Below are 227,170 nucleotides of genomic sequence, written 5' to 3' on the forward strand. Positions count from 1 at the left end.
AGCACCGCCGCCCGGGTCGCGCCGGGCAGCAGCCCGGGCAGCGTGTCCAACAGGTCGCGTCCGACCAGCACGTCGTACGGCCGTTCGCCGCCGACCGGGATCCGGGTCACCTCGTCCATCGCCGGCAGCCTAGTCCAGCGGACGGCGCGGTGCGGGCGGCCGCTCACCTGCTGGCCTGGTGGCCCAGTCCGCCAGCGCACGGGCGTGCTCGGCCACGGCGGTGCGCAACGCGTCCGGTTGCCGCACGGTGAAGGGGCAGCCCAGCCCAGCGAGCAGCGCGGCCATGCCGGGCAGGCTCTCCGCCCGGGCCCGCAGCAACACCCCGTCGGTGGTGGCGGTCAGTTCGGCCACGGTGGGCGGGACGCGGCGTCGGACGGTGGCCAGGTCGGCCTCCAGCAGCACCTCGACCTCGTGCGTGTAGGGCACGCCGGCCAGCGACCGGGTCACCCAGGTCACCGGGTCGAAGCCGTCCGGCACGGTGAACGCCGCCACGCCGGGCGTCACGGCGCCGATCCGGTCCAGCCGGAAGGTGCGGACCTCCCCGCGCCGGTGGTCGTGGCCGGTGACGTACCAGCGGCCCGCGTGGAAGACCAGCCCGTACGGGTCGAGCTCGCGGCGCGACTGCTCACCTCGCCAGGAGCGGTAGTCCAGAGCGACCCGCTGCCGGTGCCGGGCGGCCGCGGCCAGGGTGAGCAGGGTGCCGGAGGCCGGTCCCCGCTCCGGCTCGGTACGCCGCAGGGTGAAGCCGAGGTGCTCCTGCACGGCGGTCAGCCGGTCGGCGAGCGCCACCGGCAGCACCCGGCGGATCTTGGCCAGCGCGGTGGCGGTGGCCGGCAGTTCGGTGGCCAGCCCGACCCGTTCGGCGACGACCAGGCCGAGCAGCACGGCCACCGCCTCGTCGTCGGTGAGCATCAGTGGCGGCAGCTTGTACCCGGGATGGAGCCGGTAGCCGCCGTAGCGGCCCCGGTCGGCGATGACGGGGATGCCCAGCTCGACCAGGGCGGCCGCGTACCGGCGCACGGTGCGCTCGTCCACGCCGAGCCGGCCCGCGAGCTCGGCGGCCGTCGACCGGTGCCGGGTCTGCAGCAGTTCGAGCAGGGCCAGCACGCGGCCGGCGGGATGCGACACGGACCACTCCTCGAAACCGGGCGGAAACTGTCCGGTTTCGATCGTACGGTCATCCGGTAACCGAAGAAGAGGAGCGACAGATGGCGACGTTCGTGCTGGTGCCGGGTTTCTGGTTGGGTGCCTGGGCGTGGCGGGAAGTGACCGTGGCGCTGCGCGCGCAGGGGCACGAGGTGTATCCGATGACGCTGACCGGGTTGGCCGAGCGGAACCACCTGGCCGGACCGGAGGTGAGCCTGGAGACGCACACCGAGGACATCGTCCGGCTGATCGAGGTCGAGGATCTGCGCGAGGTGCTGCTGGTCGGGCACTCCGGCGGCGGCATGCCGGTCGCCCAGGCGGCGGACCGCATCCCGGACCGGATCGCCCGGGTGGTGTACGTGGAGAGCGGGCCGCTGCCGGACGGCGTCGCGCAGTTCGACACCGTGCCACCGGAGGAGCAGGAGCGGCTGCGCGGCCTCATCGGCACCGGGCACCTGCTGCCGCCGCCCGCGTGGGATCCGGCCGCCGACCCGACCAACCTGGCCGGGCTGGACGAGCCGACGCTGGCCCTGCTGCGCGCCCGGGCCACCCCGCAGCCGCTGCGGGCCGCCACCGACCCGGTGCGGCGCACCGGCGGCCGTCCGGTCCCGACCGCGCTGGTCGCCAGCACCTTCCCGCTGGCCGTGGTGCGGCAGATGATCGGCGAGGGGCACCCGTTCTTCACCGGGTTGGCCGGTGGCCAGCTGTTCGAGCTGCCGACCGGGCACTGGCCGATGCTCAGTGAACCCAAGGCCCTGGCCGACGTGCTCGACGCCGCCGCTAAAGGCTGAGCAGAGGGCCCGGCCGGTCGCTGACCGGCCGGGCCGGGGTCAGCGGGGCAGCAGCGCGGCGATCTCGGCGACGATCTCCGCCGGGGTCCGGCCGTCGGTGGCCACCGTCGCGGTGGCCACCTCCGCGTAGAGCGGCCGGCGCTGGTCCATCAGGTGCTTGAGGGTGGCCCGCGGGTTGATCGCCAGCAGCGGGCGGCCGGCGCCGAGCCCGACCCGCTTCACCGCGTCCGGCAGCTCGACCGAGAGGTGCACCACCCGGTGCCCGACCAGGGCGGCGCGGGTCTCCTCGGCCAGCACCGCGCCGCCGCCGAGGGCGAGCACCCCCGGGCTGGCAGCCAGCGCCGCGGCCACCGCGGCCCTTTCGAGGGTACGGAAGTGCTCCTCGCCCTCGTCGATGAAGATCTCCGGGATCGGCTTGCCGGCCATCCGCTCGATGTCGGTGTCCGTGTCGCGGAACTCCACCCCGAGGGCCGTGGCGAGGGCCTCCCCCACTGTGCTCTTGCCGCAGCCGGGCGCGCCGACCAGGACGACGACCGGCGCCATCAGCGGATGACCAGCGCGTCGAGGTAGCCGGCCACGTTGCGGCGGATCTCGGCGACCGAGTCCCCGCCGAACTTCTCGGTGGCCGCCTCGGCCAGCACCAGCGCGACCATCGCCTCGGCGACCACCGCGGCGGCGGGCACCGCGCAGACGTCCGAGCGCTGGTTGATCGCGGTGGCCGGCTCGCCGGTGATGACATCCACGGTGGCCAGGGCACGGTTCAGCGACGAGATGGGCTTCATCGCGGCACGGACCCGCAGCGGCTCACCGGTGGTGATGCCGCCCTCGAGCCCCCCGGCCCGGTCGGTGACCCGGCGGACGCCGGTCGCCGACGGGATGATTTCGTCGTGCGCCTCGGAGCCGCGGGACCGGGCCTGCTGCCAACCGTCACCGATCTCCACACCCTTGATCGCCTGGATCGACATCAGCGCGGTGGCCAGCCGGGCGTCGAGCTTGCGGTCCCACTGCACGTGGCTGCCCAGCCCCGGCGGCACCCCGTACGCCAGCACCTCGACCACGCCGCCGAGGGTGTCGGCGGCCTTCTTCGCGGCATCCACCTCGGCGACCATCAGGGCGCTGGCCTCCGGGTCGAGGCAGCGCAGCGGGTCGGCGTCGATCCGGGCGGCGTCCTGCGGGCTCGGGCGCAGCCCGGGCTTCGCGGCCACCGGACCCAGCTCGACGACGTGCGAGACGATCTCGATGCCGAGCGCCTGCCGGATCAACGCCTTGGCGACCGCGCCGACGGCGACCCGGGCGGCGGTCTCCCGGGCGCTGGCCCGCTCCAGGATGGGCCGGGCGTCGGTGTGGCCGTACTTCTGCATGCCGGCCAGGTCGGCGTGGCCCGGCCGGGGGCGGGTCAGCGGGGCGTTGCGGGCCTGCCGGGCCAGCTCGTCGGGGTCCACCGGGTCGGCGGCCATCACCGTGCGCCACTTCGGCCACTCGGAGTTGCCCACCCGGATCGCCACCGGGCTGCCCAGGGTGACGCCGTGCCGCAGGCCGCCGAGCACGTCGACCTCGTCCCGCTCGAACGACATCCGGGCGCCACGGCCGTAGCCCAGCCGCCGGCGGGCCAGTTCGTCGGCGATCTCGGTGGTGCTCACCTCGATGCCGGCCGGCACCCCCTCCAGCAGCGCGACGAGGGCGGGACCGTGCGATTCACCTGCAGTCAACCAGCGCAACACAGCGGTCAGTCTGTCACGGCCCGCCTCCGCCTCGGTGCGCTGCCCGTCGCATCCCGCCCTGCGGACGCCGGGTAGCGCCGCAGCAGCCACTGCAACGCCTCCGGCGGCGCGCGGCGCGGAGCAGGAATTCGTAGTCCTCGGCGTAGCTGCCCGGGATCTCCTCGTCGACCAGCCAACCCTCCCCGACGTTGACCCGCTCAGCGGTTTCGGATTGCGATGATCGACTTTGTCAGTCCCGCCAGGCGCTCGTTGCGGATCGTCGCGTCAGGAAACAGGTACCGAAGTTCGGCACGACCAATGAGTTCGGTCGTGAGCACCTGCCTCATCGCCGCCTCGTACGACTTGCCAGGGTTGTAGGCGAGCGGCCATCTGCGCGCCATCACCACCCGTGCCGAAACCGGCAGGAACTGCATTCCCGGGGCCACCCAGTGCGGCTCGATCGGGAAGTAGCGGTACGGCGTCTGCACCCAGTACGCGCGCCCCAACTCACGGACCGCCTCGGCCATCCGCTGGCGACGCTCGTGGCCGCCCACGTGCTCCAGGACGCTGTTGCTGAAGACGAGGTCGTACTTACGGCTCAGGATGTTCTTCGGCAGCTCGCAGGCATCGGCGTGGTCGGCCTCAGCCCAGTCGGGCAACTCCGTGGGCAGCGGCTCCAGGTTGACCACGTGGACGTGCGCCGGCCGGACGGGGACTCGCGCCCAACTCTCCACCCGGCCGCCCAGATCGAGGACGGTCATGTCGGCCAGGTTCGGGAACGTGTCCGACAGCCAGGCCGCGCGCCGTGCCCGTCGTTTTGCGCCGAGGGAGGTCGGCGAGTCGACGAGGCGAAACCTGAGCGAGTGAAGTCCCATGTGTGGTTCTCCTTCGATCTGCTGCTGGCGTCGTTCGAGGAGTGAGTTGCGTCGTTCCCGACCCGGTCAGATGCCCCGGCCGCGCTTGTGCAGCGTGCGCAGCACCGCGTCGGCCCGCACCACCCTCCCGGCCACGGCGAGGGCCAGGTAGGCGCGCGGCTCTCGGGGATTGCGCCGCAGGGTACGTCGGGCCCAGCGCAGCGCGCCCCGGCGGTCGCCGGACGCGGCGCGGGCGAACGCGATCTGCCCGGTCACCCGGGCCTCGCCGGCCGGCTGGCCGGCGAACTCCGGGTAGCGCCGCAGCAGCCACTGCAACGCCTCGGAGATGGTGTCCCAGCGCTGCGCGAAGTAGGAGCGCTTGTGCCAGCGGACCAGCACCGACGGCGTACGCAGGTTGATCAGCGGCGCGCTGCGCGCGGCCCGGAGCAGGAATTCGTAGTCCTCGGCGTAGCTGCCCGGGATCTCCTCGTCGACCAGCCCGAAGCCGTCCCGCAGCGCGGTGGCGCGGATCAGGAAGGTGGACGGGTGCAGCTCCGTCATCCGGTCCCGCAGCAGGTCGTCCAGGGTGACCCGGTCCTTCTCGAGCACCCGGTCCACGGTGTGCCCGTCGTAGCTGACCCGGATGCCGCAACAGACGAACTCGGCCGACGGGTCGGCGGCCAACGCGTCGACCTGGGCGGCCAGCTTGCCGGGCAGCCACTCGTCGTCGTCGTCGCAGAACGCGACCAGCTCGCCCTCGGCGGCCAGCGTGCCGCTGTTGCGCGCGCCGGCCAGCCCCGGCGTGCGCTCGTTGCGGATCACCCGCACCGCGCGGTCCGGGGCGGACAGCCCGGTCAGCGACTCGTCCGGCGTGGACTGGTCGAACACCACGACAACCTCGATCGGGCCCGGGTACTCCTGGGCCAGGATCGCCCGCGCCGCGGCGCGCAGCAGCTCCGGGCGGTCCCGGGTGGGCACCACGACGCTGACGCTCGGCTGCCGGCTCATCGGGTCTCCTCCACACCGCGGCCGGACCGCGTCCAGGCCCGCCACCAGGGTTGGCGCCGGGCCGACTGAGCCACCAGGTCCTCCACGATCTGCCCGACGCGGGCCACCGCCGCCCGCCGCGCCTCGTGCGCGCCCGGGTCGGCGGTCACCGCGTACCGGGACGGGTCGGCAAGCCCGGCGGCCAGCGCGTCGTGCAGCGCCTCCCGGGTCTCGCAGAGCGCCACCAACCCGGCGGCGCCGAGCCGGCGGGCGAAGAGCTGCTGGTGGTCGTCGACGTGCTCGCCGCGCGCCGGGTCGCGGGGCACCACGATGGGCAGGTGGCCGTGCCGGCGGGCCTCCAGGATGGTCGCCGGCCCACCGTGGCAGACCACCAGGTCGGCGTCGGCCATCGCCCGCTGCAACGCGTCGTGACCGAGGAACGGCACGGCGCCGGGCACCTGCGGAGCGGGGGTGTGCCCGTGCTGCACGGTCAGGCCGACCTGGTCGCCGGCCTGCGCGTGCCACTGCGCCAACCAGTCGACGAGCCGGTGGAACGGGTGCTTGTCGGTGCCGACCGCGATCAGCAGCCCGACCCGGATGGCCGCCGTGGCGTCGCGCTGACGCGGCAGCCGGGCCGGCTCCGGCGGGGAAACCGACAGTGCGGGGTGCAGGCGCCGGGCGGTGCCGGTCTCCCCGCTCACAGCAGCGTCCCGACGACGGTGGCCTCCGGGTACTGCCGCCGCTGCTCGTCCCACTGCACGAGCATCGCGGACAGGAACGGCCGGCAGAGCCGGGCGGTCAACGTCGCGGTGTCGATCCGGTCGTACACCTCGATGTAGACGGTCGGGATGCGCCGCAGCCGGGCCAGCACCACGAACGGCACGGCCACCCCGGCGCCGGTGGTGACCACCGCGGCGACCCGCCGCCCCCGCAGCACCCGCCACGCCAGCACCGCGTTGCGCAGCAGGTTCGGCACATTGCGGGTGGTCGGGTGGTGTGCCGGCACCAGATCCTCGCCGGCCAGCAGCGACACCGCCTCGGGAGTGTCGAAGGTGACCCAGCAGCGCCGCCAACTCTCGTACCAGGGCCGCAGGGCGAGCAGCTGGGCCAGGTGGCCGCCGCTGGAGCCGACGAGCAGCAGCACGGGCTGCCCGTCGTCGTTGTTGTTCCTGTCCACGCGACTCCCCACAAGTTCGCTTGGAATTTCGGTTAACGCCACGCAGCAGCAGATCACAGGTTGCCCGACCGTTGAATAGGGCGACCGGTTGATCAGTCGATCACCAATCGGGGTCGGTCACTGCCGTCGACCCTCCGCCAGCCATCGACGCTCATCACAAGCAGCAATTCTTCCGTCACGCTACGGCGATGGTCAACGCCCATCGGCGCGGCGAAGTGCCCGGATCACTCACTATGTCGTTTCTCGATGACGTCCAACAGTGCGGGATGCAGCGCGGCGTTCCACCCCGCGCCGGCGTCGGCCAGCCGAAAGGTGCGCAGCCACATCTCCACCAGGTACGCGTCGGCCACCAGCCGGCGCTGCGCCGGGCCCAGGCCCAGCCGGTCACCGTGTCGGCCGAGGTGGCCGTCAACGTCCGCCGCGGCGACGGCGGCCGACTCCCCGCGCAGCACCAGGGCCCGCTGGAAGGCGTCGTGCGCCAGGTCGAATCCGAGCGGAACGTCCGGGCCGCTGTGCTCCCAGTCCCAGGCGACCAACTGGCCGGCGTGCCGGCCCAGGTTCCACGGCACCCAGTCGCCGTGCCAGTGTCCGAACTCGACGGTGGTGCCGCCGTGCCGGCGGGCCAGCGCGGCCACCGCGGCGACCGCCCGCGCGCCGGCCGGCTCGGCCGCGGCCGCCCGGTCGGCCTGCGCGGCCAGCCGGGTCAGGAACGTGGACCCGGCCAACGGTCGGGGCACGCCGGCCGGGCCGCCGCGACGGGCGACCGCAAGCAGCGCCGCGATCCGCGGCGGATCATCCACCGGCACGCCGCGTACCGCCGGCGGCAGCGGCTCGATCACCGCGACCACCTGGCCGGCCCACGCCGTCTCGGTGAGCAGCCCCGGCGGTACCGGGTGATCGGCGACGCCGGCCACCTCGCGCAACGCCCGCAGCGCGGCCGCCTCGGCGGTGACCAGCGCACGGGTCGCGTCGTTCCAGCCGATCTTCGCGTAGCCGCGCGGACGACCGTCGGCGCTGAACAGTTGCAGGGTGGGCTTGCCGTTCGGATCCGGCGGCCGCACCCCGAAGGCGGCCACCAGCGGCGTACCGCCGAGCGCGGCGGTGAGCCGCTCGGACAGCAGCAGGTCGGCCGCCGGCACCCCGGACGGCACCGAGACGGTCAACGTCGGAAACGGTGCCAGCCCGGCCGAGCCGAACCGGGCCAGCCCACCGAGGACCGCCCGCAGCGCTCGCACCTTCGGTGGCCGCAGCGCGTTGTACGCCAGCAGCGACGCCGCCCCGGCGCGGGGCGCGCCCAACGGCACCAGGAACCGCGCCCTGGCCACCGACGGCACCACCGCGTACCGGGCGACCGCCTGGTGCCCGGGCGGCGGGGCGCCGTTCACGGTCAGGCCGACCCGGTCGTCCGGGAAGACTGCTCGGCTCACCCAGCCCAGCCCGTCCACCCGGGACCTGGGGTCGGTGGCCGGGTCGACCCAGGTGGTCACGCCGCCCGGTCCGCCCAGTCGAGGGCCAGCCCGAGCCGCTGGCGCAGCGCGTCGTTGTACGGCCGGTAGTAGTCGGTCAGCTCAGCGCGCACAGCCGGCTCCAGCGGCGCCGAACGCCGGTCGTTGTAGACCTTGAAGCTGGGCAGGTCGTACGGCGGCAACCCGAGGAAGTCCAGGGTGCGCCGGTAGGTCGCGCGGGAGTCGCGGTAGAGGTCCTCACTGGGCAGGAAGAGGATCTGCCCCCGGTCGAAGCGCTCCAGCCACGGCTCCAGGTGTTCCAGATAGCGCCCTCGGGCCCGGTACGTGTACCAGTCGTACGGCTCGCTGAAGGACTCCGGCTCGGCGATCAGCCGCTCCCGCTCCCCCGCCGTGCGCTCCGGTTCGGCGGCCAGCGCGGCGGCGAAGTCCAGCGGCTCGATGCCGTGCGTGCGGCGCTCCTTCCAGTGCGAGTACGCCCGCTCCACCGGATCACGCAGCAGCACGATCAGCTTCACCGTCGGCATCAGCGCGGCGACCCGCTGCGCGGCGAGCGGGTGGAACATGTACAGCGGGGCGGCCTCGCCGACGCGGACCGGCCCGCCGTGCCGCTTGGCGAGGGCCTCGCGCTGCCGCTCCGTCGGGAAGTGCGAGCGGTACCAGGCCTCGCCGCGACCCCAGTGCTCCTCGAAGTAGTGCGCCGACTTGGTGTTCCACGCGGGGAAGAGCCGGGGCACCAGCGGGTGCTGGATGAGGTAGTTCCACAGCGAGGTGGTGCCGCCCCGCTTGGTGCCGATGATCAGGAAGTCCGGCAGGGGACGCCTGTCGCTGGTGCGGACCCCGTAGTCGACCAGGGAGTCCTTCACCCGGGTGGTCACCTGGGTCGGGACCAACTGCTTCACCCGATCACGGATGGACGCCACGACGGACCTCACCTGCCTCTCGTCGATGCCGGCGCGGGGTTGGCGGCTGCGGCCGCACCGTCCCGCCCACGGATCTGCCTCATGGTCACCCGGATGCCGGCGCGCACCCGGGGCAACGTCAACAAGCCGACGCAACCGGCCAGCAGCACCACCAGCGCCACCACCAGCCCCGGCAGGCCGCGACCGCCGGCCAGCACGCCGGCGCCGGCCGCCAGGCCCACACCGGCGACCGTGGCCGCCGCCGCGCGCAGCGTCGCGGCGTCGAACAGCGGCTCGCGCACCACCGACCGCGCGAACGCGGCGGCCGTGAGGTTCTCCGTGGCGATGCCGGCGGCCCAGGCCAGCGCAGCACCGGTGGCGCCGTGCCCGGGGATCAGCCACAGCCCCAGCGAGACGGTCACGGTCAGCCCGGCCAGGGTGGCCACCAGATGCAGCCCGCTGCGCCCGCCCATCAGCAGCAGGCTCTGCACGTTGCCCACCCCGGTGTTCACCAGCATCGCCAGCGCGAGCACCGTCATCGCCGGCACGCCGGCGGTGAACTCCGGCCCGAACAGCTGCAGGAAGGCCAGGGCGAAGACCGCCAGGAGCAGGTACACCGGCCAGGACAGCACCAGCCCCCAGGTGGTCAGCTGCCGGTGCACGGCCGCCGCGGCGGCCCGCTCGCCCTGCCCGAGCAGCCGGGACAGCTGCGGTGACACCGCCACCCGCAACCCCTGCATGGCCAACTGCCCGGCGAGCACGTACCGGCCGACCGCGCCGAACACCCCGGCGTCCGCCGGCCCGGCCAGCACCGAGGTGAGCAGCACACCTACCCACATGCTGCCCGCGTCGATGGCCGCCGAGGCGGCCCGGGGCAGCGCGAAGCGCCAGAACGTCGACCAGTCGGTGCGGCTCGGTCGCAGCGCGGCTCCCCGGCCCAGCCCCAGCGGGCCGGCCACCAGGGTCAGGCAGGCCAGCAGCGCCAGCGCCGCCGGCACCAGCCAGCCCGTCATGCCGGCGAGCAGGCCGCCGCCGGCCAGCGCGGCGGCGCCGACCAGCACCGGCCGGGCCACCGGCAGCAGAAGGAACTGCACCCCGACGTACGCCCTGATGGGCCGCACGCAACGCAACGCGGCCAGCAGCAGGGTCATCGCGACCACCACAGGCACCGCGGCGAAGGTGACCGTGAGCAGCGTGTCACCGCCCTCGCCCGAGCCGCGTAGCAGCCGGGGGGCGAGCGCGTCGGCGGCCAGCGCGCCGGCGCCGGCGACCAGGAACGCGGCCAGCAGCGGCGGGATCAGCGCCACCGGGAGCACCCGGGCGGCGTCCCCCCGGGCGCCGAGGCGGCGCCGCGGCAGTGCCCACATCAGACCGGTTTCCGCGCCGAGCGTGCAGACCGCGGTGGCCACGGTGACGACCCCGATCGCGGCGAAGAACGCGCCCGCGCCGGTCGTGCCGTACCCCCGGGTGATCACCACGGCGAGCACGAAGCCGAACAGGCCGCTGGTGGCCGCGCCGAGCAGACCGGCCACACCACTGCGCGCACTACGCCGGGTCTCCGCCGCGCCCGCGCCCGCCGCCGGGGCAGCGACCGGCACCGTCGTGTCGTGCGCCGGCACCGGGCTGTCCGGGGGGCGAGTGGTGGCGGTCATGCGGCCACCGCCGGAGTCCGCGCGCTCGGTGGACGCCAGGTGGCCAGGCGGCTCAGCCGCTCCCGCTCGCTGAGCGCCATCGCGAAGGCGACGGCGAAGAACGCGACCGCCAGGTTCTGGTTGGCCATGCCGTAGAACGGGATCTGCACCAGACAGACCACCGGAACCACCGCCAGCCACTGCCCGGCCGCCGAGGTCGCCCGGGCGCAGATCACCGCGGCGGCGACGAACCAGGCCAGGAAGCAGATCAGCGCCGGTACGCCGTGACTGAACAGCACCATCCACAGCTGTCCCTGGCTACCGATCGGCGCGGCCGCGGAAACGGTGTCCACGTTCACCGGGGCGCCGTAACCCAGCCACGGCGACTCCTGCATCCGGCGGATCACCTCGGTGTAGAGCGAGAGCCGGTCGGTGTTGGTGTCGCTGGCATCGACCCGTTTGCTGATCAGCTCGGTGATCGGGATGAACAGGGTGGCCAGCGCGCCGATCACGACCACCCCGACGATGGACGCGGCGACCCGGACGTTGCCCCGCAGGCCGGCCCGCACCCCGAGCACCGCCAGCCCGGCGCCGAGGCTGAGGAACATCGCCCGGTTGAGGGTGAGGAACGCCGGCGCCAGCGACAGCGGCAGCGAGGCCAGCAGCGCCCAGCGCAGCAGGCCCCGCCGGCGCAGCATGGCGAAGGCCACCACACAGGGCAGTGTGATGGCATACGAGCTGCCGAAGTTGTTCGTGTACGCGAACGGCGCGGCCGGCCGGTAGATCGGATTGAGCGAACGGGCGCTGTACTCCGCCGTGCTCAGGTGCACCATGTCCTGGATGAATGGGGTGCGGGCCACCCCGGCGGGCAGCAGCACCTCCACCGGGGTGGTCATCGCCAGCCGGGGCACCAGCACCCCGAGCCAGCCCAGCACCACCAGCGCGAACCAGAACGCGCAGAGCGGGGCGAGCACCACCACCAGGTCGGCGCGCTCCCGGGCGGCGGCGTAGACGTAGACCCCGACCACCAGCGCGGTCACGTAGAAGGCCAGTCGCAGCGCGAACGTGAGCAGGGAGGTCGGGGACGACAGCTGGGTGGCGCTGACCAGCACGATGGCCAGGAACAGCAGCCAGATGCCGGCCGCCGGCGGCAGCGGCACCCGGCCCCGGGTGAGCAGCAGCGCGAGCAGCAGCGCACCCAGCAGCGGCCAACCGAGATAGAACGCCCCGAGCAGCCACCAGAGCGGCACCAGGCCGAACATCATCGACAGCGGCCAGAGCGGCAGCCGGGGCGGCGGCGGAGCCGATGACATCGGCACGCCGCCGGCCGGGGTATCGCCGGCCGGCGGGTCGGTCGCCGGGGCGCGTGTGGCTGGCACCGATCAGGCCCGGCCGTTGCGGGTGAGCACGAAGCCCAGCGGCGTGACCCCCGCCGCGCGCAGCCGCTCCACGAGGCGCCGCAGGTCGCTCTGGCGGGTGCGGTCCCGCTCGACGACGACCACCGCGCAGCCCTGCCGGGCCACCGCGACGCCCCGCTCGTCGGACTCCGCGGGCGGCGCGTTGAACAGCACCAGCCCGTGGTCCGCGCCCTGCCGCCAGGTGCCGAACCGGACGCTGCCCACCCCGACGCTCACCTCGTCCGGTGTTGCCGGCCGGCTGTTCTCCGCCCGCGCGGAGGCGACCCGGGGCAGGGTCAGCGTCGCGTCCGGGTCGGTGGACGGGCGGGCGCCCGGTGGGTGCGGGGACGGCCGGCGGGTCGTGCTGTCGATGGTGGTGCCGGCCGCGGTCGGCGTGCCGGACGGGCGCGGCTTGGGCACCAGCGGCCGGGACGGATCGATGGGCAGCCGGCCCCGGTCGGCGAGCACCGCGGCGCGCAGCCGCTCGGCGCGCCCGCTGTCGTCGGCGACGAAGACCTCCCGGCCGTCGGCGGCGAGCGCCACGGCGAGCCCGGCGGTGAGCGGCGTCGCGTCCTCCCGGGCGGTGACCAGCGCCACCCGGGCCGGCTGGCGAACCCGCTCGGCGACCGCCATCGCCACGTAGCGGATGTCCGCGTCGACCGCCCGGGGACTGCCCCGGAACGAAGGGCGGCGCACCGTGCCGAGCAGCGGCAGGCCGGTGGCGTCCCGGCCGTCGGCGACCGAGCGCACCCGGCGGTCGGTCGACTCCCACGCGTACGCCAGCACGACGCCGACCAGCGCGCCGCCGAGCACGCCGGCGATCAGGAAGAGCGGCCGGTGCCCGGCGGACGAGACCAGCGCCCGCTCGGCGGTCTGGGTGACCCAGCCCGGGTTGATGTCGACCGCGGCGATCTCGGTGCGGGCGGCGTTGAGCTGGGTGAGCTGATTGTTGATGCCGGCCAGTTCGGCGAGCGCGGCGTCCCCGGCGGCGGTGTCCTTGGCGCTGTTCGCCCGCTTCTGCACCGCCGTCTGCTGGGCGACGACCTTTGTGATGCTGGAGTCGTACGAGCGCAGCATCTCGCCGCGCTGCTGCTCGTACATGCCGCGCCGCACCTCGAGGTAGGCCTGTGCGGCGAGGTTGGCGCTCTGCACCGCCCGCTCGGCGTCCCGGGCCTGGTAGCTGAACCGCAGGATCTGCCCGCCGGTGGGCACCTCGACATCGAGCGCGTCGCGGATGTCGCGCGGGTCGCCGCCGGCCGAGGCGGCGAGCCGCTGGACCACCTCGGTGCCGGTGGCGATGCCGCTCTCCACGTTCATGTTGACCGCGCGGTCGGCGCCCGCACCGCTGGGGGTGAACGCGTCGGTCACCACCGGCCGGACCGCCACCACAGCGCTCGCGGTCAGCGCGGGCGGCACCAGCACCAGGTAGCCGAGCGCGGCGAGCAGACCCACCGTAGCCACCGCCGCGACCAGCCGCAGGCGGTGCATCGGCACCCGGAGCAGGTCGCTCAGCGTGAGGGACCGGGCGGCGCCGGTGGACGAGCCGTCCGTGGGCCAGGAGGCGGAGCCTGCGTCAGTCATGGAACTTCTTCACTGTCTGTTGAGGATTGCCGACGACGACGACGCGAGGTGGCACGTCCGTGCGCACCACCGCCGCGGCGCCCACGACGCTGTCCCGGCCGACCCGTACGCCCTTCATCACCAGGGCGTGCGCGCCGATCCACACGTTCTCCTCGATGACGATCGGGGCGCGGGTGGCCGGGCTGGGCGGCGCGTGCCGCTGCTCGGGTGCCAGGTTGTGGAAGTCGTTGTCGAGCAGCTCGCAGTCCGACAGCAGGCACCGGTCCCCCACGGTCACCGACGTCCAGGTGCCGATCCAGGTGGCGTTCAGCAGGCAGTCCGCGCCGATGCGCACCTCACCGGGGCCGGCGAAGCGGACCAGCTTGTTCAACCGGGTGCGGTCGCCGATGCTGACCCGTACCCCGCGGCGCAGCCGGATCCGGCCCCGGATCTCCACGTCCCGGCCGAGCGTGAGTCGCCGGTAGCGGAGCCGGTACCAGCCGCGTTTGACCGCGAAGACCAGGCGTACCGCGCGTCTCGCGCGGATGCCAGCGGCGCCGACCAACGACCCTCCCCCATGTGCGGGACCGGCGGCGGTGGTACCGCCGCCGGCCCAATGTGAACAATCTACCGATGTTCCGTAACGAACAGTCAGCCGCTACTGCACCGAGAAGAACGTCGATGGAGTGGACCAGGACAGCCCGGGAGTCGCGGCCGTGATCACGGTCGCCGTGGTGCCGTCGACCACCGCGCTCGGCGCGACCGTGGGGTCGAACGCCACGCTGCGCAGCGTGCCGTTGGTGGCGCCGTAGACGATCTTGCCGCCCACCCAGGCCATGCCGCGCACCCCGGACCACGACACGCCGGTCGTCGGCAGGGTGAACTCGGTGGCGCCGAGGTAGTTGCCGTCGATCTCGAAGTAGCGGTAGTAGAGGTTGTTGGCACCGGTACGCGTGTAGTAGAGCCGGCCGTTGAGGAAGAAGGCGCCGGTCAGCGCGGCCGGGTTGAACCAGTCGTTGTAGCCGGACGCCTCCCAGGGCGCCCCGATCGCCCCGCCGTTGAACATTGAGATGTCGATCCGGCTGCCGGTGGGCGTGCCGGCCACCGTGTGCGACCAGTAGATCCGGTCATCGACCCGCCAGGTCGCGCCGGCCGCCGTGTAGGCGGGCTGGCTGACGGTGGTCGGCGTGCCCAGCGCCACGCCGTCGAACGGCACCTTGGCCAGGGTGCCCGATCCGGTGCCCAGGTAGAGGTTGCCGGTGGTCGCCGACGGCGGGTTCTTCGGGTTGAAGGTGCGTCCGCCGGCGAGCGGGAACATGCCGAGCCGGCCGTGGTACTCCGAACCCATCCCGTCGGAGTTCTGCCCGAAGTAGAGACCGTCCGAGCCGCGCCACAGCACCGGCACCGCCGAACCCCAGTCGCTGGTGCCCGCGGGCATCGAGGCGCCGCCGGTGCGGCGCGGGTTCCAGTTCACCGGCATACCGGTGGCCGGGGTGACCGCCGCGATGCCGAGGCGGTCGACCGCGCCTGCGCCGGCCGCGTCACTGGCGTTGGGGTTGTTCATCCAGCGGAAGTGCCCACCGAGGTAGATGACGTTGTCGGCGACCTCGACGGCGGTGATGGTGTCGTTGCCGGTGAAGTCAACCCACGTGGCGAGCTGGCCGGCGCCCCGGGCGGAGGTCTCAAAGCGGACCAACGCGTCGCAGTACGCGGTCGGCCAGCCGGCGCCGCCGTTGCTGCCGACCACGAACCAGCTGCCGTCGCCGCCGAACTTCACGTCCTGCACGTAGTGCACGAACGTCGCCGGCGCCGCGCACGGCGGGACGAACTTCTCGGTGCTCCAGTCGATCAGCGCGGGCGTGCCGGAGACGTCGACAAGCGCCATCTGGTTGCGCGGCACGTCGTTGACGTACATGAAGTTGCCGCCGAGGACGAGGGTGTCGCCGTCCGGCGCCACGTCGATCGTCCACACGTACGAGGTGGTGCTGTGCCGCCCGACGGTGGCGTTGATGTTGAAGGTCGGGTCGATCGCGCCGGTGGTCGCGTTGAGCCGGCCGAGACCGGCGTGCGCCGTGCCGTTGAGCCAGTTGAACGCGCCGGCCACGTAGAGCCAGTTGCCGTCCAGCACCAGATCACGGACGGTGCCGCCGTCGGACCGCCCGACCCAGCTGGCGATGGTCGCGCCGGTGGACGGGTTGAGCGCGACCAGGTTCTTGCGAGAGACCCCGTTGACGTTCTTGAAGGTGCCACCGACGATCAGCGTGCCGCCGGGGCCTGCGAGCAGCGTGTTGACCGCGCCGTCGAGCACCGGAAGGAAGGTGGTGGAGATGGTGCCGGTGCTGCGGTCGTACGCGAACAGGTAGCGCCGGGTGACCCACGCGGTGCTGGCGGTCTGCCGGATCTGGGTGAAGCTGCCGCCGACGAAGACCGTGTTGCCGACCTGCGCGAACGCGCGGGTCTCGCCGTCGCGGGCGTGCGGGGTGGCGTTTGCGGGGTTGGCTGAAACCAGGGTCGCCGACTGAGGTGCCGGCACGACCGCCGCCGAGGTCGCGGTGGGAACAGTGAGCACCGCGGCGGCGGTCACCAGCGCGACCGCCCCCGCCTGAACACGACGTCGTCCTGCAAAACGCCACAAATGCGAGAGTTTGGGCACGCTGCGCCTCCAGATTGGATGAGAACCCGAGGTAGCGTGCCTCGTCCAGCCTGGTAGGCGATATCCGCCGATTGGGCGGTGCATGGATCAGCAAGCCGACAGAACACTGACGGATCGGATCCCCGACCCGGTCAGTGAACTGCCGGCACTGCCCTCGTCGTCGCGGTCAGCGGCTCCCTCCGGTGGGCTGCCGCAGGTACGGATCACGGCCGGCCTCGGCGAAGCCGGCAAGCGCCGACGCGTCGTGGTTCATCGTCATGTCGCAGGTCGTCGTGCGGGTGGTCATGCCCGACGAGTTGAAGTAGATGGCGGCCTTGATCTTCGGGTGCGCCTTCAGCGCCGCCGGGAACTCCTGGAACCAGCGCTGCTTGGCACTGCGGTCGGCGGAGTTGAAGTTGGTGCCGAACTCGGCGAGCATCCGCGGCTTGCCTGCGCCAATGCCGTTGTCGTCCAGCCACCGGTAGAAGCCGCCCACTGTGGTGCTCGGGGTCTTCCACACCGTGCTGCCGTTGCAGACGTGGAAGTTGTACGGGTCGTAGGCCACCCAGTCGACGTAGCTGTCGCCCGGGTACAGCCCGGCGTACCGGGAGTAGTGGCCGGACCAGCCCATCATCGTCCAGACCCAGACCGCGTTGTCCGCGCCGGCCTTGGCGAACCGCTCGTACACGTAGCGCCAGGCCCGGACGAAGTCGGCGTCACTGCCCTTGGCCGGTTCGTCCTCCGGCTCGTGGTCGAAGCCCATGAAGACCGGCACCTTGGCGTCCCGGATCCGGCCAGCGACCGCGTCGATGGTCGCGTCCTGCCGGCCACTGTAGACGTCGGCCCAGGTCAGGCTGGTGCCCGTGGAGTAGTTGCGCGACTCCCAGGCGAAGAACATCAACCTGCCCTCGCGCATCTGCTGCTGCTCGTACTCGTCCGGGAAGGCACCGTTGCTGCCGGCGTTGGAGAAGTCGTGGTAGCGGTGCACGATGTCGAACTTGCGACCGACCTGCGCCTCCACGTCGGCGACCGCCTTGCCGTGGTTCCAGCCGCTCGCCGCCCCGGACGGCGAGTACATGCCCCACCAGGCGCCACAGGACGGGACGAGCTTGTCCGACACCACGCCGCACTTGCCGGGCGCGACCGTGGGCTTCGCCGACGGAGTGGGCGTCCGGGTCGGGGCGACGGTCGGCGACGGCTTCGGCGCGGCGGTGGTCGGCGACGCGCTCGGCGTCGGCGCCGGGGGCGGCGCCGGGCGGGTGGTCGTCACCGGCGACGGCCGGGCCCCGATGTCGTAGCTGATCACCAGACGCGGGCGCAGCTCCGGGTCGCGGTTCTCCGCCGACGCCCAGTAGATCCGGGTGTCCAGTCCGGTCTGGGCCAGCGACACCGTCCAGGTGCCGTTGCCGGTGACCAGGCGGGAGATGTCCCACTCGTTGAAGCCCTTGGACACCCCGGTCACCGTGTCCAGCGCGGCGCCGGCCGGCTTCGGGGCCGGGCGTGCCTCGCGGGCGCTCAGCGGCGAGGCGTGCGCCGTCACCGTGGCGGCGAACTGCTGCCAGGCGTGCACCCGCAGCGTCGCCCGGACGTTGACCGCGGCGGCCGGCACGGTGGTCACCGCGAACTCGATGACCGCCTCGCGGCCACCGCGTGGGTTGCCGTCGCAGCGCGTCGCGCAGGTCGCGAGGGTCGACTTGGCGGCGTTGTCACCGTCCTGCGTGACCACTGTCGCGGTGGTGTCCGCCGCCGCCCGGATCGAGAGGTCGTCGCTGGCCAGCAACGGCATCATGGTCACCACGATGCCGGCGACCACCGAGCCGCCGACAACGCCGAGGGCGATCGCCTTGCGCCGGGGGCCGGGGCGGTGCCGGGTGATGCGGTGCAGTCCGTGCCTGCTCAAGGAGAACTCCCTGTGTCTGCTGCCGTGACGCTGAGCAGCGTATCGACGACCGCACCATGCCGTACGGAAGACAGTTTTCCCTAAGCGCGTCTTAACCGTCAGCTAAGGAATGCGCCCCCGGTCACCCGCCGCAGCGCCGTCCGCATCGCCTCGACCGGGGCTGCCACCCCGGTGAACTGCTCGAACTGGCCGACGGCCTGGGCCAGCAACAGGTCCAGACCGGACACCACGCGCAGGCCCGCCGCACGGGCGGACGCGGCAAGCGGTGTCGGCCACGGGTCGTAGAGCGCGTCGAAGAACACCGCGCCCGGCGACCAGGTCACCGCGTCGGCCAGCGGATCGGCGACCCCCTTGGGCACGGTGGAGAGGACCACCTCGGCGGCCAGGTGCCGGGGCGCGTCGGCCCAGGCACCGGCGCTCAGCGGAACATCCAGCGCCTCCGCCACCGGCCGCAGGTCGTCGACCGCCTCGGCCCGTCGGGCCACCACCGTCACCGAGGAAGACGCCAGCCGAGCGGCGGCGGCCAGCGCGGCGCGAGCCGTACCGCCGGCGCCGAGCACAGTCATGGACGCGCCAGCGCTCACCCCGGCGTCGGTGAGCACCCGGACCATGCCGCCGACGTCGGTGTTGTCCGCGTACCAGGAGCCGTCGGGCCGGCGTACCAGCGTGTTGGCGGCGCCGACGGCGACCGCGACCGGCGAGGCATCCGCGGCCACCGCGAGCGCCGCCTCCTTGCCCGGCATGGTCACCGACAGCCCGGCCCACTCCGGGCCGAGGCCGGCGACCAGGTCCGGCAGCTCCGCCGCCGCGCACTCGATCCGGGTGTACGACCACCCGGCCAGCCCGGACGCCGTGTAGCCGGCGGTGTGGATCACCGGGGAGAGGGAGTGCGCGATCGGCTTGCCCACCACCGCCGCACGTCGTCGCAGCGCCATCAGATGACGCCGGCCTCCCGAGCCTTGGCCTCGTTGCGCTTCTGCTCCTCGTACGTCTCGGCGAAGGCGGAGTGGCCCTGCTTGTCGATCGCCACGAAGTAGAGCCACTTGCCCGGCGGCGGCGCCATCGCCCCCTCCAGCGCCTGCTTACCCGGGTTGTTGATCGGGGTGGGGATCAGGCCCCGCAGCTTACGGTTGTACGGGTTCTTCGAGTCGTCCAACTCGGCCTCCGTCATGTCCGCGGACCTCTTGGTCGGCTTGCCGATCGACTCCAGGTAGTAGTTGACCGTGACGTCCATCTCGAGGCAGTTGCAGTTGAACTCGCCGTACACCCGGTTGTAGGCCACCCGGGCGACCTTGCCCAGGTCGTCCTTGTTGCCGGCCTCGGCCTGGGCCAGCGAGGACACGATCAGCGCCTCATACGGGCTGACCTTGCGTTCCTTCTGCACCCGGTCGGCGAACTTCATCTCTCCGGTCACGGACAGGAAGTTGTCCACCATCAGCTTGAGGATGCTCTCCGCGGTGGCCTTGGGTGGGATCTCGTACGTGTCCGGGTAGAGGAAGCCCTCGACGGACTTGACGACCTTCTTGCCGTCGTCGCGCTTGAACCACCAGTCCGGGACGCCGAGCGCCTCCGGGTCCTTCGCGGCGGCCTGGAAGTCCTTGACCGGGATCTTGGTCTTCTCGGAGAGCAGCTTGTAGATGTTGAAGCTGGTGCGGCCCTCGGGGATGGTCAGGCCGTTGACGATCTTGTTTTTCAGGTCGAGCATCGCGGTGACGGCGCTCGCGCCGCTCATCTGCTTGCGCAGCTTGTACGTGCCCGGCTGGATGTTCTTGCTGCGCGAGTTGGCCTCGGCGGCCTCGACGAACGCCTTCTGGCTCTTCACCACGTCGGCGGCGACCAACGCGTCGGCCATGTCGGCGAGCAGCGCGCCCTGCTTGATCTCGACGGTGACCTCGCCGGTGCCGGCGCCGTCGTAGTCCGGGGTGACGAAGTAGTTCTGGATCCGGTCGAAGCCGTAGAACGCCCCGCCGCCGATGCCGCCCAGCAGGAACAGGGCCAGTAGCAGTGCCAGGAATGTCTTGCCCCGGCCCCCGGACCCGCCCTTGCGCTTGCGGACGAAGCCGTGCCGGTGCCGGCCCTTCTGCCCCCGCTCCGGCTCGTCGAACCCAAGATCCAGATCGTCGATCATTACGTCCGCCTCCGCTGCGCGTCCAGCCAGCTCTGCAGAATCTCCACTGCGGCCGCCTGGTCGACAACCGCACGTTGACGCTTGCCCCGAACGCCACGCTCGGCAAGCCTACGAGAAGCGACCACGGTCGACATCCTCTCGTCAGTGAGCGTTACCGGGACGGGCGCTATCACATCGACCAGTCGGCCAGCGTACGCCTTCACGTGGACAGCCGCCGGGCCGTGCTTCCCGGCGAGATTGACCGGAAGACCGACGACAACCTGGACGGCCTCGTGCTCGGCCACCAGCGCCGCCAGCTCGGCGAGGTCGCTCGGCACAGCGTCCGGCGCCGCGGTCAGGTCGCGGGCCAGGGTGACCAGCGGAACGGCCAGCACGCCGTCCGGGTCCGAGCGGGACACCCCCACCCGGACCTGGCCGACATCCACCCCGATCCGCACCCCGCGCGTCAGCTCAGTCACCGACCGTCACCTCTGGCACGAACGAACCAGGGCGGACCGGCCGGCCCGCCCTGGTCGAACAATGGTGGTCCATCACGCCTCGGTGACCGCCTTCTCGACGGTGAGCAACAGGTTCGGCGCCTCGGCCGCCGGCAGGCCGCCACCCTGGGCCAGATCGGGGCTGCCCCCGCCGCGCCCGGAGAACGCCGCCTTCACCAGATCCGAGGCGGCCAGGCCCCGACCGCGGGCGGCCTGGTTGACCGCCACGACCAGGGACGCCTTGCCGTTCGCGCGAGCCGCCACCGCGACCACCGCCGGCCGCGCCGGGTCGATCTTGCCGCGGATCTCCTGGGCCAGCGTCCGCACGTCGTTGCCGGCCGCGCCCTCCGGCGCCTCGGTGCCCACGTACGCCACCCCGCGCACGTCCCTGGCCTGGGCGGCGAGCGCCGCCGCCCCACCCAGCACCAGCTGGGCACGGAGCTTCTCCAGCTCCTTCTCCGCGTCCCGGAGCTGGGTCACGGTCTGCTCCACCCGGTCGGCGACCTGGTCGTTCGGCACCCGGTACAGCTCGGCCAGGCGGGAGACCAGCAGGTGCTCGCGGGCCAGGAAGCCGAAGGCGTCCATGCCGACCAGCGCCTCGACCCGACGGACCCCGGAGCCGATCGACGACTCGGAGAGGATCTTCACCAGGCCGAGCTGGGCCGAGCGGGCCACGTGCGTGCCGCCGCACAGCTCCCGGGCGTAGTCGCCCACCTCGACGACCCGCACCTCCTCGCCGTACTTCTCGCCGAAGAGCGCCATCGCCCCGATCCGCCGCGCCTCGTCCAGCGAGGTGATGAAGGCGTGCACCTCCAGGTCGGCCAGGAGCACCTCGTTGACCTGCTGCTCCACGTCGTGCAGCACGGTCGGCGACACACCGGTCGGGGTGTTGAAGTCGAACCGCAGGCGCCCCGGCGCGTTCAGCGAACCCGCCTGCGTCGCCGAGTCGCCGAGGAAGTTGCGCATCGTCTGGTGCACCAGGTGGGTCGCGGTGTGCGACCGGGAGATCGCCCGCCGCCGGGTGGTGTCGATCTCCGCGAAGCCAGTCTCGCCGGCACGCACCTCACCCCGGATCACCCGGGCCCGGTGCACGATCAGGCCGGGCACCGGCTGCTGCACATCGAACACCTCGATCTGACCACCGCCCACGGTGATCATGCCCTGGTCGGGCTGCTGACCACCGCCCTCGGCGTAGAACGGGGTCGTGTCGAGCACCAGCTCGATCGTGTCGCCCTCGGTCGCCGCCTGGCGCGGGCCGTCCTCGCCGAGCAGCGCCCGCACCCGCGACTCGCGCGCCACCTCGCTGTACCCGGTGAACGTCACCGGGCCGTCCGCGTCGAGCACCGACCGGTACGCCGACACGTCGGTGTGCCCGGTCTTGCGGGCCTGCGCGTCCGCCTTCGCCCGGGTCCGCTGGTCGGCCATCAGCCGGCGGAAGCCCTCGTCGTCGACCTTGAGGCCCTGCTCGGCGGCGATCTCCAGGGTCAGGTCGATCGGGAAGCCGTACGTGTCGTGCAGCTGGAACGCCTTCGCCCCGGACAGCGCCGTGCCGCCCGCGGTGCGGGTCTCGGCGATCGCCGTGTCCAGGATCGTGGTGCCGGCGCGCAGCGTGGACAGGAAGGCCTCCTCCTCCGCGTACGCGTACTGCGCGATGCGGTCGAAGTCGGTCGCCAGCTCCGGGTACGACGGCGCCATGCAGTCCCGCGCCACCGGCAGCAGCTCGGGCAGCGCCCGATCCTGCCAGCCGAGCAGCCGGATCGACCGGATCGCCCGGCGCATGATCCGGCGCAGCACGTAGCCGCGCCCCTCGTTGCTCGGAGTCACGCCGTCGCCGATCAACATCAGCGCGGTCCGCACGTGATCGGCGACCACCCGCAGCCGGACGTCGTCCGGGTGCGACTCGCTGGCCACGTGACCGGAGTGCGCACCGTAGCGCTTGCCGGTCAGCTCGGCCGCCCGGTCCAGGATCGGCCGGACCTCGTCGATCTCGTAGAGGTTGTCGACGCCCTGCAGGATGGACGCCATCCGCTCCAGGCCCATGCCGGTGTCGATGTTCTTCGCCGGCAGGTCACCCAGGATCGGGTAGTCGTCCTTGGTGGTGCCCGGACCCCGCTCGAACTGCATGAAGACGAGGTTCCAGAACTCCATGTAGCGGTCCTCGTCGACCGCCGGGCCGCCCTCGCGGCCGTACTCCGGACCCCGGTCGTAGAACAGCTCCGAGGACGGGCCGCACGGCCCGGGAATGCCCATCGACCAGAAGTTGTCCGCCTTGCCCCGGCGGACGATCCGCTCGGCCGGCACGCCGATCGAGCGCCAGATCTCGAACGCCTCGTCGTCGTCGAGATAGATGGACGGCCAGATCCGCTCCGGGTCGAGGCCGTACCCGCCCTGGTCCAGCGGCTTGGTGATCAGCTCCCAGGCGAGCGGGATCGCGCCGTCCTTGAAGTAGTCACCGAAGGAGAAGTTGCCGTTCATCTGGAAGAACGTGCCGTGCCGGCTGGTCTTGCCGACCTCGTCGATGTCCGGGGTGCGGATGCACTTCTGCACGCTGACCGCGCGCCGGTACGGCGGCGTCTGCTGGCCCAGGAAGTAGGGGACGAACTGCACCATACCGGCGTTGACGAACAGCAGGTTCGGGTCGCTGATGGCGGGCAGCGGAGCGGACGGCACCACGGCGTGGCCGTTCGCCTCGAAGTGGGCGAGGTACCGCCGCTTGATCTCCGCCGTCTTCATCGCTGGTGTTCCTCCGGAAAGATTTCTCGATCGCCGATCCGCGGGTCCTCCCGCAACTCGGCGAACTGGTCGTCGAACGCCTCACCCTGGGCGAACGCCTGGTGGATCTCCTGCTCGCGTTCGGCCATCCCGATCCGGACGTCCTCCACGAAGCTACGCAGCGACTCGACCAGCCCGCCAGCGGATTCCGACAACGTGCTGGCGATGCCGGCCGGGGTGTACGCCTGCGCGGTCCGGGTCGCCTTGCGAACCACCACCACGCCGACGGCCAGACCGATGCCGAGCCAGAACAACCGCCTCATGTCTCGCTACCTCCTGGTGGGCCGGCCGGTCAGTGGTTGCCGCGCCGGGCGGCCCGCCGCTGCTGCTTGATGGTGTCGCGGACCTCGCGCTCGGTCTCGGCGTGCCGGCGGCTGGCGGCGGCCCGGCGCACGCCGTAGCCGAACGCGGCCACCTTGACCAGCGGGTTCGCGGCGGCGGCGGAGACCACGGTGGCCAGGTTGGCGACGTTGGCGGTGACGTTCTGCGCGTGGCTGGTCATCGTGTCGACCTTCGCCAGCTGGAGGTTCACGCCGTCGAGCGAGGTCTGCACCTGCTCCAGGGCCGTGTTGACGTTCTTCACCGTGGTGTTCACGTCACCGATCAGCGGCGCGGTCCGATCGTTGAGGTCGTTGATCATCCGGGTGGTGGCGTCCACCGTGTGCCGCAGCCGCAGGATGGGCAGCGTCAGGATGAGCACCAGCACCGCGAACGCGCACGCCGCGACCAGCGCCGCAACCTCTCCAATGTCGCCCACGCCTGTCCTCCTCAAGCAGAGTTCCGCAGGGCCCGACGCCCCCGGAACACACAACCGTGGTGCCCGTACCGGGCCCGCCGCGCCGTGACCGGCCAGCGGAAGCGGGGCTCGGCCCGCCAGCCCCAGACCCTACCGTCCGTGATGGAGACCCGCTCACGACGGTGAGGGCGTCAACTCACCCAGTGGGTCCGCGCTGACCGTCGGGAACGGGTCCTCTCCGGTCAGTGACGGATCGGTGCTCGGCTGTGGCCTGGTCCGCTCGTCGTCGATCGCGTTGCGTACCTTCACCGACACCAACGAGCCGGCGCACTCGGCAGCAGCGGCCGACGGCTCGGGAGACGGCACGATCGCCGGTTTGTTGTCGACCGGCGGCGGCACGCAGGTCGGCTCGCGTACCCACAGGTCGAGGGTCAGCTCGTCACGGCGCCAGCAGGTGTAGTTGCCCTTCGTCTCCTGGGTCTCCTTCGTCTCAGCCTCCGGGCAGCGGGCCACCTTCCACGGTTGCCAGCCGTCCTGGCGCAGCGCGCTCTCGTAGACCCGCGCCGTCTCCTCCGGCGACTTCTCCGAGGTGACGGTGCGCTCGCGCAGCCGGCAGTCGAGCAGGCACCAACGGCTGCCACTGACGTCGTCGACGGTCTTCGTGGCGGCCCAGCCGGGCACGTTCAGCTGGTCCAGGTTGTCGAAGACCGGGTCGCGGCTCAGCGTACGGATGCCGAAGAAGAGCGGCACCGCGCCGAGCAGCACGATGCTGACCAGCGCCAGCACCGCCGCCCGCAGGCGGCGACGCTCACGCGACTGCCGGCGCGCCTCGGACCGGCCGCCCGGGGCGGCGTCGTCGTCGGACACGTCCCGGCCGGGAGCGCGCAGCGCGGGCCCCGCGGCCGGCTCGGGCGCCGGCCGGTCCACCGGTCCGGCCGGCGGGGGCACCACGGCGGCGGCCCGGGCCACGGCGACGGGCTCGCCCGCGCGACCGGGTGGCGGCACCGGAGCGACGCCGGTCGGTTCGGGACGGCCGGGCTCCCGGTGCGGCGGCAGCGCACGACCGGCGGCGCGGTCCGCCGGTGCGGGTCGAACTGGCGTACCGGCGCGGGCCACCCCGGGTGCGGCGGGCTCACCACCAGCTCGCTCGTCGCCAATGGACGGCTGCGCGGCGCCGGGCGGGCGGACAGCGGCGCGAGCCGGACCGTCGGGGCGCGGCCGGGACGGACCGTCCGGGCCGGCGCCCGGTGCGACGGCGGCACGGACCGGGCCGTCCGGGCGGGCGGCGCCCCGGGCGGCAGCCTCGACGCCGGGCGCGGGCCGGGGCGGGCCGTCGGGGCCACGCCGACCGGCGCCCGAGACCGGCGCGTCGCCGGGGGCGGATCGGGCCCGGCCGGGCGGGGTGGAGCGGGTGGCGCCCCGGGCCGGTGCGCCCGGACCGGCGGCAGCGCCACCGGGTACGGGCCGCCCGCCGCTGGCGGGACCCGCGTACGGGTCGTCGCCGCGGTTGCCCGCCGCGCCGGGTCGGCCCGGGCCGGCGGGTCCGTCGTTGCCGGGCTCCGCCGACGGGCGGCGGCGTCGAACGCTGGGGTCCGGGGTGTTTGCCGGAGCGCCCCGACGGCCGGCGGGCCGCTCGCCAGCGGCTGACGGATAGGTCGGGCCCCCGCTCGGCTGCTCACCTGTCGACTCCGGCGTGCCGGGCCGGGCGCCACGGCGACCGGTGGGGGCATTCGCCCCCGGGTCGGGGGGCGGCCCGGCGGACCGGCGTCCGGCGCGCTGCGCGGCCGGGTCCGGCACGGCGAGCGGACCGGACGAACCGCCGATGACATCCGCACCCGCGGGCGGCGCCGGACGGCGTTCCGCGGCGGGCGGGGTGCCGCCTCGCCGGTTGACCACCGGCAGGGCGGGGTCGGTGTGCGGCAGGCGACCGGCCTGACGCAGCCAGTCGGCTGGCCGCTCCGGGCGCTCCGCCCGGGGCTCGCCGTCGGCCGGCGCGCGTCGGCCCTGCTCGTCAGAGACGGCCCGGCGGCGCCCGGTGCCGTCCGGACCGACGGTGGGCGTGCCACCGGTGTGACCGGTGGACGCGTCGGGCAGTGCCGGCGCGTTGCCCGAACGGGGCACCACCGGCGCGGCGGGCTCGGCGGCGCGACGGCGACCGCCGGCGGGCGGGCGGGCGGGCGCGGCGGGCCCGCGGCCGGACGGCTCCGGTGCACCAGGGTCCACCGGGCCCGGGCGACGCCGGGCGGTGCGCGGGTCACGGTCGACGGCGGGGTCGGGTCGCAGGCCATCGGGGCCCGGCGGCGTTGCGCCGGCCGGCGCGGTGCCGAACTGGGCCGGGCCGGACGCGGCCGCCCGGGCCGGATCCGGGGCAGCGCCGGCCGCGCGCCGGCCGGCAGGCCCGCCGTCGGTGGGCCGCGGACGGCCCGGCTCGGTGGGCTCCGGGACCGGTCGGCGGCCCTGCGGCGCGGCGTCCGGGCGGCGCAGTGGCGGCATCGCGTCCGCCCGCCCCGGCGGCGCGGCGGCGGCCGGACCACGGCCGATCTGGGGGTTGCCCGAGGTCGGTGGGCCGGCGGGTGCGCCGGGGGGGACCGCCGTCGGACGGGGCCGGGTCGGGCCGGCTGGCGCGCCGGACGTCGGGCGGGGCCCGGGTGGGCCCACCGGGTCGCCGCCGACCGGTCGGGCGACGGCGGGTGCGGCGGGCGGTGGCACGGCGGCACGGGGCCCGGTGCCGGGCACCGGCACCGCACCGCGGCGCGGCGGCTGACCGGGGACGGCGGCACCGGCGGCGGGCCGGGGTCGGTCGGTGGGGGGCCGCTCGTCCGGGCGGCGGCCCGACTGCGGCGGCGCCTCGCCCGGCCACGGTCCGTCCACCGGCCGGCGCCCCGGCGCAGCGTCCGTGTCACCACGGCGTACTGCGGGCGGGACGTCCGGCGGCACCGGCGCGCCCCCGCGCGACCCGGCGGGCTCGGCCGGGGCACCGTCGGGGCCCAGTTCGCCGCGCTGCTGCTTGGCCGAGCGCAGGTCGTCGATCCAGCCGAACTCCTCGCCGGCTACCGGTGCCTCCGGCTCGGCCTCGGCCCGGCCTCGACCCCAGCGGCGCCCCTTGGCGCGGGAGTCGCGCCGCTCGTCCGGGCCCTCGTCCGGGCGGTCCGCACCACGCGACTTCACTGTTGACCCTCTCCTGCGGCGTTCGTGCCGCTGTCCTGCATCGTGCCGGGACCAGCCGTGCCCGCCGGACGAACCTTCTCGTCGGCAAGCGCCGGCGCGGTCTGCGCCGTTACGGGCGATCCGGCCGGCGGGGCCGCCGGAGCCGGCAGCCCGCGCACGATCCGGCGCAGCAGCGGCAGCCGGGTGGCCACCGACCGCTCCGCGCCGTGTGGGCTGGGCCGGTAGTAGTCGGTGCCCACCAGGTCGTCCGGGACGTACTGCTGGGTGACCACGCCGCGCTGGTCGTCGTGCGGGTAGCGGTAGCCCGTGCCGTGGCCCAGTCCCCGGGCGCCGGCGTAGTGCGCGTCGCGCAGCCCGCGCGGCACCGGGCCGCCCTTGCCGGCCCGGACGTCTGCGATGGCGGCGCCGATGGCGGTGGTCGCCGAGTTCGACTTGGGCGCGGTGGCCAGGTGGATCACCGCCTGGGCCAGGTTGAGCTGCGCCTCCGGCAGCCCGACGTACTCGACGGCGTGCGCGGCGGCGGTGGCCACGCTCAACGCGGCCGGGTCGGCCATGCCCACGTCCTCGCTGGCGAAGATGACCAGCCGGCGGGCGATGAACCGGGCGTCCTCCCCGGCGACCAGCATCCGGGCCAGCCAGTGCACGGCGGCGTCCACGTCCGAGCCGCGCATGCTCTTGATGAACGCGCTGACCACGTCGTAGTGGGCGTCGCCGTCGCGGTCGTAGCGCACCGCCGCCACGTCGACCGCCTGCTCGGCGGTGGCGAGGTCGATCCGCCCGACGCCGAGCGCCGTGGCGGAGGCCGCCGCCGCCTCCAGCGCGGTCAGCGCCTTGCGGACGTCTCCGGCGGCGAGCCGGACCAGGTGGTCCTCGGCCTCGGCGGCGAGGGTGAGCGTGCCGCCCAGGCCGCGCTCGTCGGCGACGGCACGGCGGAGCAGCCCGCGCACGGCCTCGTCGTCCAGTGGTTGCAGGGTGAGCAGCACACACCGCGACAGCAGTGGGGAGATGACGGAGAAGTACGGGTTCTCGGTGGTCGCGGCCAGCAGCGTGACCGTACGGTCCTCGACGGCGGCGAGCAGGGAATCCTGCTGGGTCTTGCTGAACCGGTGCACCTCGTCGATGAACAGCACAGTCTGCGGGCCGCCCGAGCGGCGTTGGCGGCGGGCCGTCTCGATCACCGCCCGGACGTCCTTTACCCCGGCGGAGAGCGCCGACATGGCGACGAACCGGCGGTCGGTGGCCGCGGCCACCAGGTGCGCGATTGTCGTCTTGCCGCTGCCCGGGGGTCCCCAGAGGATCACCGACATCGGGGCGCCGCCGGAGACCAGTTGCCGCAGCGGCGCACCGGGGGCGAGCAGGTGGTCCTGCCCGACCAGTTCGTCGAGGTTCGCCGGACGCATCCGGACGGGCAGGGGCGAATCGTCCGCTACCGGAGTGAAGCCGTCGACACCGGCGGAACCGGCGGGCGCGCTGCGCGGCCCGGCGGGTGCACCGAGGGAGAAGAGGGCGTCGGACTCCATCACGAAGACAGTACCGGGCCGGGCCCGCGACGCCGGAATCGCGCCGCGAGCCGGGCAACCCGTGATCGGTTCCGGTCAGCCACGACCAGGGCGCCGGCCCCGGTACCAGCGGCCGCCGCCACCACCGCGCGGGCCGCTGCCCACGCCACCCAGGTAGAGCGCGAGCAGGAACAGCCCGAGGAGCACGAGAGTGTTCCAGTTGAACAGGTCAGGCGCCCCGAAGTTCGTGTCGAGCAGGTCGATCAGCAGGGCGAAGCCAAAGACGATGGCCGCGAGAATGGCGAGCATGTCGGTCCTCCGGTGGGGGTTCCCAGTAGGTCGGCGCGTGATGTACCCAATCGGTCGGCTCGCCAATCTCCACGATGGATTCGGCCGCGCTGCGGCGGCCCGGCGCACCAGGTGCTCCCAGCACGCTCCGCCTCGCCTGAGCGGTAAGGAAGGGCCCCTTCTTATCGCCTCGTGTAGAGGAAGGGACCCTTCCTAACGCGTAGCGGCAGGTGGCTCCGCCGGTACGGGGACCGCGGGCAGGTCGGCCGACGGGTCGACGGACCGGCGGCCGGCTCGCCAGGCGGGCAGGTAGAGCGGGGCGGCGACGGCCAGCACCACCGCGCCGACCACCATGGCGATGCCGACGCTGGTGGCGGCGGCGAGCGCGGTCAGGACCACCCCGCCGAGCGCGCCGGCCGGCTGCCCCATCATCGAGTTCAGCGAGAGCACGCTGGTCCGGTACGGGCCCTCGACCTGCCGGTGCAGCAGGCCGCTGTGCAGCGGGTTGGACGCGCCGTGCACGGTGTAGCAGGCCAGGTAGGCCACGAGCACCCCGACCGGACCGGCGAACAGGCCCATCCCGACCACCGTGACGCCCTGCAGGATGCGCAGCAGAGCCGCGCCCGGCGCGGCGCCGAGCCAGCGCAACAGCAGCGGTGTCAGCGCCGCGCCGGCCGCCGAGGCGAGCCAGGCGGCCGAGTTGGCCGGCCCCAGTAGCGCGGCGGCGCGTTCCGGGTCACCGACCACCTCGGAGAGGCGGACCGGCAGCAGCGACTCGAAGGTGACCATGCCGAAGCCCCAGAACAGCTCCACCGCCACCAGGGCCAGCAGCACCCGGGAGCGGCGCAGCAGCCCGACGGCCTCGCCGATCATCCGGGGCGCCTGGACGACCGAGGCCCGCAGTGCGGCCGCTCCGGTGGCCGGCCGCTGCTCCACCAGCAGGACGAGCAGGGCGACGAGCGCCGCCGCCTGGGCGAGGATGGCGACCAGCACGGGCACGGTGAGCGCGCTGACCGGCCCGATCGGGCCGAGCGCGACCAGGCCACCGCTGAGCAGCGCGCCGGCCCCGATGGTCAACCCGGCGACGGTGCCGGCGTACCCGAGCCCGTGCTCGTACTCCGCCTCGGGGTCGGCGGCCACGGTGGCGTCGACGTACCAGGACTCCAGCGGGCCACTGTCCAGCGCCCGGTAGACCCCCTGCAGGGCCCAGACCAGAAAGAACAGCGCGAACGAGTCGGCCACCGCGAACACGGACAGCGAGGCGAGGTTGAGCGCTCCGGCGGCGAGCAGCACCGGACGGCGGCCAAGGGCGTCGGCGAGCCCGCCGGTGGGCAGCTCCAGCGCCAGCACCAGCAGCCCCTGCGCGGTGCTGACCAGGCCGATCTGCGGCAGCGACAGGCCGCGCTCCTGCATCAGCAGGATCATCACCGGGATCATCAGGCCGGTGGGCAGCCAGCGCAGGCCGTACAGCGTGAGGTAGCGACGGCGGACCTGACGTACGGTCAGCGCGCTCATCGGAGGCCCTCGCGCAACGGGTAGGCGGCCAGGAAGACCTGCACCGGGCGGGCCTGGGGATCGGCGGGGTCGGCCTCGCGGTGGTACCGCTCCAGCACCTGCCACACCTCCGCCTGGAGCTCTTTGAGCCGCTCCGGCGGGACGGTCATGAAGATGTCGCCCATGCCGAAGGCGTCCCGCCAGGCGGGGGACCACTCGTGTTGGCGGGCGAACCAGCTCTCGGCGCTCTCGGCGAGAAGGCGCACCTGGTCGCCCTGGATCCACTCGATCGCGGCCCGGGCGTCGGGGTCGTCGTCGAAGTCGGTCGGTTCCCAGTTGGTGACGTCGTGTGCAGCCTGCCACCAGCGCTGGCGTCCGCTGCCCCGGTCGGGATCCTCGACGACCAGGCCGACATCGGCGAGCTGGCGCAGGTGGTAGCTGGTCGCGCCGGTGTTGGTGCCGAGCAGCTCCGCCAGGGTGGTGGCGGTGGCGGGCCCGTTCACCCGCAGGGCGCCGAGGAGCCGCATCCGGAGCGGGTGTGCCAGCACCCGGACCTGCCGCTTGTCGATCCGTACCTCACGTGGCGCCGGCCGCGGCGCCTCTTCGTCATCCGCCATGACTGCACAATATCTCTGCACACTTCCTATGCACAAGAGTTATGCATAGGAAGTGTGCATTCGTGGGTGGGCGACTCAGCGGGCCAGGAACTCAGACACCCCGCGCAGCCGGGTACGCAGCAGGCCGGCAGCACGGGTGCAGTCCAGGCGGACGTCGCCGGGGCCGGCCAGCCCGGCGGCGGCGCAGGTGGTGGTCTTCAGCCCGGCCGCGTCGAGACCGAACCGCTCGGCGACCAGCAGACCCAGGTCGGCCCGGCTGACCGCGTCCGCGCCGGCCACGTTGAGCGGCCCGGCGTACGTGCCGTCGACCAGCTCCAGCACGGCGTCGGCCAGGTCGGTCACGTCGACCGGGCAACGGATCATGTCGGTGAACAGGGTGACCCGCCCGGCGAGCGCCTCCCGGCAGAGCTCGATCTGCTTACTGCCCTCCCCCAGGATCAGCGAGGTACGCACCAACGCCGCACCGGGGTCGATCGCCCGTACGGCGGTTTCGGCCGCCGCCTTCGCGGCCCCGTACGCGTTCACCGGGCTGGGCGGCTCGTCGTCGCCGTACGGCTCGGCCCGGCCGCCGTGCAACGCGTCGCTGGACACGTGCACCAACCGGGCGCCCACCTCCGCGGCGGCGACCGCCACGTGCGCAGCCCCGTCGGCGGTGACCGTCCAGTCGTCGTACCGGTAGGGGGTGGAGACCACCGCGTCCGGGCGCACCTCGGCGACCAGCGCGCGCACGGCGGCGCGGTCGGTGACATCCAGCCGGCGGGCCGCGACACCCGGCACCGCGACGTCACCGGAGTGGTACGTCCCGACCACCTGCCTCCCGACCGCCGCCCGCCGGCAGACCTCGCGCCCGAGAAAACCGCTGGCCCCGACGACCAGCACCCGCTCCCGCATCCCGACCCCCTTCACCGCACAGTTGATGATGAGGCTAACGGGGCGACGCGCCGGAGCACGGCCCCGCCAACCTCATGATCAACGAGCCGGGGGTGGGGAAAGCAGCGAGCTGATCAGACCGGGTCGGCGACCGGGGCGGCGGGACCGGCGGTGCCGGTGTGCGCGGTGGCCGGGGGCTTCGGCTTCGCGTCGATGCCCGCCTCGGTGCGCTGCTGGGCGGTGATCGGCGTCGGCGCGCCGGTCAGCGGGTCGAAGCCGCCACGGGTCTTCGGGAACGCGATCACCTCGCGGATGGAGTCCGCGCCGGCGAGCAGCATGCAGACCCGGTCCCAGCCGAAGGCGATGCCGCCGTGCGGCGGGGCGCCGTACTTGAACGCCTCCAACAGGAAACCGAACTTGTCCTGCGCCTCCTCGGGGGTGATGCCGAGCAGGTCGAAGACCCGCTTCTGCACGTCGCCCCGGTGGATACGGATCGACCCACCGCCGATCTCGTTGCCGTTGCAGACGATGTCGTACGCATAGGCGAGGGCCCGGTCCGGTGCCTCCTCGAACCGATCCACCCACTCGGCGTTGGGCGAGGTGAACGGGTGGTGCACCGCCGTCCAACCGCCCTCGTCCGTGCGCTCGAACATCGGCGCGTCGACCACCCAGCAGAACGCCCACGCGCTCTCGTCGATCAGCCCGGCCCGCTTGGCGATCTCGACCCGGGCGGCGCCGAGCAGCTCCTGCGCCTCACGGGTGGTGGCGCTGGCCGCGAAGAAGACCGCGTCGCCCGGCTTGGCGCCGACCGCGTCGGCGAGCCCGCCCAGGTGCTCGGCGGAGAGGTTCTTGGCCACCGGGCCGCGCGCCTCGCCGGTCTCGGCGTCCAGCACCACGTACGCCAGGCCACGCGCGCCACGCGCCTTCGCCCAGTCCTGCCAGCCGTCCAGCTCCTTGCGGCTCTGCGCCGCGCCACCCGGCATCACCACCGCGCCGACGTAGCCGCCCGCGTCGATCGCCCCGGCGAAGACCCGGAACTCGGTGCCACGCAGGTACTCCGTCAGCTCGGTCAGCTCGACGCCGTAGCGCAGGTCCGGCTTGTCCGAGCCGTAGCGGGCCATCGCGTCGTGCCAGGTGATCCGCGGGATCGGCTGGCTGATCTCGTGCCCCGCCAGGTCCTTCCAGAGCGTCGAGACGATCGCCTCGCCGAGGTCGATCACGTCGTCCTCGGTGACGAAGGACATCTCGATGTCGAGCTGGGTGAACTCCGGCTGCCGGTCGGCGCGGAAGTCCTCGTCCCGGTAGCAGCGGGCGATCTGGTAGTACCGCTCCATGCCGCCGACCATCAGCAGCTGCTTGAACAGCTGCGGCGACTGCGGCAGCGCGTACCAGCTGCCCGGCTGGAGCCGGACCGGGACCAGGAAGTCGCGGGCGCCCTCGGGCGTCGACCGGGTCAGCGTCGGCGTCTCGATCTCCAGGAAGTCCCGCTCGTGCAGCACGCCCCGGGCGAGGTGGCTGGCGCGCGAGCGCAGCCGCAGCGCGCTCGCCGGACCACTGCGGCGCAGGTCCAGGTAGCGGTACTTGAGCCGGATGTCGTCACCGGCCTCGATCTGGTCGTCCACCGGCAGCGGCAGCGGCGCCGCCTCGGAGAGCACCTCCAGCTCGACGGCGGTCACCTCGACCTCGCCGGTGGGCAGCTCCGGGTTCTCGTTGCCGGCCGGCCGGCGGGTCACCTCGCCGGTGACCTTCACGCAGAACTCGTTGCGCAGCGCGTGCGCGTCCTCCTCGCGGAACACCACCTGGACCACGCCGGAGCCGTCGCGCAGGTCGACGAAGATGACGCCGCCGTGGTCGCGCCGGCGGGCCACCCACCCGGCGAGCGTCACCGTCGTGCCGGCGTCCGTCGCGCGCAAGCTGCCGGCATCATGGGTACGGATCACGACGTGCGTCTCCTCATCTGCGGTGCGGTCTGCCTCCGCATTCTGTCAGGAGTGCCGGTAACGATCCGCGCCACCCGTCGACCCGGCCGATCAGTCCGGGCGGTTCGACGGGTGGCGCGGTCAGGGGGCGAGCGTCAGTTCTCGGGAATGTTCCAGGCCGTGGCACGAATGACGACCGTACGGTCATTGTTGATCGAGACGACCTCCACGAGCACCATCCGCCACTCGTCGCGCCGTTCACGGGCAGCGGCGTAGTTGGTGCTGAGACAGAGCCAGGCACCCTTGCGCAGTGGCACCTCCGCTCCCTCGGCGATCGGAGATGCGCGAATGGCGTTGTAACACTCGCCCGGCTTCATTGCCGCCGTCGTCTCGCTGCCTTCCACCCCGTCGTCCAACCTGATCCACGGCGCGCCACCCTGACAGCCGGGATCGAGACTGAACTCCGACCCGTTCGCCCCCACGTTGGCCCGCGGTTCGTCGAGGTCGACACGCATCTTCGCAAAGCAGTCCGCCGATTTCAGCGTGAGGCTCTGGTTCTCGTACTCCGGCTCGTAGACGGTCTGCTCGTTGAGGGCCGGCGGCGTTCCCGGCGATCGCGGCGGCTCCTCCGGTGTGGCGGTCGGCTGCTGCGGATCGCCCGGTCCGGCCGGGCTGCTGGGAACCGAAACCGGCCCGGGGCCGGTCGAGCCGACCGGCGCCCGGGCGGACGCGATGTCCCGCGCCGTCTGCGCCTGGTCCAACGCCCGCCAGGAGACGGCGGCAGAGCCGAGCGCCACCAGCAGCGCCAGGGCTGCCACGGTGATCACCACGAGACCAACAGGGCTGCGGGTGGCGGTGACCGGCGGAGCCGGCGGACCGGGGAGGCCACCACCGGTGAACGGCGGGGACGTGCCGCCGCCGGGCGGGGGTGGTGGTGGTGGTGGAGGAGCCGGGGTGGGTTGGGACTTTTCTGACCACGGGTCGGGTTGGCTCACCGCTAAAACCTCCTGCATCGGCAGAAGTCAACGTCGGATGGGGGGAATTCGTTCTCCAGGCTGGGATCGGCACGTTATCAGGAACTCGCCACCGGCCGGGGGAGAGTATTCTTCGCCGACGCGATGCGACGGGAATTCGCCAGACATCAGCGGTTCAATCTCTACGTCGGTGGCCGAAAGGTAGATGCGGGACATGCAGGACTCCACCGAGGCACCGACGTCAACACCGAGCCCGGGTCGACCGGCCCGTCGCGGCGCACAGCTGGCGGCGGTCTTCACCGTGCTCGGGGTGCTCCTTGGCGCGGCTGCGTTGACGCGGGACGTCTTCGATTGGCGGCTGGGGGCGGGAACGCCGGCGGTCACCGCGACGACGGCAGGCGCCGATCCGGCCAGCTCGTTGCCCGCCAGTCCCGCACCGGGCACGCCGCCGCCGTCCGCAGCTCCGTCATCCGTCCGGTTGGACACTCTGGCCGTTGAGGCGGGTGCGGCGAACCTCGGAACGCTTCCTCGTCAACTGGCCGGGCAACCGGAGTACGACCGTCCAATCGTCATCGGCTGCCCGACGAATTCCGGCGCGGACAAGCAACGCGAAGTCGCTTTTCGGCTGCAGCGCCGCTACCTCGATCTGGCCTCGACCGTACGGCCGTTCTTCTCCTCTCCCGACGCACGCGACGGCGTCGTCCTCGTCTATGCGCAGGTGACGATTCGGCAGGCCGACGGCACGTTCACCCGGGTGACGCGGGGGCAGCAGTTCGACGCGCGCATGGACAGTCCACGGGACCTCGCGGCGAACGTCGAGGGAGCGGACGAGCTGACGCTGCGGGTTCAGTGCGAGCACCCGGGCGGGTCGGTCATCTTCACCGCCGCCACGGTCAGCGCGGGCTGAGCGCCGGGCCGGGCGCACGGCCGGGCCGGTGGGGCGAACCCGACTCAACCGGCCGTCTCGGCGGTTAACGTGGCGAAATGCGCGCCGTACCGAACTGGGCCGTCGCCACGGCGGCGGCCGCACCCGTGCTGCTGGCGACCGGTTGGACGGTGGCCCAGGCCCGGCAGCCCGCCGGGTACGACCCGATCCGGGACACCATCAGCGAGCTGGCGGGGCAGGACGCCACCGACGCCTGGATCATGATCGGAGCCCTGGTGCTGCTCGGCTGCTGCTACCTGTCGGTGGCGGCCGTGTTGCACGCCGCCGGGTTGCCCAGCCGGTTTCTGCTCGCGGTCGGTGGTGTGGCCACCATCGCGCTGGTCGCCTTTCCCCGACCGCCGGTGGGCGGTTCGCTCAGCCACGGCATCGCGGCGACGGTGGCCGTCCTCGCCCTGGCGCTGTGGCCGGCCGGCTCGGCGCTGCGGCTGCCGCGCGGCCCGGACGCCGCGCACCCGGGGGCTCCGCAGCCGCCATGGGCGTTCCGCCGAACCGTGGGGTTGAGCGCCACGCTCGCGTTGCTCGCCCTTTTCGCCTGGTGCGCGTTCGAGGTGACCAGCGGATCCCGGACCGGGTTGGCCGAGCGGGTGACGGCGGTGGCCGTGTCGCTCTGGCCGTTGCTGGCGGTCCTCTCGGCCCGGCGGGCGCACCTGGCGTGGGCCACCGGTGGTGTCACATCTGTCGGTCCGGCCCTGCCGGCGGCTGGTGTCGTACCGCCGGATCCCCTGCGGCCGGCGGACGGGCCGGATCGGCTCGCGTAAGGCGGTCCGCACGCGCGACGCGGGTCGCCGGAGTACTCCGGCGACCCGCGGGCGGTGGATCGATCAGAAGACGCTGACGCCGTAGCGGCTGAGCGCCTCGGTGACCGGCTGGAAGTAGGTGGTGCCGCCGGTGCGGCAGTTGCCGCTACCGCCGGAGGTCATGCCCAGGGCGGTGCTGCCGCTGAACAGCGAGCCGCCGCTGTCGCCCGGCTCGGCGCAGACGTTTGTGCGGATCAGGCCGGAGACCGAACCCTCGGCGTAGTTCACCGTGGCGTTGGTCGCGTTCACCGAGCCGGAGCGCACGCCGGTGGTGCTGCCGGAGCGCTGCACCGACTGGCCGACGGAGGCGTTGCCGGCGCCGGTGATGTCCCGGTAGCTGCCGTTGTAGAGGTAGACGTTGCCGGCGGCGTTGGCGGAGTTGCTGTGCCGCACGATGCCGTAGTCGTTGCCCGGGAAGCTGGTGCCGGCACGGGTGCCGATCAGCGCGGTCTGCGCGGAGTTCGAGTACCAGCTCGACGAGATGTTGGTGCAGTGCCCGGCGGTCAGGAAGTAGTAGGTGCTGCCGCTGCGCACGTTGAAGCCGAGCGAGCAGCGCCCGCCACCGCCGGCGTAGATGGCCTGGCCACCGGAGATGCGGGTGCTCAGCACGCCGGCCTCGGCCTCGATCCGGACCGCGCCGTTGGCCCGCGCGGCGGCGGCCTTGACCCGCTCCAGCTTGGCACCGGTGACGGTGCTGTCCACCGAGACGACGACCTGGTTGGTGACCGGGTCGCTCCACCACGCGGTGCCCGGGATCTTGGCGGAGCGCTCCAGGTCCGCGGTGGCCCGGTTGAGCTCGGCGGCGCCACGGGTGACGTACCGGACGGTGGCGCCGGCGTTGCTCGCCTTGCGGGCGGCGGCCGCGTCGGTCACGGTGACGACGGACCTGCCGCTGGCGTCGATGTACGAGCCGGCGGAGCGGTCGCCGAGCTGTGCGGCGAGGGCGGCGGCGGCGTCGGGCGAGGCGGCGGGGGCGGCCTGGGCGGGCGCGCCGATGAGCGCGCCGACAACCAGGGATCCGGCCACGGCGGCAGTGGCCACAACACGGAGTGATGACCTCGTGGGTCGCATGTAACAAACCTCCTGGGCGGGGGAACGGGTCTCACCGGGGGCGGCTGACCCGAGGGCAACGCGGCCGATCTGGGGAAACCGGCCAGGTGAACTGAAGTATTCACATGCATAAGATCATTCGCAAGACCTGTTTCACCCGGATTCGTCGATCCGCCCCGGCCATCTGGCCGCAACACCTCGGACACGTTCGCGGACGCCCGGCGTCACACCGAATCGGTCGGGCGTCAGGGGGTACGGCGACGGGCGCCGGGCCCCGGTCGGGGCACGACGTCGCGGTGCTGACCCACCTCGTGCCCATCCGCGCAGCGCAGCTCGACGCGCACCTCCGCGCCGCAGTCCCGGTGACCGACGCTCAGCGGTGAGCCCTCCGGGTCGGCGAGGTAGCGGTCACCCCACCCGAGAACGGCGACCAGCACCGGCCACAGGTCCAGGCCCTTCTCGGTCAGCCGGTACTCGTGGCGCAGCCGGCTGCCCGGCTCCCGGTACGGCTCGCGACGCAGCACGCCCTGCTCCACCAGTGCGGCCAGCCGGTTGGTCAGCACCTGGCGTGGGATCCCGGTGCGCACCCGCATGTCGTCGAAGCGGCGCACACCGTTGAACACGTCGCGGAGCACCACGAGGGTCCACCGCTCGCCGAGGATCTCCATCGCGCGGGCGATGGTGCAGTTCTCCACCGACCAGTCCAGTGCCGCGGGTTTCATCCGACCAGGCTAAGTCTGATTGACAGACTCAGCAACGTGCTGCGAGGCTGCGTCCATGACACAGACGCAGGAGCCGACGCGCAGCCGTACCTTCACCTGGTCGGACCCGGCGGCCAACGCCGCGCAGGTCGGTCGACGCGCCGGCCTCGACATGCTCCGGGCGATGATCGCCGGGGAGCTCGCCGCACCGCCGGTGATGCACCTGATGGACATGGCACGGATGGAGGCCGACGAGGGTCGGGTCACGGTCGAACTGGTCCCGCAGGAGTTCCACTACAACCCGCTGGGCAGCGTCCACGGTGGCGTCATCTCCACCCTGCTGGACACCGCCGCCGGCTGCGCCGTGCACACCACGTTGCCCGCCGGTGTCGGCTACACCTCGCTGGACCTGAGCGTGAAGTTCCTCCGCCCGGTCACCGTCGCCAGCGGAATCCTGCGGTGCGAGGGCACAGTGCTCCAGCGTGGCCGCCGCACCGCCCTGGCCGAGGCGAGACTCACCGACGCAGGCGACCGCCTGGTCGCCCACGCCACCAGCACCTGCCTCCTCTTCCCGCTCGACCCCCCAGCCTGACCCCCGACCCCCACAGGTCGATCATGAGGTTGACGGGCGATCTGGAGATCGAACAACCGCCAACCTCATGATCAACAAGGGTGGGCGCGGGGGGCGCGCGTGGGGGTTAGCGCAGCGCCAGGCGGGCGGCGCGGGCGGCGCGCTTCTCCTCGAACCGGGCGGCGTTGGTTTCCAGGGTGTCCAGGTGGGCGGCGATCTGTTCGCGGGCGGCCTCGCCGTCGGCGTTGAGGCCGGTCACGTTGAACACGTCCCACTGGCGCAGCACCGGCAGCAGCACCTCGTCGCGGTGCTGGCGCAGGTCGTAGATGCCGGCCAGGGCGATCGCCACGGACTTGCGGGCGAACCCCTCGATGCCGTTGCCCGGCATCTGGAAGTCGGCCACCACGTCGGCGACGGCCCGCATGGCCTGGCTCGGGGCCAGCTCGAACGAGGCGGCGAGCAGGTTGCGGTAGAAGACCATGTGCAGGTTCTCGTCGGCGGCCACCCGGGCCAGCAGCGCCTCGCAGGCGGGGTCCCCGGTGGCCTTGCCGGTGTTGCGGTGCGAGATCCGGGTCGCCAACTCCTGGAACGAGACGTACGCCAGCGAGTGCAGCACCTCGTCACCGTGCACGTTCTCGTAGCCCTCGGACATGTGCGTCATCCGGGCCCGCTCCAGCGCCACCGGATCGACGGCCCGGGTGACCGTCAGGTAGTCGCGGATCGCCGTGCCGTGCCGGCCCTCCTCCGCGGTCCACCGGTGCACCCAGGTGCCCCACGCGCCGTCCCGGCCGAACAGGGTGGCGATCTCGTGGTGGTACGAGGGCAGGTTGTCCTCGGTCAGCAGGTTGACGATCAGCGCCGTGCGGGCCACGTCGGGGATGGTCGAGTCCGTCGGCGACCATGCCTCGCCGCCGAGCGGCCCGTCGAAGGTGCGGCCCTCGCTCCACGGCACGTACTCGTGCGGGAACCACTCCTTGGCCAGCGAGAGGTGGCGGTCCAGGTTGCGCGCGACCACCGGCTCCAACTCGACGAGCAGCGCGGTCTGACTCAAGGTGGTGCTGACGGTCACGAGAAACTCCCTACGGTGGCGTAACTTACGCTACCGTAGGTCCCCGCGGCCGATAGCGCCAGTGGAACGCTCAGCCAACCGCCGGTTTCACGTCCTCCCGGGGCGGCATCCACTCCCCCGCACCGGCCGTGACCTGCTCGCCCGAGCGGATGTCCTTCACCTCGTCCGGCGCGCCGTCGACACCCGGGAACCAGACGTACGGGATGCCGCGCCGCTCGGCGTAGCGGATCTGCTTGCCGAACTTCGCCGCGCTCGGCGACACCTCGGTCGGCACCCCGCGCCGCCGCAGCGCCTCGGCCACCCGGTTGCTGGCCGAACGCCGCTCCTCGCTGGTCACCGCGACCAGCACGGCGGTCGGCACCTCGCGGGAGATCGACAGCTCCCCCGCGCCGAAGAGCAGCCCGAGCAGCCGGGTCACACCTATCGAGATCCCCACCCCCGGGTACGAGGTGGCGCCGGCGCTGGCCAGGTTGTCGTACCGGCCGCCGGAGCAGATCGAGCCGAAACGCTCGTAGCCGCGCAGCTGGGTCTCGTAGACCGTGCCGGTGTAGTAGTCCAGGCCGCGGGCGATGCGCAGGTCCGCCACGCAGAGGCCGGGCGAGTGCTCGGCGGCGGTCTCCACCACCCGGACCAGCTCCTCGATGCCCTCGTCGAGCAGCGGGTCGGTCACCCCGAGCGCGCGGACGGCATCGGCGAACGAGGCGTCCGGAGCGGAGATCTCGGCCAGCGCGAGACACGCCTTGGCCTGCGCCTCGCTCGCCCCGGCGGTCTGGGCCAGCAGCTCGGCCACCTTCACCGGGCCGATCTTGTCGAGCTTGTCCACCGCGCGCAGCGTCGCCTCCGGGTCGGTCAGCCCGATGCCCCGGTAGAAGCCCTCACAGATCTTGCGGTTGTTGACCTGGATCGTCACCGGCGGAATCGGCAGCGCGCGCAGCGCGTCCCCGATCACCAGCGGCATCTCCGCCTCGTGGTGCGGGGCCAGAGTGTCCCGGTCGACGATGTCGATGTCGGCCTGGACGAACTCCCGGTAGCGCCCCTCCTGCGGCCGCTCGCCCCGCCACACCTTCTGGATCTGGTAGCGACGGAACGGGAAGGCCAGCTTGCCGGCGTTCTCCAGCACGTACCGGGCGAACGGCACGGTGAGGTCGAAGTGCAGGCCGAGCTGGTCGTCGCCGCTCGCGCCCTCGGCGTCGGCGTGCAGCCGCCGGATCACGTAGACCTCCTTCGAGGTCTCGCCCTTGCGCAGCAGCTGGTCCAGCGGCTCCACCGCGCGCGTCTCCAGCGGGGCGAAGCCGTACAGCTCGAACGTGGCCCGGATCTTGTCGAGCACGAACTGCTCGATCATCCGCTGGCCGGGGGTCCACTCCGGGAAGCCGGAGATGGGCGTGGGCTTGCTCATCGGAGTACTCCTTGCGGTCCCGCGTCTGGGCGCGGTGCTGTCGTGGGTCCGCGCGCGGCGCGGAGGAGGTCTAAAGGCCTCGGGTGGGCGCCGCCGGTCGGCCGCCGCCGACCTGCGCCACCTCGATGAGGTACGGGTTGCTGGCCCGCTCGCGGCCAATGGTGGTGCTGGGGCCGTGGCCGGGCAGCACGACGGTGTCGTCGGCCAGCGGAAGGATCTTGTCGCGCAGGCTGGTGAGCATCGCCGGCATGCTGCCACCGGGCAGGTCGGTGCGGCCGATCGAGCCGGCGAAGAGCACGTCGCCGGAGAGGCACAGCTCCTCGGCGTCCCAGCCCGAGCCCTCGCCGGGCAGCCGGAACAGCACCGACCCGCCGGTATGGCCCGGGGCGTGGTCGACGGCGATCTCCAGGCCGGCCAGCGCGAGGGTGGCGCCGTCGGTCAGCTCCGCCACGTCCTCCGGCTCGGTGTAGCTCAGCCGGCCGCCGAAGAGCGAGGTCAGGTCGGTCGAGAGGCCCTTGGCCGGGTCGGCCAGCATCTCCCGGTCGCCGGGGTGGACGTACGCGGTGATGCCGCGGGCACCGCAGACCGGCGCGACCGAGAAGGTGTGGTCCAGGTGGCCGTGGGTGAGCAGCACGGCGGCCGGGTGCAGGCGGTGCTCGGCGAGCAGAGCGTCGAGCTGGTCGAGCACCCCGATGCCGGGGTCGACCACCACGCACTGCTCCCCCGGCGCCGTGGCCACCACATAGCAGTTGGTGCCGAAGGCGTCCGCGGGAAAGCCGGCCACGAGCACAGGGCTGTCCTTCCGTCGAGCTGTCGTCCTGCCCAGCAGCCTAACCGGCGGGGCGAGCCGGTTTGCCGCGTCCGTCCCACCCGCCCCGCCCGGCACAGTGACATCGCCCGATAAGGGCTGCTGGCGGCCGGGTGGACCTCGTACACCACATTCCCAGTCGCTAGCCGTACACTCTGGCGGGCGTGTGGCGCGGCACACGCGACGCCCGGACGGGCCGGGACGCCCGGCCGCCGGCGACGACCAGGTAGAGGAAAGGGGAGCACGGGTGGCTTCCAGCAGGGACCGGCAGCGCAAACTGGCGCGGGCCAAGCTCGACCGGCAGTTGGCCCGCCGAGCCGCCGCCGTGCGGCGCCGTCGGCAGATCCAGGCCGGCGTCGGCGCCTTCCTGGTCCTCGCGGTGATCGTGGCCGGCTCGGCGTGGGCACTTGGCGCGTTCGACTCCGACCCGAAGCAGAACACGGCCGCGGCGGACACCTGCCTCTGGACGCCGCAGGACGCGACGGCCAACACCAACCTCAAGGACGTCGGCACGCCAGCGACGAAGGACCTGCCCACCGAGGGCACCCGGGCGATGACCGTGACCACCAACCAGGGTGCGCCGATCACCGCCGAGTTGAACCTGACCAACTCACCGTGCGCCGCGGCGAGCATCGCCCACCTGGCGAGCCGGTCGTTCTACGACAACACCAAGTGCCACGAGATCACCGCCGACGGCGCGCTGCGCTGCGGTGACCCCAGTGGCACCGGCCTCGGCGGGCCGACCTACTCGTTCTACGACGAGGACGTACCGACCGTGCCGTCCGCGTCGCCGTCGGCCAGCCCGGCGCCCGGCCAGCCGCCCACGTACCCGAAGGGGACCGTGGCGATGATCTCCAACCCGCCGGGCAGCAACGGCAGCCAGTTCCTGATCTTCTTCAAGGACTTCACCACCACCGACCCGAAGTACCCCGTGATCGGCCGGGTGACCGGCGGGCTGGACGTGGTGGAGAAGATCGGTGCCCTGCCGACCGTGGACAATGGGACGGGGGCCAAGGTCAAGCCCAAGACCGACGTGGTGATCCAGAGCCTCACCGTTGGTGAGCCGGTCACCGCCGCGGCACCGTCGCCGTCGGCCTCCGGCGCCCCGGCCAGCAGCCCGAGCGCCGGCTGACCGGTGGCCCCACCCCCACCCGAACGGCACCCAGAAGCAGACAGCCAGGAGGATCCAGGCGTGACGTCCACCAGAGAGCGGCAGCGCGCGGCGGCACGCGCCCGGCTCGAGAAGGAGATGGCCGAGCGCGCGGCCAAGGCCCGCAAGCGTCGGCAGACGCAGGCGATCATCGGCGCGGCCGCCGCGCTGGTGCTCGTGGTCGCCGGCACCGTCTGGCTGGCCATGAGCCTCGGCGGCGACGACGACAAGACCGACACCGCCGCCCAGGCGCCCGGCGCGTCCGAGTGCGTCTACAACGCGCTGCCGGCCGACCAGCGGAGCCCGCAGATCAAGGACGTCGGAGTGCCGAGCAACGAGCAGTCCGGCACCGGCGTGCAGACCATGACGATCACCACGAACCTCGGCCCGATCACGGCCAAGGTCGACCGGTCGCTGGTGCCCTGCACCGCGGGCAGCTTCACCCACCTCGCGGAGAAGAACTTCTTCGACAACTCCAAGTGCCACCGCCTGGTGACCGAGGGCATCAAGGTGCTGCAGTGCGGTGACCCGAGCGCCACCGGAAAGGGCTGGCGGGACACCGACGGCACGGGTGGCCCGAGCTACCGGCTGCCCGAGGAGAACCTGCCCACCGACAAGCGCCCGCCGTACCCGGAGGGCGTCATCGCGATGGCCAACTCGGGCCAGCCGGGCAGCACCGGCAGCCAGTTCTTCATCGTCTACGGTGACTCGCCGCTGGACCCGGCGTACACCGTCCTGGGGACCATCACCGGTGGCCTGGACATCGTCAAGGACGTGGCCAAGGCCGGCGACGACGGGGCGTTCGCCCAGCAGGCCGGCGGTGGCCACCCGAAGAAGGAGGTCGTCATCAACGACCTCACCATGAGCGCGCCGCAGGGCTGACGCCCGAGGAGACGACGAAGCGCCCGCCGGCCGAGCCGGCGGGCGCTTTCGTGTATCGGACCCCGGTGGCGTACGCCGGGTGGGGCGGGATCAGGCGCCGGAGGTGACCCGGTAGGCGTCGAAGACGCCGTCGACCTTGCGAACCGTGGCCAGCAGGTGGCCCAGGTGCTTCGGGTCGGCCATCTCGAAGCTGAACCGGCTCACCGCCACCCGGTCACGGGTGGTGGTGACGGTGGCGGAGAGGATGTTGACCCGCTCGTCGGACAGCACCCGCGTGACGTCGGCCAGCAGCTTGTGCCGGTCCAGAGCCTCCACCTGGATGGCCACCAGGAACGTCGAGGCGGAGGTGAGCTTCCAGCTCACCTCGACCACCCGCTCGCTCTGCGCCCGCAGGTCCTCCGCGTTGGCGCAGTCGTCGCGGTGCACGCTCACCCCGCCGGAGCGGGTGACGAAGCCGAACACCGAATCCGGTGGCACCGGGGTGCAGCAGCGCGCCAGCTTGATCCAGACGTCACTGACGCCCCGGACCACCACGCCCGGATCGGCGCTGCTCTGCCGGCTACGCGGGGGCCGGGTGGCGACGGCGGTCTCGGCGATGTCCTCCGCCGCGCCCTCCTCGCCGCCGTACGCGGCCATCAGCTTCTGCACCACCGACTGCGCGGAGACCTGGCTGTCACCGACCGCCGCGTAGAGCGAGGCCACGTCGGCCAGGTGCAGGTCCCGGGCGATCGACATCAGCGCGTCGGACGTGAGCATCCGCTGCAACGGCATGCCCTGCTTGCGCATCGCCTTGACGATCGCGTCCTTGCCGGCCTCGATCGCCTCCTCGCGCCGCTCCTTGTTGAAGTACTGGCGGATCTTCGTACGGGCGCGCGGGCTCTTGACGAAGCCCAGCCAGTCCTGTGTCGGGCCGGCCGTCTCGGACTTCGAGGTGAAGATCTCGATTACGTCGCCGTTGGAGAGCGTCGACTCCAGCGGCACCAACTTGCCGTTGACCCGCGCGCCGATGCACTTGTGCCCGACCTCGGTGTGCACCGCGTACGCGAAGTCCACAGGCGTCGACCCGGTCGGCAGCGGGATGACGTCACCCTTCGGGGTGAAGACGTACACCTCCTGGCTGGACAGGTCGAAGCGCAGCGCGTCCAGGAACTCGCTCGGGTCGGCCGCCTCGCGCTGCCAGTCCAGCAGTTGCCGCAACCAGGTCATCTCGTCGATGTGCGCCGGCGGGCCGACGATCTGGGTGCCCTTGTGCTCCTTGTACTTCCAGTGCGCGGCGATGCCGAACTCCGCGGTGCGGTGCATCGCGTAGGTGCGGATCTGCATCTCCACCGGCTTGCCGGTGGGCCCGATGACCGTCGTGTGCAACGACTGGTACATGTTGAACTTGGGCATCGCGATGTAGTCCTTGAACCGGCCCGGCACCGGCTGCCAGTTGGCGTGGATCACGCCCAACGCGGCGTAGCAGTCCCGCACCGTGTCGACCAGGATCCGCACGCCGACCAGGTCGTAGATGTCGTTGAAGTCGCGACCTCGCACGATCATCTTCTGGTAGATCGAGTAGAGGTGCTTCGGCCGGCCGGTGGTCTCCGCCTTGATCTTGGCGGCCTTGAGGTCGGTCTGCACCTTCTGCGTCACCTGCCGTAGCAGCGCCTCGCGCTGCGGCTGGTGCTCCCCGATCAGCCGGTTGATCTCCTCGTAGCGCTTCGGGAACAGTGTGCCGAAGGCGAGATCCTCCAGCTCCCACTTGATCGTGTTCATACCCAGCCGGTGGGCCAGCGGGGCCAGGATCTCCAGCGTCTCCTTGGCCTTCTGCTCCTGCTTGGGACGGGGCAGGAAGGTAAGGGTGCGCATGTTGTGCAGCCGGTCGGCCAGCTTGATCACGAGCACCCGCGGGTCCTTGGCCATGGCCACGACCATCTTGCGGATCGTCTCGGCCTTGGCCGCGTCACCCAGCTTGACCTTGTCCAGCTTGGTGACGCCGTCGACCAGCAGGGCGACCTCGCCGCCGAAGTCGGCGCGCATCTGGTCGAGCGTGTACTCGGTGTCCTCGATGGTGTCGTGCAGCAGCGCGGCGACCAGCGTGGTGGTGTCCATCCCCAGGTTGCCCAGGATGGTGGCCACCGCCAGCGGGTGGGTGATGTACGGGTCGCCGGACTTGCGGTACTGCCCGGAGTGCCACCGCGCGGCCGTGTCGAAGGCGCGCTGGAGCAGCCGGGCGTCGCCCTTCGGGTGGTTCTCCCGGTGGCTGGCGATGAGCGGCTCGAGCACCTCGCTGACCTGCGAGGTCTGCCACGGCGCGTTGAACCGCGCCAGCCGTGCCCGGACCCGCCGCCCGGTGGGCGCGTTGGACAACCCGAAGCCGCCGCTCGGCAGCGGCTCGACGCCGGCGTCGGTCGGGAACGGGACCACGACCCCGTCGGCACCGGGAGACGCCTCCGCGCTCGGCACCGCGACGGTCGGACGCACCGCGCCCTCGGCCGGAGACTTGCCGGAGCCGTTGCCGGCGCCCGTCACCCTGGTCGGCGCGTCACCGTTGCGCTCCGTCACCGAGCCGTCAGCGTCGCCTGTCGGGTGCACCGTGCCCTCCACCGGAGGGACGACATCGTGGGACACCGGCCTCCTCACCGCTCGCCGGAACACACCGGCCGTACGTCGGCCGGCCTGGTCTCGCGCCGCCGGACGGCGTACCGCCGGCGTCAGCAAAGGGCAATGCTACCCGCACGGACGGTCCCCTGCCGCTCCGCCGGACGGTCGGCGCCCGCTCCGCCCGACGGCCCCGGGCTCAAACGGTCAGCAGGGCATGGACGGGACGCGGGGCCAGCCGCTTCCGGGCACCCAGGAAGGCGAGTTCCAGCAGCACTGTGAAACCGGTGACGGTCCCCCCGGCCCGCTCGACCAGATCCAGCGTCGCCTCGGCGGTGCCGCCGGTGGCCAGCACGTCATCGACCACCAGCACCCGGTGCCCGGCGGTGAACGCGTCCTCGTGCACTTCCAGGGTGGCTTCGCCGTACTCCAGGGCGTAGGACACCGAGTGGGCCGCGCGGGGCAACTTGCCGGCCTTGCGCACCGGCACCACGCCCACCCCGGCCGCGTACGCGACGGCCGCCGCGACGACGAACCCGCGCGCCTCGATGCCGACCACCACGTCGAAGCTGTCCCGCCCGTGGTACGCGACGATCCCGTCGGTCACCTCGCGGAACGCCGCACCGTCGGCGAACAGCGGCATCAGGTCCTTGAACATGACACCGGGCTGGGGGAAGTCGGGCACGTCCAGCACCCGGCTGGCCACCAGCCGGGCGGTCTCCGGGCCGCTGTCCCCGCGCGCCGCGGTGCTGTGGGTCTCCGTCACGGCTGTTTCCGTTTCCTTCCAACGACGACGGCGTCCGGCGATGCTGCTCGCACAGCATGCCGGACGCCGTTCGGGCGTTTCCTCCCGGGTCCGCCCCGGGCGCCGGTCAGCGCCGCTTGGCGCCACCCGGCCGGTTGCCGCCGCCACCGGGGCGACCGCCCCGGGCGCCGGTCGGCCGCTTACCCGCCGGACGGGCGCCCACCTTGGGGGCGGCGCCGGCCAGCGCGGCGGAGTCCGGGTCGACCGGGGTGTCCGCACCGTCGGCCTGGGCCGGGCTCGGGGCACCCTTCGGCGTGATCTCGCCACGGGACAGCGCGCCCCGGCGGGCCAGCACCCGCTTGTTGTGGGCCTGGATCCGCGGGTCGTAGTTCTTCAGCAGCGCCAGCAGCGGCGTGGCCACCAGGATGGAGGTCAGGAACGCCACCGCCATACCGACGAACAGCACCAGGCCGAGGTCCTTCAGCGTGCCGGCGCCGAGCAGGCCGGCGCCGATGAAGAGCAGACCACCGACGGGCAGCAGGGCGACCACCGAGGTGTTCAGCGACCGCATCAGGCTCTGGTTGACGGCCAGGTTGGCCGCCTCGCCGTACGTCTGGTTGTTGTTGGCGGTGATGCCCCGGGTGTTCTCCTGAACCTTGTCGAAGACCACCACCACGTCGTAGAGCGCGAAGCCCAGGATCGTGAGGAAACCGATGATCGTCGACGGGGTGACCTCGAAGCCGACAAGCGAGTAGATGCCGGCGGTGAGGATCAGGTTCATGAACAGCGAGGAGACCGCGGCGACGGCCATCCGCCACTCGAAGCGCAGGATCAGGTAGACCATCACCAGCGCGATGAAGATGACCAGGCCGAGCACGGCCCGCTCGGTCACCTGGCTGCCCCACGCCTCGCTGACCTGGTTGCCGCTGATCTGGTTGGCGTCGATGCCGAGGTCCTCGGCGATCTGGGCCTTGACGGCGTTGGTCTGCTCGGCGCTGAGCTGCGCCGTACGCAGCTCGTAGGAGTCGCCGCCGGGGCCGCCGACCTTCTGTGCGGTGGCGACCTCGATGCCGGTGTTCTCAGCGGCGAGGGCCGAGTTGACCTCCTCCTCGGCCTGCTCCAGGGTGCCGACACTGGCCGGAACCTGGAACGAGTTGCCGCCGGCGAACTCGATGCCGAGGCTGAATCCACGAATCGAGAAGCTGAGGATCGCGATCAGGACCAGGATCCCTGCTACGCCGAACCAGAGCTTGCGCCGACCGACGATGTTGAGACCGGCCTCGCCGTTGTAGAGGCGGCTCGCCAGACCGTTTTGAGCCATCTCAGGCCTCCTTGGCGCGCGGGTTGCGGGGCTGAGGCTGCTGGCTGCGGGCCGGAAGCGCCCGGCCCAGGCCGCTGACCCGCGGAGAAAGGAACGCCCGGGTCCGGGCGAACATCGTCATGATCGGGTGCCGGAAGAGGAAGACCACGACCAGGTCCAGCACGGTGGCCAGGCCGAGGGCGAACGCGAAGCCCTTGACCGTGCCGACCGAGACCACGTAGAGCACCACGGCGGAGAGCAGGGTGATCGCGTTGGCCGAGATGATCGTCCGGCGTGCCCGGATCCAGGCGCGGGGCACCGCGCTGCGTGGGCTGCGCCCCTCCCGGATCTCGTCCTTCAACCGTTCGAAGTAGATGACGAACGAGTCCGCCGCCACACCGAGCGAGACGATCATGCCGGCGATACCGGCGAGGGTGAGCGTGAAGCCGATCTGCCGACCGAGCACCACCAGCGCGCCGAAGACCAGCAGCGCGGAGAGGATCAGGCTCAGGAAGATCACCGAGCCGAGGAGCCGGTAGTAGAAGAACGCGTAGATGATGACCAGCAGCATGCCGATGCCGGCCGCGAGCAGACCCGCCCGCAGGTGGCTGGCGCCCAGGGTGGCCGTGACGTTCTGCGACTCCTGCGGCTCGAAGGTCACCGGCAGCGCGCCGTAGCGCAGCTGGCTGGCGAGAGTGCTCGCGTCCTTCTGGGTGAAGTTGCCGGTGATCTGGGAGTTGCCGGTCAGCACGCCCTGGATCTCCGGCGAGGAGACGATCTCGTTGTCCAGCACGACGGCCACCCGGCACTTGCCGTCCTGGCCCAGCGCGGTCGCGTCGCAGGCCTGGCCCTCGTTGTTGAACGCCTCACGGGTGAGGGCGGTCCACTTGCCCTGGCCGTCGCCGGTGAAGTCGAGGCTGACCACCCAGGAGTTGGTCTGGTCGAGCACCGCGTCGGCGTCGTCCACGTCGGTGCCCAGCACCTTGGCCTGGTCGAGCAGGTACTTGGAGGCGCCGTCCTCGCAGGAGACGACCTGCTGCTTCGGGTCGGAGATCGACGCCGGCGGGCGCTTGTCGAGCTGTGCACAGCTGATCGTGGGCACGTTGAACTGCATCTGCGCCGGCAGCACCGCCACCTCCTGCGGCGACAGCGTGCCGAACGGCTTGAGCTTGTCAGCCAGCGACGGATCGGCGGTCAGGTCGGCCGGGGCCTGCAACCCGCTGGCGGCCTGCCAGGCGGGAGCGCCGACCTTCTGCTCGACGGCCTTGCGCTGCTCCTCGATGCTGGCCGGCACCGGGGCCTCGCTGGCGCTCGGTGACGGCGCGGCGGCACTCGGCGAGGCCGAGGCCGACGGGGTCGGCGTGGCGCTGGCGCTGGGCGCCGGGGCCATTCCGCCCTGCCCGCCGCTCGGCGACGTGGTCACCTTGGGCGCGGCGCTGCCGGACGGGGTCGGCGACGCGCTGCCGGACGGGGTCGGGCTGGCGCTGCCCGAGGGGGCCGGCGTGGCGGCTGGCGGCGGCACCGCGGCCGTCCCGCTGCCGTCGGCGGCCTTGAGCACCTTGCGGAAGCGCAGCTCGGCCGCGCTGCCCACGTCGGTGAGATCCCGGTTTTCACCGGGCAGGGAGATGACGATGTTCCGGTTGCCCTCGGTGACCACCTCGGCCTCGGCGACGCCGAACGCGTTGACCCGGTTCTCGATGATCTGCCGGGCCTCCTCGAGGTTCTCGGCCGTCGGGGGCTTGCCGTCGACGCTGTTGGTCGCCTCCAGCGTCATCCGGGTGCCGCCGATCAGGTCCAGGCCGAGCCGAGGCTCGAGCCGGTCCTTGAAGCTGCCGCTGGCGCCGCCCGCGAAGAACACCAAAAGGTAGAGGACGACGAGAATGAACCCGAGCACGGCGAGCTGCCGGCCGGGCCGCATCTGTCCCTGAGGTGGTGCCACGGTTGTCCTGTCTCCCTGTACGGTCGCGCCGCTGCGCGCGGCGGCGGGTGTCGGGCCGGGGGTCCGGGCCGACGGGTCTGACCTGGGCCGGCGAGAGGCCGACACGATGGCCGTGCGCGCCGGCGCGAGACGCCGACGGTCACGGGAACGTGCCGACGCCCGGCGTCGACCCAACTATCCAGTTTTCACGTCACGTCCGCTGCCCCGTCGGGCGCGGTGGCCCCGGGGGTCGTGGCCCGGCCGTACGCCGAACCCGCCACCCCCGGAGGGAGGGGTCACTCCTTGACGGTGTCCGCGTCCTCGGTGACCGGCTCGCTCGGCAGCTCCGCGCGGGTGACCACCCGGGCGATGGCCGGCCGGGCGTACCGGGTCTGCACGCCCGGGGCGACCTCGATCAGGACGGTGTCGTCCTCGATGCCGGTGACCGTGCCGTAGAGCCCGCCGATGGTCACGACCTCGTCGCCGGGGCCGAGGTTGGACTGCATCGACTCCGCCTCGCGGCGGCGCTTCTGCTGGGGGCGGATCATCATGAAGTACATGACACCGAAGAGCAGGGCGATCATCAGGATCGGCGTGAAGCTGCCGGCCCCGCCACCCGCTGCTGCGTAAAGCACGGTTACTGACCTTCCCATTGGCCACCTCCCCGGCACATGGGGTGCCGGAGCGGAGGCGGATTCTCACGTCCTGTACAGACCGCGGCGAAGTCTAATCCCTGCACCTGAGAACACCGAATGCGGTGCAGATCACGTTCACATCACGGCTGTTCGGCGTCCAACGAGAACAGATCGGGCGCCGGCGGGACATCCACCCCAAATGTACCATTCGGCGGCGTTCGGCCCAGGTGCCGCCAGGCGGCCTCGGTGGCCACCCGGCCGCGCGGGGTACGGGCCAGCAGGCCGGCGCGGACCAGGAACGGCTCGCAGACCTCCTCGACCGTGTCCGGCTGCTCCCCCACCGCCACGGCGAGGGTGGACAGCCCCACCGGACCACCCCGGAACGAGTCGACCAGCGCGGTCAGCACCGCCCGGTCCAGCCGGTCCAGGCCCAGCGCGTCCACGTCGTACACGATCAGCGCGGCGCGGGCGGTGGCGAGATCGACCACTCCGTCGGCCCGCACCTCCGCGTAGTCGCGGACCCGGCGCAGCAGCCGGTTGGCGATCCGCGGCGTGCCCCGGGACCGGCCGGCGATCTCGGTCGCGCCCTCGGGGGTGATCGGCACACCGAGGATCCGCGCCGAGCGGTGCAGCAGGGTCTCCAGGTCCGCCGGGGCGTAGAAGTCCAGGTGCGCGACGAAACCGAACCGGTCCCGCATCGGCCCGGTCAGCAGGCCCGACCGCGTCGTCGCCCCGACCAGGGTGAACGGCTCGACGTCCAGCGGGATGGCTGTGGCGCCCGGCCCCTTGCCGACCACCACGTCGACCCGGAAGTCCTCCATCGCGCTGTAGAGCAGCTCCTCGGCTGGCCGCGCGATCCGGTGGATCTCGTCGATGAACAGCACGTCACCCTCGGCGAGGCTGGTCAGGATGGCCGCCAGATCACCGGAGCGCTCGATCGCCGGCCCGCTGGTCACCCGGATGCCCGCGCCCAGCTCGGCGGCGACGATGTTGGCCAGGCTGGTCTTACCCAGCCCGGGCGGGCCGGAGAGCAGGATGTGGTCCGGCGGCGAGCCGCGCCGCATGGCGCCCTGCAACAACAGGTCGAGCTGATCGCGGACCCGGTCCTGGGCGATGAACTCGGCCAGTCGCCGGGGCCGTACGGTGGCCTCCGCGTCCCGCTCCGCGTCGGTGACGTACGCCGAGACGAGCCCTTCGGTCTCACTCATCGGGTGCGACCCAGCAGGCGGATGGCCTGCCGCAACAGGACCGGCACGGGCGGGGTCTCACCGTCGACGGTCTCCGCGACCGCGGCCACCGCCTGGTCGGCCTGCCCCGCCGTCCAGCCCAGCCCGACCAGCGCCTGGCGGACCTGATCGGGCCAGGCGCCGCCGGTCACCCCGCCCACGCCGTCCGCGCCTATCGACACCGGGCCGATCCGGTCGCGCAGCTCCAGCACCAGACGTTCGGCGCCCTTCTTGCCGATCCCGGGCACCCTGGTCAGCGCGGCGGTGTCGGCGTTGACGATCGCCTTGCGCACCGCGTCGGGGGTGTGCACGGCCAGCACCGCCTGGGCCAGCCTCGGGCCGACGCCGCTCGCGGTCTGGAGCAGCTCGAACAGCGCCTTGGCGTCGTCGTCGGCGAAGCCGTAGAGGGTAAGCGAATCCTCCCGGACGACCAGGCTGGTGGCGAGCCGGGCGCTCTGGCCGACCCGCAGCTCGGCGATGAGCCCGGGGGCGCAGTGCACGGCCAGGCCGACCCCGCCGACCTCGATCACGGCCTGGTCCGGCCCGGTCGCGGTCACCGTGCCGCGCACGCTGGCGATCATCGCGTTCCTCCTCGTCGTGCCCGGTCGGCCGCCGCGGCCAGCTTGGAGCGGGTCCCGCCACGCCACACGTGGCAGATGGCCAGGGCGAGCGCGTCGGCGGCGTCGGCCGGCTTCGGCGGCTCGGCCAGCCGCAGCAGCCGGGTCACCATGGCGGTCATCTGCGCCTTGTCGGCCTGACCGGAGCCGGTCACCGCCGCCTTCACCTCGCTCGGGGTGTACGTCTGCACCGGCAGCCCGGCGCGCGCCCCGGCCAGCACGGCGATGCCGCTGGCCTGCGCGGTGCCCATCACCGTGCGGACGTTGTGCTGGCTGAACACCCGCTCGACGGCGACGCTCTCCGGTTGGTGCTCGGCGACCAGGTCGGTCAGCGACCGGTCCAGGTGCAGCAGCCGCAGCGGCAGGTCGTCGGCCGGGTCGGTGTAGATCACGTAGTAGGCGATCAGGGTGCAGGGCCGCCCCGGCACGCCCTCGACCACGCCCACCCCGCATCGGGTGAGCCCCGGGTCGACACCGAGAACCCGCACGCCGCCCCCTCCCACCCGTCAGCAGTACGTGTGTTCGACACCCTACTGCCCGCCCTCCCACGCGCCCCAACAGACACGCCCGCCCTTTTCGATCATGGAGTGGTGCTGGGTTGCAGAGGCGACCTGCCGTGCCGGGGGGCCACACAGCTTCGGTGTGGAGTATGTGTTGCTGGCCCATGTGCCCAGGCCCACACAGCTCGTAACTTCTTGCGCCATGACGGCAGAACCCGTGGCGGTCCCCCACGTCGTACAGGTCGACCTCGCCGGTCGGACCGCCCTGGTCACCGGGGGTGGCAGCGGCATCGGGCGAGCCTGTGCCCTGCGGCTGGGCGCGGCCGGCGCCAAGGTGCTCGTGGTGGACCGCAACCTGGAGGCGGCCAAGGCGGTGGCCGCCGAGGTCGGTGGCCGGGCCGAGGGCGTGGACCTGGCCGACGCCGCCGCGGTGGACCGGCTCGACGTGGACGTGGACATCGTGGTGAACAACGCCGGGCTCCAACACGTGGCGCCGGTGCAGGACTTCCCCGTCGAGCGCTTCGAGTACATCCAGCGGGTGATGGTCGAGGCGCCGTTCCTGCTGATCCGCCGCGCGCTGCCGCACATGTACGCGCGCGGCTGGGGCCGGATCGTGAACATCTCCTCGGTGCACGGGCTGCGGGCGTCGCCGTACAAGGCGGCCTACGTCTCGGCGAAGCACGCCCTCGAAGGACTGTCGAAGGTGGTGGCGCTGGAGGGCGCCGCGCACGGCGTGACCGCCAACTGCATCAACCCGGCGTACGTGCGCACCGCGCTGGTGGAGAGCCAGATCGCCGACCAGGCGGCCAGCCACGGCATCGGTGAGGCCGAGGTGATCGAGAAGATCATGCTGGCCCGGGCCGCGATCAAGCGGCTGATCGAACCGGAGGAGGTGGCGGAGCTGCTGGCGTACCTCTGCTCACCGCCGGCGGCGTTCATCACCGGCGCGTCGATCGCGCTCGACGGGGGCTGGACGGCCAACTAGTGGGCCCGAGCACAATGTCGACCATGTCATCGCCGGTGGAGTTCCTGGAACTGCTCGCCCGCGAGGCCGCGGCGGTCGAGTTCGAGGGACCGCTGGTGGCCGCGCGGGCCGCCGGGCTGCCCGCCGACCGCCTGGCCGAGCTGGAGCAGGCGAAGACGGTGGCGCTGCGGGTCCGCGCGCTGCTGGAGCGTCGGCGCCGCCGGGAGACCGAGCTGTCCGGCCTGTACGACACGGTCAGTGACCTGGCCGGGCTGCGCGATCTGGACGACGTGTTGCGGGCGATCGTGCACCGGGCCCGCAACCTGCTCGGCGCCGACGTGGCCTACATGACGCTCAACGACGACGAGCGCGGCGACACCTACATGCGGGTGACCGACGGGTCGGTCTCGGCCCGGTTCCAGCGACTGCGGCTGCCGATGGGCGCCGGCCTCGGCGGCCTGGTGGCCCAGTCCGGCGCGCCGTACGTCACCGCCAACTACGGCGAGGACGAGCGCTTCCACCACACCGGGGAAATCGACGCCGGGGTCGGTGAGGAGGGCCTGGTGGCGATCCTCGGGGTGCCCCTGCGGCTCGGCTCCACCTCGATCGGGGTGCTCTACTCGGCCAACCGCTCGGCCCGGCCGTTCGCCCGGGAGGAGGTGGCGCTGCTGGTGTCCCTCGCCGCGCACGCCGCAGTGGCGATCGACACCGCCCGGCTGCTGGCCGAGACCCGCTCGGCGCTGGCGGAGCTGTCGGCGGCGAACACCACCATCCGGGCGCACAGCAGCTCGGTGGAGCGGGCCGCGGCGGCGCACGACCGGATGACCGCGCTGGTGCTGCGCGGTGGCGGCGTGGAGGACGTGGCGGCCGCGGTGACCGAGGTGCTGGACGGGGCGCTGCTGGCGCTGGACGCCGAGGGGCGGCTGCTGGCCCGGGTCGGTGAGATCGAGGAGCCGGACCGGGCGGACATCGTCGAGGCGGTGGCCGCGTCCCGGACGGAGGGGCGCAGCGTGCGCCGGGGCCCGCTCTGGTACGCGGCGGTGGTGGCCGGCGCGGAGAACCTGGGCGCCCTGGTGCTGCGCCCGGACGACGAGCTGGTCGACGCCGACCAGCGGATCCTGGAGCGGGCCGCGCTGGTGACCGCGCTGCTGCTGCTGTTCCGGCGCACCGTGGCGGAGGCGGAGGGTCGGGTCCGCGGTGAGCTGCTGGACGACCTGATCGCCCGGCCGCTGCGGGACACCGACGCGCTGCGCAGCCGGGCCCGCCGCCTCGGGGTGGATCTGGATGCCCCGCACGTGCTGGTGGCGGTGGGCGACGACGCGATCGCGGCCACCGGATCGGCCCGGCAGCGGGTGCTCTCCTGGGCCACCACGTACGCCTCGGCGCGGGGTGGCCTGGCGGCGGCGCGTGACGGTCGGGTGGTGCTGATGCTGCCCGGGCGGGACGCCGGTAGCAGCGCCCGTGCGGTGGCCCGGGACCTGTCCCGGGTGACCGGTCGGCCGGTGACCGCCGGGGCGAGTGGCCCGTCGGCCGGGCCGGCGACCCTCGCTGGCACGTTCCACGAGGCGGACCGCTGCCTCACCGCGCTGGGCGCGCTGGGTCGCTCCGGTCAGGGGGCGAGCACGGCGGAGCTGGGCTTCGTCGGGTTGCTGCTGGGCACGGTCGGTGACCGGGGCGAGAAGGACGTGGCCCAGTTCCTCACCGCCACCGTCGGGCCGGTGCTCGACTACGACGCCCGGCGGGGCACGGCGCTGGTGAAGACGCTGGAGGCGTACTTCGGGGTGGGCGGAAGCCTGGCCCGGGCCGCCGAGCAGCTGCACGTGCACGTCAACACGGTGACCCAGCGGTTGGAGCGGGTCGGTCAGCTGCTCGGCGCCGACTGGCAGAAGCCCGAGCGGGCGTTGGAGGTGCAGTTGGCGCTGCGCCTGCACCGGCTGCGCGCGCCGGCCGGCTGAGCACCTGCCGCCCGGCCGCCCGCCGGCCCCCACCGCGTCGATCTAGGGCAGATCGCCGCTCCTTGATCTCCAACAGCAGCGATATTCCCTAGATCGACGCGGTGGGGGGCGGCGGCGGGCGGCGGGCGGAGGGGCGGGGGCGGGGGCGGGTCAGCGGGGGCGGATGCCCTCCAGCACCGCGTCGACGACCTGCTCCGGCAGGGCCCGCTCGTCCAGCTCCGGGTTCCACTGCAGTACCCGCTGGATCAGCATCGGCCCGGTCAGGAGCGCCATGGTCACCTCCAGGTCGATGTCGGGCCGGAGCAGGCCCTCGTCGATGCCGCGCCGCAGCACCTCGCGCATGAGCTGCCGGCGCGGGGCGATGATGTTCTGGTAGAGCCGGAAGTGGTCCGGGCTGCGGTTCACCTCGGGCACCAGGCACGGCATGATCTTCGACGCTCGCGGGTCGACGTTCTTCCCGATCGCGCCGACGAGCAGCACCAGGTCATCGCGGACGGAGTGCCCCTCGGGCTGCGGCAGGATGCCCTTGAGCCGGCGTAGCGCGTCCAGCAGCAGCGCGTCCTTGCCGGCCCAGCGGCGGTAGATGGTGGCCTTGCCAACCCCGGCGCGGGCGGCGATCGCCTCGATCGAGAGCGCCTCGATGGTGCTGCCCTCGGCGAGCAGGTCGAGGGTGGCCTCGATGATCGCCTCATCGGCGCGGAGGCTCCGCGGTCGCCCGGGCGACCGCGGAGCATCGGCAGTGGACGTCATGTCGGACATTGTCCCCGAACCTAGGCCGTCCCGGCCAACTCGGGCTCGGCGATCGGCGCCGCCGGCGCGTCCGCCACGTCCTCCCGGCCGGGCATCCAGCGCAGCACCACCAGGACGCCGAGCGCCGCGACCAGCGCGGAGAGCGCCGCCGCCCAGTGCATGGCGGTGACGAAGGCGTCGTTGGCCGCCGAGATCAGCGCCGGCCCCGCCGGGCCGAGCTGCCCGGCCGCCGCGTACGCCCCGGAGATCGACTCGTTGGCGGCGTCGCGGGCCTGCGCGGGCAGGCCGGTCAGCGCGCCGTCCACGTCGGCGCGGTAGACCGCGGAGAGCACCGAGCCGAGGACCGCCACACCGAGCGCACCGGCCACCTGGCGGACGGTGTTGCTCACCGCGGAGCCCACGCCGGCCTTCTCCCGGGGCAGCGCCGACATGATCGACTCGGTGGCCGGCGGCATGATGTTCGCCATTCCGACGCCCTGGAAGAAGAAGACGACCAGCACGATCCAGATCGGGGTGGACGCGTCGACGAAGGCGAACGCGGCGAGCGCCGCCGCGGTCAGCGCCAGCCCGACGGTGGCGACCGCCCGGCCACCGTAGCGGCGGACCATGGCGGCGCTGCGCGGCGCGAAGATCAGCTGGGCGCCGGCGAAGGGCAGGAAGAGCAGGCCGGTCTGCAGCGGGCTGTAGTCGCGTACCAGTTGCAGGTAGAACGAGCTGAAGAACATCACGCCCATCGCGGCGAAGAACACCAGGCCGACGATGGCCACCGGAGCGGCGAACCGGGGCAGGCGGAACAGCCGGACGTCCAGCGACGGGTGGTCGCTGCGCCGCTCGTGCTGCACGAACCAGACCAGCACCGCCAGACCGACCAGGATCGAGCCCCAGGCGACCGGCCGGCCGAAGCCGTGCTCGCCGCCGTCGATGATGCCGTAGGAGAGGGCGACCAGGCCGACCACGGAGAGCAGGACGCCGAGGATGTCGACCCGACCCGGACGCGGGTCACGCGACTCGGGGACCAGCACGGCGACCAGGACCACGCCGGCGGCGACCACCGGCACGTTGATCAGGAAGACCGAGCCCCACCAGAAGTGCTCCAGCAGCCCGCCGCCGAGGATCGGGCCGATCGCCACCGCGAGCCCGACCGCGCCGGCCCAGACGCCGATCGCGCGGCCACGCTCACGCGGGTCGAAGACGTTGGAGATGATCGACAGTGTCACCGGCATGATGGCCGCGCCGCCGACCCCCATCAGTGCGCGGGCCGCGATCAGCTGTGCGGGGCTGTCGGCGTACGCGGAGAGCAGCGACGCCAGGCCGAACAGCGCCAGCCCGATCATCAGGAAGCGCTTGCGGCCGGCGCGGTCGCCGAGCACCCCGAAGGTGAACAGCAGCCCGGCGAAGACCAGCGTGTAAGAGTTGATCGCCCATTCCAGCTGACCCTGGCTGGCGCCCAGGCCGTGCACCGGGTCGGCCAGGGTACGCAGGGCGACGTTGAGGATCGTGTTGTCGAGGACGACGACGAGGAGGCTGATCACCAGCACCCCCAGGATCGCCCACCTCCTCGGGTGTCCGGTGTTGTTGTGCAGCTCCATGCCCGGTTCTCCCCCCGGTTTCACCCGCAGCCAATACGATACGGGTCAGACTCGTAACTGCGGAAAGACTACGGCCGGCATTAACGATACGGAACCGATCCGTATCGTATGTGGCGGGCGTCACGGCCGTTCGGACACCGCGGGCCAGACGCAGACGTACCCCCGGGTAGGTGTTTCCTACCCGGGGGTACGCCGCGAGGGCGGGTGCGGATGCGCCAGCGCGCGGCTCTACCGCTGGCGCGCCACCAGCCGGCGGGCCAGCGCGGCCGCGCTGCCCCAGATGCCGCGCCGAAACAGCACCACGACGAGGACGAAGATGCCCCCGGTGACCAGGCCGATCGCCTCGAACCCGGAGAACGACAGCCAGTCCTCCAGCCGGACCACGATCCCGGCGCCGAGCACCCCGCCCCAGAGGGTGCCGATCCCGCCGAGCACCACCACGATGACGGCCTTGCCGGAGGTGGTCCAGTGCAGCACGTCCAACGAGACGAACCGGTGGCCGACCGCGAACAACCCGCCGCCGAGGCCGGCGATGAACCCGGAGAGCACGAACGCGGTGAGCTTGTAGCGGTGCACCGGGTAGCCGAGCGCCCGCGCCCGGGCCGGGTTGTCCCGGATGCCGACCAGCACCCGGCCGAACGGCGAGTGCACGATCCGCCAGGCAGCGGCCAGCCCGAGCAGCACGATCGGCAGGATCGCGTAGTAGAAGTAGTAGTCGTCGGTGAGGTCCCAGCCGAACAGCGCCCGGGGCACCCCCTGCAGGCCGTTCTCGCCCTGCGTCACCGAACGCCACTCGTTGGCGACGTAGTAGACCATCTGCGCGAAGGCCAGCGTCACCATGGCGAAGTAGATGCCGGTCCGCTTGACCGCCAGGTAGCCGATCGGCACCGCCAGCACGGCCGCGGCCAGCGCCCCGGCCAGCACAGCGAGCGGGAACGGAAGGCCGGCGTGGATCGCCACCAACCCGGTGACGTACGCCGAGGTGCCCCAGAACGCGGCGTGCCCGAACGACATCAGGCCGGTGAAGCCGAGCAGCAGGTCCACCGCGACGGCGAACAACGCCCAGCAGAGGATGTCCACCGCGACCGCCGGATAGAGGCCGTTGGGCAGCCACGCCGCGACGGCCAGCCCGACGGCGAGCAGCGCGTACCGTACCCAGCCGGGTGCCCGGGCCACGGTGACCAACCCGGACGGCGGCGCCGCTCGGGGTGCGTCGGCCGGGGTGTCCACGGTGCTGGTCATGCCGGCGCCTCCTCACGGCCGAAGAGCCCCGCCGGTCGCCAGAGCAGCACCGCGGCCATCACGATGAAGACGATCGTCTGCGACACGATCGGGAAGTTGGACAGATACGCCTCGCCCCACGCCTGTATCAGACCGATGCCGAAGCCGGCGGCGACCGAACCGAAGATGGAGCCCAGCCCACCGATCACCACCACCGCGAAGACCACGATGATCAGATCCGCGCCCATCAGCGGGTTGACCGCGCGCATCGGCGCGGCCAGCACACCGGCCAGCCCGGCGAGCCCGATGCCGAAGCCGAAGACCGGGGTCACCCAGCGTCCGACGTCGATTCCGAACGCCCGGGTCAGGTCGGGCCGCTCGGTGGCCGCGCGGACCACCATGCCGATCCGGGTCCGGGTGAGCACCCACCACACCGCGACGCAGAGCAGCACCGCGAAGCCGAGGATGAACACCCGGTAGGCCGGGAAGTCGAAGAGACCGAAGTTCACCGTCCCGCTCAACAGCGACGGGGTGGCGTACGGGCTGGACTGCACGCCGTAGCGCAACTTCACCAGGTCCTGCAGGATCAGCGTCAGGCCGAAGGTGAGCAGGAAGTTGTAGAGCGGGTCGAGTCGGGTCAGGCGGTGGATCACCGCCCGTTCCAGCGCCATGCCCAGCAGACCCAGCCCCACCGGCATGATCACCAGGGCCGCCCAGAAGGGCACGCCCGCCTCGGTGAGCAGCACGTACGCACCGAACGCGCCGAGCATGTAGAACGCGCCGTGGGCGAAGTTGACCACCCTCAGCATGCCGAAGATGACCGCGAGCCCGAGGGCGAGCAGGGCGTAGAACGCCCCGCTCACCAACCCGTTGAACGTGTTCTGCGCAAATCCCGTCACAGTGCCAACCTGCTCACAGCTTGCAGTCCGCCGACGGCGTACGGAACGCCTCCGCGGCGGGGATCGTCTTGAGCACCTTCACGTAGTCCCACGGCTCGGTCACCTCGGACTGCTGCTTGACCTGGGCCAGGTACGCGTCGTGCACCACCCGGTGGTCCTCGGCGCGGATCTTGCCGTTGCGCAGGAAGACGTCCTCGACCGTCTTGCCCTCCAGGCCCTTGACGACGGCGTCCGCGTCGTCGGTGCCGGCCGCCTGCACCGCCTCCAGGTACTGCAGGGCGGCGGAGTAGTTGGCCGCGTGCGCGAACGTCGGCCGGGTGCCGGCCTTCTGCTGGAACCGGTCGGCGAACTCCCGGTTCTTCGCGTCGAAGTTCCAGTACCAGGCGTCGGTGTACGTGGTGCCGGCCAGCGCGGCCGGGGTGAGCGAGTGGATGTCGGTGAGGAACATCAGCCCCACCGCCAGGCCGACGCCCTTGTCGCGCAGCTTGAACTCGTTGTACTGCTTCACCACGTTGACCAGCTCCGCGCCGGCCTGCATGGTGCCCAGCACGTCCGGCTTCGGGTTCAGCGTCGGCGCCTTGAGCAGGAAGGTGGAGAAGTCGCCGCTGGTGTTCGGGAACGGCGCGCCGTCCTTGCCGACGACCTTCCCACCGGCCGCGGTGATCGCGGTGGAGAAGCTCTTCTCCATGTCCTGACCGAAGGCGTAGTTCGGGTACAGGATGTACCAGTTCTTGCCGATCTGCTCGGTAGTGGTCTTGCCGGTGCCGTTGGCCAGCATGTACGTGTCGTAGGCGTAGTGGAAGGTGTACTTGTTGCAGCTCTTGCCGGTCAGGTCGGTGGTCGCCGCCCCGATGTTGAAGTAGAGCTTCTTCTTCTCCTTCGCCACGTCGGCGACCTTGAGCGCCGCCGATGAGGTGGGCACGTCCAGGATCAGGTCGACGCCCTTGCGGTCGTACATCTCCTGGGCCTTGGAGTTGGCCACGTCCGGCTTGTTCTGGTGGTCGGCGGTCTCCACGGTGATGTCCTTGGTCACCGCCTTGTCGCCGTACTTGGCGGTGAAGTCGGCGATGGCCATCTCCACCGCCGTGACCGAGTTCTTTCCGGACAACTCCGAGTACGCCCCGGACTGGTCGTTGAGCACGCCCAGCACGATCTTGTCGCCGGTCAGCTTCTGGTCGCCGCCCGACTGGGGTCCACCGCCGCCGCAACCGGCGACCAGCACCACCGCGGCCGACGCCGCAGCCACACCCACCGTCCTCCGCATGCCCACTCCATCCATTCCGCGCCTCGTCGCGCGGGTCGTCGTTGAGAAATCAGATCCCGAGGTACGCCAGCAGCTCGCGTTCCCGCGAGCGCACCTCGGAGTTGTCCATCGCCTCGGCGACGCGTCCCTCGGCCAGCAGGTAGTGCCGGTCGGCGACGCCGGTGGCGAAGTGCAGGTTCTGTTCGACAAGCAGCACTGTCACCCCGTGCCGCTTGGCTTCCCGCAGCAGGTCACCGACCTGCTGCACCAACAGTGGAGAGAGCCCCTCGGTGGGCTCGTCGCAGAGCAGCAGCCGGGCGCCCATCCGCAGCACCCGGGCCAGCGCGAGCATCTGCTGCTCGCCGCCGGAGAGCATGGTGGCCGCGGAGTCCCGCCGGGTGTAGAGGGCGGGGAACGCCTCGTACACCCGCTCCAGCGACCACGGGTCCGGGCCGACCCGGGGCGGCAGTGTGAGGTTCTCGGTCACGGTCAGCGTGGCGTAGCTGCCCCGGTCGTCGGGCACCCAGCCCAGCCCGAGCCGGGCCCGCCGGTGCGCCGGCAGCTTCCCGACGTCCCGCCCGTCCAACTCGACCGTGCCGCGCTGGCCGGAGTGCAGCCCCATCACGCAGCGCAGCAGTGTGGACTTGCCGGCGCCGTTGCGCCCGACCAGGGTGACCACCTCGCCGGCGGCGACCTCCAGGCTGACGTCCCGCAGCACCTGCGCCTCGCCGTACCAGGCGGACAGGTTCTCAATGCGCAGCATCAGCGGCTCCCAGGTAGGCGGTGATCACGCGCTCGTCCGCGCGGACCTGCTCGTACGGGCCCTCGACGAGGACCTTGCCGGCCTGGAGCACGGTGACGGTGTCGGCGAGCCGGCCGACCACGCTCATGTTGTGCTCGACCATCACCACTGTCCGGCCCTGGCGCACCCGGCCGATCAGCTCGACGGTGCGGTCGACGTCTTCGAGGCCCATCCCGGCGGTGGGCTCGTCGAGCAGCAGCACCTTCGGGTCCAGCGCCAGGGCGATGGCCAGCTCCAGGGCCCGCTTGCGGCCGTACGCCAGCGCCTCGGAGGGGGCGTCCGCCAACTCGGACAGCCCCACCATGTCCAGCAGCTCGTCGGCGCGCCCGGTGTAGCGGCCCATCAGCTTCGCCGAACGCCAGAACCGCCAGCCCAACCCGCTGGACGACTGCAGCGCCAACGCGACGTGCTCGCGGGCGGACAACTGCGGAAAGAGGCTGGTGATCTGGAACGAGCGGGCCACGCCGAGCCGGGCGACCTGTTCCGGGGGCAGCCCGGTGACGTTCCGCCCGGCCAGCTCGATCCGCCCGCCGCTGGGCCGCAGGAAGCCGGTGAGCAGGTTGAACAGGGTGGTCTTGCCGGCGCCGTTGGGGCCGACCAGCGCGTGCACACTCTCCGGCGCGACGTCGAGATCGACGTCGTCGACCGCCCGGAAGCCCCGGAAGTCCCGGGTCAGCCCACGGGCCGACAGGAGCGCTTGCCCGGCCATCGCCTCATCCTCCGCAGCGTCGCGGCGACGTCCGATCGGTGACTGTGGTCACAGGGCCGTCGCGTGGAGGAAACCTACGGCCGGTCCAGCGAGTCGAGCCATGTCGATTGCATCCATATTCAGCCGGCGGGAGACGTGCCCGAACCCCACTGCCCGACGTCACCGACTTGACCGAGCCGTTTAGTTTGATGATCCACACAGCCCAGTGAAAGGCCCCCACCCCATGCCTGTCGGCTTCACCATGGCGATCGTCTTCGCCGTCGCCCTGGCGGTCTGCGCCGTCCTGGCGCTCGTCGCCCCGAGAGGCGCGGTAAAGCGGACGGCCGCCCTCGCGGCGCTCGGCTGCCTCGCCCTCACGCTGCTGATCGGCGTCGCCTCCAGCGCCCACTCCGTACCGATCCGCTCGGTCGGCATCGTCACCAGCTTCGGCAAGCCCACCGGTGAGGTGACCGGCTCGGGCCTGAAGTGGGTGGCGCCCTGGCAGAAGGTCGGCGAGTGGGACGCGGGCCGGCAGAAGTACGACCACATAGGCGGCGACAACTGCGTACGGGTCCGCACCGGCACGCTCGCCGACGCCTGCGTCGAGGTGCTCGTCGAGTGGCAGGTCAAGCCGGAGAACGCGCCGAAGCAGTTCATGGACTACAAGGGAGACTTCACCAGCTTCCGCGGCCAGCGGGTGGGCGTGCAGCTCGACAGCGCGGTCAACGACGCGTTCGCGGCGTACAACCCCCTGGAAAAGATCGACGCCCAGACCGGCGACCTCAACGTCGACCTGAAGCCCTTCGCGGCGAACATCAAGACCAGCGCGGAGACCCGGCTCGCCGCCGACGTCGACATCCTCTCGGTGACCATCACCCGGGTGAACCACGACGAGAAGACCGAGGGCAACATCAAGGCGTTCCAGGACAAGCTGGCCCAGACCCGCAACCTTGAGCAGGACCGCAAGAACGCCGAGATCTCCAAGCAGATCACCGAGACCAACGCGACTGTCGACAAGGTGACCCGTTGCCTGGAGATCGCCGAGAAGAACGGCGCCAACCCCGGGCTCTGCATCAACCCAGGCATTGTCACCGGCAAGGGTTAGCGTCACCGTCATGGCGAGGGAAGAGCTGGATGAGTTGATCGTCGCGGACGCCGAGGGGTTGCGTGCGTGGTTGTCGGCCAACCACGCCACGTCGCCCGGTGTCTGGCTCGCCCTGACCAGAAAGGGCGGCACGGTCACGACGCTGACCTGGCAGCACGCCGTCGACGAGGCACTGTGCTTCGGCTGGATCGACGGGCAGGCCCGTAAACGGGATCAGGAGTCCTCCTGGATCCGGTTCACCCCGCGCCAGCCCCGCAGTTCCTGGTCCCAACGCAATGTCACCCACGTGGCCCGTCTGGAGGAGCAGGGGCGAATGCTGCCCGCCGGACGCGCCGCGGTGGAAGCCGCGAAGGCGGACGGGCGGTGGGCGGCCGCCTACGCCCCGCCGTCGGAGGCCGAGGTGCCGGCCGACCTCCTCGCCGCCATCGCCGCCGAGCCCGCCGCTCAGGCCATGTTCGACGTCCTCACCAAGACCAACCGGTTCGCCCTCATCTACCGCCTCAACGCCGTCAAACGCGCTCAGACCCGCGAGCGGAAGATCGGCGAGTTCGTCGCCATGCTGGCCCGCCACGAGACGATCTACCCGCAGAAGGCCAAGCCTTCGACCGGGTGAGCCGTCGGCTCAGTCGAGGGTGACCACCCAGCGAGCGCCCTCGCCCCGGGCCAGCCGGTCGAACGCCGCGGGCGCCTCGTCCAATGGGATCGTGCCGCTGACCAACAGGCGCAGATCGAGTGCGCCGTCGGCCAGCTCGGCGGCCAGCACCGGCACCTCCTGATCCGGGTCGGACGAGCCGTACACCGAGGAGCGCAGCGTCCGGGCAGAGTGGAAGATGTCCAGCGCGCCGAGGCTGACCATGTCGTCCTTGGCGCCCATGCCGACCACGGTCACCGCTCCCCCGCGGCGGGTGAGCCGCCAGGCTGCCCGGATGGTGGCGGCGCGGCCGACGCACTCGAAGGCGTGGTCGACGCCCCGGCCCTCGGTGCGCGCCCGTACCTCCTTGGAGAGCCGGTCGTCGGAGAGCAGGAAGTCGGTCGCCCCGGCGGCGAGCGCCAGGTCCCGTTTCGCCTCCGCGACGTCGATGGCCAGGATCGTCGTGGCGCCGGCCCGGCGGGCGGCGGTGAGCACGGCGAGCCCCACCCCGCCGAGCCCGACGACGGCGACGGACTCGGCGGGCGCCACCCCTGCGGTGTTACGGACCGCGCCGACGCCGGTGAGCACCGCGCAGCCGAGCAGCGCCGCCTGTTCGGCGGGCAGTCCGGCGGGGATCGGGATGACGGCGCGTTCCGGCACCACCACCGCCTCGGCGAGCGCGCCGAGGCCGAGAGTCAGGTGCAGCGGTACGCCGTCGTCGGTCTCGCCGCGTGGCACGGTCGGGGCCGTGGTGGCCGCGCAGAGCCACGGCTCGCCCCGCCGGCACCACCAGCAGGCCCGGCAGGCCGGTGCCCAGTTGAGCACCACCGGGGTGCCGACCGTCAGCCGACTGCCGGGCCCGGTATCGGCCACCACCCCGGTCGCCTCGTGCCCGAGCACCAGCGGGAACCTCGCCGCGAGGGTGCCGTTCACCATGGACAGATCGGAGTGGCAGACCCCGGCGGCCGTGATCGTCACCCGCACCTCGCCGGGGCCGGGAGCGGGCAGGCGTACCCGCTCGACCCGCAGCTCGGCACCGGACCCGCGCGCGACGAGCGCGCGAACGGTGACCGGCGCGGGCATCGGCTCGGTGCCGCCGCCCGGCGCGGCCGGGGACGGCTCGGCGCGGCCCGCCGGCGGCTCGGGGGCGCTCACTGCTGGATCGCCTTCAGCTCGCTGAACTCGGCCAGCCCGTGCACGCCCAGCTCCCGGCCGAGGCCGGACTGCTTGTAGCCGCCGAACGGGGCGAGCGGGTTGAACGGCGCGCCGTTGATGTCGACGGCGCCGGTACGTAGCCGCCGGGCCACCGCGAGCGCCGCGTCGGTGTCGGCGGACCACACCGCGCCGGCCAGCCCGTACTTCGAGTTGTTGGCGATGGCCACCGCCTCGTCGGTGGCGGCGAACGGGATGACGGCGAGCACCGGGCCGAAGACCTCCTCCTGCGCGAGGGCGCTGTCCGGGTGCACGTCGGCGAAGACGGTCGGGGCGACGAAGTGCCCCTGGGCGGGCACCGGGGCGTCCGGGCCACCGGCGACCAGCCGGGCCCCGTCGGCGAGGGCCCGGTCGACGTGGCCGCGGACCCGCTCGGCCTGGGCGGCGGAGACCAGGGGGCCGAGCCGGGTGGCCGGGTCGAACGGGTCACCGAGGCGGTAGCCGGCGACCGCGGCGGCGACCAGGTCGAGGGCCTCGGCGTACCGGTCGCGGTGCACCAGCATCCGGGTCCACGCGGTGCAGGTCTGGCCGGAGTTGATCAGGGCGTTGCCGACGCCGACCTTGACAGCGGCGGCCAGGTCGGCGTCGGGCAGGATCACGTTGGCGGACTTGCCGCCCAGCTCCAGCGCGACCCGGGCGATGCGGTCGGCGGCGAGCCGCATGATCCGGGCGCCGGTGGCGGTGGAGCCGGTGAACGAGACCAGGTCGACGTCGGGGTGCCCGGCGAGCGCCTCACCGACGACCGGGCCGGTGCCGGGGACCAGGTTGAGCACACCCGGCGGCAGCCCGGCCTCGGTGACCGCGTCGAAGAGCAGGTACGCGGTCAGCGGGGTCAGCTCGCTGGGCTTGAGCACCACCGTGCAGCCGGCGGCCAGCGCGGGTGCCAGCTTCGCCATCACCTGGTGCAGCGGGTAGTTCCACGGGGTGATGGCGCCGACGACCCCGATCGGCTCGCGCACGACGAGGGAGTTGCCGATGCTCTCCTCGACCGGTGGGCGGGCGGCGAGCGCGACGTGGTCGCGCAGCACGATCAACGGCAGTCCGACGTGCACCCGGGTGGCGAGCTTGAGCGGGGCGCCCAACTCCACGGCGATGGTGCGGGCGAGGTCGTCGGCGCGCGCGGCGAGCGCGGTGTGCAGCCGGTCGAGGTGAGCCGAACGCTCGGCGGGGGTGGCGGCCGACCAGCCGGGGAAGGCGGCGCGGGCCGCGGCCACGGCCCGGTCCACATCGGCCGGCGTGCCGGCGGGCACCTGCCCGATCAGCTCGCCGGTGCTCGGGGTCTCCACTGCGATCACCTCGCCGGCGGTGGACTCGGTCCACTGGCCGGCGATGTGCAGGTGGCGCCGGAGGCGCAGGGCGTCGGGCAGCAGCTGCGACGGCGCGGCGGCGAGGTCCATGTCGTCCCTTCGGGGGTGGGCGATGGGCGATGAAACTAGCGCTGGGAGTTTCGACGCTACCCGCTGGACCGGGCGGACTCCACCGGGTCGAGGGGGCCGACGGTGCGGACGTACTCGGCGGCCAGGCCGTGCAGCAGAGCGTCCAGGCCGAGGGCGAACGCGCCCTCGTCCACGCTCTGCTGGTGCTCGGCGAGCCGGTGCGCCTGGCGCAGGTGCGGGTAGTGCGCGGCGTACAGCTTGGGGTCCTCGACGAAGCCGCGGGCGAAGGAGCCGAGCGCCGACCCGGCCACGAAGTAGCGCAGCGCCGCACCGATGTGGGTGGCCCGGGCCGGCGGCCAGCCGGCGCGCACGAGCCCGCCGTAGACCGCGTCGGCCATGGCGAGGGCGGCCGGCCGGCGGCCGGGCCCCTGGGCCAGGTACGGCACGATGTTCGGGTGCGCGGTGAGGGCCCGCCGGTAGGACCAGGCCCAGTCGCGCAGCGCGGCGGCCCAGTCCCGGCTGGCGAAGCCACTGGTGTCCACGGCGGCGGTGACCGTGTCGGCGACGGCGTCCAGGATCTCGTCCTTGGTGGCGAAGTGGTTGTAGAGCGAGGGACCGCGCACGCCCAGCTCGGCGGCGAGCCGGCGGGTGGAGAACGCCGGCAGGCCCTCGGCGTCGATGACCGCGGTGGCGGTCTCGACGATGAGTTGCCGGGTGAGCCGGGGCTGGCGTGGTCGGGGCACTGCGCTCCTCGCTGGTCTCGGCCGTGGGGTCTGGACGCGGCAAAACTTACACCGCTAGTTTAAGGGTGACCGGCAGCACCGACGCCAGGAGGACCACCGTGGACTTTTCGCTGACCGACGAGGAGCGGGCGGTACGGGACACCGTCCGGTCGTTCATCCGCCGCGACGTGATGCCGCTGGAGGCGGAGGTGCTCCGCCGGGAGCGGGCGCACCAGCCGGGCCTGGACCACTCCGAGCTGCGCGAGCTGCAACTCAAGGCACGCAAGTTCGGCTTCTGGGGTCTGGCGACCCCGGAGGAGTACGGCGGGATGGACCTGCCGGCCGTGCTCCAGTCGTTGATCTGGACCGAGCTGGGCCACACGTTCGTGCCGTTCCGTTTCGGCGGCGAGGCGGACAACATCCTGTTCCACGCCACCGAGGAGCAGAAGCGGGAGTTCCTCATCCCCACCATCGAGGGCGAGCGGCGCTCCTGCTTCGCGATCACCGAGCCGGGCGCCGGCTCGGACGCCGCGAACATCCGGCTCTCGGCCCGCCGCGACGGCGACGACTGGATCCTCGACGGCGAGAAGACGTTCATCACCGGCGGCAACGACGCCGACTTCGCCATCGTGGTGGCGGTGACCGACCGGGAGAAGGGCGCCCGCAACGGCGGCGCCACCGCGTTCCTGGTGGACCGGGCGATGGGCTGGCGCTCGGAGTTCATCCAGACAATGGGCGAAGGCGGGCCGGCGTCGCTGATCTTCGACAACGTACGCGTGCCGCACCGCAACATCCTCGGCGAGATCGGGCAGGGCTTCACCCTGGGCATGGAGTGGATCGGCAAGGGCCGCTACACCATCCCGTCGCACGCCATCGGCATCGCCGAACGGGTCCTGCAGATGGCGATCGACCACGCCAACACCCGGGAGACGTTCGGCACGAAGATCGGCACCAACCAGGCCATCCAGTGGATGATCGCCGACTCGGAGACCGAGCTGGAAGCGGCCCGCTGGCTCGTGCTGAAGTCCGCGTGGACGGTCGACCAGGGCATGGACCCGCGGCACGCCTCGTCGATGGGCAAGCTCTACGGCGCCGGCATGGTCAACCGGGTGGTGGACCGGGTGCTCCAGATCCACGGCGGCATGGGCTACACCCGTGAGCTGCCCATCGAGCGCTGGTACCGGCAGGTCCGGCTCTACCGGATCTTCGAGGGCACCGACGAGATGCAGCGCCTGATCATCTCGCGCGACCTGCTGCGCGGTTACACGAAGATCGGGGGGCATCTCGCCTGAGCGTGAAGTGCCCGTCTCCTGACTGTGTGCAACGGGACGGGATCGCTGGACGTGTATCCGGCACAACCGCCCGACCAGTCAGAGGGGATGGATGTTCCTACGAATCAAGGCCGTTGCGATGGCGATGGCCGTCGCCACGATCGGCGCTCTCGTCATCTCGGCCACACCAGCGGGGGCCAGCGTCGGCCAGGGGTACGTCGCGGGCTCGGGCACCTGGACCGACGATCCTGAAGGCCGACGGCTACCTCGCCGCCTCCGGCGTCGACTGCCGGTTCGGGCCGGTGACGACGGCCGCCACAAAGCGGTGGCAGCGCGACCGAGGTCTGGTCAGCGACGGCGTCGTCGGTCCCAAAACCTTCGCCAAGGCGGCCACCCGCCTCCGCCTCTACGAGGGCGAGAGTTGGTTCTACTACGACGGGCTAGGCACCAACTTCGCCTACTTCGGCCGGCGCGCGGACGGCAGGTGAGACATGCCCGCCGGGCCCGACCTGGAGTGGGGAATGCTCTCCTACACCTCCGCGAACCTGAGCGTCTGTTCCTGACCACCACGGCGATCGCGGGCCGGCCGTGACCCCGCAGGGCACGGCCGGCCGGTCCGGCTCACCGGTGCTTCGGTGGGCCGCCCGTTGGCGGGCTCAGCCGGCCAACGCCGTCAGGGCGGCGTCCACATCGGCTTCGGTGGAGTAGACGTGGAAGGAGGCGCGGACCCGGCCGGCGCGCACCGCCGCCCGGATGCCGGCCGCCGCCAGGCGCCGCTCCGCGTCGGGCACGTCGACGGTGACGATGGCGCTCTCCCCCGGCGGCTGGCCCAGCCCGGTCAGGAACCGGTTGGCCAGCGCCACGTCGTGCTCCCGGATCGCCGGCACGCCGATCTCGGCGACCAACTCCAGGGCGGGCGCCGCCCCGACCCAGCTGAACCAGGCCGGTGAGATGTCGAACCGACGGGCGTCGTCGGCGAGCCGCAGCGGCGGGCCGTAGTAGGAGGCGTACGGGTCGCGGCCCGCGTACCAGCCGGCGGCGTCCGGGCGGAGCCGGTCGCGCAGCGCCGGGGCCAGATAGGCGTACGCGCAGCCGCGCGGGCCCATCACCCACTTGTAGCCGCTCACCACCACCACGTCGGCCAGGCTCCCGTCGAACGGCAACCAGCCGCACGCCTGGCTCGCGTCCACCACCACCAGCGCGCCGTGCGCGCGGGCCGCGGCCACGATCTCGTCGTACGCCAGCACAGCGCCGTCGGCCGACTGCACCAGGCTGAACGCGACCAGGTCGGTGTCGGCGTCGATCGCGTCGGCCAGCCCGTCCGCCGGAACCGTGCGCACAGTGACGCCACGCTCGGACTGCACCAGCCAGGGGAAGAGGTTCGAGGTGAACTCGACCTCGGGAACCACCACAGTCGACCCGGCCGGCAGCGCCGCCGCGACCGGCGCCAGCATCTGCGAGGCGGTCGCGCCAACCGCCACGTCCTCGCCCGGCACCCCGATCAGTCCGGCGAACGCGGTACGCGCCCGCTGCACGGAGTCTCCCCAGCCCTCCCACGACGTACGCCCGACCCGCCAGTCGGCCAGGGCCTCCTGCATCGCCGTCCAGGCCGGCTCGGGCGGCAACCCGTAGGAGGCGGTGTTCAACCAGCCGGGCTCCGGCTGCCAGAGCTTCTGCGCCTGCTCAAGTTCCATGGCCTCGACGCTAGGCGAAACGATCAAGAATCGGCACGGCCAATCGGCGAGCGGCGGCCTGCGGCGCACGGACGGCTCGCCTGTCGACCGCGCGCGGCGGGCTGGTCCCTGACGAGCATGATGACTCTGAGGTATAGATATGACTCAGAGGTATCACGCTCATCGACATGCTGCCGGGCCGAAGGGTTCAGCGCCCGTCACTGCCGTCGGCCTCGACTGACCGGCTCCCCGCCGGCGGGCGGATGGACCCGGGCGAGGCTGTCGGCGAGACCGGCCAGCCACCGGTCGACCTCCACCAGATGCCGCACCGAGGACTGCGAGCCGACCTCACCCAGCAGTGGGCGGATCCGGTCGAGTTCGTCGACGCAGTCAGCCGGCGCGGGCACCGGGCCGGCTGGACGGCCGTGCACGACCTCGTCGGCGAGGTCGTCGTACCCCCCTCGCAGTTGACCTGCGGAGTCCCGCAGTAGCGGCGCGACCGCAGGCCAGCCCGCGAGGCAGCCGGGTGGGTTGCGCCGCAGCAACGACTCGGCGGCGGGCACGACGCGGTGTCCGGTGGCCAGGACGGCGTCCCAGTCCACGCGCCGACTCGGCGGATCGGGCCGCTCCGAGTGGTACTGGCAGTAGGACGAGTCGACGAGGACGGTGCTCCTGCGGACCCGTTCGAAAGCCTGGTCGGGTCGAGGCCCGCCGAGCACCGCCCGGACGGTCTGCTCGACCGCGTCCGCGGTGGCCTCCAGGTAGCGGGCGGCGTTGCGCCGCAGCTCGCGGCTCGCGCCGCGCGGCCACATCGCGACGCCGGCGACCACGCCGATCACGGCGCCGAGCACGACGTCGACCAGGCGGGCCTCGGCGAGTCGCCATCCTTCGGGCGCGAGCTGGGCGAAGACGAACGTCAGCAGCACTGTGAACAACGCCTGCTGCCAGACCGGCCCCAGCAGGCGCCCGACGCCGAAGGCCAGCATCAGAGTGAACGGCAACGCGATGGCGTAGACGATGGGCTCCTGAACGACGAGCATCAGCCCGCCGCTGACGACCGCACCGGCGATCGTGCCCAGCACGGCGGGCCGCAGCGCCGTGCGGGTCTCCGCCGCCGAGGTGTGCAGGACGGTGAGGGTCGCCAGGAGCACCCAGAAGCCGTGGGTGAGCTGGAACACCCCGGCGGCCACCCGGGCGACGGCCAGTGCCACGGCCAGCCGCAGCGAGCTGTGCAGGTGCACCGATCGGGGCGCCAGGTGCGAGCGGAACTGCCGCCAATACAGCGTCCATGGACCGTGGCGCGCGTACTCGAACAGCCCCGAGTAGACGTCCTCGCCGTCGAGCCGCGACCCGTTGGCCACCCGGACGCCGACGGCGAGGACCCGCACCTGGTCGGCGAGGGCCAGCGCGGTCGCGTCCCGGCACAACCGGGGCACATCCGGCGCGTCGCGGTCGTCACCCTCTCCGACGGGGTACGCCCTCTCGGCCCGCCCGATCGCGGCGTCCAGGTCGCCGAGGTCGATCGGCTGCGCACCCGGCGCCAGGCTCCGGCCCGCAGCGCGGATCGTCTCGGCACACGAGGTGAGCAGCCGCGCCGCAGCCAGGTCCGGGATCGGCTCCGGAGGCGCGTCCGCCGCCAACCGGTCCGCCTCGGCGAGCACCTCCCGCAACGCCGCCGCGCAGATTCGCAGCGCCCGGTCCCGAGCGCCCGCCGCGGTGGGTGCCCACGCCGTGGGGTTGAGGCCCAACGCGAGGCCGGCCACCGTGTCGTACGCCCGCTCGCGCCGTGTGTCCCGGCCGCCGTGACCGCCCCGCGGATCGGTCAGCATGGTGGCGGTGGCGTCAAGGAACGCCGCGACGCCACCCGTAGCCTCGGTGAGGCGCTGCCGGTAGGTGACCGGCACCGGATCGGGCCAGAGGAACACCTCGGCCACCGCGAGCAGCACGACGGCGAGGGTGACCCCCGCCAGCCGCTCCGGCAGGGTGTTCGGCTGGTACGGCGGGAAGGACGCCAGGATGTAGAAGAGCTGGAACGCGCTGGCCAGCCCCACCAGGCGCGGGTTGCCGACCCCGGCGAACGCCACGACGAACCCGATGACCAGCATTCCGCCGGCGGCCGTCCAGGTGCTCCACGCCAGCAGCGAGCCCACGGCGATCAGCGCCCAGACCGCCGGCAGCGACGTGACGAGGATCCGCGCCCGCTGCGGCGCCGGACCGGGCAGCTGCGCGAACGATCCGGCGGCGACCACGCCGAACAGACCGTACGTGGCGAGCATCGGGCTGCCCGCGCCGTAGCGGCAGGCGTAGAAGACGGCGGACGCGACGAGGGTCAGCCGTGCCGCACGCCGCAAAACGGCATCTCCCGGGTCACGGCTGCGAAGCCGGCCCAGGAGGCTGGTTCCGAGCACGCCTGGTCCCCCGGGTTCGTCGCAGCACCCTCCCCGGCCCACCATTCTTCACCGAGGCTCCCGGTGGGCGGCGGGTTTCGCGGCGAATGGCCCGCGTCAGCGCTCAGCTCGCCCGCCACTTCTGGTTGGCCTGCCCGTTGCACTGCCAGAGCTGCAGGCGGGCGCCGTTGTCGGGGTTCTCGTCGAGCACGTCGACGCACCTGTCCGCCTTGATGTTCACCAGGTCGTAGGCCTTGTTGAGGGTGAACTTCTGGGACCCCACACCGCTGCAGTCGGCCAGTTGGACAGCGGCCCCGTTCTCCGTGGAGTGGCCGGCGACGTCCAGGCACTTGCCCATGGAGCGGACCGTGCGGCGGTGACGAACTCGGGCACGATCCTCGGGCGTGGCGCGTCACCGGCGGCGTTAGTCCGGGCTACCGGCCCGTCGTCGGTGGTGCTCACCAGGGCGGTTGGATCCTGCGGAGCGGCGGCCTGGCGCAGGAGCTGGTCCGCCTCCTCGGCGCTGATCCGCTGATCCGGCTCCCGACGCAGCAGCGCCGAGCGACCAGAGGTCGGCGGCGGGGCCGACGTCGCCGTCGGTGGCCCGCTCCGGTGCGAGGTACGCCGGCGAGCCGAGCACCATGCCGGTCTGCGTCATGCGCGGGTCGCCGGGGAGGGTGGCCAGACCGAAGTCGGTCAGCACCACCCGGCCGTCGTCGGCGAGCAGCACATTGGCCGGCTTGACGTCGCGGTGCAGCACGCCGGCCTGGTGCGCGGCCCGCAGCGCGCCCAGCACACCCAGTCCGATCCGCGCGGCGCGGGCCACCGGCATCGGACCCTCGGCTTCGAGCACCTCGTGCAGGGAACGGGACGGGACGAGCTCCATCACGATCCACGGGTCGTCGTCCGAGTGCAGCACGTCGAAGACGCGTACCACGTTGACATGGCCCAGGCGGGCAACAGCCCGCGCCTCGCGCATGGACCGTTCGCGCATCTCCCGGCGCTCGTCGTCACGCAGGCCCGGCGGTGCCACCAACTCCTTGATGGCCACGTCCCGCTGGAGCATCTCGTCGCGGGCCTGCCACACGCGGCCCATTCCGCCCTGTCCGAGCGGACGTACCAGCCGGTAGCGATTGGCAATCAACTGTCGAGGGGTGTCGGGCACGACAGGAAGGTACCCGGCGATCATTACGCGCCCAATTCTTCCCGACAGGTGGAAAGCGACAGTTGGATATGTCACAAGGAACTGTTGGTGGCCGGCGCCAGACCATTCCGGCACAACTCCACTATTGACCCGCCCACTGTCGCCCAACGCGATGTTACCAATGCGTATATCGGCAATGTGCTATGAATATCGAATGAACTCGAAGTCCGTCGAGACCCGTACGGCATGGGCCCGGCCGGGCCTGGGGTGGGCCCTCCTGTGCCTTGTGGTGGTGACGCTGGCTGCCTGTACGTCCCCGAGCGACTCCAACCGGTCTGCCGCGCCGCCTGTCGATGACGCGACTGGAGTGTCGGCCGGAAGCGGTGGCGAGACGCCGTGCACGACATCGGTAGACGCGATGCCCGCACCTCCGGAGGGTTATCGGCTCGTGGGCGAAAATGCAGCCGTGCCTGGCAGGTCCGTGCTGCGGGCAGAAGAATCGGGCGAGGCCGATCCAGCGGCTCGCCTATTCGCCAAGTGGGGACTGGTCGTCCGCGCCGGCACTGTCGTCGACCTTCAGGTCGCGCCCGGATGGGAAGACGACGCCCGGATCGGATGGAGTGCTCCGGACGGGCCAGCGGCGACCGCCCGGGTGCACGCCTGCGCGCCGACCGGAGGCCAACCTCAATGGATGGCCTTCGTCGGCGGCACGTGGGTTGCGCGAGCCATCTGCCTACCGCTCATCATCCGGTCGAATGGACGGCAGGACCGAGTCGACCTCGGTATCGGCCGTCCCTGCGACGAAACAACCACGCCGTAGCCCCGGGCTGTCTCGCACCATCGACGAATGCCACAGCGGGAACGGCCGGTGGTGGTCGCGGTAGGCGGACGCCATTCGGCGCATCCTGACAGGATGTTTCGGTGCGCTTCGCCCCTCACCTCGTGGCGTCCTTCCAGATGCCGTCGAACGCCCCTCGCGTACCCGGTATGGCCGGCACCGCTGACACTCCCGCCGTCCAGCGGTGGCCGCATCGCCGGCTCATCGTGATTCGCCGGGACGACGAGCTGTCGGCATACGACCTCGACCGGCTGCTCGCCGGTGACGACACTCCCGCCGCGCGGTTCCGGGCGCCGTGGCCGCGTGGGGCAGGCGGGATCGATGCGGTGAGCCCCACCCTCGACCTGGCGGTCTTCAGCGGCCAGCACGCGCTGCACGCGGTCGACCAGACCGGCGCTCTGCGCTGGAGCGTGCGGCACGCGTGCTGGGGCTCCCCCTGCTCGTCGCTCCACGAGTCCTACGAGGAGTACGCGGGCACCGACGAGCACCGCTATCCCGATCGGGGCTCGTGCTCGATCAGCGCGGACGGCTCGACGGTGTGGGCGCACGTACGCACGCCTCTGCCGGATGACGCCGAGCCGGAGTACGACGAGGAGTGGCTCGTGATCGACGCCATCGACGGTCGCATCCTGGGACGGGCCTCGACCGGCACCGCAGCCGCCGGCTCCCACCACGTTCCCCACCCCAACCCCGGCCAGATGGGCCTCAGCATCGGCGAGGGCCAGGACGGTGTCCCGCTGCGGTGGGGCCGGTGGGACGGCGTCCGCCTCACCGTCACCTCGATCGGGGATGACGACCGTTCCCTCATCGACGTCAGCCCGTCCGGAGAGCTGTTGCTCACGGTCGCCCACCATCAGGGAGACCTGGCGGTCCACCGGCTTTCCGACGGGGCGGTACTGCACGAGGTCGCCGCCGACCAGCTTCTGCCGCACCCGCCGTCGGACACGGCGGAGGAGCCCTACTGGGACTACCAGTGCGGCTTCGTCGACGAGCACACGGTGATCGCGAGCGCCGACGAGAACGACGAGGAGTACGGTCGCCCGCGGCATTGGCTCATCGACGCGGCGCAGGGTGAGGTGCTCGGTCGGGTCGAGTACCCGATGCCCATTTCGGAGAGCCCAATGGCGCTCGGCGACGGCACCTGGCTCACCTGCGGCGAGGACCCGTTCCAGCTCCTGCTGTGGAGTCTTCCCTCGGTGGATCGCGTCTCGTCCACCGCGACCAGCCCCTCAGCCGCTGTGGAGTGACCGCTTCGTTGTGAACTCTCGGCGCGCCGGTCGGGGCGGGCTTGATACGAGGTCAGACGGGCCGCTGATGCGCTTCTCAGCTCGGTTCGGCTGGCACGGTTGCTGTACTTCGCTGCTGTACTGCTGGCGTCAGGCGAGGCGTTGGATGCGGACCTTCGGGCGCTCGTTCCTCAGGTGGCCGTGCATGTGCTGGCGTACCTGCTCGTCCCAGACCTCCTGGTCGTAGGCCGGATCTGGCGGGATCCACCTGTGGGAGCCGTCGCTGATATGGAACTTCTCGTCACCCGGCCGCAGGATGCTCATCGGGTCCAGCCGAGGAATCGGTGGTGCAGGTGGCCGGCGGGAACGTGGGACAGGTCCTGGGCGGCGTCGACGAGATGGGCGGCCAGGTAGAGGGCAAGTGACACCGGGGCACGGTGATACTCGGCCAGCAGCTCGCGCCGACGGGTCTGACAGGGCCAGTCGGCACCGCAGCCGCCGTGCCAACCGAGGAGAACCACGTGCCGCCGCGTTACCGCTACGAGCAGACCCAAATGCTGACGTGGGTCAAGGGTGGCTAGGGCCCGGCAGGCATACCGCATGCGATAGGGCCGCCACCCCGCCAAGCGATGAACAAACTAGGTCCGGCTACACCGAACCAGGAGCCTACGGTCGCGGCGAGTGGATCAGGGTCGAGTGCCTGCCGATGAACTGAGGTCGGTGCGTTTCGTCAACGGTACGGGTACAAACTGAAAAACTTGAGAGTCCACGTGGCTTCGTTATCCCATGCTTGGCTCACTCGTCCGCGCTGGCGTTGCGTCACCACCTCGCGCGCGGGAAGGAGATAGCTATGCAATAAATGTTGCTGGTGTTGCTCTCGTGGATTTCACTCGGTGCTGGCGTTGTCAGCTCAGCCTTGATCGTCGTAGACACCCGCCTTCGCGGGTACCGCCAGCCGATCAAGAGCGAGGAGTTCGTCTGGCCCGTAACCGGGCTCTACCTCGGCCCAGCCGCCATCGCGGCGTACCGGCGTTGGGTCAGGCCCCATTCCCGCAGGTGGCAGCAGCGAAACGGCAGGCCGCCAAGAAGACCACGCCAAATAGTCATCCTAACCGGGGTTTGTCAGTGCGGCGCCCACTGCGCTCTCGGCGTCGTCCTCGGTGAGGTGGTCGTCTTTGCAGGTGGCATCAGCTTAGCGGGCGACACGTTGTGGGCCTCTTACATCAGCGATTATCTAGGGGCGATCGCCGTAGGGGTGACGTTCCGATACTTCACCTCGGTTCGCAGGGGCCGGCTAAGGATGTGGGATGCATTAGTGACCGTCGCCAAGGCTGACCTGCTCGCCGTGACCGCCTTCGAGATAGCTCTGTTTGCCTGGTTGGCGTTCTCGCACCATGTCATTGCCCCGGAGCCCCCATTGAACCCGACCACCCCGGCCTTCTGGTTCGTCATCCAGATCGGGCTGGCCAGTGGCTTCATCGCCGCATGGCCAGCAACCTCTTGGCTGGTCCGTCGTGGAATCAAAGTAATGCCATGGCCCGGGCCCGACGTAGATAAGAGGGCGCGCAAATAGGTCAGCGGGGATGAGTCGTGGAGGAGGCGGGCACAGACATCAGTGATCATGAAGGTTCCTACGCCTAGTGATCACTGGAACGCCTGTGCCCGCTGTCCCATCATGGCTGAGCGACCCCTTGTGGGACCAGTTCGCCGCGCTGCTGCCACCCCGTCCCGCTACCGATCCCACCCATCCGCTGGGCTGTCACCGCCGGCGTATCGCCGACCGGATCGTGTTCGACAGGTTGCTGCAGGTGCTGCGGTTCGGCTGCTCCTACCAGGGCATCGCCGACTGCTACTGGACGACCTCGCCGTCGATGGATGCATCACCAAGGCGCCCGGCGGTGGAGAGGTCGCCGGCCGTTCACCGGTCGACCGCAGCAAGCAAGGCATGAAACGGTCGGTCATGGTCGAGGCCCGCGGCATCCCACTGGGCCGCGTCCTGGCCGGCGCCCACCGCCACGACTCCCCGCTGCTGGAATCCACGCTGGACCGGCTCGACGACCTCGGCCCGCTGCCCGGCACCATCACCGTGCACCTGGATGCCGGGTACGACTCCCGGAAGACCCGCGACCTGCTCACCGCACGCAGGCTAGTTTCGAGCCTGGCTTGCGGCGGTCGACCGGGCTCGGGCCGGTTTCGGGCCGCCCTTGAGCGCCCGGACGTGGGAGCCGTCGATCACCGGCCGGGACATGTCCAGCTGCCCGGCGGCCCGGAGTTTGCCCAGCAGCACTTCGTGCTGTTGCTGCCACACGCCGGCGTCGTTCCAGTCTCAACCTGCCCCAGCAGGTCATCCCCGACCCGAAGCCGAGTTCCTGGGGCAGGTGCTCGCACGGGATCGCCGTGTAGAGCACGAACAGGATCTCGCACAACACCTTGCGGTCATCCAGCGGCTTACGGCCGGGATAGCGACGCCGACGTGGTGCTCGAGGTGGCAGCAACGGCGCGATCTCTGCCCGCAGCTCGTCCGAGACGATCCACGGCGGCTGCTCACCCCTCCTCACGCCCGAGCACTCCAGTCGACCATCCATCAAGGACGAACGCCCCTAGATCATTCTGTTAGGAGTTCTTAGGCAATGCTGCTGCCAGACGCTGGCCCCCGGTGGGGAACCAGGCTGCCCGGCGGATCACCGTCGGTGGCACGACACAGGCTTGTCGCGTGGCTTTTATCCAACGACCGCCAAGAAGTCCGAGTAGAACAGGCCCAGGCCGACCGCCACGCAGACGCCGGCCACGATCCAAAACCGGACCACGATATTGACCTCGCTCCATCCGGCCAACTCGAAGTGGTGGTGCAACGGCACCATCCGGAAGACACGTCTACCGGTGGTCCGGAACGAGACGATCTGGATCACCCAGGTCGTCGTGATGATGACGAAGAGCCCGCCGATCATGATCGAAAGCAGCGTGGTGCGGGTTGCCACCGCGAGCCCGCCGATCAGGGCGCCGAGCCCGAGCGAGCCCACGTCACCCATGAAGATCCGCGCCGGGGACGTGTTCCACCACAGAAAGCCCACGCAGGCGGCGGCCGCCGCCGCTGCGATTATGGCGATCTCCAGGGGATCCCGGACCTGGTAGCAGTATTCGTTCACGCGGGCGTACGCGTCGTCGGCGCACCAGTGCCGGTACTGCCAGAAGCCGATCAGCGCGTACGCGCCGAGCACCAGGATCGACGCGCCGGTGGCCAGGCCGTCGAGGCCGTCGGTGAGGTTCACGCCGTTCGACATCGCCATGATCACGAAAACGATGACCATGACCGCGCCGACCTTGCCGACGTTCAGCCAGCTGATGTCGCGGATGAGCGAGATGTGCTCGCTGGCCACGGTCTGGCCGTTGGTGCTGGCGACGTAGAGCGCGGCGATGCCGAACCCGCCGCCGACGATCGCCTGGCCGAGCAGCTTGCCTTTGGCGGACAGTCCGTCGGAGTTGCGCCGGCGCACCTTGAGGAAGTCGTCGAAGAAGCCAACCGCGCCGCAGAAGACGAACAGCCCGAGCAGCACCAGGGCCGTCATGGTCGGCCCCTCCTGCGCGATCTGCCGCTCGGGCAGGGTGGCCAGGGCGATATGCCCGGCGACGTAGGCGAAGACGGTCGCCACGATGAAGACGACGCCGCCCATCGTGGGCGTGCCCTTCTTGCCCTGGTTGCTGGCGAGCCCGATGGATCGGATCGGCTGGCCGGCCTTGAGCGCGGTGAAGACGCGAATCGCCACCGGCGTGCCGAACAGGGAGATGATGAACGCGACCGCGGCCGCGACGATGACCGCCCTCACGGGCGAACCCTCACGAGATCCGAATTTCTCACGGTGTCCCCACCGCGCAATGCGTGTCGGACAGGTCGGCATGATGCGAGCCGCCGGCCGCTTCCCGCGCAGCCCGCTCGACCTTCGCCCGGTACGCCTCGCGGGCCGCCGTGTCGATCTGCTCCTCGTACTCAGCCCTCACCCCGGTGCGGCCATCGAGTTGCTCACGCAGGATGTCGGCGTGTCCGGCATGCCGGGTGGTCTCCTGAAGGACGTGGACCATGATGTCGAACAGCTTTACGTCCGGCCGCGACCACCACGGCACGTGGCCGGACGCGTCGAGGGGAAGCGCTTGAATGGTCGCGTCCGCATGCCCCCAGGCACGCTGATAGAAGTCGATGATCTGTTCGCGGGTCTCGCCCGGGGTCACCCACAGGTCGCTGCCGTCCGCGTCCTGCCATCGCCCCAGCGCATCCGGCGACGGGCGGCCGAAGACCTCACCGAAATACCAGACCTCCAACGTCGCCATGTGCTTCACCAGGCCAAGGAGGTTGGTCCCCGTCGCTGTCAGGGGACGCCGGATGTCGTACTCGGACAGGCCGTCGAGCTTCCAGACCAGTGCCTCCCGGATCCCCTTGAGGCGGCCATGCAGGCAGTCCTTCGAGAAATCATCGATCATGGGGCACGAGCTTGCCATCCGACAGCGAGCGGAGCACTTCGGGGACCTCACAGCGCCGTGGTTCGTAACTCGTCGACACGAATCCGACGATCTGCAGTGCCAGGCCCGAGGTTCAACTTGTGTCCGAAAGTCACCCGCCGTGGCGAGTTCAACGCCGGGTTACCGCGCGAACGGAGATGCCGGCAGGTCGGGTCGCGGCGGGGCATCCCTCGTCACGTCAGTGAGGGTGATCTGCCACCTGACGAGTGTGGGTGCCGCCAGCCGGCCGACGCGCCAGGCGACAATGCCGACGGCGATGATGAGCGACACCGCCGCGGCAACCAGCAGCCACTGCCGCAGTAGCACTCGGCGGTCGAGGCGACGAAGGGGTTGCAGGTTTTCCGAAGGGGGCGCCCACGATGGGGGGCCATTCATAGCCACGACAGCACTTCCTGGGCGACGGTGGCGGCTGACTCGACGATCGCCGTGTCGGCGACGGCGGTCGCCTCGTATTCGACAAGCACTCCGTAGGTGCCGAAGCACGTCGAGAGGTTGATGCGTCGGCCAGTTTCGCGGTCACCCGCGATGAAGTAGACGGCGCGGTCGCCGAGCGCAACGGGATGATTCGTGTTGTTGATGACCATCAGCAACCCATCACGGTCCAGGCAACGCGGGCCGCGGCCCTCGTGCCGCCCGTAACGTCCTAGTGACACCCACAGGGAGGCGCGGGCGCCCTCCTTCGTGGACGCGCTCTTGACCAGGCAGTAGTTCGAGCGCATGCCTGGCCCGTTCTGCTCGCCGGCCTGCAGGGCGTCGTGCGCAGGGACGAGGAGGTCGAACACCTCCGCCCGGATGAGCGGGCAGACTGCGGGAGGTGCAGGCGGGTCTACCGTCGCCTTCCGCCAGCCCTGCCACCCGCCGGCGGCCGCTGAGAGCAGGACACAGACGGCCAGAGCCACGACGCGTATCCAACGGCCCCGTCTCACACCACCAGTGTGACCGGACGTAGCAGATGGACCATCGGCTGACCAGCGGTATTCCGAGCGCCTCGACCTTCTGTCGCCCGACGGCGAGCCCGTCAACGACATTACGGCGACCCGCCCTCCGGGGAGCGGGCCGAGTGGTTCGCGGCGACCATGATCGGGTGATGAAAAGTAGGCCAGGAGAGGCCTGAGAACCTACTTTCATCACCCGATCAAGAGAGAACGCGCCACCAAGGCTTCCAGGGAGAACGGGAACGGCGTGCGTTCGGCTAGCGCGACCGCTCAGGCCGGTGCGCCGACCGGTGCGGCCGCCTGTTCATCGGAACGCGCCGCCGACCCGTCCTCGTCGTCGTGCTCGTCGAGCATGGTCGCCTCGTCGAACGGGTCGTCGCCGCGCAGCACGCCGGTCGCCCGGTCCCGGTCGAACTCCCCGGTCCAGGTCCCCACCAGCACGGTCGCGACGGCGTTGCCGGCGAAGTTCGTCAACGCCCGCGCCTCCGACATGAACCGGTCGATGCCCACGATCAGCCCAACCCCGTCGACGAGGTCCGGCCGGTGCGACTGAAGCCCACCAGCGAGGGTCGCCAGCCCCGCGCCGGTGACCCCCGCCGCGCCCTTCGACGCGATGATCATGAACAGCAGCAGCGAGATCTGCTCGCCGATCGACAGCGGCTTGCCCATGGCGTCGGCGATGAACAACGAGGCCATGGTCAGGTAGATCGCCGTGCCGTCCAGGTTGAACGAGTACCCGGTCGGCACCGTGATGCCCACGACCGGCTTGCTCACCCCGAAGTGCTCCATCTTGGCGATCAGCCGCGGCAGCGCCGACTCCGACGACGAGGTCGACAGGATCAGCAGGAACTCCCGGCCGAGGTAGCGCAGCAGCGAGAAGATCGAGATCCGGGCCACGAACCACAGCAGCGCGCCGAGGACGACCAGCACGAAGATGAGGCAGGTCGCGTAGAAGCCGACCATGATCTGCGCGAGGCTCTTGAGCGCGTCCACGCCCGTCGCGCCGACCACGGCGGCCATGGCACCGAACGCGCCGATCGGCGCCAGCCACATGATCATGGCGAGCACCTTGAAGACCACCCGCTGGATGACGCCGATCGCGCTCAGCACCGGCTCGCCGCGTCGGCCCATGGCCTGTACGGCGAAGCCGACCAGCAGAGCGACCAGCAGCGTCTGGAGCACCTCCCCTTCGGTGAGCGCGGAGAGCAGCGTGGTCGGGATGACCCCGAGCAGGAAGTCGGCCGTACCCCCGGCCTCGTCGCCCGCGGCCGCCTTGCCCGCACCGGCGAGGTCCTGGCCCAGGTCCAGGCCGGAGCCGGGGTGGATGAGGTTGCCAACCACCAGGCCGATGGCGAGCGCGACGGTCGACATGGTCAGGAAGTAGCCGAGGGCGAGTCCGCCGACCTTGCCGACCTTCGCGGCCTGCCGGACGGAGCCGACGCCCAGCACGATGGTGCAGAAGATGACCGGGCTGATCATCATCTTGATCAGGTTGACGAAGCCGGTGCCGATCGGCTTCAGTTCCTTGCCGAAATCAGGGGCGACCAGGCCGACCACGATGCCGGCCAGCACGGCGACGATGACGGCCAGGTACAGGTAACGGGTACGGTCCCGACGGACCGGCGGCGCCGGTGTGGTGGTGGATGCGGTGAAGTCCATCTCGACAATGTGAAGCGCGTCTCACCCGTTGACAGCCTTGCGGTCATTCTGTTCACCGCGGAAGCAACAGCGACACCAGCACGACGAGGAGGTGGTGGAGGTGGCCCGACGCCAGTGGAGCATCGCCGGGCAGCTGTTCGCCCTCCAGGCGGTGGTGGTGACGCTGCTCGTGCTGGCTGGCGCGGCGGGCGCCGTCTGGTTGGCCCGCAGCGACGCCCGGCAGGCGGCACAGGAGGAGGTGCTCGCGGTGGCGCAGACCGTGGCCCGCTCCCCCGACGTCCGCGCGGCCCTCGCGACCGCCGACCCGGCCAGCACCCTCCAGCCGTACGCCGAGTCGACCCGGCTCGCGACGGGCACCGACTTCGTGGTGGTGATGGCCCCGGACCGCACCCGCTTCTCGCACCCGACCCGCGAGCTGATCGGCCAGCCGTTCGTCGGGGAGATCGAGCCGGCTCTGGCCGGCCAACCGTTCACCGTCACCAACGTCGGCACGCTCGGCGAGTCGGTGCGCGCGGTGGTTCCGGTGTACGACGACCAGCGCCGCCTCGTCGGCCTGGTCTCGGTGGGCATCACCACCTCGGCGATCAACCGCAAGCTGCTCAACCAGTTGCCGGTGCTGCTGGGCGTCGCCGCGCCGGCGCTCGCCCTCGCCGCGACCGGCTCCTGGCTGCTCAGCCGCCGGCTGCGCAGGCAGACGCACGGCCTGGGGCCGGCCCAGATGACCCGGATGTACGAGTACTACGACGCGGTCCTGCACTCGGTGCGCGAGGGCCTCGTCGTGCTGACCACCGACCGCCGGGTGGCACTGATCAACGACGAGGGCCGCCGGCTGCTCGGCATCGGCGCGGACGCGCCGGTGATCGACCGGCCGGTGGCCGGGATCGACCTGCCGCCGGCGGTGGCCGAGCTGCTCGGCTCCGGGCGGGACGCCCTCGACGAGGCGGTCCTGGCCGGCGATCGGGTGCTGGTGGCCAACCAGCGGATCACCCGGTTCGAGGGCGCCGTGCTCGGCACGGTGCTGACCCTGCGCGACCAGACCGAGCTGCGGACCCTGGCCAGCGAGCTGGATTCGGTACGCGCGCTGACCGAGGCGTTGCAGGCGCAGACCCACGAGTCGGCCAACCGGCTGCACACCGTGCTGACCCTGGTGGAGCTGGGCCGCGCCGACGAGGCGGTCCGGCTCGGCACCCGGGACCTGGCCCTCGCCCAGCAGCTGACCGACCGGGTGGTCGGCGCGGTCACCGAACCGGCGCTGGCCGCGCTCCTGCTGGGCAAGTCTGCCCAGGCCTCCGAGCGCGGTGTGGATCTGGTGATCGAGCCGGACTGCCGGCTCGACGACAGCCCGCTGCCGACCAACGACCTGCTCACCGTCGTCGGCAACCTCATCGACAACGCCCTCGAAGCGGTGGCCGGTACACCGGCGCCCCGCCGGGTGCGGGTCTTCGTCGGCACGGTCGACGACGAGCTGGTGGTGCGGGTCGCCGACAGCGGCCCCGGACTGGCCGCCGACCGGGTGGCGGAAGCGTTTCAGCGCGGCTGGTCCACCAAGAGCACCGGACGGGGCCTCGGCCTGGCGCTGATCGGTCAGGTGATCCACCGGCACGGTGGCCGATCCGAGGTGGGCCGCTCCGAGGACGGCGGCAGCCTGTTCACCGTCCGGCTGCCGGTCGGACTGCGCCGATGACCGACATCCGGGTGCTGGTCGTCGAGGACGAGCCGCTGCTGGCGGAGGCGCACACGGCGTACACCGAACGGGTTCCCGGTTTCGTGGTGGTCGGGGTCGCGCACACCGCGCGGGCGGCGATGGCGGCGCTGCGCGCCAACGACGGCGGCGACGTGGACCTCGTACTCCTGGATTTCCGGCTGCCCGACCTGCACGGCCTGGACGTCTGCCGGGCGCTGCGCGCGGCCGGCAGCAGCGTCGACGTGCTCGCGGTCACCTCGGCGCGGGACCTGGCGGTGGTGCGCACCGCGGTCTCCCTCGGCGTGACCCACTACCTGCTCAAGCCGTTCACCTTCGCCGCCTTCCGCGACAAGCTGGAACGCTACGCCGACTACCGCGCCCAGGCGCTCGCCGACGGTGAGGTGGCCGCCCAGCACGAGGTGGACCAGATGTTCGCCACCCTGCGCGGCACGACCGCGCACAGCCTGCCCAAGGGGCTCGACGCGCAGACCCTCAACCGGGTACGCGCCGCCCTCACCGACCCGACGCGCGCGGAGGCGGGGCTGTCGGCGACCGAGGTGAGCGCGCGGACCGGCATCTCCCGGGTGACCGCCCGCCGCTACCTGGAGTACCTGGTCACCGTGGACCGGGCCGCCCGCCACCCCCGCTACGGCACCCCCGGCCGGCCCGAAGTCGAGTACCGGCCTCGGTGAGCGCGCCGCAAAGTGGCTCGTCGTCAGGCGATCTGGCGGAGGTCGTCGCCGTAGTCGAAGATGATCCGCATACGGGCGCCAAGCGCTCGTGCATATCGACTCAGCGTCGCAACCTCGTTGGCCTCTAGATCACCATTCTCGATCTGGCTGACTCGGCCGGGCGTGACACCCATCAGCTCGGCCACCTGCCGCTGGGTCAGGCCCAACCGCTTCCGCTCTTCAGCAAGATGAAACGCGCTGATCCACGCCTCGGTGCGGGCGCGCTCCGCATCGAGTGCTTCATCGCCTCCCTCGTACAGCTCAGCCCGGATGTCTTCCCAGTCATGGAAGTCGCTCATCAGCCCTCCCTCCGTTTCCTCTCGAAGGCAAGCCAGCCCTCGTACGCGGTCTCAGCAACCGGAATCGCTTCCTCGTACCATCGATTCCAATCTCCTGCCTTGTTGCCGGCCACCAACAGCACGGCCTGCGACCACGGATCGAAGACGAACAGCACCCGAATGGCGACGTCGCGTCCAGACCTCGGTCGCAGTTCCTTGAGGTTGCTGATGCTCGATCCTCTGAGCGTGTCGACCAAGGGCCGCCCCAGGCCCGGACCGGTCTCCGCGAGCATGTCGATCGCCACATTGACCGACCGGTACGTCGCGGGGTCGGCCTGACGCAGGGATCGCAACCAGTCACGGACGTCCGTTGTCGTCCTGATCGCCCAGCGACGTGGCGGCTCATGAGACATGGAACAACTATAGCTTTGCCTATACACGGAGCGGTGCGCCCCTTTGCGGTGGCGGGCGGAAGATCCGTTGTTAGACTTTGCGGAGTTGGGTGTCAGCGGTTGACGAGGGAGACCAGACATGGCGGGTGACGACGACATCTCCGGGTGATACCGGACGTGTTCGGCCACCGGTTCGGCGCGCGTTCTGCGCAGCCGCCGTGGCCATGTCGTCGTTCCATCAGTCCCCGGTTCGTCGGGCGGCTTCGGCGCGCCCACCCCACCCTTGAGGTCACTCGCATGTCTGACGCTTTCATTGTCTGCTCGAACCTGTCCTTCTCCTGGCCGGACGACACCCCGGTCTTCTCGGAGCTGTCCTTCACCGTCCCCGGCGGCCGCACCGGCCTGGTCGCGCCCAACGGCGCCGGCAAGAGCACCCTGCTGCGGCTGATCGCCGGGGAGCTGCGGCCCAGCGGCGGCAGCGTCACCGTCGACGGGGTGCTCGGTTACCTCCCGCAGACCCTGCCGCTGGCCGGCGACCTGACCGTGGCCGAGGTGCTGGACGTCGCCGAGCGGATCGCGGCGCTGCACGCCATCGAGGCCGGCGACGCCAGCGAGGAGCACTTCGCGACGATCGGCGACGACTGGGACATCGAGGAGCGCACCCGCGCCGAGCTGGACCGCCTCGGCCTCGGTGACCTGGAACTCGAGCGGCGGTTGCACACCCTCAGCGGCGGCCAGGTGGTCTCCCTCGGCCTGGCGGCGCAGCTGCTCCGTCGCCCCGACGTGCTGCTGCTCGACGAACCGACAAACAACCTGGACCTGGAGGCCCGGCACAAGCTCTACGACGTGTTGTCCGAGTGGACCGGCTGCCTGCTGCTGGTCAGCCACGACCGGGAACTGCTGGACCGGATGGACCGCATCGCCGAGCTGGATCGCGGCGAGATCCGCTGGTACGGCGGCAACTTCACCGCGTACACCGAGGCGGTGCAGGCGGCGCGGGAGGTCGCCGAGAGCAACCTGCGCAACGCCGAGCAGGAGGTCAAGCGGGAGAAGCGGGAGATGCAGCAGGCCCGCGAGCGCGCCGACCGGCGAGCCAGTAACGCCTCGAAGAACCTGAAGAACGCCGGCCTGGCCCGGATCGTCGCCGGAGGGTTGAAGCGCAGTGCGCAGGAGTCGGCGGGCCGGGCGCAGGAGACGCACTCCAACCGGGTCGGTCAGGCCCAGGCCCGCCTCGACGAGGCCGGTCGGGCGGTACGCGACGAGGACCGGATCACCGTGGACCTGTCGGACACCACCGTCCCGGCCGGCCGAACGGTCTTCTCCGGCCAGGGGATGCGCGCTCGCTTCGACGACCGGGAGCTGTTCGGCGGCGACGGCGCCGACCTGGTGATCCGGGGTCCGGAGCGGATCGCGCTCACCGGGGCCAACGGCGTCGGCAAGTCGACCCTGCTGCGCCTCGTCAACGGTGATCTCGAACCGGCCGGCGGCGACATCAAACGGGCCGACGGCCGGATCGCGTACCTGTCGCAGCGGCTGGACCTGCTGGACCTCGACCGTACGGTGGCGGAGAACTTCGCCGCGTACGCGCCGAGCCTGCCGGACGCGCAGCGGATGAACCTGCTGGCCCGGTTCCTGTTCCGGGGCGCCCGGGTGCAGTTGCCGGTCGGGGTGCTCTCCGGCGGCGAGCGGCTGCGCGCCACCCTGGCCTGCGTGCTCTGCGCCGAACCGGCGCCACAACTGCTGCTGCTCGACGAGCCGACCAACAACCTGGACCTGGTCAGCGTCGCCCAGTTGGAGAGCGCGCTGAGCGCGTACCAGGGAGCGTTCGTGGTGGTCAGCCACGACGAGCGGTTCCTCGCCGAGATCGGCGTGCAGCGCTGGCTGCGGCTGGCCGACGGCCAGCTGCGGGAGATCGCGGCCCCCGACCGGGGCTGAGCCCGGCGGCGTCCTGCGGCCCGGTCAGCTCACGTTGGCCGGGCCGAGGACGCTCTTCAGGTCACCCATCAGCGCGGTGGTCGCCGCCACCCGGAACGGACCCAGCCGCAGGGTGGTGGTCCGGCCCCCGTTGAGCAGCTTGACGTGCACCTCGGTGTCGCCGGGGTGCAGCACCAGGGTCTCCTTGAGCCGTTCCACCAGCGGCGGTGTGCACCGGTGCACCGGGATGGTGAGGGTGACCGGCTTGTTGGTGGCGCTGGTGCTGACGTCCGGCATGGACATGTCCATCGCCATGATCCGGGGGGTGTCGTCGCGGCGGTCCACCCGCCCCTTGACCACCACGATGGCGTCCTCGGCGATGTACTGCCCGATCACCTCGTAGGTGTTGGGGAAGAACAGCGTCTCCACCCCGCCGGCCAGGTCCTCCAGGGTCGCCGAGGCCCAGGCCCGCCCCTGCTTGGTGACCCGGCGCTGCACCCCGGAGAGGATGCCGGCGAGGGTGACCACCGCGCCGTCGGGCACCGCGCCGTCCTCGGCGAGCGCGGCGATGGTGGTGTCGGCCGCCGCGCCGAGGACGTGCTCCAGGCCGAACAGCGGGTGGTCCGAGACGTACAGGCCGAGCATCTCGCGCTCGAAGGCCAGCTTGTCCCGCTTCTCCCACTCGCTGTCGCCGATGGTCGGCATCACCGTCGTGCTGCCGGTGTCGGCGTCACCGAAGCCCGCGCCGAACAGGTCGTACTGGCCGACCGCCTCCTTGCGCTTGACGTCGGCGTACGCGTCGATGGCGTCGGCGTGCACCGCGAGCAGGCCCTTGCGCGGGTGCCCGAGCGAGTCGAAGGCGCCCGCCTTGATCAGCGATTCGATCGTCTTCTTGTTGCAGACCACCGCGTCCACCTTGGACAGGAAGTCGTAGAAGTCGGTGTAGTCGCCCTTCTCCGCCCGGCACCGCATGATCGAGGCGACCACGTTCGCGCCGACGTTGCGCACCGCGGCCAGGCCGAAGCGAATGTCCGTGCCGACCGGGGTGAACGGCCCGGCCGAGGTGTTCACGTCCGGCGGCAGCACCTGGATGCGCATCCGGCGACACTCGGACAGATAGAGGGCCATCTTGTCCTTGTCGTCGCCGACGCTGGTCAGCAGTCCCGCCATGTACTCCGCGGGGTAGTGCGCCTTGAGGTACGCGGTCCAGTAGGAGACCAGGCCGTACGCGGCCGAGTGCGCCTTGTTGAAGGCGTATCCGGCGAACGGCACCAGGACGTCCCAGACCGCCTGGATCGCCTCGTCGGAGTAGCCGCGCTCGCGGCAGCCGTCCCGGAACGGGATGAACTCCTTGTCGAGGATCTCCTTCTTCTTCTTGCCCATCGCCCGGCGCAGCAGGTCCGCCTGGCCGAGGGTGTAACCGGCGAGGATCTGCGCCGCGCGCTGCACCTGCTCCTGGTAGACGATCAGGCCGTGGGTGGGCGCCAGGATCTCCCGCAGCGGCTCCTCCAGCTCCGGGTGGATCGGCGTGATCTCCTGGAGGCCGTTCTTGCGCAGCGCGTAGTTGGTGTGCGAGTCGACGCCCATCGGGCCGGGCCGGTACAGGGCCAGGACGGCGGAGATGTCCTCGAAGTTGTCCGGCTTCATCAACCGCAGCAGCGAGCGCATCGGGCCACCGTCGAGCTGGAACACGCCGAGCGTGTCACCGCGGGCCAGCAGCTCGTAGGCGGCCGGGTCGTCCAGCGGCAGGGCCAGCAGGTCGAGCTTCTTGCCGTGGTTGAGCTCGATGTTCTTGACCGCGTCGTCGATGATCGTCAGGTTGCGCAGGCCGAGGAAGTCCATCTTCAGCAGCCCGAGCGACTCGCAGGTCGGGTAGTCGAACTGCGTGATGATCGCCCCGTCGGCGTCGCGGCGCATCAACGGGATGTGCTCGATGATCGGCTCGGCGGACATGATGACGCCGGCGGCGTGCACACCGGTCTGCCGGATCAGCCCCTCGATGCCCTTGGCCGTGTCGATCACCTTGCGCACGTCCGGGTCGGACTCGTACAGGCCCCGGATCTCGCCGGCCTCGGCGTAGCGGGGGTGCTTCGCGTCGAAGATGCCGGTGAGCGGAATGTCCTTGCCCATCACGGCCGGCGGCATGGCCTTGGTGATCCGGTCGCCGACCGCGTACGGGAAACCGAGCACCCGCGCCGAGTCCTTGATCGCGGCCTTCGCCTTGATCGTGCCGAAGGTGGCGATCTGGGCGACCTTGTCCTCGCCCCACTTGTCGGTGACGTACTTGATCACTTCACCGCGCCGGCGCTCGTCGAAGTCGATGTCGACATCGGGCATCGAGACCCGCTCGGGGTTGAGGAACCGCTCGAAGATCAGGCCGTGCTGGATCGGGTCCAGGTCGGTGATGCCCAGGGCGTACGCGACGAGGGAGCCGGCGGCCGACCCTCGGCCCGGGCCCACCGCGATGCCCTGGTTCTTCGCCCACTGGATGAAGTCGGCGACCACGAGGAAGTAGGACGGGAAGCCCATCTGGTTGATGACGCCCAACTCGTACTCGGCCTGGACGACGTGCCCCTCCGGGATCCCGTTCGGGTAGCGGCGGGCCAGGCCGGCGAAGGTCTCCTTACGGAACCAGGACTCCTCGGTCTCCCCCTCCGGAACCGGGAAGCGCGGCATCAGGTTGTGGAACTCGAACATCCCGGTCGGGTCGACCTTCTCGGCGACCAGCAGGGTGTTGCGGCAGCCCTGCTGCCACAGCTCGGACGAGTCGACCGCGCGCATCTGGTCGGCGCTCTTGATGAAGTAGCCGCCGCCCTCGAACCGGAACCGGTTCGGGTCGTCGATGTTGCTGCCGGTCTGCACGCACAGCAGCACGTCGTGCGCGGTGGCCTGCGCCTCGTGCGTGTAGTGCGAGTCGTTTGTGACCACCGGCGGGATGTCGAGCTTGCGGGCGATCTCGGTGAGGCCCTCACGGACCCGGCCCTCGATGGCGAGGCCGTGGTCCATGATTTCCAGGAAGTAGTTGTCCTTACCGAAGATGTCCTGGTAGCTGGCGGCGACCTTGAGCGCCTCGTCGAACTGGCCCAGCCGCAGCCGGGTCTGCACCGCGCCGGAGGGGCAGCCGGTGGTGGCCATGATGCCCTCGGCGTGCTCGGCGATCAGCTCCATGTCCATCCGGGGCCACTTGACGTAGTGCCCCTCCATGGAGGCGCGCGAGTTGAGGGTGAAGAGGTTCTTCAGGCCCTGCGCGTTCTTCGCCCACATGGTCTTGTGGGTGATCGCGCCGTTACCGGAGATGTCGTCGCTCTTCTGTTCCGGCCGACCCCACTTGACCCGCGCCTTGTGATAGCGCGACTCGGGCGCCACGTACGCCTCGACGCCCAGGATCGGGGTGATCCCGGCGGCCATCGCCTGGTTGTAGAAGTCGTTCGCGCCGTGCATGTTGCCGTGGTCGGTGATCGCCACCGCCGGCATGCCCAGCCGGTTGGCCTCGGCGAACAGGTCCTTGAGCCGGGCCGCCCCGTCGAGCATCGAGTACTCGGTGTGCACGTGCAGATGCGCGAACGAATCGGCCATGCGTGGCGCCCCCCGGCGATGTGGATCTTGTTGGTCGGAGCCGACCGGGACCTACCCTACCGAGGTGATCTCGGCGGCTCCACCGTCCGCGCCGAGGGTGGCCCTCGTCTCCCCCACAGCTAGTCTCTGACGATGGCGAGGTACTACGACGTGCACCCGGAGAACCCGCAACCCCGGATCATCGGTCAGGTCGCCGACCTGATCCGCGGCGGTGGGCTGGTCGCCTACCCGACGGATTCCTGCTACGCGCTCGGCATCCAACTGGGCAACCAGGACGGGCTGGACCGGATCCGCCAGATCCGTCACCTCGACGATCGGCACCACTTCACGCTCGTCTGCCGGGACTTCGCGCAGCTGGGCCAGTTCGTCCAGATCAGCAACTCGGTCTTCCGTCTGGTGAAGGCGTCCACCCCGGGTAGCTACACCTTCATCCTGCCGGCCACCCGTGAGGTGCCCCGCCGGATGCTGCACCCCAGGAAACGCACCGTCGGTGTCCGCGTACCCCGGCACACCGTGACCCAGGCGCTGCTGGCCGAGCTGGGCGAGCCGCTGGTGTCGAGCACCCTGGCCCTGCCCGGCGACGACGAGCCGATGACCCAGGGGTGGGAGATCAAGGAACGTCTCGACCACCAGCTCGACGCGGTCGTCGGCGCCGGCGACTGCGGCAAGGAACCGACGACGGTGGTCGACCTGTCCGGCTCCGAGCCGGAGATCCTGCGCCGGGGCGCGGGAGACGTGTCCCGCTTCGAGTAGGCGCGCCGGCCCGGTCCGCGCACCCGCCCCAACCAACCCGCTCCTACCGCCGTTCGGCGCCGGGTGGCTGTCGCGCGCCCACTGGACCAGCCGACCGAGAGATCCCCGCAAGCCGCCAAGCTGGCGCATTGTTATTGGTCTAGACAACACTGTGTGGCACACAGTATGGTGTGACACATGGTTAGCGAGGACGTTCTACGGACGCACCTACAGGAGCTGCGTCGAGGCACCGTCGTGGTAGCCAGCCTGGTCGCGCTGCGCCGACCGGACTACGGCTACGCACTGCTGCAACGGCTCACCGACCACGGCTTCCCGGTGGACGCCAACACGCTCTACCCGCTGCTGCGCCGGCTGGAGGACCAGGGCCTGCTGACCAGCGAGTGGAACACCGAGGAGAGCCGGCCGCGCAAGTTCTACCGGACCAGCGACGAGGGCGAGTCGATGCTGGACCGTCTCCTCGACGACCTCGCCGCCGTGCAGACCTCCATCACCGGGCTGATCCAAGGAGTGGACCGATGAACACCCTGACCGACCGCTACCTCGCCGCCACCCTGCGCTCGGTGCCCACCCAGCGCCGCAACGAGATCGCCAACGAGCTGCGCGCCTCGATCGAGGACATGATCGAGGACCGGGCCGGCGGCGGCCAGGACACCACCACCGCCGAGCGGGAGGTGCTCACCGAGCTGGGCAACCCCGACCTCCTGGCCGCGCAGTACGCCGACCGCCGGTTGCAGCTCATCGGCCCGACGTACTACCTGGTCTGGCTACGGCTGCTGAAACTGCTGCTCAGCTTCATCCCGGCGCTCGTCGGCACGATCGTCGCCATCGTCGACGTGGCGGAGGGCAAGGGCTTCGGGGCCATCGGCACCGGCATCGTCGTCGCCCTCCACGTGACCGTTCATATCGCCTTCTGGCTCACCCTGACCTTCGCCCTCATCGAGCGCTCCCAGCCGACCATGGACCTGCCCGGCTGGACCGTCGACCAGCTGCCCGACGTTCCCGTGCACAAGGACGTCTCCCTCGTCGACACCATCGCGTCGGTGGCCATGCTGGTGCTCACCATCGGCTACCTGCCGTTCCAGCACTACCAGTCCTGGGTGCACGGCAACGACGGCGACAACATTCCGATCCTCGACCCGGCCCTGTGGTCGTTCTGGCTGCCGGCGCTGATCGTGGTACTGGTCGCTACCGTGATCTTCGAGATCGTCAAGTACCGGATCGGGCGCTGGAACTGGGCCCTGTTCGGCACCAAGGCGCTGCTCAACCTGGCGTTCACGGTGCCGGTGCTGTGGTTGGCGCTCTCCGACCGGCTGCTCAACCCGGCCCTGGCCGAGCGCCTGAGCTGGCTGGCGGAGACGGACAACCGGAACACCCTGGGCGCTTTCATCGCCGTGGGCGTGGCCGTGGTCCTGATCTGGGACCTCATCGACACCGCCATCAAGACCCGCCGTCAGACGGCATGAGCAGCAGCCGACCAGGCGGCCCGGTGCGGACCCCGCGCCGGGCCGCCGCCCGTCCGCCGTACCACGGCTCGGCGGTACGGCGCGGGGAGCGGCCGTGGCGGCCGGCCTGGCCGGCGTGGCATCGTTCCGGGATGACCGTGGCACAGCGTGACGAATGGCGTCGCCCGGGCCCGACACCGGAGCAGCGCCGAATCGATCTCTGGCTCGGGCTGGCGGTGACCCTGCTGGCGCTGGTCAGCCTCACTCTGACCCGCAGCGCCGGGGCGTTCCTGCTGGGCCCGCCGCCCTCCTGGCCGGAGCAGCTGCTCTGGACCGTCGCGGTGACCCTGCCGCTGATCTGGCGACGGCGTAGGCCGGCCGCGACTCTGCTGGTCGTCGCGGTGGCGTTCATCGCCGCGCAGGCACGATCGGCCCCGGAGACCCAGTTCTCCTCCTGGGCACTGTTCTGCGCCCTCTACACCCTCGGCGCCTGGGGGCAGGACCATCAACTGGCCCGCCGGCTGCGGATCGGCGTGATCGCCACGATGTTCGCCTGGCTGGGGATCTACTACGCGGTGACCATCGACCACATCCCGCCCGATGCCTTCGCCGACGCGGTCGGTCCGGTGCCACCGGTACTCGCCGCGATGGTCACCGGCGCACTGGTCAACGTGCTGGTCTTCGGATTCGCGTACTTCTTCGGCGAGACCGCCTGGGTGGCCGCGCGGCGCGAGCATGAGCTGCGCGCCCAGGCCGAGGACCTGCGCCGGTCGCAGGCCGAGTCCCGGGAGCGGGCGGTGCTCGGCGAACGGGTCCGGATCGCCCGGGAACTACACGACGTGGTCGCCCACCACGTGTCGGTGATGGGGGTACAGGCGTCCGCCTGCCGCCGGGTGTTCGACCGCGACCCGGGCAAGGCCCGCACGGCGCTGGCCGCCATCGAGCAGAGCGCCCGCACCGCCGTGGACGAGCTGCGCCGAATGCTCGGCGTGCTGCGGACCTCTGCCGGCGCCGACGCCGAGCCGCCGGCGGCCGGCGGCGTCGAACGGATCGGTGAGCTGGTCGAGCGGGCCCGGGCCGCGGGACTGACGGCCACCCTCGGGGTGTACGGCAGCCCGGTTGCGCTGCCCGAATCGGTCTCCCAGGCGGCCTACCGGGTGACGCAGGAAGCGGTGACGAACACGCTGAAGCACGCCGGAGCGGACCTGCTGGACGTGCGGGTCCGGTACCTGGCCCGGGAGATGGAGGTCGACGTGACCGACGACGGACGGGCGGGCGGCACGGCCAACGCCCTGGGGCTGGGTCTGATCGGGATGCGCGAACGGGTCACCGCGCACGACGGCGACCTGGAGGCTGGGCCGCGAGCCGGCGGTGGCTGGCGGGTACGCGCCCGCTTCCCGCTGGCGGCGTCGGCGGACCCACCGGTCGGCACGCAGCGCGAGCCGAGCGAAGGGCACCAGCTGGCAGCCAGCGCGGAGCGTTCGGCATGAGCACCGCACCAACCCACGACGCACCAGACGCCGGCCGGCCGGTCCGGGTCCTGCTCGCCGACGACCAGCACCTCGTCCGCACCGGCTTCCGGGTCATCCTCGAGGTGGAGGACGACATCGAGGTGGTGGGCGAGGCCGCGGACGGCGCACGCGCCGTCACGATGGCCCGGGCCACCGGTCCCGATGTCGTGCTGATGGACGTGGAGATGCCCGGAATGGACGGGCTGGAGGCCACCCGCCTGATCACCGGCGAGGGGCCCGGGGCGCCCGCGGTGCTGATCCTCACCACCTTCGACCGCGACGACTACCTGTTCGCCGCCCTGCGGGCCGGGGCCAGCGGCTTCCTGCTCAAGAACGGCACCCCGGAGGAGCTGGTCGAGGCGATCCGGGTGCTGGCCCGCGGCGACGGCCTGCTCGCCCCGGAGATCACCCGCCGGGTGATCTCCACCTTCGCCCGTCCCGGCGATCCGACCGGCGCCGCCCGCAACGGGCCGGACGCCGAGGCCGCCCTGGCCGAGCTGACCCCGCGCGAACGGGAGGCGCTGGTGCTGCTCGCCGCCGGGGCGAGCAACGCGGAGATCGCGGCGGCGATGCACCTGGGCGAGGCGACGGTGAAGACCCACGTGAGCCGGGTGTTGGCCAAGCTCGGCCTGCGCGACCGGGTGCAAGCGGTCGTCTTCGCGTACGAGAACGGGGTGGTCCGCCCCGGCGGCTGACCGGCATCCGCCGCACGGCGGACCCGCCAGTTCAGCCCCCGGGCGGACGGCGGACCGACGTATTCGATCTAGCGTGGGTGCGTGACCAGAACACTCCGCCTGAACGGCGTCGACCGCAGCTTCGGCGATCGGCAGGTGCTCAAGAGCGTGTCCTTCGAGGTGGCCGCCGGCCGGATGACCGGCTTCGTCGGCGCCAACGGCGCCGGCAAGACCACCACAATGCGGATCATCCTGGGCGTGCTCGCCCCGGACGCCGGCGAGGTGAGTTGGGGTGACGTGCCGCTGACCCGGGAGGACCGGCAGCGGTTCGGCTACATGCCCGAGGAACGCGGCCTCTACCCCAAGATGACCGTACGGGAGCAGGTGACCTACCTGGGCCGGTTGCACGGCCTCGACGCCACCGCCGCCCGGCGCTCCACCGACACCCTGCTGGAGCGGGTCGGGCTGGGCGAGCGCGGCGACGACCTGCTGGAGACGCTGTCGCTGGGCAACCAGCAGCGCGCCCAGATCGCGGCCGCGCTGGTGCACGACCCGGAGGTGCTGGTGCTCGACGAGCCGTTCTCCGGCCTCGACCCCCTCGCCGTGGACACCGTCGTCGCCGTGCTGCGCGAACGCGCCGCCGCCGGGGTGCCGGTGCTCTTCTCCAGCCACCAACTGGACGTGGTGGAGCGGCTCTGCGACGACCTGGTGATCATCGGCGACGGGGTGATCCGCGCCGCCGGTAGCCGGCAGCAGCTGCGCGACTCGTACACCGTGCCCCGCTTCGAGCTGGTGGTGGCCACCGACGCCGGCTGGGTGCGCGACGAGCCCGGCGTGACCCTGGTCGAGCTGGACGGCGCGCGAGCGGTGTTCGACCTGCCGGCCGGCGCCGACGAACAGCCGGTGCTGCGCGCGGCCCTCGCCCGGGGCCCGGTCCGGGCCTTCCGCCCGGTCAGCCCCTCGCTCACCGAGATCTTCCGAGAGGTCACCCAGTGAACGTCATCCAGGCCACCCGGCTGGTCGCCGCCCGCGAGATCCGGGTCAAGCTCCGCGACCGTACCTTCCTGTTCGGCACGCTGTTCTTCCTGCTGATCGCCGCGGCGGGCACCATCCTGCCGCCGTTGCTCTCCGGCGGGCCGCAGAGCGTCGCGGTCACCCAGGAGGCCGCTGGCCCGCTGCGGGCCGCCGGTCTCGAGGTCCGCGTGGTGCCCGACGACCCCGCCGCCGAACAGGCCGTCCGTGACGGCGACGTGGACGCCGCTGTGGTTTCCGGCCCGGCGGTGCTCGCCATGGACGAGGCCCCCGACGAGGTGGTCCGGGCACTGAGCACCGCCCCGCCGGTGCGACTGCTGGATCCGGACGCGGTCGACCCGGTGGTGGCGTTCCTGGTGCCGTTCGTCTTCGCGTTCGTCTTCTTCCTCACCTCGCAGACGTTCGGCCTGCAGATCGCGCAGAGCGTCACCGAAGAGAAGCAGACCCGGATCGTGGAGATCCTGGTCGCGGCCGTACCGGTACGGGCGCTGCTGGCCGGCAAGGTGATCGCCGGCGGCATCCTGGCGCTCGGGCAGATCGCGTTGATCGCCATCGTGGCCGTCGCCGGTATGCAGATAGGCGACAGCGGCGAACTGCTCACCCTGCTCGCCCCGGCGATCGGCTGGTTCGTGCCGTTCTTCCTGCTCGGCTTCGTGCTGCTGGCCGCGATGTGGGCGGCGGCCGGCGCGCTGGTCAACCGGCAGGAGGACATCGCCGGTGCGTCCACGCCGGTGCAGCTCGCCGTCATGCTGCCGTTCTTCGCGGTGATCTTCCTCAACGACAACGCCGCGGCCATGCGGCTGCTGTCCTACCTGCCGTTCTCGTCGCCCACGGCGATGCCCCTGCGGCTGTTCACCGGAGACGCCGCCGTCTGGGAGCCGTTCGTCTCGCTGGCCATCCTGCTGGCCACCGCCGGGGCGTTCGTGGTCGCCGGGGCGCGGATCTATGAGGGGTCGCTGCTGCGGACCAACGGGCGCACCTCGTTGCGCGCCGCCTGGCGGGAGCGGGAAACCATCGGCTGAGCCCGGGTTCGCCCATCCGGGGCGCCGACGTCCTGATCGGACGTCGGCGCCCGTTCGCGCTCACCGGGCGGGCGGCACCTCGTCCCAGCCGACGGGCAACCGGGGCGCCGACCAGGCAGGGGCCGGCCGCCACGCCGCCCACGCCGGATCCCACCAGCGCTGCCCCGCGTCGAGCAGCGCGGCGATCCGGTCGCCCTCGCCCCGGATGGCGTCCGCCATGCCCGGGTAGCGCCCCTCGACGAGGCGCTGCGCGAACATCTCCACGTCCTTCCAGACGTACCGGTCGGCGCCCGCGCCCCACCACAGGTCCAGCTCGTGGTCCAGGGTGTCCACCCCGATCGGGGTACGCCGCAACGGGTCCTGGAGGTTGAAGTACCAGCCGGCGAAGTCGCGCTCCGGCCCGGTCCAGAACACGTCGACCGAGTGCGCCTCGCCGGGGCGGTGCAGCATCAGCTTGCCGTGCCCCTGCCAGGCGCGGTGCCCGGCGACCTCCCACGGGTGCCGCCCACACGGGAAGTCGCCTGCCCCTGGGAAGCCGAAATCGGCCCCCGGCGGCAGGTAGAGGGCGAGCAGGTCAGGCGAGTCCTCGACGCAGATCGTCGGGCAGCCGAACCAGACCTCGCCGAGCAGGATCTCGCGCCGGACAACCGTGTCGCCCGGCGCGAACGCCGTCACCCCCACGGACCAGTTCCCCTCGCTCGACCGACTATCCGCCGGGAAGCGTAGAGGCTCACCGGCGGTACGTCTCGTGGACGCTCCGTCGGCCGGGCGGCAGTGCGAGTCGGAGGTCGGACAGAACGATTCGACGGGACCACCGGTCGTGACCGCCTGCCCTAGGATCCATGGAAACCGGTCGAAGGGTGGTCGGATGACGGAGGGGTTCGAGGCCGTCCTGGCGCAGGCTCGTCAGGCATTGCAGGCGGTGCGCTCCGGTGCGAGCGCCGGAGACGAGCCAGCCGCCGAGGGCACCGGCACCGCGTGCGACGGGCTGGTCCAGATCACCGCCCAGGGCGGGCGACTGACCGACGTGACCGTCAATCCTCGTGCGCTGCGGCTGCCCGCCGAGGATCTCGCCGAGGGCTTCCGCGAGGCGGTCAACGCGGCACTGGCCGACATGGAGGCGAAGTCCGCCCCGGAGTCGCCACCGATCACCGACCCGGCCGCCCTGTCCGAGCAACTGGAACGCCTGCAGGAGCAGAGCGCGCAGCAGATGGCCCGGTACACCCGGTCCATCGAGGAGACGCTCGGCCGGATGCGGGAACGGGGGTAGGGCGATGGCCGGCTTCGAGGTCGATCCCGGGTCGCTGCGCGGCAGCGCCGGCTCGCTCGACCAGGTGGTGGACCGGCTGGCGGACGCCCTCACCGAGTTCGAGGGCACCGTCCAGGCGCTCGGCGAGCCGTGGGGCGCCGACGACATCGGCACCCTGATCGGCGAGTTGTACCACGGCATCCACGACCTGGCGATGAGCTGCTTCGAGGGCAACGGCGAGGTCCTCGGGCAGTTCGCCGAAGGCCTGCACACCATGGCCGACACCTTCGACGAGGTCGAACAGGAGATCGACGCCGGCCTGCGCCGGATCGGCCAGCTGCTGGGTGAGGGCTGACCGATGGGGCTGCAACTGCCCGGAGAGCTGGTCTCCCTGCTCGGCATGCTCGGCTACAGCTGGCCGGAGGCCGACGAGGAGAAGCTGTTCGAGCTCGGCCAGCACTGGCTGGGGCTGGCGGCGACCGTTCAGGCGGTCGGCGACGACGCGCAGCGCACCGGCGAGGCGGTGTGGACGGCCAACAGCGGCCAGGCCGTGAGTGCGTTCCAGGCCAGGTGGAGCGGCGCGGAGGCGCCGGTGACCAACCTGGCCGACGGCGTGACCGCGGCCCAGGGAGTGGCCATCGGGCTCTTCGTAGCGGCCGGGGTGATTCTCACCCTGAAGATCAGCGTCATCGTGCAGCTGGTGATCCTGGCGGTGCAGATCGCGCAGGCGATCGCCACCGCGGTGGCCACGTTCGGCGCCTCGCTCCTCGAGATCCCGATCTTCAAGATGATCACCTCCCTGATCATCGACCAGCTGCTCGGCCTCGCCGTCGGGGCGCTGCTCAATGGGTAAGGGCAAGCTACGCCGGATGCGACGGCAGGGGCGGGGCGGCTTCGCCCGGGGCATGTTCGGCCCACTCGGGGACCTGCTGCGCCCCGGCCAGGACCTGACCAACCTCGACCTGCCGCGCAACAAGCTGCGCTATCCCGGCGCCACGCCCTTCCCGGTCCGGTCGCTGCGCGGCGTCTCCATCGGGTCACTGCGCAAACAGCGGCCTCGCAACTGGACCGAGACCCCGACCCGCAACAACGAGGGCTTCATCTGGAAGGACGAGAACGGCGTCGAGCGGCTCAGGTTCATGCGACCCACCGGCGACAATCCGAGCGCCAGCCAGTGGAGCCGACAGGCCAACGGCTACCTTCGCTGGCAGTCCTCCCAGTCCGGCGACAGCCCGACGGATAACCTCTTCCTCGACCAGGACGGCAACCTGGTCGACAAGAGCGATCCGCTGTTCGCCGAGAAGACCCACATCGTGTACGAAGGCCCGTATCCATGATCCATGAAGGAGACCCGGTGGAGCCGATGCGCGACCCTCGGGCGGCGCTCAACCACATCATGGAGGCGCTCGTCTTCAGCTACCGCTACGACCCGGACGAGCGGACGTTCGTCCTCGTCACCGAGTTTCCGCTGAAGTCCCCGGGCAGCATCCGCGAGTTCGCCGCGTTCGTCTTCACGGACGTCGACTTCGAGCGCCTGGCCGGCGACCTTGCGCCCTACCAGCGATTCGGAGAGGCGTACAGCGGTGTCGGCCCGGGCGGCATGGTGGTGCAGGACGTCCAGCAGCGGGACATCGGGCCGGACCGGCACCGGTTGGAGCTGTGGTTCGGCGACAACTTCGGCGGCGTGGCGGTCGTCTACGGCCAACTCCGCGGCTTCACCCGCGGATCGACGGCCGAGCAGGTGGGGCCGCGCCAGTGGGTCTACCGCGACTCGCGTACCAACGAGCGGTTCGACCTGGACTTCCCGTTCCCGAGCCTGGTCGGCCCGGCGGCCTGACCGAGAAGGTCGATTCCCGCCGGACGATCAAACGGTCCGGCGGGAATCAGCGCCAGTGTCACCGCGTCAGGCGTCCACCGCGGCCATCACGTCGTCGCTGACGTCGAAGTTCGCGTAGACGTTCTGCACGTCGTCGCAGTCCTCCAGGACGTCGATCAGCTTGAAGATCTTGCGCGCGCCCTCCTCGTCCAGCGGGATGTTCATGCTGGGGATGAGGGACGACTCGGCCGACTCGTACTCGATGCCGGCGTCCTGCAACGCGGTGCGGACCGCGATCAGGTCGGTCGGCTCGGAGACCACCTCGTACGCCTCGCCGAGGTCGTTGACCTCTTCGGCGCCGGCGTCCAGGACGGCCATCATCACGTCGTCCTCGCTGGTGCCCTCCTTGGGGACGATCACCACGCCCTTGCGGGAGAACATGTACGACACCGAGCCGGCGTCGGCAAGCGAGCCGCCGTTACGGGTCAGCGCGGTGCGCACCTCGGTCGCCGCCCGGTTGCGGTTGTCGGTGAGGCACTCGATCAGCATCGCCACGCCGTTCGGGCCGTACCCCTCGTACATGATCGTCTGCCAGTCGGCGCCGCCGGCCTCCAGGCCGGAGCCGCGCTTGACCGCGCGGTCGATGTTGTCGTTCGGCACCGAGCTCTTCTTGGCCTTTTGAATGGCGTCGTAGAGCGTCGGGTTACCGGAGGGGTCGCCGCCACCGGTCCGCGCGGCCACCTCGACGTTCTTGATCAGCTTGGCGAACATCTTGCCGCGCTTGGCGTCGATGACGGCCTTCTTGTGCTTGGTCGTCGCCCACTTTGAGTGGCCGGACATCTCCTACCTCCGTCTGTCATTCCACGCCTGCGTCGACTGCCGCACCGATTCCGCGCCGCATCCGGCGATCCGGCGGCCGGTCGGCTCCGCGGGAGATGCCGCGCCGGGCGACGGCCCTGCCGAACCGCGGCAATCTTACCGAGGTCACACCCGGGCATGTCACACCCGGCACCCGCTCGGGGCGCCGCCGGGGCACCCGGGCCACCCAGAAGACAACGACCGGGGGCCGCGGAACATGCCCCGCGGCCGGACCGAAGGCCTCAGGCGGCCCGCACCAGGTCCACGAAGTACGCGTGCACGCGCAGGTCACCGGTCAACTCGGGGTGGAACGACGTGGCCAGCAGGTTTCCCTGCCGGACCGCCACGATCCGGTCGGCGGCCGGACCACCGGTCACCTTCCCGATCACCTCGACGCCATCACCGACCCGCTCGACCCACGGAGCGCGGATGAACACCGCGTGGAACGGCTCCCCCGGCACCCCGCTGATCTCCACCGGCGCCTCGAACGAGTCGACCTGCCGGCCGAACGCGTTGCGTCGGACCGTCATCTCGATACCGGCGAAGCCACGCTGGTCGGGGCGGCCGTCCAGCACCTCGGTGGCCAGCATGATCATGCCGGCGCAGGACCCGTAGACCGGCATGCCGTCCGCGATGCGCTTGTCGATCGGCTCACGCATCTCGAAGATGTCGGCGAGCTTGCTGATCGTGGTGGACTCGCCCCCGGGAATGACCAGCCCGTCGACCGCGTCCAGCTCCGCCGGGCGGCGCACCGGGCGGGCGTCCGCGCCCGCCGCGGCCAGGGCCGTGACGTGCTCGCGGACGTCCCCCTGGAGCGCGAGCACACCGATCACCGGTGCCATGCCCTCACCCAGTTCCTCTCGTTGTCAGGAAGGGACCCTTCCTATACCGCAGGCGTTAAGAAGGTGCCCTTCCTTCGTCACCAGCCGCGCTCGGCCAGGCGGTGCGGCTGCGGGATCTCGTCGACGTTGATGCCGACCATCGCCTCGCCCAGGCCGCGGGACACCTTGGCCAGCACGTCCGGGTCGTCGTGGAAGGTGGTGGCCTTGACGATCGCGGCGGCCCGCTGAGCCGGGTTGCCGGCCTTGAAGATGCCGGAGCCGACGAAGACGCCCTCCGCGCCGAGCTGCATCATCATCGCGGCGTCGGCCGGGGTGGCGATGCCACCGGCGGTGAACAGCACCACCGGCAGCTTGCCGCTCTCGGCGACCTCCTTGACCAGCTCGTACGGGGCCTGGAGCTCCTTGGCCGCGACGTACAGCTCGTCGGCCGGCAGCGAGGAGAGCCGACGGATCTCCTGGCGGATCTTGCGCATGTGGGTGGTGGCGTTGGAGACGTCACCGGTGCCGGCCTCGCCCTTGGAGCGGATCATGGCCGCGCCCTCGGTGATCCGGCGCAGCGCCTCGCCGAGGTTGGTAGCACCGCAGACGAAGGGCACAGTGAAGGCCCACTTGTCGATGTGGTTGGCGTAGTCGGCCGGGGTCAGCACCTCGGACTCGTCGACGTAGTCCACGCCCAGCGACTGGAGGATCTGCGCCTCCACGAAGTGGCCGATGCGGGCCTTGGCCATCACCGGGATGGAGACGGCCTCGATGATCCCGTCGATCATGTCGGGGTCGCTCATCCGGGACACCCCGCCCTGCGCGCGGATGTCGGCGGGCACCCGCTCCAGCGCCATCACCGCGACAGCACCGGCGTCCTCGGCGATCTTGGCCTGCTCCGCGTTGACCACATCCATGATCACGCCACCCTTGAGCATCTCGGCCATGCCACGCTTGACGCGGGCGGTGCCGACGACGGGGGTGGTACCGGCGTTCGGGGCGGTGGTTTCGGGCACGGGTCATCGCTCCTTGGACGTACATCTGGGGGTGGCAGCGAAAATGCTACGCCCGGGCCAACGCCGCACCGACAGCCAATCAGACCCCCGGTGGCCTGCACTGTGGCCCTCGTCACCAGCCGGGCGCAGCGGCCGGGCCTCCGCCGTCCGGTCAGTTCGCGGGCACGTCCGCGGGCACCGTCAGGGTCGGGTCGTCGATGTCGAAGTACCGAGGCCACTCGCGGCCCCGCCCCATCCGCAACAACCGCACCAGCGGACGGCTGCGCGCCGACCGGGCGTCACGGACCAGGTCGGTGTGCACCTGCCGGGACAGCGCGAGCCGGCGACTGGCGGCGATGACCGCCCCGCAGTCCGGATCCGCCGCGTCCAGCTGCACCGTGCGCAGCTGCCGGGTCAGGTCGTTCTCCGCCGCCTCCCGCTCGTCCGGAGGGGCGTCCAGGGCGATCCGGGCCGCCGCGTACAGCTCGACGCCGAAGCGCCGCTCAGCCAGCACGGCGGCGGCCGCCGCGCGGCGCAGCAGGTGGGCGTCGAGGGCCCGCGCCGCCAGCTCCGCGCGGCCCTGCAACCGCTCGACCCGGCCGGCGGTCCAGATGAGGTACGCCGCGACGAGCCCCACCACCAGGCTCAGGGCCACCACCCACCACATGTGCGGCATCGTAGTGCTGCTCCGTTTCCGTCCGTCCGGGCACGGCCACGCCGGTCATCCCGTCAACAGCCGCACCATCCGTCACACCGGCTCAGCCCAACCCCACCCATTCCTGGTCGATGACCCGCCCGTCGGTTGCCTCGATCGCCGCTGCGTATACCTCCAGAACACGGCGAGCAACCACCGGCCAGTCGAAATTCGCCACCACCTGATCGCCGCAGGCGCTCAGCTCGGCCCGACCGGCCGGGTCGTCCAACAGATCGGCCAACGCGTCGCGCAGCCCCGCCGGGTCACCCGTGGGAAAGAGCCGCCCGGCCCGCCCGCCGTCGAGCACCCGCCGGAACGCGTCCAGGTCGCTCGCCACGACGGTGGTGCCGGCGGCCAGCGCCTCGGTGAGGATCATGCCGAACGACTCGCCGCCGGTGTTCGGCGCCACGTAGAGGTGCACACTGCGCAGCATCCGTGCCTTGTCCGCCTCGGAGACCAGCCCGAGGAAGGTCACCCGCTCGCGCAGCGCGGCCGGGAACCGGTCGTACAGGTCGTCGGCGTCACCCGGGCCGGCGACCAGCAGCCGCAGCTCGGGGCGGGTGGCGGCCAGCTCGACGAAGGCGTCCCGCAGCACCGGGAAGCCCTTGCGCGCCTCGGTGAACCGGCCCAGGAAACCCAGCGTGCCGCCCGTACCCGGAGTGCACTCCCCCGGCCAGCCGGGCAACGGCTCGGCGTCCGCGAACTTGGCCACCGCCACCCCGTTGGGAATCTCCACGGCGCCGCCGTCCATGTGCTCGACCTGCACCTTGCGGGCCAGGGCACTGACCGCGATCCGGGCGGTGATCCGCTCCAGCACGATCTGGAGCACACCCTGCGCGGCGGCCAGCACCCGCGAGCGGGTCATCGCGGTGTGGAAGGTGGCCACCACCGGCCCGCGCGCCGAGAGCACGGCCAGCAACGACAGGCTCAGCGTGAGCGGCTCGTGCACGTGCAGCACGTCGAAGTCGCCATTGGTGATCCACCGCCGGACCCGGGCGGTGGAGACCGGGCCGAACGCGATCCGGGCCACCGAGCCGTTGTACGGCAGCGGCACGGCCCGGCCGGCGGAGACCACGTACTCCGGCAGCGGAGAGTCCTCGTCAGCCGGCGCGAGCACGCTGACCTGGTGACCGAGCGCGATCAACGCCTCGGCGAGGTCCATCACGTGGTTCTGCACGCCGCCCGGGACGTCGAAGGAGTACGGGCACACGATGCCGATCCGCATGCGTCAGCGCCCCTCGTCCGAGACTGTGGGGCTCCGCCTCACCGTGCACCCACCCCCTCAGGCCTGACCGCTGGCCGGCGAGGGCAGCGCCGTGCCGGCCCCCGTCCCCCGCTGGTCCAGCCACATCCGCTGCAACATGTGCCAGTCTTCCGGATGCCGGGCGATACCCGCCGCCAGACGGTCGGCGATCAGCTGGGTCAGCGACCGGACCCGCTGGTCCAGAGGCCCCGTCTCGGGCGCGGGCACCGGCAGCGGGCCGGCGAGCGAGGCGCACGCCGCGTCCGGTTCGTACCACATCGAGGCCACGTAGAGCGGCGCGCCGGTGTGCAACGCCAGCAGCGCCGGCCCGGCCGGCATCCGGGTCCTGCCGCCGAAGAAGTCCACCTCCACCCCACGGGCGGACAGATCCCGGTCGGCCAGCAGCGGCACCACCGCGCCGGCGCGTACCCGGTCCAGCAACACGTCGAACGCCGGACGCGGGCCACCGTGGGTCGGCAGGATCTCCATTCCCAGGCTCGCCCGGAAGGCCATGAAACGCTCGTACACGCCCTCCGGCTTGAGCCGCTCCATGACCGTGGTGATCGGCCAACCGGTGGCCGCCACCCAGGCGCCCGCGGCATCCCAGTTACCGGCGTGCGGCAGGGCCACCACCGCGCCACGTCCGGCGGCGACATCGGCGGCGAGCAGCTCGGCGCCGTCGAGCCGGAAACTGGACAGGATCTGCGACCGGCTCAGGGCGGGCAGCCGGAACGCCTCCATCCAGTACCGGGCGTACGAGCGCAGTCCACGTTTCACCAGCTCGTCCAGCTCGGCCTCGGGCAGGTCGGGGCCGACCACCCGGCGCAGGTTCGCGCGCAGTCGTTCCGTACCCCCGCCGCCGGCGCGGTGGGCGCGGTCCGCACCCGCCTGGAACGCCGCAGCCACCAGCGGCCGGGGCAGTGCGCGCAGCACCCGCCAGCCGGCGACGTAGCCCAGCTCGGTGAGGTTCACGCGACCCGGCCGCCGGTCGTCCCGTGCCGGGCCACCGGCGCGCTGTTCACGCCTGGCCGTCCGGCTGGAGCTGCTGGGCCTGGCGGTAGACGTGCGCCATCCGCTGCCCCACCGTGAAGATCGACACTGCGGCGAGCAGCCAGAGCGCGATCTCCAGCGCCGGGTCGACGCCGACGCCGGTGAGTATCCCGCCGACCCCGACGATCAGCAGCCGCTCGGTCCGCTCGGCGATGCCCACGTTGCAGGTCATGCCCAGCCCCTCGGCGCGGGCCTTGACATACGAGACCAACGCGCCAGCGGCCAGGCAGAGCAGCGCGGCGGCCACCCCGGAGTGGTTGTTCTGGGTGGCCAACCAGTACGCGACCGCGCCGAAGACGGCGCTGTCCGCGACCCGGTCCATGCTTGAGTCGAGGAACGCGCCGAACCGGGTGGAGCCGCCGCTCATCCGGGCCATCGTCCCGTCGAGCAGGTCCGTGAGCGCGAACACGGTCACGATCAACGCGCCCGCGACCAGATGGCCGCGGGCACCGAAGCCGAGGGCACCGATGAGCACACCGACGGTGCCCGCAACGGTGACGGCATTGGGGGTGACGCCCGCACGGAGCAGGGCGCGTGCGATCGGCTCGACGACGCGGGTCATCCCCGCGCGGGCCGACACTTGGAAGATCTTCGCCATGGCGGTCCCCACGATAACGGTCCGCCCAGCTCCGGCGATACGGCCGGTCCCTTCGACCCGCCCGGGGCAGGCTTGTGCCTACCCGGCAACGGGTGTGAGATCGAGCCAGGAGGTGAGCCAGCTCACCCGTCCGCCCGTCCCGTTCCCGCTGTGCAGCAGACCACCGGAGGATATCGCCGCGCACTCGCCCCGGGCCGCTTCCCGTCGCGCGGCGGTCGCCACCAACCACCGGCTGAGGGAGGTGCGCCCCATGGCGCAGAAGAGTCAGGAGAAGGGTCCCGCCGGCGGCACGCCGGCGGTGACCGAACCCGACAGGGTTCGCAACGTGGTGCTCGTCGGGCACTCCGGAGCGGGCAAGACGACCCTGGTCGAGGCGTTGCTCGCGGCCACCGGCGCGATCGGCCGGGCCGGCAACGTGGTCGACGGCACCACGGTCAGCGACCACGACCCGGCGGCCGTGCGCCAGCAGCGCTCGGTGAGCCTGTCCTGCGCGCCCCTGCTGCACAACGGCATCAAGGTCAACCTCCTGGACACCCCCGGGTACGCGGACTTCGTCGGCGAGCTGCGCGCCGGGCTGCGGGCCGCCGACGCCGCGCTCTTCGTCGTGTCCGCGGCCGGCGGGATGGACGCGGCGACCGTGGCGCTGTGGGAGGAGTGCGCGGCCGTCGACATGCCGCGTGCGGTCGCGGTGGCCCGGCTGGACCAGCCGCGCGCCGACTTCGACGAGGCGGTGGCGCTCTGCCAGCGGGTCTTCGGCGACAACGTGATGCCGCTGTACCTGCCTATGCTCGGTGACGACGGGGTCTCCACCGTCGGCCTGCTCGGCCTGATCACCCGCCGGGTCTTCGACTACACCGCCGGGCACCCCGCCGACGTACGCGAGCCGGACCCGGAGCACCTGCCGGCCATCGCCGAGTCCCGCAACGAGCTGATCGAGGGGGTCATCGCCGAGAGCGAGGACGAGACCCTGATGGACCGCTACCTCGAGGGCGAGGAGATCGGCACCGAGGTGCTCATCGAGGACCTGGAGAAGGCGGTCGCCCGCGGCCACTTCTACCCGGTCGTGCCGGTCTGCGCGGAGACCGGGGTCGGGCTGGACGCGCTGCTGGAGGTGCTGACCGCCGCGTTCCCCTCGCCGCTGGAGCACGAGGTGCCGCCGGTGGCCGGCGTGGACGGCTCGCCCCGCCCTCCGCTGACCTGCGACCCGGCCGGGCCGCTGGTCGCCGAGGTGGTCAAGACCACCGTCGACCGGCACGTCGGGCGGGTCTCGCTGGTCCGGGTCTTCTCCGGCACGCTGCACCCCGACCAGACCGTGCACGTCTCCGGGCACGGTCTGGCCGAGCGCGGCCACCCCGACCACGACGCCGACGAGCGGGTCGGGCACATCTACACCCCCCTGGGCGCCACCCTGCGCGAGGTGCCGCTCTGCGTGGCCGGCGACATCTGCGCGATCACCAAGTCGGGCAGCGCGGAGACCGGCGACACCATCTCGGCCAAGGACGACCCGCTGCTGATCGCGCCGTGGGAGATGCCCGAGCCGCTGCTGCCGGTGGCGATCGTCGCGCGGAGCCGGGCCGACGAGGACGCCCTGGCCCGCAACCTGGCCCGGCTGGTGGCCGGCGACCCCACGCTGCGGCTGGAGCGCAACCCGGAGACCCACCAGCTGGTGCTCTGGTGCATGGGCGAGGCGCACGCGGACGTGGTGCTGGACCGGCTGCGCGCCGGGGGCGTGGAGCTGGACACCGAGCCGGTCCGGGTGTCGCTGCGCGAGACGCTGACGGTGCCCGCGAAGGGGCACGGCCGGCACGTCAAGCAGTCCGGCGGCCACGGCCAGTACGCGGTCTGCGACATCGAGGTGGAGCCGCTGCCCCGGGGCAGCGGCTTCGAGTTCGTCGACCGGGTGGTCGGCGGCGCGGTGCCGCACAACTACATCCCGTCGGTGGAGAAGGGCGTCCGCGCCCAGCTGGAGCGCGGCCTGGTCGCCGGCCACCCGGTGGTGGACCTGCGGGTGACCCTGGTCGACGGGAAGGCGCACAGCGTCGACTCCTCCGACGCGGCCTTCCAGACCGCCGGCGCGCTGGCGCTGCGCGACGCCGCCGAACGGGGCCAGCCGGCGCTGCTGGAGCCGATCGACGAGGTGACAATCCGGGTGCCGGACGGTTCGGTGGGCGCGGTGATGGGCGACCTGTCCGGCCGGCGCGGTCGGGTGCTCGGCACCGAGCCGGACCCGGACGCCGAGGGCCGCACCCTGGTCCGGGCCGAGGTGCCGGCCACCGAGCTGCTCCGCTACGCCGTCGAGCTGCGCTCGATGACCGCCGGCACCGGCACGTTCCGCCGCCACTTCGTCCGCCACGACCCCATGCCCACCCACCTAGCCGACCAGACCCGCAAAGAACAAACCCCCTAACCCCCCGCCCCCGCCCCCGCCCCGCCCGCCCCGCCCCCAGCCCCGTCGATCTAGGGGAGATCACCGCGAGTTGATCTCCTCGGGCAACGATTCGCCCTAGATCGACGAGGCGGGGGGCGGGGCGGGCGGGCGGGGCGGGCAGGGTGGGGTGGGGCGGGTGGGGGGCGGGTGGGTGGGGTGGGGTTAGGGGTGGGTTACCGGGTGGGTGGGGCGGGGCCAGTGGGGGCGGTCGGCGTCGCGTAGTGCGGCGGTGCGCAGGGCGGCCAGTTGGCGCTCCACCTGGGCGAACTGGTCCGGTGGCAGCGGGCCCCGGTGCAGCGCGGCGGCGTTCTCCTCGACCTGATCGACCGTACGGCAGCCCGGGATCGGGACGGTGCGCCCGCTGCGGGCCCAGATCCATCCCAGCGCGCCCTGCGCGAGGGTGCGCCCGTCGGCGGTGAGCGCGGCACGGACCGCGCCCACCCGGCGCAGCCACTCCGGTGCCGGCCGGCCGCCACGGAACCACTCCAGCCAGCCCGGGGTCAGCCCACGCACGTCGTCCCGGGGCAGCGTCGAAGCGGCCGAGTACTTGCCGGTGAGCAGACCCATCCCCAGCGGCCCGCGGTTGACGCTGGCCAGGTCGTACTTGTCGCAGATGGCGAGCAGCTCGGGGGCGTCGTGCAGCACCGACAGGGTGTGCTGCACGGCTGTGGCACCGGCGGCCGCGTGCCCGAACGCGGTCGCCCGGTCCGGGCGGTCGGTGCTCCACCCGTACGCCCGGATCAGGCCGTCCGTGACCAGGTCCTCGCAGGCGCCGATCAGCGCCTCGGCCCGAGGCACCGGCAGGTCGGCCAGGTGCAGCTGGTACAGGTCGATCCGGTCGGTGTCGAGCCGGCGCAGCGAGTCGCTGACCGCCCGCCGCAGGTAGGCCGGCGACGCGTCCTCCCCGGTCGCCTGCCGGCTCGCCTCGTCGAAGGTGTAGCCCCACTTGGTGGCGATCACGGCCTCGTCCCGGCGGCCGGCGAGCGCACGCCCGAGCACCCGCTCGCCGTGTCCGGCGCCGTAGGTGTCGGCGGTGTCGAACAGGGTGACGCCCAAATCGAGCGCGCGGCGCACCGCCCGCACGGACTCGTCGTCGTCGACCGCGCCCCAGCCCAGCGGCTGGGTTCCCTCCGCCCAGGGGCCACCGATCGCCCAGCACCCCATGCCGAGGGCGCTGACCTCGATGCCGCTGCGCCCCAACGTCCGTGTCGTGACTGCCATCGAACGATCGTGCCACCTCCACGGGGTCCGGACGTAGCGGTTCCCGGGCCGGGGACGTCGGGGCGCGAACGCTTGTGTCGTACGGCATGATCGCCCCATGCGACGGCTGGGCGTGGACATCGGCGGCGTGCTCATCGAGCCGGCTGACGAGGACGCCGACACGTCGTTCTTCGGCGCGTACTACCTGCGTACGCCCGCCGTCGACGGGGCGTTCGACGCGCTCGCGGCGCTCGGCCCGGAGTTCGACGAGGTGCACCTGGTCTCCAAGTGCGGCGAGGCCACCGAGCGGCGGACCCGGGAGTGGCTCGCCCACCACGACTTTCCGGCCCGCACCGGCATCCCGGTCGAGCGGCTGCATTTCTGCCGGACCCGGCCGGACAAGGCGCCGATCGCCCGGCGGCTCGGGCTGACCCATTTCGTGGACGACAAGCTGGAGGTGCTCGGCTACCTCGACTCGGTGCCGCACCGCTACCTGTTCCGCCCCCGCCCGGCGGAGGTCGCCGCACACGCGGGGCTGCTGCCCCGCGTACACCGGGTGGAGAGCTGGCCGGAGCTGGCCGGCCTGCTGCGCGCCGGTTGACCGGACCGGCGCGCACGCCGCGCGCCGGCACGACGGGTCAGGAGGGCCAGGCGCGGGCGAGAAGGTCGCGGGTGTCGCCGAGCAGCTGCGGCAGGACCTTGGTGCGGCCGATCACCGGCATGAAGTTCGCGTCGCCGCCCCAGCGCGGCACCACGTGCTGGTGCAGGTGCGCGGCGATGCCGGCGCCGGCGACCCCGCCCTGGTTCATCCCCAGGTTGAAGCCGTGGGCGTTGCTGACCTTGCGGATCACCCGCATCGCGGCCTGCGTGAATGACGCCAGCTCGCTGGTCTCCGGCCCGTCCAGGTCGGTGTAGTCGGCGACGTGCCGGTATGGACACACCAGCAGGTGGCCCGGGTTGTACGGGTAGAGGTTGAGCACCACGAAGACGTGCTCGCCGCGGGCCACGACCAGGCTCTCCTCGGGTGGCAGCTTGGGGGCCCGGCAGAACGGGCAACCGGTCGGCTTCTCGTAGCCCTCGGCCGGGCGGTCCTCCCCGGAGATGTACGTCATCCGGTGCGGCGTCCAGAGCCGCTCAAGGCCGTCGGCCATCCCGCCGCTGTCCGTGTGCCGTTCCGCCCCTGTCACGAGCCGATCCTACGGAGCCGGCCGGGCGGGTCGCGACACCCACCGTTGGGAAACTCGATTGCTGGAAGTTGTTGACGGACAGGAGCCCGGACATGAAGATTTCATGCATCCAGATACTTCCATATGACGATGGAGGGTTCCATGATCCGACGGCTCGGCAGGATCGTCGCGGCGCTCGCGCTCGCCGCCGCCACCACGGTGGCCGGCATCACCGTCACCGCCAGCGCGGCACACGCCGACGGCTGCTACACCTGGGGTCGCACGCTGTCCCAGGGGATGTCCGGCGAGGACGTCCGGCAACTCCAGATCCGGGTCGCCGGCTACCCCGGCTACGGCGCCGTGCTCACCCTCGACGGCGCGTACGGCCCGGCCACCCGATCGGCGGTGATCCGCTTCCAGCAGGCGTACGGACTGTCCGCGGACGGCATCGCCGGCCCGCAGACCTTCAACCGGATCTACGCCCTGCAGGACGACGACTGCACCCCGGTCAACTTCAGCTACGCCGAGTTGAACAACTGCAACAGCACCTGGGCCGGCGGCGCGGTCGCGGCGAGCACCGCCCGTTCCAACGCGCTGGTCTCGATGTGGAAACTCCAGGCCCTGCGGCACGCCCTCGGGGACGTGCCCATCGCGATCAGCAGCAGCTTCCGCAGCTACGCCTGCAACAGCGCGGTCGGCGGGGCGTCGAACAGCCGGCACCTGTACGGCGACGCGGTGGACCTGGTCGGTTCCCCGTCGTTCTGCCGGCTGGCCCAGCAGGCCCGCTACCACGGCTTCGCGCAGATCCTCGGCCCCGGCTACCCGGACCACAACGACCACACCCACGTGGCGGCGGTCGGCGGCTGGTCGGCGCCGAACTGCGGGATCTGACGCCTGGGCGCGATCGCCCCAGACCGTGGGGCGATCGCGCCGAGCCGCTACTCGGCGGCGGCGGACGGGCCGATGTTGGTCCGCGAGCTGACCACGTCGAGGATGTGGGTCACCGCCTCGGCGATCGGCACACCGTTGCGCTGCGAGCCGTCCCGGTAGCGGAAGGAGACCGTGCCGGCAGCCACGTCGTCGTCCCCGGCGATCACCATGAACGGGATCTTCTGCTGCTGGGCGGTGCGGATCTTCTTCTGCATCCGGTCGTCGCCCGCGTCCACCTGCGCCCGGATCCCCTCGGCGCGCAGCGCCGCGACGAACCCGTGCAGGTAGTCGGTGTGGTCCTCACGGATCGGGATGCCGACCACCTGGACCGGGGCCAGCCAGGCCGGGAACGCCCCCGCGTAGTGCTCGGTGAGCACCCCGAAGAACCGCTCGATCGAGCCGAACAGCGCCCGGTGGATCATCACCGGCCGCTGCCGGCTGCCGTCGGCCGCCTGGTACTCCAGCCCGAACCGCTCCGGCTGGTTGAAGTCGACCTGGATGGTGGACATCTGCCACGTCCGGCCGATCGCGTCCCGGGCCTGCACCGAGATCTTCGGCCCGTAGAACGCCGCGCCGCCCGGGTCGGGGACGAGGTCCAGCCCGGAGGTCGCCGCGGCGGTCCGCAGCGCCTCGGTCGCCTCCGCCCAGTCCTCGTCGTCACCGATGAACTTGGGCGAGTCGTCCCGGGTGGACAGCTCCAGGTAGAAGTCGTCCAGGCCGTAGTCGCGCAGCAGGTCCAGCACGAAGCTGAGCAGCGTGGACAGCTCGCCGGCCATCTGCTCACGGGTGCAGTAGATGTGCGAGTCGTCCTGGGTCAGGCCGCGTACCCGGGTCAGGCCGTGCACCACGCCGGACTTCTCGTACCGGTAGACCGTGCCGAACTCGAACAGCCGCAGCGGCAGCTCCCGGTACGACCGCCCGCGCGCCCTGAAGATCAGGTTGTGCATCGGGCAGTTCATCGCCTTGAGGTAGTAGTCCGCGCCCTCCAGCTGCATGGGCGGGAACATGGTGTCCGCGTAGTACGGCAGGTGCCCGGAGGTCTGGAACAGCTGCGCCTTGGTGATGTGCGGGGTGTTGACGAACTCGTACCCCGCCTCCTCGTGCCGGCGCCGTGAGTAGTGCTCCATCTCCCGGCGGATGATGCCGCCCTTGGGGTGGAAGACCGCCAGGCCGGAGCCGATCTCGTCGGGGAAGCTGAACAGGTCCAGGTCCGCGCCGAGCTTGCGGTGGTCGCGCCGGGCAGCTTCCTCCAGCAGCTTCAGGTACGCCTTCAGCTCGTCGCGGGTCGGCCACGCGGTGCCGTACACCCGCTGCAACTGCGGGTTCTTCTCCGACCCGCGCCAGTACGCGGCGGCCGAGCGCATCAGCTTGAACGCGCCGATCAGCCGGGTGGTCGGCAGGTGCGGGCCCCGGCACAGGTCCGACCAGCAGACCTTGTCCTCCTTGGCATCGAGGTTGTCGTAGATGGTCAGCTCGCCGCCGCCCACCTCCATCACCTGCGAGGAGTCCAGCCCGTCACCCTTGAGGTCGATCAACTCCAGCTTGAACGGCTCGTCGGCCAGCTCGGCGCGGGCCTCGTCCAGGCTGCCGAAGCGGCGGCGCCGGAACCGCTGCCCCGACTTGATGATCTCCTGCATCCGCTTCTCGACCCTGCTGAGGTCGTCGGGCTGGAACGGCTTGTCGACGTCGAAGTCGTAGTAGAAGCCGTTCTCGATCGGCGGCCCGATGCCCAGCTTGGCCTCGGGGAAGATGTCCTGCACGGCCTGGGCCAGGACGTGCGCGGTGGAGTGGCGCAGCACGTTGAGGCCGTCGGGCGAGTCCAGACTGACCGGCTCGACGACGGTCTCCTCGGCCGGCGACCAGTCCAGGTCGCGCAGCTGGCCCTGCGGGTCGCGGACCACGACGATCGCCTTGGGGCCGTTCGCGGGCAGTCCGGCCGCGGCCACCGCGTCGGCCGCCGTGGTCCCGGCGGCGACGACGACAGGGTCGGCCACGGCGGGGGTACGGGGTGCGGACACGGTGACTCCTTCATGCGGTACGAGACGGATGCCGATCCTCGGCTCCTGCCGATGCTATCGGTCCACCCACTCCAGGTAAGGAAGGGCACCTTCTTAACGCCTCGGGTAGAGGAAGGGCCCCTTGTTAACGGTCGGCGTTGAACCTTTCGCGCCTCGCAGCCGAACTAGGAGGTGTGGCCGGAATCGGTGCCGGCCGCGTCGACACGGATGGGGGCACGAGATGGCGAGCACGCACGGCGGTGGCCGCCGGCAGCGGATCGCGGCGGTGACCGCGCTGACCGCGGCCGGGCTGCTGCTCTGGCCCGGTACGGCGCACGCGGTGGACGTGACGACCACTCCGAACCAGGCCCGGCAGGGCGACGCGGTACGGCTGGAGTTCACCGTGCCGGAGGAGCGGGCCGGTACGACGACCCGCCAGATCGAGGTTCGGTTGCCCGCCGACGCGCCGGTCGCCGAGGTGTACCCGATGTCGGTGACCGGTTGGGCGCCCCGGATCAGTTCCCGCACGCTGGACCGGCCGGTGGCCGGCATCCACTCCTCCGGGGTGAGCACGGTGACCACCGCGGTGACCTGGATCCGGGTCGGCGAGGGTGAGCCGGGCCCCGCCCGGCTGGCGCTGTCCATGGGCCCGCTGCCACAGGTCGAGCGGCTCACCTTCGAGGTGGTCCAGACGTACGCCGACGGCACGGTCGTCCGCTGGGCGGACGCCACCGGTGCGCACCGGGCCCCGGTGCTCACCCTGCTGCCGGCGGCGGCGGGCGCGGCCGGCCCGGCCGGGCACGGCGGGCACGGCGCCCCGGCGGCCGGGGCAGCGGCCGATCCCGACGCCGGTGGCGACGCCGCGCCGGCGGACCGCGCGGGCGGCACCGGCGAGGAGTCCGGCAGCGCCGACGTCATGCTGGCCGCCGGGCTGCTGGCCGGGCTGGGCGGCGGCGCGGCGATCGGCTGGCTGGTCAGCCGGTGGCGCCGGCGCGACCCGGCCGAGCGCGCGGCGCTGGCCGAGGTGACCGGCGGAAGCGACGACGATCCCGCGCCGACCGATACGAAGCCGGGTGATTCGGTACCGGGTGACTCGGTGCCAGCGGCGTCTGGGGCGTCTGGGGCGTCAGCACCCACCGAAGCGGAGCCGACGGCGGTCGCCACCCCGGTCCGCGCCGGCTGAAGCCAGCCCGCGCCGTGCGCGGCCCGCAGCGTGGGCGCCCGCGCCGGTCGGCGGTCCACACCGTCAGCGGCCCACCGTCGGCGGCCACACACGGTCTGCGGCCGTAGCTTCGGGCCCGCATCCAGGGCCGCCGACGGTCACGGGACCGCCGTTGCTCTGCTTCAACCCACGCAACGGTTCGGGGCCGTGACTGTTGCGTCGGTTGAAGCAGAGCAGAGGGCCCGAGGGGACAGGGCGCGGTCGGTCGGTGGTCCGAGACGGCTCCGACACGGCGACGACGTCGGAGTGCCAAGGAGATCAGAGCGCCCGGAACGTCAGAGCGCCCAGGAGGGCAGCGGCTCGCGGGCGGCCAGCCACGGCTCGGGCACACCGCCCGGCGTGCCGACACCCGTGTGCGCCGCCACCACCGCGCCCACGATGGCGGCCGTGGTGTCCACGTCCCCGCCGGCCTGCACGCAGACCCGGATCGCCGCCGGGTAGTCGTCCAGATGGGTGGCGGCCACCCAGAGGGTGAACCCGACGGTGTCCTGGGCGGTCACCCGGGAGCCGTTGCCGAGCGCCGCCACCACCCGGGACAGCGGGCGGCCGAGCAGCCCGGCCGCCCGGTTCACGCTGCGGTGCACCTCGGTGCCCGGATCGACCGCACCGGCGATCCCGGCGAGCAGCCGCTCCGGGGCCGGCCGGTGCCCGTCGAGGCGGGCCCGGGCGGCCAGCGCGGCGGCGACCGCCACCGCGACCGCACCGGCGATCCCCTCCGGGTGCGCGTGCGTCACCTCGGCCGAGGCGCGGGCCTGGGCCGCGGCGCGGACGGTCGAGTCGGCGAAGTACGCGCCCAGTGGCCCCACCCGCATCGCCGCGCCGTTGCCGCAGGAGCCCTGGCCGTCGAAGGCGGACGCGGCGGCCACCGGCCACGGCGTACCGGTGCGGATCAGCCGCAGGATCAGCATCGCCCCCGCCCCGTAGCCGCGGCGCGGATCGCAGCGCTGGGCGAACGCCAGGGCCAGCCGGTCCCGGTCGACGCCGCCGGACTCCGCCAGCCCGGCGAGGACCGAGCAGGCCATCTCGGTGTCGTCGGTCCACTCCCAGGGCGCCGGCGGCAGGACGCCCGCCGCAAGGTCCGCCGGGCGTGCCCCGGGAACGAAGTACCGCGCGCCGAGCGCGTCGCCGGTGGAGAGACCGGCGAGGCTGTCCCGGGCGAGCGCCAGGCGGGCATCGGCGAACAGGGTGAAGGACATCGTCGTACCAGCTTGCCCGCTCCTCAGGTACGCCGCAACGCGATCAACTTGCCAGGCCAAGTACGGTCTTGGGGTGGCCTCCGTGCTCCTGGTCGAAGACGATCACGTCGTACGCGGCGCGATGCTGCGGTCCCTCGCCGACCGGGGGCATGCCGTGCACGCCGTGGGCACCGCGCTGGACGCCCTGCGCCGGGTCGCCGCGGAGACGCCCGACCTGGTGGTGCTGGACCTGGGCCTGCCCGACCTGGACGGCTCGGACGCGCTGCGGATGCTGCGCGGCATCACCGACGTCCCGATCATCATCGCCACCGCCCGTGACGACGAGCAGTCGGTGGTCAAGCTGCTGCGCGCCGGCGCCGACGACTACATGGTCAAGCCGTTCACCGGTGCGCACCTGGACGCCCGGATCACCACCGTGCTGCGCCGGGCAGGTCGGGCCAGCCGGACTGTGCAACCCGCGGTGCACACCGTCGGCGGGCTGCGCGTGGATGTCGGCGAGCGCAGCGCCCACCTCGACGGGGAGCCGCTGGCGCTGACCCGCAAGGAATTCGACCTGCTGGCGTATCTCGCCGCACGACCCGGGCGGGTAGTGTCCCGCCGGGAGCTCTTGGAGGAGGTATGGCGGCAGCCGTCGGTCGGCGAGGATCAGACCATCGACGTTCACCTGTACTGGCTTCGCCGAAAGATGGGCGAGTCCGCGGCGAAGCCGCGCTACCTGCGCACCGTGCGGGGGGTCGGGTTCCGGCTGGTGGCACCGGACTGAGGACGGCGCTGGCCCTGCTCACGGCCGGCATGTGCAGCCTCGTCGCGCTCGCCTTCCTGATTCCGCTCGGGCTGAGTCTGCGGGAACAGACCCGGGAGGAGGCGATCGGCGACGCCGCTCGACGGAGCACGCTGGTGACCGGGGCGCTGGCGGTGAGCACGGAGCCCGCGGTGGTCGAGCGGGCCGTGGTGGCCAGCGGCGAGGGCGCTCCGGCCCGACCGGTGGTGCACGGGCTGGGTCTCGACGAGTCCGCCGGACGGGCCAGCGACGCCGACCTGGACCAGGCACGCGCCGACCGGCGCTCTCTGGTTGTCGACGTCGACGGCGGGGTGGTCCGGCTCGACCCGGTGGTCCTCGGTGACCGGACGGCCGTGGTCGAGGTGTTCGTGCCGGCCTCCGCGCTGGGCGAGGGTGCCGGCGGCACCTGGCTGCTGCTGTTCGCGGTCGGCGCGGCGATGGCCGGCGCGGCGGTGCTGGTCGTGGACCGGGTCGCCGCCCGCGCGGTTGACTCGACCAAGGGCCTGGTCAAGGCCGCGCTCTCGGTCGGCGACGGCGACCTGGGGGTACGCGTGGAGCCGACCGGCCCACGCGAGCTGGCCGAAGCCGGGTACGCCTTCAACCGGATGGCCGACCGCCTGGACGCGGCCCGCACCGACGAACGGGAGCTGGTGGCCGACCTGTCGCACCGGCTGCGTACCCCGCTGACCGTGCTGCGTCTCGACGCGGAGGCGTTGGAGTCCGACGACACCAGCGTGGGTTCGTTCTCCGAGGCGGAGCTGGACCGGCGACGTGGCATCCGGCGGATCCGGCAGGCGATCGTCACCCTGGAGGGTGAGATCGACGTGCTGATCAAGACCACCCGCAAGGCGGTGGCCCACGAGGCCGGGCCGGCGATGTGCGACGTCAGCGAGGTGGTTCGGGACCGGATGGTGTTCTGGGCGGCGCTGGCCGGCGACCAGAACCGGCCACACCGGGTCAACGGCGCGCAGCTGCGCATCCCGGCGCCGGTGCCGCGGGCCGAGCTGGCCGCCGCGCTGGACGCGGTGATCGGCAACGTCTTCCGCTACACGCCGCAGGGCACCGCGTTCGAGGTGGCCGTGTCCCGCCGGGACGGCTATGTGGCGATCCGGATCGACGACGCCGGCCCCGGTATCGCCAACCCGGACCGGGCTCTGCGCCGGGGCGCCAGTGACCAGGGCTCGACCGGGCTCGGGCTGGACATCGCCAAGCGGGTGGCGTTGCAGGCCAACGGCTCGGTGAGCATCGACCGCGCCCGGCTGGGCGGGGCCAGCGTGGTGATGCTGCTCGCCGACCCGGAGGCGACGCCCCGGCAGGTCAGCCGCTTCGGTCTGGTCGGTCGGATGGCCCGCGACGCCCGGGACCAGAAGTCCACCGGCCGTCGGTGGCCCCGCCAGCGGCCCACCGACGACTGACCGGCCCGGGGCTGTGGCCCGGCGCAAGTCTTCCTTAGATCGCGGTTAACGACGGCGGCGAAGCCGCCACGGGCTGTCAGGATCAGAGCACGAACCCACCAGTTCCACCGGCCAGCGCACAGCGCACCCACGGCCGGTGGAGCCGCGCGCGCGGCGGGAGTCCAGGTCCCCCCACACCCACGCTCCCGCCGCGCGCCCTGCTCCCCGGAACGGCTCAGCCGGCGGTGGTGAGGTACGCGTCGATCTCCGCGGTGATCCGCTGCTTGCCGGCCGCGTCGAGGAAGGACGCGGCCACCCCGTTGCGGGCGAGCCCGGCCAGCCCCTGCGGGCCCACCCCGAGCAGCCGGGCCGCCACCGCGTACTCGTCGTTGAGGGTGGTGCCGAACATCGGCGGGTCGTCGGAGTTGATGGTGACCAGCAGGCCGGCCTCGACCAACCGGGGCAGCGGGTGCTCGTCGAGGCTGGCCACGGCGCGGGTACGCACGTTGGACGTCGGACAGATCTCCATCCCGATCTGCTGCTCGGCCAGGTAGGCGAGCAGCTCCGGGTCCTGGGCGGCGGAGATGCCGTGCCCGATCCGCTCGGCGCCCAGCTCGTTCAGCGCGTCCCAGACGGTCTGCGGGCCGGTGGTCTCCCCCGCGTGCGGCACCGAACGCAGTCCCGCCGCGCGGGCCTGGTCGAAGTAGGGCCGGAACTGCGGCCGGGGTACGCCGATCTCCGGGCCGCCCAGGCCGAAGCTGATCAGCCCGTCGGGGCGCTCGTCCAGCGCGATGCGCAGCGTCTCCTCGGCCGCCGGAAGGCCCGCCTCGCCCGGAATGTCGAAGCACCAGCGCAGGTCGAGGCCGAAGTCGGCCGAGGCGCGCTTGCGGGCGTCCTCGATGGCCTCGCAGAACGCCGGCGCGGGGATACCCCGGCGCACGTGCGAGTACGGGGTGATGGTCAGCTCCGCGTACCGGACCTGCTGGCGGGCCAGCTCGCGGGCCACCTCGTGGGTGAGGATCCAGACGTCCTCGGGGTCACGGATGAGGTCCACCACGCTCAGGTACACCTCGATGAAGTGCGCGAAGTCGCGGAACTCGAAGTAGTTGGCGAGCGCATCCGGGTCGGCCGGCACCGGGGTGCGTCCCTCATGCCGGGCGGCCAGCTCGGCGACGATGCGGGGCGAGGCGGAGCCGACGTGGTGCACGTGCAGCTCCACCTTGGGCAGTCCGGCGATGAAGGTGGGCAGGTCGGTCACTTGTTCTCCTGGGCACGGTCGCCGGTGCGGGCGACGACGAAGACGCGGCGGAACGGGAAGTACACCTGACCCTGCCGCACCGGGTACGCGGCGGCGAGTCGTACCCCCAGCTCGGCCCGGAAGGCGGACCAGCCGGCGGCGTCCAGGGCCGCCCGGACCGGGCGCAGCGCGGTGCCCTCCATCCAGGCCAGCACCGGGTGGTCGGCGGTGGGCCGAACCGGCAGCAGGTGCACGTAGGTAGTCTCCCAGGCGTCCACCGCGCAGCCGGCACCGGTCAGCAGCTCCGCGTAGTCGGCCGGGTCGTCGACCGGGTCGGCGCGCAGCAACGGGGCCAGTTCGGCCCGCCAGGCCGGCCGGTCGGCGACCTCGCGCAGCGCCCGGTGCGAGGGAGCGGAGAAGTTGCCCGGGACCTGCATGGCGAGCCAGGCGCCGGCGGGCAGCTCGACCGCCCAGCGTCGCAGCAGGGCCTGATGGCCCGGCACCCACTGGAGCGCGGCGTTGGTGACCACCACGTCCTCGTCGCCGGCCGGCCGCCAGTCACGCAGGTCGGCGACGGAGAAGTCGACCGGGGCATCCAGGGCCGCGGCCCGGTCGATCATCTCCGGCGAGGAGTCGAGACCGACCACCCGGCTCGCGGGCCAGCGCTCGGCGAGGGTGGCGGTGAGCTGACCGGGACCGCAGCCGAGGTCGACCACTGTGCGGGGCCGTTCGGCCGGGATCCGGGCGACCAGGTCGTGGAACGGCCGGGACCGCTCGTCGCCGTAGCGCAGGTACGTCGTCGGATCCCACATCGTCGCCTCCCAAACCGTACGTCCGTCTTGTTTACCGTACGACTCGCATGGCAGGCCGGCAACCCGATCACTAGGCTCGGGGCATGGAACAGCGCAGCTTCAACCGGCTCGGCCGGACCGTCGGAATGGTCGGCCTGGGCGCCTGGCAGCTCGGCGCGGACTGGGGCACCGTCAGCGAGGACGACGCGATGGCCGTGCTGGCCGCCGCCGTGGACGCCGGGGTCACCTTCCTGGACACTGCCGACGTGTACGGCGACGGCCGCAGCGAGCAGCTGATCGGCCGCTTCCTGCGTTCCCGGCCCGACGCCGGGCTGACCGTCGCCACCAAGATGGGTCGCCGGGTCGAGCAGCGGCCGGAGGCGTACACCCTGGCCAACTTCCGGCAGTGGACCGACCGGTCCCGCGTCAACCTGGGGATGGACACCCTGGACCTGGTCCAGCTGCACTGCCCGCCCACGGCCGTCTTCGCCGACGACGCGGTCTTCGACGCCCTGGACACCCTCGTCGCCGAGAAGGCCATCGCCGGGTACGGCGTCAGCGTGGAGACCTGCGACCAGGCGCTCACCGCGATCGCCCGGCCCGGGGTGGCCAGCGTCCAGATCATCCTCAACGCCGTCCGGCACAAGCCGCTGGAGCAGGTGCTGCCGGCCGCCGCGGCCGCCGGGGTGGGCATCATCGCCCGCGTGCCGCTGGCCAGCGGCCTGCTCTCCGGCCGCTACGACGAGCACACCCAATTCCCCGCCGACGACCACCGCAACTACAACCGGCACGGCGAGGCGTTCGACGTCGGCGAGACGTTCTCCGGCGTCGACTTCGAGCGGGGGTTGGCCGCCGTACGCCGGCTGGCGCCGCTTGTCTACGCGGACCGCACGATGGCGCAGTTCGCGCTGCGCTGGGTGCTGGACCAGCCGGGCGTCACCGTCGTCATCCCCGGCGCCCGCGACGCCGACCAGGCCCGGCGTAACGCGGCCGCGGCCGACCTGCCGCCACTCGCGGCGGAGCAGTTGGCCGGCGTGCGCGAGGTCTACGACGAGCTGATCCGCCCGCAGGTGCACGACCGGTGGTGACCCGCGCACCCCGGGTGCTCGCACCGCGTCGCCCGACCGGCGATGATGGCCGGGCGGGGCGGCGCTCCGCCCGGTCCGGCTCAGAGGGGGCGCGATGAGGGGTTGGCTTGCGCTCACCCTCGGCCTGCTGGCGGTCGTGATCGGTGCGGTGTGGACGGTGCAGGGCCTGGGCTACGTCAGCGGCAGTGTGATGACCGACGAGCGGCTCTGGGTGGTGCTCGGCCCGATCGTGGCCCTGGTCGGGCTGGTGCTGCTCTGGTTGGGCCTGCGCTCGCGCCGTCGACAGTGACCCGGCGACTCCACAGTGGCGCTGGCGCTGCGCCCCGGGACGTGGAAAGCCCCGCATCCCGGACGGGATGCGGGGCTACACAACGACCCCTGGCCGGATCGTCCCACTGGCCGGCGGGGGCCGGCCACACTACTCAGATGGGACGGACCTGCTCGGCCTGCGGGCCCTTCTGACCCTGAGCGATCTCGAACTCCACCCGCTGGTTCTCCTCCAGCGTGCGGTAGCCGCTGGTCTGGATGGCCGAGAAGTGGACGAACACGTCAGCACCCCCGCCGTCGACGGTGATGAAGCCGAAGCCCTTGTCAGCGTTGAACCACTTCACGGTTCCCTGCGCCATGTGTATCTCCTTCTAAAACTGGCGGCCGTGCACGCCGTGCGGCCGATTGGCCGTTTTCGAGCAGCGGCGTCTGAGGCGGCCCCACGAAGGAGACTTCTCTCAACCCACGCCATCTCGCAACAGCGGCAACAGCAAATCACGTACGCAAAAACTCTGCACGACCTCTCCGACGAATTTCTCCGACATGTGACCTGACGGATGCCCGAGATCCGCTAGGCGGTGCGCGCCGCCATGCGAAAGGCCCCCTTCCCGTCGATACGGGAAGGGGGCCGATGTCGCTGCGCTGGTCAGTCCGGCCAGTGGCCGGTCATCCGGCGGACGCCGACCGCGCCGCCCCGGTCCACTGCGGCCCGGACCACCGCGAAGATGGCCCCCTGCAACGCCGCTGCGGCCAGGATCTCGCCCCAGCCACGGTCCTCGTCCGTGGCGTTGGGCGCCTCGCCGTCGCCGGCGGTGACCTTCCAGACCTGCCGGAAGATCGCACCTGCCACCGCACCGGCGGCAATACCCAGCAGCACGCCGGCCGGTCGGTACGCGACCCTGCTGATGCCCTTGCTCACCTACGCCTCCCCCGCACGATCATCAGCACCACCACGGTGGCCACCGCACCGGCGGCGATGGCCGCCCATGGCACCGGGTTGCGTCGAACCAGTTCGCCCTTCTCGTGGGCCTGCGCGCGCACCAGCCCGCCCTTCTCGTGGGCCTGTGCCCGCGCCGACTCCGCGCGGCGTACGGCCTGCCCGCGGACCCGCGCCACGGTCTGCGCCGCCTGCTCGCGCATCCGCTCCCGCGCCTGCCCGGCGGACTCCTTCAGTCGCGCCTTGACGTCCGCCTTGGCGGCCAGCGCCTCCATCGTCTCGCCCAACTCGACCCGGGTGCGACGGATCTCCTCGCGGAGCGCCTCGGTGTCGCCGGTCCCGTTGCCCGTCATCCCCGTCCCCTGTCCTTCACGGCGGCGGCGACGGTGTCCACGTCAGCGCGGATGCTGCGGACCGTGACCGCCGGAACCGGCGGGACCGCACGGCTGACCTGCTTCTTGCCCACCAGGGCGAGGATGCCGGCCACAAGGAAGAGGGCCACCGCCACGATCAGCGCGGCGGCCCAGGCGGGCAGCACCAGGTCGAGCAGCAGGATCGCGGTGGCGACCAGGGCGCCCAGCCCGAAGAAGGCGAGCGCGCCGCCGGCGCCGAACAGACCGATCCCGATGCCGGCGTGCTTGCCCTTCTGGGTCAACTCCGCCCGGGCCAGCATCAGTTCGTCCCGCACCAGGCGGGAGACCTGCTCGGCGGCCCGCTGCACCAACTCGGCGGTGGAGGGCTCGCTCCCGTTCTGCGATGTGCGGGCATTCGCCACATCAGCCATGCTGTCCTCCTTTCCTCATCACCGCGCTGTATGCCCGGAGTCGGCGTCCGTCAATCCTAAAGCGCGCCTACCCGGTCGCCGTTCCTGTCGTCCGGTTCTGCGCCCCGGCGCGGCGTCCGTCCGCCTCGATCAGGGTAGAGACATCCGGCAGCAGGTCCCCCGCCTAAGCCCGGTCAAACCTCTTCCCGCCCCACCAACGCCCCGCCCAGCCCCCCGGACACGCCCGGGCCCCACCCTCACCCCCGTTGATCATGAAGTTGGCGGCACGACACGCCGTTGCCGGCGTCGCCAACTTCATGATCAACGGGGAGAGCCGGGCCGGGAGGGGTGCCGGGGTCAGGGGCGGGAGGAAGAGGAACTGGTTTCTTCGGGGCCGATGAAGGCTTCGCTGCGGGCGTCGCCGTCGTCGCTGCCGCCGAAGACGCGGGCGTCGTCGGGAACCTCGGTGCGGCGCTCGGGCCGGCGTGGCCGCACCCACTGCCAGGGCAGGTTGCTGCCGGCGTCGCCCAGCTCGGTGCGCAACCGGGGCATCGCGGTGGGGCGGTTGTCCCGGATCCACGCCACCAGGTGCTCGCGGACCAGGCAGCGCAGGTCCCACAGGCTGCCGGCGTCGGCGGCGCTGACCAGCGCGCGCAGCCGGACCATCCCGCCGGTGGCGTCGGTCACCTGCAGCACGCAGACCCGGCCGTCCCACAGCTCGGTGCCCTCCACCAGGCGGCGCAGCTCCTCCCGCATGGTCTGTACCGGGACCGCCCAGTCCACGTCGAACTCGGCGGTGCCGAGCACCGCCGCCTCGGTCCGTGTCCAGTTCTGGAACGGCTTGCTGGTGAAGTACGAGGTGGGCAGGATCAGCCGTCGGTCGTCCCAGATCTGCACCACCACGTAACTGAGGGTCAGCTCCTCGATCCGGCCCCACTCCCCCTCGACGACCACCACGTCGTCGAGCCGGACCGCGTCGCTGAAGGCGAGCTGGAGGCCGGCGAACACGTTGCCGAGCAGGCTCTGCGCGGCCAGCGCGGCGACCACACCGACCACACCGGCGGAGGTCAGCACGCCGGCGCCGATGCCGCGCACACTGGGGAACGTCATCAGCATCACGCCGACGGCCAGGATCACGATCACCGCGATGGTCAGCCGGCGCAGCATCACCACCTGGGTCCGTACCCGCCGGGCGTGCCGGTTGTCCGGCACGTCGACCCGGAACCGGGCCAGCGCGGTGTCCTCCACGACAACCAGCAGGGCGGCCACCAGCCAGGCCACGGTGGCGATGACGCCGAGGACGAGCAGGTGCAGCAGCAGCCGCCGCCAGCCCTCGCCGACCGCGTATCCGGTGCTGAACCGGGCGGCGAACTGCACGGCCAGGACCGTCGCGGCGACCTGGAACGGCCGGTGCGCGTGGTCGGTCAGCTCGGTCATCAGCAGCGACCGGCGGCCGAACCGCCGCACGACCCGGTGGACGACCTCAACCAGGAACAGGGCGACCGCCGCCGCGGCGAGCGCGGCGACGGCCGTTTCGAGGTAACTCTGCACGTGGGTGGTGCTCCCCTCCGCCGAGCGGCAGTGCTTCGGGCAAAAGCCCAACAGTGCCCGGCGTCTGCGGAATCGACCAGGTCAGACCTTGCGGTACCGGGACTGGAGGAAGCAGTAGAGGCCGAAGGCGGCGATGCCGAGGGCCACCAGGGTCAGCAGGAGCGTGCCGTACGACTGCTCGCGCAGCGTGTGCAGCGCGGCATCCAGGCCACGGGCCTTCTCCGGGTCGTAGTTCACCGCGGCCACGATGACCAGCAGGCCGGCGATGCCGTACGCGATGCCCTTGGCGACGTACCCGGCGATGCCCAACCGGCGGGCCAGCTTGCGGGTCTTCGGGCTCATCTCGCCGGTCTTCAGGTGCTTCTCGAACCGCTTGATCAGGCCGTAGATCACCAGACCCAGACCGATCGCGGCGAGCACCAGCCCGGCCAGGCCGACCAGCCAACGACCACCGCTGGATGTCATCAGCTTGCCGGTCAACGCCTCCTGCTGGTCGGCGCTGTTCGACCCGACGTCCTTGAAGACCTTGAACGCGGTCCAGGCGAAGTAGAGGTAGACGATGGTGCGGCCGGCCGAGGCGAGCCGCTCCACGACCCGCTCCCTGCCCCGCTCGGCGCGGTGCCCCACCGCCGCCTCCAGCGCCTGCCAGATCGCCATCGCGAGCAGGCCCACAGCGGTGGCGATGACCAGGAACTTGCCCAGCGGCTGCTCGGCGAGGGTCCGCAGGGCGCCGGACTGGTCGCCGTCGTCGGACGACGTCCCGAACGCGATCTGCAACGCCAGCCAGGCGAAGAGCAGGTGCACGATGCCGTAGCCGATGAAGCCGGCCCGGGCGAGGAGTTCCAGCCACCGGCTGTCCGCCGTACGGGAGGCGGTGGCTTCGGCGCTACGGGTGAGTGACATGCGGCCACAATCTCCGATTCCGGAGATCCCCAAACGTCGGCCACCGCCGCCCGCCCAGGTCAGTTGCCAGGGTTGCGCGAAACGCGAATTTTGACCTGCTGGTCGGTGACGCTGTCCAGCGTGACCGCGAAGCCCCCGGCCTCGGTGGCCTGCTGACCGGTGGTGAGGGTGAGCTGCTCTCCGGCGACCTCGACGGTCACCTGGTCACCCTCTGCGCCGACCAGTTTGGCATCGACGCCCAGGATGGAGGCGCTCGCGTCGACACCCCGCTCGAAGGTGACCGTGCAGGCGTCCAGCCCACAGTCGGTGGAGGCGCCCTGCGAACTGCAGCCGGCGAGTACGACGAGGCCGAGCGCCAGAGCGGCGAACAGGCCGGCGGCGCGGCGGACGGGGGACAACGGGATGGTGGCGGGTCGGTTCGTCACCTCGCCAAGAGTACGAGACGACCGCGAGAACGCCGCCGGCCGGTGATCATCGGGACGGCGGCCCTCCCGGGGGCGGGCGGGACCGGTCCGGGCACCGGCTAGGGTCCGGGACATGCCCTTCGACATCGCCCGCACCCGGGCCGCCTACCCCGCCCTGACCGAGGGCTTCGTCCACTTCGACGGGGCCGGGGGCACCCAGACCGCGGCAGGTGTGATCGACGCGGTCGCCGACGCCATGCGCAGCGCGGTCGGCAACCGCAGCGCCGCCTTCGTACCGGGTCGCCGGTCGCTGGAGCTGGTGGCCGCGGCCCGCTCGGCGGTGGCCGACCTGCTCGACGCCGACCCGGCCGGGGTGGTGCTGGGCCCGAGCGCCACCGCGCTGACGTACACCCTGGCGCGCACGCTCGGCGCGGCCTGGCGTCCCGGCGACGAGGTGGTGGTCTCCCGGCTCGACCACGACGCCAACGTGCGGCCGTGGGTGCAGGCCGCCGAGGCGGCCGGCGCGACGGTGCGCTGGGCCGAGGTCGACAGGCACACCGGCGAGCTGCCCGCCGGCCAGTACGCCGACCTGGTCGGTGAGCGCACCCGACTGGTCGCGGTGACCGCCGGCAGCAACGCCATCGGCACCGTGCCGGACGTGGCGGCGATCGCGAAGACCGCGCACGCCGTCGGCGCGCTGGTCTGCGTCGACGGGGTGCACTCGGTGCCGCACGGGCCGACCGACCTGTCCTCGCTCGGCGCCGACGTGCTTTTCACAAGCGCCTACAAGTGGTCCGGCCCGCACCTGGCGGCGATGGTCGCCGACCCGGCCCGGTGGGCGGCGCTGCGCCCGGCGAAGCTGGTGCCGTCCTCCGACGCGGTGCCGGACCGGTTCGAGTACGGCACTCCCAGCTTCCCGTTGCTGGCCGGCGTGGCCGCCGCGGTGGACCACCTGGCCGGGCTGGACCCGGACGCGGTGGGCGACCGGCGGACCCGGCTGCGGGCCGGGCTGGCGGCCGCCCAGGCGCACGAGGAGGCGCTACTGGACCGGCTGCTGGCCGGGCTGGCCGAGCGGCCCGCGATCACCGTCTACGGCTCCCCGGCCCGGCGCTGCCCGACGGTCTCCTTCCGGGTCGCCGGCATGTCGCCAGGAGCCACCCAGGAGGCGCTCGGCGCGGCCGGGTTCTGCCTCTCCGCCGGCGACTACTACGCCTACGAGTACTTCCAGATGATGGGGCTGCGCGACAGCGGCGGCGCGGTCCGGGCCAGCATCTACCACTACAACACGGCGGACGAGGTGGACCGGTTGCTCGCCGAACTGGATGTGCTGGTCGACGCTGCGGGGACAATGAGCCGGTGAGCAACCTGGTCGAGGACAACCCCGCCAAGCACCGTTTCGAGATCCTGGTCGACGACGCGCTGGCCGGCTTCACCGCATATCTGGTCCGTGGCGGGGTGCTGGTCTTCACCCACACCGAGGTGGACACGCGTTTTCAGAACATGGGCGTGGGTGGGGCGTTGATCCGGGGCACCCTGGACCAGGTCCGGGCCCGTGGCGCCCGGGTTGTGCCGCAGTGCCCGTTCATGTCCGCGTATATCGACAAGCACCCCGAGTACGCCGACCTGGTGGCCGAGCCCTCCTAGGGCGTGACCGACCCGGCGCCGGTCAGCACCTCGGCGGCGGCCTGTCCGCTGGCCCGGGTGGCGCCGTGGGTGGCCAGGTGCACCGCGCCGGTGACCAGCTCGGGCACACCGAGCTCGACCACGACCGCGTCCGGCCGGGCGGTCAGGGCGCGCCGCACCGCCGCGCGCATCCAATCGTGCCGATGCAGGTCGCGGACCACCAGCACCAGGGGGCGACCGTCCGCCCCGGCGCCCGGATCCCCCGGCACGTCCGGTTCGGCGTAGCGGACCGTGCTCGTGCCGGGCAGCAGCTCGGCCAGTGGCGCACCGATCCCCCAGGGCGTCTCCGCGCCGATGGCGATGTTGCGCGGCGGCTCGAACTCGACCACGTGCGCCGCGCGGGTCAGCGGCAGGGCGACCCTCCCGGCTTCCACCGTGGTGACCCGGATGGCGCGGCGTGCGGCGACCAGTCCGACGTCGGTGGCGTCGCGCCCCGTGGCCGACCGGGCGGTGCGGGCGGCCACTGTCCAGGCGGCGAGCTGGCCGACCCGCTTGGCCGCCTCGGCTAGGCGCTCCTCGGGCAGCTCGCCGGAGACGACCGCGGCCACGATGGCGTCGCGCAGCTCCCGGGCCGCCTGCTCGTCGGCCCGTTCGCCGCCGATGCAGATCGCGTCGGCCCCGGCGGCGAGCGCGCGGACCGTCGCGCCGGCGAAGCCGTACCGGTCGGCGACGGCGCGCATCTCCACCGCGTCGGTCACCACCACGCCGGAGAAGCCCAGTTCGTCGCGGAGCAGGCCGCCCAGGATGCGCTGGCTCAGCGTGGCCGGCAGCTGCGGGTCGAGCGCGGGCACCAGCAGGTGGCCGGTCATCACGGCCTGCACCCCGGCCGTCACGGCGGCCCGGAAGGGGGCCAGCTCGCAGGCGTCGAGCCGGTCCCGGTCGGCGGTGATCCGGGGCAGGTCGTGGTGTGAGTCGACACGGGTGTCGCCGTGCCCGGGGAAGTGCTTGGCGCAGGCGGCGACACCGCCGGCCTGGAGCCCACGGACCCAGGCGGCGGTGTGCCGCGCGACCAGGGCCGGGTCGGCTCCGAACGAGCGGACGCCGATCACCGGGTTGGCGGGGTTGGAGTTGACGTCGGCGTCCGGCGCGTAGTTGAGGGTGATTCCGGCGGCCGCGAGTTCGACGCCGAGGTCCCGGGCGACCGCCTCGGTCAGCTCCGGGTCGTCGACCGCTCCGAGGGCGAAGTTGCCGGGTCGGGAGCTGCCGTGGACCGACTCGATCCGGGTGACGTCGCCGGCCTCCTCGTCGATCGCCACGATGACGTCGGGCCGCTCGGCGCGCAGGGTCGCGGTGAGCGCCGCCACCTGGGCGGAGTCGACGACGTTGCGGGCGAAGAGCACCACCGAGCCGAGCCCCTCGCCGAGCCAGCGGCACACCCACGGTGGCGGGGTGGTGCCGACGAATCCGGGTTGCAGGACGGCCGCGGCCAACGCCGGGAGGTGCCCGGTGGGCGCCGTCACGCCGCCCCCTCGTGGCGGTCGGCGTCGGTCCCCGGTGCCGGCGCGCCCGCGCCGACCCGCTGGTTGCGCTCGCTCATGCGGCCCCCGTACCCCATCTCTCGCGCGCCTGCGGCGCACCGCCACCGGCAGGCGGTGCTGCCATGGTCACACCGGGCGATTCAATAGTCAATAAACCTTACAGTTGCCGGACGGCACTGTCCCCGGGGAGAGTGCGGGGATGGACCCCGCCCTGCTGGCCGACGCGACGAGCCCGGCCGACATCCCCGGCGTACGCCTGCTCGGCCTGGTGGTTGGCGCTCTGCTGCTGCTCGCCGCGATCCGGGCGATGTTCGGCCGGCGCTGAACGCGACCACCCGGTCGGGCACCCGGCCCGGGTGTGGCCGACCGTCACCGGGGTACGGCTTCCCCGTCACCGGGTACGCGCGCCGAGGGGGAGAACGATGAAGATCGGCTACTTTCTGTCCAGTGAGGAGTTCACGCCGGCTGAGCTCCTGGAACAGGCGCGCGGTGCCGAGCGGGCCGGCTTCGAGGCGCTGTGGATCTCCGACCACTACCACCCGTGGACGGACGCGCAGGGGCAGAGCCCGTTCGTCTGGTCGATGATCGGCGCGCTCAGCCAGGTCTGTTCGCTGCCGGTGACCACCGCGGTGACCTGTCCGACCGTGCGGATCCACCCGGCCGTGATCGCCCAGGCGGCGGCGACCAGCGCCGTGCTGCACGGCGGCCGGTTCGTGCTCGGCGTCGGCAGCGGCGAGGCGCTCAACGAGCACATCTTCGGCGACGCCTGGCCGCAGACCGAGGTCCGGCTGGAGATGCTGGAGGAGGCCGTCGAGGTGCTGCGCAAACTGTGGGCGGGCGACTTCGTCAACCATCACGGGAAGCACTACACCGTCGAGCACGCCCGCCTCTACACGCTGCCCGACACTCCCCCGCCGATCTACGTCTCCGGCTTCGGCCCGAAGTCCATCGACCTGGCCGCCCGGATCGGCGACGGTTACGTGAACACCATGCCGGACGCCGAGATGGTCCGGCGCTTCCGGGAGAACGGCGGCGGCGACAAGCCGTGCCAGGCCGGCTTCAAGGCGGCGTACGCGGCCAGCGAGGACGAGGGCATGCGGATCGCGTACGAGCGCTGGCCCAACGCCGGGGTGCCCGGTGAGCTGTCCCAGGTGCTCCCGTCGCCGCGCCACTTCGAGCAGGCCGCCGAGCTGGTCAGGCCGGAGATGATGAAGGAGGCGTTCGTCTGCGGCAACAGCGTCGACGCGCACCTGGAGATGATCGACAAGTACGACAAGGCCGGCTTCGACGAGGTGTACGTGGCAAACGTCGGTCCGCACCACCAGGGTCTGTTCGACCTCTACCAGCGCGAGGTCCTGCCCCGCCTACGCTGAGCCCGGACGGCGGTCGGCGACCGCCACGGACAGGACGGTTTCGGCGGTGATCGGCTCGGGTACCTCCGGCCCTCGATGAAACTGTCCACGCACTCGATGACATTGCGCCGTGCGGCGCGGAGCCTCTTCGGCTGGACCGCGTTGCGGCCGAACCAGCTGGCCGCCATGCGCGCGGTGATGAAGCGACGTGACGCCCTGGTGGTGCTGCCCACCGGCGCCGGCAAGTCCGCCATCTACCAGATCCCGGCCAGCCTGATCCCCGGCCCCACCGTGGTGATCTCGCCGCTGCTGGCCCTTCAGCAGGACCAGATCGCGGCCCTCAACGAGCGCCAGCGCCCGGAGCTGCGGGCGGTGCGGATCAGCTCGAACGAGACGGCCGCACAGCAGGCCGAGGCGATCACCGAGATCCGCGAGGGTCGGGCGGAGTTCCTGTTCATCACCCCGGAGCAGCTGAGCAACCCCGACCGGATGGCCGAGGTCGCCTCGCTCAGGCCGGCGCTGGTGGCGATCGACGAGGCGCACTGCATCTCGGCCTGGGGCCACGACTTCCGTCCCGACTACCTGGCCCTCGGGCACCTGATCGAGGGCATCGGCCGGCCGCCGGTGGTCGCGCTGACCGCCACCGCGTCCCCACCGGTACGCGACGACATCATCGCCCGGCTGCGGCTGCGCAAGCCGGAGGTCGTGGTCTCCGGGCTGGACCGGCCCAACCTGTTCCTGGAGGTGGCGCACTGCCCCACCGAGGACTACCGGTGGCGGCGTCTGGTCGCGCTGCTGCGCGACGACGAGCGGCCGGGGATCATCTACGTGCCGACCCGCCGCGCCGCCGAGGAGCTGGCCGCCCGGTTGACCGACGCGGGTTTCCCGGCGCAGTGCTACCACGGCGGGATGTCGGCCGGCGCGCGCTCCGAGCTGCACGAGGCGTTCCTCGCCGACCAGGTGCCGATCATGGTGGCCACGTCGGCGTTCGGGATGGGCATCGACAAGCCGAACATCGCCTGGGTGGTGCACATGGCGCTGCCCGACTCGCCGGACAGCTACTTCCAGGAGATCGGCCGGGCCGGCCGCGACGGGCAGCCGGCCCGGGTCCTGCTGCTCTGGCAGGCCGAGGACGTGGGCCTGCAACGGTTCTTCAGCGGTGGCCTGCCGGACGCGAACGAGCTGCGCGACCTTGCGGCGCTGCTGCGCCGCAGGCCGGCCACCAAGACCGAACTACGCGAGGCCACCGGGCTCGGGCCACGCAAGCTGGGCCAGTACCTCTCCCTTCTGGAGCAGGTCGGGGCCGCCGAGCCGCGCGCCAAACAGCGCATCGCCGCCCCCCGCTACGCCCCGACCCCTGTGGACGCCGCCGCGGCGGCGTTGGCCGAGGCGGAGCGGCAGCAGACGGTGACCCGGTCGCGGACCGACATGATGCGGGCCTTCGCCGAGACCACCGCCTGCCGGGGGCAGACCCTGCTGGCCTACTTCGGCGAGCAGATGACCGAGGTCTGCGGGCACTGCGACAACTGTCATGCCGGCACCAGCGTCGCCGACGACGGCGCGGTCGGGCCGTTCCCGGTGCACAGCCAGGTGCGTCACCCGGAGTGGGGGCAGGGCCTGGTGCTCGGGTACGAGGAGGACAAGATGACGGTTCTCTTCGACGAGGTGGGGTACAAGACGCTGTCCGTGCGCGTGGTGTCCGAACAGTGCCTGCTGACGCTGGACTAGCCTGAGCCGGGCGCCAGCGCGGGGCCCACCGATTGACCAAGCAGAGCAGGGCGGAAGGGGCGTTGCCGTGATCGAGCAGCCGGCGTACACCGGTTTCGGTTTCTCCGACGAGGAGTGGGGGCTGCTGGTCGGCCTGCCGCAGTCGGTGCTGACCACCGCGAGCGCCGCCGAGTCCGACGGCACCCGCCGGACCATGGCGGAGAACGCGGCCGGGTTGGAGACCATCGCGGCGGGCCGGGAGTCGGCCAGCCCGCTGGTCGCCGCCGTGGCCGGCGAGATCGTGACCCGGGTCGGCGACCCGGAGGCCGGCGAGGAACTGCCCGTCATCGCGCCCGCCGACCCGCGGGCGATGATCGACGACGTGCTGGTGCGGGCCGGCGAGGCCGCCGCGCTGCTGGCCGTCCGGGTCGACGAGGGTGCCGCGGGCGCGTACAAGCACTGGCTGGTGGAGATCGCCGAGCAGGTGGTCGGTGCCGCGTCCAGCGGTGGGCTGCTCGGGCTGGGCGGCGAGCCGGTCAGCGACTCCGAGCGGCGTTTCCGCGACCGGCTCGCGCAAGTGCTCAACGACTGACGGACGACATCGGCGTACCGGCCGAACCGGTCGGCTCGGCGGGCAGCGCCGCGGGGTCGGCCGGCCGGACGCCGCGCAGCGTGGCCAGCGCGGCCACCGCGCCCAGCAGCATCGCCACAGTGGCGGCGACCGCGGCGAGGTGCAGACCGTCGGCGAACGCGATCCGGGCGGCGTGCAGCACGGCGTCGCCCAGATCGGCCGGCAGCCCCTCGGCCACCGCCAGCGCACCGCCCAAGGTCTCGCGGGCCGCGTCGCGGGCGTCGGTCGGCAGCCCGGCCGGCAGGCCGTCGAGGACCTCCCGGCGGTAGACCGCCGCGCCGACGCTGCCCAGGATCGCCATCCCCAGCGCGCCCCCCAGCTCGCTGCTGGACTCGGTCAGCGCCGAGGCGACACCGGCCTGCTCCGGCGGGGCCGCACCGAGGACCAGCTCGGTGACCAGCGACATCACCATCACCAACCCGGCCGCGTAGACGCTGGCGCCGAGCAGCAGCAGCCAGAGCGGCGACTCGGGCGTGACCCGGGTCAGCACCAGAAAGCCGAGCACGGCGATCCCGAACCCGGTGCCGATCAGGTACGCCCGGTCGATGCGCTGGGCGAGCGCGGCGGCGGCCGGAGCGATCCCGCCGACCGCCAGGGATGGCACCAGACTCCACAGTGCCGCCCGCAGCGGGCTCAGGCCGAGCACCAACTGCAGGTACTGGGTGGTGAAGATGGCGAAGCCGACCAGGGCGAACATCGCCAGCAGGTTGACCGCGAGAGACCCGGCGAAGCCGCGGCGGCGAAACAGCGCCAGGTCGATCATCGGGTACGCCCGGGTCCGCTGCCGGTGCAGGAACAGCGCCCCGACGAGCAGGCCGGCGACGATGGCCAGCACCCGCGCGGGGGTGACGCCGTCGCGGGCCATCTCCTTGATGCCGTAGATCACCGGCAGCAGCGCGCCGAGCGACAGCAGCGCGCTGACCAGGTCGAACCGGCCCGCGCCGGGGTTGCGGAACTCGGGCACCAGGATCGGGGCGAGCAGGAGCAGCAGCACCATCGCCGGAATGTTGATCAGGAAGATCGAGCCCCACCAGAAGTGCTCCAGCAGGACGCCGCTGAGCACCGGACCGATCGCGATGCCACCGGTCAGCGTGGCGGTCCAGATGCCGATGGCGGTGCCGCGCTGCTTGGCGTCGTGGAACATGTTGCGGATCAGGGCGAGCGTGGACGGCATCAGGGTGGCCCCGCCGACGCCGAGCACGGCGCGCGCGGCGATCAGCGTCCCGGCGCTGTCGGCGTACGCGGCCAGCAGGGACGCCGCGCCGAACGCGGCCGCGCCGAACAGCAGCAGCCGACGCCGGCCGATCCGGTCACCCAGCGCGCCCATGGTGATCAGCAGCCCGGCCAGCACGAAACCGTAGATGTCGAAGATCCAGAGTTGCTGGGTGGCGGTGGGGCGCAACTCCTCGCTGATGAACGGGACGGCGAAGTAGAGCACCGACACGTCCATCGAGACCAGGAGCAGCGGCAGCATCAGCACCGTGAACCCGATCCACTCCCGCCGGCCCGCGCGGGGTGCCGGTGTGGTCGTCACTGTCATGGGAGAACTCCTTCTGCGTATGGCGTACGCTGTTATGCGTAGACCATACGCAGAACTAGGATGGCATGGCAAGGAGGAGACGTGGCGGCACAGACAGACGACAGCGGTCCGGCGATCCCGCCGGCCATCGAGAGCGCGTGGGGGTTGCGAGAGCGGCCGCCCAAGGGGCCCCGGCCCGGGCTGACCGTGAGCGGCATCGTGGACGCCGCCGTGCGGGTGGCCGACGCCGACGGGCTGGCCGCCGTCTCGATGAGCCGGGTGGCCAAGGAGTTGAACGCCGCCACCATGGCGCTCTACCGGTACATCGCCTCGAAGGACGAGCTGCTGATGCTCATGGTGGACGCCGGGTACGGCCCGCCGCCCGGCCCCGCCGCACCCGACGCCGACTGGCGCGCCGGCCTCACCCGCTGGGCCTGGGCCGAACACGACGTGCTGCGGCAGCGGCCCTGGCTGCTGCACGTGCCGATCATCGGCCCACCGCTCACCCCGCAACAGCTCGGCTGGCTGGAGGACGGGCTGCGCTGCCTCGACGGCACCGCGCTCACCGAGGGCGAGCAGATGTCCGCCCTGCTGCTGATCACCGGCTACGTCCGTAACGAGGCGACGCTCACCACTCAGATCGCCGAGGGCAGCCGGGCCGCCGGCATCGAGCCGAGCGAGATGATGCCGGCGTACGCCCGGATGGTGGGCCGGCTCATCGACCCGGCCCGCTTCCCGGCACTGCACCGGGTGCTCGCCTCCGGTGTACTCCACCAGAACGACGACCCGGACGAGGAGTTCACCTTCGGCCTCGACCGGATCCTCGACGGCATCGAGGCCCTGATCCGGCGTCGAGCGGTCTGAGGGCGTCCGATGCTGCACAGGGACACCATCGACACCACAGTCCTGCCGCCCGGTGAGCGGTTCGGGATGTGGCTGGATCTGGTCGCGCGCACCGCGGCGCCGCTGCGGATCCGGTCCGCGCACGCGGACGACTTCGCCGCCCGGGCCGACTTCATCGATCTCGGCCCGATCCAGCTGGTCGAGTACCGGTACCCGTCGCTGGACGCCACCCGGACGCGCAAGCTGGTCAGCCGCTCGGACCCGGAACTGTACGTGCTCGCCCTCACCACCGACGGGATCGGCACGTCCAGCCAGGACGGTCGCCACAGCGAGATCCACGCCGGAGAGTTCACCTTCTACGACGCGTCCCGCCCGCACGACGTGTGCCACCACGCCACCGAGCCGGAACGCGGCCAGGCCACCTCGATCATCAGCCTGATCCCGCACGCCGCGCTGCCGCTGCCGCCGCAGCGGATGGCCGCGCTCTACGGCGGCCGGATGTCCGGCAGCGAGGGGATCGGCGCGCTGCTGGCGCAATTCCTGCTCCAGGTCACCCGGCATCCCGAGCAGTACCATGCCGCCGACGCCAGCCGGCTCGGCGCGGTCGGCCTGGACCTGGCCACCACCATGCTCGGCCGGCACCTGGTCGCCGAGGACGCGGTGCCGACCGAGGTCCGCCGCCGCGCGCTGGTCACCCAGGTGCAGGCGTACGTCCACCGCAACCTCGGCGACGCGACGCTCAGCCCGCAGACCGTCGCGGACGCCCACCACATCTCACTGCGCTCACTGCACCGCTTGTTCGAGGCCGAGGAGTCCACCGTCGCGTCCTACATCCGGGACCTGCGGCTGGCCCGGTGCCGGCGCGACCTGACCGACCCCGCGCTGCGCACCCAGCCCGTGCAGATGATCGCCGCCCGCTGGGGGTTCGCCGACAAGGCGCACTTCAGCCGGGCGTTCCGGGCGGCGTACGGGGTGAGCCCACAGGCGTACCGCGAGGTCCACACGGATTCGGCGCGGATCGTCAACCGCCCGGCGTCCGTGGTCAACTCGTCCCGGGCAGACTGACAATCAACGCGGCCGGCCCGCGGACCGCCCAGGCGGCCGCGGTGGTCGCCAACGGGGGCCGTGGCGAGGCGCCCGCCGCCAGGCGCGGCGGGCGGCCGCCCGGTGCAGCCCCGACCGCGGACTGAAGCTCCGGTCCCGTCACTCTCCCCCCAGGACCGTCGGCGGGGCCGGTCAGGCCTTCTCCAGCAGCGCCAACACGACCCGTTCGGCCTCCTCGCGCGGCGCCTGCGGGTCCACCGGCGCCACCACACCGTCGTGGTAGAGGTCCACCACCCGAGGGTCCACGTAGGACGTGCGCGCCACGGTGGGGGTGTTGCCCAGCAGCTCGGCGACCTCGCGCATCACCGCGACCACCGCCTTGCGCCGGGCGGTCATCGAGCGCCCCGGGCCGACGGTGGCCAACTCGGTCGCGGCGAGCACCGTGGCGTGCCAGGTGCGGAAGTCCTTGGCGGTCATCTCCCCGCCACTTGCGTCGCGCAGGTATCCGTTGACCTCGTCGCTGCGCACGTCCCGCCACTCCCGGCCGTCCCAGTAGCCGAACAGACGGTCCGCCCGCCGACGGCGGCGGCGCAGGTCGATCAGCACCTGGCACAGCTCCGGATCCTCGATCCGGCGTACCTGCTCGATGCCACCCTTCGCCGGGAACTCGAAGACCACGCAGCCGCGCCGGGTCCGGGCGTGCTCGGGGCGCAGGGTGGACACCCCGAACGTCGGATCGTCGCCGGCCGCGTACTGGTCGCTGCCCACCCGGAACATCCCCATGTCCAGCAACCGGGCCACCGTGGCCAGCACCCGGTCCCGGCCCAGGCCCCGGCCGCCCAGGTCGTTGCCCACCCGCTCCCGCAGCACAGGCAGCCGCCGGGCCACCTCCAGCATGTGGTCGAACTTCGCCTCGTCCTGCTTCTCCCGCCACAGCGGGTGGTAGAGGTACTGCTTGCGCCCGGCCGCGTCGATGCCGGTCGCCTGGATGTGCCCGTTCGGGTACGGCGAGATCCAGACGTCCTGCCAGGCCGGCGGGATGACCAGCTCCCGCAGTCGGGCCAGCTGGTCCGGATCCCGGACCGGAGCGCCGCTCGGATCGACGAAGTGCCAGCCCTTACCGCGCCGTCGGCGCCCGTACCCCGCCCGGCCCGGATCACTACGCCGCAATCGCACCGGAGACCCGCACCACCCGTTCCACCTCGTCCACGGCGGCCAGCACCTCGTCGAGCCGCAGAGCCGCCAACGTCGGGTGGCTTCCTACCCCGTCCCACCTGCGCCAATCACCCTCACCGGCCCAGAGCACGCGGTGCCGGGGCCGGTCCGGCGGCGGCCCCCAGTGGGCCGGCGGCACCGGCCCGAAGAGCACCACCGAGGCGGTGCCGTACCCGGTGGCCAGGTGGGCCACGCCGGTGTCCCCGCTGACCACCAACCGGGCGTTGGCGACAAGTGCGGCGAGCGCCCCGAGGTCGGTCCGGCCGGCCAGCACGGCGGTCGGCGGCAGGCCGGCCGCGTCGGCCACTCCGGCGGCCAGGGCGCGTTCGTCGGCCGAACCGGTGAACAGCACCCGGTGCCCCCGGTCGGTGAGCGCCCGGGCCAGCGCGGCGAACCGCTCGGCCGGCCAACGCTTCGCGGGAATCTTGCCGCCGGGGTGCAGCACGGTCACCCCGGTGGGCAGCCCGGCCACGTCGGGGCGGCGCAGAGCGAGATCGGTGCGGTCGGTCGCGACGCCGTACCACGACAGCAGCCCGCACCACCGGTCCACCTCGTGCTCGTCGGCCGCCCACGGCGGGCCGTCGGTGAAACCGGCCTCGGTGTTGGCGAAGGCGAGCAGGCGTCCGGGGCGGGCGGCGGCGAGCAGCCGGTGCGACTGCGGGCCGCGTCCGTGCAGGTTGACCGCGACCTGCGGGGCCGGACCGGGCCAGGCCGGGCGGTCCAGCCCGGCGGTGTCCACCAGCCGGTCGACGCCGCCGACCAGGTCGACCAGCGGGGCCAGCCAGGCGGGCGCGGCGAGCGCCAACTCCCGACCGGGGTACGCGGCCCGCAGCGCCCGCAGCGCGGGCACCGCGGTGACCAGGTCGCCGACGCCGAGGGCGCGCAGGACGAGGATCACGGGTACGAGGTCTCCTGCTCGGCGCAGACCACCATCTCCCGTACGGCGCAGCCGGGCGGCTGGTTGAGCGCGTACATGATCGCCGCGGCGGTGTCGACGGGATCGTTGAGGATGGCGTCCGGCCCCGGCTTGTACTGCGGGTCACGCTCGTCGAAGAACGCGGTGCGCATCCCGCCGGGAATGAGCAGGGTGACGCCGACCTGGCCGGCGAGTTCGGCGGCGAGGGCGCGGGTGAAACCGACCACGCCGAACTTCGCCGCGCAGTACGCGGTGGCGTCGCTGACCGCCTTGACACCGAGGGTGGAGGCGACGGTGACGATGCGCCCACGGGAGGTCTGCAGGAACGGCAGGGCGGCCCGGATCACCGCGGCGGTGGCCAGCAGGTCGACCGCGACGATCCGGTCCCAGGTCTCCCCCGGCACGTCGGCGAGCCGGCCCGGCACGTCCATCCCGGCGGCGGTCACCACCGCGTCCAGGCCGCCGGCCTGCTCGGCGAGGTGTTGCGTGGCCACCTCGGCGGCCCGGGTGTCGGCCAGGTCGCACTCGGTCCAGGACACCCCCTCGACCGGCGGCTGCCGGTCCAGCACGAGCGGCCGGCCACCGGAGGCGGCCACCGCGGCGACCACCGCCGCGCCGAGGCCGCTGGAGCCGCCGGTGACCAGGACTGTGGGCCCGGCGCCGGGCGACCCGGCGCTCATCGGGTCCGCTCCCCACCGGGCGTCACCGACGACGGCGCGGCGGTGCAGGCCGGCTCCGTCGGGTCGCCGGTCGCGCAGCACGCGCCGGTGGCGTGCCCCTGGCCGGAGCGGGCGATCATGTCGGTGGTGGACCGGCCGTCCAGGTACGGCACCACCACCGTGTGCCCGCCCCAGCGGCGCAGGACCTCCGCCTCGGGCAGCGCCGCGGAGTCCCCGCCACCGGTGGCGTAGTCCCCGCCCTTGACCCAGATGTCCGGACGCAGCCAGGACAGCGCCGCCTCCGGGGTCGACTCGTCGAAGAGCAGGACGGCGTCCACACAGCTCAGCGCGGCCAGCAGCCGTGCCCGGTCACCCTCGGACATCACCGGCCGGTCCGGCCCCTTCAACCCGGCGACGCTGGCGTCGGAGTTGAGGCAGACGATCAGGCAGTCGCCGAGCTGCCGGGCGGCCTGGAGGGTGGCCACGTGCCCGGCGTGCAGCAGGTCGAAGCAGCCGCCGGTGGCCACCACCGTGCCGCCGGCCGCGCGTACGTCGGCGAGCAGCGTGGCGACGGCCGCCACGCCCACCCGGTCGCCGCCCGAACCGACCACGCCGGTGGGCAGCGGTCCACGGTTCGTTCGCGACTGCGGGGCCCGCAACCCCGGCTCACTCCTCGCGCTCAACGGTCGCACGCGGGGTGGGAGGGCCGCCGCCACTCCCCCGCCCGCCACGTACGCGGACGCCTCGGCGACCGCCGCCTGCACCGCCTCGGAGACCAGCGCGCCCTGGGCCAACGCGAGACTGGCGCTGGCCGCGAACCGGTCGCCGGCGCCGCAGGTGTCCCCCTCGGCGCTGCCCGGGGTGGGCACCACCAGCGGCGTCGATCCAGCGTGGCAGAGCAGCGCGCCGTCCCCGCCCAGCGTCACCGCGACGGCGCCGGCCCGCCAGCGTCGGCGCAGACCCTGCGCGCCCCGGGAAGCGGTCGCCAGGCGGGACGCTCCGGGCAGCGTGGGGACCAGCTCGCGCACCTCCGACTCGTTCGGTGTGGCCAGATGCACGCCGGGCACCGCCGCCGGTCCACGCGGATGCGGGTCCCACACCACCGGGGCGCGGGTGGCGGCCAGCGCGGCGCGCAGCGCGGGCTGACGGGCGACCCCCCGACCGTAGTCGCTGACCAGCACCGCCGACGCCGCACCGATCACCCGCAGCACCTCGTCGGAGGGCTGGCCCGGTTCGCCGGGTACGCCACCGCGGTCGTGGCGCAGCAGCACCCGGCCGCGGGCCCGCAGCCGGACCTTCTCCGGCGTCGCGCCGGACAGGGTCAGCGGGTACACCTGCACGCCGGCGGCGGCGAGCAACGCGCTCAGCCGGGCGCCGCCGGCGTCGTCGGCGAGCGCCGTCACCAGCACCACCTCGGCGCCCTGCGCGGCGGCGAAGACCGCCGCGAGGCCGGCGCCACCGGGTCGGTCAGTGGCCGACGTCTCATCGAGCACGGGCACCGGGGAGTCCGGGCAGAGCCGGTTCACGACCCCTTCCACGTCCCGGTCGAGCAGGGTGTCCCCGACCACCACCACGGGTCCCCTCACGCTTTCCTCCTCATCCTCACGCGTCGACCTGCTGGCCGGTCCCGCCGTCGAGCACCACCTCGACCCCGGTACGCACCGGCCCGGACGGGACCCGACCGGCCGGTGCGGGCTCGGCCGGTTCGTGCCGGGTGGACGCGGCCAGCGCGGCGGGCAACTCCTGCTCGAGGTATTCGCAGAGCAGGTGGCTGGTGACGAGGTGCAGTTCCTGGACGACCTGGGAGTCGGGGGACGCGACCGCCAGGGCGTCGGCGCAGGCGTCGGCGAGGGGATTGGGGGCGGGCCCGGTGAGCGCCCAGGTGGTGAGGCCGCCGTCCCGGGCCGCGTGCGCGGCGGTGAGCAGGTTCGCGCTGGTGCCGCTGGTGCTGAGCAGCAGCAGGATGTCGCCGGGTCGGCCGTGGGCGCGGACCTGGCGGGCGTAGACGTCGGCGTAGCCGTAGTCGTTGGCGATCGCGGTCACGGCGCTGGTCTCGGCGTGCAGGGCGATGGCGGACAGCGGCTGCCGGTCGTGGTGGAGCTTGCCGACGAGTTCGGCCGTGAGGTGTTGGGCCTCGGCCGCGCTGCCGCCGTTGCCTGCGACCAGCAATCGCCCGCCGCCCGCCAGCCGGTGCGCCAGCTCGGCACCCCAGCGCGCCAACTGCGACTCGCACCGGCGGTAGGGCACCAGCGCCGCGGCAAGGTTCGTCAGATGGGTGTCGAGCAGGCTGCCCGCCGGCATCAGGCCACCACCCGGGTCGGCCGGCGCACGGCGGCGACCTCGCTGTAGAGCTCCGCCAGCCGCTCGGCGGTGGCCGCCCAGGAGTACCGCGACCGGGCCCGCTCACGCGCGGCGGTGGCGTACCGGAAGCGCCGGATGCGGTCGTCGAGCAGCCGCTGGATCGCGGTCGCCAGGGCACGTGGATCGCGGGCCGGCACGAGGTCACCTGTCGTCCCGTCGACCACCGTGTCCCGGATGCCGCCCACCGCGGTGCCGACCACCGGCACGCCACAGGCCATCGCCTCCAGCGGCGTCAACCCGAACGGCTCGTACCAGGGGGCGGCGACCAGCAGGTCCGCCGAGCGGTACCAGCGGCCCATCTCCTCCCGGGGCACCGCGCCGACCAGCCGTACCCGGTCGGCCACCCCGCAGGTCTCGGCCAGCGCCCGCAGCCGCCGGGCGTACGGGTCGGTCTCCAGCAGTCCCTCGGGCGGCCCACCCACCACCACGCACTCGGCGTCCGGCACCAGGGCCATCGCGCGGACCACGGTCTGGAAGCCCTTGCGTTCGACCAACCGGCCCACGGTCAGGATCCGGGGCCGGCCCGGCTCGCGGTCCGCGACCGGCCCGAGCGGGGCGAACGAGGCGAGGTTCACCCCGGACGGGACGACTGTCATCCGGGACCGGGGCACTCCCATCCGGACCAGCTCACCGACCTCGTCGCGGCACTGCGCGACCACCCGGTCCACCGAGCGCCCCAACTCCCTCTCGTAGGAGATCCGCCGGGCCGGACTGGTGTCCTGCACGCCCTGGTAGCGGCGCTTCACGGTGCCCAGCGCGTGGTACGTCTGCACCACCGGCACGCCGGTCTGCCGGCCGGCATTCAGCCCGGCCAGGCCACTCATCCAGAAGTGCGCGTGGATCACCTCGGGCATCCAGTCCCCGCCCCGCCACCGCTCCACCAGCCACCGGCTGAACTCCCGCATGTGCGGCAGCAGCGCGTCCTTGGCCACCGGCTCGGCCGGACCGGCCGGCACGTGCACCACGTCGTACCCGTCCGGGCTGCGAACGGTCACCGGCAGGTCGAGCGCGTCGCGGCGGGTGTAGACCCGCACCTCGTGCCCGGCGTCGGCGAGCGCGGCGGACAGTTCCGCGACGTGCGTGTTCTGGCCGCCGGCGTCCTCCCCTCCGAGGATGGCGAGCGGGCTGGCGTGCTCCGAGATCATCGCGATCCGCATACTTCCTCCTCCAGCAGCCGGTCCCAGTCAGCGAGGAAACGGTCGAGGCCGTACCTGTCCCGCGCGGCCGTCCGTGCCGCCGCGCCGGCCTGACGCGCGGCCGCCGGCTCGGCGATGAACCGGCGGGCGGCGTCGAGCAGGGTGTCCATCCGGGTGGCGAGGGCCCCCGCCGCCGGGGGCACCGCCGTCACCGCCTCGGTGGTGGCGAGCGCGACGACCGGCATGCCGATCGCCATCGCCTCGATCAGGCTGAGCCCGAGCGAGGTCCACCGGCACAGGTGCAGGTACGCGCGCCGCCGGGCCAGTTCGGCGTGCATCCGGTTCTGGGGTACGTCGTCGTGGCTGGTGAGCCGGTCGGCGGGCAGGCCGAGGTGGTCGGCGAGGCCGGCGACGCCCATGCCGAACACGTCCAGCGGAGCGATCTCGGCGAACCGGGGCAGCAGGTCGGTGCCGGTGACCCGGCCCCGCCGTACCGGCTCGTTGATCACCACGGCGAGTCGGTCGAGCTCACCGGTGTACGACACTGCGGGGGCGACGATCCCGTGGTCGACCACTGTGGTGCGGCTGGCGCCGGTGTCCCAGAAGATCTGGTTGAACCCGGTGACGTGGGCGATGAGCAGGTCGTCGCGGTCGGCCATCGGGTGCCGGGTGTTGGGCACGTCGCCCTTGGGCGTGTTGTGCTCCACGTAGATGGCCGGGACGTCGCGGCCGGGGCGGCGGCCCAGCCACTCCTCGGCGAGGTCGACCTCCTCGGGGCGTTGCAGGATCACCAGGTCGACGCCGGCGCCGAGCAGGTCGGCGGGGGCCACCTCGACGGCGCTGTCGGGCCACGGGTAGGTGCGGGCACGGCCGAGGCCGTAGGGGCCGCGGTCGGGTGTGGTGGGGATCAGGTAGCGGTGACCGCCGTGCACGAAGGACGTGGTCCAGGAGCCGTGCACGTGCCAGAGCAGGATGTTCATCGGCCGCCACCACCGCTGACGGTCAGCACGCGCAACGCATCGACCACCTCGGCCGGGTCGATGCCGCTGAGGCACGGGTGCGCGGGCACCGGGCAACTGGCGGCCCGGGTGTCCCGGCAGGGCGCGTCGGCGTTGCCGAGCCGGACGGTGGGCACCCGGTAGGGCCCCCACTGCCCGAACGGGACGGTCGGCGCGAAGAGACTCACCACCGGCACCCCGGCCGCGGCGGCGAGGTGTGCCGGCCCGGTGTTGCCGACCACCACCGCTCCGGCGTCGGCGACGATCGCGGCCAGCCCGGGCAGGTCCGTCCGGCCACCCAGATCGGTACCGCCGGCCGCCGCGACCCGGGCGGTCACGTCACGCTCGTCGGGGCCGCCGGTGACCAGCACCCGGTGCCCGGCGGCGGTCAGTGACCTGGCGATCCGGGCCGCCAGCTCGGGCGGGCAGGCCCGGCTCGACGCGGCCGAGCCGGGGTGCAGCACCACGTAGCCGGGGTCACCGAGGTCGGCCGGTCGGGGCGGCAGGGCGTCCGGCCGCAGCCGCAGCACGGGTTCGTCGTCGACGGGCAGCCGGTGGCCGGCCGCGGCGGCGAGGGAGAGAGCACGTTCGGGTTCGGGGACGCCGACGGGCACCCGGTGGCGCACGTCCAGCAGGGAACCCGGGTAGTCGTCGCTGATCGCGGAGATCCGGCGGATCCCCGCCATCCGCAGCAGCAGCGCCAGCGGCAGCGCGGACTGGTGGAACGAGGTGAACACCACCGCCTCGTCCGCGCCGACCGCGGCGAGGCGCGCGATCAGGGTCCGCATGGCGTCCGGTTCGACAGGCGCCGGCGCGGGATCGATCCACGGCAGCGGATGTTCGATGATCTCGTCCACGCCGGGCAGCAGGTCGGCGGCCGCGCGCCCGCGTGGCCCGCACAGCAGCACCACCCGCTGCGCGCCGGCCGCGACGGCGCGGATCGCCGGCCCGGTGACCAGAACGTCCCCGGCCGAGTCCGACCGCACCACGAGTGCCGTCCCCGCCCGCTCGCGGACCGGACCCGGCACGGCGCGCACCGCCTGCTGGCGGCGCAGGATCTCATCCACCGCCGACGGTAGATCGCTGGCCAGCCACCCGGCGGCGGCGACCTCCTCCGGTCGGGTCACCGGGGTGGGCACCAGCACACCTGTCGCCCCCGCCGCCAGCGCGGCGGCCACGTCCCGACCGATGTCGCCCACCAGCACGCAGCGCGACGCGCGCGTGCCGAGCTCCCGTGCGGCGGCGTGCACCAGGCCGGGGGCCGGCTTGCGGCACTCGCAGCCGTCGGCGTCGTCGTGCGGGCAGACCAGCCACGCGTCGAAGCGCCCCAGCAGCTCCTCGATCCGGGCGTGCACCGCCCGCATCTGCTCCGCACTGAAGTAGCCACGGGCCAGACCGGACTGGTTGGTCACCACCGCCAGCCGCAACCCGGCGGCCCGCAGCCGGTCCAGCGCCGCTCGCGCCCCCGGCACCGGCCGTACCTTCTCCGGATCACCGTTGTACGGCACGTCCTCGATCAGGGTGCCGTCGCGGTCCAGCAGCACCGCGTCGTACAGGACGGGGCGGATGCCCTCGACAGGCCCGGAACCGGCCCGGCCAGCACCGGCGTACACCCGGGCTGACCTGCGCTGATCCGGATCCTCCTGGTCCTGTCGCACAGGCGGCGGGTTCCCTGCGCCCCGAGGAGTAAACGTCGTCGTCGGCGCGGTGGGCCAGCGCCGCCGGCGGCGCCCCGCGTCGGCCTTACCCGCAGTCCCCGAGAAGCTAACCCGACGGGCCGTTAGCCTCCTTCTCCCCGGGGTATGGGAGTCCAGTGGCGATTGTGGAGAAAGTGATCGACGCTTCCCCCCAGCAGGTGTTCGACGTGCTGGCCGACGGGTGGACGTACAGCGACTGGGTGGTCGGCACCGCGCACGTCCGGGACGTGGACGAGGCCTGGCCGCGGGCGGGCAGCCAGCTGCACCACCGGGCCGGGCCGTGGCCGTTCTCGTTGCAGGACGCCTCCACCGTGCTGGTCTGCGAGCCACCGCACCGGCTCGTGCTGCGCGCCGGTCTCTGGCCGGCCGGCGAGGCGATCGTGGCCTTCACCCTGGAACCGGTCGGCGAGGGCGCCACCCGGGTCCGCATCGGGGAGGACTTCGCCGCCGGTCCGCTGCGCTGGATCCGCAACAAGATCAATGATCTCGTGCTGCACCTGCGCAACCGGGAGACGCTGGACCGGCTGTCCGACATCGCCACCCGCCAGAAGGGGACGCCGTGACGCGGACGGTGGTGGTGACCGGCGCGAGCGCCGGCGTCGGTCGGGCCGTCGCACACGCGTACGCGGCCCGGGGCGCCCGGCTGGCGCTGCTGGCCCGTGGCGAGGCGGGCCTGGCCGCGGCCGAGCAGGAGTGCCGGCGGCGCGGCGCCACTGACGTACGCGTGTACCGGGTCGACGTCGCCGACGCGGGTGCCGTGCAGCAGGCCGCCGACGACGTGGTGCACCGGTGGGGCCGCATCGACGTGTGGATCAACAACGCGATGGTGTCGGTGTTCGCACCGGCATGGGAGATCCCGGCGCGCGAGTTCCGCCGGGTCACCGAGGTCACCTACCTGGGCACGGTGCACGGCACGCTGGCGGCGCTGCGGCACATGCGCGCGCACGGTCGCGGCGCGATCGTGCAGGTGGGCTCGGCGCTGGCCTACCGGGGGATCCCGCTGCAGTCGGCGTACTGCGCAAGCAAGCACGCCGTGCAGGGGTTCAACGACTCGCTGCGGGCCGAGCTGCTGCACGACTGCCCGGGGGTGAAGCTGTCGATGGTGCAGCTGCCCGCGGTGAACACCCCGCAGTTCTCCTGGGTCCGCACCCGGCTGCCCCGGCATCCACAGCCGGTGCCGCCGATCTTCACGCCGGAGTTGGCCGCGCGGGCGATCGTCTGGGCCGCCGACCACGGCACCCGGGAGCTGAACGTGGGCGGCCCGACCTGGCGGGCCCGGCTGGGCGACATCCTGATCCCCGGCCTGCTGGACCGCAAGCTGGCCCGGGACGGGTACGACAGCCAGCAGACCGGCGACGAGATCGACCGGACCACCTGGCGGGACAATCTCGACCACCCGCTCGACGAGGACCGCGACCGGGGCGCGGCGGGCGTCTTCACCGGCCGGGCGCGCGGTCGCTCGGCGGCGCTCTGGGTCGGCACCCACAAGCCGGCGCTGTCCGGTGTCGCGCTCGCCGGCGTGGCGCTGGCCGTCGCCGCCGCCGCGCGACGCCCTCGCTGACCTGGGGTTGGAGCAGCCGAGCGGCGCTCGTACCCAGCACAGGGACACCGTCCGCAACGCCCGGTCGGGGAGCCTTTCCAACCCGGATGTGGCAACTGGCTACCCTCTCAGGTAGCCCTGTCCGCAAACCGAGGATGTCCGACATGATCGAGCCCGTGCAGCTGCCGTCGCCGTGGCGGGACGCGCGCCTGACCGTCGTGGTGCCCACCTACAACGAGGCGGGCAACCTCCCGGCGCTGGTCGAGCGGCTGCTCGCACTGCCGCTGCCGGGGCTGCGCATCCTCGTTGCCGACGACAACTCCCCCGACGGCACGGGCGAGGTGGCCGACAAGTTGGCCATCGAGCACCCGGACCGGGTCGAGGTGGTGCACCGGGCTGGCAAGGAGGGCCTGGGCCGGGCCTACGTGGACGGGATGGGGCGGGCGCTCGACGGCGGCGCCGAGTACGTGGCGCAGATGGACGCGGACCTGTCCCACCCGCCGGAGGCGCTGCCGGGGATGCTGGGCGCGCTGCTCTCCACCCAGGCCGGCGTGGTGATCGGTTCCCGGTACGTGCCCGGCGGCGAGCTGGACGAGAACTGGCCGCTGTACCGCCGGGCACTGAGCGGTTGGGCGAACCTCTACGTGCACACGCTGCTGCGGGTGCGGATCCGGGACCTGACCGCCGGCTTCAAGATCTGGCGGGCCGACGCGCTGCGGGACATCGACCTGAACCGGGTGCAGTCCAACGGCTACAGCTTCCAGGTCGAGATGCACTACCTGGCCACCAAGCTGGGGCACACGATCCTGGAGGTGCCGATCCGCTTCGAGGAGCGGCGCGACGGCGAATCCAAGATGACCACGGCGACCAAGATCGAGAGTGCCTTGATGCCGTTCCGCCTGCGCAGCAAGCACCGCAACATCACCAGCTGACCCGTCCACCGGCCCGCCCCGTTCGCGGGGCGGGCCGGCCAGGGCGCGGTCAGTCGGGGTAGACCGCCCGGTGCGCGGTGGCGATGGCGGCGGCGTAGGCGCGGCCGGTGAGCGCACGGTCGCGCGCGAGCGCCGCACGGGCCGCGTTCGCGCCGGGCGCGCCGTGCACCCCGCCGCCGGGATGCGCCGACGCGCTGGCCAGGAAGAGCCGGTCCACCGGGGTGTCCGCCCGGCCCAGGCCGGGGATCGGGCGCAGGAACAGCTGCTGGTACGCGGCGGCGGTGCCACCGCCGAGCGTGCCGCCGACCAGGCTCGGATTGCCCTTCTCCAGGTCGGCCGGGCCGGCCACGTGCCGGCCGACGATGAGCTGCCGGAAACCCGGTGCGGCCGCCTCCAGCACGTCCTCCATCCGCTGGACGTGCCCAGCGACCTCCTCGGCCCGCCAGTCCCGGCGGAACGGCAGGTGCGTGTACGACCAGAGCGACTCGGTGCCCGGCGGGGAGTGGCTGGGATCGGCGACCGACATCTGCCCGAGCAGCAGGAACGGGTCGCGCGGCAGCTCGCCGCGGGCCAGCTCGCCGGAGTACCGGGTGAGTCCGTCCAGGTCGGCGCCCAGGTGCACGGTGCCGGCACCGGCCACCTCCCGGTTCGTCCACGGCACCGGCGCGCTGAGCGCCCAGTCCACCTTCAGCGTCGAGCCGTCCCACCGGAAGTGCGCCAGGTCCTCCACCAGGCGCGACGGCAGCGCCGCCGCGCCGACCAGGTCGAGGTAGAGCGCCGGCGCGGGTACGTCCGCGAGCACGGCCCGCCGGGCACGCCACAGGAGGCCGCCCTCCGTGCGCACCCCCATCGCCCGGCCCCGGGCGGTGAGCACCCGGTCGACCCGGGCCCCGTAGACGATCCGGCCGCCGCGCTCCTGCAGCCGGGCCACCAGCGCGTTGGTGATGTGCTGCGCGCCACCGTCGGGCACCGGCCAGCCGACCTGCTGACCGAGCATGGCCAGCAGCCAGCCGTACACCCCGGAGCCGGCCTCCTCCGGGGACAGGTCGGTGTGCAGGGCGCAGCCGGCGAGCAGCGCCGGCCCGCCGTCGCCGTCGAAGAGTTCGCCGCCGAGCTTGCGGACCGGCACCACCAGCCGCCGAGCCAACCGCAACGCTCCGGCGACCCGCATCCGCCGCAGCAGAGCCAGCCCGCCCCGCACCGGTGGGAACGGCGTGGTGATGGTCGTCAGCATCGGCTCGGCCACCTCGAGCCAGTCGGTGTACGCGTTCAGCCACCGCTTGCCGTCACCGGGCGCGAACCGTTCCAGCGAGGCGGCGGTGACGTCCGGGTCCCGGTTGATCACCGCGGCGCGGCCGTCCGGGAGCAGGTGCGCCAGCACGTCCGGCGAGTGCCGCCAGGACAGCCCGTACCGGTCGAGGTCGAGCCCCGCCAGCACCGGCGAGGAGTACCCCAGGGGGTAGAAGGAGCTGTAGAGGTCGCTGAGGTAGCCGGGCGCGGTCACCTCGGCGGAGCGGACCGCGCCGCCGGGCACCGCGGTCGCCTCCAGCACCACGACGTCCCATCCGGCGTCCGCCAGCAGGTTGGCCGCTACCAGGCCGTTGTGGCCGGCCCCGACGACGACGGCGTCCGCGCTCTCCGCGCCGGTGGTGGTCATCCGATCCGCCTACCCGGCGTGCAACCGGGCGAAACGCGTTTGCCTCGCCGGGGCCGGGGCATCCAGCGTCGCATGTACACGGTTGCGCAGTTGATAGGCGGGGTGTGGGGCGCGGGCGGCGGGGGTGGTGAGCTGGTCGTGCATGATCCGGCGGACGGTTCGCCGGTCAGCTCGGTGCCGGTGGCGACGGCCGACGAGGTCGCCAAGGCGGTGGGGGCGGCGCGCGAAGCGGCGGCGGAGTGGGCGTCGACGGCGCCGGCCGCGCGGGCGGCGGCGGTGCACCGGGCCGCGGACGCGGTGGCGGCGGTGACCGAGGACCTGGCCGCGGCGGTCACCGCGGAGATGGGCAAGCCGCTGGCGGATGCCCGTGGCGGCGTCGAGGCGGGCATTGGCACCCTGCGACAGTACGCCGAGCTGGCCCCGCTGCGGGGCGGGCGGACGCTGCACGGCGAACCGGACGCGCTGGACTTCATGACCCCGCAGCCGCGTGGCGTGGTCGCCGCGATCACCCCGTGGAACGACCCGGTGGCGGTCTCCTGCGGTTTGCTGGGCGCGGCCCTGGTCACCGGCAACGTGGTGCTCTACAAGCCGAGTGAACGGACCCCGACGACCGGGTGGCTGCTGGCCCGGGCGCTCGACCAGGCCCTGCCGGCCGGGGTGCTGTCCCTGCTCACCGGTGGTCCCGAGGTCGGTGCGGCGCTGGCCGGCCAGGAGGTGGACGTGGTGGCGCACGTCGGGTCCACCGCCACCGGCCGGGCCATCGCCGCGGCCTGCGCCGGCACCGGCGCGAAGGCGCTGCTGGAGAACGGTGGCAGCGATCCGCTGGTGATCGACGCCAACGTGGACCCGATCTGGGCGGCGGAGCAGGCGGCGCTGGGCGCGTTCGCCAACGCCGGGCAGATCTGCGTCGCGGTGGAGAGGATCTACGTGCACCGGGACGTGGCCGAGGAGTTCGTGGCCGCGCTGGTGGAGCGGGCCGAGGCGCTGCGGATGGGCCCGGGCCGCGACCCGGAGACCGAGGTGGGTCCGCTTGTCGACCGGCGGCACCGCGACCACGTGCACGGTCAGGTCACCGCGGCGGTGGCGGCGGGCGCGCGGCTGCGCACCGGCGGCGAGCTGCCGGACGGTCCGGGCTCGTTCTATCCGGCCACAGTGGTCGCCGACTGCCGACACGACATGCCGCTGGTGCGGGAGGAGACGTTCGGGCCGGTCGCCCCGGTGGTGGTGGTCGACTCGTTCCACGAGGCCCTGCGCTGCGCCGCGGACTCCCCGTACGGGCTGGCTGCCACTGTGCTGACCGCGTCGATGAGCCACGCGCAGCGGGCCTGGCGGGAGCTGCCGGTGGGCACCGTGAAGGTCAACTCGGTGTTCGGTGGCGCACCGGGCGGCGCCGCGCACCCGCGTCGGGCCAGTGGGCAGGGCTTCGGGTACGGCCCGGAGCTGCTGGACGAGTTCACCGCCACGAAGGCCGTACACATCGAGCCGCCGGGCGGTGGGCACTGGTGATGAACGGTACGGGCGGGCGCGGGGCCGCCGCGTCCGCCCGTACCGCATGCGTGTGCCGCCGGCGTGGGCCGCGCACCGGCGTCGCGACGGTCAGTCGCCGCGGGCCTTGCGGGTGGCCCGATCGTTGGCCTTCTCGATCGCCTTGACCAGCTCCGGCTTGCTCATGCTGGACCGGCCGGGCACGTCCAACTCGCGGGCCACCGACATCAGGTGGTCCTTGCTGGCGTTGGCGTCCACCCCGCCCGCGGTGGGAGCCCGTCGTTCCGGCCCCCCGCCGGCGGCCTGGCGATCGCTCGGGCCCTTGCGGCCCTTCGGCTCCCAGTGATCGCCCACCTTCTCGAACTGGTGCTTCACCGCGGCGAAGGCTGTGCGGTGCGACCGCTCCCCCTCGCCGTACGTCTCGACCGCCGAGTCGTGCGTCTTTTCCCAGGTGCGCTGCGCCTTGTCCGGGGAGCGTCGCAGCGTGCTGGGCAGGTCTTCGCGCCCGGGCATCTCGTCCTCCTCCGTGTCGACAGGATCACCGTGACCGTTCCCCGCTGACGGGGCGGCAAACCATACGCGGCGGCCAGCCGACGGTGGGCGTGTTTGTCGATTTCCCGGCGCGGGTACCGGCCGGGCCAGGCCCGACCGGATGACCGGTCATCCGGCGGCCGGGGCACAGGGAGCGGGCATGACGACCACGGATCCCGGTACGACGCTCGGCGGCACACTCGGCACCCGGGTACCCCGGCGGATACGGCAGCTGAGCTGGCGAACCTGGCGTGGGGTGGTGGTCCGCAGCGCGCGGAACTTCGTCGCCGACAACTGCTCCGACTGGGCCGCCGCGCTGACCTACTACGGAGTCCTGGCGCTCTTTCCGTCCGCCATCGTGGTGGTGGCCCTGGTCGGCCTGGTCTCCAACGGCGAACAGACCGTGGCCACGGTGGTCGACCTGGCCAGGCAGATGGGCGCCGGGTCGGTGGTCGCCGACGACGGCATCGTCAAGGTGATCGGTGAGGTGGTGGACCAGGAGAGCTCCGCGAAGGCGCTGCTCAGCTTCGGTCTGCTCGGAGCGCTCTGGTCCGCGTCCGGCTTCATCGGGGCGTTCACCCGCGCCTCCAACGCCATCTACGGCGTGACCGAGGGCCGGCCGGTCTGGAAGCTGCGACCGTTGCAGATCGGCCTGGCCGCGATCACGCTGGTGCTGCTCGCGGTGGTCGCCCTCGGGCTGATCGTCAGCGGTCCGGTCACCGACGCGGTCGGCGACCTGATCAACGCCGGTGGCCTGGCCCGCACGGTGTGGAGCGTGGCGAAGTGGCCGGTGCTCGCCCTGATCATGATGGTGCTGCTGTCACTGCTGTTCTGGATAGCCCCTAACGTGCGGCAGCCCCGGTTCCGCTGGCTCACGCCGGGCGGCGCGGTGGCCCTGTTCGCCTGGGCGTTGGCCTCCTTCGGCTTCGGCCTCTACGTCGCCAACTTCGGCTCGTACGACGCCACCTACGGCAGCCTGGGAGCGGCCATCGCGTTCCTGGTCTGGCTCTACCTGTCCAACTCGGCGCTGATGCTGGGGGTACAGATCAACGCAGAGGTGCAGCGCGGCCGGCGGTTGCAGGCCGGCGACCCGGACCCGGACGAGCCGGTGCTGCCGCCGCGCAAGCCCGCCGAGTCCTGAGCGCCGTACCGGGCCGAGTGTCCGATCCGGGGCCGGCCCCAGGGCCGGTTCGTGACCCGGTGCCGGTTTACCGGCCGGGGTGCCGGGTAGCGCAGAAGGCATGGAGCGTGGCAACAGCAAGCACGGACCGAGGATCGATGAGCAGATGAGCCAGGAGGTCAGCGGCCTCGTCCAGGGGCCGGGGACCGGTGGCTCTCGGGTCGACGAGTCCCGCGTGCCGGAACCGGCCGGCGAGGACCAGCCCGAGGCGACCACCGCCCCGGCGGGTGAACTGCGCACCGGCGCCCCGAAGGGGATGAGCTCCGAGGACGTCGAGCAGCGCAGCCGGCTGGGCCGTTTCATCACGATGAGCGCCCTGCCCGGCGACCGGGAGACGCTGGTCGCCAACGCGCGCGACAACGACGCGCCGGACGACATCGTGAGGGCGCTGGAGCGGCTGCCCGAGGGCACCCGCTACCAGACGGTCTCCGAGGTGTGGGCCGCGCTCGGCAACAAGAACGAGACGACCCGCTGGTGACCGGATCGTCCCCCGATCCGTACGACCGGCGGCCGAAGGAGGTTTCCTGATGAGTGGCGTTACCGAACACGTCGAGGTGTCCGTTCCGATTCGCACCGCGTACGACCAGTGGACGCAGTTCGAGGAGTTCCCCGAGTTCATGGAGGGCGTGCGGGAGGTCCGGCAGCTCTCCGACACGATGACCCACTGGACGGTGGACATCGCCGGGGTGAAGCGCGAGTTCGACGCGGAAATCACCGAGCAGCTGCCGGACGAGCGGGTCGCCTGGCGCTCCACCGGTGGCACCCAACAGGCCGGCGTGGTGACCTTCCACCGGCTGGACGAGGACAAGACCCGGGTCACCCTCCAGCTCGAGTTCGAGCCGCACGGGGTGGTCGAGCAGGCCGGTGACAAGCTCGGCATCGTCGACCGGCGGGCCAAGGGCGACCTGGAGCGGTTCAAGACCTACATCGAGCGGCGTGGTCAGGAGACCGGCGCCTGGCGCGGCAAGGTGGACCGCCCGCAGCCGTGATCCTGAGCAGCGATGTCCGATGGCCGCCGGAGTCCCCGGCGGCCATCGCCGTGTCTCGGACCAGCCATCCGTTTGCGATCATCGCGCCCGGGTACCGCTGATGGCATGAGCGACGACAGGGTGTGGCGCGACGAGGAACGGATTCCGCTGGAGGAACTGGAACGCGCCGTGGCGGGCTCCAGCATCGACGGGCAGGCCGACGACGTGACCGGCAACGACGCCGGCGAGGAGGCCGCCTTCGGGCACGGGCCGGCGGCAGCGGACCGCGGCGGTCAGGCCAGGGGCGCCGGCCGGGAGCCGACCGACCCCGACCGCGCCTACCGGCCGTCCACGACCGGCAGGACCGGACCGGACACCGGCTGACCCGCCTCGCCAGCGTCACCGGCCTGGCCGGTCCCGGCCGGAACGGGCGATGTGGGCTGATCCGGCCCGGCCACGGTGGGCGCCGGCCGCTGCGGGCCGGGCCGGGGGCCGCCCAGCTCGTACAGCACGATCAGCGCCAGCGCGAGCAGCACCAGGGCCGGGCCGAGTACCTGCACCGACACGTTGCCGATCAGCACGCCGAGCGCGGCCGGGACGAACGCCGCGCCCAGGCCTGCCGCGCCGATCTGGAGCCCGATGGCCCGGTCCGCGTGCGCCGCACCGACCCGCTCCGCGGTGGTGAGGGTGAGCAGCGGGAACACCGGAGCGGCGGCGAAACCGACCACGACCAGACCGAGCACGGCCAGCGCGGCCGGCCCGGGTACGGCGATCAGCGCCGCACCGACGGCCATCCCGGCCAGGCTGCCGCGCAGCACCAACCGGGCCCCCATCCGCTCGGCCACCACGCCCTGCACCACCCGGCCCACGAAGAGGCTGCCCCAGTAGGCGGAGACGCAGCCGCCGGCCACCACGGCGCTCAGCCCGCGCCCCTCGGTCAGAAGCAGGAACGCCCACAGTCCGGCGGACACCTCGATGGCCACGTACACCGAGAAGGCGAGCGCCCCCGACCAGACCGCGGGCAGTCGCAGCGTGGCCCGGATCGGGACCTTCACGGCCGGCTGGGCGGCCGCCCCGCCCGGATCGGTGCGGGCCGGGACGCCGCGCCGCCAGGCCCGCACGGTGAGGACGAACGCGGTGGCGAGGGCGAGCTGGGCGGCGGCCACTATGCCGTACCCCCACCGCCAGGCCAAGCCCGCGCTCAGCGCCCCGGTCATGATCAGCGGGCCGATCGCCACCCCCAGCCCGAAGAAGGCGTGCATCCAGTTCATGTGGCGCGGACCGAAGGCCCCGGCGGCGTACGCGTTGAGCCCGGAATCGATCGCGCCGGAGCCCAGCCCGAGCACCAGCGCGCAGCCCACCAGCACGGCCAGCCCGGGGCTCGCGGCGTACCCGGTCAGCGCCAGGCTCGCCAGCAGGGTGCTACCCGCGAGCAGCGCGCCCACCCCGACCCGGGCCAGCGTGAACCCGGCCAGCACGCTGGAGGCGAGGTAGCCGACGGTGCCCGCGGTGAGCAGCAGACCGACCGCCTCGGTCGGTACGCCGAAATCGGCGCTGATCGAGGGCCAGCCGACGCCGAGCAGGCCGTCGGGCAGGCCGAGACTGACGAAGGCGAGATAGGCCAGCAGGAGCAGCGAGGCGCGGGGCGGCGCGGGTGCGGTGGACACGGGAGACCATCCTGCCGCAGCCGCACCCTACCGCCAGCTCTGGCCGGTCGCCCCCGGCAACAAGAAGTGGTGCCCGGACGGTCGAGAAAACGGACAGCTCATCCAGAATCGGCCGATCGGAGGACGGCAAGCCGACGGGTTCGCGCAAGACTTTCGGGATGCATCAAGGCTCCGGAATCCTCTCCACGCGTCAGCGCCGGCTCGCCTGGCTCGGCTTTCTGCTCGCCGCACTGCAGGCACCTGTCTCCGCCTGGCTCGTCTCGGACGAGTCCTGGCTGTTCAGCCTCTGCGTCGCGCTGATGGTGGCCACCGTGATCATCGCCGACGACGCGGCGCGGCGCCGACCGGCCGACGCGGCCGGGGACTAACCCCCGTCGCCCGGGCGGGCCTCGTGCCCTGGCCGGCCCCGGCTGCGGCGTCGCTCCTTCATCTCCGCCTCGTAGAGGTGGCGCCGCCCGCCCACCAGCTCCTCGCGGGCCTGCCGGTCCAGCTCCCGGAACAGCGCGTGGTAGCCGTCGTCGAAGTCCTCGACGATCTGGAACGTCCACCGGCCGGCGATGACGTTGCGGCCCAGCAGCTCGGTGTCGATCCGGTCGGCGAACCGCGGATGCCCGGCGGCGCGAAACTGCTCCACCGCGTCGTCGAGCATCAGGTCGGCGTGCCCGATCAGCTGGTGCAGCGAGTACAGGTGCCCCCGGGCCCGCTCGACGCACTCCAGTGCCTCGCTGAGCTTGCCGAGCGCGGCGACCGTCGCGTCGCTCACCCCGGCCGGCCGGCGGTGCTGCTCGTCCGGCCCGTCCGCCTGCTGTCCCATCCGTTCCTCCGTGCTCTGTGCCGCCGTGTGCCGTGATTCTCCTGCTGCCCCGTCTGTGCCGGATCAACCCTCGCGGTCAGCCGGAGTCGGCCGGTGGCGTGGCCGACACCCGCCGAGTGGCCGAGGTCAGCCCGGTCACCTGTCGATTAGCCTCGGTCACCATGCGTGTGCCGTTCAACCGGGTCGCCTCCCGTACCGCCGTCGACTCGGCGCGGTCCACCCTTGCCGCTCTCACCGTCTCCGTGGGCACCGCCGGGCTGGCTGCCGCCGCCGCGCGCCCCGGGCTGCTGGCGCTTGTCGACCAGCACGCCGCCGCCGTGCGCGACAGCCTCGACGGCGACCGTCGTCCGCTGACCGTCGCGGCGCTCGCCGGCTACGCGGAGGGCGTCCGGGCCGCCGCCGTCGAGCACGGGTGGGTGCCGCCGAGCGGCCCGGTCGACTGGAGCGAGCCGGAGTGGCCGCTCACCCGGCTGGTCGCGGTCTGCGCCCTGGCTCGCGCGCTGGACCGAACCTGACCATCTGCCGACCGCTGTCGCAGGGACGACCGGCCGCAGCGCCGGTAACGCGCGCGGGGAGGGCGTCCCGCGCCACACGCGGAACGCCCTCCCGTCGACTGCGTGCTGTTTGCCCCGCTACGGGCGGTACTGCGTCGCCTGCTCCTCGACCTGCGGCATGGCCTGGGTGCGGTCGCCCGCACGGTCGGCCATCTGCCGCTCCATGTCGCCGCGACCGGCCGTGGTCGCCCGCCGGTTCTCCTGCACCGCCCGAGCTTCCTCGGCCGCCCGGTTCAGCCAACCCTCCCACCGGTTCTGCATGGGCCGCACCAGGCCACCACCGACACCGATGATCAGGATGCCGGCGACCGTGGCGAGCACCGCGATCAGCACCGGCGTGGTCACCGTGGTGGCGATACCCACCTGGTTCAGGGCGGCGATCACGCCGAGCGCGATGATGAAGATCGCCGTCAGGTCGGCCAGGACCTTGCCGTACGAGAGCCCGCCCAGCGCCCCGGTGACCAGATCCCGGACGGCGTTCGCGATCGCGGCCGCCACCACCACGATGACGATCGCCACGAAGGCGCGCGGCAGCCAGGCCACCACGCCGCTGATCAGGTCACTGATCGCGTTGGGTCCCCAGACTCCGAACGCGAACTGCAGCGTGAACAGCAGTACCGCGTAGTACGCCAGTCTGGCCAGGATGTCGCTCGCGTCGTACTTCGTTCTCTCCAGTGCCCGCTTGATGCCGCCGCGTTCGACCGCCTCGTCGAAGCGCACCCGTTCCAGCACCGTGTCCACGATCTTCAGGACCGCTCTGGCGATGAGCCAGCCGACCACGAGGATCACGATGAAGGCCACGGCCTTCGGAATGAAGAGCAGCACCGACCTCCAGGTGTCGGCGATGGCATCACCGATGTCGGCCTGCCCGACCGCGAGGGTTTTCAGCATGATGTCCCTCCTGTCGCATGGACTGCGCCGGGCGCATACCCGGCCACCGGTGCGGCAGTCCGCGCGGGTCGCCACGTTTTTTCCGACAAGTCGCCGGACAGGGGCCGTGAACTGCTCGAACAGGCACCGCGCCGGAGCCGCCCCGACCCGCCGCCATGATCGGATGCGGCTCTCCGACGGCCGGCTAGGCTGCGAACATGCCAGGAACGGTCGGGCGGGTCCCCACGCCAGCAACTCCGGTGCCGGGCGCATCCACCGGGTCGGGCGCCGCCGCCGTACTCGGCCATGACTGGGCCGGCACCCCGCTCGGCCCGCCCGAGCGGTGGGACCCGGCGATCCGGGCCGTGGTCGATCTGATCCTCGCTTCCCCGATGCCGATGGCGCTGGCGTACGGCGACGACCTCGTCCTGCTCTACAACGACGGCTACGCCGAACTGCTGGGCAGCAAGCACCCCATGGCCCTCGGCCGGCCGTCCGCCGAGGTGTACGCCGAGATCTGGGCGCTGCCCGGTGTCGGCGAGGTGATCGAGCGCGCCTACCGGCAGGGCGTACCGTTCCTGGAGAAGGAGAGCATCCTCCCGATGGTCCGCGGCCGCTCCGGCGTCGCCGAGCAGGCCGTCTTCACCCGGAGCTACTCCCCGGTCCGCGACAGCACGGGACAGATCGTCGGGATGCTGACGGTCGCCGCCGAAACCACCCACGTCACCGAGCAGCTGCAGAGCCTCAGCGAGGTCGCCGCCGCGCTCGCCGGCACCCTCACCCTCGACGACGTGGCCCGGGTGGCCCTGCGGTACGCGATCACCACGTTCGACGCCGACCAGGTCGCGTTCGCGGTCGACGAGGGCGGCGGCGGATGGCGGATGGTGCGCCGGGTGCGCGGTGAGTTGATGGACGAGGCCGACGAGCGCCTGCCACCGCTCTGGCGGCGCGTCCCGGCGGACTGGTCGGCCCCGCTGGTGGACGCGGCCCGCTCCGGCGGGCCGTCGTTCACCCGGGACGGGCAGCCGCTGCGGGAGACAGCGGTGGACCGTCACGACCAGAAGATCCGCTCGCTGGCCGCGTTGCCGCTGGGCACCTCGGTGGTCCGCGGCGGGCTGTCGGTCGGCTACCAGGTGCCGCACACCTGGTCGGCCGCCGAGCGGGCGCTGCTGGCCGCGTCGGCCGAGTTGATCGGCCAGGCGGCGGAGCGGGCCCGCCGGTTCGAAACTCAGCACGGCACCGCCCAGTTGCTGCAACGCAGCATGCTGCCGGCGAACCTGCCCGACCTGCCCCGGCTGCGGATCGCGGCTCGCTACGACCCGGGCGTGGACGGCAACGCGGCCGGCGGGGACTTCTACGACGCGTTCCTGCTGCCCACCGGCGGGCTCGGCGTCGTGCTGGGCGACGTCGCGGGGCACGACGTACAGGCCGCCGCACGGATGGGACAGGTCCGTGCGGCGCTGCGCGCGCTGGCCCTGGCCGACCCGGCCCCGGACGCGGTGCTGGCCGGGCTGGACCGGCTGGTGACCAGCCTGGGTGCGGAGGCCGGCACGCACGAACTGTTCGTCACCGTGGTGTTCGGGGTGGTCGACGCCGATCGGCGCGAGTTCACCCTGGCCAGCGCCGGGCACCCGGCGCCGTTGATCCGCCGCTGCACCCCGGACGGTCGCTCACACGCGGAGTACCTGGAGGTGCCGGTCGGCCCGCCGCTCGGGCTCGGCGGCCGGCCGGCCACCACCACCGTCGCGTTCCGCCCCGGCGACACCCTGCTGCTGTTCAGCGACGGCGTGGTGGAGCGCCGCAGGCAGAGCCTCACCGTCGGGCTGGACGCGCTCGGCGACGCGGTCGCGAAGGCCGCCGGCAGCGACCCTCGTGCGCTCTGCGCGGTGGCCACCGCCGCGGTGCCGGGTGGCACCGAGGACGACGTGGCAGTGCTGGCGGTTGAGCACGCGCTCAAGCCGAGCCGGTCGGCGAGCATGGAGGTGCCGGCGGAGCCGACCGCCCCCAGCCGCGTCCGGCACTGGATGACCGGTCAGCTCGCCGAGTGGCAGGTTCCCGAGGCGGTGATCGGCGCGGCGGTGCTGTGCACCAGCGAACTGACCACCAACGCGCTGCTGCACGCCGGCACCGCCGCCCGGGTGGAGATCGACCTCAGCCCCGAGCGGCTTCTGGTCTCGGTCGCCGACTCGGGCACCCGGGGGACCGTGACCCGGGCCCGCACCGACACGTTGAGCAGTCGCGGGCGAGGGCTCGGCCTGATCGAGCAGCTCAGCGACGCCTGGGGCACCGACCCGACGATCCGCGGCTCCACGGTCTGGTTCGAGATCCTCATCCCGCCGACCGAAGGTCACTGAGGCCCGGTTCGCACGCGCCGGGGGGCCCGGAGGGTCAGCCGGCCAGCGAACGGGGTAGGAGGACGCCCATGCGCACCGACCGACCCGCCGGGGTCCTCTTCGACGTCGATGGCACCCTCGTCGACACCACCTATTTACACACCGTGAGCTGGTGGGAGGCGCTGCGCCAGTCCGACCAGCCGGTGCCGATGGCGACCGTGCACCGGTCGATCGGGATGGGCTCGGACAAGCTCCTGGACCATCTGCTCGGTCCGGAGCGGGACCGCGACGCCGACGCGAAGCTGCGTGACGCGCACGACACCCTCTACGCCGAGTACTGGGAACGGCTGACGCCGCTGCCCGGGGCGGCGGACCTGCTGCGGGCCTGCGCCGAGCGGGGGCTGCGGGTCGTGCTCGCCACCTCCGCCTCCGAACAGGAGGTCGGCGCGTTGCGCCACGCGCTGAACGCCGACGACGTGATCGACACGGTCACCTCGTCGGCGGACGCCAAGCAGAGCAAGCCGGCCCCGGACATCCTGGTCGCCGCGCTGGAGCAGTCCGGGTTGGCCGCCGAGCGGGTGGTCTTCGTCGGCGACTCCGTCTGGGACGTCGCGGCCGCCGGCAAGCTGGACATCCCGTGCGTCGGGCTGACCTGCGGCGGCACCAGCCGGGGCGAGCTGGCCGGCGCCGGCGCGGTGGCGGTGTACGACGATCCGGCCGCACTGCTGGCCACGTTGGACGATTCGCCGGTCACCCGCCCGCGCTGAGGAACCTTCCCCTTCGGCTCGGCGCACAGGCTTAGCTGTGCGGCTCGCTGGGCATGGTGTGTCACCACCTGCCCGCGACCCGTGGGCGCGGTCGAAGGGTGGCAGGGGTGGAGCCGGTAGACGTTGCGTTCGCGCTGGTTGGCCTGGGCGCTCTGCTCGCCGGCATCCTGCCCCGGGTGCTGGAGCGGCGGCCGCTGTCCATGCCGATCGCCTTCCTCGCCCTGGGAATGCTGGTCTTCCTGGTGCCGGTCGGGCTGCCCACACCGGACCCGCTGGCCCACCCGGAGCTGACCACCCACCTGACCGAGATCGGGGTGATCGTCGCCCTGATGGGCGCCGGGCTCAAGATCGACCGGCCGTTGAGCTGGGCGAAGTGGTCGTCCACCTGGCGCCTGCTGGTCATCGCGATGCCGTTGTGCATCGCGGCGGTGGCGCTGCTCGGCTGGTGGTGGGCCGGGCTGGTGCCCGCCGCGGCGCTGCTGCTGGGCGCCGCGCTGGCCCCGACCGACCCGGTGCTCGCCGCCGACGTGCAGGTCGGCGAGCCGACCGACGTGGAGGACTCCGAGGACGAGGTCCGCTTCGCCTTGACCTCCGAGGCGGGCCTCAACGACGGGCTGGCGTTCCCGTTCGTCTACGCGGCCATCGCCATCGCCTCGACCAGCCTCGCGCCACGGGACTGGCTGGCCGACTGGCTCACCGTCGACGTGCTCTGGAAGGTCAGTGTCGGAGTCGGCGGCGGCCTGCTCATCGGCTGGCTGCTCGGCAAGCTGTTCTTCCGGGCGCCCAGCCATCTGCGGCTGGCCCGGCACGCCGAGGGTTTCCTGGCGCTGGCCGCCACCTTCCTGGCGTACGGGCTGGTGGAGGTGGCCGGTGGGTACGGGTTCCTGGCGGTGTTCGTGGCCGCCCGCGCGATCCGGGCCGCCGAGCGGACCCACGAGTTCCACTCGGTCCTGCACGACTTCGCCGAGCAGATCGAACGGCTGCTCACCCTGGTGCTGTTGCTGCTGCTCGGCGGCGTCATCGTCGGCGGCCTGCTCGCTCCGCTGACCTGGCCGGCGGTGGCCGTCGGGGTGGCGCTGGTGTTCCTGGTCCGGCCGCTCGTCGGCTGGTTGTCGCTGCGGGGCGCTCCGGGCCGACCGTCCGAGCACTGGGTGATCTCGTTGTTCGGCATCCGCGGTGTGGGTTCGTTCTACTACCTGGCGTACGCCACCACGAAGGCGGACTTCCCGCAGGCGGAGCTGCTCTGGGCCACTGTCGGGCTGGTGGTGCTGGTCTCCGTGGTGGTGCACGGCATCGCGGCGACCCCGGTCATGCAGTTGCTGGACCGAAAGGGCGAGCGGACCAGCGACCCGGCCGAACGAGGTGTGCCCGCCCAGCGGGTCGCCGGGCACGCCTGAGCCGCGGCCTGACGGTCGGCCCGCCCTGACGCCCGCCGGGGCCGGCGGGCGTCAGGTGAGGCGGGCGGCCACTGCACGGCCGAGGTCCCGACCGGAGCGCCAGGCGCTCTGCACCCGGGGCTTGCCGAACGCGTCGCCGGCCAGGCCGATCCCGTCGGCGTCCAGGTGATGCGTGCCGCCCCCGGTGGTGGTGGGCTTCGCGTACGTCCAGCGGTGCACGTGCACGTCGGCCGCCACCTCGGGCAACCCCAGCAGGTCCCGCACCGCCTGCTCGATCACCGGGCCGGCTCCGGTGGGTCGGGCGAGGTGCCCGGCGGCGAACTCCGGCACGGTGTGCGCGACCAGCACCGGGGCGCCGTCGCCCCGGCGGTCACCGTCGTCGCAGACCAGGCTGAGCACCGGGTGGTCGTTGACGAACGCGCCCCGGAAATCCGGCCAGCGCCGGGTCGGGAAGCGCAGCACCGCGGCCAGCGAGGGCGACCAACGCTGCGCCTGCACGACCCGGGTGGCGTCGGCCAGGGCCGGGTCGAGCAGCAGGGCGGCCTGCGGGCCCGGCATGGCCAGGGCGACCGCCGCACACGGCTGGCCGTCCACGACCGGCCCGGTTTCCACGGTGAGCACCAACCGGTCGACGGTCACCGGCACCGCGCCGGCCAGCTGTTCGACAAGTGAACGCAGTCCGCGCGGCGCGGCGAAGCGCATCGGCCCGGGCACGTCGCGGCGCCCGTCCCGGTCGTACGCCTGGAAGGTGTCGGTCCATTCGCGGACCAGGCCGGCGGCGCGCCACTGCTCGACCAGCGCGGCGAAGTCGGGGTCGCTGGCGGTGAAGTAGGCGGCGCCGATGTCGGCGGGACGGCCGTCGAAGCGTTTGCTGGCCATCCGCCCACCGCGCACGTGCCCCCGCTCCCGGACCTGCACCGGCACCCCGGCCGCGGCCAGTTCCACCGCACAGGCGACCCCGGCGATGCCCGCCCCGACCACCACCACACCTGACCGGTCCACGCCCATCCCGTGATCGTAAATGCCGCCCGACGCGCCGAGCAGGCATGAACCGGCGCAGCCCCGGGTACTGGCACACCTGTTCGAAGAAAGGGTGATGACGATGACGGACCGCAGCAACGAGCAGGCCGACCCGCGCGGCGCGATCAAGGACCCGGACGAGTGGGTCACCGGCGACGAGCCGCCCACCGCGGCCCAGGAGTCCTACCTGGCCACCCTGGCCCGAGAGGCGGGCGCGGAGCTGCCGGAGGACCTGACCAAGTCCGAGGCGTCCAAGCGGATCGACGAACTCCAGGCGGAGACCGGCCGGGGCCAGTGACATCCCCGTGCGGGGTCAGCGGCGGGGCAGGCGGTGCAGCTCCACCCGGGTCAGGCGACCGGCGTCCACCTCGGCCGTGAGGTAGGTGGCGTGGGGCTGGGAGCGGCGGTCGGTGGGTGAGCCGGGGTTGAGCAGGCGCAGGCCACCGGGGGCTTCGGTGTCCCAGGGGATGTGCGAGTGCCCGAAGACCAGCAGGTCGACGTCAGGGAAGCGGGCCGCGCACCGCTGCTCGCGACCGGTCCGGGGGCCGGTCTCGTGCACCACGGCGACCCGCAGGCCGTCGAGGTCGGCCCGGGCCACCTCCGGCAGCCGGGCGCGCAGCGCCGGGCCGTCGTTGTTGCCGTACACCCCGATCAGCCGGCGGGAGCGCGCGGTCATCGCGTCGAGCAGCGACTCGTCCACCCAGTCGCCGGCGTGCAGTACCACGTCCGCCGCCTCGATCGCCTGCCAGAGCGGCCCGGGCAGATCCCGCGCCCGCTTCGGTAGGTGGGTGTCCGCCGTGAGCACGAGCCGCATCCGGGCATTGTCCCCCAGGTCCCGGCCGAGGGCATGATCTCCCCGTACACCCCGCCGGTGCGGACCGTCGGCCCGGTGCGGTCCGGTTCAGGACCGCACCGGGTGAAGTCCGCTCCGCACCCGGCTGCCTACCCGGGGCGTCCGGGCGCATTCCTGGCGGGCGGCAGGGCATCCACCGTGGTTGCTGGCGTTACCGGACGGCGCGGGCGGGAACCCGGACGACTTGACGAGGGAGGATGCTCATGACGTCAGCTTCGGGGCCGGCCGCCGCGTGGCGGCCCGGCACACAGGGTGGCGATCTGCTGCCGTCCGGCCCGGCCGGCCGTCCGTCGGCACCGTCCGGTGACGGGCACGGGCCGGAGACCGGGCCGCCCACGGTGACAATCGGCTCGTATCCGGACTATCCGGCCGCACAGCGGGTGGTGGACTATCTCGCGGACAACCGCTTCCCGGTGGAGCACAGTGCGATCGTCGGCACCAACCTCACGCTTGTGGAGACGGTGCTCGGTCGGATGACAACCGGTCGCTCCGCCCTGCTCGGCGCCGGCACCGGCGCCTGGTTCGGGCTCTTCATCGGCCTGCTGTTCGGCATCTTCACCGTGGGCAACTGGCTGGCGGTGATCCTGGTCGGGCTGGTCATCGGTGCGATCTGGGGTGCGGTGTTCGGCGCGGTCGCGCACGCGATGACCGGCGGGCGGCGGGACTTCACCTCGGCCAGCTCGCTTCGCGCCGGCCAGTACGCGGTGATCGTCGACGCACAGCTCGCCGACCAGGCCCGGCAGCTGCTGGGTCGGATGCAGATGTCCGGCTCGGCCACGAACGCCGGCTGAGAGCGGTTCGACCGGCCGTCCCGGCAGCACGCCGGGGCGGCCGTTCAGTCGTGGTACGCCAGCTCGCCGGCCCGCAGCGGCACGTCGACCCGGTTCTCCGGCGGTGCCAACGGGCACGCCCAGCGGTCGTCGTACGCGCAGCTCGGGTTGTAGAGGTAGTTGGCGTCCAGCCGGACCCGGTCGCCGGGCAGCAGCTCGACGCCCCGACCGAAGGTGCCCTTCACCGTGTCGGTGAGGTACCGGCCTCCGCCGTAGGTCTCCTGCCCACAGGTGCCGTCGCGCAGCGGCACGAACAGCCCGCCCCCGTACGCCTCGATCCACCACAGGGTCAGCGGCCCCCACGACGTCTGCGCCACCGCGACCCGCCGGTACGCGACCACCCCGTCCGGGCCGCCGGTGTCGATCCGCAGCTCCCCACTGGCCGGGCGCAGGGGCGCTTCCACCACGGCGGCCGGGTTGGGCGGGAAGTAGCGCACTCCGGTGAAGCCGGGTCGCTCCGCCGGTGGGATCGGGCTCTGCGGATGGGTGGCGAATAGCTGATCGCGGCCGGCACGGAACCCGGCGAGGTCGACGTCGGACAGGTACAGCCGGGCTACCCGCTCCCGCCAGTCGGCCAGCTCCAGATCGTCCACGCCGTCGAGCCTAGGCCGTCGCCGTCCGTTACCGAGCGGTCTCCGCATCGGTGCTCACGGCGGGCGGCCAGTTGCTGAGGACCGCGTCGAGAGCGTCCAGCGTTCGCGCCCAGGAGGCGTCCGTCGTACGGGGGGTGTGCCGGAAGCCGCCGGTCTTCTCCAGGCTCACGAACCCGTGGAACGTGCTGTGCATCATCCGTACCGCGTCGGTCTGGTCGGGTTCGGAGAGCCGGTAGCCGCGCAGGATCGCTCGTGTCATCTCCGCATGCCGGACGCCCGCGCTCGCGGCGGCGGTCTCCGGATCGAGGTCGATCTGCATCGCGGCGTACCGGCCCGGGTGCCGCGCCGCGTAGTCCCGGTACGCGTTGGCGAAGGCCACCAGCGCGTCCTTGCCCGCGCGGCCGGCGAGCGCGGCGGCGACCCGGTCGGCAAGCTCCGCGAGAGCCAGCAGCGCGACCCTGACCCGCAGGTCGCGTGCGTTGCGGATGTGGAAGTACAGGCTCGCGTCCTTGACGCCGAATCGCCGGGCGAGCGCGGCGATGGTCACGTTCTCCATGCCGATCTCGTCGGCCAGCTCGGCCGCGGCCAGGGCCAGGCGCTCGGCGGTCACCCCCGCACGTGCCATGCCGCACACCCCAAACCTAGTCATCTTATTCGCTTGCCTAGGAGAGCTAGGCTACTACCTATGCTAGCGATAACCGAGCGCGCCATCCGCGCGTCCTTCGTCAACTGCACCCAGGGCGAGGCGAAGCGGCTGGCCGTACCGAACGATCTCGAAGCGCGACCGTGGGACGACCTCGACTTCCTCGGGTGGCGGGACCCCGCCGCGACGCAGCGGGCCTACCTGGTCGCCGAGTCCGGCAGCGGGTTGGTCGGGGTCGCGTTGCGGGTGGCCCCGCAGACCGGGCGTGCCCGGCGCAGCATGTGCTCGCTGTGCCTGACCACGCACACCGGGGACGGCGTCGCGCTGATGACGGCCCGCAAGGCCGGCCGGGACGGGCGGCAGGGGAACTCGGTGGGGGTCTACATCTGCGCCGACCTGGCCTGCTCGTTCTACCTGCGCGGCAAGAAGGACGCCGGGCGCCGCCTGCACGAGACGATCACCCTGGAGGAGAAGATCGAGCGCACGACGACCACCCTCGGCGCGTTCCTGCAGAGGGTGCTCGGGTGACCCCCCATACGTCGACCGCCTAGCGGTCGGTGGACAGGCGCGCGTGCAGGTGCTCGTCGTGGCGGCGGCCGTCGCCGTACCGGTACGACTCCCGCAGCGTCCCCTCCGCGAGGTAGCCGGCCCGGTGGGCGACCCGGCAGGACGCCTGGTTGGCCACCGCGTGGCACAGCTCCACCCGGTGCAGCCCGAGGTCGGCGAACGCCCAGTCGGTGAGCCGGACGACGGCCCGCACCGCCACGCCACGCCCGCGCGCCGCCGGCACCGTCCAGTAGCCGATTGACGCGTCGCCGTGATGGATGTGGTACAGGGACACCGAGCCCAGCAGTTCCCCGCCGACCGCGGCGGTCACCGCCATCGAGGCGTGGTCGCCGCCGGACCAGTCGGCCCGGTGGCGTACCCACGACAGGGCGGCCTCGTCGTCGATCAGGCCGCCACGGTGTGGGTTCCACTGGACGATCGCCGGGTCGCGCAGGGCGTCACGCACCGCGGGGGCGTCCGACTCCCGCCACGGGCGCAGCAACAGGTCGGCGGCGGTGAGCTCCACGTGTTCCACGAGGGCGGAGTCTGGCACATCACGCGCCGATTCCACCGCCCGACTGGCGACGGCTTCTTTCAAAGCTGCACGAATCCCGGCTGGCGACCGCTTGGACGTGACCCAGGCAACGCTCATGGGCACTAGTTAAATTTTGAAAGAGTGCTATCGTCGTGGACGTGACAGAGAGCCTGGACAGCACCCGAGAGGCCGCCTGGCGCGCCTATATCGAGGCCAGCCAGCGCCTCTACACACAGCTGGAAGAGGACCTTCGGGCCGACAGCGACCTCAGCTTCGCCGACTACCACGTGCTGGTCCTGCTCTCCGAGGCACCGGGGCAGCGGCTGCGGATGGGCGAGCTGGCCGGCCGGCTCGTCTTCTCCCCCAGCCGGTTGACGTACCAGATCTCCTCGATGCAACGCCGCGGCCTGGTCAGCAAGGAGTCCTGCCCGGACGACCGACGGGGCAGCGAGGCGGTGCTCACCGCCGCCGGGCTGCTCGCTCTGCGGGAAGCCGCGCCGCACCATCTGGCGTCGGTGCGTACCCACCTGATGGACGACCTCGACGACGCCGAGGTCGCCTGCCTCACCCGGGTCTTCGGCCGGCTCGGTGACCGCCTGCGCGCGGCCCGGGCCACGTCGACCACCCACGCCACGAACTAGGAGCCTTCGATGCCCGCGATCACCGTTGAGAACGTCCTCGTCCTCCCCCGCCTGCCCCGGCTCGACGAGTCGGCCAAGATCCGCCCGGTCCGCACGGTGACCACCGCGCCCAGCGGCTTCGAGGGCGAGGGCTTCCCGGTCCGCAGGGCCTTCGCCGGGGTGCCGACGACCGACCTGGACCCGTTCATCCACCTGGACCAGATGGGCGAGGTGGACTACGCGCCGGGCGAGCCGAAGGGCACCCCCTGGCACCCGCACCGTGGCTTCGAGACCGTCACGTACATCATCGACGGCGTGTTCGACCACCAGGACTCGCACGGCGGCGGTGGCACCATCACCGACGGCGACACCCAGTGGATGACAGCCGGCAGCGGCCTGCTGCACATCGAGGCCCCGCCGGAGCACCTCGTGATGAGCGGTGGGCTCTTCCACGGCACCCAGCTCTGGGTCAACCTGCCCCGCGCCGCCAAGATGAACCCGCCCCGCTACCAGGACATCCGGGGCCGGGAGTCGGCGCTGCTCACGACGCCCGACGGCGGTGCGCTGATCCGGGTCATCGCCGGTGAGGTGGCCGGGCACCGCGGCCCGGGTTCCACCTTCACCCCGATCACCATCACGCACGTCACAGTGCAGCCGGGAGCGCAGGTCGACCTGCCGTGGCAGCCGGAGTTCAACGCCCTGGTGTACGTGCTCGGCGGGCGCGGCACCGTCGGCGCCGACCGGCGGCCGGTACGGACCGGCCAGCTCGCGGTGCACGGTCCGGGCGACGCGCTGCGGTTCAGCGCGGACACCACGCAGGACAGCAACACCCCTGCGCTGGACCTCTACATCATGGGCGGTCAGCCGATCCGGGAGCCGGTGGCACAGTACGGCCCGTTCGTCATGAACACCCGGGACGAGCTGGTCCAGGCGTTCGAGGACTACCAGGCCGGCCGGCTCGGCGTGATCCCCACCGAGCGGCTGCCGCACACCGGCGGCCAGGGCTCTCGCCCCTGACCACGGTCAACCTCTGAGATCGGCGCCGGCGCCCCCGTCACCCGGGGGCGCCGGCGCCGCCTCAGGAGACGGCAAAAATCCCAGCCACACCGAGAATGACCATCACCAACACCGCTACCAACGCCCCCCGTTCGCTCTCCACCGCCGGCTCGCGGTACTCGGTCACGGGGTTCGTCGTCTCGCGGGGCATGGTGTGGCCTCCTCGGTTGTTGTCGCGTCGTTCCGGTCACGTCGGCCAGGTCGCCGGTCCGCCGGCCCTGGCGTGCGGACCCGCGTCGGGGGTCCTACGGTGAGGACGTTGCCGACCTCCGGGGGGCTGGACGTTGCCGTTGCAGGACTGGTTCCTCACCGCACAGGAACGGGCCAACCCGATCTCTGGGTTACCCGTCTGGAGCACTGGAAACCTCGCCGAGCCACTGATTCACGGTGCGGCGTACTTCGACCGGCTGGTCGACGAGGTCGAGGCGCTGACGGCCGGCGACCACCTCTTCTTCACCGACTGGCGGGGCGATCCGGACCAACGGCTGCGCCCGGACGGCCCGACCGTGGCGCAACTCTTCGCCCAGGCCGCCCAACGCGGAGTGGTCGTCAAGGGGCTCATCTGGCGGTCCCACCTCGACGCGCTGGCCTACAGCGAGGCGGAGAACCGCGACCTCAGCGAGACGATCTCCGCAGCCGGCGGGGAGGTGCTGCTCGACCAGCGGGTCCGTCGTGGCGGCTCACACCACCAGAAGCTGGTGCTGCTCCGGCATCCGGGCGCCCCGGAACGGGACATCGCGTTCGCCGGGGGAATCGACCTGTGCCACAGCCGGCGGGACGACGCCGCGCACCGCGGTGACCCGCAGCCGGTGCGGATGTCTTCCCGGTACGGCTCCAACCCCCCGTGGCACGACGTCCAGCTCGCGGTACGCGGACCGGTGGTCGGCGCGCTGGACACCGTGTTCCGGGAGCGCTGGACCGACCCGATGCCGCTGGACTCGGAGAACCCGCTGGCCTACCTGCGGGACCGACTACGCGGCGCGGACCTGCACCCTGACCCGCTGCCCGAGCAGCCGGCCGATCCGCCGCCGTGCGGTCCGCACCAGATCCAGGTGCTGCGCACCTACCCCGCGGTCCGACCCCGCTACTCCTTCGCGCCGCACGGCGAGCGGTCCGTGGCCCGGGGCTACACCAAGGCGGTACACCGTGCCCGCCGGCTCATCTACCTGGAGGACCAGTACCTCTGGTCGAGCGAGGTGGCGGACCTGTTCGCGCACGCCCTGCGCGACAACCCGGAGCTGCATCTGATCGCCGTGGTGCCCCGGCACCCGGACGTGGACGGCAGGCTCGCACTGCCGCCGAACACGGTCGGCCGTGAGCAGGCGTTGTCGCTGTGCGAGCGGGCCGCGCCGGACCGGGTGCACGTGTTCGACGTGGAGAACCACGCCGGCGACCCGGTCTACGTGCACGCGAAGGTCTGCGTGGTCGACGACGTCTGGGCCAGCGTGGGCAGCGACAACTTCAACCGCCGCTCGTGGACGCACGACAGCGAGTTGTCCTGTGCGGTGCTGGACGATGCCCGCGACCAGCGGGAGCCCACCGATCCGGCCGGGCAGGGCGACGGGGCGCGGGTCTTCGCCCGGGATTTACGGCTGCGGCTCTGGCGCGAGCACCTGGACCGCGACCCGGCCGGCTCCGACGACGCCGACCTGCTCGACCCCACGGACGCCGTCGCGGCCGTCACGGCCGCTGCCGACGCGCTGCAACAGTGGTACGACGGTGGCCAGGTGGGCCCGCGTCCGCCCGGCCGGCTGCGCCCGCACCGCCCCGATCGACTGCCCTGGTACACCCGCACCTGGGCGTTGCCGGTGTACCGGCTGGTCTATGACCCGGACGGCAGGCCGCTGCGGGCCAGGTTGGCCGGGACGTGGTGAACCTGCCGGGCCGGCGCCGGTGGCGGGCCGGCCGCGCCCGGGTACACGCTCAGCCCGCCGGGGTAGGCGAACGAGGAGCGTGGCGAGTAGTAGCCGAAGCCGATGGTCAGCGGGTTGGCCGGCCGTAGCGCGTACATCGGGTGGCCGGGCTCCAGGAACTCGACCGACTCGATCTCGAACGGGGCGACCGGCTCCGCCACGAACGGGTAGACAGCGCTGAGCAGTTGACCGTCGCGGCGGGTGAAGTAGCGGTGGTGCCCGCTGCTGATCAGGTGGCCGGTCTCCCCGACCTGGCAGCGGGCCCGGAGCAGCGGCACCCCGTCGGCCTCGGTCACCGAGACCAGGTCGCTGCCGCGCACCTCGATGCTGGTGCGACCGGTGATCGCCGGGGCGCCGCGCGCACCGGCGTAGTCCCGGACCGTGCGGCTGGACGCGACGTAGTGGGTCCACCAGCCGCCGGGGCTGAGGCCACCAGGGGCGTCCACGCCGGTCAGCGAGACGCCGAGGTAGGTCAGCGAGTAGGCGCCGAAGCCGGACGTCTGCGTCTCGTCGTCGACGATGTACTGGTTGAGGAACACCTGCCGGTCCGGGCGGGGACGCAGGCCGGCCGGGACCAGAGCGGCGACCGCGTCCGGATCCGCCGGCAACCAGCTGAAGTAGAGCGTGCGACTGTTCACGACTAGCTGGGGAGCGGCTGGATCGAGCACTGTGCCTCCGAACCGGGTGTGTACAGGCGACGCTACGGCCAGTCCCACCGGCGGGACAACGACGGATAGTAGACACCTCGGCCCAGATGTCGGATTTCATGTTGACCGCTCGGCCGACAGCGGTGGGCCGACCGGTCAGGCCGGGGTGGGGTGGCCGGCTGGCGAGCAGTGGGTGCCGGAAGCCGTAAGAGACCTCACAACAGCCATGTTGACCGCCCTATTTGCACCTTCTATTGACTGAAGGGGCTTAAGTACATCAGCCTTTCGGCTAGATTTCGGGGAGACGATCAGGTTAAGGTGAGTCCCGAACGGCCCATACGAAGCTAAACCAGAGCGTCACGTCTTTTTGTCCGCGGACGAGGTGCAGGGAGGACCACCCAATGACCGCGCCAACGATCAGCGAGCAGCCGAGCACCACCGCCAAGAGCATGAAGCTCGACCCGCGGGCGCTCACCGACAGCGCCACGGACCTGCTCAACGCCATGGCCGCGCTGCCGACCACCCACCCGTCGCGCGCCGCGCTGCGGGACCGGGCGATCGAGGCCTGGCTGCCGCTGGCCAACCACCTCGCCCACCGCTACAGCGGGCGGGGCGAGCCCACCGACGATCTGGCGCAGACCGCCGCGGTCGGCCTGATCAAGGCCATCGACAAGTTCGACCCGTCCCGCGGCGTCGACTTCGCCGGGTACGCCATCCCCACGATCATCGGCGAGCTCAAGCGGCACTTCCGCGACCGCACCTGGGACATCCGGGTGCCCCGCCGGCTCCAGGAGCTGCGGCTGTCCATCTCCGACGCCAACAGCTCGCTCCTGCAGACCCTCGGCCGCTCGCCGACGGTCGCCGACATCGCCACCCACCTCGGGCTCACCGAGGAAGAGGTGCTGGAGGGCCTGGAAGGCGCCCGCGCGTACAACGCGGTGTCGCTGTCCACCCCGACCGGCGACGGCGAGCGCGCCACCGAGCTGGGTGACATGCTCGGCGGCGAGGACGCGGAGTTCGAGCTGGCTGAGCTGCGGGTCGCCCTGGGCCCGGCGCTGGCCACGCTGGACGAGCGGGAGCAGAAGATCCTCACCCTGCGGTTCTACGGCAACCTGACGCAGTCGCAGATCGCCGAGCAGATCGGCGTCTCGCAGATGCACGTCTCCCGGCTGCTGGCCCGGGCGCTGACCAAGCTGCGCGGTCAGCTCGACGGCACGTACTAGGCGGTCGCGATCGAGGGCCGGGTCCGCGGACCCGGCCCTCGATCGCGCATACAAGCTGTCACGTGAACGTTACAGTGCGCGCACTCTGGCGTGCCTGCCGGGCGGCAGCGCCCGGCCGACTCCGTCAGTGGCTCACCGGCTCCCGCCACATCGGCCAGAACGGCGTGCCGTCGGGCACCCGGAACGGCTCGCCGGCCCGATATCCGTGCTGCGCGTACAGGTCCCGACTGCGTGGGCTGCTCGCCTCCAGGTAACCGGGCATTCCGTTGGCGTCCAGCCAGGCGTGGTGGTGCTCCAGCAGCGCGGTGCCCAGCCCCTGCCCCTGCCGGTCCGGCTGGACCGCCAGGAAGGCCAGGTGGTGGTGGTCCGGATGCGGGTGGTTCGCCGCGAACAGCTCGTCGAGATGCTGGAACCGGTCGGTCCACGCACCGCAGGCGGCGGCGAGCCGGGCGTCGTAGTCGGCCGGCGGCGGGGCCGGGTCGCCGACCGACGGGAACCAGACAGCGACCGCGGCCCGGTCCGCGTTGGCGTACACCAGGCCGTGCCGCATCGCGTGCTCGACCAGGATCTCGAAGTTCCCCGCCAGCACGGCCTCCCGCTTGCTCGCGTCGGGCACCAGCCAGCGGGTCACCTCCAGGACGGTGAACGCCTGGGCGATCCGGCCGGCCACCAGCGCGGTGTCCTCGGGGCCGAGCCGCTCGATGGCCACGCTCATCGCGGCACCTCCGCAGCAGCCGGCGGCTGCTCCAGCGGCTGCGCGGCGGCCGCCGCGCTCGCCGCGCCGAGGCCGATCCGGGCGTACGTGTCCGGACGGCTGCTGCGCAGCACCAGCGCCCAGCCGACGCCCAACGCGGCCGCCACCGGGTACACAGCGGGCAGCGCCCAGCGCAGGGTGGAGTCCGGCGCGACGCCGAGCAGGTTGGCGAAGTTCGACACGGCCAGCCAGATGATCACAAAGAGCGCGATGGTGGCCAGGCCGGGTGCGATGACCCGCCGCCAGAGCGTCTCGCCGCCACCGGAGCGCGCGAAGTAGGCGATCACCGCCACCGAGGTGGTGGCGATCAACAGCAGCACGCCGAATCCACCGCTGGTGCCGACCCAGAAGAACAGCTTGACCACCGGGTCCCAGCCGTTGACCGCGTACAGCAGGATGACCACCAGGCCGAGGAGGCTCTGCGCCAGCGAGGCGGCCCGCGGGGCGCCGCTGCGCGGCGAGGTCTGCCCGAACACGGCCGGCAGCACCCGTTCCCGGCCCAGCGCGAACGTGTAGCGGGCCGTGGTGTTGTGGAAGGAGATCATCGCGGCCAGCACCGAGGTCAGGAAGAGCACCTGGCCGATGGTGACCGCGGTGTCACCGAGCTGCGCGCCGGCCAGGTTGAAGATCAGCCCGACGCTCTGCTCCCCCGCCTCGGCGACGATCTGGTCCGGCCCGACGGCGACCGACATGGTCCAGGACGAGAGCGCGTACAGCGCGGCGACGATCACCACCGACAGGTACGTCGCCAGCGGCACCGTCCGCTTCGGGTCCTTGCTCTCCTCGCTGAACACCACAGCGGACTCGAAGCCGACGAACCCGAGGACCGCCAGCACCAGCACCGCGCCCACCCCGGGCACGAAGAGGTTGCCCGGCGAGAACCCGGCGAAGCTGACCTCGCCGCCGGCCGGGTTGCCGATCTGGCCCAGGTCGAAGATCAGGACCACCACGATCTCGGCGACCAGCAGCGCCGCCAGTACCAGGCCGTTGATGTCCACCCGGAGCAGGCCGAGCAGGCCGACCAGCGCCCATGCCACCAGGGCGACGATGGACCAGTGCGGGTGCCCACCGAAGATCCGGTCGAGCACCGGCTCGGCGGCGACGCCGATGGTGCCGTAGAGCCCGACCTGGAGGGCGTTGTACGCGATCAGCGCCACCCAGGCGGCGCCCACGCCGGCCGGCCGGCCCAGGCCGCGGGAGATGTAGGCGTAGAAGGCGCCGGCGTTCTCCACCCGGCGGGACATCGCCACGTAGCCCACCGAGAACAGGGCGAGCACCGCGGCGACCACCAGGAAGGCCAGCGGGATGCCGGTCACCCCGATGACGCCGTAGCCGGTGGTGACGACACCGGCCACCACTGTCAGTGGCGCGGCGGCGGAGAGCACGAAGAAGATCACCGAGGGGACGCCGAGGCGGCCTCGGGCAAGGGCTTCGGAGACGTTGCTGGGTCGGTCGACTGTCGATGTCGGGGGCATACGACTACTCCGGTTGTCGAGGGGAGGTTGGGGGTTACCGGGGAATCATGGGACGCCACGGAGCACGGCGGCGCCAACGGCGGCTTCGGTGTGCGCGACGAGTTCCTTGAGGGGTGGCGGCAGCGCGGGGATGAGGACGTTCAGCCGGTGGTGGGCACGCGGGCCGGCGCTCCACAGCACCTCGCGGGTCAGCCCGGAGGCCACCACCAGGCCGAGCAGCAGGGCGTCCCGCACGCTGGGCGGATCCGGCCGGTCCAGCAGGGCCCGCAGCCGGGTGGCCGGCCAGGCCACCGCGTTGAGGTCGATCGGGAGGTAGCTGACCGAGGTGCGCAGCAGCCGGCGGCTCTCCTGGCGGCGCAGCATGCCGGCCCGGGCCAGCCGCTCCCCCACCGAGGTCGTCGCGCTCTGCGCCAGGAAGCTGAGCCAGGTGCGGACCGCCTGGTGCTGGGACTCGCCGATCAACTGGTCGAGCACGGTGTGCGCCAGGGCGTCGCCCGGCGGGCGTCGGTCGATGACTGTGACGTGCCCGCCCGAGACGGTGATGTGTCCATACAGGATCAGCTCGCCGAGCAGCCCGCCGGCCAGGCCGAGCCCGGTCGCGGCCGGGTGGAGTTTGGCCTTGCCGCGACTGTCGTTGTGCGCGATCAGGAAGAACTCGTCGGCGATGAGCAAACGGTCCTCCCGCACGGGTGTGTCCACAGTGATCGCGACCGGCAAAGGATGCACCGACAGCTACCGCAATGCAACTCCCAGATTTGAAAGTTGCACTCCGTGCAGGCCCGACCTGCGGATCTTGTCGTGACAGACTCGGACGGTGACCGCCAGCCCCGCCATCCCACCCGCCGCCAGCCCGACCGTGCGCCGTCGACGCATCGCCCGGGAGCTCCGCCAGCTCCGGGAACGCGCGGGCATGACCCTCGATGTGGCGGCCCGCCAACTCGACATGTCCAAGAGCAACCTCTCCCGGATCGAGACCGCGCAGATCGGCATCAAGCCGCGCGACGTCCGAGCGGCGCTCGCGCTCTACCAGGTGACCGGGGCGGACGCCGAGGCGTTGATCGAGATCGCCCGGAGCGCGCAGCAGCGGGGCTGGTGGCAGAACTACAGCGACGTGCTACCCGAGTGGTTCGAGTTCTACGTCGGGCTGGAGGCCGAGGCGGTGGCGCTGCGCACGTACGAGGCCGAGTCCGTGCCGGGGCTGTTGCAGACCGAGGCGTACGCCCGGGAGATCTACCGGCGCACCGCGGGCGAGGACGGCGTGGAGCGCAAGGTGGCGGCACGGCTGCGCCGGCAGGAGGTGCTGCGCCGCGACGACCCGGTCCAGTTGTCTGTGGTGCTCAACGAGGCGGTGCTCCTGCGCCCGGTCGGCGGCAACGCCGTGATGGCCGAACAGGTGGTCCACATGACTCGGATCGCGCAACTACCGAACGTGACAATCCAGGTACTTCCATTCGCGGCCGGGGGGCATCCCGCGATGAGCACCCCCTACGTGATCCTCAACTTCGCCGACGCCGCCGACGCAACCGTGGTTTACCTGGATAACCTCACGATGGGCCTGGCGCTGGAGGATGCCGACCAGGTGCTCGGGTATAGCCTTCTGCACGAGGAGCTGTGCCGGATGGCGCTCGATCCGGCGGCGTCGTTGACCCGTCTTGAGCAGGCTTCTCGTAACTTTGCGTGATCGCGTCTGCGGCACGCCGACAAGACGAGAGGTATCGCGGATGACGGCACACGACCTGACCCCGGCGGACTGGCGGACCAGCACGCGCAGCAGCGGCAACGGCAACTGCGTGGAGGTCGCGACAGCCGACGGTCAGGTCGCCGTCCGGGACAGCAAGGACCGGTCCGGTCCGGTGCTCGCCTTCGACGCGTCGGCCTGGCGCACGTTCCTGCACGGCGTCGGCGAGGTCCGCCCCAGCTGAGCCCCCGGGGCCGGTGCGAGACTGGGCCGTGCTCTCCGACGTAACCCTGGACCTGCCGGTACGCCCGGTGCTGCCGGCGCTGGTCGCGGCGCTCGACGCGGCCGGCGCCGGTGTCCTGGTGGCCCCGCCGGGCACCGGTAAGACGACCCTCGCGCCGTTGGCCGTGGCCGACCGGGTCAGCGGGCGGGTCGTGATCGCGCAACCCCGCCGGGTGGCCGCGCGCGCCGCCGCCCGGCGGATGGCCGAGCTGCTCGGCGAGCGGGTGGGCGACCGGGTCGGCTACGCGGTACGCGGCGAGCGCCAGGTCAGCCGTGCCACCCGGGTGGAGGTGGTCACCACCGGCCTGCTGGTCCGCCGGCTGCACCACGACCCGGAGCTGCCCGGCACGGGCGCTGTGCTGCTCGACGAGTGCCACGAGCGGCAACTCGACGCCGACCTCGCGCTGGCCTTCGCGGTGGAGGCACGGGCCACCCTCCGGCCGGACTTGTGGTTGCTGGCGATGTCCGCCACGCCGGACACGGACCGGTTCGCCGCGCTGCTCGGCGGAGCCGATCCGGCCCCGGTCGTCCGGGCCGAGTCGCCGCTGCACCCGGTGCAGCGGATCTGGGCGCCGCCGGCACGGCCGATCGCCCCGCCCGGGGGCGGGCCGGTGGACCGAGCCCTGCTCGACCATGTGGCGGCAACCGTCCGGCGGGCGCTGCGCGAACGCGACGGCGACGTGCTGGTCTTTCTGCCCGGGGCCGGCGAGATCGCGGCCGTCGCCGGCCGGCTGGCCGACCTGCGGGACACCGTCGCGCTGCTGCCGCTGCACGGCCGACAGCGCGGCAGCGAGCAGGACGCGGCCCTGCGCCCGGCTGATCGACGCCGGGTGGTGCTGGCCACCGCGCTGGCCGAGACCAGCCTGACCGTGCCGGGCGTGCGGGTGGTGGTGGACGCCGGGCTGTCCCGGGTGCCCCGCACCGACCTGGCCCGTGGGCTCGGTGCGTTGATCACCGTGCCGGTCTCCCGGGCCGCCGCCACCCAGCGGGCCGGCCGGGCCGGACGAGAGGCCCCCGGGGCCGTCTACCGCTGCTGGTCCGCGGCGACCCACGAACGGCTGCCCGCCCGGCCGGAGCCGGAGATCGCCACCGCCGACCTGACCGGCTTCGCGCTGGAGTTGGCCGCCTGGGGGCGGCCGGACGGCGTCGGGCTCGCACTGCCCGACGCGCCGCCGCCGGCGGCGATGGCGGTGGCCCGGGACACGCTGGCCACCCTGGGCGCGGTCGACGCGGACGGCCGGATCACCGGGCGGGGGCGAGCCATCGCCGCCGCCGGGGCGCACCCACGGTTGGCCCGGGCGCTGCTCGACGGCGCCGGTCGGATCGGCGCCGACCGGGCGGCCGAGGTCGTGGCCCTGCTCGCGGAGGAGAGCGCGGCCGGCCCGGGCGACGATCTGGTCGCCGGCTGGCGTCGGCTGCGCGCCGGGGTGGACGCGGGCGCGACCGCCCGCTGGCGGGCCGAGGTGCGCCGGCTGCGAGGTGCCCTGCCCGCGAACTCCCCCGCGCAGGGCAGCGCCGCCGCCGGTGCGGCCGGCCGGACGGGCGGTCCGGAAGCCAGCGGGCGCGCCGGCTCCGGTGGGCTCACCGACGACCTGGCCGCCGGGCTGCTGGTCGGATTGGCGTACCCGGAGCGGTTGGCGAGGGCCCGGCGGCCGGGCGGTTCGGCGTACCTGATGACCGGTGGGACCGCCGCGGAGCTTGCGGCGGGGTCGGGGCTGACCGGATCGGACTGGCTGGCGGTGGCCGTGGCGGACCGGACCCCCGGCGCGCCGTCGGCGCGGATCCGCCGGGCGACGCCGCTGGACGAGGCGACGGCCCGGGAGGCGGCCGGCCCGCTGCTGTCCACCCGCCGGGAGGTCGGCTGGTCCGAGGGGGACGTGGTGGCCCGGGAGGTGACCCGGCTCGGGGCGATCCTGCTCTCCGAGCGCCGGCTGGATCGTCCGGACCGGTCGGACGTGGCGGCGGCCCTGCTCACCGGCCTGCGTCAGGACGGGCTGGCGCTGCTGTCCTGGTCGCCGGCGGCCCGGGCGCTGCGCGAGCGGCTGGCGTTCACCCGGCACCACCTCGGCGCACCGTGGCCGGACGTCAGCGACGAGGCGCTGCTCGCCGCCGCGCCGACCTGGCTGGGCCCGGAGCTCTCCGCCGCCCGGCGCCGCGCCGACCTGGCCCGGGTGGACGTGGCCTCGGCGCTGCGCCGGCTGTTGCCGTGGGCGCAGGCCGCCCAGCTTGACGAGCTGGCCCCGGAGCGCATCGCCGTGCCGAGCGGTTCCCGGATCCGGGTCGACTACAGCGACCCGGCGGCGCCGGTGCTGGCAGTGAAGCTGCAGGAGACGTTCGGCTGGCCGGTGGCCCCGCGCATCGGCGGCGGCCGGGTGCCCGTGCTGCTGCACCTGCTCTCCCCCGCCGGCCGGCCGGTGGCGGTCACCGCCGACCTGCCGTCGTTCTGGCGCACCGGCTACCCGCAGGTCCGCGGCGAGCTGCGCGGGCGCTATCCCCGACACCCGTGGCCCGAGGACCCGACGACCGCGACGCCCACCCGGCGCGCCACACCGCGCCGGCGCTGAGGCTGGTTACTCCTCCACCACGTCGGCCACCACGACTGTGACGTTGTCCGGCCCGCCGGCGTGCAGTGCCAGGTCGATCAGCTTGCCGGCGCAGGCGGCCCGGTCCGGGTAGCCGGTGAGCACCTCGGCGAGGGTGTCCGAGCGGACCACGTTGGAGAGCCCGTCGCTGCACAGCAGCCACCGGTCGCCGACCCGGGGCACCATCGTCGCGTACGACGGGGAGACATCGTCGCCCTGCAGCGCCTGGGTGACCACCGCCCGGCGCGGGTGGCTGCTGGCCTGGTCCGCGGTGATCACGCCCTGGTCCACCAGCATCTGGACGAACGTGTCGTCCCGGGTCACCTGTTTGAGCACTCCCTCGCGGAGGAGGTAGGCCCGCGAGTCACCGACGTGCGCAAGGGCGAGGCAGCTGCCGGTGCGGGCGAAGAGCAGGGCGGTCAGCGTGGTGCCCATGCCCTGGCGCTCCGGGTCCTCGGCGACCGCCTGCCGGATCCGGGTGGTGGCCAGCGCGATGCCACCCTGGAGCGCGGCCACCAGGGCGTCCTCGGGGGTCTCCACGTCCAGAGGAGCGACCGCGTCGATGGTGAGCGCGCTGGCCAGGTCGCCGGCCGCCATCCCGCCCATGCCGTCGGCGACGGCGACGAGCCAGGTCCCGGCGTGCAGGGCGTCCTGGTTTCCACTGCGGATCAGCCCACGGTCGCTCGTTCCCACGGAACGTAGCTTCAGGGTCATGGGAGGCAGCCTGCCAGGCGAAGGGCGCAGTTGTCTCTAGGAGATCAGGACGACGGCGCGTGGCGCGGCCAATCTCACGTGTCCGCCCCGGCGCGGCGTGGCGCCCCGGCCGGCCGCCCGCCCTCGTCGAACGCCACAACCCATCCAGTCAGATCAATTGACACGACGCACCGACGCTGGAAACATCGAGCCGATACTTGGGAGCGCTCCCAGGTTCCCGCCACCACCGTCCCGCATCCCGTCCCGGAAGGACTCCCCGTGACGCCATCCCGACGCCGCCTCCTACTGGCCGCGGCGACCACCCTGGCCCTCACCGGCGCGGGCGCCGGCGCGGCCTCCGCCGACCCGCCACCGGACGCCCCCGAACAGATCGACAACGGCGACTTCAGCGCCGGTGTGAGCCCCTGGTTCTCCTACGGCACCGGCGCGCTCGCGGTGACCGACGGCCGGCTCTGCACCACCGTCCCGGGAGGACTGGCCAACCCATGGGACGCCGGCATCGGCCAGGACGGCGTGCCGCTGATCGCCGGCGCCGAATACACCCTCGGCTTCACCGTGTCCGCCACCCCCGGCGCCGCGGTCAAGGCCGTCCTCCAACTCGGCAGCGCCCCGTACACCACGTACGCCGCCGTCGACGCCACCGCCACGGGCACCGCCCAGCGGGTCGAGCAGACCTTCACCGTCCCGGACGACAACCCCGGCGCCCAGCTGATCTTCCAGGTCGGCGGCGCCACCGAGACGCAGACCGTCTGCCTGGACGACGTCTCGCTACGCGGCGGTGAGCCGCCCGAGCCGTACGAGCCGGACACCGGGCCGCGGGTGCGGGTCAACCAGGTCGGCTACCTGCCCGGCGGGCCGAAGAATGCCACAGTGGTGACCGAGGCCACCGAGCCACTGCCCTGGCAACTGCGCTCGGCCGCCGGCGCGGTCCTGGCCAGCGGCACCACCACCGCGCGCGGCGTGGACGCCGCCTCCGGGCAGAACGTGCACACGGCTGACTTCTCCGGCTACCGCACACCCGGCACCGGGCTCACGCTCACCGTGGACGGCGAGACCAGCCACCCGTTCGACATCTCGGGCACCCTCTACGACCGGCTGCGCGCCGACTCGCTCCAGTTCTTCTACGCCCAGCGCAGCGGCATCGCCATCGACGGCCACCTGATCGGCGACGAGTACACCCGGCCCGCCGGCCACCTCGGGGTCGCGCCCAACCAGGGCGACACCAACGTGCCCTGCCAGCCGGGCGTCTGCGACTACTCCCTGGACGTGCGCGGCGGCTGGTACGACGCGGGCGACCACGGCAAGTACGTGGTCAACGGCGGTATCGCCACCTACCAACTGCTGAACACCTTCGAGCGGACCAGGACGGCGGTCACCGCGGCCGGCGGCGCCGGCCTCGCCGACGGCACGCTGCGGGTCCCCGAGCGCGCCAACGGCGTGCCGGACATCCTCGACGAGGCCCGCTGGGAGCTGGAGTTCCTGCTGCGCATGCAGGTGCCGGCCGGCAAGCCGCTCGCCGGAATGGCCCACCACAAGATCCACGACCGGAACTGGACCGGGCTGCCGCTCGCCCCGCACGACGACCCACAACCGCGCGAGCTGCACCCGCCGTCCACCGCGGCCACGCTCAACCTGGCCGCCACCGCCGCGCAGTGCGCACGGCTCTACGCGCCCTACGACGCGGCGTTCGCGGCCCGCTGCGGCACCGCCGCGACGACCGCCTACGCCGCCGCCAAGGCACACCCGGCGGTGTACGCCAGCCCCAGCGACAGCACCGGCGGCGGCGCGTACGACGACACAAACGTCACCGACGAGTTCTACTGGGCCGCGGCCGAGCTGTACCTGACCACCGGCGCGCAGGCCTACCTGACCGACCTGACCGCGTCGCCGCACCACACCGGCGACGTGTTCGCCCCGCAGGGATTCGGCTGGCAGGGCACCGCCGCGCTCGGCCGCCTGGACCTGGCCACAGTGCCGAACGGGCTGCCCGCCGCCGAGCTGACCCGGATCCGCGCCTCGGTCACCGCCGCCGCCGACGCGTACCTCGCCGAACTGCGCCGCCAGGCGTACGGGCTGCCGATGCCCGGGGACGAGAGCAGCTACTTCTGGGGCGCCAACAGCAACATCATCAACAACGCCGTAGTGCTGGCCACCGCGTTCGACCTGACCCGCGACGCCACCTACCGCGACGGCGCAGTGCAGGCGATGGACTACGTGCTCGGGCGCAACGCGCTGAACATCTCGTACGTCACCGGGTGGGGCGAGCACGCGGCGGAGAACCAACACAGCCGGATCTTCGGCCACCAGCTCGACCCGAACCTGCCGCACCCGCCCGCCGGCTCCCTCGCCGGTGGCGCGAACGCCGCCCTCCAGGACCCGTTCGCGGCGCAACTGCTCGCCGGCTGCAAGCCGATGTTCTGCTACGTCGACGACATCAACTCGTACGCGACAAACGAGGTGGCGATCAACTGGAACTCGGCGCTGGCCTGGATCGCCTCGTTCCTGGCCGACCAGGGTGACGCCGGCGCGGTGCCGGCCAGCACCTGCGCGGTGCGCTACACCAACTACGGCGCCTGGCACGGCGGCACCGGGTTCACCGCACAGCTGACCGTCCGCAACACCGGCACCACCACAGTCAACGGCTGGACCGTGCGGTTCGCGTTCACCGGCGACCAGCGGGTGCGCGAGGCGTGGCTGGCGAAGGTGACCCAGGCCGGTGCGACGGTGACCGCGCGCAACGAGTCGCACAACGCCCGGATCGGGCCCGGCGGCACTGTGACGTTCGGCTTCAACGCGACGACCACCGGCGGCGCGAACCCCAACCCGGGCCTGATCACGGTCAACGGAGCGGCCTGCTCGGTCACCTGATCCCGCACCCCCTCTCCTTCGAGACGAGCGGTGCGCACGCTTCGATCCCAGTGTCGAAGCGTGCGCACCGAGGCGAGGGTTCGCCAGGGCTGACGGTCGTCATCGCCGGTGCCGCCGCCCGAAGGGCGCTGTCGAGCTGATGACCTGAACGGCTCGCAGAGCTCGCGAAATCCGGTGGACCCGACCCGCCGCAGGGGCCATGGTGATGGCCATGGATGGCGGCGACCTGACCGACGCGGAGCGTCGCGTGTGGGCGGCGATGCCAGCGGGCACCAGGACGGCGCTGGCCGGCCTACCCGCCGCGGACCTGCGGACCATGCTGCTGACCGTGTCCCGCGACCGCGCCGCCACCGCACGCCCGCCCGATGTGATTCGTCGCTGGCGCGAGGACCGCTTCGTCCGCCCGGCCGGCGCTGACCCACGAGCGCTCGCTCAGGTCGAGGCACGCATGTGGCAACTGCTGCCGGCCGACGTCTCGGGAGTGGAGTTGTCGCCGGTCGTGCCGGTTGGCACCTGCTCGGTGGTCGCACCGGTCAGCCAGAACAGGATCGTCACCACCATGCGCGCCAGCGAGGTGCTGAGCGACCCCACCAACGCCCTCGCCATCGAAGCCGCCGTGCGCCGCCGCCGGAGTGACGAGGTGCACCTCGCCGCTGCCCATCGGGTCCTGCGGGCGCAGGACTTCGGTCCCGGCACGTCCGCGCACTTCCGGCTCTTCGCCCTGGTGTCCAGCGCCCCCGACGCCGGCTCGGGCGTCACACAGGCCCGGCTGCTGATCCGGCACCTCACCTATTGGCGGACGGTCCTCGCCGAACTGGCGGCTACGGCCGCGCCCCGGCTGCACGTCACGGTCTTCGACGACCAGGCGGTCCGGGAGCGGCTGACCGACACCGTCCGCCCGGCACTCGACGGGAGCACTGTGCCGCTGGTGGACGAGCCGGAGCGCGAACGGGGCCGCGGTTACTACACGGGTTGTGCCATCCGGATCACCCTCCAGGGCGGCAGCGTGGAGGTCGGCGACGGCGGCCTCACCGATTGGACCGCACAGCTGAGCGGCAACGCCAAGGAGCGCTGCCTCGTCTCCTGCCTCGCCACCGAACGCCTCGTCCAGTGCGCGGACCGCCGAGCCGACGCGGCACACGCAGCCCGGGGAGGGCAGACACCCGACGAACGCTTCAGAGCTGGGCTGTGACGAGCGCCGCACCGCGAGGGGCGTCGATGCGCATGCGTCGATCCTAGGGTCGAGGCGTGCGCATCGAGGCGAGTATTCGCGGGCACTGGCGGGCGTTGTCGCCGCTGCCGCCGCCCGGTCGGCTGCGCACCCTGTCGCTGGCCACCCTCGCCAACACGGTCGGCACCGGGCTGTGGGTGGCCGGCGCGGCGCTCTACCTCACCCGCGCCGTCGGGCTGAGCCCGACCGAGGTGGGGCTGGGTCTCACCCTCGCCGGCCTGGCCGGGCTCACCGCCAGCGTGCCGCTCGGCGCGCTGGCTGATCGTCATGACCCACGGACCCTCCGGGCCGTCCTGCAACTGGCGCAGGCGGTCGTCGCCACGGCGTACCTGCTGGTCGGCTCGTTCCCGGTCTTCCTGCTGGTGGCCGCACTGGACGCGCTGCTGGTCTCCGGCAACCTGGCGGTCCGCGCCGCGTTGGTCGCCGCGGTCGGCGGCCCGGAAGGGCGGGTGCACGCCTTCGCCACCCTGCGCGCGGTGGCCAATCTGGGCGTGGCGCTCGGCGCCGGGCTGGCCGCGTTCGCGCTGGTGGCGGACACCGGGTGGGCGTACCGGTCGCTGGTGCTCGGCAACGTCGCGACCTACCTGGTGTCCGCGGCGCTGATCATGCGGCTTCCGTCGTATCCGCCGGCCCGGCGGCCTCTCCGGCCGGGACCCGGCCTTGCGCTGCGGGACGGGCCGTTCCTCGCCGTCGCCGGGGCCTCCGCCGTGCTCTCGCTGCACTGGTTGGCGCTGACGCTGGTACTTCCGCTGTGGGTGGTGACCCGCACCGACGCGCCACCGGTGACGGTGTCCGCCGTGCTGCTTGTCAACACACTGCTCACCGTGCTGCTCGCGGTACGGCTGAGCCGGGGTGCCCGGCACGCGCTACCGGCGGCGACGACGATGCGCCGTGCCGGGCTGGTGCTCGCGGCCGGGATGCTGCTCTGGGCCGCGAGCGGCGCCGTGCCCACCGCGGCGGCGGTGGGCCTGCTGCTGGGCGCGACCGTGATCTACACCCTGGGCGACCTGTGGCATGCCGGCGCCGGGGCGGCATTGGCGTACGACCTCGCCGCCCCGGACGCCATCGGCGCCTACCAGGGGGTGGACGCTCTGCTCGCCGGCCTGACCCGCGCGGCGGGACCGGCGCTGCTGACCTGGCTGATCCTCGACGGCGGCCCGATCGGCTGGCTGGTCCTGGCCGGGCTGCTCGCCGTCACCGGCCTGGCAGTGCCACCGCTGACCCGACGTGCCCTGGCGACTCGCGCCGGCCCGCCCCGTCGCCCGGCCGACGATCAGCCGATCTCCTCGTCCACGTAGCACCAGCGCCAGGTCTCGCCGGGCTGCACCGAGCGGATCACCGGGTGCCCGCTGGACTCGAAGTGCTTCGTCGCGTGCTGGTACGGCGACGAGTCGCAGCAGCCGACGTGCCCGCAGGCCAGGCAGGCCCGCAGGTGCACCCAGTCGGCGTTGCCGATCGCGACGCAGTCCGGGCACGCCTCGGTGTTGCCGACCTCCACCGCACCGGCGTCGGTCAGGTGCTGGCAGCTCACTTGTCGACCTCCTGCCGCAGCAACGACTCCTCCAGGTCCAGGTCACGATAGGCCCGCACCAGCACCTCCTCAGGGATCCGACCGGCGTCCCGGGCATCCCGAAAGACTGTCCGCTCGGCGTCGATCATCTCTTGTCGCAGTCGACCGTACGCCTGGGACGGGGTTTCCCGCTCGGTGCCACCGAGCCGCTCCCAGGCCAGGTTCGTGCGGTCCTCCACCAGCCGGCGTAGCCGGTCCACCACCGCCGCCGGAGCGCCGTCGGCCAGCTCGTCGAGGCGGTCCCGGGCAGCTCGGCTGGCCTGCTGCTGCACTCCGGCGGCCGACAGCGCGTCCTGCACCGGGTCGTCCTGCGGCAGCTTCAGCCGGCGGGCGACGAGCGGCAGCGTGGCGCCCTGGCCGACCAGGGTGACCACGATCACCGCGAAGGCCAGCCAGATGAACAGCGCCCTCGGATACGGCTTGTCGTCGGCCAGGGTCAGCGGCAGAGCCAGCGCGGCGGCCAGCGTGACCACGCCCCGCATCCCGGCCCAGCCGATGACGATGGGGAACTTCGGCGACGGGGCCGGATCCCGGCGACGGATCCGGGGGACCAACCGGGCCAGGTAGGTGGCGGGGAAGACCCAGACGAACCGGGTGAGGAAGACCGTGGCGAGCACGGCCAGGGTGATCGCGGTGAGCGAGCCGAGCGGCTCGTTCAGGTCCCGCAGCACGTCCGGCAGTTGGAGCCCGACCAGGAGGAAGACCAGCCCTTCCAGCAGGAAGCGGGCCAGCCGCCAGAACGCGCCGACCTGCAGCCGGGAGGCGGCCGAGAGCAACCGGGGCAGCTTGTGGCCGAGCACCAGTCCGGTGACCACCACCGCGACGACTCCGGAGGCGTGCGCCTCCTCGGCGCCGAACACCACAGCGAATGGGATGATCAACGACAAGGCGTTGTCCAGCAGCGGATCGTGGATCCGGCGGTGCAGGAAGCCGAAGACCAGCGCGCCGAGCACACCGATCAGGATGCCGCCGCCGGCGGAGCGCAGGACCTCGAAGGCGACGTCGGCGCTGCCGACGGCCAGACCGGTGGTCGCCAGCGTCGCGATTCGGAGCAGCACCAGCGCCGTCGCGTCGTTGACCAGGCTCTCCCCCTCGAGGATCGTGACCACCCGGCGGGGCAGCCCGACCCGCCGGGCGACGGCGGTGGCGGCCACCGCGTCCGGCGGCGCGACCACCGCGCCCAGGGCCAGGCAGATCGCGAACGGCACCTGCGGCAGCAGCAGGTGCAGCACGAGGCCGACAACGAACGCGGTGAACAGCACCAGCCCGACGGCGAGCAGCAGGATCGGCCGGATGTTGTTCTTGAACGCCGGCACCGAGGTCTCCAGCGCGGCCACGTAGAGCAGCGGCGGCAGGATGCCGACCAGCACCAGCTCCGGCTCGAGGTGGACCTGCGGGAAGCCCGGCACGAAGGAGAGCGCCAGGCCGAGTACGACCAGCAGGATCGGCGCGAGCAGACCGAGCCGGCGGGCCAGCGCCGCGCCCAGGGTGGCGATCGCCAGGAAGACGACGACCGGAAACAGGCTTTCCATGGGACAGAAGCCTAGGGGTCCCAGCTACTGGACCCTGATCAGCCGGTCCGGCGCAGCTTCGGCAGCACCTCGGTGCCGAACGCGTCGATGAACCCGCGCTGTTCCTTCCCGACGTGGTGCAGGGCGATCTGGTCGAACCCGAGGTCCGCGTACTCCTCCAGCCAGCCCACGTGCCGACCCAGGTCGGCCGAGACGTTCACCACCTGCGCGACCCGTTCCGCCGGCACGTCGGCCGAGACCGCGTCGAAGTGCTCGACGGTCTCCAGATCCCAGCAGACCGGCGGGGCGAAGACGTTGCTGCGCCACTGGTCGTACGCGAGCGCCTCGGCCTGCGCCTGCTCCGGCGCCCAGCTGACGTGCACCTGCAGGTGCAGTGGGCCGCGCCCGCCGGCGCCCCGGTAGGCGTCGATCATCTCGCGCAGGTGCGCCACCGGCGCGTTCACGGTGATCAGACCGTCCGCCCACTCGGCGCACCAGCGGGCGGTGGCCACGCTGACCGCGGCGCCGACCAGCGCGGGTGGCTGCTCGGGCCGGGTCCACAGCCGGGCGCGGTCCACGCGGACCAGGCCGTCATGGCTGACCTCCTCGCCGGCCAGCAGCGCCCGGATCACGTCGACGCACTCGCGCAGCCGGGCCGCGCGTACGTCCTTGCGCGGCCACGGGTCGCCGGTGATGTGCTCGTTGCTGGCCTCACCGGTGCCCAGCGCGGCCCAGAACCGGCCCGGGTACATCGCGCCGAGGGTGCCGATCGCCTGCGCGATGATCGCCGGGTGGTAGCGCTGGCCGGGGGCGTTGACCACGCCGAACGACATGCCGGTGGCCTGCAACGCGGACCCCAGCCAGGACCAGGCGAAGCCGGATTCGCCCTGCCGGGCGCTCCACGGGGAGAAGTGGTCGGAGCACATGGCGGCGTCGAAGCCGGCCCGTTCGGCGTGCAGCACCGCCTCCAGCAGCGCGCGAGGGTGGATCTGCTCATGCGAGGCGTGAAACCCGAACACCGTCATGGGCGCACTTCCTACCCACAACACCACCCACTGATGCGCGCAAGGAAGGGCCCCCTGTTAACGCCTGGCGTTGTACAAGGGACCCTTCCTAACAACTTCGGCGCCCCGCTACTCGGCGTGCGCGCCGGCGCCGGCCGAGGCCGCGCCCTCGCCCACCCAGACCGTCTTGGTGTTGCAGAACTCCCGCATGCCCAGCGCTGACAACTCTCGGCCGTAGCCGGAGTTCTTCACACCACCGAACGGCAGCTCGGGAAACGAGGTGGTCATGCCGTTGATGAAGACGTTGCCGGCGTCCAGGTCGGTGGCGAAGCGTTCCTGCTCGGCCTCGTCCCGGGTCCACGCGTTCGAGCCGAGCCCGAAGGAGGTGCCGTTGGCCACCTCGATCGCCTTCTCGTACGACGACACGCGGAACAGGCCGGCGACCGGGCCGAAGACCTCCTCGCGCCACATCCGCATCTCCGGGGTGAGGTCGGTGACCACCGTCGGCGGGTAGAACCAGCCGTTCCCGGCCGGCAACTCGCCGCCGCAGAGCACTGTCGCGCCGTTGTCCACCGCGTCGCGTACCTGGGCGTGGACCTCGTCGCGACCGCGCTGACTGGCCAACGGTCCCACGTCGGTGTCCTGGTCCATGGGGTCGCCGACCCGCAGGGCGGACATGTTCGCGGCGAACTTCTCGGCGAAGGCGTCGAAGACGTCGGTGTGCACGATGAACCGCTTGGCCGCGATGCAGGACTGGCCGTTGTTCTGGCAGCGGGCGGTGGTGGCGACCTCGGCGGCCCGGTCGATGTCGGCCGAGGGCATCACCACGAACGGGTCACTGCCGCCCAGCTCGAGCACGGTCTTCTTCAGCTCCCGTCCGGCGATCTGGGCGATGGAGCGGCCGGCGGGCTCACTGCCGGTGAGCGTGGCGGCGCGTACCCGGGGGTCGCTGAGGATCCGGTCGACGGCCTCCGAGCCGACCAGCACGGTGGTGAACGCGCCCTCCGGGAAGCCGGCCCGGCGGAACACGTCCTCCAGCAGCAGCGCGGTCTGCGGCACGTTCGAGGCGTGCTTGAGCAGGCCGGTGTTGCCGGCCATCAGCGCCGGCGCGGCGAAGCGCATCACCTGCCAGAGCGGGAAGTTCCACGGCATCACCGCGAGCACCGGACCGATCGGTTGGTAGCGGATGAACGCCCGGGTCGCCGTCACCGCCTTGGCGTCAGCCGGCTCGTCGGCGAGGAACGAGGGTGCCTGGTCGGCGTAGAACCGGCAGGCCGAGGCGCACTTGGTCACCTCGGCCTGTGCCGCGACGTACGTCTTGCCCATCTCCTGGGTCATGATCCGGGAGATCTCGTCCCGGTCGGCCTCCAGCAGGTCGGCGACGGCGTGCATCCACCGCGCGCGCTGGTCGACGGTGGTCTCGCGCAGTTGCTGGTACGCGAGGTCGGTGCGCTCGATGGCGGCGTCGAGCTGCTCGTTGGACATCGCTTCGAAGGTCTTGAGCACCTGTCCGGTGGCCGGGTTGGTGGTGGCGATGGGCATCTCGTCCTCCTGTCACTCGAACAGTGAGTGCCGGACGCCCGGCTGCTCGCGGCGGCGGGCGGCGCGGCGGCGCTGGATCACGACCAGGTCGACCACGGCGACCACGGCGAAGATCGCGCAGAGCACGCCGAGCCAGGCCAGGTCGGCCCAGAACGCCAGCACCGCGAAGAGCACCATGATCACCAGTCCGAAGCCGGCGAGGGTGAGCCGGAGGTTCAGCGCGCTGTACGCGTGGCCGACCGTGCCACGGGCGCGCCGGGGCTGCGATCTCGTCATACCTGACGACCTACCCCAGATCGCCAGCGTTAACCGGTCGGAGGCGGGACAGGGGTCGGACGCCCGGGCCGTGGCCCAGGCTCATAGCACTCCGGAGGCGGCCGCACCGCACTCTGCCGCATACCCGACAGCAACTTCCCGACAAACCACGTCCTGCGCATAGAGTTACCGCGCTGTCGCTCTGTGCTGCGAAGACGGGGGATGTCATGCCTCGACGCTGGATCGCCGCCCTGGCCTGTCTCGCGGCGTTGGTCGCGCTGGCCTGCGAAGGCAGCGGCTCGGCGACACCCCGCCCGACCAGAAGCACCACGCAGCCCGGTGGCCCCGGTGGCATCGCCGCGCTCGGCGACTCGATCAGCACCGGATTCGCCTCCTGCCTGGTGCTCACCTCCTGCGAGCGCAACTCCTGGTCGACCGGGGACGGCCTGCGGGTGCGCAGCCTCTACCGACGGCTACTGGACCAGGACTCCGCGATCCGCGGCCGGACGTACAACCACGCCCGGTCGGGGGCCCGCGCCGACGCACTGGAGGGCCAGGCCAAGGCTGCGGTACGCGACCACGCCGACTACGTCACCGTGCTGATCGGGGCCAACGACGTCTGCCGGGGTGCGGTCGACGCGATGACGCCGGTGGCACAGTTCCGGGCCGACGTCGACCGGGCCCTGCGGGTGCTGCGGACCGGCCGACCGAAGGCCCGGGTACTGGTCGTGAGCATTCCCGATCTGTACCGGCTCTGGGAGGTCGGGCACGGCGACTCGCGGGCGGTGCGCGCCTGGCGGCGCGGCATCTGCCCGGCCCTGCTGGCCGACGCGACCTCGACGGCACCGGCGGACCGTGCCCGCCGGGCCGCCGTCCGCGAGCGGATCGACGCCTACAACGCGCAGTTGGTGGCCGCCTGCCGGGCGTACGGGTCGCGCTGCCGGCACGATGGCGGCGCCGTGCACAGGATCCGGTTCACCCTGGACCTGCTGAACCCGCTGGACTGGTTCCACCCCAACGCCGGCGGACAGGGCCGGCTCGCCGAGGTCACCTGGCGCGCCTCGGGCCTGGCCGACTGACCGGCCAGTCGCGCCCGCGAGCGGCCGGTCAGGGGTGACGGGGCTCCGGCACGGCGGCGCCACGCGGACGGTAGAGCGCACGGGAACGCTCCGCGAGATCCCTGGTGGCCGACGAATTGGCCCAGGTTCCGAGCACGATCGCCGCGCCGGGCACGATCTTGGCCACCATCCGCTTGGCCGCCCGGACGCCGGCCATCTGGGCCAGCCGCACGCCGAGCCGCAGCATGACGTGACCGAGTGGACGCTGGCCGCCCAGGCCGAAGAGCGCGTCGGCGCGTTCCCGGCCGGCGGCCACCCCGAGCGCCAGTCGGGCGCTCTCGGCGACCTTGTGCACCCGCTGGAGCACCAGCAGGTCGGTGGCCCGGTCCGTGTGCAACGGGTCGACGTCGTACGCGGCGGCGATGTGCAGCACCATCCGCGCCTGTGTCCAGGCCAGCACACCGACATCGAGCACGGCGCCCGGCAGCCCGGCCGCGCCGGAGACGGCCCCGGAGAGGCGGGCCAGGTTGAGGAACTTGCGGGCCGCCTGGTCGGCCAGGACGTCGGCGGAGACACCGGGCTGATCCGCCCGGGCCCGGGCGGCCCACTGGGCGGCCTCCGGCCCGAGCCGGCGCACCGCCTCCAGGGCGAGGTGCTCCGGGGCGTACTGCGGATCCGCGCGCATCCGGTCCCACAGCCGGGCGGGCGGACCCTCGGGGGCGTCCACCGGCGGGACCGGCAGGTTGGTGGGCGGTTGGGGGGTGGGCGCTGCGGGCTGGCCGCCGGCGGGCGGGGTGTCGGTCACCGGGTCTCCCCAGGGGTCGGTACGGCGGGCGGGACGACCGGTGGAACGGTCAGCGGCGACGGTTGGACAGCCGGGCCGCCAAGCCCTTGAGCTTCTGCTGGTTGCCGGGCTTGGCCAGCTCGCGCCGACCCCGGTCGACCAGCTGCTGCCCCTTCGGTGATCTCAGGAACATGCTGATCCGCTGCATCAGTGACATGACGTCCTCCTGTCGGCGATCCCTCTGTCATGTGTACCCCGAACCCGCAACGGATGTACCCGGGACCCGACAGGCTCAACCCCAACCGTCCATAGTGGCCGGTAGGTTACCGCCCGGCCGGCACGATCGCGTCGACGACCCTGTTCGCCCGCCACTCATGCTGCTGGTAGTGCTCGGGGTACGCGGAGACCTGCACCGCCTGGGCGGCGTCGGTGAGCCGCATCTGCTGCCAGCCGGGCACCTGCTCCAGCGCGCTGAGGAACTGCCGGGTGGCGAACTCGGGGTCCATCAGCCGGCCCACCGGGCCCCAGCCACTGCTGGAGCGCTGCTGGAACAGCCCGACGGAGTCGTGGTCCCAACCGACGCCCTGGTGCGGGTAGTCCTGCGACTCCGGCAGCACGCCGCTGGCCACGTTGTACAGGTTGCTCTCCTGCATCGCGGTGGCCACCGCGATCACCAGGCCGCGGCGGGGCACGCCCATCTTGCGGCCGGTGCGGACGATCGCCTCGGCGTTCTCCATCTGGTCCTCGTCCAGCCCGGCGACGGGAGCCGGGTCGGTCGGCCGCGCCGGGGCGGCCTTGCGCGCCGACCGGGTGGTGTCCGGGTCGGCGGCGGACGGGGTGGCGGCGGGGGTGGCCGGGACGGCGGCCCGGTCGAGGCCACGGGAGGCACGCTGCTGCTCGGCGCGCTGCACCAGCTCGGAGCTCCCGGCGAGCGAATCGCGGGCCACCGGGCCGGCGCTCTCGTCGCTGATCTGCACGGCGGCGGCCAGGCCGAGGCAGCAGACCACACCGGTGGCGAGCGCCACCTGCGCCCGGCGTCGACCCGTCAGCTCCCGGGCGTACGCCCGGAGCCGGCTCGCGGCGGTTGTCCGTTCGGCTGAGGTGCCATCCTCCATATCGGCAGTGGGCCTGCTCGGGGCGTACGGGTCGTCGAGGGTGCCGTCGTCACGCATCAACCGAGGCTAGGCAGGCACCAACACCGATCACGCACGGTGATCACGTGGCGCTCGCCACAGATCGGGGCCATTCTGGTGGACGACCGGGGCGGGTCGACCCGCCCGGGGAATGGACCTCGCGTACCGGATGAAGCCGGCGCGGCACGCAGGCCGGCACGGCCCGCGACAAGGACGGACATCGGGCCCCGACCACCGACATGATCGACAAACTCGGCCTTTGGGCCGAACCGCCCTCGGCCGATCGGTCAGCAAGGCCAACCTGGCGGCGTAATCGGGTGATTGGTCCGGTCGCGCCCATCCACCGGGCGACGGATCGCCCGGAGCAGGAATGCACCAGGATGGCGGGTACGTTGCCCGAACCGGGTGCCGTCCGTCGCGTCGGCATCCCGTAGGCACATTCCAGGGAGGTCCGCACCGGTGCTCGACCCACACGAGCTCTACCAGCTCACCGACGATCTGCCCGACCTCGGGCAACCGGTCATGATCCAGGCCCTCACCGGGTTCGTGGACGCCGGCAACGCCAGCCGGCTGGCCCGCGAGCAGCTGCTCACCTCGCTGGAGAGCCGGCCGATCGCCACCTTCGACGTGGACCAGCTCTTCGACTACCGCTCGCGGCGCCCGGTGATGACCTTCGTCGAGGACCACTGGGAGAGCGTCGACGCGCCCGAGCTCGAGCTGCACCTGCTGCACGACGACGACGAGACGCCGTTCCTGCTGCTCACCGGCCCCGAGCCGGACCTGCAGTGGGAGCGTTTCGTGGCCGCCGTCGCCGGGCTCGCCGCCCGGCTGGACGTCCGGCTCACCGTGGGGTTCAACTCGATCCCGATGGCGGTGCCGCACACCCGGCCGACCGGGGTGACCGCGCACGCCACCCGACCCGAGCTGATCGCCGGGTACGAGCCCTGGCTGCAACGGGTCCAGGTGCCCGGCAGCGTCGGTCACCTGCTGGAGTTCCGCCTGGGCGAGCAGGGCCGTGACGCGCTCGGCTTCGCCGCCCACGTGCCGCACTACGTGGCGCAGACCGAGTACCCGGCCGCAGCCGAGGTGCTGCTCACCTCGGTGTCCCGCAGCACGGGCCTGCTGCTGCCCGGCGACGGACTGCGCTCGGCCGCCGAGGTGGTCCGGGTGGAGATCGACCGGCAGGTCGCCCAGACCGAGGACGCCGCCGCCCTGGTCCAAGCCCTGGAGGAGCAGTACGACGCGTTCGCCCGGGGCCGCGGCGAGAAGAACCTGCTCGCCCCGGACGCCGGCCCACTGCCGACCGCCGACGAACTCGGCGCGGAGCTGGAACGGTTCCTTGCCGAACAGACCCGTCCCGGCGACACCCCGGGGAGCTGACCCGGCGTCGCGGGGGCGGATGCGGCAGGCTGGAGCCATGCGCCTGGCAACCTGGAACGTGAACTCGGTGAAGGCCCGGCTGCCCCGGCTGCTGGAGTGGCTGGCCGGCACCGGGCCGGACGTGGTCTGCCTGCAGGAGACCAAGTGCCCGGACGGCGCCTTTCCGGTGGCCGAGGTGGGCGAGCTGGGCTACACCGTGGCCAGCCACAGCGACGGCCGGTGGAACGGCGTGGCCATCCTGTCCCGGGTCGGCCTGGCCGACGTCCGGGTCGGGTTCGCCGGCGAGCCCGGCTTCCCCCAGCCGGAGGCCCGGGCCATCTCCGCCACCTGCGACGGGGTGCGGGTCTGGTCGGTGTACGTGCCCAACGGCCGGACGCCGGACGACCCGCACTACGCGTACAAGCTTGCCTGGTTCGCGGCGCTGCGCGACGCGCTGGACGCGGAGCTGGCCGGCGGCCTGCCGCTGGCCGTCTGCGGCGACTTCAACGTCGCCCCGACCGACGCCGACGTCTGGGACCCGACAGTGTTCACCCACTCCACCCACGTCACGCCGGCCGAGCGGGCGGCCCTCGCCGCGCTGCGCGATCTGGGGCTGAGCGACGTGGTGCCGACCCCCATGAAGGGGCCGCACCCGTTCACCTACTGGGACTATCGCGCCGGGATGTTCCACCAGAACAAGGGCATGCGGATCGACCTGGTGTACGCCTCGGCGCCGTTCACCCGGGCGGTCCGCTCGGCGTACGTGGACCGGGAGGCCCGCAAGGGCAAGGGCCCCTCCGACCACGCCCCGATCGTGGTCGACGCCGATCTGGTACCCGTCGTCGAAGCGTTCTGAGCCTGGTTAGGGTGAGTGGATGGCAGTTGTGAAGATCAACGCGATCGATGTCCCCCCGGGTGCCGGCGCGGAGTTGGAGAAGCGGTTCGCCGCCCGGGCCGGCGCCGTGGAGAAGTCCCCCGGCTTCCTCGGCTTCGAGCTGCTCCGGCCGGTGGCCGGTGAGACCCGCTACTTCGTCTACACCAGGTGGGAGAGCGAAGAGGCGTACCAGGCATGGGCCGCCGGCCCGTCCCGCGCCGCCCACGCCGCCTCCCCGGGCGAAAAGCCCCGCCCGCCGGTCTCCACAGGCGCCAGCCTGCTGGAGTTCGAGGTGGCCCTCCACGTCCCCCAGCCCTGACCCCCTCCCCCGACTCCCCCCTTCCCCGCCCACCGGCCGGTTGATCATGAAGTTATTGCCCTGGAAAGCGCTTGCCGAGAGCAGTAACTTCATGATCAACGGGGTGGGGTGGGCCGGGGACGGGGGCGGGGGCGGGCCGGGGAGGGCGGGGTGGAATCAGGGTTTCCGGGAGGACTGGAGGGTGGCGAAGGCGATGACGTTGTCGGCGTAGCCGGTGCGGCCGCCGATGAACTGGCCACCGCAGGTGATCAGCCGGAGCCCGGGTGGGCCGTCGTGGCCGTAGATCCGCTCGGCGGGCAGCTGGTCCTTCGGGAAGTGCTCGACCGTGTCGACCTTGAACACCACCACCGACCGGTCCGCCCGGGCCACCTCGATGAGGTCGCCGGGATGCAGCTTGCCCAGGTCGTAGAAGACCGACGGCCCGCTCTTGGTGTCCACGTGCCCGACGATCACCGCCGGGCCGGGCTCGCCGGGCGTGGGCCCGCGGTCGTACCAGCCGGTCTCGTTGTGCCGCTCCAGCGGAGGTACGGCGATCGAGCCGTCCCGGGCCTGCCCGACCGGCGCCACCGGCGCGGCGATCTTGATCGCCGGCACCGAGAGGCGCACCGGGCGGCTGGCTGACAGTCCGACCGTCTCGCTGCGGGCCGGCCGGTCACCGCCGGCCGGCGCCCAGTCGAACGGGCCGACGGAGCGGCCCAGCCCCGCCCCCGTGGCGAAGACGCCGGCCAGCACCAGCACCACGGCCACCGGCACGGCCCAGGGGCTGCGGCCGGGCGGACGGCTGCGCCGGGGCGTGACGGCGGTCGGCGGCCGGGCGGCCACCGACGGACGGTCGACGGGCGGCTGCGAGGGACGGAAGATCTCCATGACGGCCTCAGCGGCGCGGGACGCGCGGCCGGCGCAGGGCCACCACGGCGAGGATCAACCCGGTGATGGTCAGCGCCGCCCCACCGGGCAGCAGCAGTTTGCCTGTCACGCCACCGGAGGCGCCCCCGAAACCGGTGGCCGGACCCCGACTGGGCTGAATCTTCTTGACCACCTGGAGCATCGTCGAGGCGGTCTCGCCGTCGCGGCACTCCAGCTTGACCCGGTAGTTGCCGGGGCGGGTGCGCTCGCGCACCATCGGCGCGGCGGTGAGCACCCCGCGCTGCGGCTGCACACCGACCGCGCCGAAGGCATCCGAGACCACCGTGGCGCCCACCGAGTTGTCCCGGCAACTGGCCCGGATACCGACCAGGTAGCCGGGCTGCACAGTGCTGGGGCTCACCTCGACGAAGACGTCCACCACCGGGCTGGGCTGGGGTGCGCCAGCGGGCGGGCCGGGCTGCGGCGCCCCGAGCGCGGGCGCGGCGAGCACGAGGACCGCCGTGGGCACGGGCGTGATGTTGGGTGCGAGGGCGACGGGCGCGGCGTGTGCGGGGGCGGCGGCCAGCAGGGGGCCGGCGAGCATGGCCAGCACCGACAGCGTCACGCCGCCGCGGGTCACTGTCACGATGCCCCCTCTCGACGCCGTGCGGCCGTGCCGGGAAGCGGACCAGCCGGCCTGCCGTACCAGTTGGATCCTCTCATTCCCGGTCGCACATCACATCCGATCCGCCGACCGGGTCGCGTATGCTCGGGTCGCTGTGACCGCCACCGACCATGACCCCGCCGCCCCGCCCACGAGCCGGGCGATCCGCACCTTCCACCCCCGACGGGGCCGGATGAGCGGCCGGCAGACCGATGCGCTGGATCGGCTCTGGCCCGTGTACGGCCTGGACGTGCCGGACGGGGTCGTGCGGCAGGTCGACCTCGCCGGCCTGTTCGGCCGCCGGGCGCCGGTGGTGCTGGAGATCGGCTCCGGCATGGGCGACAGCACCGCCATGATGGCCGCCGCTGACCCGGACCGAGATTATCTGGCGGTAGAGGTGCACACGCCGGGAATCGCGAACCTGCTCGACCTGGTGGACCGGGCCGGCCTGGGCAACGTGCGGGTGGCTCGGGGCGACGCGTTGGACCTGGTCCGTGGCCTGCCCGAGGGCGCCCTGGACGCGGTGCACGTCTTCTTCCCGGACCCGTGGCCGAAGGCCCGCCACCACAAGCGGCGGATCATCCAGCCGGCACACGTGGCGCTGCTGCGCTCCCGCCTGAACCCGGGCGGCACGCTGCACTGCGCTACCGACTGGGCCGAGTACGCCGAGGCGATGCGGCAGACCCTGGACGCGGATCCGGAGCTGGTGGACGCGTACGGCGGGTTCGCGCCGCGTCCGGCGCACCGCCCGGTGACGAAGTTCGAGCAACGGGCGCTCACCGCCGGCCGGCCGGTCGCCGATCTGATCTACCGCCGCCGGTGAAAGGAAGGGCCCCTTGTTAACGCCTGGCGTTGTACAAGGGCCCCTTGTTAACCAGGTGCCGGCGCCGGCGCGGCGACCCGGTTGGCACCCGGGGGCATGATCCAGGCACCATGGACGGGATATGACGCTCACCGCCGCGCTGCCGACAAGCGCCGACCCCGACACCCTCTTCGACGCGTTCGCCGGCTGGGCGAAGGAGCGCGGCCTCGACCTCTACCCCCATCAGGAGGAGGCGGTCATCGAGATCGTCTCCGGCGCCAACCTGATCATGAACACGCCCACCGGCTCCGGTAAGAGCCTGGTGGCGGTCGCCGCGCACTTCGCGGCGCTCGCGGACAGCCGGACGACCTTCTACACCGCGCCGATCAAGGCGCTGGTGTCGGAGAAGTTCTTCGCCCTCTGCGAGGTGTTCGGCGCCGAGAACGTCGGCATGCTGACCGGCGACGCCAGCGTCAACGCCGACGCCCCGATCATCTGCTGCACGGCGGAGATCCTGGCCAATCTGGCGCTGCGCGAGGGTGACCGGGCCGACGTCGGCCAGGTGATCATGGACGAGTTCCACTTCTACGCCGAACCCGACCGGGGCTGGGCCTGGCAGGTGCCGATCATCGAGCTGCCGCAGGCGCAGTTCATCCTGATGTCCGCCACCCTGGGGGACACCACCCGGTTCGTCGACGACCTGACCCGGCGCACCGGGCGGCCGACAGCCGTCGTCCGCTCGGCCGAGCGGCCGGTCCCGCTGATCTTCTCGTACGCCATGACGCCCCTGCACGAGACGCTCGAGGAACTGCTGGAAACCAAGCAGGCCCCGGTGTACGTGGTGCACTTCACCCAGGCCGCCGCGCTGGAGCGCGCCCAGGCGCTGATGAGCGTCAACGTGTGCACGCGCGCCGAGAAGGACATGATCGCCGAGGCAATCGGCGGCTTCCGCTTCACCTCCGGCTTCGGCAAGACGCTGTCCCGGCTGGTCCGGCACGGCATCGGCGTCCACCACGCGGGCATGCTGCCCAAGTACCGCCGGCTGGTCGAGACCCTCGCCCAGGCCGGCCTGCTCAAGGTCATCTGCGGCACCGACACCCTCGGCGTCGGCATCAACGTGCCGATCCGCACCGTGCTGTTCACCGGCCTGTCCAAGTACGACGGGGTCCGTACCCGGCTGCTCAAGAACCGCGAGTTCCACCAGATCGCCGGGCGGGCCGGGCGGGCCGGCTACGACACCATCGGCCGGGTCGTGGTGCAGGCCCCCGAGCACGTCATCGACAACGAGAAGGCCCTCGCCAAGGCCGGCGACGACCCGAAGAAGCGCCGCAAGGTGGTCCGCAAGAAGCCGCCGGAGGGCTCGATCGGCTGGGGCCAGCCCACCTTCGACCGACTGGTCGACGCCGAGCCGGAGCCGCTGACCTCCAGTTTCCAGGTCAGCCACTCGATGCTGCTCAACGTCATCGGCCGGCCCGGGGACGCGTTCACCGCGATGCGGCACCTCCTCACCGACAACCACGAGGAGCCCGCCGCGCAGCGCCGGCACATCCGCCGGGCGATCGCCATCTACCGGGCGCTGCGTGCCGGCGGGGTCGTCGAGGAGCTGCCCGAGCCGGACGAGACCGGCCGGCGGATCCGGCTCACCGTCGACCTCCAGCTCGACTTCGCCCTCAACCAGCCGCTCTCCCCCCTCGCGCTGGCCACCATCGAACTACTCGACGCCGAGTCCCCGTCGTACGCGCTCGACGTGCTGAGCGTGATCGAGTCGATCCTCGACGACCCCCGGCAGATCCTCTCCGCGCAGCAGTTCAAGGCGCGCGGCGAGGCGGTCGCCGCGATGAAGGCCGAGGGCATCGAGTACGAGGCCCGCCTCGAACTGCTCGACGAGGTGACCCACCCGAAGCCCCTCGCGGAGCTGCTGGAGGCCGCGTACGAGATGTACCGGCAGGGGCACCCGTGGGTCGCCGACCACCAGCTCTCCCCCAAGGCCGTGGTCCGCGACATGTACGAGCGGGCGATGACCTTCACCGAGTACGTGCAATTCTACGGGCTGACCCGCTCGGAAGGCCTCGTCCTGCGCTATCTGGCCGACGCGTACAAGACGCTGCGGCAGACGGTGCCCGAGGACGCCAAGACCGAGGAGCTGATCGACCTCATCGAGTGGCTGGGCGAGCTGGTCCGCCAGGTCGACTCCAGCCTGATCGACGAGTGGGAGCGGCTGCGCAACCCGTCGGACGTGGCCGAGGTGGCCCAGGCGCACGCCGCCCTGACCGACCGGCCACCGGCGGTGACCCGCAACGCCCGCGCGTTCCGGGTGCTGGTGCGCAACGCGCTGTTCCGCCGGGTCGAGCTGGCCGCCCTGCGCCGCTGGGACCTGCTCGCCGAGCTGGACGCCGGCGACGGCTGGGACTACGACGCCTGGGCCGACGCGCTGGGGCCGTACTTCGAGGCGTACGACTCGATCGGCGTCGGGCCGGACGCGCGTGGACCGGCGCTGCTCATGATCGAGCAGGGCCGGGAGCGGTGGACGGTCCGGCAGATCTTCGACGACCCGGACGGCGACCACGACTGGGGCATCAGCGCCGAGGTCGACCTGGCCGCCTCGGACGAGATCGGCGCCGCCGTCATCCGGATCACCGACGTCGGCCAGCTCTGACTCGACGCCGGAGGCGGCACTCCGCCTCCGGCGTCCTCCACCAGCGATGCCCCGACCCCACTCACCGAGCCTCGGCCACCGCCCTTGTCAGGCGCACCGCCTCGCGGACGCCCCCGTTCCACGGGATGCCGTGACCGGGGAGGATCCACGTCGCCGGCAGGTCCTCGATGCGGGCGAGTGAGGCGAGCGCAAGCGCCGGGTCGTCGGTGAACGGCGCCGGCTGCGGGCCCTGCCGGCCGGTCAGCACATGCCGGGTGGTGAGCGCGTCCCCCACGAACACCGCGTCGGCGACCGGCACGTGCACGGCGATGCTGCCCGGCGAGTGGCCCGGCATCCCGATCACGCGCGGGGCACCGGGCAGGTCGAGCACCTGACCGTCCTTTACGGCGGTCACCTCGGTGAGGTAGGTCGTGCGCATTCCGCCCTTGCGGCCCGCGTACCAGAGGAAACGCGCCATCGCGCCCACCTTGACCTTCCCGAAGGACGCCTTGGGCTTGACCTCGCCGCGGGCGCGGGCGGCGTCCGCGCCGTGCACGAAGATCGGCACGCCGTGATCGCGCCGGAGCCGCTCGGCGAACCCGATGTGGTCGGCGTCGCCGTGGGTGAGGATCAACCCCCGGACGTCGGCGAGCGAGCGGCCCATGCCGGACAGCTCCGCCACCAGCTCCGGCCAGTGACCGGAGAGCCCGGCATCCACGACCGTCACACCCTCCTCGGTCTCGATCAGGTAGACGGCGACGATGTCGTTGCCGATGCGGTGCAGGTGTGGCCCGAGCTTCATGAGTGCCTCCCGAAGTAACGTCACGGCGTGATGGCTACGGTACATAGCTATCATGGCTAAAAGCTATAGCTATCATGGTGACGGCCGTCGCCCCGCCCCGGAAGGAGTACCCGCATGCCGACCCCCGACCGGACGTCGCTCGCCGACATCGTCGAGGCCGCCCGCGGCATCCTGGAGTCGGAAGGACTCCCGCGCCTGACCATGCAGGCGGTCGCCGAGCGGGTCGGTGTGCGCGCCCCGTCGCTCTACAAGCGGGTCCGTAACCGCGACGCCCTGATCCAGCTCGTCGCCGAGGCCACCGTCCGCGACCTGGGCGAGCAGCTCAGCGCCGTCGCCAGCAGCGGTGAGCCGGGCACTGACCTGGCCGAGCTGGCCCGCACCTTCCGCGCGTTCGCGCACGCACACCCGGCCGGCTATCAGCTGATCTTCGCCAACGGCCGCGAGGAGACCCGGCCCAGCCTCGACGCCCTCACCCGGGCCAGCGCCCCCGCCCTGCGCGTCGCCGCCGACCTCGCCGGGCCCGAGCACGCCCTGGAGGCCGCCCGCATGTTCACCGCCTGGGCCAACGGCTTCGTGAGCATGGAGTACGCGGGCGCCTTCAACCTCGGCGGCAACCTCGACGAGGCCTTCGAGTTCGGCATCAGCCGCCTGACCGCCGCCTTCGCTCCCCCGGAACCGCCCCGGGCCCACTGACCGGCGGGGGCCACGGGCGGCAACGATCGACCCGCCGCTTCGCCACTTCTCCCGCTGGGCAATGTCAGACCCGTCGATTAGAATGTATGTACTAATCGAGATCCTGACCTGGGAGGACGCCCGTGACCGCGCCCGCCTCCACGCCCCTCACCCCCTACGCCACACTGCTTGGCTTCACCCGCTACGTCGACCGCAACGGCCCCACCAAGGCGACCTTCGTGGGCGGCCTGCGCAAGCAGCGGGCCAGCCGCTCCGGCTTCAACCCGCACGGCCAGTTCGTCAAGGCCCTCAAGGCCGACATCGCCTTCCACACCGGCGGCACCCACCTCACCGGCGTGGTCGACGTGGTCAAGCCACGCTGGCGCCCGCTCTACCAGGCGCTGGTTCCCGGCGCCACGGCCTGGCTGCACTCCCTGGGCGAGCCGTCCGCCGTCGATCTGGCCCAGACCCGCGACGCCCTGGCCATGCTGGGCGACCTACCAGTCAAGATCAACCCCCATTTCGGCGTACGGCACGCCGACGGCCGGGCCGAGGCGGTCCGGCTGCACTTCGACGAGACCCCGCCCAGCACGGAGTCCGTGCTCGCCACCCTGCACCTGATGGCCCGGCACATGGACGCGGTGCTGCCGCACGCCGAGCCGGTCCTGGTCGACGTCCGACGCGGCCAGGCCCACCACATGCCCGCCGACGCCAAGCCCGAACAGATCGAACGCTGGCTGGCCGGCGAAGCCGCCGCCTTCCGCGCCATCTGGACCACCGCCGCCTGACCCACCCACCCCCAAGATCCGCGCAACATCGGGGTTCTTGCTGGCTCGCGCCGCAGCGAGGCAGTAGAAACACCGAAGTTGCGCGGATCTTGACGTTCCGGCCCGTCACAGGGGTTATCCACAGGGACTGCCGGCGGCGCAGTCCGCGGGTCAGGGTGTCGTCATGCCTGTTCCACCACGACGGCCGGCGGTCTTACAGGGAAGCGTCTTCCGCGGCTCCCACGCCGTCGCCCAAGGCCTGCTGACCCGGACGGAGCTGCGCAGCACCGCGTGGCGCCCGTTGTTCCGGGACGTCTACGCGGATGCCCAACTGGTGATCACCCACCGCACCCGCTGTGTGGCTGCCGCACGGCGGGTGCTGCCGCCGGGCGTGGTGATCGCCGGGCGCAGCGCGGCCGCCTTCTACGGCGCCGGATCGGTCGCCGACCATGAGCCCGTCGACGTGCTCGTGCCCGCCGGGCGGCGGTTCGGGCCGGTCTCGGGGCTCGTGGTGCACACCGGCGCGTTCGCCCAGACCGACGTTGCGATGCGCGCCGGCATTCCGCTGACCACGCTGGCCCGCACCTGCTGGGATGTGGCCCGGTGGCTCACGACTGAGGACGCCGTCGCCATCGTGGACCGACTGGCTGGCCAACGGCTGGTGGCGCTCCCTCACCTACGCGCTGAGGCCCTGACGCGGGTCGGCAGCCGAGGCTGGAAGCGGATGGCGCGGGTGGCCGAGCTGGCCGACGCGGGAGCGGAGTCGGCCCAGGAGTCCCGCCTACGGGTGCGGATCGTGCTCGCGGGGCTGCCAACACCCGTGACCCAGTTCGTGGTCGAGCGCGACGGCAGGTTCGTGGCACGCCTCGATCTGGCCCGGCCGCACCTCAAGGTCGCCGTCGAGTACGACGGTCTGTGGCATCACGATCCGGAGCAGTTCCATCGGGACCGGCGCCGACTCAACCGCCTGCTCGGCGAGGACTGGATCGTCCTGCACGTCACAGCGAAGCGGCTCCGCGAGGACTTCGACGCCTTCCTGGCCGAACTCCGCCAGGCCCTCCGCACCCGCTCCCGCTAACCCAGACAACGCAAGATCCGCGCAACTTCAGCGATCCTGCCGTCTCAACAGCTCGTGAGGCAGCAGTTTCCCCGAAGTTGCGCGGATCTTGCGGTGCGGCGCGCGCGGCGCGTGGGGGGTGGGTCAGGCGGCGGGGAGGTACTTCGCCAGGTCGTCGAGGATCTTGTTGGCGGCGCCGACGCCGATGCCGGTCATCCACACCTCGTCGGCGACCGGGTAGGCCTTGCCGGCCTTGACCGCGCCGAGGCCCTTCCACAGGGTGCCGGCGGTCATCTTGGCCTGCTCGGCGGCGGCCTTGTCGCCGTACGCGGTCACGAAGATGACGTCACCGTCGACCTCGTTGATCCGCTCGGGGCTGACCAGGTCGAAGCGCTTGTCCTCCTTGTTGGCGAGCAGCTGCCGCTCGGGCCGGCCCAGGCCGGTGTCGCCGATGACGATGCCGGAGAACGAGTCCGGGCCGTACACCCGGATGTTGCCGGGCAGGAACCGCACGATCGACACCTTGCGGGCGGCGGCGTCGCCGAGCGTGGCGCCGAAGTCCTTGGCCCGCTTCTCGTACGCGGCGAGCAGATCCTTGGCCTGCTGCTCGTGGCCGAGCGCCTTGCCGTCGAGGAGGAAGTTCTCCTTCCAGGTGATGCCCACCTTGTCGGTGAACACCGTCGGCGCGATGGCGGCCAACTCGTCGTAGAACTTCTCCTGGCGGAACTTGCTGCCCAGGATGAGGTCCGGCTTCAGCGCGTTGATCGCCTCCAGGTCGGGCTCGGTGAGCACCCCGACCTCCTTGATGTTGGCGAGTTTGTCCGCGCCGAAGTACGTCGGCCAGCTCTTGGCCTCACCGGCGGTGGCGGCGCCGACCGGCGTGACGCCCAGCGAGAGCGCCGTGTCGATCTTGTCCGTGTCGAGCACGACGACGCGCTTGGGCTCCGCCGGGACCTTGGTGGTGCCCATGGCGTGGGTGATCTCCCGGGTCTCCCCGGTGGCGGAGCCGGCGACCGGGTCGCTCTCACCGCAGGCGGTGAGGCCGACGCCGAGGGCGACGGCCGCGGCGAGGGCGGCGACGAGACGACGCATCAGAGTCCTTTCGAAGGGTACGAGCCGGCGAGCGGGATGCTCCCGTCGTCGGCGGGTTGGGCGGTGGGGGTGACCGGGCGGGTGGTGGCGCCGCCGGTGTGCGCGGGCACCACCAGGGGTGCCCCGGTCACCGGGCAGGGCACGACCACGCAGGCCAGCCCGAAGACGTCACGGACCAGGTCCGCGGTGAGGATCTCCCGGGGCGGCCCGGCGGCCACCACCGTGCCGGCGCGCATCGCGACCAGATGGTCGGCGTAGCGGGCGGCCTGGTTCAGGTCGTGCAGCACGGCGACCACGGTGCGGCCCCGCTCGACGCGCAGCCGGTGCAGCAGGTCCAGCACCTCCACCTGGTGGGCCAGGTCGAGGAAGGTGGTCGGCTCGTCCAGCAGCAGCGCGTCGGTGTCCTGGGCGAGGGTCATGGCGATCCACACCCGCTGCCGCTGGCCGCCGGAGAGGCTGTCGACCGGCCGGTCGGCCAGGCCGGCCACGTCGGCGAGGGCCATCGCCCGGTCCACCGCCGCGCCGTCCTCCGGTGACCACTGCCGCCACCACCGCTGGTACGGCTGCCGGCCGCGCCCGATCAGGTCGGCCACGGTGACGCCCTCGGGCACCAGCGGGCTCTGCGGCAGCACGCCGAGCCGGCGGGCCACCTCCCGGGTCGGCAGGTCGCGGATGGCGCTGCCGTCCAGCAGCACCGTGCCGCGGCGCGGGGTGAGCAGCCGGGCCATGGTTCGCAGCAGGGTGGACTTGCCGCACGCGTTCGGCCCGACGATCACGGTGAACGCGTCGGTCGGCAGGTCCAGGTCGAGCCCATCGAGCACGGTCCGCTCGTCGTAGCCGGCGACCAGGTCGCGGGTGGAGAGCATCGCACCACTCCTTAGAGGCGTCACGAAGACCGCCGCCGTCCGCGCAGCAGCAGGAAGATCAGGTACGGCCCGCCGATCGCGGCGGTCAGCACGCCGGCCGGCAGTTGGGTGGGTGCGAACAGTCGTCGGCCGGCCAGATCGGCCAGCACCAGCAGCAGCGCGCCGAGCAGCGCCGCGCAGACCAGCGGCGGCCGTTCGGCGCGTACCAACCGCCGGGCCACCTGCGGCGCGACCAGGGCCACGAAGTCGACGGCGCCGACCTGGGCGGTGACCATCGCGGCGACGAGCACGCCGGTGCCGGCGAGCCCGATGCGACGGGCCACCGGGCGCAGCCCGACCCCGCGTGCGGTGTCGTCGTCCAGGGCGGTGCTGTTCAGCGCCCATCCGGCCCAGGCCAGCACCGGCAGCAGCACGAGCAGCATGCCGGCGATCCAGGCGGCCTCGGTCCAGCCCTTACCGGCCAGGGTGCCGATCAGCCAGATCTGTGCGCGCAGCCCGTCGATCGGGTCGGCGGTGAGCATGACCACCTCGGTCAGCGCCCGGAAGGCGAAGGCGACCGCGACCCCGGCGAGCACGAACCGCTGCGCGGCCAGCCCGTGCCGAGCACCGAGGGCGAACAGCAGCACCGCGGCGAGCAGCCCACCCACCAGCGCGGTGGGGGCCACCAGCACCGCGGCCGCACCGCTGGTCAACGCCACGGTCGCGGCGAGCCCCGCGCCCTGGGTGATGCCGATGACGTCCGGGCTGGCCAGCGGGTTACGGGCCACGCTCTGAATCAGCGTGCCGGCCACGCCGAAGGCCGCGCCGGCCACCGCAGCGAGCACGATCCGCGGCAGCCGAAGATCAAAGACGACCAGGTCGTACGGGGTGCCCGCCCCGGAGAGCGCGCGCAGCACGTCGGCCGGGGCGACGTACGGGGTGCCCAGGGAGAGGCTGAGCACCACGGCCAGCAGGAGCAGCACGGTCAGCGCGGCGGCCACCAGCACCGCGCGGCGGCGGACCTGCAGGCTGACAGGGCCGATCCGCAGCAGTGATCGCCCGGGCAGCCGCGCGCCGGCGCGAGACGCGTCGGCGTCCGGTGCCGTGGTCGGGGAGTCGGGACGGCGGTCGACGGTGGTCACGCGGTCACCACCCGGGCGCGGCGCACCAGCACGGCCAGCAGCGGCGCGCCGATCAGGGCGGTGACGATCCCGGCCGGGATCTCGCCGGGCGGGGCGACGAGCCGGCCGACGACGTCCGCGCCGAGCAGCAGAGCCGGCCCGAGCAGGGCGGAGACGGCGAGGGCCCAGCGGTGGTCCGCGCCGACCAGGGCGCGTGCCAGGTGCGGCACGGCCAACCCGACGAAGGCGACCGGGCCGGCCGCCGCCACCGCGGCCCCGGTCAGCAGCACCGCGGCGAGGCCACCGCCGAGGCGGACCAGGCCGACCCGGTTGCCGAGGCCGCGGGCCACGTCGTCGCCGAGGGCCAACGCGTCCAGACCCCGGGCCACCAGGGCGGCCAGCACCAGCCCGGCGAGGACGAAGGGCAGCACCTGGACGGTGACCGACAGGTCCCGTCCGGCCAGCCCGCCGACCACCCAGAACCGGTACTCCTCGAAGGTGCGAGCGTCGATGCTGAGCAGCGCGTACACCCCGGAGGCGAGGCTGGCGTCGAGCGCCGCGCCGACCAGCGCGAGGGTGACCGGGCTGGCGCCCTCGCGGGCCCGGGTGGCGATGGCGAAGACCAGCAGCCCGGCGAGCAGTGCGCCGGCGATGCCGAACCACACGTACCCGGCGAGCGTGCCGACACCGAAGACGGAGATGGCCAGCACCACGCCGAAGGACGCGCCGGCGCTGATGCCCAGGATGCGCGGCTCCGCGAGGGGGTTGCGGGTGAGCGCCTGGAACAGCACGCCGGCAACGGCGAGCGCGAGCCCGACGGCGAGGCCGAGCGCGGTGCGCGGCACCCGCAGCTCGCGGACGATTGTGCTGGCGTCACTGCCGTCCGGCGCGACGAGGGCGTGCCAGACCTGGTCGACACCGAGTTGCCGGCTGCCGAGCGCGAAGCTGGCCAGCACGGTGAGCAGCAGCACCAGCGCGGCGCCGACGGTCACGGCCACCCGGCGGCCGGTGCGCGTGCCGGACCGGCTGCGGGCCGGGGCGGGGCGGGTGGCGAGGGTGGTCACGAGTCTCCTGCACGTTCGCGCTTAGGTTCGCCTTACCTTAGCCGACGTGCTGAGGGTGGCCTAACTGGCGCTCGTCGATCCCGGGCATGACCAGCGCGGACGCCCGCGCCGAGGGGGCGACCCGCCTAGGGTGGGAGCATGCGATTCGACCAGCACACGGTCGTGCTTCTGGTCCGGCCGGCGGACGCCCCGGAGCTGCCGCTGGACGCGGCCGACCGGCTGCAGAACGCCCACCTCGCCCACCAGGCGGGGCTCGTCGAGCAGGGACTGGTGCTCGCGGCCGGGCCGTTCCTGCACGGCGACGACGACCGGCTGCGGGGCTTCGTCGTGCTCTCCGTCGCCCCGGACGAGGCCCGCGAGCTGTATCACAACGATCCGGCGGTGCGGGCCGGGCAGCTCGCCGCACAGGTGACGAGCTGGCTGGTGCCGGAGGGCAACGTGCGGTTCGAGAGCGTGCCGGTGCCCCGGTCGATGCTGGAGGCGGCGGCCGGCGACTGACCCGGCGCCGGCAGGCTCAGCCGGCGGCGCCGGTCCGGGCCACCGGCACCACGCCGCCGGTCGTCCCCGGGTCGACCTGCTGGTCGGCCCAGACGTACGTCTCCGGCAGCAGCTCGGAGATCTCGACCACCCGCGGGGCGTCCGCCGGACCGACGATCACCCGCAGGGCCGGGAAGTAGTCCCGCAGCACCTGCCGGCACCGTCCACACGGCGGAATGACGCCACGTCCCCGGTCCCCCACCGCGACGATGGTCTCCAGCTCGGTCACGCCCTGGGTGGCGGCGGCGCCGACCGCGACGATCTCCGCGCACGGGCCGCCGGTGAAGTGGTAGACGTTCACCCCGGTGAAGACCCGCCCGTCGGCGCTGCGGGCGGCGGCCGCCACGCTGTGGTTCTCGCTGCGGCACCGCAGCTTCGCGACCGCCGTGGCGGCCTGCACCAGCGCACGGTCGGTGTCCCGCAGCTCCATTCCGGCCCCCCAGCGCTCGACGTCGGCCGCCAACTCTAGACCGCCGCCCGGCGCGCGCAGGGCGGCGGCGCGGTAACCCAGGGGCGGTACGCGGCCGGGCTGCCTATCCTTGGGCACGACATGCAGAATCCAGCCGCCTCCGCCGCGACCGATCCCGTCCGCGAGCTGCACCGCCGCCTCTCCCCCCTGATGTTCCGCGACCAGCGTCGGCTCCAGCGACGGCTGGACGGCGCCCGCAAGCTGCGCGACCCGCAGCGCCGGGAGGCGGCGCTGGCCGAGATCACCACCGACCTGGCCCGGGCCGAGCAGCGCATCGCCGCCCGGCGGGCGGCCGTACCCGTGATCACGTACCCGGCGGGGTTGCCGGTCAGCGAGCGCAAGGACGACATCGCCGCCGCCATCCACGACCACCAGGTGGTGATCGTGGCCGGCGAGACCGGCTCCGGCAAGACCACCCAGATACCCAAGATCTGCCTGGAGCTGGGGCGCGGGGTGCACGGGCTGATCGGGCACACCCAGCCCCGGCGGCTGGCCGCCCGGACGGTCGCCGACCGGATCGCCGACGAGCTCGGCACCGAGCTGGGCGACGTGGTCGGCTACAAGGTGCGCTTCACCGACCAGGTCAGCGAGCGCAGCCTGGTCAAGCTGATGACCGACGGCATCCTGCTGGCCGAGTTGCAGACCGACCGGATGCTGCGCCAGTACGACACGTTGATCATCGACGAGGCGCACGAGCGCAGCCTCAACATCGACTTCATCCTCGGGTACCTGCGGGAGCTGCTGCCCCGCCGACCCGACCTCAAGGTGATCATCACCTCGGCGACCATCGAGACCGACCGGTTCGCCCGGCACTTCGCCGGGCCGCCCACGGCCGACGAGCCGCAGGGGGTGCCCGCGCCGGTGGTCGAGGTCTCCGGGCGCACCTATCCGGTGGAGGTGCGCTACCGGCCACTCGTCGAACTCGCCGAGGGCGAGGAGGACGGCGACGAGGAGAACGTCCGCGACCAGATCCAGGCGATCGGCGACGCCGTCGAGGAGCTGGCCGCCGAGGGCCCCGGCGACATCCTGGTCTTCCTCAGCGGTGAGCGGGAGATCCGGGACACCGCCGACGCGCTGGGCAAGCTGGTGCAGAAGAAGCGCTCACTGCTCGGCACCGAGATCCTGCCGCTGTACGCCCGGCTCTCCTCCGCCGAGCAGCACCGGGTCTTCGCGGCGCACAGCTCACGCCGGGTGGTGCTCGCCACAAACGTCGCGGAGACCTCGCTGACCGTGCCCGGCATCAAGTACGTGGTGGACCCGGGCACCGCCCGCATCTCCCGCTACTCCAGTCGACTCAAGGTGCAGCGGCTGCCGATCGAGCCGGTCTCCCAGGCGTCGGCGAACCAGCGCAAGGGTCGCTGCGGCCGCACGTCGGACGGCATCTGCATCCGCCTCTACGACGAGCAGGACTTCCTCTCCCGCCCCGAGTTCACCGACCCGGAGATCCTGCGCACCAACCTGGCGTCGGTCATCCTCCAGATGACGGCGATCGGGCTCGGCGACCTCGCCGCGTTCCCGTTCATCGACCCACCGGACAAGCGCAACGTCACCGACGGCGTCAACCTGCTGCACGAGCTGGGCGCGTTGGACCCGACCGAGGCGGACCCGGCGAAGCGGCTCACCGCGCTGGGCCGGCGCCTGGCCCAGTTGCCGGTCGACCCGCGCCTGGCCCGGATGGTGGTCGAGGGCGAACGCAACGGTTGCGCCACCGAGGTGTTGGTGATCGCCGCCGCGCTCTCCATCCAGGACCCGCGCGAGCGGCCGGCGGAGAAGCAGGCCCAGGCCGACCAGGCGCACGCCCGGTTCGCCGACAAGGAGTCCGACTTCGTCGCCTACCTCAACCTGTGGCGCTACCTGCGGGAGCAGCAGCGGGAGCTGTCCTCCAGCGCGTTCCGCCGGATGTGCAAGGCGGAGTACCTGAACTACCTGCGGATCCGCGAGTGGCAGGACATCGTCAGCCAACTGCGTCAGGTGCTGCGTACACCCTCCGAGGGCGACCGGCGCGGTGGGCGACCGGCGCGCGACACCGCCGACGGCGCGGACGCCGGCCGGGGTGAGAGCCGCCGTGGCGGCGCCGATCTGCCGGAGGAGATCGACACCCCGAAGGTGCACCAGTCGCTGCTGCCCGGCCTGCTGTCGCACATCGGCCTGAAGGACGCGCAGAAGCACGAGTACCTGGGGGCCCGGGGCGCGAAGTTCGCGCTCTTCCCCGGCTCGGCGCTGTTCAAGAAGCCGCCGCGCTGGGTGATGGCCGCCGAGCTGGTGGAGACCTCGCGGCTGTGGGGCCGGATCGCCGGCCGGGTCGAGCCGGAGTGGGTCGAGCCGCTCGCGCAGCACCTGGTCAAGCGCAGCTACAGCGAGCCGCACTGGGAGAAGAAGCAGGCCGCGGTGATGGCCTTCGAGAAGGTCACCCTGTACGGCATCCCGCTGGTGACCTCCCGCAAGGTGAACTTCGGGCGGATCGATCCGACGCTGAGCCGGGAGCTGTTCATCCGGCACGCCCTCGTCGAGGGCGACTGGCAGACCCATCACCAGTTCTGGGGTGACAACAAGCGGCTGCTCGCCGAGATCGAGGAGCTGGAGAGCCGGGCCCGGCGCCGCGACATCCTGGTCGACGACGAGACCATCTTCGGCTTCTACGACCAGCGGATCCCGGCCGACGTGGTCTCCGGGCGGCATTTCGACGCCTGGTGGAAGAAGACCCGCCGGGAGCAGCCCGACCTGCTCACCTTCACCCGCGACCTGCTGGTCAACGACGGCCGGCCGGGGGTGGACGAGGAGGACTACCCGGACGAGTGGCGGGCCGACGGGGTGGCCCTGCCGCTGACCTACCGGTTCGAGCCGGGCACGCCGACCGACGGCGTCACAGTGGACATCCCGCTTCCGCTGCTCAACCAGGTGCCGGCGGAGAGCTTCGACTGGCAGGTGCCGGGGCTGCGCGAGGAGCTGGTGATCGGGCTGATCCGCTCGCTGCCCAAGGCGGTGCGCCGCAACTTCGTCCCGGTGCCGGACTTCGCCCGGGCCGCCCTGGCGGCGATCACCCCGGGCGAGGAGCCGCTGCTCGACGCGCTCACCCGGCAGCTGCGCCGGATGACAGGTGTCACCGTGCCCCGCGACGCCTGGGAACCGGCCAAGCTCCCGGCCCACCTGCGGGTCACCTTCCGGGTGCTGGGCGACGACGACAAGCCGGTCGCCGAGGGCAAGGACCTGCCGGCCCTGCAACGCCAGCTGCGCCAGGAGGTACGCCAGGTGGTGGCGGCCGCCGCACCGGAGGTGGCCCGTACCGGGCTGCGCGAGTGGAGCATCGGCACGCTGCCGCGCACGATCGAGCAGGTCCGCGCCGGCTACGCGGTGACCGCGTACCCGGCGCTGGTCGACGAGGGCGCCACGGTCGGGGTCAAGGTGTTCGACTCCCCTGCCGAGGCGGAGGCGTCGCACTGGGCCGGCACCCGCCGGCTGCTGCGGCTCACCGTGCCGTCCCCGGCGCGGTTCCTGCAGGGCCGGCTGACCAACGAGGCGAAGCTGGCGCTGAGCCGCAACCCGCACGGCGGCGTGCAGGAGCTGATCGAGGACGCCGCGGGCGCGGCCATCGACCGGCTGATCGGTGCCGCCGGCGGCCCCGCCTGGGACGCCGACGGTTTCGCGGCGCTCCGCGAGAAGGTCCGCGCGGACCTGGTCGACACAGTGGTCGAGGTGATGGACCGGGTCCGCAAGGTGCTCGCGGCCGCCTACGCCGTCGAGCAGCGGCTCGGCGCCACCCGTAACCTCGCCGTGGTGGCCGCGCTGGCCGACATCCGCAAGCAGCTCGCCGGTCTGGTGCACGCCGGCTTCATCACCGAGACCGGGTACGCGCACCTGCCCGACCTGCTGCGCTACCTCACCGCCATCGAGCGCCGGCTGGACCGCCTCGGCGGCAACCCGCAACGCGACCGCCAGCAGCAGGACCGGATCGCAACAGTGCAGAAGGAGTACGACGACCTGCTCGCCGCGCTGCCACCGGCGCGCCGGCAGGAGACCGCCGTCCGACAGATCCGCTGGATGATCGAGGAGTTGCGGGTGAACGTCTTCGCTCAGGCGCTGGGGACCCCGTACCCCGTCTCCGAGCAGCGGATCTACCGCGCGATGGACGACGCCGAAGGCCGCTGACGGCGGTCAGCGGGGGTCCACACCGGGCGGGAGTTCGTCGCCGGCGATCGCGGACTGGACGTAGTCGAGCAGGATGCGGCGCAGTTCCCGGCCGGCGTGGGTCGGCACCACGTCGCGCCGGCGGGCCACCGCGATCGTCCGCCGCACCCCGGGCGGCGCCAGCGGGGTGATCCGCACGCCCGGACGGCGCGCCAGCACGATGCCGGGCACCAGCGCGATGCCGAGCCCTGCCTCGACGAAGCTGAGCACCGCGTCCATCTCACCGCCGTCCACCGCGAAGGTCGGCTCGAAGCCCGCCGCGCGGCACGCCTCGATGGTGGCGTCGCGCAGGTCGTAGCCCTCCCGGAACATCACCATCGGCTGGTCGCGCAGGTCGGTGATGCGCAGTTCCCCGCTCGCCGAGGCGGTCGGCACCTCCCCCACCGAGGCCACCACCAGGCTCTCCTGCAGGATCGGGTCGACGCGCAGCCCGGGGTCGGCGCCCTGGGCCGGCATGATGATCAGCGCCAGATCGAGGTCGCCGCGGAGCAGGTCGCGCACCAGGTCCTGAGACCCGCCCTCCTCCACCTTGAGGTCGACGGTGGGGTGCGCGTCGCGGAACCGGCGCAGCACCGGCGGGGCGAGCGACGTGGCGAGGCTGGGGGTGGCGCCGAGCCGGACCCGACCCCGGCGCAGCCCGACCAGCTCCTGCACCTCGCGGGTCGCGGTCTCCACGTCGGCGAGGATCCGGGTGGCCAGGGGCAGCAGCACCTCGCCGGCCGCGGTGAGGGCGATGTTGCCCCGTACCCGTTCGAACAGTGGGGCCCCGAGGTCGGTCTCCAGGGCGTGAATTTGCTTACTGAGCGAGGGCTGAGTTATGCCGACGATGTCGGCGGCTTGGGTGAAATGTCGTACTTCGGCCACCGCGACGAAGTACCGGAGCTGATGGAGTTGCATCTACATAGCTTATGGCTATCAACACTGCGACTTTGATGCATTGGACGACTGATCCAAGTCCTCCTAGCGTCGATCGTGTGGTAGTCACGAAAACTCGGTCGCCCATCCGCTCCAACGTCGGCCTCAAGGCCGTCATGGCGGTGACGGGCATCCTGCTGGCGCTGTTCCTGATCGCGCACATGCTCGGAAACCTGAAGGTGTTCACGGGGGAAACCTCGTTCGACCACTACGCGCACTGGCTGCGCGACATCGGCAAGCCGCTGCTGCCCGGCGTGTGGTTCCTGTGGATCCTGCGCACCGGACTGGTGGTGGCGGTCGTCGCCCACATCGTGGCCGCGACCGTGCTGGCCCGGCGGGCCCGCGCGGCCCGCCCGGTGAAGTACGCCCACCGCAAGAAGGTCAACGGCAGCTACGCGGCCCGCACCATGCGCTGGGGCGGGGTGATCATCCTGCTCTTCGTCATCTACCACCTCCTGGACCTGACCACCGGCACGCTGAACCCGGTCGGTGACGCCAGCAAGCCGTACGGCAACGTGGTCGCCGACTTCGCCCCGGAGCGCTGGTACGTCACGCTCTTCTACACGCTCGCCATCATCGCGGTGGGCTTCCACCTGCGGCACGGCGCCTTCAGCGCGTTCCGCAGCCTCGGCCAGCAGACGCCACGGGGCGAACGCCGGGCACGCAACGCCGCGTTGGTCTTCGCCGTCCTGCTCTGCGCCGGATACCTGGTGGTCCCGTTCGCCGTTCTCACCGGATTGGTGTCCTGACATGGAACTCTTCACCGAGGGCGACCCGATCGCCGACACCAAGGCTCCCACCGGCCCGATCGAGAAGCGCTGGGACACCCGACGCTTCGAGGCCAAGCTGGTCAACCCCGCCAACCGCCGCAAGATGACGGTGATCGTGGTCGGCACCGGCCTGGCCGGTGGCTCGGCCGCGGCCACCCTGGCCGAGCAGGGCTACCACGTCAAGTCCTACTGCTACCAGGACAGCCCGCGCCGGGCGCACTCCATCGCGGCGCAGGGCGGCATCAACGCCGCCAAGAACTACCGCAACGACGGCGACTCGGTACACCGGCTGTTCTACGACACCGTCAAGGGCGGCGACTTCCGCTCCCGGGAGTCGAACGTGCACCGGCTCGCCGAGGTCTCCGTCAACATCATCGACCAGTGCGTCGCCCAGGGCGTGCCGTTCGCCCGCGAGTACGGCGGCCTGCTCGACACCCGCTCCTTCGGCGGAGCCCAGGTGCAGCGCACCTTCTACGCCCGGGGGCAGACGGGCCAGCAGCTGCTGCTCGGCGCGTACCAGGCCCTGGAGCGGCAGATCGGCCTCGGCAACGTGGAGATGAACGCCCGGCACGAGATGCTGGAGCTGGTCATCGTGGACGGCAAGGCCCGCGGCATCGTCGTCCGGGACCTGGTCACCGGCGAGATCAGCACCGAGATGGCCGACGCCGTCGTGCTCGCCTCCGGCGGCTACGGCAACGTCTTCTACCTCTCCACCAACGCCAAGGGCTGCAACGTCACCGCCACCTGGCGGGCGCACCGCAAGGGCGCGTACTTCGCCAACCCCTGCTACACGCAGATCCACCCGACCTGCATCCCGGTCTCCGGCGACCACCAGTCGAAGCTGACCCTGATGAGTGAGTCGCTGCGCAACGACGGCCGGGTCTGGGTGCCGAAGACCAAGGGCGACGACCGCAACCCCCGGGACATCCCGGAGGACGAGCGGGACTACTACCTGGAGCGGATCTACCCCTCCTTCGGCAACCTGGTCCCGCGCGACATCGCCTCCCGCGCCGCGAAGAACGTCTGCGACGAGGGACGCGGCGTCGGGCCGACCAAGCTCGGCGTCTACCTCGACTTCGCCGACGCGATCGGCCGGCTGGGCCGCAAGGCCATCGAGGCCAAGTACGGCAACCTCTTCGAGATGTACGAGCGGATCACCGGCGAGGACCCGTACGAGGTGCCGATGCGGATCTACCCCGCCGTGCACTACACGATGGGTGGTCTCTGGGTCGACTACGACCTCCAGTCGAGCATCCCCGGCCTCTTCGTGATCGGCGAGGCGAACTTCTCCGACCACGGCGCGAACCGGCTCGGCGCCTCGGCGCTGATGCAGGGCCTGGCCGACGGCTACTTCGTGTTGCCGACCACGATCGCCAACTACCTGGCCTCGGGCCCGCTGGAGAAGGTCGACGCCAGCCACCCGGCGGCGGTCGAGGCGCGCGCCGACGTCGAGGACCGGATCCAGCGGCTGCTGGCGGTCAACGGCGACCGGACGGTGGACTCGTTCCACCGGGAGCTGGGCCAGATCATGTGGGAGCACTGCGGCATGGAGCGCAGCGAGGCTGGGCTGCTCAAGGCGATCGGCGAGATCCGCGCCCTGCGCGAGGCGTTCTGGCAGCGGGTCCGGGTGTCCGGCACCGGCGAGGAGCTCAACCAGTCGCTGGAGAAGGCCGGCCGGGTGGCCGACTTCTTCGAACTGGCCGAGCTGATGTGCATCGACGCCCTGCACCGCGAGGAGTCCTGCGGCGGTCACTTCCGCGCCGAGCACCAGACCCCGGACGGCGAGGCGCAGCGCGACGACGACCGGTTCGCGTACGTGGCGGCCTGGGAGTTCACCGCGACCGGTGAGCCGTCGGTGCTGCACAAGGAAGACCTGAAGTTCGAATACGTCCACCCCACGCAGCGGAGCTACAAGTGAACCTGACCCTGCGCATCTGGCGCCAGAAGGGCCCTGAGGACAAGGGTCGGATGGTGACCTACCAGGTCGACGACGTGTCCCCGGACATGTCGTTCCTCGAGATGCTCGACGTGCTCAACGAGCGGCTGATCCTCGCCGGCGAGGACCCGGTGGCGTTCGACCACGACTGCCGTGAGGGCATCTGCGGCATGTGCGGCCTGATGATCAACGGCGACGCGCACGGGCCGCAGCGCGGCACCACCGCGTGCCAGTTGCACATGCGGCAGTTCACCGACGGCGAGACGATCGACATCGAGCCGTGGCGGGCCAGCGCCTTCCCGGTCATCAAGGACCTGGTGGTCAACCGGGGAGCCTTTGACAAGATCATCGCCGCCGGTGGCTACATCACCGCACCGACCGGCAGCGCGCCCGAGGCGCACTCCACCCCGGTGGCCAAGGCCAACGCGGACGCCGCCTTCGAGTCGGCGGCCTGCATCGGCTGCGGCGCGTGCGTCGCGGCCTGCCCGAACGGCTCCGGCATGCTCTTCACCGCCGCCAAGCTCACCCAGCTCTCGCTGCTGCCGCAGGGCCAGCCCGAGCGGTACACCCGGGTGATCGGCATGGTCGACGCGCACGACGAGGCCGGCTTCGGCGGCTGCACCAACGCCGGTGAGTGCACCCCTGCCTGCCCGAAGGGCATTCCGCTGAACACCATCGGCCGGCTCAACCGCGACTACCTCGCGGCCACCGCGAAGGGCGCCGGCAACACCCCCGGTTCCTGATCAGCCCGCCACACCGGACCGCCGTACCCCGCGCTTTTCAGGGGTACGGCGGTCCGGTGTTTCGGTGGTGGGGCTGGGGCGGCCCCGTCGCACGGTCACCCCCAGCCCCGCCCGAGGCAGCCGCCCGCGACCGGTTCAAGTGCCGGAGTGCGGGTAGCAGTCCGGTAGGCGCACCGGAGAGGGGACGAACGGCATGAAGGCACTCACCTGGCAGGGCAAGCGGGACGTACGGGTCGAGGAGGTCCCGGATCCCCGGATCGAGGAGCCGACCGACGCGATTATCAAGATCACCTCAACCGCGATCTGCGGCTCCGATCTGCACCTGTACGAGGTGCTGGGGCCGTACCTGAAGCCCGGCGACATCCTCGGTCACGAGTCGATGGGCATCGTCGAGGAGGTCGGGCCGGAGGTGACCCGGCTCAAGCCCGGCGACCGGGTGGTGGTGCCGTTCAACATCTCCTGTGGCAGTTGCTGGATGTGCCAGCGCCAGCTCTACGCCCAGTGCGAGACCACCCAGGTCACCAGCGAGGGCAAGGGCGCGGCGCTGTTCGGCTACACCTCCCTCTACGGCTCGGTCCCCGGCGGGCAGGCCGAGTACCTGCGCGTCCCACAGGCGCAGTTCGGACCGATCACGATCCCGCAGACCGGCGCCGACGAGCGTTACCTCTACCTCTCCGACATCCTGCCCACCGCCTGGCAGGCGGTGAAGTACGCGGACACGCCGCCCGGTGGCACCCTGGCGGTCTTCGGGCTGGGCCCGGTCGGCCAGTTCTGCGCCCGGATCGGCCGCCACCTCGGCGCCGGCCGGGTGATCGGGCTGGACCTGGTGCCAGAGCGGCTGGAGCTGGCCCGCCGGCACGGCATCGAGGTGCTCGACGTCCGCGAGCTCGACGACGTGCCGGGCGCGCTGATCGACCTGGTCGACGGACGCGGCCCGGACGCGGTCATCGACGCCGTCGGCATGGAGGCGCACGGCTCGCCGGTCGGCAAGCTGGCGCACGCCGCCGTCGGGATGCTGCCGGACAAGCTGGCCCAGACGATGACCGACCGGGTCGGCACGGACCGGCTATCTGTCCTGCACGCCGCGATCAAGGCGGTCCGTCGCGGCGGCACCGTCTCGCTCTCCGGTGTCTACGGCGGCGAGGCGGACCCGATGCCGCTGATGGAGATGTTCGACCGGGGCATCCAGCTGCGGATGGGGCAGTGCCACGTGCGCCGGTGGACCGACGAGATCCTGCCGCTGCTCGCCGGCGATGACGACCCGCTGGGCGTGGAGGATCTGCGGACCCACCGGATGCCGCTGGCCAGCGCGCCGCAGGCGTACGAGATGTTCCAGAAGAAGGAGGACGGCTGCATCAAGGTCGTGCTGGCTCCGTGAGCCGGGTCGTGGTGATCGTCGGCGCGACCAGCGGGATCGGCCGGGCGACGGCCCGGGCGTTCGCCGAGCGCGGCGAGCGCCTCGTCCTCGCCGCCCGCGCCACACAGACCCTGGCCGAGGTACGCGCGGAGTGCGCCGACGTCGACGTGCTGACCGTGCCCACCGACGTCACCGAACCGGGCGCGCTGGATGCGCTCGCGGGCGCCGCGACCAGCCGGTTCGGCCGGATCGACGTGTGGGTGCACACTGCCGCCGTGATGGCCTACGGGCGCTTCGACGAGCTGCCCGAGCACGTCTTCGAGCAGGTGGTGCGGACCGACCTGCTGGCCGCGGCCGGATCGGCGCGGGTGGCGTTGCGGCACTTCCAGGCCGCCGGGGCGGGCACCCTGATCCTCACCGGCTCGGTGCTCGGGCACATCACCGCGCCGTACATGAGCGCCTACGTGGCCAGCAAGTGGGGGTTGCAGGGGCTGGTCCGGACGGTGCAACAGGAGCTGCGCGACAGCCCGCAGATCCGGCTGTGCATGATCAACCCGGGCAGCGTGGACACTCCGGTGTACCAGCAGGCGGCCAACTACCTGGGCCGGGTCGGGCGGCCCCCACCGCCGATCGCCGGCCCGCAGCGGGTGGCCCGGGCCATTGTGGACTGCACGGACCGGCCCCGCCGGGAGGTGTCCGTGGGCCGGCTGAACGCGGTGCTGCGGTTCGGCTTCACCGTGCTGCCGGGCGTGTACGACGTCCTGGTCGGACCGTTGATGCGGTTGGCCGGCCTGAGCGGCCGGCCGGTCGACGCGCACGACGGCACGGTCTTCGCCCCGAACCCGGCCGGCGAGGCGGTGCGCGGCGGTCATCTGCCTGACCTGCGGCAGCTCGCTCGCAGCGTGCCGGGGCCGCCCGGTGCCGCGCTGCGCAGGTGGTTCACGTGAGCGGTCGGGGGGCACCTTGCATCGATCAACTCGCCTAGGGTGGTGGTCCGGCAAGCGCTCCGGCGCACCACGATGGGGGAGACGATTGACCATCCGACTGAACCGCAGGACGGCACTCGGGCTGGGCACGGTGGCCACCGCCGGTACGGTGCTCGGTGCCGCAGGCCCGGCGAGCGCCGCCGAGACGACCGAACCGAGGCCGACGACCCCGGCCCAGGCCGCCCGCCGGGTCGCCGCCAGCTACTCCCGGCTCAGCACCGAGGCCGGCGGCAACTGGCAGGCGTACGTCAGCGTCACCGACCCGGCCGGCCCGCCCGTGGTCGCTGTGGCCGCCGAGGCGGACCGGAGGATCGAGGCGTACAGCGTCAACAAGATCGCGGTCGCCACGGCGGTGCTCGACAAGGTCGACCGGGGGCTGCTCACCCTGGATCAGCGGGTCGAGGTGACCGCGGCGATCGTCGTACCGGGCGGCGACGGCATCTTCAGCCTGGACGGCGCGTACCCGAGCAGCGTGACCCTCGGGCACGTGCTGGCCACCCTGCTCACCGTCTCCGACGACACGGCGGTGCGGCTGTGCGGGTCGGTCTGCCCGGCCGCCGAGCTCAACGCCATCCTGGTCGGCAAGGGTTTCCCGAACACCCAGGTCGAGCCGGTGGCCAACCCGAACCGGTTCTTCCTCGGCACCAGCACCCCCCGGGAGACCCACGACCTGCTGCGCGCCCTGGTCGCCGGCACCCTGCTCTCCCCCGCCTCGACGGCGTTCCTGCTCGGGCTTCTGCGCGCCCCGGTGGCGTTCACCGACGGCATCCGGCGCACCATGTCCTCCGACGAGCGGGCCCGGATCGCCACCAAGGCGGGCTGGTTCGCCGACGCCCGGCACGAGGCCGGGATCATCTTCGACCGGTCCGGCGCCGCGGTGCTCACCTACGCGCTGTTCGCCGACGGGCAGGCCGACCCGGACGACTTCGGCGCCACGCACCCGGCGGTGCAGGCCCGGGCCGCCATGGGCCCCCGGTTCCTCGCCGCGGTGGACCGGCTCGCCGGTGCCGGCACGGCGTACCGGATCGCGGCCCGGCGGCCCAGCAACGGCGGCTGAACTCGCGCCCGGGCCGGCCATCGTGGCGGCGGTCGGCCCGGTGCGGCGGCCGCCGGGGCGCGAGGCGGCCCGGGTGACTACCGTGTAGTGCGGGACACGGCGGAGGGACGGCGATGGCACCAGCGGAACGCACGGACGTCGAACGGTCGCTCGGGCGACGGATGGGCGGCGCGGCAGGGCTGGCCGCGCTGGCCGGCCTGGCCTGGGTGGCCCGGGACGTGCCGGCGGCACTGGGCGGCCGGCTCGCCGGCGCCCGGGCCGAACGGGCGGCCCGCTCGCCCCAGTTCCGCGACGGCACCTTCCACAACCAGGCCGGCACCCGCACCATGGTCGCCGACCCGGGCCGCAACCTGCTCCGCGAGCTGATCTTCGGCAAGCAGAAGCGCCGCCCGAGCACAGCGGTCCCGCTGCTGCGTCCGGCCGACGAGCCGGCCGCCACCGGCACCGACCGGGAACTCGGCGTCATCTGGTACGGCCACGCCTCGGCGCTGGTGGAGATCGAGGGGTACCGGGTGCTCATCGACCCGGTGTGGAGCGAGCGCTGCTCGCCGTCGGCCATGGTCGGTCCCCGCCGGTTGCACGAACCGCCGGTACGCCTCGACGAGCTGCCCCGACTCGACGCGATCCTCATCTCCCACGACCACTACGACCACCTCGACATGGCCACCGTCCGGGAACTGGTCGCCCGGCAGTCCGCGCCGTTCCTGGTGCCGCTCGGGGTGGGGGCACACCTGGACCGGTGGGGCGTACCGGCCGACCGGATCATCGAGCTGGACTGGTCGGACAGCCACCAGATCGACGGTCTGAAGGTCACCGCCACGCCGGCCCAGCACTTCTCCGGCCGGGGGCTGCGCCGTGACGGCACGCTCTGGAGTTCCTGGGTGATCGAGGGCAGGTCCCGCAAGGTCTTCTACACCGGCGACTCCGGCTACTTCGACGGGTACGCGGCGATCGGCGCGGAGCACGGGCCGTTCGACGTGACGCTGATGCAGATCGGCGCCTACGACCGGGCCTGGCCGAGCATCCACATGTTCCCCGAGGAGGCCGTCGACGCGCACCTCGACCTGCGCGGCGGGCTGTTCATCCCGGTGCACTGGGCGACGTTCAACCTGGCGCTGCACGACTGGTCCGAGCCGGTGAACCGGCTGTGGGCCGAGGCGAAGGCCCGCGACGTGCGACTGGCCGTCCCCCGCCCCGGCGAGCGCGTGGTGGTCGACGACCCACCAGCCGTCGACGGCTGGTGGCAGTCGGTCGCCTGAGTGAAAGGAAGGGCCCCTTATTAACGCCTGGCGTTAATAAGGGGCCCTTCCTTACATTTCAGAGCACGAAGGCGTCGGTCCAGAGCGCGCCGGAACGGCCGGAGAGCGCGTCCAGCATGGCCACCGCCTGGCCGTCGGTGAGCTGCGCGACGAAGTCCACGATGGCCCGGCCTCGGGCCCGGCCGATCCGGTCCGAGGTGCGCGGATGCAGCTCCGCCTCGGCCAGCTCGACCAGGTCGTGCAGCCGCCGGGGCAACCGGGACTCCTCCTCCGGGTCGAGCAGCCACTCCCACAGCGCCTCGACCAGGGTGCCCAGCAGCCGGGCCTGGCCGCGCTGGTGCAGGGCGAGGTCGGGGCGGGCCAGCACGAACCGGTGGTGGACGAACTTGAGCACCTGCACCTCGTGCCACTGGGCGCAGCCGAGCAGCACGTACCCGGAGCGCACCGACGGCTGATCGGTCACGGTGATCGCGTCGACGAAGCGGGTGGACCAGCGGGCGGAGAACCGGGCCACGTACTGCTCGGCCTCGATCGAACCGTCGAACGGCATCGCCAGCAGCCCGTCGACCAGCTCCTCCCGGACGTGCTCCACGGCGGCGGCGAACGCGTCGTCGTCGGCGATCCAGGCGTCCTTGCGGTGCAGCTGCCGGCGTAGGCGCTCGATCGCCGCGCCGGGCCGACGGGCCGCGGTGGCCAGCGCCGCGTCGGTGATCGCCCGGAAGTGCCCGCTCTCCCGCTGCCAGGCCATCAGCTCGGCGGAGACCGCGCCCTGCTGGAGCACCCCGACCCGGTAGAAGTCCTCCACGTCGTGGATGGCGTACGCGATGTCGTCGGCGGTGTCCATCACGGACGCCTCGACGGTCTGCTGCCAGTCCGGGATTCGGCCGGCGAACGGCTCCCGGGCCTGACGCAGGTCGTCGAGCTCGGTCCGGTACGCGCCGAACTTCGATGAGCCGCTCTCCGGGTCGTCCGGCGGTGGGGTGGCTCCGCGCGGCGGCGGGTTCAGCAGGCGGGGATGCGGGTCGGGGTGGTCGAGGCGGGTCCACGGGTACTTCAGCATCGCCGCGCGGACCGCGGCGGTCAGGTCCAGCCCGGTGGTGGCCGCACCCCGGATCTCGGTGCTGGTGACGATCCGGTACGACTGGGCGTTGCCCTCGAAGCCGTCGGACAGGCCGAGGCGCTGGCGGGCCAGCCGGTCCAGCACCCGCTCCCCCAGGTGCCCGAACGGCGGGTGGCCCAGGTCATGGGCGAGCGCCGCGGCCTCCACCACGTCCGGATCGCAGCCCCCGAGCTTGTCCAGCAGGTCACGCCACCGCCCGTCGCCCGTCAGCCGTTCGGCGATCGCCCGGGCCACCTGGGCGACCTTCAGGCTGTGTGTGAGCCGGTTGTGCACCAGCAGCCCGGAGCCGACCGGGCTGATCACCTGGGTGACGCCCCCGAGGCGGGCGAAGAACGGCGAGCCGACGATCCGGTCCCGGTCGGCGCGGAACGGGTTGGCCGTGAGATCGCCGAGGGCTCGGGCGCTGCCGCCGAAGAGCCGCCGGGCACGCGGCTCCGCAGCTGTTTCCATGATCGCAACGCTAGCGCAGGCACGACGGGGCCGCTGTCGGGTCGCCCGGCCGGGCGCGGCGACAGCGGCCGGGACCGCCCGGCACAATGCAGGGCGGTACCCGCTCTTTGAGGGCGGATCGAGTCGAAGGCGGATCGAGATCGTGACCCAGTCTGTTCATCAGCGGATCGCCGACGAGCTCGGCGTGGCCGAGCGTCAGGTGCGGGCGGCCGTGGAGCTGCTCGACGGCGGCGCCACAGTGCCGT

At 72.5% G+C, this 227,170-nt stretch carries 221 protein-coding genes and 3 pseudogenes (2 of these 224 cut by a window edge); 91 read left to right on the plus strand and 133 right to left on the minus strand.

The features are described from left to right. Both aroB and GA0070607_RS01840 read right to left on the minus strand, forming a co-directional pair. On the minus strand, positions 1–119 hold the 5' end (the start) of the coding sequence (aroB, locus tag GA0070607_RS01835; RefSeq protein WP_089021589.1) for a 3-dehydroquinate synthase. It extends 961 nt beyond the left edge of the window; 119 of the gene's 1,080 nt are visible here — the first part of the coding sequence; the start codon lies at positions 117–119; the stop codon falls past the left edge of the window. A 10-nt stretch (positions 120–129) separates the two neighbouring features. Continuing rightward, the gene (locus GA0070607_RS01840) at positions 130–1,128 is read right to left on the minus strand and encodes a helix-turn-helix transcriptional regulator (RefSeq protein WP_089016594.1); all 999 of its coding nucleotides are present in this window, start codon (positions 1,126–1,128) and stop codon (positions 130–132) included. Positions 1,129–1,208: 80 nt separating this feature from the next. Here GA0070607_RS01840 and GA0070607_RS01845 point away from each other — a divergent pair, with 80 nt between their 5' ends. Continuing rightward, entirely contained in the window at positions 1,209–1,937 is a 729-nt protein-coding gene (locus GA0070607_RS01845; protein WP_089016595.1) for an alpha/beta fold hydrolase, read from the plus strand. A 39-nt stretch (positions 1,938–1,976) separates the two neighbouring features. Here GA0070607_RS01845 and GA0070607_RS01850 read toward each other — a convergent pair whose 3' ends face one another. From GA0070607_RS01850 to GA0070607_RS01985, 28 genes are all read right to left on the minus strand, one after another. Beyond that, the gene (locus GA0070607_RS01850) at positions 1,977–2,480 is read right to left on the minus strand and encodes a shikimate kinase (RefSeq protein WP_089016596.1); all 504 of its coding nucleotides are present in this window, start codon (positions 2,478–2,480) and stop codon (positions 1,977–1,979) included. Then, a complete protein-coding gene (aroC, locus tag GA0070607_RS01855) occupies positions 2,480–3,658 on the minus strand; it encodes a chorismate synthase (protein WP_089016597.1) in 1,179 nt (392 codons plus the stop codon). Before aroC ends, GA0070607_RS01850 begins: the two co-directional genes overlap by 1 nt. Positions 3,659–3,855: 197 nt before the next feature. After that, a complete protein-coding gene (locus GA0070607_RS01860; protein ID WP_089016598.1) occupies positions 3,856–4,512 on the minus strand; it encodes a class I SAM-dependent methyltransferase in 657 nt (218 codons plus the stop codon). A 66-nt stretch (positions 4,513–4,578) separates the two neighbouring features. Beyond that, a complete protein-coding gene (locus tag GA0070607_RS01865) occupies positions 4,579–5,499 on the minus strand; it encodes a glycosyltransferase family 2 protein (protein WP_089016599.1) in 921 nt (306 codons plus the stop codon). After that, positions 5,496–6,065, minus strand: a complete 570-nt coding sequence (locus tag GA0070607_RS01870) for a glycosyltransferase (protein WP_089021590.1) — start codon at positions 6,063–6,065, stop codon at positions 5,496–5,498. The genes GA0070607_RS01865 and GA0070607_RS01870 overlap by 4 nt, the downstream gene beginning before the upstream one ends. Before the next feature lie 110 nt (positions 6,066–6,175). Then, positions 6,176–6,655 carry a glycosyltransferase family 28 protein gene (locus GA0070607_RS01875; RefSeq protein WP_089016600.1) on the minus strand — a complete coding sequence of 160 codons (480 nt, stop codon included), beginning with the start codon at positions 6,653–6,655 and terminating at the stop codon, positions 6,176–6,178. A gap of 224 nt (positions 6,656–6,879) precedes the next feature. Beyond that, positions 6,880–8,142 carry a hypothetical protein gene (locus GA0070607_RS01880; RefSeq protein ID WP_089016601.1) on the minus strand — a complete coding sequence of 421 codons (1,263 nt, stop codon included), beginning with the start codon at positions 8,140–8,142 and terminating at the stop codon, positions 6,880–6,882. Continuing rightward, positions 8,139–9,041, minus strand: a complete 903-nt coding sequence (locus tag GA0070607_RS01885) for a sulfotransferase domain-containing protein (RefSeq protein ID WP_089021591.1) — start codon at positions 9,039–9,041, stop codon at positions 8,139–8,141. Before GA0070607_RS01885 ends, GA0070607_RS01880 begins: the two co-directional genes overlap by 4 nt. Positions 9,042–9,049: 8 nt before the next feature. Beyond that, entirely contained in the window at positions 9,050–10,672 is a 1,623-nt protein-coding gene (locus GA0070607_RS01890) for a lipopolysaccharide biosynthesis protein (protein ID WP_231930750.1), read from the minus strand. Continuing rightward, entirely contained in the window at positions 10,669–11,964 is a 1,296-nt protein-coding gene (locus tag GA0070607_RS01895; RefSeq protein ID WP_089021593.1) for an O-antigen ligase family protein, read from the minus strand. Before GA0070607_RS01895 ends, GA0070607_RS01890 begins: the two co-directional genes overlap by 4 nt. A gap of 69 nt (positions 11,965–12,033) precedes the next feature. Beyond that, positions 12,034–13,629, minus strand: a complete 1,596-nt coding sequence (locus GA0070607_RS01900) for a lipopolysaccharide biosynthesis protein (protein WP_089016602.1) — start codon at positions 13,627–13,629, stop codon at positions 12,034–12,036. Then, complete coding sequence (locus GA0070607_RS01905) at positions 13,622–14,173, minus strand: acyltransferase (RefSeq protein ID WP_231930751.1); 552 nt, start codon at positions 14,171–14,173, stop codon at positions 13,622–13,624. The genes GA0070607_RS01900 and GA0070607_RS01905 overlap by 8 nt, the downstream gene beginning before the upstream one ends. A 93-nt stretch (positions 14,174–14,266) precedes the next feature. Further along, positions 14,267–16,192 (minus strand): hypothetical protein, encoded by a 1,926-nt coding sequence (locus GA0070607_RS01910; RefSeq protein ID WP_231930757.1) that lies wholly within the window; start codon positions 16,190–16,192, stop codon positions 14,267–14,269. A gap of 235 nt (positions 16,193–16,427) precedes the next feature. Next, on the minus strand, positions 16,428–18,140 hold the full coding sequence (locus GA0070607_RS01915) for a glycosyl hydrolase (protein WP_089016604.1): 1,713 nt from the start codon (positions 18,138–18,140) through the stop codon (positions 16,428–16,430). A 98-nt stretch (positions 18,141–18,238) separates the two neighbouring features. After that, positions 18,239–19,075 (minus strand): shikimate dehydrogenase, encoded by an 837-nt coding sequence (locus tag GA0070607_RS01920; protein WP_089016605.1) that lies wholly within the window; start codon positions 19,073–19,075, stop codon positions 18,239–18,241. Then, positions 19,075–20,268 (minus strand): endolytic transglycosylase MltG, encoded by a 1,194-nt coding sequence (gene mltG / locus GA0070607_RS01925; protein ID WP_089016606.1) that lies wholly within the window; start codon positions 20,266–20,268, stop codon positions 19,075–19,077. Before mltG ends, GA0070607_RS01920 begins: the two co-directional genes overlap by 1 nt. Beyond that, the gene (gene ruvX / locus GA0070607_RS01930; RefSeq protein WP_089016607.1) at positions 20,268–20,726 is read right to left on the minus strand and encodes a Holliday junction resolvase RuvX; all 459 of its coding nucleotides are present in this window, start codon (positions 20,724–20,726) and stop codon (positions 20,268–20,270) included. Before ruvX ends, mltG begins: the two co-directional genes overlap by 1 nt. Before the next feature lie 72 nt (positions 20,727–20,798). Next, the gene (gene alaS, locus GA0070607_RS01935) at positions 20,799–23,477 is read right to left on the minus strand and encodes an alanine--tRNA ligase (protein ID WP_089016608.1); all 2,679 of its coding nucleotides are present in this window, start codon (positions 23,475–23,477) and stop codon (positions 20,799–20,801) included. After that, on the minus strand, positions 23,474–23,779 hold the full coding sequence (locus GA0070607_RS01940; RefSeq protein ID WP_074318557.1) for a hypothetical protein: 306 nt from the start codon (positions 23,777–23,779) through the stop codon (positions 23,474–23,476). The genes alaS and GA0070607_RS01940 overlap by 4 nt, the downstream gene beginning before the upstream one ends. 29 nt (positions 23,780–23,808) lie before the next feature. Next, positions 23,809–24,273, minus strand: a complete 465-nt coding sequence (locus GA0070607_RS01945; RefSeq protein WP_089016609.1) for a DUF948 domain-containing protein — start codon at positions 24,271–24,273, stop codon at positions 23,809–23,811. A gap of 153 nt (positions 24,274–24,426) precedes the next feature. Beyond that, positions 24,427–25,119 carry a hypothetical protein gene (locus GA0070607_RS01950; protein WP_089021595.1) on the minus strand — a complete coding sequence of 231 codons (693 nt, stop codon included), beginning with the start codon at positions 25,117–25,119 and terminating at the stop codon, positions 24,427–24,429. Positions 25,120–27,416: 2,297 nt separating this feature from the next. After that, positions 27,417–28,940: a replication-associated recombination protein A gene (locus GA0070607_RS01955; protein WP_089016610.1), complete on the minus strand. Its 1,524-nt coding sequence runs from the start codon at positions 28,938–28,940 to the stop codon at positions 27,417–27,419. Between the two features lie 75 nt (positions 28,941–29,015). Then, positions 29,016–29,228 (minus strand): hypothetical protein, encoded by a 213-nt coding sequence (locus tag GA0070607_RS01960; protein WP_089016611.1) that lies wholly within the window; start codon positions 29,226–29,228, stop codon positions 29,016–29,018. Positions 29,229–29,420: 192 nt separating this feature from the next. Then, positions 29,421–30,722, minus strand: coding sequence for an MFS transporter (locus GA0070607_RS01965; RefSeq protein ID WP_231930759.1), 1,302 nt, complete (start codon positions 30,720–30,722; stop codon positions 29,421–29,423). Then, positions 30,719–31,318, minus strand: coding sequence for an ArsR/SmtB family transcription factor (locus GA0070607_RS01970; protein ID WP_089016612.1), 600 nt, complete (start codon positions 31,316–31,318; stop codon positions 30,719–30,721). The genes GA0070607_RS01965 and GA0070607_RS01970 overlap by 4 nt, the downstream gene beginning before the upstream one ends. Before the next feature lie 75 nt (positions 31,319–31,393). Continuing rightward, positions 31,394–32,209, minus strand: coding sequence for a sugar nucleotide-binding protein (locus GA0070607_RS01975; protein ID WP_089016613.1), 816 nt, complete (start codon positions 32,207–32,209; stop codon positions 31,394–31,396). A gap of 113 nt (positions 32,210–32,322) precedes the next feature. Then, a complete protein-coding gene (gene aspS / locus GA0070607_RS01980) occupies positions 32,323–34,128 on the minus strand; it encodes an aspartate--tRNA ligase (RefSeq protein WP_089016614.1) in 1,806 nt (601 codons plus the stop codon). A gap of 134 nt (positions 34,129–34,262) precedes the next feature. Further along, the gene (locus GA0070607_RS01985; protein WP_089016615.1) at positions 34,263–34,937 is read right to left on the minus strand and encodes a hypothetical protein; all 675 of its coding nucleotides are present in this window, start codon (positions 34,935–34,937) and stop codon (positions 34,263–34,265) included. A gap of 445 nt (positions 34,938–35,382) precedes the next feature. Here GA0070607_RS01985 and GA0070607_RS01990 point away from each other — a divergent pair, with 445 nt between their 5' ends. Both GA0070607_RS01990 and GA0070607_RS01995 read left to right on the plus strand, forming a co-directional pair. Further along, complete coding sequence (locus GA0070607_RS01990; RefSeq protein WP_157743061.1) at positions 35,383–35,988, plus strand: hypothetical protein; 606 nt, start codon at positions 35,383–35,385, stop codon at positions 35,986–35,988. A gap of 77 nt (positions 35,989–36,065) precedes the next feature. After that, positions 36,066–36,785 (plus strand): DUF998 domain-containing protein, encoded by a 720-nt coding sequence (locus GA0070607_RS01995; protein WP_089016617.1) that lies wholly within the window; start codon positions 36,066–36,068, stop codon positions 36,783–36,785. A gap of 63 nt (positions 36,786–36,848) precedes the next feature. Here the strand turns inward: GA0070607_RS01995 and GA0070607_RS02000 are convergent, their stop codons facing one another. Both GA0070607_RS02000 and GA0070607_RS02005 read right to left on the minus strand, forming a co-directional pair. Further along, entirely contained in the window at positions 36,849–37,895 is a 1,047-nt protein-coding gene (locus tag GA0070607_RS02000; protein ID WP_089016618.1) for a S1 family peptidase, read from the minus strand. A 224-nt stretch (positions 37,896–38,119) separates the two neighbouring features. Continuing rightward, positions 38,120–38,596, minus strand: a complete 477-nt coding sequence (locus GA0070607_RS02005) for a winged helix-turn-helix transcriptional regulator (RefSeq protein ID WP_089016619.1) — start codon at positions 38,594–38,596, stop codon at positions 38,120–38,122. Between the two features lie 55 nt (positions 38,597–38,651). On the opposite strand from GA0070607_RS02005, the gene GA0070607_RS02010 reads away from it, so the two are divergent. Beyond that, positions 38,652–39,167 (plus strand): PaaI family thioesterase, encoded by a 516-nt coding sequence (locus GA0070607_RS02010; RefSeq protein ID WP_089016620.1) that lies wholly within the window; start codon positions 38,652–38,654, stop codon positions 39,165–39,167. Between the two features lie 106 nt (positions 39,168–39,273). Here the strand turns inward: GA0070607_RS02010 and GA0070607_RS02015 are convergent, their stop codons facing one another. The 3 genes from GA0070607_RS02015 to GA0070607_RS02025 form a co-directional block, all read right to left on the minus strand. After that, the gene (locus GA0070607_RS02015; protein ID WP_172898960.1) at positions 39,274–40,215 is read right to left on the minus strand and encodes an acyl-ACP desaturase; all 942 of its coding nucleotides are present in this window, start codon (positions 40,213–40,215) and stop codon (positions 39,274–39,276) included. A 70-nt stretch (positions 40,216–40,285) separates the two neighbouring features. Further along, entirely contained in the window at positions 40,286–41,614 is a 1,329-nt protein-coding gene (hisS, locus tag GA0070607_RS02020) for a histidine--tRNA ligase (protein ID WP_089016621.1), read from the minus strand. Positions 41,615–41,684: 70 nt separating this feature from the next. Further along, on the minus strand, positions 41,685–42,404 hold the full coding sequence (locus GA0070607_RS02025) for an MBL fold metallo-hydrolase (protein ID WP_089016622.1): 720 nt from the start codon (positions 42,402–42,404) through the stop codon (positions 41,685–41,687). 265 nt (positions 42,405–42,669) lie between these two features. On the opposite strand from GA0070607_RS02025, the gene GA0070607_RS02030 reads away from it, so the two are divergent. Together GA0070607_RS02030 and GA0070607_RS02035 are read left to right on the plus strand one after the other, a co-directional pair. Next, positions 42,670–43,554 (plus strand): peptidylprolyl isomerase, encoded by an 885-nt coding sequence (locus GA0070607_RS02030; protein ID WP_089016623.1) that lies wholly within the window; start codon positions 42,670–42,672, stop codon positions 43,552–43,554. 60 nt (positions 43,555–43,614) lie between these two features. After that, a complete protein-coding gene (locus tag GA0070607_RS02035) occupies positions 43,615–44,454 on the plus strand; it encodes a peptidylprolyl isomerase (RefSeq protein WP_089016624.1) in 840 nt (279 codons plus the stop codon). Positions 44,455–44,544: 90 nt separating this feature from the next. Here the strand turns inward: GA0070607_RS02035 and GA0070607_RS02040 are convergent, their stop codons facing one another. The 8 genes from GA0070607_RS02040 to ruvC form a co-directional block, all read right to left on the minus strand. Then, positions 44,545–47,067, minus strand: a complete 2,523-nt coding sequence (locus GA0070607_RS02040) for a RelA/SpoT family protein (protein ID WP_089016625.1) — start codon at positions 47,065–47,067, stop codon at positions 44,545–44,547. Positions 47,068–47,236: 169 nt separating this feature from the next. Then, positions 47,237–47,803: an adenine phosphoribosyltransferase gene (locus tag GA0070607_RS02045; protein WP_089016626.1), complete on the minus strand. Its 567-nt coding sequence runs from the start codon at positions 47,801–47,803 to the stop codon at positions 47,237–47,239. Between the two features lie 106 nt (positions 47,804–47,909). Continuing rightward, positions 47,910–49,103: a protein translocase subunit SecF gene (secF, locus tag GA0070607_RS02050; protein ID WP_089016627.1), complete on the minus strand. Its 1,194-nt coding sequence runs from the start codon at positions 49,101–49,103 to the stop codon at positions 47,910–47,912. 1 nt (position 49,104) lies between these two features. Beyond that, the gene (gene secD / locus GA0070607_RS02055; RefSeq protein WP_172898961.1) at positions 49,105–51,021 is read right to left on the minus strand and encodes a protein translocase subunit SecD; all 1,917 of its coding nucleotides are present in this window, start codon (positions 51,019–51,021) and stop codon (positions 49,105–49,107) included. Positions 51,022–51,296: 275 nt separating this feature from the next. After that, positions 51,297–51,635: a preprotein translocase subunit YajC gene (yajC, locus tag GA0070607_RS02060; RefSeq protein WP_172898962.1), complete on the minus strand. Its 339-nt coding sequence runs from the start codon at positions 51,633–51,635 to the stop codon at positions 51,297–51,299. 140 nt (positions 51,636–51,775) lie between these two features. After that, positions 51,776–52,843 carry a Holliday junction branch migration DNA helicase RuvB gene (gene ruvB / locus GA0070607_RS02065; RefSeq protein ID WP_089016630.1) on the minus strand — a complete coding sequence of 356 codons (1,068 nt, stop codon included), beginning with the start codon at positions 52,841–52,843 and terminating at the stop codon, positions 51,776–51,778. Further along, complete coding sequence (gene ruvA, locus GA0070607_RS02070) at positions 52,840–53,442, minus strand: Holliday junction branch migration protein RuvA (RefSeq protein ID WP_089016631.1); 603 nt, start codon at positions 53,440–53,442, stop codon at positions 52,840–52,842. Before ruvA ends, ruvB begins: the two co-directional genes overlap by 4 nt. Beyond that, positions 53,439–53,966, minus strand: coding sequence for a crossover junction endodeoxyribonuclease RuvC (ruvC, locus tag GA0070607_RS02075; RefSeq protein ID WP_089016632.1), 528 nt, complete (start codon positions 53,964–53,966; stop codon positions 53,439–53,441). The genes ruvA and ruvC overlap by 4 nt, the downstream gene beginning before the upstream one ends. Positions 53,967–54,180: 214 nt before the next feature. Between ruvC and GA0070607_RS02080 the strand changes: the two genes are divergently transcribed. Both GA0070607_RS02080 and GA0070607_RS02085 read left to right on the plus strand, forming a co-directional pair. Further along, positions 54,181–54,963: a 3-hydroxybutyrate dehydrogenase gene (locus GA0070607_RS02080; protein WP_089016633.1), complete on the plus strand. Its 783-nt coding sequence runs from the start codon at positions 54,181–54,183 to the stop codon at positions 54,961–54,963. Further along, positions 54,963–56,897: a helix-turn-helix domain-containing protein gene (locus GA0070607_RS02085; RefSeq protein ID WP_172898963.1), complete on the plus strand. Its 1,935-nt coding sequence runs from the start codon at positions 54,963–54,965 to the stop codon at positions 56,895–56,897. Before GA0070607_RS02080 ends, GA0070607_RS02085 begins: the two co-directional genes overlap by 1 nt. Positions 56,898–57,047: 150 nt before the next feature. Here GA0070607_RS02085 and GA0070607_RS02090 read toward each other — a convergent pair whose 3' ends face one another. The 7 genes from GA0070607_RS02090 to GA0070607_RS02120 form a co-directional block, all read right to left on the minus strand. Next, positions 57,048–57,656 carry a TetR/AcrR family transcriptional regulator gene (locus tag GA0070607_RS02090; RefSeq protein ID WP_089016634.1) on the minus strand — a complete coding sequence of 203 codons (609 nt, stop codon included), beginning with the start codon at positions 57,654–57,656 and terminating at the stop codon, positions 57,048–57,050. An 11-nt stretch (positions 57,657–57,667) separates the two neighbouring features. Beyond that, positions 57,668–59,236 (minus strand): MFS transporter, encoded by a 1,569-nt coding sequence (locus GA0070607_RS02095; protein WP_089016635.1) that lies wholly within the window; start codon positions 59,234–59,236, stop codon positions 57,668–57,670. Positions 59,237–59,464: 228 nt separating this feature from the next. Then, positions 59,465–60,478 (minus strand): branched-chain amino acid ABC transporter permease, encoded by a 1,014-nt coding sequence (locus tag GA0070607_RS02100; protein ID WP_089016636.1) that lies wholly within the window; start codon positions 60,476–60,478, stop codon positions 59,465–59,467. After that, a complete protein-coding gene (locus tag GA0070607_RS02105) occupies positions 60,475–61,356 on the minus strand; it encodes a branched-chain amino acid ABC transporter permease (protein ID WP_089016637.1) in 882 nt (293 codons plus the stop codon). The genes GA0070607_RS02100 and GA0070607_RS02105 overlap by 4 nt, the downstream gene beginning before the upstream one ends. Before the next feature lie 13 nt (positions 61,357–61,369). Further along, positions 61,370–62,620, minus strand: coding sequence for an ABC transporter substrate-binding protein (locus GA0070607_RS02110; RefSeq protein ID WP_172898964.1), 1,251 nt, complete (start codon positions 62,618–62,620; stop codon positions 61,370–61,372). A 49-nt stretch (positions 62,621–62,669) separates the two neighbouring features. Then, complete coding sequence (locus GA0070607_RS02115) at positions 62,670–63,362, minus strand: ABC transporter ATP-binding protein (protein ID WP_089016639.1); 693 nt, start codon at positions 63,360–63,362, stop codon at positions 62,670–62,672. Further along, positions 63,349–64,110, minus strand: coding sequence for an ABC transporter ATP-binding protein (locus GA0070607_RS02120; protein ID WP_089016640.1), 762 nt, complete (start codon positions 64,108–64,110; stop codon positions 63,349–63,351). Before GA0070607_RS02120 ends, GA0070607_RS02115 begins: the two co-directional genes overlap by 14 nt. A 223-nt stretch (positions 64,111–64,333) precedes the next feature. On the opposite strand from GA0070607_RS02120, the gene GA0070607_RS02125 reads away from it, so the two are divergent. Then, positions 64,334–65,194: an SPFH domain-containing protein gene (locus GA0070607_RS02125; protein WP_089016641.1), complete on the plus strand. Its 861-nt coding sequence runs from the start codon at positions 64,334–64,336 to the stop codon at positions 65,192–65,194. A 10-nt stretch (positions 65,195–65,204) separates the two neighbouring features. After that, the gene (locus GA0070607_RS02130; RefSeq protein WP_089016642.1) at positions 65,205–65,807 is read left to right on the plus strand and encodes a YdeI/OmpD-associated family protein; all 603 of its coding nucleotides are present in this window, start codon (positions 65,205–65,207) and stop codon (positions 65,805–65,807) included. 9 nt (positions 65,808–65,816) lie between these two features. Here GA0070607_RS02130 and GA0070607_RS02135 read toward each other — a convergent pair whose 3' ends face one another. Genes GA0070607_RS02135 through GA0070607_RS02145 form a run of 3 tightly spaced genes read right to left on the minus strand, consistent with a single transcriptional unit; the run spans position 65,817 to position 69,156 of the window. Further along, positions 65,817–66,980 (minus strand): alcohol dehydrogenase catalytic domain-containing protein, encoded by a 1,164-nt coding sequence (locus tag GA0070607_RS02135; protein ID WP_456299223.1) that lies wholly within the window; start codon positions 66,978–66,980, stop codon positions 65,817–65,819. After that, entirely contained in the window at positions 66,977–68,434 is a 1,458-nt protein-coding gene (locus GA0070607_RS02140) for an aldehyde dehydrogenase family protein (protein WP_089016643.1), read from the minus strand. Before GA0070607_RS02140 ends, GA0070607_RS02135 begins: the two co-directional genes overlap by 4 nt. Positions 68,435–68,490: 56 nt before the next feature. Continuing rightward, complete coding sequence (locus GA0070607_RS02145; protein ID WP_089016644.1) at positions 68,491–69,156, minus strand: TetR/AcrR family transcriptional regulator; 666 nt, start codon at positions 69,154–69,156, stop codon at positions 68,491–68,493. Positions 69,157–69,254: 98 nt separating this feature from the next. Here GA0070607_RS02145 and GA0070607_RS02150 point away from each other — a divergent pair, with 98 nt between their 5' ends. After that, the gene (locus GA0070607_RS02150) at positions 69,255–70,427 is read left to right on the plus strand and encodes an acyl-CoA dehydrogenase family protein (RefSeq protein WP_089021599.1); all 1,173 of its coding nucleotides are present in this window, start codon (positions 69,255–69,257) and stop codon (positions 70,425–70,427) included. Between the two features lie 26 nt (positions 70,428–70,453). After that, on the plus strand, positions 70,454–70,894 hold the full coding sequence (locus GA0070607_RS33740) for a peptidoglycan-binding domain-containing protein (protein WP_269458417.1): 441 nt from the start codon (positions 70,454–70,456) through the stop codon (positions 70,892–70,894). A 168-nt stretch (positions 70,895–71,062) separates the two neighbouring features. Here GA0070607_RS33740 and GA0070607_RS02160 read toward each other — a convergent pair whose 3' ends face one another. The 4 genes and pseudogenes from GA0070607_RS02160 to GA0070607_RS02175 form a co-directional block, all read right to left on the minus strand. Continuing rightward, positions 71,063–72,100 (minus strand): aminotransferase class V-fold PLP-dependent enzyme, encoded by a 1,038-nt coding sequence (locus GA0070607_RS02160; RefSeq protein WP_089016646.1) that lies wholly within the window; start codon positions 72,098–72,100, stop codon positions 71,063–71,065. Between the two features lie 197 nt (positions 72,101–72,297). Then, entirely contained in the window at positions 72,298–74,487 is a 2,190-nt protein-coding gene (locus tag GA0070607_RS02165) for an FUSC family protein (RefSeq protein ID WP_456299224.1), read from the minus strand. Positions 74,488–74,590: 103 nt separating this feature from the next. Further along, positions 74,591–74,824: a ricin-type beta-trefoil lectin domain protein gene (locus GA0070607_RS02170; RefSeq protein ID WP_089016648.1), complete on the minus strand. Its 234-nt coding sequence runs from the start codon at positions 74,822–74,824 to the stop codon at positions 74,591–74,593. 188 nt (positions 74,825–75,012) lie between these two features. Continuing rightward, a pseudogene (locus GA0070607_RS02175) lies at positions 75,013–75,655 on the minus strand (serine/threonine-protein kinase); the annotation flags it as partial. An 876-nt stretch (positions 75,656–76,531) separates the two neighbouring features. Here GA0070607_RS02175 and GA0070607_RS02180 point away from each other — a divergent pair. Continuing rightward, positions 76,532–77,695 (plus strand): hypothetical protein, encoded by a 1,164-nt coding sequence (locus GA0070607_RS02180; RefSeq protein WP_197701228.1) that lies wholly within the window; start codon positions 76,532–76,534, stop codon positions 77,693–77,695. A gap of 129 nt (positions 77,696–77,824) precedes the next feature. Here the strand turns inward: GA0070607_RS02180 and GA0070607_RS32695 are convergent, their stop codons facing one another. Both GA0070607_RS32695 and GA0070607_RS33950 read right to left on the minus strand, forming a co-directional pair. Then, complete coding sequence (locus tag GA0070607_RS32695) at positions 77,825–77,998, minus strand: hypothetical protein (protein WP_172898966.1); 174 nt, start codon at positions 77,996–77,998, stop codon at positions 77,825–77,827. Beyond that, on the minus strand, positions 77,995–78,195 hold the full coding sequence (locus GA0070607_RS33950; protein ID WP_089016649.1) for a flavin reductase: 201 nt from the start codon (positions 78,193–78,195) through the stop codon (positions 77,995–77,997). The genes GA0070607_RS32695 and GA0070607_RS33950 overlap by 4 nt, the downstream gene beginning before the upstream one ends. Before the next feature lie 338 nt (positions 78,196–78,533). Between GA0070607_RS33950 and GA0070607_RS02190 the strand changes: the two genes are divergently transcribed. Both GA0070607_RS02190 and GA0070607_RS02195 read left to right on the plus strand, forming a co-directional pair. Next, on the plus strand, positions 78,534–79,247 hold the full coding sequence (locus GA0070607_RS02190) for a DUF4396 domain-containing protein (RefSeq protein WP_089016650.1): 714 nt from the start codon (positions 78,534–78,536) through the stop codon (positions 79,245–79,247). Between the two features lie 85 nt (positions 79,248–79,332). Beyond that, positions 79,333–79,811: pseudogene (locus GA0070607_RS02195) on the plus strand (transposase); the annotation flags it as partial. A gap of 9 nt (positions 79,812–79,820) precedes the next feature. Here the strand turns inward: GA0070607_RS02195 and GA0070607_RS34055 are convergent. The 6 genes and pseudogenes from GA0070607_RS34055 to GA0070607_RS02225 form a co-directional block, all read right to left on the minus strand. Further along, positions 79,821–79,982: a hypothetical protein gene (locus GA0070607_RS34055; protein WP_408630938.1), complete on the minus strand. Its 162-nt coding sequence runs from the start codon at positions 79,980–79,982 to the stop codon at positions 79,821–79,823. A 55-nt stretch (positions 79,983–80,037) separates the two neighbouring features. Beyond that, positions 80,038–80,259, minus strand: a pseudogene (locus GA0070607_RS34060) (transposase); the annotation flags it as partial. Positions 80,260–80,394: 135 nt separating this feature from the next. Then, entirely contained in the window at positions 80,395–81,498 is a 1,104-nt protein-coding gene (gene mraY / locus GA0070607_RS02205) for a phospho-N-acetylmuramoyl-pentapeptide-transferase (protein ID WP_089016652.1), read from the minus strand. A gap of 28 nt (positions 81,499–81,526) precedes the next feature. Beyond that, positions 81,527–82,147: a DinB family protein gene (locus tag GA0070607_RS02210; protein WP_089016653.1), complete on the minus strand. Its 621-nt coding sequence runs from the start codon at positions 82,145–82,147 to the stop codon at positions 81,527–81,529. Between the two features lie 410 nt (positions 82,148–82,557). Next, on the minus strand, positions 82,558–82,968 hold the full coding sequence (locus GA0070607_RS02220; protein WP_089016655.1) for a hypothetical protein: 411 nt from the start codon (positions 82,966–82,968) through the stop codon (positions 82,558–82,560). A 423-nt stretch (positions 82,969–83,391) separates the two neighbouring features. Further along, positions 83,392–84,780 (minus strand): cation:dicarboxylate symporter family transporter, encoded by a 1,389-nt coding sequence (locus tag GA0070607_RS02225; RefSeq protein WP_089016656.1) that lies wholly within the window; start codon positions 84,778–84,780, stop codon positions 83,392–83,394. A gap of 100 nt (positions 84,781–84,880) precedes the next feature. On the opposite strand from GA0070607_RS02225, the gene GA0070607_RS02230 reads away from it, so the two are divergent. Both GA0070607_RS02230 and GA0070607_RS02235 read left to right on the plus strand, forming a co-directional pair. Beyond that, positions 84,881–86,464, plus strand: a complete 1,584-nt coding sequence (locus tag GA0070607_RS02230; RefSeq protein ID WP_089021600.1) for an ATP-binding protein — start codon at positions 84,881–84,883, stop codon at positions 86,462–86,464. After that, entirely contained in the window at positions 86,461–87,156 is a 696-nt protein-coding gene (locus GA0070607_RS02235) for a response regulator (protein WP_089016657.1), read from the plus strand. Before GA0070607_RS02230 ends, GA0070607_RS02235 begins: the two co-directional genes overlap by 4 nt. A 23-nt stretch (positions 87,157–87,179) precedes the next feature. Here GA0070607_RS02235 and GA0070607_RS02240 read toward each other — a convergent pair whose 3' ends face one another. Together GA0070607_RS02240 and GA0070607_RS02245 are read right to left on the minus strand one after the other, a co-directional pair. Next, the gene (locus tag GA0070607_RS02240; RefSeq protein WP_089016658.1) at positions 87,180–87,494 is read right to left on the minus strand and encodes a transcriptional regulator; all 315 of its coding nucleotides are present in this window, start codon (positions 87,492–87,494) and stop codon (positions 87,180–87,182) included. Continuing rightward, positions 87,494–87,886 (minus strand): type II toxin-antitoxin system RelE/ParE family toxin, encoded by a 393-nt coding sequence (locus tag GA0070607_RS02245; RefSeq protein ID WP_089016659.1) that lies wholly within the window; start codon positions 87,884–87,886, stop codon positions 87,494–87,496. The genes GA0070607_RS02240 and GA0070607_RS02245 overlap by 1 nt, the downstream gene beginning before the upstream one ends. Before the next feature lie 276 nt (positions 87,887–88,162). On the opposite strand from GA0070607_RS02245, the gene abc-f reads away from it, so the two are divergent. Then, positions 88,163–89,800, plus strand: coding sequence for a ribosomal protection-like ABC-F family protein (gene abc-f / locus GA0070607_RS02250; RefSeq protein ID WP_089016660.1), 1,638 nt, complete (start codon positions 88,163–88,165; stop codon positions 89,798–89,800). 24 nt (positions 89,801–89,824) lie between these two features. Here the strand turns inward: abc-f and dnaE are convergent, their stop codons facing one another. Next, the gene (dnaE, locus tag GA0070607_RS02255) at positions 89,825–93,355 is read right to left on the minus strand and encodes a DNA polymerase III subunit alpha (RefSeq protein WP_089016661.1); all 3,531 of its coding nucleotides are present in this window, start codon (positions 93,353–93,355) and stop codon (positions 89,825–89,827) included. Between the two features lie 132 nt (positions 93,356–93,487). Between dnaE and GA0070607_RS02260 the strand changes: the two genes are divergently transcribed. The 7 genes from GA0070607_RS02260 to GA0070607_RS02290 all read left to right on the plus strand — a co-directional run bounded on the left by GA0070607_RS02260 (position 93,488) and on the right by GA0070607_RS02290 (position 99,789). After that, positions 93,488–94,108, plus strand: a complete 621-nt coding sequence (locus tag GA0070607_RS02260) for an L-threonylcarbamoyladenylate synthase (protein WP_089016662.1) — start codon at positions 93,488–93,490, stop codon at positions 94,106–94,108. A gap of 177 nt (positions 94,109–94,285) precedes the next feature. Beyond that, positions 94,286–94,627: a PadR family transcriptional regulator gene (locus GA0070607_RS02265; RefSeq protein ID WP_089016663.1), complete on the plus strand. Its 342-nt coding sequence runs from the start codon at positions 94,286–94,288 to the stop codon at positions 94,625–94,627. Further along, the gene (locus tag GA0070607_RS02270; RefSeq protein ID WP_089016664.1) at positions 94,624–95,571 is read left to right on the plus strand and encodes a permease prefix domain 1-containing protein; all 948 of its coding nucleotides are present in this window, start codon (positions 94,624–94,626) and stop codon (positions 95,569–95,571) included. Before GA0070607_RS02265 ends, GA0070607_RS02270 begins: the two co-directional genes overlap by 4 nt. A 131-nt stretch (positions 95,572–95,702) precedes the next feature. Beyond that, positions 95,703–97,040: a sensor histidine kinase gene (locus GA0070607_RS02275; protein ID WP_089021601.1), complete on the plus strand. Its 1,338-nt coding sequence runs from the start codon at positions 95,703–95,705 to the stop codon at positions 97,038–97,040. Further along, the gene (locus tag GA0070607_RS02280) at positions 97,037–97,756 is read left to right on the plus strand and encodes a response regulator (RefSeq protein WP_089016665.1); all 720 of its coding nucleotides are present in this window, start codon (positions 97,037–97,039) and stop codon (positions 97,754–97,756) included. Before GA0070607_RS02275 ends, GA0070607_RS02280 begins: the two co-directional genes overlap by 4 nt. 81 nt (positions 97,757–97,837) lie before the next feature. Then, positions 97,838–98,731 (plus strand): ABC transporter ATP-binding protein, encoded by an 894-nt coding sequence (locus GA0070607_RS02285; RefSeq protein WP_089016666.1) that lies wholly within the window; start codon positions 97,838–97,840, stop codon positions 98,729–98,731. Then, a complete protein-coding gene (locus GA0070607_RS02290) occupies positions 98,728–99,789 on the plus strand; it encodes an ABC transporter permease (protein WP_089016667.1) in 1,062 nt (353 codons plus the stop codon). The genes GA0070607_RS02285 and GA0070607_RS02290 overlap by 4 nt, the downstream gene beginning before the upstream one ends. A 60-nt stretch (positions 99,790–99,849) precedes the next feature. Here the strand turns inward: GA0070607_RS02290 and GA0070607_RS02295 are convergent, their stop codons facing one another. Continuing rightward, positions 99,850–100,470: a DUF402 domain-containing protein gene (locus GA0070607_RS02295; protein ID WP_231930764.1), complete on the minus strand. Its 621-nt coding sequence runs from the start codon at positions 100,468–100,470 to the stop codon at positions 99,850–99,852. A 187-nt stretch (positions 100,471–100,657) separates the two neighbouring features. On the opposite strand from GA0070607_RS02295, the gene GA0070607_RS02300 reads away from it, so the two are divergent. The 5 genes from GA0070607_RS02300 to GA0070607_RS02320 are packed head-to-tail and all read left to right on the plus strand — an operon-like array spanning position 100,658 to position 102,875. Continuing rightward, entirely contained in the window at positions 100,658–101,059 is a 402-nt protein-coding gene (locus tag GA0070607_RS02300) for a YbaB/EbfC family nucleoid-associated protein (RefSeq protein WP_089016668.1), read from the plus strand. A gap of 4 nt (positions 101,060–101,063) precedes the next feature. Next, positions 101,064–101,393: a WXG100 family type VII secretion target gene (locus GA0070607_RS02305; protein ID WP_089016669.1), complete on the plus strand. Its 330-nt coding sequence runs from the start codon at positions 101,064–101,066 to the stop codon at positions 101,391–101,393. A 3-nt stretch (positions 101,394–101,396) separates the two neighbouring features. Beyond that, positions 101,397–101,891 carry a WXG100-like domain-containing protein gene (locus GA0070607_RS02310; RefSeq protein ID WP_089016670.1) on the plus strand — a complete coding sequence of 165 codons (495 nt, stop codon included), beginning with the start codon at positions 101,397–101,399 and terminating at the stop codon, positions 101,889–101,891. 16 nt (positions 101,892–101,907) lie between these two features. Beyond that, positions 101,908–102,375 (plus strand): hypothetical protein, encoded by a 468-nt coding sequence (locus GA0070607_RS02315; RefSeq protein ID WP_157743063.1) that lies wholly within the window; start codon positions 101,908–101,910, stop codon positions 102,373–102,375. After that, complete coding sequence (locus GA0070607_RS02320) at positions 102,372–102,875, plus strand: hypothetical protein (protein ID WP_157743064.1); 504 nt, start codon at positions 102,372–102,374, stop codon at positions 102,873–102,875. The genes GA0070607_RS02315 and GA0070607_RS02320 overlap by 4 nt, the downstream gene beginning before the upstream one ends. 66 nt (positions 102,876–102,941) lie before the next feature. On the opposite strand, the gene GA0070607_RS02325 is transcribed toward GA0070607_RS02320, so the two are convergent. From GA0070607_RS02325 to pgsA, 7 genes are all read right to left on the minus strand, one after another. Further along, positions 102,942–103,694: a YebC/PmpR family DNA-binding transcriptional regulator gene (locus GA0070607_RS02325; protein ID WP_089016673.1), complete on the minus strand. Its 753-nt coding sequence runs from the start codon at positions 103,692–103,694 to the stop codon at positions 102,942–102,944. A 260-nt stretch (positions 103,695–103,954) separates the two neighbouring features. Then, complete coding sequence (pdxT, locus tag GA0070607_RS02330) at positions 103,955–104,554, minus strand: pyridoxal 5'-phosphate synthase glutaminase subunit PdxT (RefSeq protein ID WP_089016674.1); 600 nt, start codon at positions 104,552–104,554, stop codon at positions 103,955–103,957. Positions 104,555–104,631: 77 nt separating this feature from the next. Continuing rightward, complete coding sequence (pdxS, locus tag GA0070607_RS02335; protein ID WP_089016675.1) at positions 104,632–105,549, minus strand: pyridoxal 5'-phosphate synthase lyase subunit PdxS; 918 nt, start codon at positions 105,547–105,549, stop codon at positions 104,632–104,634. 151 nt (positions 105,550–105,700) lie between these two features. Continuing rightward, on the minus strand, positions 105,701–106,204 hold the full coding sequence (locus GA0070607_RS02340; RefSeq protein ID WP_089016676.1) for a hypothetical protein: 504 nt from the start codon (positions 106,202–106,204) through the stop codon (positions 105,701–105,703). A gap of 82 nt (positions 106,205–106,286) precedes the next feature. Further along, complete coding sequence (locus GA0070607_RS02345) at positions 106,287–107,447, minus strand: glycosyltransferase family 4 protein (protein WP_089016677.1); 1,161 nt, start codon at positions 107,445–107,447, stop codon at positions 106,287–106,289. A 57-nt stretch (positions 107,448–107,504) separates the two neighbouring features. Next, a complete protein-coding gene (locus tag GA0070607_RS02350) occupies positions 107,505–108,437 on the minus strand; it encodes a phosphatidylinositol mannoside acyltransferase (RefSeq protein ID WP_089016678.1) in 933 nt (310 codons plus the stop codon). Between the two features lie 46 nt (positions 108,438–108,483). After that, on the minus strand, positions 108,484–109,113 hold the full coding sequence (pgsA, locus tag GA0070607_RS02355; protein ID WP_089021603.1) for a phosphatidylinositol phosphate synthase: 630 nt from the start codon (positions 109,111–109,113) through the stop codon (positions 108,484–108,486). 250 nt (positions 109,114–109,363) lie between these two features. Here pgsA and GA0070607_RS02360 point away from each other — a divergent pair, with 250 nt between their 5' ends. Then, positions 109,364–111,520, plus strand: a complete 2,157-nt coding sequence (locus GA0070607_RS02360; RefSeq protein WP_089016679.1) for an elongation factor G-like protein EF-G2 — start codon at positions 109,364–109,366, stop codon at positions 111,518–111,520. A 183-nt stretch (positions 111,521–111,703) separates the two neighbouring features. Here GA0070607_RS02360 and GA0070607_RS02365 read toward each other — a convergent pair whose 3' ends face one another. Beyond that, entirely contained in the window at positions 111,704–112,762 is a 1,059-nt protein-coding gene (locus tag GA0070607_RS02365) for an aldo/keto reductase (RefSeq protein ID WP_089016680.1), read from the minus strand. A 97-nt stretch (positions 112,763–112,859) separates the two neighbouring features. On the opposite strand from GA0070607_RS02365, the gene GA0070607_RS02370 reads away from it, so the two are divergent. Beyond that, positions 112,860–113,342 (plus strand): hypothetical protein, encoded by a 483-nt coding sequence (locus GA0070607_RS02370; protein ID WP_089016681.1) that lies wholly within the window; start codon positions 112,860–112,862, stop codon positions 113,340–113,342. Positions 113,343–113,379: 37 nt separating this feature from the next. Here GA0070607_RS02370 and GA0070607_RS02375 read toward each other — a convergent pair whose 3' ends face one another. Beyond that, positions 113,380–113,892 carry an HIT family protein gene (locus tag GA0070607_RS02375; RefSeq protein WP_172899152.1) on the minus strand — a complete coding sequence of 171 codons (513 nt, stop codon included), beginning with the start codon at positions 113,890–113,892 and terminating at the stop codon, positions 113,380–113,382. Between the two features lie 177 nt (positions 113,893–114,069). On the opposite strand from GA0070607_RS02375, the gene GA0070607_RS02380 reads away from it, so the two are divergent. Next, entirely contained in the window at positions 114,070–114,798 is a 729-nt protein-coding gene (locus GA0070607_RS02380) for a D-Ala-D-Ala carboxypeptidase family metallohydrolase (RefSeq protein ID WP_089021604.1), read from the plus strand. 47 nt (positions 114,799–114,845) lie between these two features. Here the strand turns inward: GA0070607_RS02380 and thrS are convergent, their stop codons facing one another. Beyond that, positions 114,846–116,855, minus strand: coding sequence for a threonine--tRNA ligase (gene thrS / locus GA0070607_RS02385; protein ID WP_089016683.1), 2,010 nt, complete (start codon positions 116,853–116,855; stop codon positions 114,846–114,848). Positions 116,856–117,075: 220 nt separating this feature from the next. Between thrS and GA0070607_RS02390 the strand changes: the two genes are divergently transcribed. Beyond that, positions 117,076–118,017, plus strand: coding sequence for a DUF1775 domain-containing protein (locus GA0070607_RS02390; RefSeq protein WP_089016684.1), 942 nt, complete (start codon positions 117,076–117,078; stop codon positions 118,015–118,017). A gap of 314 nt (positions 118,018–118,331) precedes the next feature. Here the strand turns inward: GA0070607_RS02390 and GA0070607_RS02395 are convergent, their stop codons facing one another. Further along, positions 118,332–119,252: an ADP-ribosylglycohydrolase family protein gene (locus tag GA0070607_RS02395; RefSeq protein ID WP_089016685.1), complete on the minus strand. Its 921-nt coding sequence runs from the start codon at positions 119,250–119,252 to the stop codon at positions 118,332–118,334. A 73-nt stretch (positions 119,253–119,325) separates the two neighbouring features. Between GA0070607_RS02395 and GA0070607_RS02400 the strand changes: the two genes are divergently transcribed. Both GA0070607_RS02400 and GA0070607_RS02405 read left to right on the plus strand, forming a co-directional pair. Beyond that, the gene (locus GA0070607_RS02400) at positions 119,326–120,015 is read left to right on the plus strand and encodes a response regulator transcription factor (protein ID WP_089016686.1); all 690 of its coding nucleotides are present in this window, start codon (positions 119,326–119,328) and stop codon (positions 120,013–120,015) included. Positions 120,016–120,044: 29 nt separating this feature from the next. Continuing rightward, a complete protein-coding gene (locus tag GA0070607_RS02405; RefSeq protein WP_172898967.1) occupies positions 120,045–121,448 on the plus strand; it encodes a HAMP domain-containing sensor histidine kinase in 1,404 nt (467 codons plus the stop codon). Positions 121,449–121,662: 214 nt separating this feature from the next. Here GA0070607_RS02405 and GA0070607_RS02410 read toward each other — a convergent pair whose 3' ends face one another. Then, positions 121,663–122,685, minus strand: a complete 1,023-nt coding sequence (locus GA0070607_RS02410; RefSeq protein ID WP_089016687.1) for an adenosine deaminase — start codon at positions 122,683–122,685, stop codon at positions 121,663–121,665. Beyond that, positions 122,682–123,476 carry a trans-aconitate 2-methyltransferase gene (locus GA0070607_RS02415; protein ID WP_089016688.1) on the minus strand — a complete coding sequence of 265 codons (795 nt, stop codon included), beginning with the start codon at positions 123,474–123,476 and terminating at the stop codon, positions 122,682–122,684. The genes GA0070607_RS02410 and GA0070607_RS02415 overlap by 4 nt, the downstream gene beginning before the upstream one ends. Positions 123,477–123,559: 83 nt before the next feature. Between GA0070607_RS02415 and GA0070607_RS02420 the strand changes: the two genes are divergently transcribed. Continuing rightward, complete coding sequence (locus GA0070607_RS02420) at positions 123,560–124,543, plus strand: aldo/keto reductase (RefSeq protein ID WP_089016689.1); 984 nt, start codon at positions 123,560–123,562, stop codon at positions 124,541–124,543. Positions 124,544–124,637: 94 nt separating this feature from the next. Then, positions 124,638–124,832 (plus strand): hypothetical protein, encoded by a 195-nt coding sequence (locus tag GA0070607_RS02425; protein WP_089016690.1) that lies wholly within the window; start codon positions 124,638–124,640, stop codon positions 124,830–124,832. Positions 124,833–124,965: 133 nt separating this feature from the next. Here GA0070607_RS02425 and GA0070607_RS02430 read toward each other — a convergent pair whose 3' ends face one another. From GA0070607_RS02430 to GA0070607_RS02460, 7 genes are all read right to left on the minus strand, one after another. Then, entirely contained in the window at positions 124,966–125,169 is a 204-nt protein-coding gene (locus tag GA0070607_RS02430) for a cold-shock protein (protein ID WP_007075740.1), read from the minus strand. 287 nt (positions 125,170–125,456) lie between these two features. After that, a complete protein-coding gene (locus tag GA0070607_RS02435) occupies positions 125,457–125,729 on the minus strand; it encodes a DUF4235 domain-containing protein (RefSeq protein WP_089016691.1) in 273 nt (90 codons plus the stop codon). Continuing rightward, positions 125,726–126,100 carry a DUF3618 domain-containing protein gene (locus GA0070607_RS02440; RefSeq protein WP_089016692.1) on the minus strand — a complete coding sequence of 125 codons (375 nt, stop codon included), beginning with the start codon at positions 126,098–126,100 and terminating at the stop codon, positions 125,726–125,728. Before GA0070607_RS02440 ends, GA0070607_RS02435 begins: the two co-directional genes overlap by 4 nt. Beyond that, positions 126,097–126,531 carry a phage holin family protein gene (locus GA0070607_RS02445; protein WP_089016693.1) on the minus strand — a complete coding sequence of 145 codons (435 nt, stop codon included), beginning with the start codon at positions 126,529–126,531 and terminating at the stop codon, positions 126,097–126,099. The genes GA0070607_RS02440 and GA0070607_RS02445 overlap by 4 nt, the downstream gene beginning before the upstream one ends. Before the next feature lie 336 nt (positions 126,532–126,867). After that, entirely contained in the window at positions 126,868–128,061 is a 1,194-nt protein-coding gene (locus GA0070607_RS02450) for a mechanosensitive ion channel family protein (protein WP_089016694.1), read from the minus strand. An 81-nt stretch (positions 128,062–128,142) separates the two neighbouring features. Beyond that, positions 128,143–128,964 carry a DUF1206 domain-containing protein gene (locus GA0070607_RS02455; protein WP_089016695.1) on the minus strand — a complete coding sequence of 274 codons (822 nt, stop codon included), beginning with the start codon at positions 128,962–128,964 and terminating at the stop codon, positions 128,143–128,145. Positions 128,965–129,023: 59 nt separating this feature from the next. Next, entirely contained in the window at positions 129,024–129,389 is a 366-nt protein-coding gene (locus tag GA0070607_RS02460) for a hypothetical protein (protein ID WP_089016696.1), read from the minus strand. 112 nt (positions 129,390–129,501) lie between these two features. Here GA0070607_RS02460 and GA0070607_RS02465 point away from each other — a divergent pair, with 112 nt between their 5' ends. After that, positions 129,502–130,728 carry a cysteine desulfurase-like protein gene (locus GA0070607_RS02465; RefSeq protein WP_089016697.1) on the plus strand — a complete coding sequence of 409 codons (1,227 nt, stop codon included), beginning with the start codon at positions 129,502–129,504 and terminating at the stop codon, positions 130,726–130,728. Then, positions 130,725–131,012 carry a GNAT family N-acetyltransferase gene (locus GA0070607_RS02470; RefSeq protein WP_089016698.1) on the plus strand — a complete coding sequence of 96 codons (288 nt, stop codon included), beginning with the start codon at positions 130,725–130,727 and terminating at the stop codon, positions 131,010–131,012. Before GA0070607_RS02465 ends, GA0070607_RS02470 begins: the two co-directional genes overlap by 4 nt. Here the strand turns inward: GA0070607_RS02470 and GA0070607_RS02475 are convergent. After that, complete coding sequence (locus GA0070607_RS02475) at positions 131,009–132,511, minus strand: glycoside hydrolase family 3 protein (protein WP_089016699.1); 1,503 nt, start codon at positions 132,509–132,511, stop codon at positions 131,009–131,011. The genes GA0070607_RS02470 and GA0070607_RS02475 overlap by 4 nt on opposite strands. Before the next feature lie 217 nt (positions 132,512–132,728). Between GA0070607_RS02475 and GA0070607_RS33745 the strand changes: the two genes are divergently transcribed. The 4 genes from GA0070607_RS33745 to GA0070607_RS02490 all read left to right on the plus strand — a co-directional run bounded on the left by GA0070607_RS33745 (position 132,729) and on the right by GA0070607_RS02490 (position 136,180). Further along, entirely contained in the window at positions 132,729–132,854 is a 126-nt protein-coding gene (locus GA0070607_RS33745) for a hypothetical protein (RefSeq protein WP_255421242.1), read from the plus strand. Positions 132,855–132,951: 97 nt separating this feature from the next. Beyond that, a complete protein-coding gene (locus tag GA0070607_RS02480; protein ID WP_089016700.1) occupies positions 132,952–133,902 on the plus strand; it encodes a TIGR03557 family F420-dependent LLM class oxidoreductase in 951 nt (316 codons plus the stop codon). Positions 133,903–133,977: 75 nt separating this feature from the next. Then, complete coding sequence (locus GA0070607_RS02485) at positions 133,978–135,609, plus strand: RecQ family ATP-dependent DNA helicase (protein WP_089016701.1); 1,632 nt, start codon at positions 133,978–133,980, stop codon at positions 135,607–135,609. 67 nt (positions 135,610–135,676) lie between these two features. Next, positions 135,677–136,180 (plus strand): hypothetical protein, encoded by a 504-nt coding sequence (locus GA0070607_RS02490; RefSeq protein ID WP_089016702.1) that lies wholly within the window; start codon positions 135,677–135,679, stop codon positions 136,178–136,180. On the opposite strand, the gene GA0070607_RS02495 is transcribed toward GA0070607_RS02490, so the two are convergent. Beyond that, positions 136,170–137,759 (minus strand): MFS transporter, encoded by a 1,590-nt coding sequence (locus GA0070607_RS02495; RefSeq protein WP_089016703.1) that lies wholly within the window; start codon positions 137,757–137,759, stop codon positions 136,170–136,172. The genes GA0070607_RS02490 and GA0070607_RS02495 overlap by 11 nt on opposite strands. A gap of 81 nt (positions 137,760–137,840) precedes the next feature. Here GA0070607_RS02495 and GA0070607_RS02500 point away from each other — a divergent pair, with 81 nt between their 5' ends. Beyond that, positions 137,841–138,602 carry a TetR/AcrR family transcriptional regulator gene (locus tag GA0070607_RS02500; RefSeq protein WP_197701229.1) on the plus strand — a complete coding sequence of 254 codons (762 nt, stop codon included), beginning with the start codon at positions 137,841–137,843 and terminating at the stop codon, positions 138,600–138,602. Between the two features lie 9 nt (positions 138,603–138,611). Continuing rightward, the gene (locus GA0070607_RS02505) at positions 138,612–139,646 is read left to right on the plus strand and encodes an AraC-like ligand-binding domain-containing protein (protein ID WP_089016705.1); all 1,035 of its coding nucleotides are present in this window, start codon (positions 138,612–138,614) and stop codon (positions 139,644–139,646) included. 171 nt (positions 139,647–139,817) lie between these two features. Here GA0070607_RS02505 and GA0070607_RS02510 read toward each other — a convergent pair whose 3' ends face one another. The 8 genes from GA0070607_RS02510 to GA0070607_RS02545 are packed head-to-tail and all read right to left on the minus strand — an operon-like array spanning position 139,818 to position 148,568. Then, on the minus strand, positions 139,818–140,801 hold the full coding sequence (locus GA0070607_RS02510; protein WP_089016706.1) for a DNA topoisomerase IB: 984 nt from the start codon (positions 140,799–140,801) through the stop codon (positions 139,818–139,820). After that, positions 140,785–141,738 (minus strand): glycosyltransferase family 9 protein, encoded by a 954-nt coding sequence (locus GA0070607_RS02515; protein WP_089016707.1) that lies wholly within the window; start codon positions 141,736–141,738, stop codon positions 140,785–140,787. The genes GA0070607_RS02510 and GA0070607_RS02515 overlap by 17 nt, the downstream gene beginning before the upstream one ends. Continuing rightward, positions 141,735–142,436 carry an SDR family oxidoreductase gene (locus GA0070607_RS02520; protein WP_089021606.1) on the minus strand — a complete coding sequence of 234 codons (702 nt, stop codon included), beginning with the start codon at positions 142,434–142,436 and terminating at the stop codon, positions 141,735–141,737. The genes GA0070607_RS02515 and GA0070607_RS02520 overlap by 4 nt, the downstream gene beginning before the upstream one ends. Beyond that, complete coding sequence (locus GA0070607_RS02525; RefSeq protein ID WP_089016708.1) at positions 142,433–144,001, minus strand: PfkB family carbohydrate kinase; 1,569 nt, start codon at positions 143,999–144,001, stop codon at positions 142,433–142,435. Before GA0070607_RS02525 ends, GA0070607_RS02520 begins: the two co-directional genes overlap by 4 nt. A 16-nt stretch (positions 144,002–144,017) precedes the next feature. Then, positions 144,018–144,719: a D-sedoheptulose-7-phosphate isomerase gene (locus GA0070607_RS02530; protein ID WP_089016709.1), complete on the minus strand. Its 702-nt coding sequence runs from the start codon at positions 144,717–144,719 to the stop codon at positions 144,018–144,020. Continuing rightward, positions 144,716–145,933 (minus strand): glycosyltransferase, encoded by a 1,218-nt coding sequence (locus GA0070607_RS02535; protein WP_089016710.1) that lies wholly within the window; start codon positions 145,931–145,933, stop codon positions 144,716–144,718. The genes GA0070607_RS02530 and GA0070607_RS02535 overlap by 4 nt, the downstream gene beginning before the upstream one ends. Next, positions 145,918–146,892, minus strand: a complete 975-nt coding sequence (locus tag GA0070607_RS02540; protein ID WP_089016711.1) for a glycosyltransferase family protein — start codon at positions 146,890–146,892, stop codon at positions 145,918–145,920. The genes GA0070607_RS02535 and GA0070607_RS02540 overlap by 16 nt, the downstream gene beginning before the upstream one ends. After that, positions 146,889–148,568, minus strand: coding sequence for an HAD-IIIA family hydrolase (locus GA0070607_RS02545; RefSeq protein ID WP_089016712.1), 1,680 nt, complete (start codon positions 148,566–148,568; stop codon positions 146,889–146,891). Before GA0070607_RS02545 ends, GA0070607_RS02540 begins: the two co-directional genes overlap by 4 nt. Before the next feature lie 173 nt (positions 148,569–148,741). On the opposite strand from GA0070607_RS02545, the gene GA0070607_RS02550 reads away from it, so the two are divergent. From GA0070607_RS02550 to GA0070607_RS02560, 3 genes are all read left to right on the plus strand, one after another. After that, positions 148,742–149,170 (plus strand): SRPBCC family protein, encoded by a 429-nt coding sequence (locus GA0070607_RS02550; RefSeq protein ID WP_331716443.1) that lies wholly within the window; start codon positions 148,742–148,744, stop codon positions 149,168–149,170. After that, complete coding sequence (locus tag GA0070607_RS02555) at positions 149,167–150,168, plus strand: SDR family oxidoreductase (protein ID WP_089016714.1); 1,002 nt, start codon at positions 149,167–149,169, stop codon at positions 150,166–150,168. The genes GA0070607_RS02550 and GA0070607_RS02555 overlap by 4 nt, the downstream gene beginning before the upstream one ends. Positions 150,169–150,311: 143 nt before the next feature. Then, the gene (locus GA0070607_RS02560; RefSeq protein ID WP_089016715.1) at positions 150,312–151,079 is read left to right on the plus strand and encodes a polyprenol monophosphomannose synthase; all 768 of its coding nucleotides are present in this window, start codon (positions 150,312–150,314) and stop codon (positions 151,077–151,079) included. 49 nt (positions 151,080–151,128) lie between these two features. Here the strand turns inward: GA0070607_RS02560 and GA0070607_RS02565 are convergent, their stop codons facing one another. After that, the gene (locus GA0070607_RS02565; RefSeq protein WP_089016716.1) at positions 151,129–152,736 is read right to left on the minus strand and encodes a phytoene desaturase family protein; all 1,608 of its coding nucleotides are present in this window, start codon (positions 152,734–152,736) and stop codon (positions 151,129–151,131) included. A gap of 72 nt (positions 152,737–152,808) precedes the next feature. Here GA0070607_RS02565 and GA0070607_RS02570 point away from each other — a divergent pair, with 72 nt between their 5' ends. Then, positions 152,809–154,242, plus strand: coding sequence for an aldehyde dehydrogenase family protein (locus GA0070607_RS02570; RefSeq protein WP_089021607.1), 1,434 nt, complete (start codon positions 152,809–152,811; stop codon positions 154,240–154,242). A gap of 90 nt (positions 154,243–154,332) precedes the next feature. Here GA0070607_RS02570 and GA0070607_RS02575 read toward each other — a convergent pair whose 3' ends face one another. After that, the gene (locus tag GA0070607_RS02575; protein ID WP_089016717.1) at positions 154,333–154,734 is read right to left on the minus strand and encodes a ChaB family protein; all 402 of its coding nucleotides are present in this window, start codon (positions 154,732–154,734) and stop codon (positions 154,333–154,335) included. Positions 154,735–154,912: 178 nt separating this feature from the next. Here GA0070607_RS02575 and GA0070607_RS02580 point away from each other — a divergent pair, with 178 nt between their 5' ends. The 4 genes from GA0070607_RS02580 to GA0070607_RS02595 all read left to right on the plus strand — a co-directional run bounded on the left by GA0070607_RS02580 (position 154,913) and on the right by GA0070607_RS02595 (position 157,284). After that, the gene (locus GA0070607_RS02580) at positions 154,913–155,893 is read left to right on the plus strand and encodes a YihY/virulence factor BrkB family protein (protein WP_089016718.1); all 981 of its coding nucleotides are present in this window, start codon (positions 154,913–154,915) and stop codon (positions 155,891–155,893) included. A 100-nt stretch (positions 155,894–155,993) separates the two neighbouring features. Further along, on the plus strand, positions 155,994–156,410 hold the full coding sequence (locus GA0070607_RS02585) for a DUF2795 domain-containing protein (protein ID WP_089016719.1): 417 nt from the start codon (positions 155,994–155,996) through the stop codon (positions 156,408–156,410). Between the two features lie 49 nt (positions 156,411–156,459). Continuing rightward, positions 156,460–156,921, plus strand: coding sequence for an SRPBCC family protein (locus GA0070607_RS02590; RefSeq protein WP_089016720.1), 462 nt, complete (start codon positions 156,460–156,462; stop codon positions 156,919–156,921). A gap of 105 nt (positions 156,922–157,026) precedes the next feature. Beyond that, on the plus strand, positions 157,027–157,284 hold the full coding sequence (locus tag GA0070607_RS02595) for a hypothetical protein (RefSeq protein ID WP_089016721.1): 258 nt from the start codon (positions 157,027–157,029) through the stop codon (positions 157,282–157,284). Here the strand turns inward: GA0070607_RS02595 and GA0070607_RS02600 are convergent. Further along, on the minus strand, positions 157,239–158,567 hold the full coding sequence (locus tag GA0070607_RS02600) for an MFS transporter (RefSeq protein WP_089016722.1): 1,329 nt from the start codon (positions 158,565–158,567) through the stop codon (positions 157,239–157,241). The genes GA0070607_RS02595 and GA0070607_RS02600 overlap by 46 nt on opposite strands. 158 nt (positions 158,568–158,725) lie before the next feature. Between GA0070607_RS02600 and GA0070607_RS02605 the strand changes: the two genes are divergently transcribed. Continuing rightward, positions 158,726–158,935: a hypothetical protein gene (locus tag GA0070607_RS02605; protein ID WP_089016723.1), complete on the plus strand. Its 210-nt coding sequence runs from the start codon at positions 158,726–158,728 to the stop codon at positions 158,933–158,935. Here the strand turns inward: GA0070607_RS02605 and GA0070607_RS02610 are convergent. Further along, positions 158,932–159,381: a hypothetical protein gene (locus tag GA0070607_RS02610; RefSeq protein ID WP_089016724.1), complete on the minus strand. Its 450-nt coding sequence runs from the start codon at positions 159,379–159,381 to the stop codon at positions 158,932–158,934. The genes GA0070607_RS02605 and GA0070607_RS02610 overlap by 4 nt on opposite strands. Positions 159,382–159,542: 161 nt before the next feature. Here GA0070607_RS02610 and GA0070607_RS02615 point away from each other — a divergent pair, with 161 nt between their 5' ends. Next, positions 159,543–159,896, plus strand: coding sequence for a DUF6401 family natural product biosynthesis protein (locus GA0070607_RS02615; RefSeq protein WP_089021608.1), 354 nt, complete (start codon positions 159,543–159,545; stop codon positions 159,894–159,896). A gap of 117 nt (positions 159,897–160,013) precedes the next feature. On the opposite strand, the gene GA0070607_RS02620 is transcribed toward GA0070607_RS02615, so the two are convergent. Continuing rightward, positions 160,014–160,826, minus strand: a complete 813-nt coding sequence (locus GA0070607_RS02620; RefSeq protein WP_089016725.1) for a mechanosensitive ion channel family protein — start codon at positions 160,824–160,826, stop codon at positions 160,014–160,016. 197 nt (positions 160,827–161,023) lie between these two features. Between GA0070607_RS02620 and GA0070607_RS02625 the strand changes: the two genes are divergently transcribed. The 3 genes from GA0070607_RS02625 to GA0070607_RS02635 all read left to right on the plus strand — a co-directional run bounded on the left by GA0070607_RS02625 (position 161,024) and on the right by GA0070607_RS02635 (position 165,302). Further along, a complete protein-coding gene (locus tag GA0070607_RS02625; protein WP_089016726.1) occupies positions 161,024–163,159 on the plus strand; it encodes an ATP-binding SpoIIE family protein phosphatase in 2,136 nt (711 codons plus the stop codon). A gap of 68 nt (positions 163,160–163,227) precedes the next feature. Beyond that, positions 163,228–163,905, plus strand: coding sequence for an HAD family hydrolase (locus GA0070607_RS02630; protein ID WP_089016727.1), 678 nt, complete (start codon positions 163,228–163,230; stop codon positions 163,903–163,905). A 107-nt stretch (positions 163,906–164,012) separates the two neighbouring features. Then, on the plus strand, positions 164,013–165,302 hold the full coding sequence (locus GA0070607_RS02635) for a cation:proton antiporter (RefSeq protein ID WP_089016728.1): 1,290 nt from the start codon (positions 164,013–164,015) through the stop codon (positions 165,300–165,302). A gap of 51 nt (positions 165,303–165,353) precedes the next feature. Here GA0070607_RS02635 and GA0070607_RS02640 read toward each other — a convergent pair whose 3' ends face one another. Next, positions 165,354–166,289, minus strand: coding sequence for an NAD(P)/FAD-dependent oxidoreductase (locus GA0070607_RS02640; RefSeq protein ID WP_408630886.1), 936 nt, complete (start codon positions 166,287–166,289; stop codon positions 165,354–165,356). A gap of 115 nt (positions 166,290–166,404) precedes the next feature. Between GA0070607_RS02640 and GA0070607_RS02645 the strand changes: the two genes are divergently transcribed. Further along, on the plus strand, positions 166,405–166,620 hold the full coding sequence (locus GA0070607_RS02645) for a DUF3072 domain-containing protein (RefSeq protein WP_172898968.1): 216 nt from the start codon (positions 166,405–166,407) through the stop codon (positions 166,618–166,620). Positions 166,621–166,635: 15 nt separating this feature from the next. Here GA0070607_RS02645 and GA0070607_RS02650 read toward each other — a convergent pair whose 3' ends face one another. Then, on the minus strand, positions 166,636–167,136 hold the full coding sequence (locus tag GA0070607_RS02650) for a metallophosphoesterase family protein (RefSeq protein WP_089016731.1): 501 nt from the start codon (positions 167,134–167,136) through the stop codon (positions 166,636–166,638). 242 nt (positions 167,137–167,378) lie between these two features. Here GA0070607_RS02650 and GA0070607_RS02655 point away from each other — a divergent pair, with 242 nt between their 5' ends. Continuing rightward, the gene (locus GA0070607_RS02655) at positions 167,379–167,966 is read left to right on the plus strand and encodes a general stress protein (protein ID WP_089016732.1); all 588 of its coding nucleotides are present in this window, start codon (positions 167,379–167,381) and stop codon (positions 167,964–167,966) included. Positions 167,967–168,010: 44 nt separating this feature from the next. Here the strand turns inward: GA0070607_RS02655 and GA0070607_RS02660 are convergent, their stop codons facing one another. Both GA0070607_RS02660 and GA0070607_RS02665 read right to left on the minus strand, forming a co-directional pair. Continuing rightward, on the minus strand, positions 168,011–168,598 hold the full coding sequence (locus tag GA0070607_RS02660; RefSeq protein ID WP_089016733.1) for a DUF1684 domain-containing protein: 588 nt from the start codon (positions 168,596–168,598) through the stop codon (positions 168,011–168,013). 28 nt (positions 168,599–168,626) lie between these two features. Next, entirely contained in the window at positions 168,627–169,223 is a 597-nt protein-coding gene (locus tag GA0070607_RS02665) for a TetR-like C-terminal domain-containing protein (RefSeq protein ID WP_089016734.1), read from the minus strand. 60 nt (positions 169,224–169,283) lie between these two features. Here GA0070607_RS02665 and GA0070607_RS02670 point away from each other — a divergent pair, with 60 nt between their 5' ends. Next, entirely contained in the window at positions 169,284–169,769 is a 486-nt protein-coding gene (locus GA0070607_RS02670) for an FBP domain-containing protein (RefSeq protein WP_089016735.1), read from the plus strand. Between the two features lie 19 nt (positions 169,770–169,788). On the opposite strand, the gene GA0070607_RS02675 is transcribed toward GA0070607_RS02670, so the two are convergent. Beyond that, on the minus strand, positions 169,789–170,322 hold the full coding sequence (locus GA0070607_RS02675; RefSeq protein ID WP_089016736.1) for a GNAT family N-acetyltransferase: 534 nt from the start codon (positions 170,320–170,322) through the stop codon (positions 169,789–169,791). Between the two features lie 158 nt (positions 170,323–170,480). On the opposite strand from GA0070607_RS02675, the gene GA0070607_RS02680 reads away from it, so the two are divergent. After that, positions 170,481–170,963 (plus strand): MarR family winged helix-turn-helix transcriptional regulator, encoded by a 483-nt coding sequence (locus GA0070607_RS02680; RefSeq protein ID WP_089021609.1) that lies wholly within the window; start codon positions 170,481–170,483, stop codon positions 170,961–170,963. 9 nt (positions 170,964–170,972) lie between these two features. Next, positions 170,973–171,959, plus strand: a complete 987-nt coding sequence (locus tag GA0070607_RS02685; RefSeq protein ID WP_089016737.1) for a pirin family protein — start codon at positions 170,973–170,975, stop codon at positions 171,957–171,959. A gap of 61 nt (positions 171,960–172,020) precedes the next feature. Here the strand turns inward: GA0070607_RS02685 and GA0070607_RS33750 are convergent, their stop codons facing one another. After that, a complete protein-coding gene (locus GA0070607_RS33750) occupies positions 172,021–172,149 on the minus strand; it encodes a hypothetical protein (protein ID WP_255421212.1) in 129 nt (42 codons plus the stop codon). A gap of 133 nt (positions 172,150–172,282) precedes the next feature. Here GA0070607_RS33750 and GA0070607_RS02690 point away from each other — a divergent pair, with 133 nt between their 5' ends. Continuing rightward, on the plus strand, positions 172,283–173,872 hold the full coding sequence (locus GA0070607_RS02690; protein WP_089016738.1) for a phospholipase D family protein: 1,590 nt from the start codon (positions 172,283–172,285) through the stop codon (positions 173,870–173,872). On the opposite strand, the gene GA0070607_RS02695 is transcribed toward GA0070607_RS02690, so the two are convergent. Further along, positions 173,821–174,549 (minus strand): acetoacetate decarboxylase family protein, encoded by a 729-nt coding sequence (locus GA0070607_RS02695; protein ID WP_231930766.1) that lies wholly within the window; start codon positions 174,547–174,549, stop codon positions 173,821–173,823. The two genes, GA0070607_RS02690 and GA0070607_RS02695, sit on opposite strands and share 52 nt — an antisense overlap. 410 nt (positions 174,550–174,959) lie before the next feature. Here GA0070607_RS02695 and GA0070607_RS02700 point away from each other — a divergent pair, with 410 nt between their 5' ends. Beyond that, complete coding sequence (locus tag GA0070607_RS02700; protein WP_089016740.1) at positions 174,960–175,781, plus strand: SigB/SigF/SigG family RNA polymerase sigma factor; 822 nt, start codon at positions 174,960–174,962, stop codon at positions 175,779–175,781. Positions 175,782–175,905: 124 nt separating this feature from the next. Here the strand turns inward: GA0070607_RS02700 and GA0070607_RS02705 are convergent, their stop codons facing one another. Genes GA0070607_RS02705 through GA0070607_RS02715 form a run of 3 tightly spaced genes read right to left on the minus strand, consistent with a single transcriptional unit; the run spans position 175,906 to position 178,697 of the window. Further along, the gene (locus tag GA0070607_RS02705) at positions 175,906–176,496 is read right to left on the minus strand and encodes a GNAT family N-acetyltransferase (RefSeq protein WP_089016741.1); all 591 of its coding nucleotides are present in this window, start codon (positions 176,494–176,496) and stop codon (positions 175,906–175,908) included. Continuing rightward, complete coding sequence (locus tag GA0070607_RS02710) at positions 176,493–178,010, minus strand: APC family permease (protein ID WP_089016742.1); 1,518 nt, start codon at positions 178,008–178,010, stop codon at positions 176,493–176,495. Before GA0070607_RS02710 ends, GA0070607_RS02705 begins: the two co-directional genes overlap by 4 nt. Before the next feature lie 45 nt (positions 178,011–178,055). After that, positions 178,056–178,697, minus strand: coding sequence for a GOLPH3/VPS74 family protein (locus tag GA0070607_RS02715; protein ID WP_089016743.1), 642 nt, complete (start codon positions 178,695–178,697; stop codon positions 178,056–178,058). Positions 178,698–178,866: 169 nt separating this feature from the next. Between GA0070607_RS02715 and GA0070607_RS02720 the strand changes: the two genes are divergently transcribed. From GA0070607_RS02720 to hrpB, 3 genes are read left to right on the plus strand one after another with little or no spacing between them, the layout of a single operon-like run. Beyond that, complete coding sequence (locus GA0070607_RS02720; protein WP_269458429.1) at positions 178,867–179,691, plus strand: helix-turn-helix domain-containing protein; 825 nt, start codon at positions 178,867–178,869, stop codon at positions 179,689–179,691. 40 nt (positions 179,692–179,731) lie between these two features. Then, positions 179,732–179,932: a DUF397 domain-containing protein gene (locus GA0070607_RS02725; protein WP_089016744.1), complete on the plus strand. Its 201-nt coding sequence runs from the start codon at positions 179,732–179,734 to the stop codon at positions 179,930–179,932. 28 nt (positions 179,933–179,960) lie between these two features. Continuing rightward, entirely contained in the window at positions 179,961–182,534 is a 2,574-nt protein-coding gene (gene hrpB, locus GA0070607_RS02730) for an ATP-dependent helicase HrpB (protein ID WP_089021611.1), read from the plus strand. Positions 182,535–182,540: 6 nt separating this feature from the next. Here the strand turns inward: hrpB and GA0070607_RS02735 are convergent, their stop codons facing one another. Continuing rightward, entirely contained in the window at positions 182,541–183,266 is a 726-nt protein-coding gene (locus tag GA0070607_RS02735; RefSeq protein ID WP_089016745.1) for a PP2C family protein-serine/threonine phosphatase, read from the minus strand. Between the two features lie 258 nt (positions 183,267–183,524). Between GA0070607_RS02735 and GA0070607_RS02740 the strand changes: the two genes are divergently transcribed. The 3 genes from GA0070607_RS02740 to GA0070607_RS02750 all read left to right on the plus strand — a co-directional run bounded on the left by GA0070607_RS02740 (position 183,525) and on the right by GA0070607_RS02750 (position 188,663). Then, entirely contained in the window at positions 183,525–186,134 is a 2,610-nt protein-coding gene (locus tag GA0070607_RS02740) for a glycoside hydrolase family 9 protein (protein WP_089016746.1), read from the plus strand. 211 nt (positions 186,135–186,345) lie between these two features. After that, complete coding sequence (locus GA0070607_RS02745) at positions 186,346–187,326, plus strand: hypothetical protein (RefSeq protein WP_197701230.1); 981 nt, start codon at positions 186,346–186,348, stop codon at positions 187,324–187,326. 56 nt (positions 187,327–187,382) lie between these two features. After that, positions 187,383–188,663, plus strand: coding sequence for an MFS transporter (locus tag GA0070607_RS02750; protein WP_231930767.1), 1,281 nt, complete (start codon positions 187,383–187,385; stop codon positions 188,661–188,663). Here the strand turns inward: GA0070607_RS02750 and GA0070607_RS02755 are convergent. From GA0070607_RS02755 to GA0070607_RS02775, 5 genes are all read right to left on the minus strand, one after another. Further along, positions 188,639–188,896 carry a UBP-type zinc finger domain-containing protein gene (locus GA0070607_RS02755; RefSeq protein ID WP_089016747.1) on the minus strand — a complete coding sequence of 86 codons (258 nt, stop codon included), beginning with the start codon at positions 188,894–188,896 and terminating at the stop codon, positions 188,639–188,641. The two genes, GA0070607_RS02750 and GA0070607_RS02755, sit on opposite strands and share 25 nt — an antisense overlap. Then, a complete protein-coding gene (locus GA0070607_RS02760; RefSeq protein ID WP_089016748.1) occupies positions 188,893–190,467 on the minus strand; it encodes a Na+/H+ antiporter in 1,575 nt (524 codons plus the stop codon). The genes GA0070607_RS02755 and GA0070607_RS02760 overlap by 4 nt, the downstream gene beginning before the upstream one ends. 38 nt (positions 190,468–190,505) lie before the next feature. Continuing rightward, positions 190,506–191,471, minus strand: coding sequence for a TIGR03885 family FMN-dependent LLM class oxidoreductase (locus GA0070607_RS02765; protein ID WP_089016749.1), 966 nt, complete (start codon positions 191,469–191,471; stop codon positions 190,506–190,508). A 108-nt stretch (positions 191,472–191,579) separates the two neighbouring features. Continuing rightward, complete coding sequence (locus tag GA0070607_RS02770; RefSeq protein ID WP_089016750.1) at positions 191,580–192,992, minus strand: NADP-dependent succinic semialdehyde dehydrogenase; 1,413 nt, start codon at positions 192,990–192,992, stop codon at positions 191,580–191,582. Positions 192,993–193,004: 12 nt separating this feature from the next. Beyond that, the gene (locus GA0070607_RS02775; protein ID WP_089016751.1) at positions 193,005–193,268 is read right to left on the minus strand and encodes a DUF6343 family protein; all 264 of its coding nucleotides are present in this window, start codon (positions 193,266–193,268) and stop codon (positions 193,005–193,007) included. Positions 193,269–193,474: 206 nt separating this feature from the next. On the opposite strand from GA0070607_RS02775, the gene GA0070607_RS02780 reads away from it, so the two are divergent. Continuing rightward, entirely contained in the window at positions 193,475–194,326 is an 852-nt protein-coding gene (locus GA0070607_RS02780; RefSeq protein ID WP_089016752.1) for a GDSL-type esterase/lipase family protein, read from the plus strand. 28 nt (positions 194,327–194,354) lie between these two features. Here the strand turns inward: GA0070607_RS02780 and GA0070607_RS02785 are convergent, their stop codons facing one another. The 3 genes from GA0070607_RS02785 to GA0070607_RS02790 form a co-directional block, all read right to left on the minus strand. Further along, entirely contained in the window at positions 194,355–195,110 is a 756-nt protein-coding gene (locus tag GA0070607_RS02785) for an EcsC family protein (RefSeq protein WP_089016753.1), read from the minus strand. Positions 195,111–195,159: 49 nt separating this feature from the next. After that, entirely contained in the window at positions 195,160–195,306 is a 147-nt protein-coding gene (locus GA0070607_RS32700; RefSeq protein ID WP_167627088.1) for a hypothetical protein, read from the minus strand. Between the two features lie 106 nt (positions 195,307–195,412). After that, complete coding sequence (locus tag GA0070607_RS02790; protein ID WP_089016754.1) at positions 195,413–196,261, minus strand: peptidase M23; 849 nt, start codon at positions 196,259–196,261, stop codon at positions 195,413–195,415. A gap of 420 nt (positions 196,262–196,681) precedes the next feature. Between GA0070607_RS02790 and GA0070607_RS02795 the strand changes: the two genes are divergently transcribed. The 3 genes from GA0070607_RS02795 to GA0070607_RS02805 are packed head-to-tail and all read left to right on the plus strand — an operon-like array spanning position 196,682 to position 198,774. Beyond that, on the plus strand, positions 196,682–197,602 hold the full coding sequence (locus GA0070607_RS02795; protein ID WP_089016755.1) for a proteasome assembly chaperone family protein: 921 nt from the start codon (positions 196,682–196,684) through the stop codon (positions 197,600–197,602). Positions 197,603–197,639: 37 nt separating this feature from the next. Beyond that, on the plus strand, positions 197,640–198,437 hold the full coding sequence (locus GA0070607_RS02800) for an exodeoxyribonuclease III (RefSeq protein ID WP_089016756.1): 798 nt from the start codon (positions 197,640–197,642) through the stop codon (positions 198,435–198,437). 19 nt (positions 198,438–198,456) lie between these two features. Then, on the plus strand, positions 198,457–198,774 hold the full coding sequence (locus GA0070607_RS02805) for an antibiotic biosynthesis monooxygenase family protein (protein ID WP_089016757.1): 318 nt from the start codon (positions 198,457–198,459) through the stop codon (positions 198,772–198,774). 156 nt (positions 198,775–198,930) lie between these two features. On the opposite strand, the gene GA0070607_RS02810 is transcribed toward GA0070607_RS02805, so the two are convergent. After that, positions 198,931–199,641, minus strand: a complete 711-nt coding sequence (locus GA0070607_RS02810) for a class F sortase (protein WP_089016758.1) — start codon at positions 199,639–199,641, stop codon at positions 198,931–198,933. A gap of 7 nt (positions 199,642–199,648) precedes the next feature. Next, a complete protein-coding gene (locus GA0070607_RS02815) occupies positions 199,649–200,269 on the minus strand; it encodes a hypothetical protein (RefSeq protein ID WP_089016759.1) in 621 nt (206 codons plus the stop codon). 130 nt (positions 200,270–200,399) lie between these two features. Between GA0070607_RS02815 and trmB the strand changes: the two genes are divergently transcribed. Further along, positions 200,400–201,107: a tRNA (guanosine(46)-N7)-methyltransferase TrmB gene (gene trmB, locus GA0070607_RS02820; protein WP_089016760.1), complete on the plus strand. Its 708-nt coding sequence runs from the start codon at positions 200,400–200,402 to the stop codon at positions 201,105–201,107. A gap of 121 nt (positions 201,108–201,228) precedes the next feature. Then, positions 201,229–203,742, plus strand: coding sequence for a DEAD/DEAH box helicase (locus GA0070607_RS02825; protein ID WP_089016761.1), 2,514 nt, complete (start codon positions 201,229–201,231; stop codon positions 203,740–203,742). 61 nt (positions 203,743–203,803) lie between these two features. Here the strand turns inward: GA0070607_RS02825 and GA0070607_RS02830 are convergent, their stop codons facing one another. After that, positions 203,804–204,523 carry an MBL fold metallo-hydrolase gene (locus GA0070607_RS02830; protein WP_089016762.1) on the minus strand — a complete coding sequence of 240 codons (720 nt, stop codon included), beginning with the start codon at positions 204,521–204,523 and terminating at the stop codon, positions 203,804–203,806. Between the two features lie 114 nt (positions 204,524–204,637). Between GA0070607_RS02830 and GA0070607_RS02835 the strand changes: the two genes are divergently transcribed. The 3 genes from GA0070607_RS02835 (at position 204,638) to GA0070607_RS02845 (ending at position 207,040) form a co-directional block, all read left to right on the plus strand. Then, positions 204,638–205,216 carry a TetR/AcrR family transcriptional regulator gene (locus GA0070607_RS02835; protein WP_089016763.1) on the plus strand — a complete coding sequence of 193 codons (579 nt, stop codon included), beginning with the start codon at positions 204,638–204,640 and terminating at the stop codon, positions 205,214–205,216. Positions 205,217–205,338: 122 nt separating this feature from the next. Then, the gene (locus GA0070607_RS02840) at positions 205,339–205,983 is read left to right on the plus strand and encodes a hypothetical protein (RefSeq protein WP_089016764.1); all 645 of its coding nucleotides are present in this window, start codon (positions 205,339–205,341) and stop codon (positions 205,981–205,983) included. Between the two features lie 163 nt (positions 205,984–206,146). After that, positions 206,147–207,040, plus strand: a complete 894-nt coding sequence (locus tag GA0070607_RS02845; protein ID WP_157743065.1) for a hypothetical protein — start codon at positions 206,147–206,149, stop codon at positions 207,038–207,040. 123 nt (positions 207,041–207,163) lie between these two features. Here GA0070607_RS02845 and GA0070607_RS02850 read toward each other — a convergent pair whose 3' ends face one another. The 4 genes from GA0070607_RS02850 to GA0070607_RS02865 are packed head-to-tail and all read right to left on the minus strand — an operon-like array spanning position 207,164 to position 211,141. Then, complete coding sequence (locus tag GA0070607_RS02850) at positions 207,164–208,111, minus strand: ABC transporter substrate-binding protein (protein WP_089016766.1); 948 nt, start codon at positions 208,109–208,111, stop codon at positions 207,164–207,166. Beyond that, positions 208,111–208,977 carry an ABC transporter ATP-binding protein gene (locus tag GA0070607_RS02855; RefSeq protein ID WP_089016767.1) on the minus strand — a complete coding sequence of 289 codons (867 nt, stop codon included), beginning with the start codon at positions 208,975–208,977 and terminating at the stop codon, positions 208,111–208,113. The genes GA0070607_RS02850 and GA0070607_RS02855 overlap by 1 nt, the downstream gene beginning before the upstream one ends. Positions 208,978–208,997: 20 nt before the next feature. Continuing rightward, the gene (locus GA0070607_RS02860; protein ID WP_231930769.1) at positions 208,998–210,098 is read right to left on the minus strand and encodes a FecCD family ABC transporter permease; all 1,101 of its coding nucleotides are present in this window, start codon (positions 210,096–210,098) and stop codon (positions 208,998–209,000) included. Then, positions 210,095–211,141, minus strand: a complete 1,047-nt coding sequence (locus tag GA0070607_RS02865) for a FecCD family ABC transporter permease (protein ID WP_089016768.1) — start codon at positions 211,139–211,141, stop codon at positions 210,095–210,097. The genes GA0070607_RS02860 and GA0070607_RS02865 overlap by 4 nt, the downstream gene beginning before the upstream one ends. Positions 211,142–211,279: 138 nt before the next feature. On the opposite strand from GA0070607_RS02865, the gene GA0070607_RS02870 reads away from it, so the two are divergent. After that, complete coding sequence (locus tag GA0070607_RS02870) at positions 211,280–211,639, plus strand: YciI family protein (RefSeq protein WP_089016769.1); 360 nt, start codon at positions 211,280–211,282, stop codon at positions 211,637–211,639. A gap of 16 nt (positions 211,640–211,655) precedes the next feature. On the opposite strand, the gene GA0070607_RS02875 is transcribed toward GA0070607_RS02870, so the two are convergent. After that, complete coding sequence (locus tag GA0070607_RS02875) at positions 211,656–212,225, minus strand: cytidine deaminase family protein (protein WP_231930771.1); 570 nt, start codon at positions 212,223–212,225, stop codon at positions 211,656–211,658. Positions 212,226–212,228: 3 nt separating this feature from the next. Here GA0070607_RS02875 and hrpA point away from each other — a divergent pair, with 3 nt between their 5' ends. Further along, a complete protein-coding gene (hrpA, locus tag GA0070607_RS02880; RefSeq protein WP_089016771.1) occupies positions 212,229–216,293 on the plus strand; it encodes an ATP-dependent RNA helicase HrpA in 4,065 nt (1,354 codons plus the stop codon). 6 nt (positions 216,294–216,299) lie between these two features. Here hrpA and GA0070607_RS02885 read toward each other — a convergent pair whose 3' ends face one another. Further along, on the minus strand, positions 216,300–217,229 hold the full coding sequence (locus GA0070607_RS02885) for a LysR family transcriptional regulator (protein WP_089016772.1): 930 nt from the start codon (positions 217,227–217,229) through the stop codon (positions 216,300–216,302). 35 nt (positions 217,230–217,264) lie between these two features. Here GA0070607_RS02885 and GA0070607_RS02890 point away from each other — a divergent pair, with 35 nt between their 5' ends. From GA0070607_RS02890 to GA0070607_RS02920, 7 genes are all read left to right on the plus strand, one after another. Continuing rightward, positions 217,265–217,996 carry a succinate dehydrogenase cytochrome b subunit gene (locus tag GA0070607_RS02890; RefSeq protein WP_089016773.1) on the plus strand — a complete coding sequence of 244 codons (732 nt, stop codon included), beginning with the start codon at positions 217,265–217,267 and terminating at the stop codon, positions 217,994–217,996. 1 nt (position 217,997) lies between these two features. Further along, positions 217,998–219,935 (plus strand): fumarate reductase/succinate dehydrogenase flavoprotein subunit, encoded by a 1,938-nt coding sequence (locus GA0070607_RS02895; protein ID WP_089016774.1) that lies wholly within the window; start codon positions 217,998–218,000, stop codon positions 219,933–219,935. Further along, positions 219,932–220,696 carry a succinate dehydrogenase/fumarate reductase iron-sulfur subunit gene (locus GA0070607_RS02900; RefSeq protein ID WP_089016775.1) on the plus strand — a complete coding sequence of 255 codons (765 nt, stop codon included), beginning with the start codon at positions 219,932–219,934 and terminating at the stop codon, positions 220,694–220,696. Before GA0070607_RS02895 ends, GA0070607_RS02900 begins: the two co-directional genes overlap by 4 nt. 193 nt (positions 220,697–220,889) lie before the next feature. Then, a complete protein-coding gene (locus GA0070607_RS02905; protein WP_089016776.1) occupies positions 220,890–222,074 on the plus strand; it encodes a zinc-dependent alcohol dehydrogenase in 1,185 nt (394 codons plus the stop codon). Further along, a complete protein-coding gene (locus GA0070607_RS02910; protein WP_089016777.1) occupies positions 222,071–223,000 on the plus strand; it encodes an SDR family NAD(P)-dependent oxidoreductase in 930 nt (309 codons plus the stop codon). Before GA0070607_RS02905 ends, GA0070607_RS02910 begins: the two co-directional genes overlap by 4 nt. A gap of 85 nt (positions 223,001–223,085) precedes the next feature. Beyond that, complete coding sequence (locus GA0070607_RS02915; RefSeq protein WP_089016778.1) at positions 223,086–224,096, plus strand: serine hydrolase; 1,011 nt, start codon at positions 223,086–223,088, stop codon at positions 224,094–224,096. A gap of 113 nt (positions 224,097–224,209) precedes the next feature. Further along, entirely contained in the window at positions 224,210–225,355 is a 1,146-nt protein-coding gene (locus tag GA0070607_RS02920) for an MBL fold metallo-hydrolase (protein ID WP_089016779.1), read from the plus strand. Positions 225,356–225,413: 58 nt separating this feature from the next. Here the strand turns inward: GA0070607_RS02920 and GA0070607_RS02925 are convergent, their stop codons facing one another. Continuing rightward, entirely contained in the window at positions 225,414–226,925 is a 1,512-nt protein-coding gene (locus GA0070607_RS02925) for a deoxyguanosinetriphosphate triphosphohydrolase family protein (RefSeq protein ID WP_089016780.1), read from the minus strand. 142 nt (positions 226,926–227,067) lie between these two features. On the opposite strand from GA0070607_RS02925, the gene GA0070607_RS02930 reads away from it, so the two are divergent. Next, on the plus strand, positions 227,068–227,170 hold the 5' portion of the coding sequence (locus GA0070607_RS02930) for a Tex family protein (RefSeq protein WP_231930773.1). The gene runs 2,390 nt beyond the window's last position; the window shows 103 of its 2,493 coding nt (coding positions 1–103); it begins with the start codon at positions 227,068–227,070; its stop codon lies off the right edge, out of view.

The sequence above is a fragment of the Micromonospora coriariae genome (genome assembly GCF_900091455.1).
Lineage (GTDB): Bacteria > Actinomycetota > Actinomycetes > Mycobacteriales > Micromonosporaceae > Micromonospora > Micromonospora coriariae.

Coding starts and splice junctions, on each gene's coding strand:
- GA0070607_RS01970 (WP_089016612.1), bottom strand. CDS start 31,318: ATGGCGGATGACGAAGAGGCGCCGCGGCCGGCGCCACGTGAGGTACGG.
- GA0070607_RS02115 (WP_089016639.1), bottom strand. CDS start 63,362: ATGCTGCGCATTGAGAACCTGTCCGCCTGGTACGGCGAGGCGCAGGTG.
- GA0070607_RS02465 (WP_089016697.1), top strand. CDS start 129,502: ATGCCCTTCGACATCGCCCGCACCCGGGCCGCCTACCCCGCCCTGACC.
- GA0070607_RS02415 (WP_089016688.1), bottom strand. CDS start 123,476: ATGTGGGATCCGACGACGTACCTGCGCTACGGCGACGAGCGGTCCCGG.
- GA0070607_RS02140 (WP_089016643.1), bottom strand. CDS start 68,434: ATGGACCTCGCCGCCGCGCCGTCGCAGCTGCTGCCCGACGCCCTGCGC.
- GA0070607_RS02700 (WP_089016740.1), top strand. CDS start 174,960: ATGACCGCGCCAACGATCAGCGAGCAGCCGAGCACCACCGCCAAGAGC.
- GA0070607_RS01845 (WP_089016595.1), top strand. CDS start 1,209: ATGGCGACGTTCGTGCTGGTGCCGGGTTTCTGGTTGGGTGCCTGGGCG.
- GA0070607_RS01850 (WP_089016596.1), bottom strand. CDS start 2,480: ATGGCGCCGGTCGTCGTCCTGGTCGGCGCGCCCGGCTGCGGCAAGAGC.
- GA0070607_RS02705 (WP_089016741.1), bottom strand. CDS start 176,496: ATGAGCGTGGCCATCGAGCGGCTCGGCCCCGAGGACACCGCGCTGGTG.
- GA0070607_RS02325 (WP_089016673.1), bottom strand. CDS start 103,694: ATGTCCGGCCACTCAAAGTGGGCGACGACCAAGCACAAGAAGGCCGTC.
- GA0070607_RS02260 (WP_089016662.1), top strand. CDS start 93,488: ATGGCGAGGTACTACGACGTGCACCCGGAGAACCCGCAACCCCGGATC.
- GA0070607_RS01960 (WP_089016611.1), bottom strand. CDS start 29,228: ATGCTCGCCATTCTCGCGGCCATCGTCTTTGGCTTCGCCCTGCTGATC.
- GA0070607_RS02725 (WP_089016744.1), top strand. CDS start 179,732: ATGACGGCACACGACCTGACCCCGGCGGACTGGCGGACCAGCACGCGC.
- GA0070607_RS02405 (WP_172898967.1), top strand. CDS start 120,045: ATGTGCAGCCTCGTCGCGCTCGCCTTCCTGATTCCGCTCGGGCTGAGT.
- GA0070607_RS02505 (WP_089016705.1), top strand. CDS start 138,612: ATGCTGCACAGGGACACCATCGACACCACAGTCCTGCCGCCCGGTGAG.
- GA0070607_RS02270 (WP_089016664.1), top strand. CDS start 94,624: ATGAACACCCTGACCGACCGCTACCTCGCCGCCACCCTGCGCTCGGTG.
- GA0070607_RS02440 (WP_089016692.1), bottom strand. CDS start 126,100: ATGACGGGCAACGGGACCGGCGACACCGAGGCGCTCCGCGAGGAGATC.
- GA0070607_RS02315 (WP_157743063.1), top strand. CDS start 101,908: ATGCGACGGCAGGGGCGGGGCGGCTTCGCCCGGGGCATGTTCGGCCCA.
- GA0070607_RS02480 (WP_089016700.1), top strand. CDS start 132,952: ATGAAGATCGGCTACTTTCTGTCCAGTGAGGAGTTCACGCCGGCTGAG.
- GA0070607_RS01890 (WP_231930750.1), bottom strand. CDS start 10,672: ATGACCGCCACCACTCGCCCCCCGGACAGCCCGGTGCCGGCGCACGAC.
- GA0070607_RS01920 (WP_089016605.1), bottom strand. CDS start 19,075: ATGGCGCTGCGACGACGTGCGGCGGTGGTGGGCAAGCCGATCGCGCAC.
- GA0070607_RS02625 (WP_089016726.1), top strand. CDS start 161,024: ATGCCAGGAACGGTCGGGCGGGTCCCCACGCCAGCAACTCCGGTGCCG.
- GA0070607_RS02455 (WP_089016695.1), bottom strand. CDS start 128,964: ATGTCACTCACCCGTAGCGCCGAAGCCACCGCCTCCCGTACGGCGGAC.
- GA0070607_RS02520 (WP_089021606.1), bottom strand. CDS start 142,436: ATGAGCGCCGGGTCGCCCGGCGCCGGGCCCACAGTCCTGGTCACCGGC.
- GA0070607_RS02370 (WP_089016681.1), top strand. CDS start 112,860: ATGCGACGGCTGGGCGTGGACATCGGCGGCGTGCTCATCGAGCCGGCT.
- GA0070607_RS01865 (WP_089016599.1), bottom strand. CDS start 5,499: ATGAGCCGGCAGCCGAGCGTCAGCGTCGTGGTGCCCACCCGGGACCGC.
- GA0070607_RS02380 (WP_089021604.1), top strand. CDS start 114,070: ATGATCCGACGGCTCGGCAGGATCGTCGCGGCGCTCGCGCTCGCCGCC.
- GA0070607_RS02780 (WP_089016752.1), top strand. CDS start 193,475: ATGCCTCGACGCTGGATCGCCGCCCTGGCCTGTCTCGCGGCGTTGGTC.
- GA0070607_RS33745 (WP_255421242.1), top strand. CDS start 132,729: ATGGACCCCGCCCTGCTGGCCGACGCGACGAGCCCGGCCGACATCCCC.
- GA0070607_RS01955 (WP_089016610.1), bottom strand. CDS start 28,940: ATGGAGTCCGACGCCCTCTTCTCCCTCGGTGCACCCGCCGGGCCGCGC.
- GA0070607_RS02125 (WP_089016641.1), top strand. CDS start 64,334: ATGCCTGTCGGCTTCACCATGGCGATCGTCTTCGCCGTCGCCCTGGCG.
- ruvA (WP_089016631.1), bottom strand. CDS start 53,442: ATGATCGCCAGCGTGCGCGGCACGGTGACCGCGACCGGGCCGGACCAG.
- GA0070607_RS02770 (WP_089016750.1), bottom strand. CDS start 192,992: ATGCCCATCGCCACCACCAACCCGGCCACCGGACAGGTGCTCAAGACC.
- GA0070607_RS02275 (WP_089021601.1), top strand. CDS start 95,703: ATGACCGTGGCACAGCGTGACGAATGGCGTCGCCCGGGCCCGACACCG.
- GA0070607_RS02110 (WP_172898964.1), bottom strand. CDS start 62,620: ATGCGGAGGACGGTGGGTGTGGCTGCGGCGTCGGCCGCGGTGGTGCTG.
- abc-f (WP_089016660.1), top strand. CDS start 88,163: ATGTCTGACGCTTTCATTGTCTGCTCGAACCTGTCCTTCTCCTGGCCG.
- GA0070607_RS02800 (WP_089016756.1), top strand. CDS start 197,640: ATGCGCCTGGCAACCTGGAACGTGAACTCGGTGAAGGCCCGGCTGCCC.
- GA0070607_RS02095 (WP_089016635.1), bottom strand. CDS start 59,236: ATGGAGCTGCACAACAACACCGGACACCCGAGGAGGTGGGCGATCCTG.
- GA0070607_RS01940 (WP_074318557.1), bottom strand. CDS start 23,779: ATGAGGCGGTTGTTCTGGCTCGGCATCGGTCTGGCCGTCGGCGTGGTG.
- GA0070607_RS01895 (WP_089021593.1), bottom strand. CDS start 11,964: ATGTCATCGGCTCCGCCGCCGCCCCGGCTGCCGCTCTGGCCGCTGTCG.
- ruvB (WP_089016630.1), bottom strand. CDS start 52,843: ATGAGTGAGACCGAAGGGCTCGTCTCGGCGTACGTCACCGACGCGGAG.
- alaS (WP_089016608.1), bottom strand. CDS start 23,477: ATGAAGACGGCGGAGATCAAGCGGCGGTACCTCGCCCACTTCGAGGCG.
- dnaE (WP_089016661.1), bottom strand. CDS start 93,355: ATGGCCGATTCGTTCGCGCATCTGCACGTGCACACCGAGTACTCGATG.
- GA0070607_RS02925 (WP_089016780.1), bottom strand. CDS start 226,925: ATGGAAACAGCTGCGGAGCCGCGTGCCCGGCGGCTCTTCGGCGGCAGC.
- GA0070607_RS02585 (WP_089016719.1), top strand. CDS start 155,994: ATGGAGCGTGGCAACAGCAAGCACGGACCGAGGATCGATGAGCAGATG.
- GA0070607_RS02580 (WP_089016718.1), top strand. CDS start 154,913: ATGACGACCACGGATCCCGGTACGACGCTCGGCGGCACACTCGGCACC.
- GA0070607_RS02190 (WP_089016650.1), top strand. CDS start 78,534: ATGTTGCTGGTGTTGCTCTCGTGGATTTCACTCGGTGCTGGCGTTGTC.
- GA0070607_RS01965 (WP_231930759.1), bottom strand. CDS start 30,722: ATGAGCGCGCTGACCGTACGTCAGGTCCGCCGTCGCTACCTCACGCTG.
- GA0070607_RS02835 (WP_089016763.1), top strand. CDS start 204,638: ATGCCGACCCCCGACCGGACGTCGCTCGCCGACATCGTCGAGGCCGCC.
- GA0070607_RS02905 (WP_089016776.1), top strand. CDS start 220,890: ATGAAGGCACTCACCTGGCAGGGCAAGCGGGACGTACGGGTCGAGGAG.
- GA0070607_RS02845 (WP_157743065.1), top strand. CDS start 206,147: ATGCCTGTTCCACCACGACGGCCGGCGGTCTTACAGGGAAGCGTCTTC.
- GA0070607_RS02305 (WP_089016669.1), top strand. CDS start 101,064: ATGGCCGGCTTCGAGGTCGATCCCGGGTCGCTGCGCGGCAGCGCCGGC.
- GA0070607_RS02850 (WP_089016766.1), bottom strand. CDS start 208,111: ATGCGTCGTCTCGTCGCCGCCCTCGCCGCGGCCGTCGCCCTCGGCGTC.
- GA0070607_RS02650 (WP_089016731.1), bottom strand. CDS start 167,136: ATGCGGCTCGTGCTCACGGCGGACACCCACCTACCGAAGCGGGCGCGG.
- GA0070607_RS02160 (WP_089016646.1), bottom strand. CDS start 72,100: ATGGAACTTGAGCAGGCGCAGAAGCTCTGGCAGCCGGAGCCCGGCTGG.
- GA0070607_RS02080 (WP_089016633.1), top strand. CDS start 54,181: ATGACGGCAGAACCCGTGGCGGTCCCCCACGTCGTACAGGTCGACCTC.
- GA0070607_RS02710 (WP_089016742.1), bottom strand. CDS start 178,010: ATGCCCCCGACATCGACAGTCGACCGACCCAGCAACGTCTCCGAAGCC.
- GA0070607_RS02375 (WP_172899152.1), bottom strand. CDS start 113,892: ATGGCCGACGGCCTTGAGCGGCTCTGGACGCCGCACCGGATGACGTAC.
- GA0070607_RS02775 (WP_089016751.1), bottom strand. CDS start 193,268: ATGACGAGATCGCAGCCCCGGCGCGCCCGTGGCACGGTCGGCCACGCG.
- GA0070607_RS02765 (WP_089016749.1), bottom strand. CDS start 191,471: ATGACGGTGTTCGGGTTTCACGCCTCGCATGAGCAGATCCACCCTCGC.
- GA0070607_RS02805 (WP_089016757.1), top strand. CDS start 198,457: ATGGCAGTTGTGAAGATCAACGCGATCGATGTCCCCCCGGGTGCCGGC.
- GA0070607_RS02645 (WP_172898968.1), top strand. CDS start 166,405: ATGACGGACCGCAGCAACGAGCAGGCCGACCCGCGCGGCGCGATCAAG.
- GA0070607_RS02920 (WP_089016779.1), top strand. CDS start 224,210: ATGGCACCAGCGGAACGCACGGACGTCGAACGGTCGCTCGGGCGACGG.
- GA0070607_RS02280 (WP_089016665.1), top strand. CDS start 97,037: ATGAGCACCGCACCAACCCACGACGCACCAGACGCCGGCCGGCCGGTC.
- GA0070607_RS02365 (WP_089016680.1), bottom strand. CDS start 112,762: ATGGCAGTCACGACACGGACGTTGGGGCGCAGCGGCATCGAGGTCAGC.
- GA0070607_RS02605 (WP_089016723.1), top strand. CDS start 158,726: ATGCATCAAGGCTCCGGAATCCTCTCCACGCGTCAGCGCCGGCTCGCC.
- GA0070607_RS02670 (WP_089016735.1), top strand. CDS start 169,284: ATGCTAGCGATAACCGAGCGCGCCATCCGCGCGTCCTTCGTCAACTGC.
- GA0070607_RS32695 (WP_172898966.1), bottom strand. CDS start 77,998: ATGAGCATCCTGCGGCCGGGTGACGAGAAGTTCCATATCAGCGACGGC.
- GA0070607_RS02630 (WP_089016727.1), top strand. CDS start 163,228: ATGCGCACCGACCGACCCGCCGGGGTCCTCTTCGACGTCGATGGCACC.
- GA0070607_RS02320 (WP_157743064.1), top strand. CDS start 102,372: ATGATCCATGAAGGAGACCCGGTGGAGCCGATGCGCGACCCTCGGGCG.
- GA0070607_RS02265 (WP_089016663.1), top strand. CDS start 94,286: ATGGTTAGCGAGGACGTTCTACGGACGCACCTACAGGAGCTGCGTCGA.
- GA0070607_RS02425 (WP_089016690.1), top strand. CDS start 124,638: ATGAGGGGTTGGCTTGCGCTCACCCTCGGCCTGCTGGCGGTCGTGATC.
- GA0070607_RS02570 (WP_089021607.1), top strand. CDS start 152,809: ATGTACACGGTTGCGCAGTTGATAGGCGGGGTGTGGGGCGCGGGCGGC.
- GA0070607_RS02495 (WP_089016703.1), bottom strand. CDS start 137,759: ATGACAGTGACGACCACACCGGCACCCCGCGCGGGCCGGCGGGAGTGG.
- GA0070607_RS02010 (WP_089016620.1), top strand. CDS start 38,652: ATGACACAGACGCAGGAGCCGACGCGCAGCCGTACCTTCACCTGGTCG.
- GA0070607_RS02595 (WP_089016721.1), top strand. CDS start 157,027: ATGAGCGACGACAGGGTGTGGCGCGACGAGGAACGGATTCCGCTGGAG.
- GA0070607_RS02810 (WP_089016758.1), bottom strand. CDS start 199,641: ATGGAGATCTTCCGTCCCTCGCAGCCGCCCGTCGACCGTCCGTCGGTG.
- secF (WP_089016627.1), bottom strand. CDS start 49,103: ATGGCTCAAAACGGTCTGGCGAGCCGCCTCTACAACGGCGAGGCCGGT.
- GA0070607_RS02620 (WP_089016725.1), bottom strand. CDS start 160,826: ATGCTGAAAACCCTCGCGGTCGGGCAGGCCGACATCGGTGATGCCATC.
- GA0070607_RS02610 (WP_089016724.1), bottom strand. CDS start 159,381: ATGGGACAGCAGGCGGACGGGCCGGACGAGCAGCACCGCCGGCCGGCC.
- GA0070607_RS02420 (WP_089016689.1), top strand. CDS start 123,560: ATGGAACAGCGCAGCTTCAACCGGCTCGGCCGGACCGTCGGAATGGTC.
- GA0070607_RS02665 (WP_089016734.1), bottom strand. CDS start 169,223: ATGGCACGTGCGGGGGTGACCGCCGAGCGCCTGGCCCTGGCCGCGGCC.
- GA0070607_RS02130 (WP_089016642.1), top strand. CDS start 65,205: ATGGCGAGGGAAGAGCTGGATGAGTTGATCGTCGCGGACGCCGAGGGG.
- GA0070607_RS02235 (WP_089016657.1), top strand. CDS start 86,461: ATGACCGACATCCGGGTGCTGGTCGTCGAGGACGAGCCGCTGCTGGCG.
- GA0070607_RS02245 (WP_089016659.1), bottom strand. CDS start 87,886: ATGTCTCATGAGCCGCCACGTCGCTGGGCGATCAGGACGACAACGGAC.
- GA0070607_RS02655 (WP_089016732.1), top strand. CDS start 167,379: ATGACGTCAGCTTCGGGGCCGGCCGCCGCGTGGCGGCCCGGCACACAG.
- GA0070607_RS02445 (WP_089016693.1), bottom strand. CDS start 126,531: ATGGCTGATGTGGCGAATGCCCGCACATCGCAGAACGGGAGCGAGCCC.
- GA0070607_RS02360 (WP_089016679.1), top strand. CDS start 109,364: ATGGCGCAGAAGAGTCAGGAGAAGGGTCCCGCCGGCGGCACGCCGGCG.
- GA0070607_RS02790 (WP_089016754.1), bottom strand. CDS start 196,261: ATGCGTGACGACGGCACCCTCGACGACCCGTACGCCCCGAGCAGGCCC.
- GA0070607_RS32700 (WP_167627088.1), bottom strand. CDS start 195,306: ATGTCACTGATGCAGCGGATCAGCATGTTCCTGAGATCACCGAAGGGG.
- GA0070607_RS01995 (WP_089016617.1), top strand. CDS start 36,066: ATGCGCGCCGTACCGAACTGGGCCGTCGCCACGGCGGCGGCCGCACCC.
- GA0070607_RS02005 (WP_089016619.1), bottom strand. CDS start 38,596: ATGAAACCCGCGGCACTGGACTGGTCGGTGGAGAACTGCACCATCGCC.
- GA0070607_RS01860 (WP_089016598.1), bottom strand. CDS start 4,512: ATGGGACTTCACTCGCTCAGGTTTCGCCTCGTCGACTCGCCGACCTCC.
- GA0070607_RS01975 (WP_089016613.1), bottom strand. CDS start 32,209: ATGCGGGAGCGGGTGCTGGTCGTCGGGGCCAGCGGTTTTCTCGGGCGC.
- GA0070607_RS02310 (WP_089016670.1), top strand. CDS start 101,397: ATGGGGCTGCAACTGCCCGGAGAGCTGGTCTCCCTGCTCGGCATGCTC.
- GA0070607_RS02100 (WP_089016636.1), bottom strand. CDS start 60,478: ATGACCAGCACCGTGGACACCCCGGCCGACGCACCCCGAGCGGCGCCG.
- GA0070607_RS02395 (WP_089016685.1), bottom strand. CDS start 119,252: ATGTCCTTCACCCTGTTCGCCGATGCCCGCCTGGCGCTCGCCCGGGAC.
- GA0070607_RS02300 (WP_089016668.1), top strand. CDS start 100,658: ATGACGGAGGGGTTCGAGGCCGTCCTGGCGCAGGCTCGTCAGGCATTG.
- hisS (WP_089016621.1), bottom strand. CDS start 41,614: ATGAGCAAGCCCACGCCCATCTCCGGCTTCCCGGAGTGGACCCCCGGC.
- GA0070607_RS02825 (WP_089016761.1), top strand. CDS start 201,229: ATGACGCTCACCGCCGCGCTGCCGACAAGCGCCGACCCCGACACCCTC.
- GA0070607_RS02340 (WP_089016676.1), bottom strand. CDS start 106,204: ATGCCGCACATGTGGTGGGTGGTGGCCCTGAGCCTGGTGGTGGGGCTC.
- GA0070607_RS02735 (WP_089016745.1), bottom strand. CDS start 183,266: ATGACCCTGAAGCTACGTTCCGTGGGAACGAGCGACCGTGGGCTGATC.
- GA0070607_RS02895 (WP_089016774.1), top strand. CDS start 217,998: ATGGAACTCTTCACCGAGGGCGACCCGATCGCCGACACCAAGGCTCCC.
- GA0070607_RS02685 (WP_089016737.1), top strand. CDS start 170,973: ATGCCCGCGATCACCGTTGAGAACGTCCTCGTCCTCCCCCGCCTGCCC.
- GA0070607_RS02430 (WP_007075740.1), bottom strand. CDS start 125,169: ATGGCGCAGGGAACCGTGAAGTGGTTCAACGCTGACAAGGGCTTCGGC.
- GA0070607_RS02345 (WP_089016677.1), bottom strand. CDS start 107,447: ATGCGGATCGGCATCGTGTGCCCGTACTCCTTCGACGTCCCGGGCGGC.
- pgsA (WP_089021603.1), bottom strand. CDS start 109,113: ATGGCGAAGATCTTCCAAGTGTCGGCCCGCGCGGGGATGACCCGCGTC.
- GA0070607_RS02485 (WP_089016701.1), top strand. CDS start 133,978: ATGAAACTGTCCACGCACTCGATGACATTGCGCCGTGCGGCGCGGAGC.
- GA0070607_RS02535 (WP_089016710.1), bottom strand. CDS start 145,933: ATGCGGATCGCGATGATCTCGGAGCACGCCAGCCCGCTCGCCATCCTC.
- pdxT (WP_089016674.1), bottom strand. CDS start 104,554: ATGGCACCGGTGATCGGTGTGCTCGCGCTCCAGGGGGACGTCCGCGAG.
- mltG (WP_089016606.1), bottom strand. CDS start 20,268: ATGATCGACGATCTGGATCTTGGGTTCGACGAGCCGGAGCGGGGGCAG.
- GA0070607_RS02870 (WP_089016769.1), top strand. CDS start 211,280: ATGCGATTCGACCAGCACACGGTCGTGCTTCTGGTCCGGCCGGCGGAC.
- GA0070607_RS02590 (WP_089016720.1), top strand. CDS start 156,460: ATGAGTGGCGTTACCGAACACGTCGAGGTGTCCGTTCCGATTCGCACC.
- GA0070607_RS02855 (WP_089016767.1), bottom strand. CDS start 208,977: ATGCTCTCCACCCGCGACCTGGTCGCCGGCTACGACGAGCGGACCGTG.
- GA0070607_RS02225 (WP_089016656.1), bottom strand. CDS start 84,780: ATGGACTTCACCGCATCCACCACCACACCGGCGCCGCCGGTCCGTCGG.
- GA0070607_RS02890 (WP_089016773.1), top strand. CDS start 217,265: ATGCATTGGACGACTGATCCAAGTCCTCCTAGCGTCGATCGTGTGGTA.
- GA0070607_RS02745 (WP_197701230.1), top strand. CDS start 186,346: ATGGATGGCGGCGACCTGACCGACGCGGAGCGTCGCGTGTGGGCGGCG.
- GA0070607_RS02885 (WP_089016772.1), bottom strand. CDS start 217,229: ATGCAACTCCATCAGCTCCGGTACTTCGTCGCGGTGGCCGAAGTACGA.
- GA0070607_RS02560 (WP_089016715.1), top strand. CDS start 150,312: ATGATCGAGCCCGTGCAGCTGCCGTCGCCGTGGCGGGACGCGCGCCTG.
- GA0070607_RS02210 (WP_089016653.1), bottom strand. CDS start 82,147: ATGATCGATGATTTCTCGAAGGACTGCCTGCATGGCCGCCTCAAGGGG.
- GA0070607_RS33750 (WP_255421212.1), bottom strand. CDS start 172,149: ATGCCCCGCGAGACGACGAACCCCGTGACCGAGTACCGCGAGCCGGCG.
- GA0070607_RS01900 (WP_089016602.1), bottom strand. CDS start 13,629: ATGACTGACGCAGGCTCCGCCTCCTGGCCCACGGACGGCTCGTCCACC.
- GA0070607_RS02170 (WP_089016648.1), bottom strand. CDS start 74,824: ATGGGCAAGTGCCTGGACGTCGCCGGCCACTCCACGGAGAACGGGGCC.
- GA0070607_RS02240 (WP_089016658.1), bottom strand. CDS start 87,494: ATGAGCGACTTCCATGACTGGGAAGACATCCGGGCTGAGCTGTACGAG.
- GA0070607_RS02760 (WP_089016748.1), bottom strand. CDS start 190,467: ATGGAAAGCCTGTTTCCGGTCGTCGTCTTCCTGGCGATCGCCACCCTG.
- GA0070607_RS02390 (WP_089016684.1), top strand. CDS start 117,076: ATGGCGAGCACGCACGGCGGTGGCCGCCGGCAGCGGATCGCGGCGGTG.
- GA0070607_RS02090 (WP_089016634.1), bottom strand. CDS start 57,656: ATGTCCGACATGACGTCCACTGCCGATGCTCCGCGGTCGCCCGGGCGA.
- hrpA (WP_089016771.1), top strand. CDS start 212,229: ATGCAGAATCCAGCCGCCTCCGCCGCGACCGATCCCGTCCGCGAGCTG.
- GA0070607_RS02120 (WP_089016640.1), bottom strand. CDS start 64,110: ATGGCCGGGCAAGCGCTCCTGTCGGCCCGTGGGCTGACCCGGGACTTC.
- GA0070607_RS02000 (WP_089016618.1), bottom strand. CDS start 37,895: ATGCGACCCACGAGGTCATCACTCCGTGTTGTGGCCACTGCCGCCGTG.
- GA0070607_RS02830 (WP_089016762.1), bottom strand. CDS start 204,523: ATGAAGCTCGGGCCACACCTGCACCGCATCGGCAACGACATCGTCGCC.
- GA0070607_RS02575 (WP_089016717.1), bottom strand. CDS start 154,734: ATGCCCGGGCGCGAAGACCTGCCCAGCACGCTGCGACGCTCCCCGGAC.
- GA0070607_RS02540 (WP_089016711.1), bottom strand. CDS start 146,892: ATGAACATCCTGCTCTGGCACGTGCACGGCTCCTGGACCACGTCCTTC.
- GA0070607_RS02565 (WP_089016716.1), bottom strand. CDS start 152,736: ATGACCACCACCGGCGCGGAGAGCGCGGACGCCGTCGTCGTCGGGGCC.
- GA0070607_RS02615 (WP_089021608.1), top strand. CDS start 159,543: ATGCGTGTGCCGTTCAACCGGGTCGCCTCCCGTACCGCCGTCGACTCG.